199 protein-coding genes, 1 pseudogene, 1 CRISPR repeat array and 3 riboswitches (2 of these 204 only partly in view) are annotated in these 230686 nt (G+C 28.9%); of the genes and pseudogenes, 29 read left to right on the plus strand and 171 right to left on the minus strand.

The features are described from left to right. From IC214_RS04035 to IC214_RS04090, 12 genes are all read right to left on the minus strand, one after another. Window positions 1-430, minus strand: partial view of a cell wall-binding protein Cwp8 gene (locus tag IC214_RS04035; protein ID WP_227866258.1) — the 5' end (the start) only. Its footprint begins 1460 nt before the window's first position; 430 of the gene's 1890 nt are visible here — the first part of the coding sequence; it begins with the start codon at window positions 428-430; the stop codon falls past the left edge of the window. Between the two features lie 312 nt (window positions 431-742). Further along, window positions 743-886 (minus strand): six-cysteine ranthipeptide SCIFF, encoded by a 144-nt coding sequence (scfA, locus tag IC214_RS04040; RefSeq protein ID WP_009891067.1) that lies wholly within the window; start codon window positions 884-886, stop codon window positions 743-745. Between the two features lie 65 nt (window positions 887-951). Further along, window positions 952-1314 carry a TIGR04086 family membrane protein gene (locus IC214_RS04045; protein ID WP_227866259.1) on the minus strand — a complete coding sequence of 121 codons (363 nt, stop codon included), beginning with the start codon at window positions 1312-1314 and terminating at the stop codon, window positions 952-954. 57 nt (window positions 1315-1371) lie between these two features. Next, entirely contained in the window at window positions 1372-1665 is a 294-nt protein-coding gene (gene yajC / locus IC214_RS04050; protein ID WP_227434433.1) for a preprotein translocase subunit YajC, read from the minus strand. A 133-nt stretch (window positions 1666-1798) separates the two neighbouring features. Further along, on the minus strand, window positions 1799-2920 hold the full coding sequence (tgt, locus tag IC214_RS04055) for a tRNA guanosine(34) transglycosylase Tgt (RefSeq protein WP_227434432.1): 1122 nt from the start codon (window positions 2918-2920) through the stop codon (window positions 1799-1801). Window positions 2921-2997: 77 nt separating this feature from the next. After that, on the minus strand, window positions 2998-3483 hold the full coding sequence (locus IC214_RS04060; protein ID WP_227482100.1) for a phosphate-starvation-inducible PsiE family protein: 486 nt from the start codon (window positions 3481-3483) through the stop codon (window positions 2998-3000). A gap of 11 nt (window positions 3484-3494) precedes the next feature. Continuing rightward, window positions 3495-4520, minus strand: a complete 1026-nt coding sequence (queA, locus tag IC214_RS04065) for a tRNA preQ1(34) S-adenosylmethionine ribosyltransferase-isomerase QueA (protein ID WP_227434430.1) — start codon at window positions 4518-4520, stop codon at window positions 3495-3497. 316 nt (window positions 4521-4836) lie between these two features. After that, a complete protein-coding gene (gene ruvB, locus IC214_RS04070; RefSeq protein WP_227434429.1) occupies window positions 4837-5856 on the minus strand; it encodes a Holliday junction branch migration DNA helicase RuvB in 1020 nt (339 codons plus the stop codon). A gap of 72 nt (window positions 5857-5928) precedes the next feature. After that, complete coding sequence (gene ruvA, locus IC214_RS04075) at window positions 5929-6531, minus strand: Holliday junction branch migration protein RuvA (RefSeq protein ID WP_227434428.1); 603 nt, start codon at window positions 6529-6531, stop codon at window positions 5929-5931. Beyond that, window positions 6524-7033, minus strand: coding sequence for a crossover junction endodeoxyribonuclease RuvC (gene ruvC, locus IC214_RS04080; protein WP_227827582.1), 510 nt, complete (start codon window positions 7031-7033; stop codon window positions 6524-6526). Before ruvC ends, ruvA begins: the two co-directional genes overlap by 8 nt. Window positions 7034-7162: 129 nt before the next feature. Beyond that, window positions 7163-8413 (minus strand): transposase, encoded by a 1251-nt coding sequence (locus IC214_RS04085; RefSeq protein WP_227434426.1) that lies wholly within the window; start codon window positions 8411-8413, stop codon window positions 7163-7165. A 412-nt stretch (window positions 8414-8825) separates the two neighbouring features. Further along, window positions 8826-9455 carry a BofC C-terminal domain-containing protein gene (locus IC214_RS04090; RefSeq protein ID WP_227434425.1) on the minus strand — a complete coding sequence of 210 codons (630 nt, stop codon included), beginning with the start codon at window positions 9453-9455 and terminating at the stop codon, window positions 8826-8828. Between the two features lie 202 nt (window positions 9456-9657). On the opposite strand from IC214_RS04090, the gene IC214_RS04095 reads away from it, so the two are divergent. Together IC214_RS04095 and IC214_RS04100 are read left to right on the plus strand one after the other, a co-directional pair. Further along, complete coding sequence (locus IC214_RS04095) at window positions 9658-9981, plus strand: DUF1540 domain-containing protein (RefSeq protein WP_227866260.1); 324 nt, start codon at window positions 9658-9660, stop codon at window positions 9979-9981. A 284-nt stretch (window positions 9982-10265) separates the two neighbouring features. Then, window positions 10266-11120, plus strand: a complete 855-nt coding sequence (locus IC214_RS04100) for a putative ABC transporter permease (protein ID WP_227851164.1) — start codon at window positions 10266-10268, stop codon at window positions 11118-11120. Window positions 11121-11259: 139 nt separating this feature from the next. Here the strand turns inward: IC214_RS04100 and IC214_RS04105 are convergent, their stop codons facing one another. The 3 genes and pseudogenes from IC214_RS04105 to garR all read right to left on the minus strand — a co-directional run. Beyond that, on the minus strand, window positions 11260-12696 hold the full coding sequence (locus tag IC214_RS04105) for a four-carbon acid sugar kinase family protein (protein WP_227434422.1): 1437 nt from the start codon (window positions 12694-12696) through the stop codon (window positions 11260-11262). A gap of 58 nt (window positions 12697-12754) precedes the next feature. After that, entirely contained in the window at window positions 12755-14137 is a 1383-nt protein-coding gene (locus IC214_RS04110) for a GntP family permease (RefSeq protein WP_227824312.1), read from the minus strand. 147 nt (window positions 14138-14284) lie between these two features. Next, window positions 14285-15193, minus strand: a pseudogene (gene garR, locus IC214_RS04115) (2-hydroxy-3-oxopropionate reductase); the annotation flags it as partial. Between the two features lie 399 nt (window positions 15194-15592). Between garR and IC214_RS04120 the strand changes: the two are divergent. From IC214_RS04120 to IC214_RS04130, 3 genes are all read left to right on the plus strand, one after another. Continuing rightward, window positions 15593-16264: a GntR family transcriptional regulator gene (locus IC214_RS04120; protein ID WP_227866262.1), complete on the plus strand. Its 672-nt coding sequence runs from the start codon at window positions 15593-15595 to the stop codon at window positions 16262-16264. Window positions 16265-16364: 100 nt separating this feature from the next. Then, entirely contained in the window at window positions 16365-16913 is a 549-nt protein-coding gene (locus IC214_RS04125) for an L-2-amino-thiazoline-4-carboxylic acid hydrolase (RefSeq protein WP_227434418.1), read from the plus strand. Window positions 16914-17176: 263 nt separating this feature from the next. Next, a complete protein-coding gene (locus tag IC214_RS04130) occupies window positions 17177-17485 on the plus strand; it encodes a hypothetical protein (RefSeq protein ID WP_227434417.1) in 309 nt (102 codons plus the stop codon). A 144-nt stretch (window positions 17486-17629) separates the two neighbouring features. On the opposite strand, the gene IC214_RS04135 is transcribed toward IC214_RS04130, so the two are convergent. The 3 genes from IC214_RS04135 to IC214_RS04145 all read right to left on the minus strand — a co-directional run bounded on the left by IC214_RS04135 (window position 17630) and on the right by IC214_RS04145 (window position 21931). Beyond that, a complete protein-coding gene (locus IC214_RS04135; RefSeq protein ID WP_227434416.1) occupies window positions 17630-19420 on the minus strand; it encodes an ABC transporter ATP-binding protein in 1791 nt (596 codons plus the stop codon). Continuing rightward, entirely contained in the window at window positions 19420-21147 is a 1728-nt protein-coding gene (locus tag IC214_RS04140; protein ID WP_227434415.1) for an ABC transporter ATP-binding protein, read from the minus strand. Before IC214_RS04140 ends, IC214_RS04135 begins: the two co-directional genes overlap by 1 nt. Before the next feature lie 247 nt (window positions 21148-21394). Then, window positions 21395-21931: a dihydrofolate reductase family protein gene (locus IC214_RS04145; protein ID WP_227434414.1), complete on the minus strand. Its 537-nt coding sequence runs from the start codon at window positions 21929-21931 to the stop codon at window positions 21395-21397. 340 nt (window positions 21932-22271) lie between these two features. Between IC214_RS04145 and IC214_RS04150 the strand changes: the two genes are divergently transcribed. Further along, window positions 22272-23384 (plus strand): alanine racemase, encoded by a 1113-nt coding sequence (locus tag IC214_RS04150; protein WP_227434413.1) that lies wholly within the window; start codon window positions 22272-22274, stop codon window positions 23382-23384. 228 nt (window positions 23385-23612) lie between these two features. Here IC214_RS04150 and IC214_RS04155 read toward each other — a convergent pair whose 3' ends face one another. From IC214_RS04155 to IC214_RS04165, 3 genes are read right to left on the minus strand one after another with little or no spacing between them, the layout of a single operon-like run. After that, window positions 23613-24122 (minus strand): YjiG family protein, encoded by a 510-nt coding sequence (locus IC214_RS04155; RefSeq protein WP_227866263.1) that lies wholly within the window; start codon window positions 24120-24122, stop codon window positions 23613-23615. A gap of 1 nt (window position 24123) precedes the next feature. Beyond that, window positions 24124-24771 carry a nucleoside recognition domain-containing protein gene (locus tag IC214_RS04160; RefSeq protein ID WP_227866265.1) on the minus strand — a complete coding sequence of 216 codons (648 nt, stop codon included), beginning with the start codon at window positions 24769-24771 and terminating at the stop codon, window positions 24124-24126. A gap of 14 nt (window positions 24772-24785) precedes the next feature. Then, entirely contained in the window at window positions 24786-25958 is a 1173-nt protein-coding gene (locus IC214_RS04165) for a M20 family metallopeptidase (RefSeq protein WP_227866267.1), read from the minus strand. A gap of 263 nt (window positions 25959-26221) precedes the next feature. On the opposite strand from IC214_RS04165, the gene IC214_RS04170 reads away from it, so the two are divergent. Further along, window positions 26222-27583 carry a hypothetical protein gene (locus tag IC214_RS04170; RefSeq protein ID WP_227434409.1) on the plus strand — a complete coding sequence of 454 codons (1362 nt, stop codon included), beginning with the start codon at window positions 26222-26224 and terminating at the stop codon, window positions 27581-27583. A 277-nt stretch (window positions 27584-27860) separates the two neighbouring features. Here IC214_RS04170 and IC214_RS04175 read toward each other — a convergent pair whose 3' ends face one another. From IC214_RS04175 to bilQ, 6 genes are all read right to left on the minus strand, one after another. After that, on the minus strand, window positions 27861-28718 hold the full coding sequence (locus IC214_RS04175; RefSeq protein WP_227851165.1) for a MerR family transcriptional regulator: 858 nt from the start codon (window positions 28716-28718) through the stop codon (window positions 27861-27863). Between the two features lie 371 nt (window positions 28719-29089). Further along, window positions 29090-30649, minus strand: a complete 1560-nt coding sequence (locus tag IC214_RS04180; protein ID WP_227866268.1) for an ABC-F family ATP-binding cassette domain-containing protein — start codon at window positions 30647-30649, stop codon at window positions 29090-29092. A gap of 183 nt (window positions 30650-30832) precedes the next feature. Then, window positions 30833-31105, minus strand: a complete 273-nt coding sequence (locus IC214_RS04185) for a CD3324 family protein (RefSeq protein ID WP_227866269.1) — start codon at window positions 31103-31105, stop codon at window positions 30833-30835. Between the two features lie 209 nt (window positions 31106-31314). Continuing rightward, window positions 31315-31845 carry a flavodoxin family protein BilS gene (gene bilS / locus IC214_RS04190; RefSeq protein ID WP_227482087.1) on the minus strand — a complete coding sequence of 177 codons (531 nt, stop codon included), beginning with the start codon at window positions 31843-31845 and terminating at the stop codon, window positions 31315-31317. A 77-nt stretch (window positions 31846-31922) separates the two neighbouring features. Then, window positions 31923-33017 carry a bilirubin reductase gene (gene bilR, locus IC214_RS04195; RefSeq protein WP_227482086.1) on the minus strand — a complete coding sequence of 365 codons (1095 nt, stop codon included), beginning with the start codon at window positions 33015-33017 and terminating at the stop codon, window positions 31923-31925. A 1-nt stretch (window position 33018) separates the two neighbouring features. Next, a complete protein-coding gene (gene bilQ, locus IC214_RS04200; protein WP_227434403.1) occupies window positions 33019-33465 on the minus strand; it encodes a bilirubin utilization transcriptional regulator BilQ in 447 nt (148 codons plus the stop codon). Between the two features lie 310 nt (window positions 33466-33775). On the opposite strand from bilQ, the gene IC214_RS04205 reads away from it, so the two are divergent. Both IC214_RS04205 and IC214_RS04210 read left to right on the plus strand, forming a co-directional pair. Next, a complete protein-coding gene (locus IC214_RS04205) occupies window positions 33776-34966 on the plus strand; it encodes a pyridoxal phosphate-dependent aminotransferase (protein WP_227482085.1) in 1191 nt (396 codons plus the stop codon). Window positions 34967-35132: 166 nt separating this feature from the next. Beyond that, window positions 35133-36098: a DMT family transporter gene (locus tag IC214_RS04210; protein WP_227482084.1), complete on the plus strand. Its 966-nt coding sequence runs from the start codon at window positions 35133-35135 to the stop codon at window positions 36096-36098. A 95-nt stretch (window positions 36099-36193) separates the two neighbouring features. Here IC214_RS04210 and IC214_RS04215 read toward each other — a convergent pair whose 3' ends face one another. From IC214_RS04215 to IC214_RS04230, 4 genes are all read right to left on the minus strand, one after another. Beyond that, window positions 36194-36856 (minus strand): anthrax toxin lethal factor-related metalloendopeptidase, encoded by a 663-nt coding sequence (locus IC214_RS04215; RefSeq protein WP_227434400.1) that lies wholly within the window; start codon window positions 36854-36856, stop codon window positions 36194-36196. A 99-nt stretch (window positions 36857-36955) separates the two neighbouring features. After that, window positions 36956-37042, minus strand: a riboswitch (cyclic di-GMP riboswitch). A gap of 184 nt (window positions 37043-37226) precedes the next feature. Continuing rightward, window positions 37227-40127 carry an SrtB-anchored collagen-binding adhesin gene (locus IC214_RS04220; RefSeq protein ID WP_227866271.1) on the minus strand — a complete coding sequence of 967 codons (2901 nt, stop codon included), beginning with the start codon at window positions 40125-40127 and terminating at the stop codon, window positions 37227-37229. Window positions 40128-40243: 116 nt separating this feature from the next. Next, a riboswitch (cyclic di-GMP riboswitch) is annotated at window positions 40244-40329 on the minus strand. Between the two features lie 120 nt (window positions 40330-40449). Continuing rightward, the gene (locus tag IC214_RS04225; protein ID WP_227824321.1) at window positions 40450-41628 is read right to left on the minus strand and encodes a cation diffusion facilitator family transporter; all 1179 of its coding nucleotides are present in this window, start codon (window positions 41626-41628) and stop codon (window positions 40450-40452) included. Window positions 41629-41861: 233 nt separating this feature from the next. Next, window positions 41862-43481, minus strand: coding sequence for a hypothetical protein (locus IC214_RS04230; protein WP_227835689.1), 1620 nt, complete (start codon window positions 43479-43481; stop codon window positions 41862-41864). A 482-nt stretch (window positions 43482-43963) separates the two neighbouring features. On the opposite strand from IC214_RS04230, the gene IC214_RS04235 reads away from it, so the two are divergent. Beyond that, on the plus strand, window positions 43964-44725 hold the full coding sequence (locus IC214_RS04235; protein ID WP_227866272.1) for an EFR1 family ferrodoxin: 762 nt from the start codon (window positions 43964-43966) through the stop codon (window positions 44723-44725). A gap of 183 nt (window positions 44726-44908) precedes the next feature. Here the strand turns inward: IC214_RS04235 and IC214_RS04240 are convergent, their stop codons facing one another. From IC214_RS04240 to serS, 15 genes are all read right to left on the minus strand, one after another. Further along, entirely contained in the window at window positions 44909-45661 is a 753-nt protein-coding gene (locus IC214_RS04240) for an EFR1 family ferrodoxin (RefSeq protein ID WP_227835225.1), read from the minus strand. A gap of 497 nt (window positions 45662-46158) precedes the next feature. Beyond that, entirely contained in the window at window positions 46159-48933 is a 2775-nt protein-coding gene (locus IC214_RS04245) for a calcium-translocating P-type ATPase, PMCA-type (RefSeq protein ID WP_227866277.1), read from the minus strand. Between the two features lie 268 nt (window positions 48934-49201). Next, window positions 49202-50182: an ABC transporter ATP-binding protein gene (locus IC214_RS04250; protein ID WP_227866278.1), complete on the minus strand. Its 981-nt coding sequence runs from the start codon at window positions 50180-50182 to the stop codon at window positions 49202-49204. Continuing rightward, window positions 50166-51170, minus strand: a complete 1005-nt coding sequence (locus IC214_RS04255) for an ABC transporter ATP-binding protein (RefSeq protein WP_227866280.1) — start codon at window positions 51168-51170, stop codon at window positions 50166-50168. Before IC214_RS04255 ends, IC214_RS04250 begins: the two co-directional genes overlap by 17 nt. Continuing rightward, complete coding sequence (locus IC214_RS04260; protein ID WP_227866281.1) at window positions 51148-52143, minus strand: ABC transporter permease; 996 nt, start codon at window positions 52141-52143, stop codon at window positions 51148-51150. The genes IC214_RS04255 and IC214_RS04260 overlap by 23 nt, the downstream gene beginning before the upstream one ends. Continuing rightward, window positions 52127-53083, minus strand: coding sequence for an ABC transporter permease (locus IC214_RS04265; protein WP_227835223.1), 957 nt, complete (start codon window positions 53081-53083; stop codon window positions 52127-52129). The genes IC214_RS04260 and IC214_RS04265 overlap by 17 nt, the downstream gene beginning before the upstream one ends. Window positions 53084-53110: 27 nt before the next feature. After that, window positions 53111-54757 (minus strand): peptide ABC transporter substrate-binding protein, encoded by a 1647-nt coding sequence (locus IC214_RS04270; protein WP_227866282.1) that lies wholly within the window; start codon window positions 54755-54757, stop codon window positions 53111-53113. A gap of 36 nt (window positions 54758-54793) precedes the next feature. Further along, window positions 54794-56083, minus strand: coding sequence for a GGDEF domain-containing phosphodiesterase (locus IC214_RS04275; RefSeq protein ID WP_227866283.1), 1290 nt, complete (start codon window positions 56081-56083; stop codon window positions 54794-54796). Further along, complete coding sequence (locus tag IC214_RS04280; protein WP_227824330.1) at window positions 56083-57672, minus strand: GGDEF domain-containing protein; 1590 nt, start codon at window positions 57670-57672, stop codon at window positions 56083-56085. Before IC214_RS04280 ends, IC214_RS04275 begins: the two co-directional genes overlap by 1 nt. Further along, on the minus strand, window positions 57665-59266 hold the full coding sequence (locus tag IC214_RS04285) for a GGDEF domain-containing protein (protein ID WP_227434386.1): 1602 nt from the start codon (window positions 59264-59266) through the stop codon (window positions 57665-57667). The genes IC214_RS04280 and IC214_RS04285 overlap by 8 nt, the downstream gene beginning before the upstream one ends. 356 nt (window positions 59267-59622) lie before the next feature. Beyond that, window positions 59623-60879 carry a serine hydroxymethyltransferase gene (gene glyA / locus IC214_RS04290; protein ID WP_227866284.1) on the minus strand — a complete coding sequence of 419 codons (1257 nt, stop codon included), beginning with the start codon at window positions 60877-60879 and terminating at the stop codon, window positions 59623-59625. 180 nt (window positions 60880-61059) lie between these two features. After that, window positions 61060-62148: a hypothetical protein gene (locus IC214_RS04295; protein WP_227434384.1), complete on the minus strand. Its 1089-nt coding sequence runs from the start codon at window positions 62146-62148 to the stop codon at window positions 61060-61062. A 285-nt stretch (window positions 62149-62433) separates the two neighbouring features. After that, complete coding sequence (locus IC214_RS04300; RefSeq protein ID WP_227434383.1) at window positions 62434-63132, minus strand: response regulator transcription factor; 699 nt, start codon at window positions 63130-63132, stop codon at window positions 62434-62436. A 128-nt stretch (window positions 63133-63260) separates the two neighbouring features. After that, complete coding sequence (locus IC214_RS04305) at window positions 63261-64754, minus strand: histidine kinase (RefSeq protein WP_227434382.1); 1494 nt, start codon at window positions 64752-64754, stop codon at window positions 63261-63263. Window positions 64755-64952: 198 nt separating this feature from the next. Continuing rightward, window positions 64953-66224 carry a serine--tRNA ligase gene (serS, locus tag IC214_RS04310; protein ID WP_227866285.1) on the minus strand — a complete coding sequence of 424 codons (1272 nt, stop codon included), beginning with the start codon at window positions 66222-66224 and terminating at the stop codon, window positions 64953-64955. A gap of 370 nt (window positions 66225-66594) precedes the next feature. Between serS and IC214_RS04315 the strand changes: the two genes are divergently transcribed. After that, entirely contained in the window at window positions 66595-67137 is a 543-nt protein-coding gene (locus IC214_RS04315; protein WP_227434380.1) for a helix-turn-helix domain-containing protein, read from the plus strand. Between the two features lie 180 nt (window positions 67138-67317). Here the strand turns inward: IC214_RS04315 and IC214_RS04320 are convergent, their stop codons facing one another. After that, window positions 67318-68916: an amidohydrolase gene (locus IC214_RS04320; protein ID WP_227866286.1), complete on the minus strand. Its 1599-nt coding sequence runs from the start codon at window positions 68914-68916 to the stop codon at window positions 67318-67320. A 397-nt stretch (window positions 68917-69313) separates the two neighbouring features. Between IC214_RS04320 and IC214_RS04325 the strand changes: the two genes are divergently transcribed. Next, window positions 69314-70240, plus strand: coding sequence for a carbon-nitrogen hydrolase family protein (locus IC214_RS04325; protein WP_227482071.1), 927 nt, complete (start codon window positions 69314-69316; stop codon window positions 70238-70240). Between the two features lie 199 nt (window positions 70241-70439). Here the strand turns inward: IC214_RS04325 and IC214_RS04330 are convergent, their stop codons facing one another. Next, window positions 70440-71435, minus strand: coding sequence for a YhdH/YhfP family quinone oxidoreductase (locus IC214_RS04330; RefSeq protein ID WP_227482070.1), 996 nt, complete (start codon window positions 71433-71435; stop codon window positions 70440-70442). A gap of 120 nt (window positions 71436-71555) precedes the next feature. Between IC214_RS04330 and IC214_RS04335 the strand changes: the two genes are divergently transcribed. Then, window positions 71556-71993, plus strand: coding sequence for a MarR family winged helix-turn-helix transcriptional regulator (locus IC214_RS04335; protein WP_227434376.1), 438 nt, complete (start codon window positions 71556-71558; stop codon window positions 71991-71993). 86 nt (window positions 71994-72079) lie between these two features. Further along, complete coding sequence (rbr, locus tag IC214_RS04340) at window positions 72080-72667, plus strand: rubrerythrin (protein ID WP_227434375.1); 588 nt, start codon at window positions 72080-72082, stop codon at window positions 72665-72667. Between the two features lie 395 nt (window positions 72668-73062). Here the strand turns inward: rbr and IC214_RS04345 are convergent, their stop codons facing one another. From IC214_RS04345 to IC214_RS04540, 40 genes are all read right to left on the minus strand, one after another. Next, on the minus strand, window positions 73063-74394 hold the full coding sequence (locus tag IC214_RS04345) for an MATE family efflux transporter (protein WP_227434374.1): 1332 nt from the start codon (window positions 74392-74394) through the stop codon (window positions 73063-73065). Next, the gene (locus IC214_RS04350) at window positions 74387-74821 is read right to left on the minus strand and encodes a MarR family winged helix-turn-helix transcriptional regulator (protein WP_227434373.1); all 435 of its coding nucleotides are present in this window, start codon (window positions 74819-74821) and stop codon (window positions 74387-74389) included. Before IC214_RS04350 ends, IC214_RS04345 begins: the two co-directional genes overlap by 8 nt. Before the next feature lie 214 nt (window positions 74822-75035). After that, on the minus strand, window positions 75036-75656 hold the full coding sequence (locus IC214_RS04355; RefSeq protein WP_227434372.1) for a YhbD family protein: 621 nt from the start codon (window positions 75654-75656) through the stop codon (window positions 75036-75038). Between the two features lie 7 nt (window positions 75657-75663). Beyond that, window positions 75664-76434, minus strand: coding sequence for a polymer-forming cytoskeletal protein (locus tag IC214_RS04360; RefSeq protein WP_227830871.1), 771 nt, complete (start codon window positions 76432-76434; stop codon window positions 75664-75666). Between the two features lie 39 nt (window positions 76435-76473). Then, window positions 76474-77316 (minus strand): hypothetical protein, encoded by an 843-nt coding sequence (locus IC214_RS04365; protein WP_227434370.1) that lies wholly within the window; start codon window positions 77314-77316, stop codon window positions 76474-76476. Between the two features lie 255 nt (window positions 77317-77571). Continuing rightward, entirely contained in the window at window positions 77572-79482 is a 1911-nt protein-coding gene (gene phnW, locus IC214_RS21065) for a 2-aminoethylphosphonate--pyruvate transaminase (RefSeq protein ID WP_227866287.1), read from the minus strand. Window positions 79483-79739: 257 nt separating this feature from the next. Then, complete coding sequence (locus IC214_RS04375; RefSeq protein ID WP_227866288.1) at window positions 79740-80525, minus strand: DeoR/GlpR family DNA-binding transcription regulator; 786 nt, start codon at window positions 80523-80525, stop codon at window positions 79740-79742. A gap of 308 nt (window positions 80526-80833) precedes the next feature. After that, window positions 80834-81064 (minus strand): D-alanine--poly(phosphoribitol) ligase subunit DltC, encoded by a 231-nt coding sequence (gene dltC / locus IC214_RS04380; protein WP_227434367.1) that lies wholly within the window; start codon window positions 81062-81064, stop codon window positions 80834-80836. An 18-nt stretch (window positions 81065-81082) separates the two neighbouring features. After that, complete coding sequence (gene dltB / locus IC214_RS04385) at window positions 81083-82231, minus strand: D-alanyl-lipoteichoic acid biosynthesis protein DltB (protein ID WP_227434366.1); 1149 nt, start codon at window positions 82229-82231, stop codon at window positions 81083-81085. Then, window positions 82231-83745, minus strand: coding sequence for a D-alanine--poly(phosphoribitol) ligase (locus IC214_RS04390; protein WP_227866289.1), 1515 nt, complete (start codon window positions 83743-83745; stop codon window positions 82231-82233). Before IC214_RS04390 ends, dltB begins: the two co-directional genes overlap by 1 nt. 14 nt (window positions 83746-83759) lie before the next feature. Continuing rightward, on the minus strand, window positions 83760-83900 hold the full coding sequence (locus tag IC214_RS04395) for a hypothetical protein (protein WP_227434522.1): 141 nt from the start codon (window positions 83898-83900) through the stop codon (window positions 83760-83762). Continuing rightward, window positions 83866-85056 (minus strand): D-alanyl-lipoteichoic acid biosynthesis protein DltD, encoded by a 1191-nt coding sequence (gene dltD, locus IC214_RS04400; protein ID WP_227866290.1) that lies wholly within the window; start codon window positions 85054-85056, stop codon window positions 83866-83868. The genes IC214_RS04395 and dltD overlap by 35 nt, the downstream gene beginning before the upstream one ends. Before the next feature lie 242 nt (window positions 85057-85298). Next, window positions 85299-86270 (minus strand): Gfo/Idh/MocA family protein, encoded by a 972-nt coding sequence (locus IC214_RS04405; RefSeq protein ID WP_227824333.1) that lies wholly within the window; start codon window positions 86268-86270, stop codon window positions 85299-85301. 36 nt (window positions 86271-86306) lie between these two features. Then, window positions 86307-87326 carry a Gfo/Idh/MocA family protein gene (locus IC214_RS04410; protein ID WP_227830876.1) on the minus strand — a complete coding sequence of 340 codons (1020 nt, stop codon included), beginning with the start codon at window positions 87324-87326 and terminating at the stop codon, window positions 86307-86309. A gap of 195 nt (window positions 87327-87521) precedes the next feature. After that, window positions 87522-88055 carry a putative ABC transporter permease gene (locus tag IC214_RS04415; RefSeq protein WP_227434361.1) on the minus strand — a complete coding sequence of 178 codons (534 nt, stop codon included), beginning with the start codon at window positions 88053-88055 and terminating at the stop codon, window positions 87522-87524. A 101-nt stretch (window positions 88056-88156) separates the two neighbouring features. Beyond that, window positions 88157-88837 (minus strand): HAD family hydrolase, encoded by a 681-nt coding sequence (locus IC214_RS04420; protein ID WP_227434360.1) that lies wholly within the window; start codon window positions 88835-88837, stop codon window positions 88157-88159. A gap of 28 nt (window positions 88838-88865) precedes the next feature. Further along, window positions 88866-90155, minus strand: coding sequence for a hemolysin family protein (locus IC214_RS04425; RefSeq protein ID WP_227434359.1), 1290 nt, complete (start codon window positions 90153-90155; stop codon window positions 88866-88868). Window positions 90156-90385: 230 nt separating this feature from the next. Beyond that, window positions 90386-91060, minus strand: coding sequence for a flavodoxin family protein (locus tag IC214_RS04430; RefSeq protein WP_227866291.1), 675 nt, complete (start codon window positions 91058-91060; stop codon window positions 90386-90388). Window positions 91061-91085: 25 nt separating this feature from the next. Beyond that, window positions 91086-92429 (minus strand): solute carrier family 23 protein, encoded by a 1344-nt coding sequence (locus tag IC214_RS04435; RefSeq protein ID WP_227862960.1) that lies wholly within the window; start codon window positions 92427-92429, stop codon window positions 91086-91088. A gap of 163 nt (window positions 92430-92592) precedes the next feature. Continuing rightward, window positions 92593-92940 carry a TIGR03792 family protein gene (locus tag IC214_RS04440; RefSeq protein ID WP_227824339.1) on the minus strand — a complete coding sequence of 116 codons (348 nt, stop codon included), beginning with the start codon at window positions 92938-92940 and terminating at the stop codon, window positions 92593-92595. Between the two features lie 119 nt (window positions 92941-93059). Then, window positions 93060-94460 carry a dihydrolipoyl dehydrogenase gene (gene lpdA, locus IC214_RS04445; RefSeq protein ID WP_227866292.1) on the minus strand — a complete coding sequence of 467 codons (1401 nt, stop codon included), beginning with the start codon at window positions 94458-94460 and terminating at the stop codon, window positions 93060-93062. Window positions 94461-94518: 58 nt separating this feature from the next. Next, the gene (locus IC214_RS04450; RefSeq protein ID WP_227866293.1) at window positions 94519-95526 is read right to left on the minus strand and encodes a dihydrofolate reductase family protein; all 1008 of its coding nucleotides are present in this window, start codon (window positions 95524-95526) and stop codon (window positions 94519-94521) included. A 103-nt stretch (window positions 95527-95629) separates the two neighbouring features. Beyond that, a complete protein-coding gene (locus IC214_RS04455; protein WP_227866294.1) occupies window positions 95630-96952 on the minus strand; it encodes an amidohydrolase in 1323 nt (440 codons plus the stop codon). 138 nt (window positions 96953-97090) lie between these two features. Beyond that, complete coding sequence (locus tag IC214_RS04460; RefSeq protein WP_227482059.1) at window positions 97091-98356, minus strand: dihydrolipoamide acetyltransferase family protein; 1266 nt, start codon at window positions 98354-98356, stop codon at window positions 97091-97093. Window positions 98357-98373: 17 nt separating this feature from the next. Beyond that, the gene (locus tag IC214_RS04465; RefSeq protein ID WP_227434351.1) at window positions 98374-99351 is read right to left on the minus strand and encodes an alpha-ketoacid dehydrogenase subunit beta; all 978 of its coding nucleotides are present in this window, start codon (window positions 99349-99351) and stop codon (window positions 98374-98376) included. Beyond that, a complete protein-coding gene (locus IC214_RS04470) occupies window positions 99351-100331 on the minus strand; it encodes a thiamine pyrophosphate-dependent dehydrogenase E1 component subunit alpha (RefSeq protein WP_227434350.1) in 981 nt (326 codons plus the stop codon). The genes IC214_RS04465 and IC214_RS04470 overlap by 1 nt, the downstream gene beginning before the upstream one ends. Before the next feature lie 36 nt (window positions 100332-100367). Continuing rightward, window positions 100368-101327, minus strand: coding sequence for a methenyltetrahydromethanopterin cyclohydrolase (mch, locus tag IC214_RS04475; protein ID WP_227434349.1), 960 nt, complete (start codon window positions 101325-101327; stop codon window positions 100368-100370). 27 nt (window positions 101328-101354) lie between these two features. Next, entirely contained in the window at window positions 101355-102089 is a 735-nt protein-coding gene (locus tag IC214_RS04480) for an SDR family NAD(P)-dependent oxidoreductase (protein WP_227835207.1), read from the minus strand. Window positions 102090-102222: 133 nt separating this feature from the next. Beyond that, complete coding sequence (locus IC214_RS04485) at window positions 102223-104475, minus strand: molybdopterin cofactor-binding domain-containing protein (RefSeq protein WP_227866295.1); 2253 nt, start codon at window positions 104473-104475, stop codon at window positions 102223-102225. Further along, entirely contained in the window at window positions 104468-104959 is a 492-nt protein-coding gene (locus IC214_RS04490) for a (2Fe-2S)-binding protein (protein ID WP_413926634.1), read from the minus strand. The genes IC214_RS04485 and IC214_RS04490 overlap by 8 nt, the downstream gene beginning before the upstream one ends. Before the next feature lie 374 nt (window positions 104960-105333). Continuing rightward, a complete protein-coding gene (locus tag IC214_RS04495; RefSeq protein ID WP_227434346.1) occupies window positions 105334-106659 on the minus strand; it encodes a uracil-xanthine permease family protein in 1326 nt (441 codons plus the stop codon). 1008 nt (window positions 106660-107667) lie between these two features. Next, on the minus strand, window positions 107668-109269 hold the full coding sequence (locus IC214_RS04500; RefSeq protein WP_227866296.1) for an amidohydrolase family protein: 1602 nt from the start codon (window positions 109267-109269) through the stop codon (window positions 107668-107670). Window positions 109270-109355: 86 nt separating this feature from the next. Further along, on the minus strand, window positions 109356-110033 hold the full coding sequence (locus tag IC214_RS04505) for a hypothetical protein (RefSeq protein WP_227482053.1): 678 nt from the start codon (window positions 110031-110033) through the stop codon (window positions 109356-109358). A gap of 12 nt (window positions 110034-110045) precedes the next feature. Beyond that, on the minus strand, window positions 110046-110741 hold the full coding sequence (locus IC214_RS04510) for a DUF5058 family protein (RefSeq protein ID WP_227434343.1): 696 nt from the start codon (window positions 110739-110741) through the stop codon (window positions 110046-110048). Window positions 110742-110791: 50 nt separating this feature from the next. Next, window positions 110792-111991 carry a dipeptidase gene (locus tag IC214_RS04515; protein ID WP_227482052.1) on the minus strand — a complete coding sequence of 400 codons (1200 nt, stop codon included), beginning with the start codon at window positions 111989-111991 and terminating at the stop codon, window positions 110792-110794. A 257-nt stretch (window positions 111992-112248) separates the two neighbouring features. After that, complete coding sequence (locus tag IC214_RS04520; RefSeq protein ID WP_227866297.1) at window positions 112249-114294, minus strand: sigma 54-interacting transcriptional regulator; 2046 nt, start codon at window positions 114292-114294, stop codon at window positions 112249-112251. Window positions 114295-114491: 197 nt separating this feature from the next. Beyond that, window positions 114492-115301, minus strand: a complete 810-nt coding sequence (locus IC214_RS04525) for an alpha/beta fold hydrolase (protein WP_227434340.1) — start codon at window positions 115299-115301, stop codon at window positions 114492-114494. An 83-nt stretch (window positions 115302-115384) separates the two neighbouring features. After that, window positions 115385-115918, minus strand: coding sequence for a ferritin-like domain-containing protein (locus IC214_RS04530; RefSeq protein ID WP_227434339.1), 534 nt, complete (start codon window positions 115916-115918; stop codon window positions 115385-115387). A gap of 179 nt (window positions 115919-116097) precedes the next feature. Then, window positions 116098-117447, minus strand: coding sequence for a TldD/PmbA family protein (locus IC214_RS04535; RefSeq protein WP_227434338.1), 1350 nt, complete (start codon window positions 117445-117447; stop codon window positions 116098-116100). An 11-nt stretch (window positions 117448-117458) separates the two neighbouring features. After that, window positions 117459-118841, minus strand: a complete 1383-nt coding sequence (locus IC214_RS04540) for a TldD/PmbA family protein (RefSeq protein ID WP_227482048.1) — start codon at window positions 118839-118841, stop codon at window positions 117459-117461. 232 nt (window positions 118842-119073) lie between these two features. Here IC214_RS04540 and IC214_RS04545 point away from each other — a divergent pair, with 232 nt between their 5' ends. From IC214_RS04545 to IC214_RS04575, 7 genes are all read left to right on the plus strand, one after another. Further along, window positions 119074-120288, plus strand: a complete 1215-nt coding sequence (locus IC214_RS04545; RefSeq protein ID WP_227866298.1) for an FAD-dependent oxidoreductase — start codon at window positions 119074-119076, stop codon at window positions 120286-120288. A 199-nt stretch (window positions 120289-120487) separates the two neighbouring features. After that, window positions 120488-122380: a sigma 54-interacting transcriptional regulator gene (locus IC214_RS04550; RefSeq protein WP_227866299.1), complete on the plus strand. Its 1893-nt coding sequence runs from the start codon at window positions 120488-120490 to the stop codon at window positions 122378-122380. 267 nt (window positions 122381-122647) lie between these two features. Continuing rightward, window positions 122648-123622, plus strand: a complete 975-nt coding sequence (locus IC214_RS04555; RefSeq protein WP_227866300.1) for a 2-keto-3-deoxygluconate permease — start codon at window positions 122648-122650, stop codon at window positions 123620-123622. A gap of 20 nt (window positions 123623-123642) precedes the next feature. After that, window positions 123643-123918, plus strand: a complete 276-nt coding sequence (locus IC214_RS04560; protein WP_009891186.1) for a UxaA family hydrolase — start codon at window positions 123643-123645, stop codon at window positions 123916-123918. Between the two features lie 12 nt (window positions 123919-123930). Next, on the plus strand, window positions 123931-125094 hold the full coding sequence (locus IC214_RS04565; protein WP_227824348.1) for a UxaA family hydrolase: 1164 nt from the start codon (window positions 123931-123933) through the stop codon (window positions 125092-125094). Between the two features lie 448 nt (window positions 125095-125542). Continuing rightward, window positions 125543-126271 (plus strand): cache domain-containing protein, encoded by a 729-nt coding sequence (locus IC214_RS04570; protein WP_227866301.1) that lies wholly within the window; start codon window positions 125543-125545, stop codon window positions 126269-126271. Further along, on the plus strand, window positions 126178-127731 hold the full coding sequence (locus IC214_RS04575) for a bifunctional diguanylate cyclase/phosphodiesterase (RefSeq protein WP_227866302.1): 1554 nt from the start codon (window positions 126178-126180) through the stop codon (window positions 127729-127731). Before IC214_RS04570 ends, IC214_RS04575 begins: the two co-directional genes overlap by 94 nt. A gap of 62 nt (window positions 127732-127793) precedes the next feature. Here IC214_RS04575 and IC214_RS04580 read toward each other — a convergent pair whose 3' ends face one another. The 5 genes from IC214_RS04580 to IC214_RS04600 all read right to left on the minus strand — a co-directional run bounded on the left by IC214_RS04580 (window position 127794) and on the right by IC214_RS04600 (window position 133052). After that, complete coding sequence (locus IC214_RS04580; RefSeq protein ID WP_227482043.1) at window positions 127794-129134, minus strand: MATE family efflux transporter; 1341 nt, start codon at window positions 129132-129134, stop codon at window positions 127794-127796. Window positions 129135-129145: 11 nt separating this feature from the next. Beyond that, window positions 129146-129928, minus strand: coding sequence for an ABC transporter ATP-binding protein (locus tag IC214_RS04585; protein WP_227433986.1), 783 nt, complete (start codon window positions 129926-129928; stop codon window positions 129146-129148). Window positions 129929-129942: 14 nt separating this feature from the next. Continuing rightward, window positions 129943-130965 (minus strand): FecCD family ABC transporter permease, encoded by a 1023-nt coding sequence (locus tag IC214_RS04590; protein ID WP_227835203.1) that lies wholly within the window; start codon window positions 130963-130965, stop codon window positions 129943-129945. A gap of 5 nt (window positions 130966-130970) precedes the next feature. Then, complete coding sequence (locus IC214_RS04595; RefSeq protein WP_227433984.1) at window positions 130971-131984, minus strand: FecCD family ABC transporter permease; 1014 nt, start codon at window positions 131982-131984, stop codon at window positions 130971-130973. A gap of 129 nt (window positions 131985-132113) precedes the next feature. Continuing rightward, a complete protein-coding gene (locus IC214_RS04600) occupies window positions 132114-133052 on the minus strand; it encodes an ABC transporter substrate-binding protein (protein WP_227433983.1) in 939 nt (312 codons plus the stop codon). Window positions 133053-133332: 280 nt separating this feature from the next. Between IC214_RS04600 and IC214_RS04605 the strand changes: the two genes are divergently transcribed. Further along, window positions 133333-133797 (plus strand): hypothetical protein, encoded by a 465-nt coding sequence (locus IC214_RS04605; RefSeq protein ID WP_227433982.1) that lies wholly within the window; start codon window positions 133333-133335, stop codon window positions 133795-133797. 122 nt (window positions 133798-133919) lie between these two features. Here IC214_RS04605 and IC214_RS04610 read toward each other — a convergent pair whose 3' ends face one another. The 7 genes from IC214_RS04610 to IC214_RS04640 all read right to left on the minus strand — a co-directional run bounded on the left by IC214_RS04610 (window position 133920) and on the right by IC214_RS04640 (window position 140401). Further along, a complete protein-coding gene (locus IC214_RS04610) occupies window positions 133920-134237 on the minus strand; it encodes a PTS lactose/cellobiose transporter subunit IIA (RefSeq protein ID WP_227433981.1) in 318 nt (105 codons plus the stop codon). Between the two features lie 11 nt (window positions 134238-134248). Further along, a complete protein-coding gene (gene chbG, locus IC214_RS04615) occupies window positions 134249-134980 on the minus strand; it encodes a chitin disaccharide deacetylase (protein WP_227866304.1) in 732 nt (243 codons plus the stop codon). A 22-nt stretch (window positions 134981-135002) separates the two neighbouring features. After that, window positions 135003-136313, minus strand: coding sequence for a 6-phospho-beta-glucosidase (locus IC214_RS04620; RefSeq protein WP_227835202.1), 1311 nt, complete (start codon window positions 136311-136313; stop codon window positions 135003-135005). 74 nt (window positions 136314-136387) lie between these two features. Further along, complete coding sequence (locus IC214_RS04625; RefSeq protein ID WP_227866305.1) at window positions 136388-137704, minus strand: PTS sugar transporter subunit IIC; 1317 nt, start codon at window positions 137702-137704, stop codon at window positions 136388-136390. 21 nt (window positions 137705-137725) lie between these two features. Further along, the gene (locus tag IC214_RS04630) at window positions 137726-138037 is read right to left on the minus strand and encodes a PTS sugar transporter subunit IIB (protein WP_227433977.1); all 312 of its coding nucleotides are present in this window, start codon (window positions 138035-138037) and stop codon (window positions 137726-137728) included. A gap of 203 nt (window positions 138038-138240) precedes the next feature. Then, window positions 138241-138945 carry a GntR family transcriptional regulator gene (locus tag IC214_RS04635; RefSeq protein WP_227433976.1) on the minus strand — a complete coding sequence of 235 codons (705 nt, stop codon included), beginning with the start codon at window positions 138943-138945 and terminating at the stop codon, window positions 138241-138243. 94 nt (window positions 138946-139039) lie between these two features. After that, window positions 139040-140401, minus strand: coding sequence for an MATE family efflux transporter (locus IC214_RS04640; RefSeq protein WP_227851185.1), 1362 nt, complete (start codon window positions 140399-140401; stop codon window positions 139040-139042). A 596-nt stretch (window positions 140402-140997) separates the two neighbouring features. On the opposite strand from IC214_RS04640, the gene IC214_RS04645 reads away from it, so the two are divergent. Together IC214_RS04645 and IC214_RS04650 are read left to right on the plus strand one after the other, a co-directional pair. Beyond that, a complete protein-coding gene (locus tag IC214_RS04645) occupies window positions 140998-142761 on the plus strand; it encodes a bifunctional homocysteine S-methyltransferase/methylenetetrahydrofolate reductase (RefSeq protein ID WP_227433974.1) in 1764 nt (587 codons plus the stop codon). Window positions 142762-143013: 252 nt separating this feature from the next. After that, window positions 143014-144132: a GGDEF domain-containing protein gene (locus IC214_RS04650; RefSeq protein WP_227866306.1), complete on the plus strand. Its 1119-nt coding sequence runs from the start codon at window positions 143014-143016 to the stop codon at window positions 144130-144132. Between the two features lie 97 nt (window positions 144133-144229). On the opposite strand, the gene IC214_RS04655 is transcribed toward IC214_RS04650, so the two are convergent. From IC214_RS04655 to IC214_RS04760, 22 genes are all read right to left on the minus strand, one after another. Beyond that, window positions 144230-145948 carry a putative 2-aminoethylphosphonate ABC transporter permease subunit gene (locus tag IC214_RS04655; protein ID WP_227433972.1) on the minus strand — a complete coding sequence of 573 codons (1719 nt, stop codon included), beginning with the start codon at window positions 145946-145948 and terminating at the stop codon, window positions 144230-144232. Between the two features lie 4 nt (window positions 145949-145952). Further along, window positions 145953-146942, minus strand: a complete 990-nt coding sequence (locus IC214_RS04660) for an ABC transporter ATP-binding protein (RefSeq protein WP_227433971.1) — start codon at window positions 146940-146942, stop codon at window positions 145953-145955. A gap of 104 nt (window positions 146943-147046) precedes the next feature. Beyond that, on the minus strand, window positions 147047-148096 hold the full coding sequence (locus tag IC214_RS04665; RefSeq protein ID WP_227866307.1) for a putative 2-aminoethylphosphonate ABC transporter substrate-binding protein: 1050 nt from the start codon (window positions 148094-148096) through the stop codon (window positions 147047-147049). Between the two features lie 420 nt (window positions 148097-148516). Then, window positions 148517-149185, minus strand: coding sequence for a V-type ATP synthase subunit D (locus IC214_RS04670; protein ID WP_227482033.1), 669 nt, complete (start codon window positions 149183-149185; stop codon window positions 148517-148519). Between the two features lie 5 nt (window positions 149186-149190). Continuing rightward, window positions 149191-150564: a V-type ATP synthase subunit B gene (locus IC214_RS04675; protein WP_227433968.1), complete on the minus strand. Its 1374-nt coding sequence runs from the start codon at window positions 150562-150564 to the stop codon at window positions 149191-149193. Then, the gene (locus IC214_RS04680) at window positions 150561-152339 is read right to left on the minus strand and encodes a V-type ATP synthase subunit A (RefSeq protein ID WP_227866308.1); all 1779 of its coding nucleotides are present in this window, start codon (window positions 152337-152339) and stop codon (window positions 150561-150563) included. Before IC214_RS04680 ends, IC214_RS04675 begins: the two co-directional genes overlap by 4 nt. Window positions 152340-152454: 115 nt before the next feature. Continuing rightward, on the minus strand, window positions 152455-152772 hold the full coding sequence (locus tag IC214_RS04685; RefSeq protein ID WP_009893746.1) for a V-type ATP synthase subunit F: 318 nt from the start codon (window positions 152770-152772) through the stop codon (window positions 152455-152457). Then, entirely contained in the window at window positions 152765-153742 is a 978-nt protein-coding gene (locus IC214_RS04690; protein WP_227433965.1) for a V-type ATP synthase subunit C, read from the minus strand. Before IC214_RS04690 ends, IC214_RS04685 begins: the two co-directional genes overlap by 8 nt. Before the next feature lie 16 nt (window positions 153743-153758). Beyond that, window positions 153759-154322: a V-type ATP synthase subunit E gene (locus IC214_RS04695; protein WP_227433964.1), complete on the minus strand. Its 564-nt coding sequence runs from the start codon at window positions 154320-154322 to the stop codon at window positions 153759-153761. 51 nt (window positions 154323-154373) lie between these two features. Beyond that, entirely contained in the window at window positions 154374-154865 is a 492-nt protein-coding gene (locus tag IC214_RS04700) for a V-type ATP synthase subunit K (protein WP_021385913.1), read from the minus strand. A gap of 2 nt (window positions 154866-154867) precedes the next feature. Next, on the minus strand, window positions 154868-156793 hold the full coding sequence (locus IC214_RS04705; protein ID WP_227830890.1) for a V-type ATP synthase subunit I: 1926 nt from the start codon (window positions 156791-156793) through the stop codon (window positions 154868-154870). 1 nt (window position 156794) lies between these two features. Further along, a complete protein-coding gene (locus IC214_RS04710; protein WP_227433997.1) occupies window positions 156795-157106 on the minus strand; it encodes a hypothetical protein in 312 nt (103 codons plus the stop codon). A gap of 639 nt (window positions 157107-157745) precedes the next feature. Then, window positions 157746-158021, minus strand: coding sequence for a Nif11-like leader peptide family natural product precursor (locus tag IC214_RS04715; RefSeq protein ID WP_227866309.1), 276 nt, complete (start codon window positions 158019-158021; stop codon window positions 157746-157748). 84 nt (window positions 158022-158105) lie between these two features. Continuing rightward, window positions 158106-159515: a L,D-transpeptidase family protein gene (locus IC214_RS04720; RefSeq protein ID WP_227830891.1), complete on the minus strand. Its 1410-nt coding sequence runs from the start codon at window positions 159513-159515 to the stop codon at window positions 158106-158108. A 377-nt stretch (window positions 159516-159892) separates the two neighbouring features. Further along, on the minus strand, window positions 159893-160555 hold the full coding sequence (locus IC214_RS04725; RefSeq protein ID WP_227866310.1) for a phenylalanine--tRNA ligase beta subunit-related protein: 663 nt from the start codon (window positions 160553-160555) through the stop codon (window positions 159893-159895). 243 nt (window positions 160556-160798) lie between these two features. Continuing rightward, window positions 160799-163018: an EAL domain-containing protein gene (locus IC214_RS04730; RefSeq protein WP_227482029.1), complete on the minus strand. Its 2220-nt coding sequence runs from the start codon at window positions 163016-163018 to the stop codon at window positions 160799-160801. Window positions 163019-163289: 271 nt separating this feature from the next. Then, window positions 163290-165893 carry a bifunctional acetaldehyde-CoA/alcohol dehydrogenase gene (gene adhE, locus IC214_RS04735; protein WP_227482147.1) on the minus strand — a complete coding sequence of 868 codons (2604 nt, stop codon included), beginning with the start codon at window positions 165891-165893 and terminating at the stop codon, window positions 163290-163292. 595 nt (window positions 165894-166488) lie between these two features. Continuing rightward, window positions 166489-167079: a dipicolinate synthase subunit B gene (locus IC214_RS04740; RefSeq protein WP_227433958.1), complete on the minus strand. Its 591-nt coding sequence runs from the start codon at window positions 167077-167079 to the stop codon at window positions 166489-166491. Between the two features lie 2 nt (window positions 167080-167081). Next, window positions 167082-167957 carry a dipicolinate synthase subunit DpsA gene (dpsA, locus tag IC214_RS04745; protein ID WP_227482028.1) on the minus strand — a complete coding sequence of 292 codons (876 nt, stop codon included), beginning with the start codon at window positions 167955-167957 and terminating at the stop codon, window positions 167082-167084. A gap of 69 nt (window positions 167958-168026) precedes the next feature. After that, window positions 168027-169418 (minus strand): AMP-binding protein, encoded by a 1392-nt coding sequence (locus IC214_RS04750; RefSeq protein ID WP_227482027.1) that lies wholly within the window; start codon window positions 169416-169418, stop codon window positions 168027-168029. 3 nt (window positions 169419-169421) lie between these two features. Then, the gene (locus tag IC214_RS04755; RefSeq protein WP_227866311.1) at window positions 169422-170558 is read right to left on the minus strand and encodes an acetyl-CoA C-acyltransferase; all 1137 of its coding nucleotides are present in this window, start codon (window positions 170556-170558) and stop codon (window positions 169422-169424) included. A 19-nt stretch (window positions 170559-170577) separates the two neighbouring features. Beyond that, window positions 170578-171123, minus strand: a complete 546-nt coding sequence (locus tag IC214_RS04760) for a biotin transporter BioY (RefSeq protein ID WP_227433954.1) — start codon at window positions 171121-171123, stop codon at window positions 170578-170580. A gap of 294 nt (window positions 171124-171417) precedes the next feature. Between IC214_RS04760 and IC214_RS04765 the strand changes: the two genes are divergently transcribed. After that, complete coding sequence (locus IC214_RS04765) at window positions 171418-172197, plus strand: hypothetical protein (protein WP_227824358.1); 780 nt, start codon at window positions 171418-171420, stop codon at window positions 172195-172197. A gap of 217 nt (window positions 172198-172414) precedes the next feature. Here the strand turns inward: IC214_RS04765 and IC214_RS04770 are convergent, their stop codons facing one another. The 25 genes from IC214_RS04770 to nrdE all read right to left on the minus strand — a co-directional run bounded on the left by IC214_RS04770 (window position 172415) and on the right by nrdE (window position 198920). Then, a complete protein-coding gene (locus tag IC214_RS04770; RefSeq protein ID WP_227830896.1) occupies window positions 172415-172798 on the minus strand; it encodes a hypothetical protein in 384 nt (127 codons plus the stop codon). Further along, complete coding sequence (locus IC214_RS04775; RefSeq protein WP_227866312.1) at window positions 172755-172976, minus strand: hypothetical protein; 222 nt, start codon at window positions 172974-172976, stop codon at window positions 172755-172757. The genes IC214_RS04770 and IC214_RS04775 overlap by 44 nt, the downstream gene beginning before the upstream one ends. 275 nt (window positions 172977-173251) lie before the next feature. Continuing rightward, window positions 173252-173686 (minus strand): N-acetyltransferase, encoded by a 435-nt coding sequence (locus tag IC214_RS04780; RefSeq protein ID WP_227433951.1) that lies wholly within the window; start codon window positions 173684-173686, stop codon window positions 173252-173254. Between the two features lie 64 nt (window positions 173687-173750). Next, window positions 173751-174636: a CRISPR direct-repeat array (repeat unit 29 nt; unit sequence CTTTACATACCACTTAGTTAATATAAAAC). Window positions 174637-174819: 183 nt separating this feature from the next. After that, a complete protein-coding gene (gene cas2, locus IC214_RS04785; protein WP_227433950.1) occupies window positions 174820-175086 on the minus strand; it encodes a CRISPR-associated endonuclease Cas2 in 267 nt (88 codons plus the stop codon). Window positions 175087-175089: 3 nt separating this feature from the next. Beyond that, window positions 175090-176070, minus strand: a complete 981-nt coding sequence (gene cas1b / locus IC214_RS04790) for a type I-B CRISPR-associated endonuclease Cas1b (RefSeq protein ID WP_227433949.1) — start codon at window positions 176068-176070, stop codon at window positions 175090-175092. A gap of 2 nt (window positions 176071-176072) precedes the next feature. After that, window positions 176073-176624, minus strand: coding sequence for a CRISPR-associated protein Cas4 (gene cas4, locus IC214_RS04795; RefSeq protein WP_227433995.1), 552 nt, complete (start codon window positions 176622-176624; stop codon window positions 176073-176075). Window positions 176625-176638: 14 nt separating this feature from the next. Next, on the minus strand, window positions 176639-178960 hold the full coding sequence (gene cas3 / locus IC214_RS04800; RefSeq protein WP_227866313.1) for a CRISPR-associated helicase Cas3': 2322 nt from the start codon (window positions 178958-178960) through the stop codon (window positions 176639-176641). Beyond that, window positions 178947-179672 (minus strand): type I-B CRISPR-associated protein Cas5b, encoded by a 726-nt coding sequence (gene cas5b, locus IC214_RS04805; RefSeq protein ID WP_227433947.1) that lies wholly within the window; start codon window positions 179670-179672, stop codon window positions 178947-178949. Before cas5b ends, cas3 begins: the two co-directional genes overlap by 14 nt. A gap of 1 nt (window position 179673) precedes the next feature. Continuing rightward, window positions 179674-180588 (minus strand): type I-B CRISPR-associated protein Cas7/Cst2/DevR, encoded by a 915-nt coding sequence (gene cas7i / locus IC214_RS04810; RefSeq protein ID WP_227433946.1) that lies wholly within the window; start codon window positions 180586-180588, stop codon window positions 179674-179676. 1 nt (window position 180589) lies between these two features. Continuing rightward, window positions 180590-182446, minus strand: a complete 1857-nt coding sequence (gene cas8a1, locus IC214_RS04815; RefSeq protein WP_227482022.1) for a type I-B CRISPR-associated protein Cas8b1/Cst1 — start codon at window positions 182444-182446, stop codon at window positions 180590-180592. 5 nt (window positions 182447-182451) lie between these two features. Then, a complete protein-coding gene (gene cas6, locus IC214_RS04820) occupies window positions 182452-183189 on the minus strand; it encodes a CRISPR-associated endoribonuclease Cas6 (protein WP_227433944.1) in 738 nt (245 codons plus the stop codon). A 78-nt stretch (window positions 183190-183267) separates the two neighbouring features. Continuing rightward, window positions 183268-184185: a helix-turn-helix transcriptional regulator gene (locus IC214_RS04825; protein ID WP_227855195.1), complete on the minus strand. Its 918-nt coding sequence runs from the start codon at window positions 184183-184185 to the stop codon at window positions 183268-183270. A 271-nt stretch (window positions 184186-184456) separates the two neighbouring features. Continuing rightward, on the minus strand, window positions 184457-186373 hold the full coding sequence (locus IC214_RS04830; RefSeq protein ID WP_227866314.1) for an ABC transporter permease: 1917 nt from the start codon (window positions 186371-186373) through the stop codon (window positions 184457-184459). After that, window positions 186373-187119 carry an ABC transporter ATP-binding protein gene (locus IC214_RS04835; protein ID WP_227866315.1) on the minus strand — a complete coding sequence of 249 codons (747 nt, stop codon included), beginning with the start codon at window positions 187117-187119 and terminating at the stop codon, window positions 186373-186375. The genes IC214_RS04830 and IC214_RS04835 overlap by 1 nt, the downstream gene beginning before the upstream one ends. 103 nt (window positions 187120-187222) lie before the next feature. Beyond that, window positions 187223-188074, minus strand: a complete 852-nt coding sequence (locus tag IC214_RS04840; protein WP_227433940.1) for an undecaprenyl-diphosphate phosphatase — start codon at window positions 188072-188074, stop codon at window positions 187223-187225. Window positions 188075-188340: 266 nt separating this feature from the next. Beyond that, a complete protein-coding gene (locus IC214_RS04845) occupies window positions 188341-189333 on the minus strand; it encodes a sensor histidine kinase (protein ID WP_227835658.1) in 993 nt (330 codons plus the stop codon). Between the two features lie 9 nt (window positions 189334-189342). Continuing rightward, a complete protein-coding gene (locus IC214_RS04850; RefSeq protein ID WP_227433938.1) occupies window positions 189343-190035 on the minus strand; it encodes a response regulator transcription factor in 693 nt (230 codons plus the stop codon). 519 nt (window positions 190036-190554) lie between these two features. Next, window positions 190555-191514: an NrtA/SsuA/CpmA family ABC transporter substrate-binding protein gene (locus IC214_RS04855; protein WP_227835657.1), complete on the minus strand. Its 960-nt coding sequence runs from the start codon at window positions 191512-191514 to the stop codon at window positions 190555-190557. Window positions 191515-191545: 31 nt separating this feature from the next. Continuing rightward, window positions 191546-192415 carry an ABC transporter ATP-binding protein gene (locus IC214_RS04860; RefSeq protein ID WP_227835656.1) on the minus strand — a complete coding sequence of 290 codons (870 nt, stop codon included), beginning with the start codon at window positions 192413-192415 and terminating at the stop codon, window positions 191546-191548. After that, window positions 192408-193190 (minus strand): ABC transporter permease, encoded by a 783-nt coding sequence (locus IC214_RS04865; protein ID WP_227824363.1) that lies wholly within the window; start codon window positions 193188-193190, stop codon window positions 192408-192410. Before IC214_RS04865 ends, IC214_RS04860 begins: the two co-directional genes overlap by 8 nt. Further along, on the minus strand, window positions 193191-193820 hold the full coding sequence (locus tag IC214_RS04870) for a hypothetical protein (protein ID WP_227482012.1): 630 nt from the start codon (window positions 193818-193820) through the stop codon (window positions 193191-193193). Window positions 193821-194161: 341 nt separating this feature from the next. Further along, a complete protein-coding gene (locus IC214_RS04875; protein ID WP_227866316.1) occupies window positions 194162-195061 on the minus strand; it encodes a helix-turn-helix transcriptional regulator in 900 nt (299 codons plus the stop codon). Between the two features lie 63 nt (window positions 195062-195124). Beyond that, window positions 195125-195745, minus strand: a complete 621-nt coding sequence (locus IC214_RS04880) for a GyrI-like domain-containing protein (protein ID WP_413926635.1) — start codon at window positions 195743-195745, stop codon at window positions 195125-195127. A gap of 91 nt (window positions 195746-195836) precedes the next feature. Further along, entirely contained in the window at window positions 195837-196808 is a 972-nt protein-coding gene (nrdF, locus tag IC214_RS04885; RefSeq protein WP_227433931.1) for a class 1b ribonucleoside-diphosphate reductase subunit beta, read from the minus strand. A 12-nt stretch (window positions 196809-196820) separates the two neighbouring features. Then, window positions 196821-198920, minus strand: a complete 2100-nt coding sequence (gene nrdE, locus IC214_RS04890; protein WP_227482009.1) for a class 1b ribonucleoside-diphosphate reductase subunit alpha — start codon at window positions 198918-198920, stop codon at window positions 196821-196823. A gap of 425 nt (window positions 198921-199345) precedes the next feature. Between nrdE and IC214_RS04895 the strand changes: the two genes are divergently transcribed. After that, entirely contained in the window at window positions 199346-200071 is a 726-nt protein-coding gene (locus tag IC214_RS04895) for a pentapeptide repeat-containing protein (protein WP_227824368.1), read from the plus strand. Between the two features lie 174 nt (window positions 200072-200245). Here the strand turns inward: IC214_RS04895 and IC214_RS04900 are convergent, their stop codons facing one another. The 8 genes from IC214_RS04900 to IC214_RS04935 all read right to left on the minus strand — a co-directional run bounded on the left by IC214_RS04900 (window position 200246) and on the right by IC214_RS04935 (window position 208805). Further along, the gene (locus IC214_RS04900) at window positions 200246-201442 is read right to left on the minus strand and encodes an ABC transporter ATP-binding protein (protein WP_227866317.1); all 1197 of its coding nucleotides are present in this window, start codon (window positions 201440-201442) and stop codon (window positions 200246-200248) included. 2 nt (window positions 201443-201444) lie between these two features. Beyond that, window positions 201445-202470, minus strand: coding sequence for an iron ABC transporter permease (locus IC214_RS04905; RefSeq protein WP_227866318.1), 1026 nt, complete (start codon window positions 202468-202470; stop codon window positions 201445-201447). Window positions 202471-202542: 72 nt separating this feature from the next. Beyond that, window positions 202543-203673, minus strand: a complete 1131-nt coding sequence (locus IC214_RS04910; RefSeq protein ID WP_227866319.1) for an ABC transporter substrate-binding protein — start codon at window positions 203671-203673, stop codon at window positions 202543-202545. A gap of 203 nt (window positions 203674-203876) precedes the next feature. Then, window positions 203877-204057: riboswitch (cobalamin riboswitch) on the minus strand. Between the two features lie 122 nt (window positions 204058-204179). After that, window positions 204180-205073, minus strand: coding sequence for a dihydrodipicolinate synthase family protein (locus IC214_RS04915; RefSeq protein WP_227866320.1), 894 nt, complete (start codon window positions 205071-205073; stop codon window positions 204180-204182). A gap of 83 nt (window positions 205074-205156) precedes the next feature. Then, complete coding sequence (locus tag IC214_RS04920) at window positions 205157-206059, minus strand: fumarylacetoacetate hydrolase family protein (protein WP_227866321.1); 903 nt, start codon at window positions 206057-206059, stop codon at window positions 205157-205159. Between the two features lie 52 nt (window positions 206060-206111). After that, window positions 206112-207272 carry a UxaA family hydrolase gene (locus IC214_RS04925; protein ID WP_227433923.1) on the minus strand — a complete coding sequence of 387 codons (1161 nt, stop codon included), beginning with the start codon at window positions 207270-207272 and terminating at the stop codon, window positions 206112-206114. 175 nt (window positions 207273-207447) lie between these two features. Beyond that, window positions 207448-207753: a UxaA family hydrolase gene (locus IC214_RS04930; RefSeq protein ID WP_227866322.1), complete on the minus strand. Its 306-nt coding sequence runs from the start codon at window positions 207751-207753 to the stop codon at window positions 207448-207450. Window positions 207754-207830: 77 nt separating this feature from the next. Further along, window positions 207831-208805: a 2-keto-3-deoxygluconate permease gene (locus IC214_RS04935; protein ID WP_227482003.1), complete on the minus strand. Its 975-nt coding sequence runs from the start codon at window positions 208803-208805 to the stop codon at window positions 207831-207833. 568 nt (window positions 208806-209373) lie between these two features. On the opposite strand from IC214_RS04935, the gene IC214_RS04940 reads away from it, so the two are divergent. Beyond that, window positions 209374-210150: an IclR family transcriptional regulator gene (locus tag IC214_RS04940; protein WP_227433920.1), complete on the plus strand. Its 777-nt coding sequence runs from the start codon at window positions 209374-209376 to the stop codon at window positions 210148-210150. Window positions 210151-210413: 263 nt separating this feature from the next. Next, on the plus strand, window positions 210414-211559 hold the full coding sequence (locus tag IC214_RS04945; protein ID WP_227866323.1) for an iron-containing alcohol dehydrogenase: 1146 nt from the start codon (window positions 210414-210416) through the stop codon (window positions 211557-211559). A 143-nt stretch (window positions 211560-211702) separates the two neighbouring features. Here the strand turns inward: IC214_RS04945 and IC214_RS04950 are convergent, their stop codons facing one another. The 10 genes from IC214_RS04950 to IC214_RS04995 form a co-directional block, all read right to left on the minus strand. Beyond that, a complete protein-coding gene (locus IC214_RS04950; RefSeq protein WP_227835651.1) occupies window positions 211703-212572 on the minus strand; it encodes a L,D-transpeptidase family protein in 870 nt (289 codons plus the stop codon). Window positions 212573-212653: 81 nt separating this feature from the next. Then, the gene (locus IC214_RS04955) at window positions 212654-213367 is read right to left on the minus strand and encodes a DUF434 domain-containing protein (protein WP_227866324.1); all 714 of its coding nucleotides are present in this window, start codon (window positions 213365-213367) and stop codon (window positions 212654-212656) included. Window positions 213368-213602: 235 nt separating this feature from the next. Further along, the gene (locus tag IC214_RS04960; protein ID WP_227835181.1) at window positions 213603-214985 is read right to left on the minus strand and encodes a dihydrolipoyl dehydrogenase family protein; all 1383 of its coding nucleotides are present in this window, start codon (window positions 214983-214985) and stop codon (window positions 213603-213605) included. Window positions 214986-215078: 93 nt separating this feature from the next. After that, window positions 215079-216377 (minus strand): cytochrome c biogenesis protein/redoxin, encoded by a 1299-nt coding sequence (locus IC214_RS04965; RefSeq protein ID WP_227433915.1) that lies wholly within the window; start codon window positions 216375-216377, stop codon window positions 215079-215081. Between the two features lie 124 nt (window positions 216378-216501). Further along, window positions 216502-216834 (minus strand): winged helix-turn-helix transcriptional regulator, encoded by a 333-nt coding sequence (locus tag IC214_RS04970; protein WP_227433914.1) that lies wholly within the window; start codon window positions 216832-216834, stop codon window positions 216502-216504. A 422-nt stretch (window positions 216835-217256) separates the two neighbouring features. Then, on the minus strand, window positions 217257-219857 hold the full coding sequence (locus IC214_RS04975) for a glycoside hydrolase family 38 C-terminal domain-containing protein (RefSeq protein WP_227866325.1): 2601 nt from the start codon (window positions 219855-219857) through the stop codon (window positions 217257-217259). A 131-nt stretch (window positions 219858-219988) separates the two neighbouring features. Then, window positions 219989-221089, minus strand: coding sequence for a PTS fructose transporter subunit IIC (locus IC214_RS04980; protein WP_227433912.1), 1101 nt, complete (start codon window positions 221087-221089; stop codon window positions 219989-219991). A 15-nt stretch (window positions 221090-221104) separates the two neighbouring features. Further along, window positions 221105-221425 carry a PTS fructose transporter subunit IIB gene (locus IC214_RS04985; RefSeq protein WP_227433911.1) on the minus strand — a complete coding sequence of 107 codons (321 nt, stop codon included), beginning with the start codon at window positions 221423-221425 and terminating at the stop codon, window positions 221105-221107. A gap of 2 nt (window positions 221426-221427) precedes the next feature. Next, window positions 221428-221886, minus strand: coding sequence for a PTS sugar transporter subunit IIA (locus IC214_RS04990; protein WP_227433910.1), 459 nt, complete (start codon window positions 221884-221886; stop codon window positions 221428-221430). Beyond that, window positions 221886-223850: a BglG family transcription antiterminator gene (locus IC214_RS04995; RefSeq protein ID WP_227866326.1), complete on the minus strand. Its 1965-nt coding sequence runs from the start codon at window positions 223848-223850 to the stop codon at window positions 221886-221888. The genes IC214_RS04990 and IC214_RS04995 overlap by 1 nt, the downstream gene beginning before the upstream one ends. 147 nt (window positions 223851-223997) lie before the next feature. Here IC214_RS04995 and IC214_RS05000 point away from each other — a divergent pair, with 147 nt between their 5' ends. After that, window positions 223998-224870 carry a GRP family sugar transporter gene (locus tag IC214_RS05000; RefSeq protein ID WP_227846001.1) on the plus strand — a complete coding sequence of 291 codons (873 nt, stop codon included), beginning with the start codon at window positions 223998-224000 and terminating at the stop codon, window positions 224868-224870. A gap of 378 nt (window positions 224871-225248) precedes the next feature. Here the strand turns inward: IC214_RS05000 and IC214_RS05005 are convergent, their stop codons facing one another. The 6 genes from IC214_RS05005 to IC214_RS05030 all read right to left on the minus strand — a co-directional run. After that, entirely contained in the window at window positions 225249-226199 is a 951-nt protein-coding gene (locus IC214_RS05005) for a DUF1848 domain-containing protein (protein ID WP_227866327.1), read from the minus strand. Window positions 226200-226324: 125 nt separating this feature from the next. Beyond that, window positions 226325-227899 carry a ClC family H(+)/Cl(-) exchange transporter gene (locus tag IC214_RS05010; protein WP_227851208.1) on the minus strand — a complete coding sequence of 525 codons (1575 nt, stop codon included), beginning with the start codon at window positions 227897-227899 and terminating at the stop codon, window positions 226325-226327. A gap of 527 nt (window positions 227900-228426) precedes the next feature. Beyond that, on the minus strand, window positions 228427-228993 hold the full coding sequence (locus IC214_RS05015) for an epoxyqueuosine reductase (RefSeq protein ID WP_227866328.1): 567 nt from the start codon (window positions 228991-228993) through the stop codon (window positions 228427-228429). A gap of 67 nt (window positions 228994-229060) precedes the next feature. Further along, window positions 229061-229807 (minus strand): DUF2087 domain-containing protein, encoded by a 747-nt coding sequence (locus IC214_RS05020; protein WP_227824377.1) that lies wholly within the window; start codon window positions 229805-229807, stop codon window positions 229061-229063. 367 nt (window positions 229808-230174) lie between these two features. Further along, entirely contained in the window at window positions 230175-230645 is a 471-nt protein-coding gene (locus IC214_RS05025) for a PTS glucose transporter subunit IIA (RefSeq protein WP_227433904.1), read from the minus strand. Window positions 230646-230668: 23 nt separating this feature from the next. Beyond that, on the minus strand, window positions 230669-230686 hold the 3' portion of the coding sequence (locus IC214_RS05030) for a KpsF/GutQ family sugar-phosphate isomerase (RefSeq protein WP_227481991.1). It continues 582 nt past the right edge of the window; the window shows 18 of its 600 coding nt (coding positions 583-600); its start codon lies beyond the right edge, outside the window — the gene reads right to left on this strand; the stop codon is at window positions 230669-230671.

Raw genomic sequence — 230686 nt, forward strand, 5'->3', positions numbered from 1 at the left:
AAGTTGCATTGAAAGCATTAACTGCATCTACTATTTCTTGAGCTGTTTTGTAGTTTTCAATTTTATAGTCAACTACTTTTCCACCTATAGTTTGATGACCTTTATCTTGTATAGTAACTTTTAAACTTTGTCCTTCTACTAATGAGTTTATCTTGTTTTGTAATTGAGTTGCATTAGTTAAGTTTACATTATCTACTTTTATATCATAAACTCTATCATTTACATTTGCTCCTGCTTTTGTCTCTTCAAACTTAATCTCTAATGCTTTTCTAACCTCTTCGATTAGTTTAGTAGAATCTTTTGCACTTACTGTGTAATTTTTATCAACATTTTCTGACACAGTGTTGTCTGCGAATATTGGTGCTGCTGCACTCATAACTGTAGCTCCTGCCATTACTATTGCCATACTTCTCTTTTTGTTACTTAACATATTTATGTCCTCCGAATATTGTATTTAATTTTTTATATTCGTATTTCCCACATATAGATAATATTATATATAATATTATTTATCAATACATTTTATAAGTTTACATAATTTACTAATGGATATATTAGAAATATAAGAATAAAAAGTTAGATTTTGAATATATAAAAAATTAAACACTAACAAGTCAAACCTTATTTTTTATAAACATATTAAACATTTTATATGGAGACAAAAAATAAAAAAGGATACCTCATTAATGATAAAAGAACCATTTTGAGATATCCTCTTACAAACAACTAAATCAATAATTTTCTATCTTTCACACTCTTGATTTGCAACTGTACAAGAAGTTTTACAAGCTGATTGACAAGAAGTTTGACACTCTCCACATCCACCTTTTGCAGCACTTTGCTTTAAAGTAGCTTGAGATAAAGTTTTTACATGTTTATTTTCCATTTTCAACGCCTCCATTTCTAATTGTTTCCTATTGATTATATCACAAAACCACTTTAATATAAACTCTATTTAAAATTGACACCTAATACGCCTCCAATACCTCCTGCTGCTGATATAAGCAATAACTTATAAATCATTCCTACTTCAAATATGAAGCTCTCTTGTGCTAAAAACACAGTCAAAAAAATACACACTATGTACAAAAGTCCAACTAAAAGCCCATACATAAGTCCCTTTTCTTGCATGTGTTTTGAAGTGTAAAAACCTCCTATAGCTGAAGAAATAGTAGTTATAAATGATGCAACCATAGTTATATTATCTCCACCGATATCTGTAAATGTCAAAAATAAGTTATACACTAATAAAACAGCCAAAGTTATTATATATGCATATCCCAAACCTTTAAAAATATAATTAGATTTTCCCATAAAAAAACCTCCTCTCAAATTAATATATATTCGAGACAAGGCTTTTAAATTACTATTTTACTGTTCTTCTATTTCTTCTTTTCTAGATTGAACTGTCCCTATAGCCCATTTTTCAAATGGAACTTTAGTTCTGTTTGGTCCTAATTCTAATATTACAACATCATCTTCAACTTTAGCTACATTAGCTACTATTCCACCTATTGTAATGACTTTGTCTCCTACACCTAGGCTACTTCTCATTTCTTTCAATTGTTTGTCTTTTTTCTTTTGAGGTCTAATCATTAGGAAATAAAAGATTGCAATTACTACTACCCATAGACCTATACTCATCATTATTTGTTGCTGTGGCATTAATTTTTCACTCCTTTGTAAATTATACTCTTTTGCAAATCGTAATAAATGTTTATACAACAATTTACTTTCTTTAGCTTTGAGTACTATTGAATATTATATATTAAAATGATTATAATTAATAGTGCAAAACCTATATTTCATATCCATATTTTGCAAAAAATTCATTTCTAAAATCAAGTAATCTATCTTCCATTATTGCTTGTCTTATTTGTTTCATTAAATTTAGTAAAAAGTGAAGATTATGAGTAGTTATCAATCTTGCACCCAGTATTTCATTTGCTTTTACAAGATGTCTTATATAGGCTCTTGAATAATTTTTACAAGCATAACAATCACATTCAGGGTCAAGTGGAGTAAAGTCTTCAGCATAAGTTGCATTTCTAACTACTACTTTACCTTGACTAGTCATTGCAGTTCCATTTCTAGCTATACGAGTAGGTAAAACACAGTCAAACATATCTACTCCTCTTATAACACCTTCCACTAAATCATCTGGACTACCAACTCCCATTAAGTATCTTGGTTTGTCCTTTGGCATAAATGGAGTTGTGTGTTCTAGTACATCGTACATAAGTGGCTTTGGTTCTCCAACACTAAGTCCACCAATCGCATATCCAGGTAAATCAATGCTTGTTATTTCTTTCGCTGATTGCTCTCTTAAATCTTTATACATTCCACCTTGTATTATACCAAATAAAGCTTGCTTGTCTGTATTATTATGGGCATCTTTACATCTTTTTAACCATCTTGTTGTTCTTTCTAATGAATTCTTTACATACTCTCTATCTGCTGGGTATGGCGCACACTCATCAAATGCCATCATTATGTCTGAACCTAACGCATTTTGTATTTCCATAGCTTTTTCTGGAGTTAAAAAATGTTTTGAACCGTCTAGGTGTGACCTAAATTCTACACCTTCTTCTTTTATCTTTCTCAAAGGCCCTAAGCTAAATACTTGAAATCCTCCACTATCTGTAAGTATTGGCTTATCCCAGTTCATAAACTCATGAAGTCCACCAGCTTTTTTTATAAGTTCATGTCCTGGTCTCATATATAGATGATAAGTGTTACTAAGTATTATTTGTGAGCCAATCTCTTTTAATTCTTCTGGTGTCATAGACTTTACTGTTGCTTGAGTCCCAACAGGCATAAATATTGGTGTTTCTATAATCCCATGTGGCGTGTGTAATCTTCCAAGCCTTGCACCACTTTGTTTACAAGTTTTTATCAGTTCGTATCTTACTGCGTACATAAATATCTCCTTAATAATTTTTATTTCTAGTTATTCATAACATATATTTTCACTAATCTAAATATCTAATATATTTTCTAAATAGATTTATCTTTATCTTCTTTACTTTGTTGTTCTTTGATTGCTTCTTCATCATGAATACTCGTTATATTAAGAGCACTCTTGTCTTTTGTTACTAAAAACTTTTTTATAGCAAATAGTCCTGCAATAGCTATAACTCCAATTAAAACATCTATCATTCCTTCATTTTTAGGAAGCAATAACATTTTTCTAGCTATAGCATATAGTAGTGCCTCAATAAATGCTCCTGGTATATGAAGTGATAGCATTACTACAAGCTCAACACCTATCACCAAAAGTAATATTTGTGCTAAGAAATCATTAAGCTGACTGTATTGTACTGGGTTTTGAAAATCAACTATATATGCTCCCCACATAAGTCTTAATACATCTATTGTACCTAAAAATACTGCTATTAAAACTACTACTGCTAATACACGTTCAAAGATAAAAGCAATCTTTAATATAGGGTTATTCTTTTTTTGTTTTTGTAAGCTATGCATCTATTCCCTCCCTACTTTATAATCATAGCATCTCCAAAACTGAAGAATCTATATCTTTCTTTTACTGCCTCATTATATGCATTTAAAACATTTTCTTTTCCACAGATAGCACTTACTAACATGATTAAGGTAGACTCTGGTAAATGAAAATTAGTTATAAGTCTATCCAAAACCTTAAATTTATAACTTGGATATATAAATATATCTGTCCATCCACTAGTTTCTTTCATCTTGCCATTTTCATCACAAGCTGATTCTATAGTCCTACAACTAGTAGTTCCAACACATACTACATTGTTCCCATCTTTTTTTGCTCTATTTATTTTGTCAGCTGCCTCTTGACTAACCATATAATATTCTGAATGCATCTTATGATTTAAAACATCATCTACTTTTACTGGCCTAAAAGTACCTAAACCAACGTGTAAAGTTATAAATGCTATATCTACACCTTTTTCTTTTATTTCATTTAATAATTCTTCTGTAAAGTGTAGACCTGCTGTAGGTGCCGCTGCTGAGCCATTATGTTTTGAGTAAACAGTTTGGTATCTTTCTTTTTCCTCTAATCTAGCAGTTATATATGGAGGAAGTGGCATATTTCCAAGCTCATCTAAAATCTCTTCGAAAATTCCATCATAATGAAACTTTATAATTCTTGAACCTTCATCTGATAAATCTACAACTTCTCCAATTAATTTCCCATTTCCAAAAGAAAACTTAGTTCCCACTTTTGCTCTTTTACCTGGCTTTACTAAAGCTTGCCAAGTATCTTCCTCTGTTCTTTTTAATAATAAAAATTCAATTTTTCCACCAGTCTCAAGTTTTTCCCCTATTAATCTAGCAGGTATAACTCTAGTATTATTTAAAACTAAACAATCTCCTGGATTTAAATATTCTATTATATCTCTAAATACTTTATGCTCAATTTCTCCTGTTTCTTTATCTAATACCATCAATCTTGAACTAGCTCTATCTTCTATAGGAACTTGAGCTATAAGTTCCTGTGGTAAATCAAATTTAAAATCACTTGTTTTCAATGTCAAACTTCCTCTCTTAAAATTTCTCTAGCTACAATAATATCAAAAAAACAACTTATTTTCTACAATATTACCATAATCTATCAATAAATCCCTATTTTTAACATACAGCATATCCACAATATATAGATATTTTTCCACGTTATACACGTCTTATCCACAATATATAGATACAGTACACACATTTTTCCTTGTATTTATCCACAGTATCTACAGATATAATTACCATTTTGTGGATATGTTTGAATTTTTGCCCATTTTAGAAATATTTTAATTTAATGATTATTTTTTTAATTGATACCTCTTTCTTCTATTCTTATCTATCGCTAGGATAAGGTATTTTTAGATGTTCATAGGCTAATGGCATGGCTACTCTACCTCTAGGCCCTCTATTTATAAACCCTAGTTGAAGTAAATACGGCTCATACACATCTTCTATTGTATTTCTATCTTCACCAATTGAAGCTGCTAACGTATCAAGACCTACAGGACCACCCCTAAATTTTTCTATTATAGTTATAAGAAGCTTTTCATCCACAAAATCAAGACCTAAATTATCAACTCCTAAAAGTTCAAGAGCATCCTTCGCAACTTCATCAGTTATCCTTCCATCAGCCCTAACCTGTGCAAAATCTCTAACTCTTTTTAGCAATCTATTTGCTATTCTTGGAGTTCCTCTTGAGCGTTTTGCAAGCTCTAAAGCTCCTTGAGATTGTATTTCTGCATCTAAAATATTTGATGACCTAAGCACTATTTTTGAAAGTTCATCAACTGTATAATAATCTAATTTACAAATAACACCAAATCTATCTCTAAGTGGATTTGTAAGCATACCAGCTCTTGTAGTAGCTCCAATAAGTGTAAACTTAGGAAGGTCAAGCCTTATACTTCTCGCAGATGGTCCTTTTCCTATTATTATATCTAAACAAAAATCTTCCATTGCTGGATACAATACTTCTTCAACACTCCTATTGATTCTATGTATCTCATCTATAAATAAAACATCATTTTCATTCAAATTTGTAAGTATAGCTGCTAAGTCTCCAGCTCTCTCTATTGCAGGTCCTGATGTAATCCTCAAATTTACTCCCATCTCATTAGCTATTATACTTGCTAGTGTAGTTTTTCCAAGCCCTGGTGGTCCATATAAAAGTACATGGTCTAACTGCTCATTTCTTGATTTTGCTGCCTCTATAAATATACTAAGTTGCTCTTTGGATTTTTCTTGACCCAAATAATCTTCTAGTGTTTTTGGTCTTAAACTATTTTCTATATCTATATCTTCCACCTTCATAGTAGAAGTTATTATCCTATTTTCATCTTCAAAATCTTGCATTTATACCCCTCCTTCCGTAATTTTGCAAATCTACTTTATTTTAAATATTATTTTACATTCACAAATTAAATGCTACTTCATAGATTTACTCATTATATATGTAAGTGCTTTTTTTATAATGTCTTCTGTATTCATACCATCTTTTTTACATTTTTGAACTGCCTCTTTTGATTCTGCTAAGGTATACCCCAAAGCTACAAGTGCATCTATAGATTCATCTTGAGATATGAAAGTAGGTTTTTGTGATAATAATGTTGGTTCAAATTCTATATTATTTTTATCTACTTTATCTTTAAGTTCTAAAACGATTCTCTCTGCTGTCTTTTTACCAACGCCTGGAGCTTTAGATAGTTTCCCAACATCTTCGCTTAAAATATAAGCTCCTAGTTGCGCTGGTGATGCAAATGATAGTATTGAAAGCCCCACCTTAGGTCCTATTTTTGATACAGATGTAAGCAATTCAAACATCTTTAATTCTTCCCTGCTTGCAAAACCGCAAAGACTCATATCATCTTCTCTTACTATTAGTTTAGTATATATTTTTGCAGTATTCCCTATTTGCAAATTCATTATTGTATTGGATGACACATTTATCTTATATCCTATATCATTGTTTTCAACAACTATACTGTCTATATAAATTTCTTCTACTGTACCTTTTATATAACTATACATACTTCCCACCTATATTCTTTAAAGTTTTTTCAAGTTTATTTGAATGAGCATGGCAAATAGCCACAGCTAGAGCATCTGCAACATCATCTGGCTTTGGAACTTTTTTTAAACTTAAAAATGAGGTTACCATCTGTTGAACTTGTGCTTTGTCTGCTCTACCATATCCAACTACACCTTGTTTTACTTGAAGCGGAGTGTATTCATATATTGGTTTACCATTATGTGCACAAGCAAGCATAGTAACCCCTCTAGCCTGTGCTACTGTTATAGCAGTCTTTACATTCTTGTTAAAGAATAGTTCCTCCATTCCAACTTCATCTATATTGTAATTCTTTACTATTGTATCAATTCCTTTATATACAAGTTCTAACCTCTTAGAGATATCCATATGCGCAGGTGTTGTCACTGCCCCATAATCTATTACTTTAAATTTACTATTTTTATATTCAATTATACCATATCCAACTATGGCTATACCTGGGTCAATCCCCAATATCATCATTTTAAAAAATTCCTCCTAAAAATAAAAGAAATACCAAAATGTATTTCTCATAAAAACTTATGTTCTAAATTATTATACCCTGAACCTCCCACGACTAAAATCGCAGAGTTCGATTACGTTCAAAATAACCTAAGCTACTTTGATACGTACAGGCGTGTCCAGTTCGCCCCTACTGTATAGTCCATCTAAGGACACAACATTACTTTTTCTCAAAATATTTAATGCACCATTAACATCAGCATTTAAAATCATTCCTTTTTTAGTTTGATACAATCCTCTTTTAATTCTTTTTCCAGAGAAATCATACTCCTTTGGATTATCGTCATTATAAGCTGGTATAATATCTTTATCAAAAAAGCTAGCTTTGGAAGTATAACTTTCTTCTTGTTTTAAAAAAGTAATTCCATATAGTTTACATAGATATTCTAATTTATCACGTAATTTACCAAAAGGAATATGTACAAATGTTTGATTATTAACTTTCCCGATATTACTTCTGTATTGAAAAGTTTCATTATACCCACAAACTAAAATACCAATATCATTTTTTAAACAATAATTAATAATAATACGAGCTGTTTTAGCCATATAATCATTTACTTTATTGTTTCGATTGCGAGTATTCGATTTTTGTCGATTGGTATTTCGTTTTACATACCCCTGTAAATCTTTAATACTTTGAAGTCGTGCATTTTGTTTATTATACCATTGATTTATTGATTTTAAACGCTTTCCATCAACAATAAAACTTTCACCAGTAGAAGTAATACAAGTTGCTAAATTATTAATTCCAAAATCAATTGCTAGTACTTTGTTTTTATTTAATTTTCTTTGTTCTTCTTTCACTTCGTAAGTGTATTGAATTTCAAAGAACCTAGCTTTTGCTTTTGGTATAATACGAATTTCCTTAATTTTCTTATCTTTAAGAATTGGCGGAATCGTTATTATAACTTTTTTATGTTCTTTTCCAAATTGACGTGAATATGGAATTATTAATTGATTATTATTTAATCGAACAAAACCAATGACAAGTGTAGTAAATCCATCTTTTGGAAGATAATGTGGTAATTTTATATCTTTGAAAGAATATTTACCTTTTTTCACTAATTTAAGCAGTCCAAAAAAAGACTTAAATGAACCATCTACTTCCTTCAAAATTTGTTGAGCCATATTGGAATTTAAATTTTTGTAATTAGGACTATCTTTCAGAAGAACATAATTCTTTTCATAATTTAGATATTCGCCTTCTTGGAAGTAATATTGCCTAATATTATAGATTGCTTCATTAGCTAAATTTTTAGCTATACGAGAAAGCTCTTTAATATTCTTATAATCTTCCTTTGAAAGATGTTTTACCTGCTGTTTTACAGTTAAATACATGATATATATCACTTCGCTTTCTAAGATGATTATAACATATCTTTACTGTAAAGCCAATGTTTTGGTAAAAAACAATGACAGTAGAGAAAATTTAACCTGTAGCTAAATTCTACATTAATCGTATTAGAGGTTGTCGTTCACATAAGCTTTAGGGGTTTCCAGCAATTCAAGTGGTATATTGGATAGATTGTTTACTATCTCTACATACAAACTTCTCTATACGCTTACTATTTCCCTAATTCATCTCATGACTAAAGTCACGAGTATTCTTAGAGATTTAATAAAATCAAATAAAAAAGTTATATCAAAGCGAACTTCTCACTCCAATATAACTTTTATATTTAGTACAAATAAATTATTGTATTTTAATAGGCATTAAATATGTTTTGAATCTTAATATCAATTTGAAATATTAACTTGCAAAATCTTCTAATCTTGAATAGGCCTCTTCCTCTGTATCCATAACTACACCTTTTTTAAGTTCATCTTGAACAGTCTTAGGAAGTGAATCTACTCTTATTTTAGTTTTTTCTACTAATGTTTTATTTCCACTATCATCATATTTATACAATGCTATATTTCCATTATCATTTTCAATTGTATATTTACCTTTTATAGTAGTGTTCATTGCTTGTACATCTTTATTATCACTGTTTTTAGATTCTACTAATATGATTTCATTTTTATCCATACTCTTTATTGTTTTAGTTGGATATTCTTGCTTAAAATATGATACTATTTCTGATTTTGTCTTATCTAATAATGACTCTGGAACTACTCCAGCCATCGTAAGTACTCTCTTATAGTTAGTTTCATTCTCACCTTCGCTTTGAAGCCAAACTTCACAGTTTTTATTTAATCCAAAAGCTTCTTTTGATTCTTCATTCATATTCGCACTAGCACTTACAACTTTACCAGTTTGAACTCCATTATTTTTTAACTTTGTTCCTATATAAACTCCACTACTTAATACAAATACTCCTACTAGTACTAATGCAGATATTTTCCAAGGAAATAATTCTTTTTTCTTCTTTTCAAACATTGATTACGCCTCCTTTTTCTATTATTTTCTCCAAGCTGTAAGTTTTTATACAATTTAGGTAAATTTTAGAAGAAAATATATCTGTATTTCAAATTAATCTAAAAATAGATATCTTCTAAAAGGAAGTTTTCTCTTAAATGTTATATTCTTGCAATTATATGGACATAATTTATAATAAATAATAGTTTAGGAGGTAATAACTTTGGAAAGAATCAATTGTAATGTAACTAACTGCTCACATAATAACAGCCATATATGTTATGCAGATAAAATTTTTATAAATGGTGAACAAGCTCATAATGATAGACATACTTGCTGTAGTTCGTTTTTAGATGAATCTATTTATAGTAATCTATCTAATAATGTTAACAATAGAAATTGTGAAGAATTAGTTTGTAGTGTCAAGACTTGTAAGTATAATAAAGATGGTAGCTTATGTAATCTTGATAGTATAGTAGTAGCTCCTGAAACTGATAGAGTAAATCTTTACACTGAAACATGTTGTTCTAGTTTTAAATGTAAATAAACAAAATATAAATAATATAGGGTGTCAAAGGTAATCAAAACAATATACTGTAGAGTATCTACAGATATTGATTTGATTATACTTGACACCCTTATTTATTTTAAATAAAATCTCATTATTATAGTTTTGCATATAATATTATAATTGCAATTAAATTTGATAAATTTCTATAAATTGGTATAATCAATATGTAAATTAAATTTAAAGTAATATAGTTAATTGTGAAAGAAAATACCAGATATATAGTATTATATAATGTTATATTAACTAGAAATGAGGTGCTTATGAGTACATTTTATATCCAATTTCTTTATTTTGTAATTTATAGTTTTATAGGGTGGTGTTGTGAGACTACATATTGTTCTGTTTTACAAAAACAATTTGTAAATAGAGGTTTTTTAAATGGGCCATTTTGTCCTATATATGGATTTGGAGCACTAGCAATAGTAGCTACATTAACTCCTTTTGTTCATAATATTCCCTTATTATTTGTGTTTAGTATAATTATCACCAGTATAATGGAGTATTTTACAAGTTTTGTATTAGAAAAAATATTTAATATGAAGTGGTGGGATTATTCCAATCACAAGTTCAATATTCACGGAAGAGTGTGCCTAGAAAATTCACTTATGTTTGGTGTGTTGTCATTAATTGTAATGCTGATAATACATCCTATTGTAGTTGATTTCATAGATTATATTCCTAAAAATATACTATTTATTCTTGGTATATCCATAGAAATTTATTTTGTTTTAGATTTAATAATTACAATACACACAATTTTACAATTAAATGGTAAATTAAAACAAATCAATCTTATAATTAAGGAATTAAAAGATAAAAAGGAATACTACAAAATTATTACACAAGAAACTATTGAGAATAAACTTGAGACTTTGGTTGAAAATAGACTTGAGACTTTAGAGGATAGATTTGAAATATTAAAAGAAAGAGAAAATTATCGTTATGCTAAAAATAGAATTGAAGAACTTAAAAACAAGCTTAATACTCTACTATCTAGCCACAAATTACTTCATAGACGTATTATTAAGGCGTTCCCTAATATAAGCTCTAATAAGCATAAAGATATTTTAAATAAAATCAAAGAAGATATTAAATCAATCAAAAAAAATAAATAATCTAAATTATATGCCATATTATAATATAAATATTTATAAATACAAATAAGGTTTAGAATATTATTGATAATATTCTAAACCTTATTTAATATATTCTAAAACTTACTATTGACTTATCCTTATTTTTAAATCAAATCTTCTAGCCCATTAATACTTCAACAGCTTCTCTAAGTGTACTAACTTCTCCAACATTGCCAGGGAAAATTATATATGGCATATTAGGAAATTTACTTTCTTCTCCTGTCATCCATACTGGTATACCAGGTTTTATTTGACCCATTACAGTAGCCTTTTTTACTTTTAGCGCCTTAGTTCCAACATCACTAGATGTAATTCCACCTTTTGCTATAATAAAATTTGGTCTTACATTAAGCATACCAACTATACTAGTTACAGCATCTGAAATTTCTACAGAAACCATAAGTTGTTTATCTTTATCATTCGTATCTAAATCAAAACGCTCACGTCTAGTATACACAGCAACAGTCTTTCCATTAGTTATTTTCTCTTCTACAACTTGTATAACTCTTTTTACTTCATTTTTTAATCCATCTTCTCTCAAAACTAAATGTTGATTAAACTCTATAAATTCTATAGGATGTTTACAATTTTTAAGTTCTTCTAGTTGTTGAGTAGTTTTATTTACATGTGAACCAACAAGTATAATACCTCCATTAGTATTATCTTTTGATACTAATTCCTCTTTAGTAAGTAATTCCTTATCACTTACACCTCCAAGTATCTTTGTTATAGCAGCAGCGCTTCTAAATATAAATTCTTTGCCACTGTTTACTGCACGTATAAACGCAATTGTAAATACCTTTACATCTACATAATCTATTGCATTTACAATGATTTTGTTGAAATTCTTTGCCATTTTAAGCTTTTCTGTTATCCTATCAATATTTAAACTTCTAAGTTCCTCTAATGAAATGTATATCATATCACTAGATTTATATTCTCCATTTGTTTTTTCTTCACACCATTCTCCTATATCAGAAGATTTATATCCAAAAGATTTATCTTTTGCAAATTCAGTCATTCCCGCTGGTACAAGCATTTCTCCTTCTTTTACATAATGTACATTGTCTATCGTAAATCTTCCACCTTCTTTGAAAAATGGCATTATTATTTCACCATCAAATATTTTCCCTGATAATTTTTCCACCTCATTTTTCAATAGATTAGTTTCAAGAGGATAATGCCCCCTCATTGTTGAATCACTTCGGCTTATAATAATAAAATCCTTATTAACTTTTTGAGAAATATCCACAATATTTTTTGAAATTTTCTTATGCACTTCTGTTGTTTGAGAAACTGTAAATCCCCTTGAGTTAGTAAGTATAAAAAACATACTATTTTCTTCATCAAAACCTTGTTCTATGCTATTCTTATCCCAATCAGTATATACAGAAACATCATGAACTGTTTGTACTCCAGTTGGGTCATCATCTAATACAATAATTTTTCTATTTAAATTTTTAAGTTCATTTACAAGTAATTTATTTAATTTATCTTCATCTACGTTCTTAAAAGTATCGAGTATATCTATGTTAATTGAATTGACTTCTCTCACTAAAAATCCCCCTTTATGCAATTTATTACAGTATGCATATGTTTAATATTTATATTTTTTATAAGCCTGGAAGTGGTATAATACCATTTATAACACTAAGTAATAAAACCATTGCAAATGCTGTAATACCAGCTATTGTACCTCCTATTGTCCATGAATTTAAAGTATCTTTAACTGACAATCCACTAAATCTTGAAAGTACCCAGAATCCAGAATCGTTTGGAAGAGAAAAACCAACACCACCAGCACATATAGCAAGCCCTACTAAAACTGGTGACATCCCAGTTGCTAAAATTGTCGGTCCTAAAATTGATGATGTAGTCACTAGTGCTACAGTAGCAGAACCCTGAGAAATTCTAAGTAATGCACTTAATAAGAATCCAAGTACTACAACTGATATACTAAGACCAGACATAGTGTCAACTAAGAAGTTTCCTATTCCACTAGCATTTATAACACTACCAAATGCTCCCCCTGAACCTGTTATTAATAGTATCAATCCTGCTGAATCGGCAGCTTCAATAACAACATCTCCCATAGGTTTACTTATGTACTTCTTTAAAAATACTATTGCTACCAATATTCCAAGTAATATTGCTATATTCTTATCTCCTATAAAAGCAAGTATTCCACTCATTTTAGAACCTTTTTCTAAAAACATACTAAATACATTTGATACAAGTATAAGAAGTATTGGGAATAATAAAGAAAACATAGAAACTCCAAAACCAGGGACTTTATTAGAGTTATCATCTTCAAGTTCAATACTCTCTTTTTCTTGTTCTAAATTTTTTTCTCTATTATTTTCGTCAATTGCATAAGCTGGATATTTTTCAAAACGTTTTCCATAAATCCATCCTCCTGCAAGAGCTGCTGGAAATGCAACAATTATAGAATAAAGTATAAAACTACCTACATTTGCATTTACATTTGCTGCAACAGCTAAAGGCCCTGGTGTTGGTATTACAAGTGCATGACCTACTATTGTACCAACGCCTAATGCACATACAAAAACCATAAGAGACTTCTTAGTTACTCTCGAAACATATTTAACTATAGGCATCATTATAACAAATGCAGCATCCATAAACACTGGAATTGAAATTAAAAATCCTGCTGTAGTTATAGCTAACGCACTATTTTTTTCTCCAGTTCTAGCCAACAATCCCTTTGCAATAGATTCTGTTGCTCTTGATTCTGAAAGTATATTTCCAAATATTATTCCAAGTCCAATTACAATACCAATACTACCTAATGTATTTCCAAATCCAGTTGATATTGTAGTTGAAATTTCATTTATAGGCATTTTAACCATAAATCCTGTAATTATTGATGTTATAAGTAATGCCAAAAATGGGTTTACTTTAAACTTGATAATTGACACAAGCAAAATTCCTATAGATATAATAAATGCTATCAAAAGTCCATATCCTGTAATCATAATCTTTTCCCCTTTATAATTTACTTTATTATCTCTTGACCTTATTTTTTCTTTTATTATGATATTGTAACTCTATCATCTCTGTATAATATAATCTAAATCTAATTTTTATAATACATATCTACTATATCATCAATATCTTTGCCATTAGTTATTGTGTTTTTTTATTTCAACACCTGCTAATTTTTCAAAATATTGAGCTATTCCACCATGGTCATCTTCTAAGTGTCCATGTACTTTTAATGTTTGCATAATTTCTAATAGCTGACTTGTCATAGGTAGTGGCACATCCAAATTATGTGCTGTCTGCATTACATTTTTTATATCTTTTAGATTGATAGATATTTTCCCACCTGGTTTAAAATCACGATTCATAATCATTGGTATTTTTGCATCCAATATTGTACTGCCAGCTAAACCTCCCCTTATCGCTTTGTACACTTTATCTGGGTCTGCTCCTGCTTTGGCTGCAAGTACAAATGCTTCAGATACTGCTGCTATTGTAAGATTAACTATTACTTGATTTGTAAGTTTTGTAACACTTCCACTACCATTATCTCCAATTAAGATAGCTGAGCTTCCCATTATATTAAAGAATGGCTCTACTTTTTTATATACTTCTTCTTTACCACCAGCCATAAAAGCAAGTGTTCCATCAATTGCTTTTGGTTCACCCCCACTTACTGGCGAATCTATAAATTCTAAGTTCATTTGCTTTAATTTTTCTGCACATAACATAGATTCTGTAGGTGTAACTGAACTCATATCTACAATTATACTTCCCTCTTTTAAAGTATTTGTTAAACCATTAGCTCCAAATAATATATCTTGAACAATAGCTCCATTTGGAAGTATTGTAAATACAATCTCACACTCTTCACCTATTTCTGAAAGACTTGCATATTTTGCACCATACGATACAAGCTCATCTACAGCACATTTATTAATGTCATATACTAAAAGATTACATCCATCTTTTAGTAAGTTTTTGGCCATTGGTTTTCCCATTATTCCTAATCCGATAAATCCTAATTTCATTATATACCCCTCCATATTTTCATATTTTTGAAAACGTTTTTTATGATTTAAAGTATACTACACACCAGTATACCGGTCAATATAAAATATAAAAGTATTTATTTTAACAATAAAACACGATTTTTAGATTTATATAATAGATTTTATCTATAATCATTATATTTAACGCATACTATTTATATTAAATAAACCACACTATTTTTATATTATATTTAATCATACTTTATATTAATTATTTTTCTTTATATCAACTATTTTTATCAATAATTAAGTATCATTCAACTAAACCTTTATTTATATCGCCATATCATCCAATATATAATTTAAATTTCAAAGGATTGACCTTAATTTTACTATGTTGTATTCTTAACATTATATAAGTTTTTGTATTTTTACATTGTTTAGGAGGGGTAAAATATGGCTACATTTAAAAGATTACAAGAACAAGCATATGACTATTTAAAAGAATTAATACTATCTGGTGAAATAATAGAAAATGAAATATATTCTGAAACAAAGCTTGCAAGTGAAATAGGAATCTCAAGAACTCCTATAAGAGATGCTCTTCAAAGACTCAGTCAAGATGGTTTTATAGATATCATTCCAAGTAAGGGTTTTAAAATTCATCAAATCACAGCCAATGAAATTGTAGAGATATTTCAAATACGTTCTGCAATAGAAGGATTTTGTACTTTTTTGATTACGAGCCAATACAAAGAGCCTAGAGCAATTCAAACTATAGATAAATTAAAGTATCTTTTAGATAAACAAAAAGAGATTGTATCAAGTGATAAGAATTTAAACACATTTGCAGAATATGATACTTTATTTCACACAACAATCGTCTCATATGCTCAAAATACTGAATTTAATAAGATGTTCAACAGCTATATGTACAGAATAAAAAAATTAGCTCTTGATTCATTATCACATGAGGGAAGACTAGAAACAACATTAAAAGAGCATACAGATATTTTTAATAATATATCTAATGGATGTACTGAAGATATTTACAAAACAACACTTATTCATATGGAGACTCCTAAATACATCAATTTAGAAGATTTTTGTAATAATAAATTATTTTAATAATCTATTTACATTTACTAAAATGTTATTTATCTCAAATCAATTTCTTATTTATAAAAAATACTCTATAATTATAATGTAACTACTATTATTTTAAGGAGTGATTTTTTTGAACAAAGATACTGTAACTAATGAAACTATTGACAAAGATTATGCTATTGAAGAAGTTCGTATGGCTTGTAAACATTTTGGTGATTTATATTTTTATTTTACCAAAGTATTAGTTGAGGAATTTGGAAATGAAAAAACTGCTGAAATATTAAAAAAAGTTTTGTTTGAAAGATCAGAAGAAAGAGCTATTTCTATGAGAGAAAGAGCCAATGAAAATGGAGATGAATTGATTGCTGACAATATTGCTAGTATAACTGATGTTCCATTTTTAGGTTGGGTTCCTGAATTTGAAGAGTTACACTGTCCTTATGGAGCTTCCTGGCTTTCACGCTTTGAAGAAAATCCTTGGTTTAAGCAGTTTGCATCCCTTTATTGTGATGTTACTGATACCACTGTTGCTGAGGTATTTACAGGAGATACATCACATAAAATAACAAAAAATATTCTATGGGGTGATAAAGTTTGTGAGAGAATATATTTTCATGATGATAATATATCTCAAGGTAAATATACTTACGGAACTAGAAACTGCAAGTAAATAATTTAATTTTTCTATATTTTTATACTATATTTTGTACTTTTTCATATAAATATTATAACTAGTCTTTTATTTTACTTTTGTTTAACTTAAAGATAATTTACTTTTAACTTCTATGAATTAACATATAAGTAATAAAAAATTTATCTTTATAAAATTATAGCCTTTAGGTCTATAATTTACATAATATTTATACTCTTTATAAAATTTTTTAGAAGCTTCTATTGTTATACTATAAAACTATCTTGAGAAAGGCTGATTAAATGTTTAATAAAATATATGAAAAAAAAGAATTTATAGTTTTTCAAGTTAAAAAAGGTTATGTAGTTTATAATACTAGAAAGAATTTTGAAGAAGGTCATACACACTTAAAACATTTTGAGGCAGCAAAGACAGCTATTGACTTAGCTATAAACAAAAAAATTCCTCGAAGTAAAGACGGATATTATCTAACTAGTTTAATTCGCATAAGTGACGATTGTTATTACATCGATAAGTTAAGTGAGTTATTATATGTCAGAGAACAAAAAGGTAAAAAAGAAAAATACTGCAATTCTAGCTATCAGATATAACAAGATTAATTGTCAAATATAAATATTTTTAAGCTTAAATATAAAGAGTATCAGTAAGTTTATTAAAAAATAACTTTGCTGATACTCTTTTCAATTCTAACGTTATCAATTTAAATTTTAGCTATTATTCATGCAGATATTTTACTATTCAGATTCTGTATCTGCAAATTGGCTATTATAAAGCTTCTCATAAAATCCGCCTTTTTCCATTAGTTCATCATGATTACCTTGCTCTATAATACTTCCATTATTCATAACCAAAATCAAATCAGCATTACGAATTGTAGAAAGTCTATGTGCTATAACAAAACTAGTTCTACCATTCATAAGATTTCTCATTGCCTTTTGAAGCATCAATTCTAATCTAGTATCAACAGAACTAGTAGCCTCATCTAATATCAATATTGAAGGATCTGATATAAAAGCTCTAGCTATAGTTAAAAGTTGTTTTTCTCCCAACGATATATTAGATGCTTCTTCATTTAAAAACATATTGTAGCCATCTGGAAGTGTAGTTATAAAGTGATGTACATTTGCTACTTTTGCTGCTTGTATAATTTCTTCCTTAGTAGCTCCAAATCTACCATATTCTATATTTTCAAAAATAGTACCATTAAATAACCATGTATCTTGAAGTACCATTCCAAACATTGAACGTAAATCTTCACGTCTCATGTTTCTGATATCTACTCCATCTACTTTAATAGCTCCTCCCTTTACATCATAAAACCTCATCAATAAGTTTATTAATGTTGTTTTACCTGCTCCAGTAGGACCAACAATAGCTACCATTTGACCACTTTTTATTTCTACATTTAAATCTTCTATTAAAGTCTCACTTTCTCCATATCCAAAATTCACATGTTCAAATGTAACATTTCCTTGTACATTTTCTATCTTAACTGGATTTTCAACATCAGGAGTTTCCTCTTCTTCATCCAAAATTTCAAATACACGCTCTATTGCTGCAAAAGAAGATTGTATTACAGTTGATAATTGTGTCATCTGTGAAAGAGGCTGATTTATTTGCCATATGTAACGTACAAATGCTTGTAAATTTCCAACTGTTATCCCTCCACTCACTGCATATATAGAACCAACTACTGCTACTGCTGCAATTCCAAAATAAGTTACTAATGAAACCATTGGATTCATCATACTTGATATAAATTGTGCCTTAAATCCATTTTCACAAAGTTCTTGATTTACTTTTTTAAATTCTTCTATAGAGTCTTCTTCTTTACCATATAATTTTATTTCATTAAATCCAGTATACATCTCTTGTACTTTTCCATTTAATTTTCCAAGAGCATTTTGTTGTAATGAAAATCGCTTTTGTGATTTTTTTACTATAAACTTAGATACAAAATAACTAATTGGAATTATAAAAAGAGCTATAAATGCCATATATACATTAATTGTAAACATCATAGAAATTGCCAAAATTATTACTAAAATTGAGTTAATAATTTGCATAAAACTCTGTTGTAAGGCATTTGATATTGTATCTACATCATTTGATATACGGCTTAGTACATCTCCAAAACTATTGCTGTCAAAGTAACTAATAGGCAGTTTTCTTATCTTATTTTCTACTTCATTTCTTAAGTCTCTCATAGTATTTTGAATAGCATTTGTAAGTAAAAAACTTGAAGCATACGTAAAAATTGCATTAGCAACATATATACATGCTAAGAGTGCCAAAATTTTTACTACATAGTTAAAATTCACAGATGCTCCTGGTATTCCTTTTGCTATACGAATTACATCTTTAGTTAATTGTGTTATTATTAATCCCTCTGTTTTAGGAGCAATTGCATTCATAGTAGCTGCTAAAATTATACATATAATAGCTATAATAAATGAAAATTTATATTGCTTTACAAATGGAAGAAGTCTACCAATTGTTTTTTTAAAACCTTTAGACTTTTTCATTATTCCAATTCCTCCTTTTTCAACTGAGATGTTGCAATTTCATAGTATATTTCACAATTTTTCAATAATTCCTTATGAGTTCCCATTCCAACAACTTGTCCTTCATTTAGTACTACAATTTTATCAGCATCAATAATTGAGCTGATTCTCTGTGCAACAATCAATACAATTGCATCTTTTGTTTCTTTTTTTAGCTTAGAACGAAGTATTGCATCAGTCTTAAAATCTAATGCAGAGAAGCTATCATCAAATATATATATTTCAGGTTTTCTTATAATAGCTCTGGCAATAGAAAGTCTTTGCTTTTGACCTCCAGATACATTAGCTCCACCTTCACTAATTAATTCATCAAATTTTCTAGGTTTTTTTGATATAAACTCATATGCCTGTGCAACTTTGGCTGAATGTTCTAATTCTGATGTTCCTGCTTTATTTTTACCAAATCTAATATTATTTGCTATACTACCAGTAAAAAGCAATGCCTTCTGAGGTATAAACCCTATCTTTTTTCTTAAAGCCTTTAAGTCATATTCCCTTATATCTACTCCATTTATCTTAATACTACCTTCTGTTACATCATAAAATCTAGGTATCAAGTTAATTAAGGTACTTTTTCCACTACCAGTACTACCTATAAAGGCAACTGTTTCACCAGTCTTTGCAGTAAACGAAATATCTTTAAGCACAGAAGCTTCTCCATCTGGATAAGTAAATGTTACATTGTCAAATTCTATAAGTCCTTTATTTTCAGTATCTTTTACTCCATTTTTAGGATTTTTTATAAGTGGTTCTTCTTCTAAAATTTCCTTTATTCTATTTGCTGAAACTTCTGCTCTTGGATACATGATAAATACCATTGAAAAAAGCATAATTGAAAACATAGCATGGAAAAGATATTCCAAAAATGCAACCAATTGTCCAACTTGAATTTCTCCAATATTTATTTTTTCACTTGAAATCCAAAACACAGCCAAAACAGCTATATTTAATAATAAAAAGAATGCGGGTTGAGTAATTGACATAAGCTTAAACAATTTTTTAGAAACATTAGCATAATATGTATTTGTTTCTTCAAATCTTTTTGTCTCATAGTCATCATTCCCAAATGCTCTGATTACTCTTATTCCCGTTAAATTTTCTCTTGATATAAGGTTTAGTTTATCCAGTCCTTTTTGTTGTTTAGACGATATTGATTGAGAAATTTTTGCTATTACTGCTACTCCAATAATTATAAAAGGAACTGATATAGCTAATACCAAAGAAAGCTCTACACTTGTTCTAATTGTCATGATTATACTTATAATAAACATGACTGGAGTTAATAAAGCTGTTCTAAGAAGTATATTTACAAATTGTTGAATTTGAAATGCATCATTTGTAGTTCTTGTAATCATTGAAGAAATCCCAAATTTATTGTATTCAGTGTGTGAAAATTCTTGAGATTTTTTAAATATATCATTTCTTATATCTCTAGTTACTCCTGTTGATATTTTTGCAGAACAATAACCCAATAATACACTACCTACAACTCCTATAATAGAAATAACAACTATTACTATTCCCATTTGTTTTATGTAAGTTGTGTTTTGATTTGCAATACCATTATCAATTATTTTAGCTATTATTGTTGGTATACCTAATTCAACTAATGCAAAACTAAATATAGCCAGTATATTTAATGCTATTAATAACTTATAATTTTTTAAATAATTTAAAATTAATTTCATATTCTACTCCTTTCTTAATTTTTGAGACAGTGTAATTATTATGTAGTAATGCCAAGCTTATGAATACTTGCTTTTATAAAAAAAGGAGAAAAGAGTTAGTGCACTCTCTTCTCCAGCATATTCTTTTTAATACACCCTCCGATAAGTCGCTTCTATGTTACCATATTTGACAAGTAATGTCAATTTATATATAATTTAAGCTTTTAAATACTTTATTTTATAAAATGATAACAAGCCAGCACATACTTTATACTTGTTTTTTACTATATTCTAATTTTACAAGTTGTTCTATATTACTAACCTTTTTAAGATTTAAGTTTGTTCTCTGTATTCCAGCTTTAAATAATGGAATTCCTCTACCTAATATTATTGGCAATACATATACAAAATAATCATCAATTAGATTATCTTTTGTAAATAATTCTACTATTTCACTTCCTCCAATTATCCAGATATCTTTCCCATTTTTCTCTGCTCTAATTTGCTCAATTAGTTTTTTAGGTTCCAAATTGGTATACTTTACATTTTCATTAACTCCACTAGTAGTCTTTGAATACACATAACATTCTTTCCCTTTATAAAACCATTCATTTGGGCTTAGTTCATTTATTATTTGTGTATATGTTGAATTTCCCATAATAACTGTATCAATTGTATCGTAAAAAGTATTATAATCTTCCTGTTGAGAATCTGAAGCTACTTCATCTAAAAAAGCTACACTACCATCTTCTTCTGCTATATAACCATCTAAACTCATTGCAATATAAAGTACCACTTTTCTCATATTTGCTACCTCCAAAATTTATAATATAAGTTTTTTATGCTGAAATAAAATTTTTACTTATTTAAAATACCCTATTAAATAAAACTCAAACAGTTTTAAGTAAAACCACAAAAATAAAACATTATTATATATACAGTTTAATAGTTACATAATTTGATAACCAATAAATATATTGAAAATTCTAATTAATCTAAATAAATATTGCTCTAACCTCATACTGGTTCTATAATATAATTAGAAGATATTTATATTATAAAATTAATCTTATCATAATATTTATTAATATCGTAAAATTAAGACCTGTGATTGATTTTATTTTTATTGAAAGGTGGTAAACAATATGAAAATTTCAGAAATTGCTACACCAAGCTTTTTACTAGATTTAGACCAGTTAGAAGAAAATATAAATACAATACAAGAAATTTGTACAAAGAATAACAAACAGCTTTGGCCTATGCTTAAAACTCATAAAAGTACATATATTGCAAAACTTCAAAAAGATACAGGTGCTACTGGATTTCTTGTTGGAACTCTTGATGAAGCTGAAGCTTTGATAAATGCTGGCTTTAAAGATATTATGTTGGCTTACCCTTACATGGGAGATGCAAATATAAATAGGGTAGTAACCATGGCTTCAAAAATAAATTTAATATGTGCTACAGATAATATAGAATGTGCAAGAGCTTACAGCAAGGCTTTTTCTCTAGCTAAAATTGAATGTAAACTACTTCTTATTGTAGATTGCGGATTACACCGTTTTGGTGTTAAACCAGAAAAAGTAGTAGAACTTGCTATTGAAATTTCAAAACTAGAAAGTATAAAGATTGTTGGAATAAGCTCACATCCAGGTCAAGTATACGGTTGCAGTTCTCCAGAAGGTGTACCAGATGTTTGTGTTCAAGAAAATTCTGCTATGGAAAAAGCATCTAAATTATTAACTGATAATGGATTTAATATAGATATTGTAGCTTCTGGAAGCACTCCAACAGTTGAAACTGAAGCTACTTCTAAAACTATCACTGCTGTAAGACCTGGAAACTATGTATATTATGATGCTATACAAATAGCTTTAGGATGTGCTACTGAAAAGATGTGTGCTCTTACTGTTGTATGTACTGTAATATCAAAAAATAGTGATGGATATTATTTAGTTGATTGTGGAAGTAAATGCCTTGGACTAGATAAGGGTGCTCATGGAAATAGTAGTATTGTTGGCTATGGTATAGTTTGTGGACATCCAGAACTTATTATTGATTCACTTTCAGAAGAAGTTGGCAAAATTAAAGTAAATGGAAAAACTAATATAAAAATAGGTGATAGGATAAGAATCATACCTAACCACTCTTGTTCTACTGCAAACTTAACAAGTAATTTACTAGGCTTTAGAGGAGATACAATAGAAAAAGTCATTGAAGTAGATATACGTGAAAATTCAAAACATATTGTACTTTAAAAATAAAATCATAATAAATTTATATTGATATTAACTAAAAATGAATTTAATTTATTGTTGATTTAAAGATATTAAAACAAAACATAGAAAGTTTTAAAAAAAAGCTCTAAAAACATAGAAAATCTAAAAGAAGTTTACTACTATACTAGTAAACTTCTTTTTTAATTAACATATCATTTTTTAATTAGTACATCATCATGACATTATTATGTTAGTTTTATTTAATTTTTACATTAATCCCATAAAAGTAAGTAAAACTCTAACTATCAACATACCTACCACTGCATCAAATATAGGAACTGCTAATAGTAACATTCTATACTTAGTGCTAGTATTAGCTACAAGAACTATTCTAGCGTAATGACCAACTAGAGTACCCATTAACATACATGGCATAATCAAAATAGTTGCTTGTGATGCTGTAATTATACCTTGCGCAAATAAATTTGCGGCTGTAGCTGCTCCTGCTGCCTTAGCAAAGAAAGCCGCTATCAAAACTACGACTGATTCTCCAGGTAGTCCAAAAATCCCCATTACTGGACCAAAAACATTTCCTAAAATATCAACTATACCAGTCAATTGTAGAAATTGTACTATTACATACCCCATTATCATGGCTGGCAATATTTGTTCAACACCTATGTAAAAACCTTTTTTTGCGCCTCCCATAAATGTTTCAACAACAGTTTTTTTTGGTTTACTATTTACAATTGTACTTCCAGTATTTTGTTGACTCATATTACGCAGCCTCCTTATTTTTATTCTTTTTATTTTTTATATTTATAATTAGTCTAACTAGATTGGCACCAAGTATTTTACAGAATATCTCTATAAGTATTATTGGACCTAATGCCAATAATGCTATTGGCAAAAGTGGCGCTTGAGTACTTATTGTATTTAATATAACTGCTGAACCAGCATATTGATAAGCTACAAATATAGTTCTTTCATCATCCGTTATTTCTCCGCTTTCACATAATTCTTTTGTCATTATTGAGGCTACATCTGAACTAGTAAATGAAGATACAAATGCTATACCCGCTATTCCAGGTATCCCAAGTAAAGGTTTAAGTAATGGATTAAATATTTTTGATGCAGCTTTCATCCCTCCCATAGATTCAACTACATCAATAAGTCCTACAGCAAAACACACAGTTGGTATTAAAGTAAGTGCAAATAAAAAACCATCCTTTGCACCAGTTCCACTCTTTCCCATAAAGTCTACGCCATCTGAAATAGTACCAAATGAGCCAGTTAAGTTAGCAAAGTCTAAAGCTTTTAGAAATCCTTGACTCTCCTTAAAAATACCAGAAAATAGTATTATCAATACAAATAAAGACATATATCCTTTCCATGTTACCTTATTATCTCCAGCTGTTGTATCCATATAAAATCCCCCTTTTATATATCAAATTTATCTAAATTTAAAACAATTGTAGAAATCAATTTTACCCTTTCAAACATAGAATCTACTAATGCATATTCTCTTGAGGTATGATTCCATTCTCCTTTTACTCCAAAAGAACATATCGCAGGAACGTTTGCAATAGTTAAATAGCTAGCATCTGAACTTCCTCCAAGTCTCTTAGAATTTATTTCACCAAACCCATTTTCTTTTGATACTGTATTTACAAATTTATGAAACTTCATAACATCCTCTGTAGTTTCAAATGGCATCATTTCACTTACAAAATCAACATGTGTAGAGGTTCCTTCTATGTAAGTATCTTCACATATTTCTTGAATTCTTTTTTTAACATTCTCCATTTCTTCTACTTTTTCAAATCTAAGGTCTACTTCTATACTACAATCTTCAGGAATAGAATTTGATACTCTTCCTCCTTTAATTATACTTACACTTGCTGTAGTCCCAACTTCAAGATTAGTCAATTTTTGTATTTGTAATATCTTATTAGCCATTTCTTCTATTGCATTTCTTCCACCTTCAAAATCATTTCCTGCATGTGTTTCTACACCTTTTACATTTATATTACACCCGATTCTTCCTTTTCTACCTACACATAAGCTATTATCTACCAACCCAGTTTCCATATTAAATGCACATAGACCACCTTTTGCTTCTTTTAATATAATGTCTCCTCCGTTTGAATCCTTATGTCCTATCTCTTCATCACCTGAAAAGACTATTTTTATTGGTCTATCTTTGTATCCTATCTTATTTAAAGCCTTGATAACGTATAAAGAAATTACTATTCCACCTTTCATATCTAACACACCTGGCCCATATGCTTTTCCTTCCATTATTTTAAATGAATTTTCTCCAAATGTACCTATTTCAAAGACAGTATCCATATGCCCTGAAAAAATTATTGGTTTCTTATTTCTGTTAGAACCAAGTGTACCTATTAATGTACTGCCATTATTTCCAGCATCTATTAAATCACAATCTAATCCTTCTTTTTCAAACTCACATTTTAATCTATCAGCCAATTTATTTACACTCTCTTTACAGTTTGTATAGCTTTCAATATTAACAATCTCTTTCCACAGTGAAATGATTTCTTCTCTATTCTCGTCAACAAATTTAGAAATCTCCTTTAAATATGTAATCATAATAATCTCCTTTATTTTTGAATAAAATTTTTTTCCTAAAAGCTGAGTTTATACTTTAAGAAATTTTAAAAGACTAGTCCTTAATTACAAAATAACACAATTATTTTCATCAGTCAACATTTTTTCAGTATATTTTTTATTTTCTGATTTTTCTTTTAATTTTTACTTTGTAAAATAAATTGACGCTTTTTATCTACTATTATAAAATGAGGTTATAAATTGATAATTAGTTACAATACTTTCGAAATTTTAAAGGAGGTTTTATGAAATATAAGATTGGCTTTTTAACAACATCTTATTTTATGGCAGATAACTTTAAACAAGCTCTCGAAGAATTAAAAGATATTTGCGAAATTACATACATTGAACTAAAAGGTGAAAATCCTTTTAGTAATTTGCCAAATATATATAATGAACAAGTAGATAATTTTGATGGATTTGTTTGTAGTGGTCTAATTCCATATAGTGAGCTTATAATAAATATAGAGGATATAAAGGTCCCATTAAGTTTCTTAAAGCTTGATGAAAGAGATTTTTATAAATACTTATTTAAACTATTAAATAGTAAAAGAGAGATTGATTTTACAAAATCATTTATTGATTTTTTAAGAGAAGATAATAACTATTATGACATCTATTCATTGATAGATTCTAAAAACTGTCCATATACAATTAGAGATTTCAATATTCCTCAACCTGTATATGACTTTAAAAAATTAAATGATAAATTATTGGAGATACACTTAGATTTATTAAAAAATAATAAGATTAACCTTTCTATTACTAGAAATTATATAATTAATTGTGAATTAAATAGACTTGGATATGATTGTATTTATATGGTGCCATCTACTGAATCAATCTTAAACACATTTAAATCTGTAATAAACGAAATAACATTAAAAAATTTAGATAAAAATAAATCTGCAACTTGTATAGTCACAATAAATAGCTCAGAGTATATAAATGATGACCTAATATTTAAAAATGATGAGATACAAAATCAAATATACAATACTATCTTAAATTCTTTATCAAGAAATGGGTTCTATGGAGTTCAAGTCAAAAAAAATGACATGAAAATAGAAATACATACTACTAAAGAAATGCTAAATAATATGACTAAGGATTATACAGAATTTTTTATTTCAGAAGACTTAAAAGAAATCAAGTATAGCTTAAATATTGGTTGGGGAATTGGCAACACAAATATTCATGCAGAACAGAACGCTCGTCAGGCAAATAGTAAATCAGCTTCTCTAGGTGGAAATTGTACGTTTATAGTAAATGACACTAATAATATAATAGGACCTTTATATTCAAATAAAAATTCTAATGACCTGGAAGAAAGTTCAATAGCTAATAAAGTTGCTTCTTTCATTCCTTTATCTAATGTAAATGTATCTAAAATTATGAGTATGATTAATGATAGAAATTCAAATAATGTATCAGCAGAAATATTATCAGACTATATGAATATAACTCTTAGAAGTGCAAATAGAATCCTAAGTATCTTATATAAGGCTGGTATTGCAACTATTGTAAACACAAAACTGGATAATCAAAGAGGTAGACCACGAAAAATATACAAAGTTGATTTCTTAGCTTTTTTAGATAATATGTAGAGAGATAACATGTAGAGATTGAAGTCTGAATTATTAGCTTTTCCAATAAAAATAATAATTTTCCACTGATTTTCAATAAGCAAAGTTTTTAAATATGAATATACAAAATGCCAGAATCCTCATAAACACTATATTTTTATCAACTCTGGCATTCTTTTTTATTTCGCTATCAAAATTTAAACAAATGATGCTAAAGTAAGCTTTTACTTTTATCTTACTTCATCAACATGGAAAATGTACCTTAGCACGTACCCTAAATTCTTTATGGAAAGTAAGTTCACTCCTTACTCATTTTTTGAGAGTTGCTTGTTTTTTGGTATATTTTATTCCATCCTACTAGTAATAAAATCATAAATACACAGGTATCTACAAAAAGAATAACTGTAACGTTCTTGACAATATTGTAGACAAAAAATATTGAGAATACTTCTACGGATAAAGCTACAAAACATAAAAAGTTCGTCAAATAATCTGCAATAGTATCACTATAGAAAACTCGTATTTGTAACCATCTACATGTAAATGGACGTAAAATAAATCTGAATACAACACAAATAATTGGATAAGCATAAATAAATTTTTTATCTACACTATTGGCTACACCATTATTCCATTGCACAGGAATTTGAGTTGGCAGTTTTGGAAATGCTATGATTGCAATCAGTAAACAAGCAATGGTTATAATTCCCCATGTAATATTTCCTCCCCACATATATAAGAAACTTACAGAGTCCAGTTTTAAAGTATGTTTATTTTCATTCCAATATTCTGGTATCTCAGTTATATATTCTTCTACTTTTAAATTTAGATAACTTAGTTCATTAAATTTAAGCATTTTTTCACACATAGTTTTTGCATTTTCCAAATCATATATTTGAGTTTTGAGAACTTGTTCCTGTTTTTCAACAATCTCATATAAAGATATTTGCTGAAGTATAATATTACGAATATCATCAATAGAAATCCCTAATGTACGTAAATATGCAATTTTTTTGATGTCCTCTATATTTTCATCTGAATACTCTCTATAACCATTACTCTCATTACGAATGGGCTGAATTAGCATTTCTTTCTCATAAAATCGAATATTAGAACGTGTTAGTCCAGTTTTTTCTTCAACTTCTTTAATTGTCATTTTTAAACACCACCTTTCGATTTATTGAATTACCTAATATCTTTCTTTTTTATTACTCTAAGTCTTCTTTAATGTTTTATTTCATTATTTGATTCGCCAATATTCCATTCTCAATAATACCACACTTTGTAATAATCTCCTCCTTGTGTGTATCTAAAACTGCTTGATTATTATATAAGATACAGTATAAACATGGTTTACAGTCAAGTATTTTTATCATTTTTTTGATTCTATTAAAAAAGGCATCGCAAATAAATGCCATGCCTTTCTATTAATTTAGTCTTTTCATATCTTTCTCAGTCCAAAAGTCAAATTAGCCTGTCTTATATTAAAATTGATAAAAGATATAACAAGTCGTATAAGATTTTCTATCATATTAAATAATTAATTGCCCACTTCTCACAATCCCAAATTTTATTAACTATATCATTATAAAACTCTGGCTCATGGCAGACTAAAATTATACTGCCTTCATATGATATTAAAGCTTTTTTTAGTTCTTCCTTTGCTTCAGAATCTAAGTGGTTTGTTGGCTCATCTAGTATTAATATATTACTAGGATTATTTATAAGTTTACATAACCTTACTTTAGCTTGTTCTCCACCACTTAATATAGAAAGCTTGCTTTCTATATGTTGATTAGTTAAACCACATCTTGATAGCATTTTTCTTATTTCATATCTTGTGTATGTTGAAAATTCATACCACACCTCATCAATAAGTTTTTTATCACTTGTTTCTTTAACTTCCTGTTCAAAATATCCAACATTTTGTTCTTCTCCTACTTCAATACTTCCACTTATTGGTTTATTTATTCCAATCAAGCTTTTTAATAAGGTTGATTTTCCTATACCATTTACACCTATTAAAGCTATCTTTTCTCCTCTTTCCATAATTAAATTTATAGGTTTACTTAATGCTGTTTCATATCCTATAACTAAGTTCTTAGCTTCAAATATCATTTTCCCAGATTTTTTGGATATTTTAAAGTCAAAGTGAGGTCTTACTTTTTCCTTTGATATACTTATTCTTTCTATTTTATCTAATTTTTTCTGTCTTGATTTTGCCATCTTACTGGTTGATGCTCTAACTTTATTTTTTGCAATATATTCTTCTATCTTTGATATTTCTCTAATTTGTTTTTCTTGAGCTATTCTTAAATTTCTCTTGTTTTCTTTATACATCTTTTGAAAATTTTCATAATTACCAATATATCTTGTCAATGTCATATTTTCAAGATGACACACCACATTCACAACACTATTTAAAAACTCCAAATCATGTGATATCAATATGAATGCATTTTCATAATTTTGAAGATATTTTCTTAACCATTCTATATGTTCTTCATCCAAATAGTTTGTAGGTTCATCTAAAAGCAATATATCTGGTTCATCTAATAATAATTTGCCTAATAATACCTTTGTTCTTTGACCTCCACTCAATTCTGAAACATCTCTATCAAGTCCAATATGTCTAAACCCAAGACCTAGGGCAATTGAATCTATCTTTGAATCAATATTGTAAAATTCATTGTTATTTAAAAATTCTTGTATATTTGCAACTTTTTCAAGAGACTTATTTATCTCATGTTCATTCATTTCTCCCATTTTACTGTATATGCTATTCATTTCACTTTCCATATAAAAAAGTTCCTTAAAAGATTCTCTTAAAATATCTTTTATTGTATTACCTTTTTCTAGTTTAGTGTGTTGATCCATATATCCAACTCTTACTTTACTACTCCATTGTATATCACCACTATCTGGAATTAGCTGACCTGTTATTATATTCATAAATGTAGATTTTCCCTCGCCATTTTTTCCAACAAGACCTACATGCTCTCCTCTTAACAATCTAAAAGATATGTCTTTAAATAATGTTCTATCTCCAAACCCATAACTTATATTATTTACATTTAAAATACTCATTGTTCTATTCCTCTTCTTAAAATTTAGAAATTCCTCAATAAAATCATATCATTTAAATAGATTATCCCTCAAGTTCATAAACAAATCTGTACTAATTTTGTACGAAAAAAGAGACTTTGTTAAAAAGTCTCTTCTTAATTTTTTGTTATATAAATCTATCTTTAGAACATTAATATTCTATTTTCAATCACTTTTTTCTTCTCTGATTATTCGTCTTATACTATGCTCCGTTAAATAATAGTCTTTTGTAAGTTCTTTAACAGAAATACCTTTATTGTACTTATCAAGTATTTCCCTATTTCTTTCTTTCAAGATATTTCTTGAACCACTATTTTCGCCCCAAGCTTTTTTATTTTCAGACTTTCGTGGTATATATAAATAAATACTATCTGTATATTCTTGAATTAATTCAAGTATCTCTTCTGGCAATATATTTTGTGCTTTTTCATACTTCATAATACTCTGCTCCCATCTACATTTTTAATTGTAAATAAAAGCAAAGACTGCACAAAAACAATTTAGCCTAAATATTATCTTTATCTATTAGGCTCTAAACAAAGTTTTATTGCAATTGTATTTTGCAGTCTTTGCTTAGAGCCAACTGAAATTATAATATCGTTACTCTCTTTCATATTGCAAACTCCCTTTCTATCTAATTTAAACTATTACATATCACTAACTTTAGCCATTATATCTTTTGTAAATCTAACAGCTTCAGATACATCTTGCTCATCTGGATGACTTTGAGACTCTTCATGACCTTTTAATTGCTCACGAATATGTTCATTTTCAGGATGAAGTTTTAGCATTTCTTCATATTTTACCTTTAAACCTTCTGCAATCTTTCCTTGGCATATAAATGACCCAACTATTTCATTGTCTTTCGAAAAGACATCTTTCACTTTGTCCATAATGTTAATTCCATAGTTACCCTTTGTACTTGCTCCCATTGTTCCAAATAAAGCTAGCTTTTTGTTGTGAATATTTTCAAAGACTAGTTTTGAATTTTTATCACAAATACCCTTATCTACCCAATATCCCAAGAATATTATATCATATTTTTCATAGTCAACATTATTATCAGTTACTTCACTGATATTTTTAATTTCTTTTTCGCCTTGCATTGCATCATATATAGATTGAGCAATTTTTTTAGTATTTCCAGTTAAACTTGAATATAAAATTAAACTTTTCATGATATATCCTCCTATATGTTAAGTATTTATCTAAAATTTCTTAATACCATTAAATTTTCAATTACTATAAGATTTTATTAATCTAATATACAACCAAATTGAGAATGTGTCTGTAATGCATCTGCACATTTTTTATTGCAGTAGCAACACTTCTTGATATCATCTACTCTTTCCTCTCTTACTTTCTGCAACCAATCACTGTCTGCCAATAGTTGTCTCGACATAGCAACCATATCTACTCTGTTATTTGATATAACACTTTCTATGAAGTCTGGACTAGATAGCTTGCCAACACCACAAACTGGAAGGTTTGTGTGTTTTTTAACTTCATCAGCTAAATACAAAAAGCATCCTTCATCTTTAAAATAAGGATGATTATTAACTGGTATGGTGTCTTCTAATTTGGAATGATTTGCTAATGTTACATGAAAACTATTTACTCCAAGTGATTCAAATTTTTTTACAAAATGCTCTACTTCAGAAAATAAAACTCCTGCATTGCCATAATGAGGATTTTCTTGTCTAATTGCAAGTTTATAGTCTATTGGAACATCCTTTATATTATTACGAATACTACTAATTATTTCACTTGCAAATCTACTTCTATTATCATAACTTCCACCATATTCATCAGTTCTACTGTTGTATATACTGGATGAAAAGCTTCCTATAAGTCTATCTCCATGAATTTGAATCATATCAAATCCTGCTTTTTTTGCATTCAATGCTGTTACTCTAAACAACTCTATAATATTTTTTATTTCTTCTTTTGTCATATTTGTTACATAATCCTTTACTCCATCATCCATAATTTTTTTTATTTCGTCATGTGAAGTAATTCCCGATTTCATAGTATTTCTGATTAAATTTATGTCATAATCTGAACAAAATATTTGTGCTGAAACTTTCGCCCCTGAATCATGTATTGCATCTACAATTTTTTTATACTCTCTAATTCCATCTTCATTGGATAAGCTTAAAGCCATTTTATGAAAACTAGGTCTAACTGATACATCTCCTATAGTAATTAAAGCTACTCCTGATTTAGCAATTTTACAAAGCTTGTTAATTCGTTCTTCCAGATTAAGACCCATACTTGTAGGTGCAAAAGATACTCTATTTTTTAATTCTAAGTTTCCAATTTTAATTGACTTTAATAAGTTGCTATACATCCTATTCTTCCTCCACTGTTGCCTTTATATCTTTTACTGTATGTAATTTCTTTACTAATTCTTTGTATTCTTCATCCAAAAACTCTTTTTTTATATTACTATCCCACTTTGAAAATATGTTTTTTATATCTCCCAGTACTTCTTCACCCTTATCTGTTACTCTCAATTGAAAAGCTCTACTATCATTAGGGTTTTGAATCTTTTCTATGTAACCATCTTGTTCTAATCTAGAGATAGTTCTTGTAGTATGAGCTTTATCCACCTCGAATTCTGTCGAAATATCATTCAAAGAACAATTCCTATTCTTATTGATATAAATTAAATAAAAATATAGACCATTCGTAAGCTTATATGGCTTTAGACATTTTTCACAATAAAGTTTAAAGTTCCTTTGTAAATAACAAATAATATACGATAAACTCTCATTCTGTAAATTTTTAAAATCCATTTTTAATTTCCCCTCTATAATTCTAATATAATATATTTGACTATATCAACTATATTATATTAAATACTTGATACAGTCAAGAATATTTTGCCTTATAACTGTATAATTTTATACTACCTTATAAAATTATCATAAAATATAATTCTTCTTTGGTTAGAATTTGTAATTTTTTATATACATCATACATAAATATATTTTATATAAAAGTTTATATTTTCAAGCAAATAATTTTTCGAAAATTGTCTAAATTCAGTAAAAATATGGTAATATATACATAAGCAATATAAATCTATAAAAGGGAGTGTTACATATGATATCTAATAAAATGCAAACTTTAGTTGCAAACAGCTCTGTTATAAGAGCCATGTTTGAAGAGGGAAAAAAACTTTCCGATATATACGGAGAAGAAAATGTTTTTGATTTTAGTATAGGAAATCCAAGTGTTGAGCCTCCAGAAACTATTAAAGCAGTTATAAGCGATATTTTAAATGAAGAATCTCCAAATCTAGTTCATGGATATATGAACAACTCAGGATATGAAGATGTAAGAGATGCTATTGCCAGCCACATAAATAAAAAAAATGGATTAAACCTTACAAGAGATAACTTAGTTATGACTTGTGGAGCTGCTGGTGGGCTAAATATCATTTTAAAAACTCTTTTAAATCCTGATGACGAAGTTATTGCTTTTGCACCATATTTTGGTGAATATAAAAATTATACAGAAAACTATGATGGAAAACTAATCGAAGTCCCTACAAATATAGAAACTTTTGAACCAGATTTAGATGCTCTAAAAAATGCTATTACTGCAAAGACAAGAGCTCTAATAATAAACACTCCAAACAATCCTACTGGTGTTATTTATTCTGAAGAATTGCTAAAAAACCTTGGAGAATTACTAGATACAAAACAAAAAGAATTTAATACAAATATATATTTAATTTCTGATGAACCATATAGAGAAATAATTTATGATGATGCTAAAGTTCCTTGTATATTAAAATACTATAAAAATTCATTTATAGGATACTCTTATAGTAAATCATTGTCTCTACCTGGTGAACGTATAGGATATATTGTGGCTAATGGAGAAATGGATGATTTTGATGATGTTATGTCTTCATTAAATGTTGCAAATAGAATACTTGGATTTGTAAATGCTCCTTCTCTTTTCCAAAGAGTTATTGCAAGAAGCTTAGATGCAGAAGTTGATGTAAATATTTACAAAAAGAACTTTGACCTTTTATATAATAGCTTAATAGAAATGGGATTTTCTTGTGTTAAACCTAGTGGTACATTCTATTTATTCCCAAAAGCTCCAATTGAAGATGATAAAAAATTCTGTGCTGATGCTAAACAATTTAATTTACTATTGGTTCCAGGTTCTTCTTTTGGTTGCCCAGGACACTTTAGAGTATCATACTGTGTATCTTACGATAAAGTTAAGAGTTCTCTACCAGCATTTGAAAAATTAGCTAAATTGTACAATTTAAAATAATTAAATAAATCTAATTACAAATAATTAGCTACCTTAGTGTAGAATTTTATATTCTATATTAAGGTAGCTTATAATTTTATAGCTTATATTTATATACCATTTTATACCAATGTACTTGAATATTGTAGCTTATAGTACTAGTATAAATTACAAGGAGGTGTTTGATTTGAAAAAAGGTTATGTTTATATAATACTAACTACCCTATTTTTTAGTTCAATGGAAATTAGTCTAAAGACAGTTACTAATGACTTTAATCCCATACAAATAACCTTATCAAGATTTTTTGTTGGTGGCTTAGTCTTATTACCTTTTGCTATAAAAAGATTAAAATCCCTTAGTCTTTCTATTACAAAATCAGATTTAAAATACTTTGCTTTTTTAGGTTTTATGTGTGTTGTAGTAAGTATGTCATTGTACCAGTTAGCTGTACTAAACACAAAAGCATCTGTAGTTGCTGTCTTATTTAGTTGTAATCCAGTATTTGTTATGCTTCTAGCTTATTTGATTCTAAAGGAAAAAATCTATAGGCACAATATAATTTCACTTATATTAGAAGTCCTTGGAATTATAGTTATTATAAATCCACTGCACACAAAATTAACTTTTAGTGGTATATTCTTAACACTATCTTCTGCCATTATTTTTTCAATGTACACTGTTTTTGGTAAAAGAAAAACGTTAAAATTTGGTGGAATAGTTGTGACTTGTTTCAGCTTTATATTTGGTAGTTTAGAAATGCTTGTATTGGTTCTACTTACTAGGATTAATTTTATATCAAATATATTAAATAAAAAAGGACTACATGTATTTGCAAATATACCTATTTTTAGTGGTTATACCTTACACAACATACCTACTATGATTTACGTATTTGTATTTGTTACAGGTGTTGGTTATGCACTTTATTTTATGGCAATGGAAGCTACATCTACTAGCCTTACATCTTTAGTATTTTTCTTTAAGCCAGTAATATCTCCAATATTGGCATTACTAATTCTTAAAGAATTTATTCCTATTAATATGATTATAGGAATTCTATTGATAGTGATTGGTTCAATAGTTTCTATTATACCTACAATAATAACTCAATCTCACAATAAACATATTGAGTCATTATATAAAAGTCAGTAATAAATATATACATAAGATTAAATTAATTAGTTTTTCACGCAATATAAAAGAGATGCTAGCATACTAGCATCTCTTAATTTTTTTATATAAATTTTCTATTTTGCTAAGTTTTGTAAAAAGCTATAAGTTTGTGGACAAGCTGCTTTTAATTTACTATTTGTGTCTTGATTTAAGTAGTAATATGCAAATGCCTCAGCAAAAAATTCTTCTGGATATACACCTAAATAATTTACATTTCCTAAAGAACGTCCTTCTTTAGCAAATATTTGTTTAAATTGTGCTGATTTAGAAATATCATTTAATGCAAGATGGTCTACTGCGTGTGCTGTTTCATGTAATTCTAAGTTTATTGCATCATGACCTTTACCTTTGTTACTAAATCCTATTCTAAGAGCTACTGTACTTCCACCTAAACCAGGAACATCATCCCAAGTTTTACCAGTATTTTCCCATCCCTTAGGAACTACACCTTTTAAATAAGCATATTCTTTTTCATCTGTTAATTTTCCACTTAATAATTTTATTTTTAAGTTATCTTGTTTTAATACATTTAAATATTTTCCATCTATATTAGCAAGTCTATTTATCATAGCATTAGCTTCTTTTTTATCGTAATTTCCATTTGGAAGAACCACTATTTCACTAAGTGTTTCTTTATTGTTTTTTAAAGTTGCACTATCTGCATGTGCACTTACTGGAACTGAACTTATTAAAAATATTGATATTATAGCGATTAATAATTTTTTACTTGGTTTCATATTATTCCCTCCTTTGAGTTAGGCCGGGAGTAATAAATTTCAAAATAAAAAAGATACCCAAGAGTATCTTTGTATATACAAAAAGAAATTTTTACTCTTTTCGGCAACTGGCTGGCGTAGTTTATTTAAACTTTAGCCCCTATAGCTTTGCGTGACTAGGTTTCCCTAGTTTTGCCTCGTTTAATTTTATATTTATATTATATCTTATATCTGTCTCTTTGTCTATAGTTTTTTGGATTTTTCTTCTAAAAAACGATTGTTTTTTTACATAATACTCCAAAAAAAAATATCTTCTAACAATATTCTCACTTGAAAATATTGTTTTAGAAGATATTTTTTAATATTACTTATATTTTTATAATGTTAGGGTCTAATTGATGTTTTTCTTTCTTCTCAATATAATAAGTCCTACAATAGCTCCTAATCCTAAAAGTATTTCTACAGTAATTGTAGTACTATCACCTGTCTTTGGTGGCACTGGTGGATTTACTACAGTATTATCTTTTACTGTATTATTCTTTTCCTGTGGCACTGGTGGGTTTACTACTTCTGGTATTGGAACAATTTGTTTAACAGGCTTTTCTATTACATCTTCTGATGGTGGTATTGGTGGATTTACTACCTCTGGTATAGGAGGATTTACCACGTTTTCTGATTGTGGTATTGGTGGATTTATTGTTGCTTCCTCTGTATCAGATGGTCTTGATGGTTTACTTGGCTTATCTGTACTTGGTGGCACTGGTGGATTCACTGTTGGTTCATCTGTACCTGGTGGTACTGATGGATTTACTGGAATATTTTCTTGTTTTACATTTTCTATATTCCCAATATCCACAATTTTACCAATATTTTTTCTATCAATTTCCACCTTTATTTTACCCTTTAATTTTTCATATCCACTTGGAGCCATTGTCTCCACTAAATAATATGTTCCTGGATTTTTGACACTAGATTCAATTATACCATCTTCATTACTAACTAAATCCTTAACTACTACTATTCCAAATGTATTTTCCAAATTAAATTTTGCACCTTCAAGAGCACTTTTATCTGAACTATCTACCTTTTTAGCTTCAAAAGCATATCCTTGTTTAGTAGTTTCTACACCAGGAGGACTTGAACCATTAATCTGAGCTACATTTTGTATGGTCTCCCCTACTTTTACATCTATAAAATCTGCATCAAATGTAACCCAACCTTGTACAGGTTCACCTTCTTTTATTTGCTTAAATTCATATTTATTTACTAATCTTATAGTATTTTTTCCATCTTCAGCTTCTTTTTTAAGTTCAAGATTATCAGAGTATTTTATATTAGATATTTTTAATGTTGGATTTACTTCATCTAAAATATTTACTTGCCCTGCATCATAAACACCATAAGTTGACATGTTTATTTTATACTTAACTATTTGGTTATCATTTCCATCTAATACCTTTTTATCAACCTCTTTTTTGGCACTTATTAATCCAGAGTTCTTCTTAAAACTTATCTCATCTCTTTTATCTACTTGACTATTATTCGCATCAAGAACAGCTCTATTTGTATAACTATCTTCAATACTAATAACTTTTAATGTATATGCTATAAAGAACTTTGATTCTACTTCTTCTTCACTAAGATTAATTGTAAATCCAGTTATAACTTTTTCTACTTGCCCACTTTCATTTCTTTTTTCTTCTGTTTTATATGAAATATTATTTGCAATTTTTTCTTTACTCCAAGGAGTCCAGCCACCATTCATTGGAACTTCTACAACTCTAAAATCATGCCCAGCTTCTCCAGCAGTAGTTAATCTCATACCTTCTGGTATATTATCTGTTATAACCACATTACTTATTGGTGATTTATCATCATTTATTGAAATCTGATAGTTGATTACTTGACCTACTTGAGTAATATTTGTTGCTCCTGAATGCCCCTTAGTCAAAAGACAATCATTTCCTCTATCAAATATACTTACAGTAGCATCATCTTCTTGAACTTTATTACCTGCAGATTCTAATCTAGCTATATTCTTATATTTGTTACCATGTTTTGCATTTTCATCACTAATTCTAGCCTTATACTTAACAGTATACGCTTTATCTATATCTCCAAAAGTAACTGAAATAGAATTTTCACCTTGTTCAATATTAAAATCACTTACTTCTTTTCCATTGCTTGCTACTATACTTACAGAATCTTTTATTAATGTCATTCCTTCAGGGAGTTCGTCATATAAAGTAATATCTTTTAATTCTTCTTCTTTTTCATTTACTTGTATAGTATAATTTACATCTTTATTTTTAACTGGCATAAATACAGTAGTTGACTCTCTTCCTTCAACAAACTTCTTAAGTGTTCCTTTAGCTTCTTCAATGTCTTCTTTATCGCCAGGTTTTATTTCTATATCCACATCTCCATTTCCACTTTCTATCTTTCCAGTAGTTTCAATATGAATTTTGGCACTTGTTTCTTCATTAACTTTATTCACATATGCTTCTAATCCAATTTTTCCTTGCATTACACTTTGACCATTAGGTAATTCTCTAAATGTAAGCGTATACTCTCCATTACTCTCTGTTTTATCAAAACATTCACTTGTATAATCTAAATTAACTTTATTAAATACATCTGGAACCTTAAAAGTTATTGAGTCACCTGCTTTTATCCCTTTTGATGTTGGAGTATAAGTTAAATTAAATGTAATTTTTTTCATTGACTCTGTTTCTATTGCATCATTATTAATTTTTACGATAAATCCGTGGTCTTCATTATCTTCATTAAGTTCTTCTTCTAAAGTCTTAAGTAAATTTTCATCCTCTATCGAAGTTTGTTCTGGTTTCTTGTTTTCTTCTGGTTTCTCTCCTTCTGGAGTTTGCTCTGGCTTCTTATTTTCTTCTTGCTTATCTCCTTCTGGAGTCTGTTCTGGCTTCTTATTTTCCTCTTGTTTATCCCCTTCTGGAGTTTGCTCTGGCTTCTTATTTTCTTCTTGCTTATCTCCTTCTGGAGTTTGCTCTGGCTTCTTATTTTCTTCTTGTTTATCCCCTTCTGGAGTCTGTTCTGGTTTCTTATTTTCTTCTTGCTTATCTCCCTCTGGAGTCTGTTCTGGTTTCTTATTTTCTTCTTGTTTTCCATCTCCAGTTGGTAAATTATTTGAATTGCTTTGTATAGACCCACTGCCTTCTAATTCTGATGCATAAGATACAGATGGATATATTGTAGTAACTATCATACTTAAAATCATAATTAAACTGATTAATAATGCCTTTTTATTTCCTTTCTTCATATAGATTGCTCCCCTCTAATCTATTTACACTCTTGTAAAATTCCATAAATACCCAATATAATTTAACTTTTTTTATCAAAAAACTATACAAAAAAAGCTATGAAATAAATAAAATTTATATTCATAGCCGGTTGCACCATTGACTCTGTATACCCATAAGGTGCCCAGTAATAGGATATACTTCAACGTCTCTATAATTTTTTTATAAAAATAATTAAAAATTATTATATTCAAATTAAATACAGTTATATATCCATTATATTATGTCTATGTTTTATTGTCTATATTTTTTACATTTTTTTCCTTTATTTTTTTATCATCATTAAATAAAATCCTTGTCTACAACAATTACACAATTATAATCAGGATTCATCTCCTTAACTAGTTTTGTTATATCTGCTTTTAGATCTTCTTCTGACATACCTTTAGAAAATTCAGAAGGATTAACTACTATATCAAAGACTAAATTCTTCTTACTTCCTTTTCCAACTATCCTAAAATCATGCATAGATTTTATAAGGCTGTTTTTCTTAAGTATTTCTTCAAGTTCTCTTTTTGATGATATAACCTCTTCATCATCAAGGCATATAGGGTCCATATGAATTACCAAATATATATCCAACTTTTCAGATATTTCTCTCTCAGCAGTATCTATAATTTCATGAATTTCCATTATATCTATATTCGCTGGAATTTCTGCATGTATAGATGCAATGCATCTTCCAACTCCATAATTATGGATTATTAAATCATGTGTACCTATTATATGTTCATAAGATAATAATAATTCTAAAATAGATTTGACCATTTCTTCATCTGGAGCTTCCCCAAGAAGAGGATTTATAGTATCTTTTACAAGAGAAAATCCTGCATAAAGTATTACTAATGATACTACAATACCTACATATCCATCTATAGGTAAATCAGTAAATCTAGCCAAAATAAAAGATATAACTACACAACTTGATGTAAATACATCTCCCAAAGCATCCAATGACACTGCTTTTAATGCTGATGAATTAATTTTATTTCCCATAAATTTATTAAAGCGACTCAACCATATTTTAACCATTATAGATGCAATTAAAAGTATCAGTGGTACTAATTCAAACTTTATAGGAACTGGATTTGTTATTCTTTCTATAGACGATTTCACAAATTGAAGTCCAACCAACATAACCATAAAAGCTACTATTAATGCTGATAGATATTCTATTCTACCATGCCCAAAAGGATGTTCTTTGTCAGCTGGTTTACTTGCTAGTTTAAACCCTATCATAGTTATTGCTGAAGATGCCATATCAGAAAGATTATTAAACGCATCAGCCATTATAGCTATACTTGATGTAAGTACACCTATAGAAACCTTTACTATAAATAAAACTAGATTAGATATTATGCCTACTATTCCTGCTACATAACCATACTTATTTCTAACAACTTTATCTTGAACATTCTCACTATCTTTGATAAATGTTTTGACTAGGATTTTTGAGAACATGAAACTTACCTCCCTGTCTTTTATTTTATTAATAAACTCGAAACTTGATATCTTTACTCATGATAACACAATTTAGATATAAAATTCTTTAAACTTGTTCTATGTCAGTAAAATATTCTTAATTTTCTTTTCTTATAGTTAATATGAAGTAGTTTTATATCTCTGACTAAAATTAATAATGTCTAATAAAATTGGTTCTAGATACTTTATACTTTTATCTAGAACCACTTTTATTATTTTATACCAACTATTTTATTTAACATAATTGAACCAGTTTCTGGACTTTCAAATTCAATTGTAACATTCTTTATATTAGATAAATTTATATTTCTAAATTTTTCAAGTGGTATTACTGTATCACTTATTGGAGTATATCTTGACCAGAATTCCATAAACTTCCCTTCTACATATTCATCTTTTATAACTTCTCCTTCAAAATACTTCATAGCAGATACTTTATCATTTTCTACAATGATACTGCTTTCTTTTCCCTTAGAATCAACTAAGCTAAGTTTGAAAGAAACTACATTATCTTTATTATTTAATTTACTAGGAGAGTTTAATGCCCATCTAAACTTTAGTGCAGAATAAGCTCCTAAGTTATTATTATTTAAAGGTAGTTCTATTTTTCCACTTTCAGATTTCCAATCAACTTGTAACAAGTCTAAATCTTCATTCACTCCAGTATTGATAAATATTTTTGCAGTATCTTTATTCAATCTCTCTGATTCAACCAATTCTTTTATATCAACATTACTTGAACTTATATTTTTAAATGTCTTTTTATTGAATAATTCTACAGATTCACTATATTTAACTTTATTTAAAGTCTGATATCCATACATTTTATAAGGCAATCCTTTTTTATTGAAGATAGGTGATTCACTACTATCAAACTCAAAAATAGATTTCATATAGTCAACTGCATAATTAGAGAAAAAATCTCTATGTTCTTCTTGTCCTAATTTCTCAGGATAAGTTCCATTAGTAGTCTGTGGCTTAGAAAACTCTTTTTCTCCTAAAACTGAGTTGTATGCATTATGATTTCCTCCCACTAGATAAGTTAGACCCAGTGGGCTTTTTCTATTTTTATCTAAAGATATATCATAAAAAATATCATCTCCACTATGAACAACATCTCCATCATACTCTGAAACTATTATTGCTGTTGGTATATCAGGAAACTTTTCTATCGGACTATTATACGCTGGTGTAAGTGATATAATTCCTTTTATCCCTTTGAATCCTTTTTGTATTTGGTCTTCTGCTATTTTAATTACCCCTGAACCTGCTACAGAATGTCCTATAAGACCAATTCTATTTAAATCAACTTTATCTTTGAGGTATAACCCAAATCCATTTTTCTTACCTTCGTTTATGTCTTTAAAAGTTTGTATATATGTTTGAGCTAAATAAGTTATTCTTTCATTTTCCACTGGTTCTCCATACTTAAAAGTATAATTTACTGAGGTATCAATAGATACTCCTATTATACCATTTTTTGCCAAAGCCTCAGTAAGATATTTAAATCCATCTTCAAAATCATTTTCTCCATCTCCATGTTGTCCATGAAAGATTAATACTACAGGTGCTTTTTCTTTTATATTTTCAGGTACTGATATTATTCCTTCCATATTAAATGGTATAGATTTACCTCTTATAACCATTTCTGATGTTCCTAAATTAAATTTATTAGTTTCAACCTTATTATTGCTATTTTTTGTTGAATTTATTTCATATGATATTTTTTCATTTGATACTGTATCCGAATTAGATTTATTTGTGCAACCCACAAGAAGAGCACTTATAACTATTATAGATAAAATTATACTGACCCACCTTTTAAACTTCATAAATATTTTCCTTTCTATATATCCCTTTAGATAAAATTTTTAAATTTTTATTAATTGCATTTATTCCTTAACATTCACTTATTAAGCTTTCTACTATTATAACCTATAGTCACTTCCTACTCATATAAATATAAAATAATATCACAAACAAATTCTCTATTATATTTTTCATAATACTAGTTATTTATATGCATCTTAATTGACAACTTTTATTTATTAAGTAGCATAGAAATATCTTATTTATAATCAAACCAACATATTTATAACAGATTTTTTATATTAATTTATATCTAAGTAAAATAAAAAATTCTTTATTAACAACATTTTTAAATCAATAAAAAATGCTCTATTTTCTACATATCAAAATTAATTCACATAACTTTTGCTCAAATATCTATTCAAAACATAAAAAAATGACTTTTAAATATACTCATGGTAGAATAAAACAAATAAGTCAATAAATTAAGATTTGGAGAAAAATTATGCTAGGAATATATTTCAGTGGAACAGGCAATTCAAAATATTGTATAGAAAAGTTTTTGCAGGAATATGATATGACATCAAAAGCATTTTCTATTGAAGATAAGCAATTGTTACATCAAATTAGTCAGCATAAAGATATTGTATTTAGCTATCCTACACAATACAGCAACATACCTAAAATATTAAAGGACTTTATAATCAATCATCAAAATTTATGGAAAGACAAGCGAGTTTTTATTATTACAACAATGGGGTTATTCAGTGGAGATGGAGCAGGTATCTTAGCTCGTTTGCTTAAAAAATATGGTGCAGTCACTATTGGAGGTTTACATTTAAAAATGCCTGATAGCATTGCTGATGAAAAGGCATTAAAAAAGACTTTAGAAAGCAACAAGAAACTCATAACAAATGCAGAGCAAAAAATAAAGCATGCTGTAAGAAAAATACAAGATGGAACTCCACCACAAGATGGAATCGGAATTTTTCATCATATAGCAGGTTTATTTGGACAAAGGTTATATTTTATTAATAAAACAAAATACTATTCAGACAAATTAAAAATAAGTGCTGATAAATGTATTGGCTGTGGAAAATGTGCAAGCCTATGTTGCTTGAAAAATATTGTTGTGAAAAATGGTGTTGCTATACCAGGAAATCAATGTACTATGTGTTATCGCTGTGTTAATAATTGCCCAAAACAGGCAATTACCTTATTAGGTAAACGTGTAATTGAACAAAGTAAAATTGAAAAACATCTATAATACAAGTTTCATTATAATTTAATTATGATGACTAATTAATTTAATTGATTAAAAAAAGACAGCTGACTATTTATCAACTGTCTTTTAAATTAATACTCCATTAAATAAAATCTATGTTATATAATGATTGCTTTTAAAGCACCCTCATCAAAATACATCAGGATTAATTTAAGTCATTTATTTTTAGATTTCCTTTGGGCAAATATAACGTGCCATCCCCTTGCTATGTTCGCCATATTCAATAGCTTCTTTTGGACATCGACATATACAAGCCATGCAATGAGTGCAATGATTTCCCCAGTTTGGCTTTCCATCATTAAGGTGTATATTTCCAAGTGGACATACATTTTCACATTTCTTACAAGAAACACAAGCATCTGTCACATAAAATTTTTTAGAATGAACAAATACTGGATAAAATATATTATTGACCAATCCACTACTGAATTTAGCCTTAAATGTTGCTTTCGATTCTGGGAATGCTATATCAGTTCTAATACATTGTATTGTAGATGATATTTTCTGCTCAGCTTGTTCAATCGTTACTAGAGCTTCTTCTTTACTTGGTGTACTAAAAAGCGCAATATAGTTTTCTGGCATGACTACAGAAGCACATCCTCTGTAATTCATCCCTTTTGCTTTACACAATTTCTTCAAGTATGTGCCTGAATTGCCAATATCAGCCCCACAGGTCATTACAAAATAAATATTCTTATTTCCACTAAGTTCTGTTTTCATCAACCATTCATGCACAATACGTGGAATACGCCATGCATAAGTTGGTACAACGATAACCCATGGTCTTTCAGATGCTAAATGAGAATAATCCCTAGTTCGAATTTTTTCAAATATATTCAATACTTCATTCTGAAGCTCTTTACCCATTCTTTTTGCTACATATTCACTATTACCAGTCCCAGAAAAATATACAATCATAATTTTAGCAACTCCTTTATAAAATTCCTATTTTTAAACCCATACATATTTTTAACTTACTTAAATACTCAGATATACTTTTTATTTGTATTTTTACTCTTTTAGTTCTCCTCAATATGTTTCGTTAATGTTCTTTAACCATTATATCAGACAAAATAAATATTGCGACATTGGTAAAGAAACTCTTTACCATTAAAAGATTATATATCATTATTTCATATCAAATACTTTTAAAATTATGTTGTTTATCAGTTTATATCTTCAAGACTCTTTACATCATATCAGGACTCATTTAATGGCAGTAAATTAGTAGCAATAATAATCTTTAAATCTCACGAATATTTTGCTAAATACCATATTTTAATGGTCAATCATCTTTTTAAGTATAATAATGTACCATACAAAAAAGTGATAAATAGTATTTTGAAATCACTTACACAAAAACAAATAAAACCGCAAAAGCGTAGTATTAATACGATTTTGCGAAATTTTATAATCTAATTTTTATTATTAAGATTTACTTTCTTACTATTTGTTATTGTTCTAAGAAGTAATTTTACAAATTCATTTGACAATAGAATAGTCGATGCGAATAATATTATCTTTATCCACATATCAAACCCTAGTGACACTGAATTGAAGAAACTTTGGAATACTTGGGTAAATATTATTTGAATCACCCCTGTCACAACTATTACTTGTAATGCTAATTTATTTTTAAATAGATTTGGTATTGTACTGTTTAATCCAAATTCTCTACAATTTAATGCATTAAAAAGAGCACTGAATGCAAATAATGAAAATATAACCGTACCTTGTTCTTCTGGAGTTGCTCCCAATATATTAAAAGCTGATTGTGTAAATACAATTGTAATCATAAGTATAGCATTTATAATAATATTCACAGACATAGACCTAGCTATTATTCCAGAATGTCTATTTATTGGCTTTCTTTTCAATACATAATCTCTAACAGGTTCTAATCCTAATGCAAGAGCTGGAGGACCATCCATTATTATATTTACCCATAATAATTGTATCGTAGTAAATGGCATATCTTTACCAGTAAGTTGAGATATTATAGCAATTATAAATGCTACTATATTTACAGTAAGCTGGAACTGTATAAATCTTTGGAAGTTTTCATAAATACCTCTTCCCCATTTTATTCCCTCTACTATTGTACTAAAACTATCATCAGTCAATATTATATCTGCTGCATTTTTAGATACTTCTGTACCTGAGATTCCCATAGCGATACCAACATCTGCTTGACTAAGAGCTGGAGCATCATTTATACCATCACCTGTTACGGCTACAACCTCACCACTTTTTTGAAGTGCAGAAACTATTCTCATCTTTGTATCTGGTTTACTTCTTGCGACAATAGATATTCCTTTTATTTCTTCTCTTAACTCTTCATCTGTCAGTACATCTATATAGGTTGCTTCAACTGCCTTTTTACCATCATTTAATAATCCTAATTCATCTCCAATAGCAGTTGCTGTATTGATATTATCCCCTGTAAGCATTTTTACATCTACACCTGCATTAAATGCCTTATCAATAGACTCTTTAACACCTGCTCTCAATGGGTCTACTATTCCTACAAAGCCACTAAATACTAAATTTTCTTCCTTCTCATACCCTCTTGGATTTCCGATTAAATTCAATTCTCCTTCTGAAGTTATTGCAACTTCTGTTCTAGATTTAGTCATCTTTTTATAAGCAAACCCCAATGTTCTCATAGATTTAATTTGTAGTTTTTTAATTTCATCGAGAATACCTTTTTCTATTTTAGGAGTTATTGGGACAATACTTTTTCCTTGTTGTACATAAGAACATTTCTTTAATAATACTTCTGGAGCTCCTTTTGAAAGTAGTATATCTGAATCCTCTTGACGAATTAATGTTGACATTTTCTTTTCTTCTGAACTAAAGGGGATTTGTGATATTAAATAAGTTTGTTTTCTCATTTCATTATAATTTTTATCGTTATGATATAAAAGTAATGCACACTCTGTTGCACTTCCAATATATTTAAATGAATTGTCTTCCTTTTCTATATCAGCTGTTGAATTCACTATACAGTTTTGTTCAAAATAACTATTACTTTGATATTCTCCACTACTTATATACTTACCATCAACATATGCTACTTCTACCATCATCTTATTTTGTGTCAAAGTACCTGTCTTATCAGAACATATTACAGAGACAGAACCTATAGTTTCACAGGCTTCTTTCTTTGTTACTAATGCATTTATCTTTGCCATCTTTTGCATTGTTATGGCTAAAGTAATATTTATCATAGTTGGTAAACCTTCTGGTACTGTTGCAACTATTAAAGCAATACAAACCATATATGCATTTTTAGCAGGCTCTAATGATTGTAAAAAAGATAAAATACTGCTTGTATCCAAAATTAGCATACCTCTTCTTTGCATTTGTATAATCATAAACATACATAATAATGTAGCTATTACACCTGATATACCTGCTATTTTAGCACCTAACTTACCTAATTTAATTTGAAGTGGAGTTTGCTGGTCATCATTTGATAAGTTCTGTGCTATCTTACCCATCTCTGTCTTATCACCAATATGAGTAACAACCATTATCCCTCTACCATATGCTACAAGAGTTCCCCCAAATACCATATTGATTTGTTTTGCGGGTATTGTATCTTGTTCAATTATTTCTGTTTTAGAATAAACTACCTCCATATCTAATATAGCATAAGCATTTTTAGCTACATCATCAGATTCGCCTGTTAACATATCTTCTCTAAGCTTTAGATTTATAGATTGTATAAGCCTTCCATCTGCTGGTATCATATCTCCTGTTTCTATATATACAATATCTCCTGGTACTAAATCATTTTTTGATATTTTAACTATCTTTCCATTTCTAAGTACCTTTACCTCTATATTCTCTGTTAATTTTGATAGAGCATGAGCAGCTTTTTTAGATTTCCCTTCAGTTATTATACCTATGGAAATACCAATAAAGATAGCTCCTAAAATACCTAATGCATCATGCAATTCTCCCACAAATGAGCTTATTACTGCTGCTCCTATAAGAATTAATATCATAGGTTCTGTCAGACTTTCCCCCAACTCGTCCCAAAATGTTCGTCCTTCTTTTATCGTAAATTCATTTAATCCATATCTAAGCTTCCTCTCTTCTACCTCATTATCAGCAAGTCCAACTTCTGGATTTGTCTTTAAGTATTTTAAGACTTCTTTGGTAGGTTTATTATAATACCTCATAACTTTATCCCCCTTGTTAATTATCTATAGAGAATTATATGCTTATGATAGCTTGTATATTACTTTTCAAAAAAAATAAGGAGTTGTCTCAAAATTGATTTTTTTCTAATCAAATTTTAAGTTCAACTCCTCTGTTGAATTTTTATAAGTTATTTTTTACTACTTCTTTTTTAATTAATATTCTAGATTTTAATATTTAAGAAATTTGAGTACAAGAGGTAAAGCATATGTATTTTAAATAAAATTAATTTATCATTACACTAAAAAATTACTTTTTATAATAGCTAAATCCTTCACTTGCCATATAGCAAGCAACTAGATGATTCTGTTTATGTTCAAATAATTCAGGCATTTCTTTTCTACAATATTCTGCTGATACTGGACAACGCTCCACAAAAGGACATCCTTTTTCAGAATTCGAAAAAATTTTGACTTCGTCTTGTACATCTACTTCTTCATGTAGTATATTTCTGCTATTCGGATTTGGAGTCAAAACTGCACGCAAAAGCATCTGTGTATATGGATGTAAAGGTGTATTGTAAACCGCCTCAGCATTTCCAATTTCCACGATTCTACCAGCATACATCACAGCAATCCTATCAGAAATATAACGTACCATGCTTAAGTCATGTGAAATAAATAGATAAGTAAGACCAAACTCCATCTTTAACTTATATAAAAGATTTATAATCTGACTCTGAATAGAATTATCCAGTGCTGACACTGGTTCATCACATATAATAAAATCTGGCTGAACCACGAGTGCACGTGCAATACTAATTCTTTGTCTTTGCCCTCCTGAAAACTCATGTGGGAAACGTCCTGCGTGTTCTCTCAAAAGCCCAGTCATTTCTAACAATTCATATACTTTTTGTGTTCTTGTATTTTTATCCAACATCCCATGAACCTTCAAATTTTCTGCAATAATAGATTCTACTGTCATATGTGGGTCTAAAGACATATATGGGTCCTGAAATATCATTTGTGTATGTTGTGCAAATGCCTTTCTTCTACTTTGTCTATGTAGTTCTAACTTTTTGCCTTGAAATAATATTTCACCTTCGCTTGATGGATATACACCCATAATAACTCTTGCAAGAGTTGATTTTCCACAACCAGATTCTCCAACAAGCCCTAGAGTTTCACCTTTATAAATAGTTAGGTTCACATGATTGACAGCAATATTTTTGCGCTTTCTTCCTAGAGGGAAGCTCTTGGATACATTATTTAATTCAAGTAATTTTTCCATCATCCAATTCCTCCTTTGGAAAACTTTCATGCAGACGCCAACAAGAAGCACTGTGACTATTTGAAACCTCAAATAAAGGTGGCTCTTCTCTCAAACAAATCTTCATACAATATGGACACCTCTTTGAAAAAGAACAACCGACTGGCAAATCAGATAAGTTTGGTGGACTTCCCAATATAGATATGCGTTCCCCTATACCACCTGATGTAGGAAGTGTTCTTAACAGTGCCTGTGTATATGGGTGTGTTGCTCTATTAAAAAGTTCTTTCACACCACTTTCTTCCACAATTTTTCCAGCATACATCACTGCTACACGGTCTGCCAAGTTTGCTACAACACCAAAATCATGAGTAATCAAAAGTACAGCTGTTCCCATCTCTTTTCTAATTTTAGCAATCAATTTCAAGATTTGCAGTTGTGTAGTAACATCAAGAGCTGTTGTTGGTTCGTCTGCAATAAGTAGTTTAGGGTTGCATGACAAAGCCATAGCAATCATTACACGTTGTTGCATACCTCCTGAAAATTGATGAGGGTACTGTTCTGCTTGTAGTTCAGCATTTGGTATCTGTACCATTTCAAGTAATCTAACTGCCTCTTTCTTACAATCAGATGATGACATTTTCTCTTTTCTATATAGTGACTCTGTAATCTGCTTACCTATTTTCATTGTAGGATTCAAACAGGTCAAAGGGTCTTGAAAAATCATACTTGCTAAAGTACCTCTTATTCGTTCCATCTCTTTTTCTGATGCATTCAAAATATCAAAATTTAGAAGTTTCAATTCCTCAGCCATAATTTTAGCTGGTGGTGAAGGATTTAGTTGCAAAATTGACTGTGCCATTACACTTTTACCACAACCACTTTCACCCACTAAAGCAAGAATCTCGCCACTGTTCATGGAAAGCGATACACCTCGAACTGCATTTACTGTTCCTTCGTACATATCAAAAGATACATTTAATTCCTTAATTCTTAGAATGTCGTCCATAATAAGCAGACCTCCTTAATCTAGGATTTAGAGCATCTTGAAGTTGGTCTCCCAAGAGATTGAAAGAAAGCATTATCAGACAAATAAATAATCCTGGCACTACAAGCCTTGCTGGATAAGTCTGAAAAACAGCAACACCTTCATTTGCCATAATTCCCAATGATGGATATGGTGGTGGAACTCCCATTCCCAACATTGATAAGAATGCTTCTGTAAATATAATTCCTGGAATGCTCAATGTCATGTGTACAATTATAATACCTAACATATTAGGAATTAAGTGTAAGAAAATAATCCGTCCCATACTTGCTCCCATAATTTTTGCAGCAATTATAAATTCTCTCCCCATAAGAGAAACCACCTGTCCTCTTACCAATCGTGCCATACTAGTCCATCCTACAAGGGTATAGGCAATAATCAAAGTTCCAATTCCCTGTGGAAGCACTGCCATAAGTAAAAGAACAACAACAAGGTATGGAATTCCACTAATGATTTCCAATGTACGCATCATTACATTGTCAACCATACCACCTATATATCCAGAAATACTACCATATACTACTCCTACTATGCAGTCTATGATAGCTACCACCCCTGCTACTAGAAGTGATACTCGTGTCCCATACCAGATACGTACAAAAATATCACGCCCAAGATTATCTGTACCAAAGATATGAGTAAAACCACTACTTATATCTTTACTAAAAAAGGGGTTATTTGCATATGCCACATTCTGAGATGAAAAATCAAAATTACAAAATATTGGAAAAAATACTGAACCTATCATAAGAATAAGTATCATTATAAATGATACTACTGCAATTTTATTGTGGCGTAGTATGGATATGGTCTCCCTTGCAAAACTCATAGAGGGATACACCTGTTCGTTATTAGTCATATCTGAATTACAGCCATCAATAGATGAAAAATCTTCATGAACAAGTACTCTTTTACTACTATCTATTTTCCTCACCTCCTAATCTCACGCGAGGGTCTATACAGCTGTTCAAAATATCCACGATTAGATTACACAACACAAGAAACATACCAAAAAATAATGTTGTTCCTATAATCACTGGATAGTCATTGGCCTGTACTGAGTCCACAAAGTATTTTCCAAGACCTGGAATAGAAAATACATATTCTACAGCAAATGTCCCAGTCAACAGAACTGCTGTCATAGGACCAAGAACTGTTATCACTGGCATTAATGCATTGCGTAGACAATGATGAAGGATAATATCTTTTTTCTTGATTCCTTTCACTTTTGCTGTACGAATATAATCCTGCCCAAGTACATCAAGCATACTAGAGCGCATTAATCTTCCAATACTTGCCATAGAGCCAAAAGCTAGCGCAAATGCAGGTAAAATCTTGCTATTTTCACTCCCCCATCCTATAATTGCAAAAAAATGGATACCAGTAAATTGAAACAACACAATTCCAAAAAAATACTGCAACAAAGCACCAATAATAAATGATGGAACAGACACCCCAAGAAGCACCAAAATCATCATCAATGTGTCCCACTTTGTCCTATGCTTCAAAGCAGCTATAATACCTGACAAAAATCCCAAAATGATTGCAAAAATCAAAGCCCGTATTCCCAGTTCTAAAGAAACTGGGAATGCCTGGGCTATAATATCTGTGACTTGACGACCAGAAACAATTGAAGAACCAAAATCTCCATGTATCAAATTATTCACATATATTCTGTACTGCTCTAATACAGGTTTATCTAGACCATATTTTGTGGCTAAAGAAGCTTTTATCTCAGAATTAATTACCTTAAGTCCAGAAAAAGGGTCTCCTGGAAGCATCTGCATCAGTAAAAATGTAATGGAAATCAAAACCCATACAGTAAGTACCGCATAAATAAGTCGCTTAGCGATATACCTCATTTGTAAAGACATCTTGTCTGCTCCTGTCATGTTTTTTATTTACTTAATATGTGCATTTAAAACGTTAAAGAATTGAAATGGTGTACGTACTAGACCAACTAGTTTGTCAGAAACTGCATAAGTAGTACATGTAAAATACATCGGTCCTATAACCATATCATCCATTAGAATTTTTTCTGCCTGTATCAGTATCTCTTGACGCTTTTTAGAATCACTCTCATGAGTTGAATCCTCAATCAACTTATCATACTTTGGATTGGAATACTTTCCATAATTGTTCATATTTTCTGTTGTATAGTTCTCCAAAAATGTAATTGCATCATTCTCAGAAGGACCCCAAGCATCCACTGCAAAACTATAATCACCATTTCTTTTTGCTTCAGACAAAGCTTTGACTGCTGTAGATTTCAGTTCTACATCCAGTCCAAGATTTTCTTTCCATTGTTGTTGCAAGTAGGCAGCCTGATTCTGATTATATGTTGTATCTGATGTCCAAAATACAAGTTTAATATCTTTCTTTTCTATCCCAAGTTCTTGAAGTGCCTTATCAAGGAATTCCCTTGCCTTATCTTTGTCATACTTAAATAAGCTACCACGTTTTTCTGCATAACTTTTACCATCAACACCTTTTATAACACCTGGTACAAGACCATTGGCTGCTATAGAACCATCATTAATTACATTATTAAGTAGACTTTGTACATCAATAGAATAGGCAAGTGCTTTTCTTAGGTTTATGTTAGAAAGATACTCATTTTGTGTATTAAAGCTTAAATACCAAGATCCTCCATCTATATAGGATTGAATAGTATCTTTACTTTTGTCTCTCACGAGTTTAATTTGTTCGTTATATAGGTTACAAAGGTCAATTTCTCCAGCAGTAAATGCATTCAAACTTGTATCTGCATCTCCTATCATAACCAACTTAACTTTAGGAATATTAATTTCTGATGCATTATAATATTCTTCAGCCTTCTCCATTGTAATATGGTCATCATGAACCCATTCTGTTATTTTATATGCACCATTTGTTACCATTTTATCTGCCTCTTTAGCGTACTGTTTATCACCAATTGCCTTATAAGCCTTTTTATTTATTGGCAAAAAATATGGCTGTGACAAATAAAACAAGCCATTAGTCATTGGATGAGACCATTGAATTTCTAATGTATAATCATCTAATACTTTTAACCCAAGTTGTGATTCGTCAATCTCACCCTTATAAAATGCTTCTCCATTTTTAATATTCTTGTATATATACGAAGCAAATATACTTCCAGTAGAAGGCGTCATCTGTGTCACCCAGGAATAGTAAAAATCATTCGCGGTTACTGGGTCTCCATTTGACCATTTTGCATCCTTTCTTAGATGCATTGTATAAATAGTGTTCGCATCATTTATATCCCAACGTTCTGCTAAATCAGCTACTGGCTCATCCTTCTCATTCAACTTTGTGAATCCAGCCATGCAATGATAGAGAATACTTTGTGCAATAGTATCACTCATTCTCATTGGATTCAATTCTGTTGGCTCAGATGTAACATTTAACGTTACCATTTCTTTTCCTTGAGTCCCCTGAAAAACTGAGCCTTTTGTTGCATCTCCTTGAGTAGGTGTGGAACATGCCACCAAATTTAGTGCAAGTATAGCTACTACTAATAATGTTATAATTTTTTTGTATCTCATATTTTTCTCCCTCTAAATAATTAATTCATATAATTCCTAACAATCATCCTGCACATCCAATATCATATTAAATGAATCAATTGACATAGGTTTATAATAATAATAACCTTGAACCATATCACATCTATACTCTTTTAAAGACTCTATATGTTCTTTAGATTCTACGCCTTCAGCAATTACTTTCATATTTAAAGAATGAATTAAATCTATAATAGTCTTTATTACTAAACTACTATTGCCATTTAAGTTATTTAAAAAAAACTGACGGTCCATCTTGATAATATCAAAATGAGCATTAAGTAATACATTAAAAGAAGAATAACCATCTCCAAAATCATCTAGTGAACATGTAAACCCATATTCTTTGAAATCAGATACTACTTTTTTTAAACGTTCAGTATCATTTAAAGAAATTGATTCCATAAATTCAATTTCAATATAGTGCTTCGGAATATCATATTTTTCAAACACATCAATGTAATTTTGAACAATCCCTGGGTCATAAAAATGTGACTTTGAAATATTAAAACTAATTGGCACAACTTTCTGATTGTTTTTTATTCTTGTATCCAAGTACTGACACATTTGTTCAAAAGTATCAATATCAATTAATTTAATGTAGCCATTTTGGTTTAAAATAGGCAGAAATTTATATAATGGGATGCTGTTTCCATCTTTATCAAACCAACGAAGTAATGCCTCTGCACCTATAACCTTTCCATTTATTAGACTGATTTTGGGCTGTAAGTACGTGACAAATTCATAACCTTTATATGCATCTGCTGTCTCTATTTCCAGTTTCATACGGTCCATATAACTATTATAAAAAGAATCACCATAAAGTTCTATACAAGAACTTCTATTAAGTAAAGCTTCACTTTCTTTCCTACACAAATTCGCATAATTTAGTGCATCATAAAATGAGACTTCTGGGTTAATAATCACATAAATACCCATAGACATAAAAAGATTTCTATAAATCCGCTCATCATCTATACGATATAATATGTCAATTAGTGGTATCAATCGTTCATATATAAGATAGTTAGAATCATCACACCTTACTAAAAAAGCAAAGTTATCCGCATATAAATATGCAGCGTACTCATTTTCTTCTAAAAATGTGGTTATTTTTTGAAAAACCAATGTCAGGATTTCATCACCTGCTTTACTTCCATACTTTGTATTAAAATAGCGAAAATTTTTAATGTTCAAGTGTATTAAAGCATATCTTTCATCACTACCTTTTATCTTACAATATTTTTCCAAAATATATGAAGTATCATACATATCACGCTTTAAGGTGCTATTATTTTCCGTTTCCATTACGATTGGCTCCTTTGTTTATAAATTGTATATACATTTCTTCCCTTATTTTTGGATTGGTATAAGGCTAAATCAGCATTTTTAATAAGAGTTAATTCATCACAACCATGCATATGTATCTCATTATATATCCCAAAAGATAAAGTGAGCTGTTTGGAATTTTTACTTTTTAAATGTACAATATTTTTGTCTCTCAGCTCTTTTTGAACTGATTCAACAAATGTAATAATTTCATCATCACTTCTATCAACAAATATACAGGTGAATTCATCTCCTCCATATCGTGCAGCAAAAGCATTGTTTGGTAAGTTCTTCTTTAATAAAGTAGTAACTTCTTTTATTGCCTCATCACCTTTTAAATGACCATAGTAATCATTATATTCTTTGAAAAAATCGATATCAACCATAACATATCCAATGGATAAAACCTCATCATCTTGGATTAATTTACTTATAAGTTTACTACAGTATCTTCGATTATAAATTTTTGTAAGTTCATCTATATCTGCTACTGTTTGTAGACTAACTTGCTTTTCCAACATAAGATTCTGTTCTTTTTCTCTTTCATAGAGAGAAAGAAGACTTTTGAAGCTTTCGCCCATTGATATCTTACTGTCCATTTCTCCTTTTAATATGGTTTCATAAAAAGTTTCATAAAGTTCATCAGTTTCATGCCCAAATAGAATTGAATATTGAACATGTAATTTTTGAATTTGTATCATTATATTTTGATTCGTATTTTTATACAATGTGTCTAATTGGTTTAAGCACCATGCTGCATCTTCTTCTCTTTTCAACAAAAGCAAAAATTCCATTAAATATAAATAAATGGATTTCAGTAAAAACGCTTCTTCCTTATTTTTAATCAACTTATTTATCAAACTATCTATTTTATGTAACGCTTCTGTTTCCTTATTTTCTAATAATAAAAGACGTATTTCTCCTTCCATAAATAATAAAGGTAAAATGCCAACTTCACATTTTACGCTTAAACATTTTTCATGATACTTCAGGGCTTTATCTAATTCTCCTTGAACACAAGAAAGGTGTAATAGATTCACAAGTATAGACTTGTAATAAAAAAGCACACTTTTTATAGGAATATCTTTTATAACATCTAATGCTTTTGTATAGAATTGCTCTGCAATTTTATATACACCACTTGTGTAAAATATATCAGCAATATTGTTATAGAAAATAGCACATGATTTTTTATCTTTAATTTTATAAGCAATTTGGATTCCTTCTAAATATATAGTAAGAGCTGCTATTTCGTCACAAATAGTAACATTTCGCAAGCCCTCTATTTTAAAATATTCAATTAAAACATCAAAATAATTTTTATTCTCAGCAATTTCTCTTGCCTTCTCTGAATGAAAATTATAAGCATCTACATCCCATTTCATTTGAAAATATTGTGCCAAATACACATGAGCCAATGCTTGTCCATAGAAGTAGTTTAACTGTTCTGATATCATTAGTAACCTATCACAATCGTGTTTATTAAACCTAGAATTATGCTCAAAACGACACTGAATTCGATCAATCAGCAATTGAATTTGTTCAAGTGCTACATTATAGTTATTCATTATGCACCTCTTCCATAGCAATTATTGATTTAGCATTATTTCTACCATTATTCTTTACATCATATAGTGCTTTATCTACTTCATCAAATAAATTAAGTACATCAACTTTAGTTGAAACTGTCTTATTACCATATCCAATTGACAATGTTATTATTTTTTCACATCGTGAATGTATATGTTCAAGACTTTTTTCTTTTATTGCTTCTTTTACTTGATTAACATATTCAGCCATTTGTTCAAAATTCAAATCCCAGCTAAGACAAACAAATTCATCACCACCATAGCGAAAGACTGCCATTTGTTCATTTGCCTTTTCTTTCAAGCTACTTGCTACTTGTTTTAATATTTCATCACCTTCCAAATGACCATAATAATCATTGTATTCTTTAAAGTAATCAATATCAAATATTGCAAGACCAATATTAGTATATCTATTACTATTGAGAATTTCATCTTGCTTAATATTAAAATAATAACGATTGTATACATTAGTCAATTCATCATAATTTACAAGGTCATATAATTCTTCTAATACTTTTTTTGATTGAGTATACTTAGTATAAGTGTCATTCAATTCAATTTTTGCACGTAAACCTTCTACTTTTAATAGATTTACTTGATTCTGTGCTTTTAAATATAAATCATAATACTCGTGGTAATGGTAATATAATTCTTTTTTTGTCTCAAATTTCTGTGAATACTTAATATTCAATTTACATAATTTCAATAAAGGCTCTGGTTCATCTTCTTTTATTAGCTCTTGTAAGGATTGTAATAATTCACTTGATTTTACTTTGTTTTTGATAGATATCATTGCTTCTAATGCATTCATCAAAAATTCTATGAGATAAACACGATTTGGAAAAGTCATAAGTCCATCATTCTGCATTTCCTGTAGATAATATAAACTCTTTTCTTGATTCTGTATCTCTGCATAATAAAGCAAATATGCATAATCAACATATATTTTTAAATCTTTCTCTTCGAAGGGAAGTAAACTCAATTCTTCAATAGTTGATTTCATCAATTCAAGCTTACCTAATTTTAAATATATATTAATGAAATTAATTAACAGCATTCGCAGAAAACGTGGCTTCGTATCTGGCAAAGAACGCAATACTTCCATTGATTTATCTAAATAGAACAGTGCTTCATCATATAATTCATAGTCCAAATAATAAGCACTAATATTCCCATAATTTATACCAATGCGATGTCTGATGTCTAATCTTTCAGAAACATCCAATGCTTTTAAAGTGTATCTAAATGCAGACTGTTTATCATATGAATTTAAAGAAAGTAAACTACACAATGCATAAAATTTTTCTAATAATTCACTTGGATTCTTTTCATTAATATACTCTTGTGCATACTCCAACTCTTTTGATACGCATTTCATATTTGATTCCACATAGAAATAATAATCGGCACGCCATACATGTCCAAAAGCCACACTTTGCCAATCTTTACTTTCTTTTGAAATCGAAATCAGTTTATCACAAATCCCACAAATAACATCATCGTTCACATTAATGTTTTCATGTATTTTTCTCTTTAATTCCTCAATTTCACACAAAACGTAGTTTTCAATCATGGCATTACTCCAAATTTATTTTTTACAACATTATAACACACAAGTGCGGCTTTCCACAATGAGATCTACATTTGTGTATCATAAGTATTAAATAGACTATACTGCTGTCCATTGTTGGCAATAACATACCTATTTTCCTCTTATATCAATGGTTCACAGTTTTTTAAGATTTTAAATAAACTTTCATTTAAATTATTACATAGATTAGGAGTTCTTAGAAATTCCATTTTCTATTTTTCTACAAAAAAAGGAGATGATTCAAAGTTTTATTTTGAGGCATCTCCTTATAATAATTATATATTATTGGGTTTTATGTTATAGGCTTTATAGGTTGTGAGCTATATAAATCAATATACTTAATCTTCAAAATATCCTTCTGGATATAATGGGAATTTAGCTATAAGTTCCTGAGCTTCTACCCTACATTCATCTAATACTTCTTTATTATCAATATTTTCTGCTACCTTATTCATTATTCCTGCTATTTGCACAACTTCTTTTTCTTTAAGACCTCTTTGAGATATTGATGTAAGACCGATACGAACGCCACTAGTTACAAATGGTGATTGTGGGTCATCAGGTATAACATTTTTATTAACCGTTATTCCTACATATTCAAGAGCCTTTTCAAACTGCTTTCCTGTCAAATTTTTACTTCTTAAATCAACCATTACTATATGATTATCAGTTCCACCACTTACTATACTAAATCCGTGAGAAATAAGTTCAGCTGCCAAAGTTTTAGCATTTACTACTACTTGCTCCATTATTTTACGAAACTCATCTGTCCCTAAATACAATAGCGAAAACGTTTTCGCTGCAACTGTGTTAAGATGTATAGAACCTAATGTTCCTGGGAAAACACCTTTATCAAGTTTCTTTGCATGTTCAGCTTTACAAAGCACAATACCACTTCTTGGTCCACAGAAAGTTTTTGTTGTAGATGAAGAAACAAAATCTGCATAAGGTACAGGACTAGGTATTACTTTTGCTGCCACCAAACCTGCAACATGAGCCATATCTACCATAAAATAAGCTCCTACTTCTTTTGCAACATTTGATATTCTTTCATAATCTATCAATCTTGGATATGAACTCGCTCCTGCAATTATAAGTTTTGGTTTACACTCTTTTGCCTTCGCTTCAAGAGCATCATAATCTATACGATCAGTATTTGAATCTACACCATAAAATTCATATTTATAAATATCATGTAAGAAGTTTACTGTACTACCATGTGTTAAGTGTCCCCCTTGGTCAAGACGCATACTTAAAACAGTATCATTTGGCTTTAATATTGCTGAATATACACAATAGTTAGCTGTAGAACCTGAGTAAGGCTGTACATTTACATGTTCTGCTCCAAATATTTCTTTTGCACGTTTTATTGCTAGATTTTCAAGTTTATCTGCTTCTTCAGAACCTGCTTGGAAACGTGCTCCTGGATAACCCTCTTCTGTTTTATTTGTAAATACACATCCACTTAATTCAAGTACTTCTGTTGGTGCTGTACTTTCAGAAGCTATCATCTCGATATTATGCTCTTGTCTAACCAATTCACCAGCTACAATTTCGTATAACTCTGGGTCTGAAATTCTTGTTGTTTTTAACATAATAACACCTCTTCTTAATTTAATTATTTTTATAAATTTAATTAATTTTTATTTATATTCTACTATAATATTTTAATTAATTATATTATCAAAATTTGCAATTTATTTAACTATTTTGACTTTTTTATAATTTGTATTACAATAAGAAATTTTCTCAACTATCAATTATCCTAACTATATTTATTCCTGACTTTGAGTTGATTTTTCTCTACATGTAATTGCCCTATATACCATGCAAACTAAAATTAAAAGTCCCATATAACCTGTGTATGGATATAAAATATTTACTAGCTTACCAAATGGTAAAAAGCCACCAATACAAGCCAAAATAGCTACTACTGTTGTAACTAATTTAAATTTAGGGTGTTTGTCTTCAACAATTCTATTAGTCACAGACCATAAAAGTGGAACAGCAGTTGTATAGATACCTAATATAAGTGCAACTGAGAAACATACACCTACAATAGGAGATATATTATCTGCTAGATAAAGGGATGGTATCTCTTTCATATACAGGTTACCTATATCTGAAATCATAGCTAGATACATAACTATACCAGCAGTCATAAAAACTACACCACCTAATAATCCTCCCCAGAAAGCATCTTTTTTATTTTCAACAGAAGCTCCCATACCTGTTAAAAATACAATCATTACAATTATATTTAATGTATTGTAAATTACACCTGAAACTATTGGGCTTCCTGATGCTTTTGTAACTTCAATATTTTTCATTGCCTCTCCAACAACAGGTAATCCATCTAAGTGCTTAAATAAACTTATTAATCCAACTGCAATAGTAAATACTGCTATTACTGGTCCAATGCGCCCAAGTATATTTACTAATTTTTCAAGACCCATGGATACTGTGATTAGTGTAGCAATAGACATTAATACCCTTCCTAAATAAGGATTTATTCCATAATATTCAGTTAAAGTTGAACCAGCACCTGAAATCATTACTATCAGAATTCCAAATAAAAATATTGGACTAAACCATTCATAAAATTTTCCTAGAATCTTTCCACAATAAAAAGTGTAAATTCTTGTTGGCTCTTTAAGTTTTAACTCTCTCCCCCTTGTTATGACTTCAACACCAAGAAATGAGAATAGTACCATCGATATTAATGCTCCAATCAATCCCATATATCCTTGGGATGCAAAAAATTGGAGTATTTCTTGACCAGTCGCAAATCCTGAACCTATTGCTGTTGCTAAATAAGCACCTGCAATACAGATAACATTTTTAATATTTACTTTGTCTGACATATCAACTTACCTCCATTATAAAGTTACCTTCTTTAACAAATATAAATTTACAGCGAATTTAAATGAATATTCTGTCTTTTTATAATAATATTTAATTCACTTTTTTTATTTTGTATATTTTTTAATTTTTATTTATATATATTTTTTTATATATATAGGTACATCTTTTATAAGGTTCAATGTTATTAAATATGTTTAAAGCGCTTTAATTTTTGTTATTAATTAAAGTATACTTATCCAGACATTTTCAAACAATTATCTATATTGACTTTTTATTTATCAATTTCAATTTTTAATATTCAATTTATAAACTTTGGGTGTCATCCCTTTTTCTATCTTAAAATTCTTATAAAAGTTATTTAGACTGTTATATCCAACTATTTCCGCAATCTCATTTATACTTTTTTTTGTATTTTCAAGCAATTCTATAGATTTTTCTATTCGTATATGATTTAAATATGATATAAAGGTAGTATTCAAATTACTTTTAAAAATCCTAGATATATTGGATGGATTAGTTAAAAATAATTTAGCACAATCATTTAATTTTAAATCCTCACTATAATTTAAATTTATATACTCTAGTATTTCATTTAACAAATCATTGCTAGTATACTGATAACCAATAATCTTTTCTACAGACCTAGTAAACTCCTTCAAGTCTAGTGGTTTAAGAAGTATATCTTTTACATTTAATCTTAAAGCTTTTTGGGCATATTCAAAATAATCAAAGGCAGTTATTACCACAAATTTTATTTTTTTAGATATGTGAGATGTTCTTTCTATTACTTCCAACCCATTATATATCGGCATCTGAATGTCTATAAATACTATATCTGGCTCTAAACTAATTATCTTTTCTACTGCTTCGTCACCAGAAGTTGCTCTCCCAACAATTTCTATTGGCATATCTTTCATCTCTATAAAATGTGTTATTATTTTTAAAACAGCTTCTTCATCATCTATTATTAGTGCTCTTCTCATGAGAATTCCTCCCTTTTAGCTTAATGATGTAAAAAAAAGTAAGATGTAAAAAATAATATAGAAACATCTAATATATTTCTTTATACTGATAAAACTTATTAATTTTATCTAAGTTTTATACATATTCTTTATTCATTTTCAAGAGGGATTTTAATAATTATATAAGTACCTTCTTTACTATTTGATTTAATATTCATCTCAAAATCACTTCCATAAGCAGATGTGAACTTTGTATATATTAAAGATAGACCATGACCATTATTACTATGAATACCTGTTTTCACTTTTTCAATAGTACCTTCATCCAAAATAGTTCCATTATTACAGATTTTTATAACAGCATACTGACAATCTACACTTGCAACTATTTTAATTTGCTTTTCTTTATCAATATCTCTAAAACCATGTGTAAAAGCATTCTCTACAATAGGTTGAATAAAATTGAAAGGTACAGAAATCTTATATAACTCTTTTGGAATAACATATTCAACTTTTAATGCATTACCATAACGTAACTTTTGCAAATTTAAATAATTTTTAATATATAATATTTCAGCTTCTAATTCTACAAACCTTAAATCCGACCTCATTGTATATCTAAACATTTTAGACAAATCTATTATTGCACTATATAAATCATAGCAACCATCATCAAGTGCTATACTTGCCATTGAATTTAAAGTATTAAATAAAAAATGATGATTTATTCTCAAATTAGTAACCGTATCCTGTGCTACCTTTAGATTCATTTCAAGTTGTTCTCCATAGTGATATGTTCTTGCAATAGTTTGTTCTTTCTCTTGTAAATCTTTTCTTATATCATTAAATGAACAAAAATTTATTATGTTTTTAGATATTTGCTTTAATAATCTTTTTATGCTTCTAGCAGCACCTTCTGGAATATCATATAAATTACTATGAGTAGTATCTAGATTTAAATCAGATAACAATACATATCCTCCTCGAATAACTCCAATACTATTGTTCTTGTATAATATTGGAATATTATATATAGTTATCCCATACTTACATATGAATTGATTGCTACTTTTTTGATTCATACAATCGCAATTTTTAGGAAACTTCATAGGGTTACACTTTTCAAAACAAAATAATGGAAAATATGGATTTTTTAAAACTATGTTCCAAGAATCATCATATATAATCAGTGGAATTTTAAATGGATCAATAAACTGACCACGAATTGATTCTACTGCTGCATATAAATTTAAAGTACTTTCACTATAATTTATTAAGGTCTTTTTTAAATCACTATTAGGATTGATTTCTATAACTTCACTTTCTCCTATATTTCCTACATTATTTGAAACAATAAGTTCTTTTATTGGTCCATCTCCTGTATTTATAGACTCATGTGTGCTACCAGATTCTATGTAAAAAATCATACCTTGCGAAAATGGCTTCCAAACTCCATTTATAATATATAACCCTTCTCCTTCTAAAATATATATCATCTGTTCTTGACCATAATGAACATGATTAAAATGTTTTTTACCTGGCATAGTAACTGCAATATATATATTCATAGCTTGTTTTGGGTTATTCTCATCATAAGTATGTTTCCATTCAATATATCCCCACTCAGTATTTTGAATCTTCATAAAAAAACCCTTTCTGTTTATAGATTATTTATATTCATTTACCCTTAAATAAATTATCAAATAAAAATGTGCACATACTCTTTCATATGATAGCTATACTATATCAATATTCATTAGTTTGTACACATTATTATATTAATTATTATTTTTTAATTATTTATAGCTTACTTTATTATTTAAAAATATATATCTTAATTGTTATTTAATAACAGAAACACCCATATATGGTCTTAAAACTTCTGGAACTATTACAGAGCCATCTGCTTGTTGGTAATTTTCCAATATAGCTGCTACACTTCTTCCAATAGCCAGTCCAGAACCATTTAATGTATGTGCATATTCAGCTTTAGAATTTTTGTTTCTTTTAAATCTTATTCCAGCTCTTCTGGCTTGAAAATCTTCACAGTTTGAACAAGATGAAATTTCAACATATCTGTTATAACTTGGCATCCAAACTTCTACATCATATTTAAAAGAAGCTGTAAATCCTAAGTCACCTGTACATATTCTTACTACTCTATATGGTAAATTTAATAATTGTAGCATAGTCTCAGCATTATTAGTTAAGTTTTCTAATTCATTGTAAGATTCTTCTGGAGCTACTATTTTTACCATTTCTACTTTATTAAATTGATGTTGTCTTACCAAACCTCTTGTATCTCTTCCAGCAGAACCAGCTTCTGACCTAAAACAAGGAGTATATGCTGTATAATTTATTGGTAGTTGCTCAAATTTAAGTATTTCATTAGCATGTATATTAGTTAAAGGAACTTCTGATGTTGGAATTAAAAAGTAATCTAATCCTTCTATTTTGAACATATCCTCTTCAAACTTAGGTAGTTGTCCTGTACCCAAAAAACTATTTCTATTTGCCATAAATGGTGGAATAATTTCTGTGTATCCATTTACTGTTGTATTTGTATCTAGATAAAAATTTAATAATGCCCTTTCTAACCTAGCTCCTAATCCCTTATAAAGAGTGAATCTTGAACCAGTTATTTTACCAGCTGTTTCAAAATCAAGTATACCTAACTCAGTCCCTATTTCCCAATGAGCTTTAGATTCAAAATCAAAATTAGTCGTCTTACCCCAAGTTCTCACCTCAACATTATCTTCATCGGTTTCCCCTTGTGGTACTTCTGCATGTGGTACATTTGGAATTCTCATTAACAAGTATTCCATTTTTTCCTCTACATCTTTAAGGTTTTGGTCTATAACTTTAATCTTGTCAGATAACTCTTTTAGCTTAATTTTTTCATTTTCTACATCTTTACCTTCTTTTATAAGATTTGGTATATTTTTAGATGCAGTATTTAATTCGTTTTTCATAACCTCAACTTCTTGAAGAATTTTTCTTCTTTCATCATCTAACTTAACTACTTCATCAAGATTAAAGGCTTTTTCACCTCTTCTTTCCATTGCTTTTTTTATACAATCTAAGTTTTCTCTTATTCTTTTTATATCAAGCATTTTTTCCTCCTCAATACTTTAAGATTGGATGTTATCTCTTAATCTCAGTTAACTTTGATAATAGTATATTTGCTTAAGGTTAAGAAATCTTTTTCTGTCTTATCCGAACCTATTATTTTTATTTAGTTATATTTTACTCACTTTTTTACACATTGTCAAATTATATTTAATTAAATTAATATAATTTAATTTTTCATCATTAATCTTACTTTTACTTTCATTATAATTATGCTAATTTTAGCAATCAATTATCTATTTTGACTTTTTTTTTATCAATCTTATATAATTATCAATTTTCATATAAATTTTTTTACCTTATGATATAATTCTTTATATATTCTTTGTCAGATGTTAGAATAGGAGGATTTTAATGAGTAATTCAAGTATAGGTAAAAAATTGACTTTATGTAGAAAAAAACAGAACATTAGTATAAAAGATTTATCTAAATTAATTAAAGTTACACCTTCTTTAATTAGTCAAATAGAAAAAGGAAGCGTAAATCCATCCATAAATTTTTTAAAATCAATTTCAAATGCTTTAAATGTACCATTAATTACTTTTTTCGTTCCTTCTATTGATGATTCAGAATTAATTGTAAGAAACAATCTTAGAAAAATAGTAATTTTTCCAGAATCAGAAAATATTTTATATGAAATGTTATCCAATAATCCATTTAATAAATTCGAATTTGCTATTATGAATTTGTCTCCTAAGTCTTACTGTAAAGAAAAAAATGGGCATGCTGGAGACGAAGTTGCTTATATACTTAAAGGAAGTGTTGAACTTAGTTTGGAAGATGATATATTTGAATTAAATGAAGGTGATAGTGTAAAAATACCTTTTGGTATGAGACATAAATGGGGAAATCCAAGTGAAGTTGAAAGTAAGGTAATCTACATAGTTGTGTCCTAAAAACACAAATTTTCAAGGCAGAATTAATAAAATTATGGCAATGAACCTTTAGACCTAATAAGCTAGCCCTTCAGTCACATATAATATTATTTAACTCTACCTATTTTATTAGATTTTATTTTTACATAATATTTTTTATACAATACTTTTACATAATATTTAAAAGAATATAATTCATATCTATTTTAATGAATATAATACTTCCCCTTCTACTATTGTTTGTAAAACTTTAATATCTTTTATTTTAAGAGAGTCAACAGTAAGTGGATTTTCATCTAGTATTATTAAATTAGCTAGCTTACCTTCTTTGATTGAACCCTTTTTATCTTCTTCAAAATATTGATATGCTGAATTTATAGTAACACCTTTTAAAGCTTCTAATGGGCTTATTTTTTCATTTTCACCTATCAATACTCCTTTTTTTGTAATTCTATTAACCGCACACCATATTGTTTCAAGCATATTAGGTGCTATTACAGGTGTATCTTGATGTAAAGTATAAATTAAACCTTTTTCTATAGTTGTTTTAATTGGACTAATCTTAAATGCTCTATCTTCCCCAAGGTTTTTAATATGAATATCTCCCCAATAGTATGTGTGAGCTACAAAGTATGAGGGTATCATGTTTATTTTTTCCATTTCATCAATTTGTTCTTCTCTTACAGTTTGAGCATGTATCATCACAGGTCTCATATTATCTTTAATATTTTTTCCTGTTATAACTTTTTCAAATAAGTTTATCAACTGGTCTGCCGCTGCATCCCCATTACAATGAGTTAAAAGTTGCATTTTTTCTTCTACTGAAATGTTTATAAATTTCTCTACTTCCTCATCTTTATATATAGAATACCCACGATAACCACCTTCTGAATTTTCATATGGTTTCGTTAACCATGCTGTCTTTCCTTGAGGAGAACCATCTAAAAATATCTTATATCCTCCTATTTTAAATCTATTTACATATTTCTTTACAAAATTTTTATTATCATCTTTTACAGATTTACTATTTTTTAAATCTACATATCCTACAATATCTATTTTTAGTCTATTTTGATTTGACATTAGTTTTAAGAGATTAAATTGATTATCTGCCATTAATCCCTCTTGTGCTGTCGTAATACCATAACTTAAATAAATATCTTGTACTTTTTCAATTAGATTACAAACTTCATCTAATGATGGTTGTTTTATTTTAGATGATACTTTAAAAAAGGCATTTTCCTCCAAGTATCCATTTGGCTCTTTACTCCCTTTGACTCTGCCTATATGCCCTCCTTCTGGGTCTTGTGTTTCATGAGTAACACCTAATTTTTTTAATCCTAAAGTATTTGCAACTCCCATGTGACCAGAAGCATGTGAAATTAGTATTGGATTTTCTAAAGATGCACTATCTAATAAATCTTTATCTGGATGAATATTTTCTTCTAAAAAATTGTTATCATACGAAAAACCAATTATCCATTCACCCTTTTTTATATCATTTGAATCTTTAAAATCTTGTATTTTCTTTACTATATCTTTAAAGCTAGTTGCATCTTCTAAAGGAACTAATCTTAGGGTAGTAGCAAAAGCTGTCAAATGACTGTGTGAATCTATAAAGGAAGGCATCAATGTTTTACCCTGCAAATCTATGACTTCTGTTTCATTATTTTTTAAAGCTAGAATTTCTTCTTTTGTTCCTATTTTTTTTATTATTTTATCTTTTATAAGAATAGCATCTCCACATATTGAATCTTCCATTGTAAGGATATTTCCATTATAATAAATTTTTTCTTTCATAAAGTTCTCCTTAAATTGTCTATTTTGATAAATTTATTTTAGTATTTTATAATTAATTATTCGTATTTCATTAAGCTTATTTTTTTTAATATTAACTAATATTAATATATGAAAATCTCATTTTTAATTATTGTTCGCCAAGAAATAAATACTATTCATTATAAATATTATAATTTAATAGTCATAATATTGATGTGAAAAATTAATATTATATGTTAATAAAAAAAGTACTTAACATGAATTATTTTTTTGTATAATTGTAATTTGCTAAATCATGATGTATCATTTTAAATATACAGTTACATCATTATTTACAAGATAAGATACTTTTTTCTCAAATAAAACCTGATGTAATCTGTTCAAATCAACAAATTCAAATATTTTTTAGGAGGTTTTTATGAACAAAGAAAATAAAAATGTAAGAATTGCTGTTGTTCAGGCATCACCAATTATAATGGACTTAGATAAAACTGTTGAAAAAGCATTAGAATTAATTAAAGAAGCTGGTAGAAAAGGGGCAAATATAGTAGTTTTCCCAGAAGCATTTATACCTGCATATCCAAGAGGACTTTCATTTGGATTTGTTGTTGGAAGTAGAACAATGAAAGGTAGAGAAGATTGGAAAAGATACTATGATAATTCTGTACCAGTACCTAGTGCTACAACAGATTTATTAGGAAAAGCAGCCCAAGAAGCAGGAGTATATCTATCAATGGGAATAACAGAAAGAGATGGAAACGATATAAATTGCACTCTTTATTGTACAAACTTATTTTTCTCACCAGAAGGTAAACTTATTGGTAAACATAGAAAACTTAAACCTACAGGAACAGAAAGATGCATTTGGGGTGAAGGTGATGGAAGTACTCTTACAGTTGTTGATACTCCATATGGGAAAATGGGTTCATTAATTTGCTGGGAAAACTACATGCCACTAGCTAGAACAGCTCTTTATGCTAAAGGTGTAAAACTTTATATAGCCCCTACTGCTGATTCAAGAGAAGAGTGGCAATCAACTATGAAGCATATCGCTTTAGAAGGAAGATGCTTTGTTATTGGATGCAATCAATATGTTGAAAAAAATATGTACCCAACTGACCTTAACTATTATAAAGAACTTGATGCAGAACCAGAGATTATGTGTCCAGGTGGAAGTTGCATAGTTGACCCTTTTGGAAAATATGTAGCAGGCCCTATTTTCAATAAAGAAGAAATATTAATAGCTGATTTAGATTTAGAACAAATAGTTCTTAGTAGACTAGATTTTGATTCAGAGGGTCACTATTCAAGACCTGATGTATTTGAATTAATTGTTCACGAATAGTCTTTTTATCCAAAATCTTTACATAAACTTTTTACATAAAAATCAAAATGAGATACTCTTAAATAAAATAATTTTAAGGTATCTCATTTTTTATTTTATGATTTGACGTTATAGTTTTACATTAAAACTTACTTAACTATATATTAAGAACCAATTATATATTCAGAATCAGTTAACTTAACTATAAACCTAACCTTCACTACAATCCTAAATCAACTACTGTTCTTCCTACATGCTTTCCTTCTATTATTGAATCTATGCTTTTACTCAATTCATTTAATGATACTACAGTTACCATGTCATCTAAATCTTCTAGCTTCCATTCATTTGACAATAAGTCCCATATTTTTAATCTCAAATTCATTGGACAATCTACAGAATCTATACCATATAAAGTAACACCTTTTAATATAAATGGATATACTGAACTTGTAAAATCAATTCCACCTGCATTACCACATGTTGTAACTGCTCCACAATAATTAGTTGTCTTTATTGCTGTTGATAAAGTATTTCCTCCTACTGTATCTATTACTCCAGCCCATCTTGGTCTAAGTAGAGGTCTCCCTGAATTATCATCTACTTCTGATCTATGTATAACATCTTTAACACCTAGTTTTAATAATGTGTCTTTTTGTTCTTCCAATTTTCCTGTTGAAACTGCAACTGAATATCCCAATTTAACTAATATTTTAGTTGCAATCACAGCAACTCCTCCAGTACCACCAGTAACTAGTACATCTCCCATATCTTTGTCTACAGTATTTACAAATTTATATACAGATAAAGCTGCTGTAAATCCTGCTGTACCATAATCCATTGCTTCTTTTAGAGAAAGATTAGTTGGAAGTTTGACAACCCAATTAGAAGGAACTCTTATATATTCTGAAAATCCTCCAGAGGTGTTCATTCCTAAATCATAACCTGTTACCAAAACTTCATCTCCAACTTTAAAATCATCACAACTACTAAATTCTACTACACCAGATGCATCTATTCCTGGAGTATGAGGATATTTTCTAGTTACACCCTTATTTCCATTTGCTGAAAGTGCATCCTTATAATTTAGTGAAGAATATTTTACTTTTATCAGAACATCTCCTTCTGGTAGTTCATCTATATCTCTTTCGATTATATTTCTCTTAAAACGTCCCTCTTCTTCTGTAATATATAGTGATTTAAAATTTTTACTCATAAATTTCCTCCCAATACATTTAGTTTTATGTTAAACTAATTATAGTTGAAAAATAGTTTTATGTCAAACTACTTTTTATTTCAAAGTACCTCAAATAATTTAAAGATTGGAGATTAATTTATGGAAGATAAATATATCATACATTTTATAAGTAAGACAAAAGCTAATATGCTTAAATTCATTGAAAATAAACTCAATAAAAACGGTTTAAATGAATTGTTGCCTACACATGGAAATATACTCACTGCACTTTATGAAAATAATGGAATACTTACAATGAAAGAAATTGCAACTAAAATAGGAAAAGACAAATCTACTGTTACAGTATTAGTTAATAAACTTATAAGTCTAGGATATATAGAAAGACAAAAGAGTGACAATGACAAACGTATTACATATATAAAACTTACAAAGAAAGCAATGTTAATAGAGGATACATTCAATAGTATTTCATCACAAGTTAAAGAAACAGCCTACTGTAATATCACAGAAAAGGAAAAGCAAGAATTTCTTAGAATTTTAAAAAAAATCAATAATAATTTCAAAAATGCTGACTAAATTGAGCATAATTATATCTAGTTTTGGAATAATAAATAAAAAGAATCAAATATTGTAAAAATTTATTGTTAATAGAGAGGTATAATATGAATTTAAAAGACAGTAAAACTAAAGAAAATTTATTGAGAGCTTTTGCAGGTGAAAGCCAGGCTAGAAATAGATATAATATTTCTGCATCTGTGGCAAAAAAAGAAGGATTATATATAATAGAATCTTTATTTAATTATACTGCTGACCAAGAAAAGTCACATGCAAAACAATTTTTTACTAAATTAAAAGAATTTGCTGGAGAAAATATAAGTATATCAGGAGCATATCCTGTAGATTTATATGATAAAACAGCTCAACATCTTAAAGCTGCACAACATAATGAGCTTCAAGAGTGGGATGATGTATATAAAAACTTTGGAAAAACAGCACGTGAAGAAGGTTTTGAAGCTATAGCTAAATTATTTGAAAATATAGCTGAAATAGAAAAAGTTCATGGTGATAGATTTGGTAGATATGCTACTGATTTAGAAGAAGGTACTTTATTTAGAAGAAATGAAGATATCCAATGGATATGTACAAACTGTGGACATATTCATATTGGTAAAGAAGCTCCAAAAGCTTGCCCTGTTTGTCTTCATCCACAAGGATATTTCTTGGACTTTAAAAATTCATTATTTGAATAAGTAAAAATAATCTACTGTATTTAAGCAATTTATTATATTGATACTATCTAGTTTTATAAATATTAGATTATTCTAATATGAAATTATATTATAAAAATGATATTATCCATTAAATACAGTATTCTAAAAGTATAAAAAAACTTGAGAACTAATTTTACCACTTATTTAATATTTATCAAAAACTTTTATACAATAAAAATAAAGAGAAGTGCAATTATTAAAAATGGCACTTCTCCTTTTGTTGTTTCAATTTGTCATTGAATTTATATCCTACACCACATATTGTAACAATATATTTCGTATTGTTGGGGTATACTTCTATCTTATTTCACAACTTGCTTTTTACATTCTTATCTGTTGTAGTATGAGTAATAGGATTGACCTTAATTAAGGTTTTATTTACAATAGCCATAATGTTTTTTTCTAATCAAAAATAAAAGAGAAATAAATAACCCTAAAAATTCTGCAACAGGGACAGCTATCCAAACCCCTATTTCTCCAAATATATTTGGAAGAATAAGAATAGCACCTAAAATAAAAATAAACGTTCTAGAAAAGGATATAATAGCTGATGTTTTCCCATCAGAAAATGCTGTAAACATTGCAGAAGAAAAAATACCAAATCCCATAATCACAAAAGCTAGAGAATAGAAGGAAAAACCATAAAGTGTAATATTGTAAACATCACTGTTAATTGAAGTAAAAATAGTCAATGACTTTGTTATAGTCAAATGAATTAAAATATTCGATACTATTGAACTAATAATCAAAAATAATATACTGTTCTTAAATATATCTTGTAGTTGCTTTTTATCGCCATGTCCATATTTAAAACTGATAATTGGAGCTATTCCATTGGAATAGCCAAAATAAATAGCTGTAAAGATGTATTGGAAATACAGGATAATTGTTATAGAAGCAACACCATTTTCACCATAATATTGTAAAAAAGTATAGTTAAACATAAATGTTGTTACAGCATTTGCTAAGTTTGTTACCATTTCCGATGACCCATTTGTACAAGAACGAAAAAGCACATTCCAATTTAGTTCTGGTTTCACAAAGTGCAGAGGATTATTTCTTGCAAAAAAGAAATAGGCTAAACCTACAATTGCAGGAATACAATAACCTAATCCAGTTGCAATCGCTGCACCAGCAATACCCATATTCAATGGAACCATAAAGATATAATCCAGCACAATATTCACAACTCCGGCTAACAACGTAACAATCAGACCAAGTGTTGGTTTACCAGAAGTAACCAGAAAAGTCTGAAATGCTGTTTGAAGAAAAAATGCAGGTGCAAAGCTAAAAAGTATTTTAGCATAAGTAATACACAAAGGAGCTTGTATTGAACTTGCACCTAAAAACAAAATAATTTCATCAATAAACAAGTTTCCAATAATAGCAATAAAAATACCAATCAATATTTCTACAATGATTAAGAAACTCAAATTTTTTCTTGCTTCCTCTTGTTTTCCTTCCCCCATCTTTCTAGCAACTATAGCACTTCCACCCGTTGCAACCATGATTGCTACAGCCATTTCAAAACTGATAGCTGGATATACCATATTCGTAGATGATAATGCTATTGTACCAAGCAAACGAGAAATAAACATACCATCAACAATAATGTACATAGATAAACTAATCATCATAATAACATTAGGAATTGCAAAAGATAGTAAAGAAGTAAATGTAAATTTTTTAGCTAATACATTATCCATTTTTAATTTCCTCCTTTAACAATTCATAGTATGCAGTATTACAAGCAATAAGTTGATTCCATTTTTCATCTCCTAATTTTTCAATAGCCTTTTCTTCCATGCTATGAAGTGGTTCTAATATTGAATCAGTAAATTGTTTTCCACTCTTTGTAAAAGAAACCAGACGCTCTCTTTTATTTTCAGAATTAGACGAAATAGTAATATATCCCTTCTTTTCAAACTCCATCAAAATCCCATGTACCGTCTGTTTAGGTAAAGCCCACCACTCACAAATTTGCTTTTGCGTACATACCTTATACTCATCTAAAGTATATAAGATAACTAATGCATTATAATTTAAATCATGCTTTTTAGCCCATACCCTGTATAAATCTAAAGTTCCACTTAAAACAGCATTTACAAGTTTAATTTGTTCACGAATTTCCATAATATCCCTCCCAATATAAAAGTACTAATCAGTACTATTTTAGTATAGTACTAATTAGGACTATAGTCAATAGGATATTTAAACTCTCAAAAAAATGTAGTATTTAAGAAAATTTATAGAAAAATAAAAACGCACACTTTTGCATTAGTGTGCGTTTTCCACATACTTAAATCCTAACTCTTCTCCTACATAATAAGTAATCTACAACAACTTACTATGATAACTTAATACTTATATCATTTATTTCTTTCATTAAGTCAATTTCAACAATTTTAACTACATCCTTTTCAAATTTTACTTGTTTATAATCCAAGCATCCTATTACAAATGGAACACCAAACTTCCTAAACAAATAAATTCTTCCATTTTCATTGTATATTGATTTAAAATTTTCTTCTATTATATTTACTATTAATTTTAATTCTTCAAATGTTATTGTGGATTTAACTAAAAATTTCTCTATTATACTCAATATAAGCAATTCCTTTTTGCCTATACTCTGTTCTTTTTTATATAAATTTTGAAATATTTCTTTTGTGTAATTACATATAGCTTCCTTCTCTAAAATAAAGTCAATGTCAAACTCTTTATTGGTATCTTTTTTTGTAAACATGTTTGCAATATCATCAAGAGATGTATCTTCTTTCATAGATAGTATTAACTCTATTCTTTCTAGTATTTTATCTCTTGGAAAAAACGTCTCTTGACCTGTAAAAGCTGATTTTTTTATAAACCATTCTTCTGGTATTATATTTTTTCTTTTCCATCTATATAGCTGCCCATAAGATATATTAGTTTTGCTTAATAAATCTTTCTTAGATATCAATTCTTCCATAATTTTTCTAGCCCACCTTTGTACTGTTTTTTACACTCGAATTATCTGAAACTAACAACTTGTCACTGTATTCAATATTTTCAACATCACAATTGCTTACTAGGGATATGCTTTTTCCTCGTATATCCTTTATTGAAACATCTTCTAATTCAATAGAATCTCCCTCTATCAAATTGCATTTAAATTTGCCTGAAAAAATGTTAATAAATTTAATCCCAAATGTAAAAATATCTTTACTTCTACCTATTTCTATATTAGTTGCTCCTATCTCCTTACAATAAGAACCTCCTCCTGAATAGATATATATGTTTTCTCCATTTAAAAGACCATCACATTTTATTGCTCCATGAACCTTTATATCTTCACATTCTATATTTTCTTTATTTCTCATTTCACCATAAACTTTTATATCCTGTGCATAAATACTTTCACTTACAATTAATTGACCTTTTACTGTAACATTATTACACTTTAAATTTCCATTAATTTTCTGTTGAGCAGTTATAATCAAGTCATCGATTTCTGCATCTCCATCTATACTAAGTTGCCCATTAACCCTTACACGTTCAGCTTTAAGACTCCCTTTTATAGTAGCTTTTCCATTTACTACAAAGTTTTTTATACTAATATCTCCATCAAACTTTACATTTCCAAATACATTTACTTCATTACATTTTACATTTCCTTTTGACCTAGCACTTCCCATAATTTTTATACTTTCATATTCTCCACTATTGATAAATCCTTCTCCAAGTATTTTTATAGTTCCATTTTCCATATCATTACCTCATTTTAAATTTTATTTTAAGCCTAAATATTACTTATCTTTATTTAGATTTACTTTTTCATTATTTAGACTTACTTTTCCATTTACATTCTTTATTTCAACAACTATTGAACTTTCATCAATATCTATGTTTTCACTGTACTCCAAACTCTCTATATAACAACCTTTGCCTATGTTAATATTTTTACCTCTTACAATTTTAACTTCACTATTTTCTAAACTGATTTCATCTGCTTCTATAACATTTGCTAATAATCTACTTTCTGTATATTTTTTAACTGACAGTAGACCTAGATTTCTAAGATTAGAAGATGCCTTTTCAAAATCTCCACTCTTTTTTTCGGCTCTATAAAAGCTTTTACAATAATCGCCATGTCCCTTTTTTATATTTACACTACATGCACCAACTTCGTTTAGATTAGAAGTTCCATGCAAACTTATCTTAAGTTCTTCACAATTTAAAAATCCATTACAATCCAAAATTCCACTTAAGTCAACACTTTCGCATTCTATGCTCTTATTGATTTTTAGACATCCTTCTCCGCTAATAATATCTGACTTTAAGTTTCCTCCAACATTGATAATTCCTCCAGATTTAACTTTACTTGAATTTATGTCTCCAGTACACTTAAGAAGTCCAAATATTGTCACTTGTGATGCAAATATATTTCCTTCAATTTTACTCAATCCTGCTGTAAAAAACTCATTACATTCTGTTGTTCCAATCACTTTTGCTGAACCTGAAGAATCAAATTTATTACATTTTATATTTCCATCTATTTTTCCTGTACCTGCTATATTAACTTCATCAAAAATTCCACCTTTACATTTTCCCATTCCATTAAAATTTAGCGAACGTAATTCTCCATCCATAATGATTTCCTTTCAATAACTTATTTTGTTCTTGAATATAATATAACAAAACATTGTTACGTTGTCAAGTATAATAATCTCGATGAATAAAACAATGCTCCTTTAAAGATAGACAAAAAAATAATAGAGGAAATATTTTATATGAACTATGAATCTTTCTTAGATTTCCAATTCAAATAAAATACTACTCTATTATTTAACTATTTACATATACTTGTCTCTAAACTTTATAACCTATCAATGAACTTCTATAATCTACATGTTGATAAATTTCTCGATTACCTCAGCTAATCTATCCATATCTTTTGGATAAACTTCTCCTATACTTCCTATTCTGAATGTATCTACATCAGTCAATTTACCTGGATAAATAACAAATCCATTTTCTTTTAGATAAGTGTAGAATTCCATAAATTCAAATTTTGCATTCTTAGGATATAGGAAAGTTGTTATTACAGGTGATTGAGCATCATCATTCACCAATGTATCAAACCCTAGAGATTTTAATCTCGAAGATATTGTAAATTGATTTTCTTTATATCTAGCATATCTTTTTTCAACAGAACCTTCTTCCTCTAGCTCTAGTAATGCTTGATAAAAAGCTCTTACAACATGTGTAGGAGAAGTAAATCTCCATTTACCATTATTATTCTCCATAGTTTCCCATTGAGCGTATACATCAAGAGATAAAGATTTAGCAATTCCTTTGCATTTAGCTAACTCTTCTCTGTTAGCTATTATAAAACCAAATCCTGGTACTCCTTGTATACATTTATTAGAGCTACTCACTAAAAAATCTATATTAAAGTCTTCAACATCAATTTTAATTCCACCAAAACTACTCATTGCATCAACTATATAAACTTTATTATATTTTTTTGCAATCTTACCTATATCTTGTATAGGATTTAATCTACCTGTAGTAGTTTCACAATGAACCATTGATATATGTGTAATATCTTTATTTTCTTTCAATAAATTTTCCACTCTGTTTAAGTCAACTGCTTCTACATCACTAAATGTACAGTCAACATATTCTATATTTAAATAACTGCATATGTCCTTCATTCTCTTCCCATATGCTCCATTTGCAATTACAAGAAGTTTACCATTCTTTGGGATAGTGCTTCCTATTGTAGCTTCCACTGAGAAAGTACCACTACCTTGCATTAATACACTTGTGTATTTTTCTGTATTTTTTGTAGCTAAAGATACTAGTCTTCTTCTAACATCTTGTACCAAATCATTATATTCAACATCCCATGTACACCAATCTTTTAACATAGATGCTCTTACTGATTTAGTAGTAGATAATGGTCCTGGTGTAAGTAATATGTAATCATTTTCTGGTACAAAATCTGACTTAATTGTTTCATTTTCTATTTTTACTAAAACATCTTCTAATTCAGCCATAGTTTCTATAACAAAATGTGCTCCTGCTTCTTTAAATTTCTTTGAAACTGCTTCCATCTTAACTTTTAATTCTTCTTTATCCATATTTTCTACTTCTGCTTGTGTAAGTCCTAATTCACTTGAACCTTTTATTACAGCAACACTCCACATTCCAGCATTTACACCTTCTTTTACATCACTTAATGTATCTCCAACTTTTACCATAGCACTCATTGGAGATACTCCCAAAGCTTCAGCGTTTTTATAACACATCCAAGGATATGGTCTTCCTTGAGATACTTCTGATGGAGTTACAAGAAAATCTGGTGAATATCCCTTTTTAGCTGCATTTGGTTCAACTATATTCATCATTTCTCTTGTATAACCTGTTGTAGAACCTATTTTTAATCCATTTTGTCTTAATCTCTCAATAGTTTCAACAACATGAGGAATTGGAGTTGTATACTCTTCTAGAGTTTCAAATAACATAGGTTCAAATTCAGCATAAAGTTTGTTTACATCTTCCTCTGTTGGAAATCCTCCAAAATTCTCTGCCCAAATACTTTTTATTCTATCCATTTCGCACATTTCTCTTATATGATCTATTTTTAATTTTCCCATAGGTTTTCTTGCTTCTTCCATTGTTACATCTATACCTCTTCTTTTAAATATCTCTATAAATACATTAAGAGGTGCAAAACATCCATAATCTACTGTTGTTCCAGCCCAGTCAAATACTACTGCCTTTATTTTTTCTCCATATAACTTTTTCATATTTATAACCTCCATAGATTCTCATTTAGAATTTTTGTGTTTTTAATTGTTTTTACTTTTAAAGTATAACTTTTTCATGTTAATTATACATCATATTTAGGTTAAATGTATATTAAATTTATGTTTTTAGTTGTTTTTACTTGTTTTTAGTTTTCAATATAAAAATCACATTAAAACTCTATACAAAAAATTAAAATTTGTAATCTTCTTTCTAGGTTAAATCTATGAATTGGTTAAATTTTATAAATTTATCATTTCTATTTTGCTTCTATCCATGTTATATTTGATTCATTTAATTTATCTCTCCATTCATTTGGAGGTTCTGCATCACAAATAACAAAATCTAATTCATTCAAATCAGCTATCTTGTACATACTTACAATTCCTATCTTAGAACTATCACATAATACAAAACTTTCCTTTGAATTTCTTATATACTCTTTTGACAATAAAGCTTTACTTTGGTCTATGCTACTAATTCCAAAGCTGTCAATTATACCTTCACTAGATATAAATGCTTTATCTGCATATAAGTTTTTCATAGCATCTATTGACATTTGACATGCTGTTCTTTGATGTTTTAAATTTACTTTACCACCAATGAATATAACTTCTCCATCAAATACTCCTTGATTTTCATATGAAATCAATTTTGATAGCACAGGATAAGAACTGGTGATGACCTTTAGATTTTTTATAGAAACTATGTAATCCACAATTTGTAAATTAGTAGTCCCTTCATCTATTACAATTGATTCATTATCATTCACAAATTTAGCTGCATACTTAGCAATACTTTGTTTCTTTTCTAAATTAGTGCTATTTCTTTTTATATGTTCTGGCTCAATTACTCCATAATTTATTTTTACAGCACCACCATAAACCTTTTTTAACTTATTTTCACTTTCTAATTCTTCCAAATACCTTCTTATTGTTTCCGATGATACTTCTAGTTTTTTTACTAATTCTTTAGTATTCACCTTTCCTTTTGCATCTAACAGTTCTAATATTTCTTTTTTTCTATCTATTGAATTTAAAGACATTAAGTTCTCCTCCTAAATATGTATTCTACTTTTATAAGATTATAATTAACATCTAAGCTCATAAAGTAATTCTAATATATGACAAAAGATATTTCACTCAATTTAATATAGTATATCTTACAATAGATATTACTATTAATTTATATAGCATGCAATCTTTCATTCATACCTTAAACTTTTCACTATTTTATTATTTATACAACTAAGTTATATATCTTTACAATAAAAAAATCCATCAAATATCAATATTAGATGGACTTTATAATCTTTTATTATGTAAATTAATAATTAAACGTTTAGTTATTAATTTATTTTCTTGTTTCTAAGAATTTTACTAAATTATTTACAGTAGACATGTCTTTTCTTTCTAAATCAGTTGGTTGAAGTTCTATTCCAAGTCTATTTTCAATCTCAAGTAAAACTTCAATTATAGCTAATGAGTCTAAAAGCTCTGTTTCAAATAAGTTAAGGTCTAAATCATCTCTTATCTCATCAGTTCCTAATACATCTTCAAATATTTCTATAACTGTTTCCTGCATAAATTTGCCTCCTTAAAATTAAGCTAAATATCCTGAGAATATCAATAATCCAAAACATACAATATGGAATGTAATGAAAATTTGAACTCTCTCAAACCATTTTTCTTTTTTATGTTTCTTATAAAATTTAGATTTTCTCTGATATATATCAGTTAAGACAAGTGCTAAGCCTTGATACACACCATAAGCAATGTAAAACCAAGTTAGTCCATGCCAAAATCCCATTGTTATCATTGTTATCATCTGAGCTACATGAGCAGCAGTAGTTCTTTTCTTAAATCTTTTCTTTCTCATTGAAGACATAACAAATCTTGAAAAAATATAATCTCCAAACCATCTTGAAAGACTTATATGCCATCTTGTCCAAAACTCTTTCATATCCTTACTTATAAATGGTTTATCAAAGTTTATAGGTACTTTTATTCCAAATATATATCCTGTACCTATAGCAAATAAACTGTATCCTGCAAAATCAAAGAACAGGTATAAACTATATGCATACATATAACTTAAAATGTTTATAAACCTCATATCTTTAGGTATTATTGACACCCAATATGTATTTATCAAAAATGCTATAACAAACTTATAACCTACTCCCATAACAATGTTTTTTATTCCAGGCAATAAGTATTCTTCTAGATACTCTTTTCTAGATATTTTCTTCTCTAAATCCTGTTCAAATCGTCTTGACCTGTCAATAGGACCAGAACTCAGTGTTGGAAAAAACAACATAAAATAAAGCATATCTGAAATCTTAACTTCTTTTATAGCACCATCATAAATTTCAATAACCATTTGTATAGCCCTGAAATTTAAGTATGATATTCCAATAAATCCAATCAATCCAAAAGATGTAACTGGAGATATTTTATTAATTATTATCGGAAGCATTGATGCAGACAAAAATCCCCAATATATATATTTGTTTTTAGTTTTTCTTCTTACATATTCGTATCCTTTGACTATTATTACTTCTAAAATGATAAATATCAACAAGTATTTAAACTGAACATCTATTCCTACAATCAAAAATATCATAAATAAACTTGCCAACATACCATAATACTTTATATTTTTACCCATTAAACCTAAAATCACTGCTGGTATTGATGTTAATAATAATATGTAAAGATAAAAATAATCTCCATACTGTGAAAAAATCATTAAATTTCCTCCATAAGTTTCTTTCTGTCTATTTTACCATTGATATTTGTTGGAAACTCAGAAATTATTGCAATATTTCTTGGAATCATATACGAAGGTATATACTTTCCTAGTTCCTTTTTTATCATCATCCCATTTTTGATATTACCTAAATCATTCTTCTCATTTAACTCAACAATACCTTTTAAATAAGCAATTTTTTCATCCTTATATATTGGTAAAACTACTGCGTTTTTTACATTATGAACTTTTCTCAAATTATTTTCTATATCTTCTATTTCAATCCTAAATCCATTTAACTTAATTTGAAAATCTTTTCTTCCACAATAGTATATATTTCCATCTAAGAGATATCCCATATCACCAGTTTTATAAGCTCGCCACTTTACACTATCTATTTCATCATAGAAAAATACTTCTTCAGTCTTCTCTTTATTATTAAAGTAACCTTTTGAAACTGATGGTCCAACTATTATAATCTCACCTTTTTCGTTTTCTTTCAGTTCATTTCCATTTTCATCAAGTATTTTTATTTTACAATTTTGCATAGGATATCCAACTGGAAGGCTCTTTTCATCATCTATAGCTTCTTGAGTCATATCATTTACACTTACGCCAACAGTAGCTTCAGTTGGTCCATATCCATTGATAACTCTTGCATTTGGAAATCTACTCATAAGTTCTTTAGTAAGATTTTTTGAAAGTGCTTCTCCTATAAATATCATGGATTCAAGTTTAGGAAGCATCTTACTATTAAACTCTTTTTCTGTTACACATACACCTGCAAAAGAAGGTGTTGATACCCATACTGCAATATTAGATTCGCCAAATTGTTTGAATAGCTCTTTATAATCTGCTAGTACATCTTTTGATATTGAAAATAATGTAGCTCCATGAACAAGACCAGGATATATTGTTGTCACTGAAAGGTCAAAAGAATATGCTGCTTGATTCATTATTACTTTTTCACTTCCATCTATATTTAAATAAGGACTTATCCAATCTACAAAACTATCTAAGTTATTTGAACTTATTTGAACCCCTTTTGGCTTTCCAGTACTACCTGATGTAAATAGTATATATGCATTCTCGTCACCTTTTACCCAGTTTTCTTTATGTAATGACTTTCCTTTATACTCACTTATTATATCATTTAATTTATTCTTATCAATTACATTGATATCTCCAAAGTCTTTTTCATCACTAAAGTTAAATAATACTTTTGGCTTTACTTCCTTAGTAACTTCAAAAACTCTATCTAGTGGAAAACTAATATCAAGAGGAACATATGCTCTACCTGATTTTAAAGCTCCTATCATACATGCCATTATCATATTTTCTTTATTACCATAGATTACTATAGGAGTATCTTCTTCTTTGTATACATTTTTTAGAAAAACTGATATAGCATCTGAATACTCATTTAAATCTTTATAAGAAAGTTTATCTCCATTACATGTCAATGCTATTCTATTTGTATTTGAATATTTTTTTATTCCTTCAATAATTTTCATATAAAAATTCTCCTTTAAAATCCATTATAAATAAATGGCAACTCTTTAAATGGTGTAAATGTTAAAACACCTATTGCCAATATTATAATCATAGTTAAACAAATACTAGTTACTAATTCTTTATTGCTCTTTAAATATTTTAAATAATCTCTCACAGACATCTACCCATCCTTTCGTTCCAAGATGCATTACATCTCTTAAATAATATTTCTCTTTACCTTTATCTTTAAGATTCATAACTTCAAAGCCTTTACTTTCTGCTATATTCTGTGCCTTATCATAAAACTGATTTCTTTCTTTCTCAGAGATACCAGTTAAATCATAGAATTTGCCCATACTTGGAATTAGTACAACAACTGGTTTAATATCTAAGTCCTTGCATACATTTAATAAAAGCTTATAACTTTCAAATTCCTTAGATGTTACTAAGTCTATACCCTTATCTCTTCCTCTATATTGCTCTAGACCATCTTTAAAATGCTCATTGTAATAATACTTGTCAATGTTTAGAGGATTGTTACCTACTCTCTTCTTAGCATCTGCAATAGCTTTCTTTTTCTCATGTGACCAATTTATAGGTTTTTTTCTTCCTTCTTTTTTGTGTTTATCTAGCCTAATTAATTTCTTATAAAGTATCCCTTTTTCTTTAAGCTCTATACAGTATTTTCTCCCTTGAAAATAAGGCTCTAATAACACCTTCTCAGCTTTCTCATACACTGTCTTAGGTTCATATAGCTTGGCATACAATGCTTCTGCCTTATATTCGTCACTACCCCATAAAAGCTTACTTGATTTTTTTATATATTCAATCTTATTTTGTTTAGATATCTTTGGATTATCTAAAAAACGATAAAATTGTATTGGTGAAAACCTAGACTGGTAATGGTGACTTGTGACTCCATCTTTTTCCATAAACCATTGCATAGAAATTAACAAGACAACCTTCTTATTATCAATATTAGGATTCATACTTCCTAACACTGCAGCATCTTGTAATGTCTGAGTATAAGCTCTACCAATTGCAAATACTTTGTTTTTGCTCCTATCTGTATTAAAATAGTACTTTGGATGTTGTTTTGTTGAATTACTAAGTTCTGATGACCCCAAAATCATAATATCTTTTTCTCTCAAAAAATGATTATTTGCTGTAACACCTTTATCCTTTATATCACTTAAAGTATCATCCATAATTGGAAGTAGATTTTTCTCCCTCAAAAGTTCATCAGTTTTAGAATCAAGAAATTTGTCTAACCCAAATAAAAATACTACGCCTATTATAAATGGTGTAATAAAGTATATCAATTTTCTCATATTTTCTCTCCTCTAAAAATATTCAAATTTATGTTATTATTAATCATATTAGTTTTAATGTATATATTCAACTACAAAATTGTAATAAAATCTCCAAAACTTTTTTTTATTCTGTTACAAATTTGTAAAAAAAAAGAAGAAATTCACTGAAAAAGGAATATTTTTAGTGATTTTCTTCTTTTTATAATTTGACATTTTAATACTTAATTGTGTATACAATTTAACTTATTTTAAAATTAAATTTACTCAAAAGTATATCTTAATCCCCATTGCTTTCTTATTTCATCCATTAAATTCATGACATCTATAGATGATTCTAGAGTATTGGCTTTTGTTTTATTTAATATACAATTATTGACATATTCAATTTCATACTTTAAAGCTTTTTCTGTATCACCATATTCTAGAGTTTCAATTCTTCCACCATCTGTATAAGTTATTGTAGCTTTTGATGCTCTTGGGAAATTTTCTACAGTTATAAATCCTAATTCACATGCAAGAATACCTCTTTTTGGCATCTTAGCTCTCATAGTTAATGATATTACAGCCATCTCATTCTCAGAATTCTTTAAAATTATTCCAGATTGTTCATCCACACCTGTTTCAAATTTCTTAACAGTTGTTAAAATTTCATTCGGTTGAGATGACATAAAGTACCTAGCAAATGAAAGTGCATATGTACCAATATCAAGCAATGCCCCACCAGCTAAATCTTGACTAAAAAATCTATTATTAACATCATAATCCTTGCAACTTCCAAAGGATACTTGTATCATTTTAATTTTTCCCAAACTTCCAGACTCTACTATCTCCTTTAATTTTTTATATAAAGGCATATAATAAATAGTCATCGCCTCTGCTACTATTAAGTTCTTTTCAATAGCTAAAGTTATAATATCAGTTAGTTGACTTCCATTTACTGTTATAGCTTTTTCACACAACACATGTTTACCATTTTTTAGACTTTTCATTATATATTCATAGTGATTGCAATGTGGAGTAGATATATACACTACATCTATATTCTTATTCTCTAGCATTTTATCATAATCATCATACACATTTTCTATATCAAACTTATTTGCAAAGTTTTTTGCTCTTTCAAGACTTCTTGAAGCAACAGCATACACTTTACAATTCACCTCACTCATAGCTTGTGCAAATTCTGATGCAATAGTTCCAGGACCCAATATAGCCCAATTTATATTCTCCATATTTACCACCTCATATCCTATATATTTTTAAATAAATTACAGACTGTCAGCTGGATAGACAATCTTTCCTTGTCTTCTTATCTCATCCATAATTCCCATTACTATCTTTGAATTTTCATGTGAGTTTATACCAGACTCTATTTTATTATTATTTATAAGAGTTATAAACTCAATAAGTTCATGATATATTCCTTCTATTTCTCTAGGTTTCTCTTCTTCTTTTTCCTTTAAAATAGATATATCTTCTTCAGTTCCATCTTTATATCTAATAACCACCCTTTCAAACAAATTAAGTTTTTCAATTATTATACTTCCCTTTTCTCCTTGTATCTCAGATGGTATATAAGAATCAGCTATTTTAGAATACTGAACTACTGCATCCATACCATCATATTGGAATATAGCCAAACCTTCTCCATCTACTCCAGTTTGAAGCATATGAGAAAATGATTTCACACATTTTGGAGCACCAAATAGATTTATCATAGGGTGTATGCAGTACACTCCAATATCCATCAATGAACCATTTGACAGTTCTTTTTTAAATGCATTTTCTATAATTCCATTTTTATATTTATCATATCTTGAAGAATACTGACAATAGCTTCCAAAAAATCTTCTTATTTTACCTATCTTATGTAAATTTTCTTTAACTGCTTTAAAATTTGGAACACATGTAATTCTCATAGCTTCCATAAGCAATACATTATTGTCCCTTGCAACCTTTATCATTAATTTTACTTCCTCTAAGTTAGATGCTAATGATTTTTCACACAACACATGTTTTTTGTGTTTTAAACAGGTAACAGCTTGTTTTGAATGCATTGCGTTTGGAGAAGCTATGTATATAGCATCTATAACATCTGATTTAGCCATGGTTTCTAAATCGTCAAAAAACAGACTTGCCCCATGCATCTTTCCAAATTCCTTAGCTTTTTCTAAATCTCTTGAATATACAGCAACTAGTTCAAACTCTTCAATCCTAGATGCAGCTCTTAAAAATAGTTTTGATATATTACTTGTACCAATAATACAAAATCTTATTTTACTCACCATTCAAACACTCCTCATTTTTTATAATTTATTTTAAATAAGTAATACCATATAATAAATAATACTCTATATAAACTTTTGAAACTTATTAGAATGTTAACTTCATCAAATAAAAAAGAAAGCTAACTTTAAATGATTTCACCATTTTAGCATAGCTTTCTTTTAACTACAATCTAAACTTACCTTATACTTCTAAAGTTATATTATATCTCTATTTCCTCTCAGGAATTTTATAGTAAAAATTTCATCCACAAACAATGCTATCAATAATACAGTTGCTATAATTGGCCAATAAGGTATTATTAAACTATATAAATTATCAACTACATACACTTGAAGATACCTTACTCCAATAAAAGTCAATATAGTCCAGTACATAGAAAATTTTAAACATATTATTCCTCTATTATTGTACTTATAGTCTGAATAATCCCAATATACCTTATTAAAATATACCTTCATAATTATGCCTGTGATGTACTCTACTGTTGTTGGCACTACTAAACATAGTAAAAGCAATGCAAATATATTATTTGGGTCAATAAACCTTGAGACCTCTATTATAATAGACATTGCAATTGCATACATTGGTTTAAACGGACCATTCAAAAATCCATCTTCTTGAAAATGACCTTGAGTAAAATAACTATATAAATTTTCAATTATCCAACCTATAAAACCATACAAGAAAAAATTAAATAAAAAATATAATAGAGAACCTACACTATCCATGAATATTCCTCCTAATTGTTTATAATTATTTTTTCTCATATTCATGGATTTATTCTAAATCAAAGAAATTAAATTTAAATTCTTTGATTTAATATTTCATATTATAGGCTACAACATTCTTTAGATTCTAAACTTTTTAGGTATTCTCTAACTTCCAATAAATTTTCAAGTATCTTATGTGATTGTTCTTTAATTTGTTCATCTGGTTCTTTTAAGTCAGGTACATTTATACATTTTATACCCCCATTATAAGCAGCCTCTACTCCCATAGGGGAATCCTCTATAACAATGCAATTTTCGGGATTAACATTTATCTTTTTGGCTGCCTTTAAGAATATTTCTGGATTTGGCTTAGAGTTTACAACATCATCTCCACAAACTATAGCATCAAAGTATTCTTTTAAATTTGCTTTGGCTAATCTTTTAACTGCTCTTTCTCGTTTTGTAGAAGTTGCAACTGCCATTTTATACCCATTTTTCTTTAAAAAAGATATTAATTCATTAACTCCTAATTTGATAGGAGCTCCTTCTCTATCCATAAATTCAATCATATTTTTAGTTTTCTCATCATACAAATCTAATATCGGCACAGAGCTATCATATATCTTAGTAAGACCTTCTATTATCCCTTTACGATTCCTTCCCATAACAGATGTATATATTTCTTTAGTCATAGTGTATCCATACTTTTCAAATGTCTCTATCCAAAATTCAAGAGAGATTCTCTCTGAATCAAACAAAACTCCATCCATATCAAAAATAATTCCTTCTACTTTTTGCATACAATTCCTCCAATATTTTTTGATATAATTATATTACACTTTTTATGATTAATTTTACAACCCTCAATTTATCCAATTCTAATATAGTAAAATTGTAATTTTCAAAAGTTACACTTTGATTTACTTTAATGTTTGAACCAAGCATATAGGATATCCAACCACCTATACTATCAAATCCATCATGTTCTATATCAAGCCCAAAGTATTTATTGATATCATTGATTGATTCAGTTCCATCAACTAAGTAAGAACTTGTTCCTATTTTTTTAATATGAGTTTCTTCTTTATCAAATTCATCTTGAATTTCTCCTACTATCTCTTCCAGTATATCTTCAATTGTTACTACACCAGATGTACCACCATATTCATCTACCACTATAGCAAGTTGGAGTTTTTCTTTTCTTAATTTCTCAAGAGCCTTATCTATAGTACAATTTTCTGATATATATATAATATCTCTAAGTATTTCTCCTAGTTCAATTTTATTTCTGTTTATTTTTTGATTATACAAATCTCTTATATGTACAAATCCTAATATATCATCTTTATTTTTCTTACATACTGGATACCTAGTAACACCTTCATCTCTCAAAATAGATAATATCTTTTCCTCCGAGTCACTTTCATATATACAAATCATATCAGTTCTAGGTACCATTATCTCTCTAATTTTCTTTTCTTCAAATTCAAAAATATTGTCAACTAATCTTTGCTCTGATTCATCTATAAGCCCACTTTTATAGCTTTCTTCAACTAATAATCTTATTTCATCACCTGTATGTGGCTCATCAACTTCATCTGCTTGTGAATATCCAAATGGCTTAAGAAATAAATCAGTGCTTAGATTAAAAAAGTATATTATTGGGTATGTCAATTTATAAAATCCAATCAACAAAAAAGATGTACTTAGCATTATTCTCTCTGTATTATAAAGTGCTAAGGCTTTAGGAACAAGCTCCCCTATTACAACTTCTACCATTGTTATAATTAAAAAGGAAATAGAAATTGATATTGTATATATAACACTTTCACTAAGATTAAATATACTTATTATTGGCAATATTAACTCTTTAACTGTAGATTCTCCCATCCATCCTAGTGCAAGTGAACAAAGTGTTATCCCAAGTTGACATGCAGAAAGATATGAATTTAGATTATCTTTTATTATTTTACACCTTTTAGCATTATTATTACCTTCAGCTATCATAGTATCTATCCTAGAACTACGAAGCTTTACCATAGCAAATTCACAAGCTACAAAAAATGCATTTATTAAAACAAGTACTATTATAAGTGTTACATTTAATAACTCCCGCATAAAATATTGGCCCTTATAATCTTATAACATAAGAAATTTATAAGAACTCAAAGTTCCCCCCTTATATTTATAAAATTTAATTTATAATATATATTCTATCATATTTATTAATATATCTTATTTTATTACAAATAATTTTAAATACAAAATTACCCCTCTTAATATTTATGATGGGTTGTATCATATATTAAGAGGGGCTAATTAAATTTTACGTATGGGCAATATAAATTTTAGTGGTCTTTTACAGGACTTTTTTCAGTTTCACTTGTTATTCCTAATTCTTCTTTTTCAACATTCCATTTTTCAAGACCATATTTAGATATTTTAACAGCTTCTGCTAGACCTCTCCCAAGTCTTTTTATCGTATTCATGCCTACTTCATCATCTTTTGCGCCTTGTTCTTTTGCATCTTTACTCCAAATACTAGCACCAGTGTATCCTCCAATAAGTCCTCCTGTTACCAATACCTCATGCATTAAAAAGAAATTTATTATTGGTAATCTGGCCATTTCTTGTCCACCATATCTAGTTCCACCAGTAGTTATAGCAGCTCCTACTTTATTTTGCAAATTACATCCATGTACTAAATACATATGTCTTAATCTATTTAACACAGCAGTCAATTGAGCAGTTATTCCCATATCATAAACAGGAGAACCTATTATAAATCCATCTGCTTCTAACAATTTTTTCTCTAGTTCGCCCATATCATCTTGTATAGTACATTTTTCTGCTTTTCTCATACAAGCATCACAATGTATACATGGACCTATATTTTTTCCTCTTACAGTCCAAAAGTCAGTTTCTATTCCTGGTATTTCTTTAGCTTCCTCTAAAGCTTGTAGTATTGCATATTCAGTTGCTCCTTTTCTTGGACTTCCACATATTCCTAGTATCTTAGCCATAACTATACCTCCCACAAATTTTAATTTAAGCCTCTATGTTTATATCATTAGACTTATTCGATTTTATTGATAATATATATTTAATTATCATTGCTACAATAAATACTGATACTATACAAGAATTTCCAACTAAGGTTCTAATAATCTCTGGAAACTTTTCTAAAGTCTGAGGAACTGAAGTTATCCCTATACTTAAGGTAATTGAAACTCCTGCTATAAGATTGTTATCTGACGTAAATCCACATTGACTTATCATATCATAACCAGCCATAGCAATTGATGAAAATACGATTAAAGCGACCCCTCCTATTATGCATGAAGGTATAGTAGTTATTATTGCACCCAATAATGGCGAAAATCCAACTAAAATTAATACTACTCCTGTAATTGACAATACAAATCTACTAGTAACTTTATTTATAGCTACAATTGCAGCATTTTGACCAAATATTCCTGTTGGTATTGAACTAAATACAGATGCAATTATAGATGTTAATGCATTTCCCATTGTAGCAGACTCTAATTCTTTATCTGTAACCTCTCTATTCATAGCTCCCATTGTAGCAATTGTTGCTGCTCCCATCATATCAGCTATAGCTACCATGAATAAGATGGCAAACATTAATATCAAATCAAGTCTAAATTCTAGACCAAATGCCAATGGCTTTGGAAAAGAAAGTATTGATGTCCCTTGAATTGCAGAAAAATCAACCAATCCAAATGCAAGTGATACTAAATAACCAAATATTATACCTATTAAAATTGCAGCATCTTGAACCAAACCCTTGCCAAATTTCATAAGCAAAATTATGACTACAACAACTATAAGTCCTATTGCGAAATTTATAGGTTCTCCAAATGTGGCTGAGCCTTCTCCCCCAGCTAAATTTTTTACAGCGGTTGGAAATAGACTAATACCCATACAGGCAATCATTGTACCTGCTATAATTGGAGTAAATAAATGTCTTATCTTCTTAATTCCAAAGGCTATAAAAAACACTACTATTGCCCCTCCAATTTGAGCTCCAAAAAGAGCTTTAAGCCCATATTTGCCAGCTACTGAAAGACATGCACCTAAAAACACATAATTTGTTCCCATTATTACAGGAAGCTTTGAACCAAGCCTATGCCCTTTAAATAGTGGTATTGAGTACAATTGTAGTAAAGTTGCTATTCCAGCTACCAACATAGCACCTTGCATAAGCATAGTTGACATCTGTTTATCAAGCCCTACTATATTCGATATAAGCATAGCTGGAACCATATTACCAGCTATCATTGAAACAAAATGCTGTAATCCTAAAGGTAAAGCTTCCTTAAAAGGCGGTTTTCCCTCTAGATGAAATTTTGATGTATCGTGCTCTTTCATAAAATAAATCCTCCCATAAATTTTATTTTTCTTTACGACCATGAATTTATTAACAATTAATTTTGAGCTATACACATCTTAATCTAGTTAATTCTTAACTTAAATGATATTTATTTTAACTAAAATATTATTTATGTATAGTTGTTTAGTGCACTTAATCTTATTATTTATATTCTCTAAGTTTATACTTTTTATTGACATCATGCTCTGCTCTTACAAACTCTAAATTTCCTTCTCCCATTAATTCAGACATTCTTTTCTTTCTATCACTTAGCCAATCTTTATCAATATTTTTATAGTACTTGTAATCTGTCCAATATATTATTGATGTTATTTCTCCTGGATTACTTTCACTAATCCATATCTCAGAACCAGCAAATCCTTCTAATAATTCTAGACCTTTAATCCAAATCTCATAATCTAATTGTAAGTACTTTTCTATTAATTTAGTATCTATCCTAAAAGTTAGCTCTTCAATAAATAAAGGTCTTTCAAATGATTTTAATTTCATATTATATACTTCCCTCTTTAATATTTGACTACTTTTTTATTTAAATGCTTTTTACATTTAAGTACTTTCAACATAATATTCTTGCATATAACCACTCTTCATTTTTACTTCTTGCAAGACTACCTTCTAGCAGGAGGTACATGTATTGCTTTACCTACTATTCCCATAGTAGCTTCTGCAAAAGCTTCTGATAAGGTTGGATGTCCATGCATAGTACTTGCAACTTCTTCAACTGTCAACATTGCTTTCATTGCAATTACAGCTTCATGAATTAAATCACTAGCATTAGGACCTATGATATGAACCCCATATATTGTAGTCTTATCTTTTGAAGCAATTACCTTAACCATACCATCTGAATCATTCATTGTAAGAGCTTTTCCATTACCAGAAAACTGAAATTTACCAACGACATAGTCTAAGTTTTTATTTTTGGCTTCTTCTTCAGACAATCCAACTGTAGATACCTCAGGAAAAGTAAAAATGGAATTTGGTACTAAGTCATAATCTACACTTGTTTTTTCCCCTACAATTCGTTCAACAACTACTTTGCCTTCTTCAGATGCAACATGTGCAAGCATTATTCCTCCAATTACATCTCCAATTGCATAAATACCTGGTACAGATGTACAGTAATTTTCATCGACTTTTATTCCCTTTTTATCATATTTGATGCCTAAATTATCTAGATTTAGTCCATCTACATCTAACTCTCTTCCTGTAGATACAAGTACATTATTACAAGCAATCTTTGTTTTTTCTCCATTCTGATTTATATCTACTACTAGTTCTTTATCACTCTTAGATATTTCTTCTACTTTTGATGAAAGTAGTATTTTAATCCCCCTTTTATTAAGTAGTTTAGTTAACCTACTAGATACCTCATTATCAACCATAGGAATTATATTATTCAAGAACTCAACTATAGTTACATCTGAACCAAATTCATTTAAAATTCCTGCAAACTCAATTCCTATAACTCCTCCTCCAATTATTACTACTTTCTGAGGCAACTTAGTCATTTCTAAAGCTTCTTTACTTGTTATTACTCCCTCCAAATCAATCCCTTTAATAGGAGGCTTAGAAGATTTTGAACCAGATGCAATTAAAATATTTTTTCCTTTAATTATCTTCTTTGAGCCATCTTCTAATTTTATCTCTACAGAATCCTTACTTATTAACTTTGCTTCTCCCTTTTCTACAGTCACTTTATTTGCTTTTAATAATCCTTTTACACCACTAGTTAAGGTCTTAACTATATGTTTCTTTCTTTTCTGAACTTTTTCCAAGTCTAATTTATATTCATCAACTTTTATCCCATATTCTTCAGCATAATTAAAATAATTTAAAACCTGTGCATCTTTAAATAGTGTCTTTGTAGGAATACAACCTGTATTTAGACAAGTACCTCCAAATTCATTCTTTTCTACAATTATAACTTTTAACCCCAGTTGAGCTCCTCGAATCGCTGCAACATACCCACCTGGACCACCACCAATTACGATTAAATCAGCGTTCATATTTATTTTTCCTCCTTTTAAGTTATAGATATTAATATCTATAATTAAAATTTTAGTATCAATATTTATAGCTTGTTAAATCTACTTTATTTTTAATACCATAGCAAAGTTTCTGACGTGTAAAAATAAAATTATTTCTATGCATTCCTACTATCAATAGTTCCGAATGTGGATGTTCTAAATGGCTATAAGCTGTTGTACAGCCTGGAGTCATTTTTCCACCAACAAATACCATGGAATAATTCATAAAATATTCGTCTAATAATTCATTTTCAATTAGGTGAGTACAGTATGAAGGAGATTCGATACACATTTTTTCTATCCCTAGACTTTTAAGTACATAAAGTAATATCTTAGAGTCTGGAGTACTATCTTTACCAGTAACAATTACAGGACAAACATCAAAATCTTTGTATAATTCTTCAAATTTATAATCATCAACATCCTTAATTGAATTAAAACTCCCTATACATATGTGTTTTAAAGGAGAATTTTCTTTTATATAATCCCAACCATTTGGAGATGTGGCTATAACCATTTTATATTCCTGACTCTTATCAACTCTAAATGTATAATGGTCAAATGGAATATCTCTAGCATCAAAAGAAACTACTACTCCACATGGCTGATATTTTTTATTTAAATAGTCTTTTCTTTGCTGTGTCAAACTTTCATCAAATACATGGCATGTTATCCCAGGTTCATTTTGCAACGTTCTAGCCCCTATAATTACAGCATCTGAATATGCTCTTAGAACATTTAAAACCCAAAAATCTGCCAAGGCTCCATCTGGATCAACAAAATTATTTTTTCCAATTAAAGGGCCTGCTTTATTGTCTTCATATGCCATTTTTCCATCAGATGAAAGCACCATAGATGAAAATATATATGGTCTTTTATCTTTTGATTTTGGAAAAAACAACTCTGTATAATACTCTAAAGCATCTGGTATACAGATATTTTCATTAGATTCTTCTTTTATATTGTCTAATATCTTTTCATTTCTATTTAATACATTTATTTTTAAGTTATGTTTTGGTATATTGAAAAACTCAAGCTTATTCATACTTTGACCACCTTCTCTCAATTATTTTTTATAATCCATAAATTCTTTTTCCCCATTGCATATTTCCTAGACCAACATCCTCTATTAACTTACTTGATATTTTTTAAGTTTTATAGATTACTTTTTCTTCATCTATATTAACTATTTGATTCTTATCCATAACTACTTTTCCATCTATAATAGAAGTTTCTATATTATTTGGAGTAGATGAATATATTAATGAACTAATTGGGTCGTGAACTGGTATAGAAATTGCACTTTTATATGGATTATAAATTATAATATCAGCATTTTTTCCTATCTCTATTGACCCTAAGCAGTCTAATTTATTTATGGATTTTGCTCCTCCAAGTGTTGCCATTTCCAGTACACTTGACGAAGGTAAAAGCTTTGCATCTCTATGAGTAACTTTTTGTAATAATGTAGTCATTTTCATTACTTCTAACATATTTTGAGTATCATTACTCGCTGAGCCATCACAAGCTAAACTTATAGTCAATCCATTTTCAATAAGCTTTGGAATTGGTGCTACTCCTGCTGCTAGAACCATATTAGATACTGGATTATGAGATATTTTAACATCATATTTTTTAAATAACTCTATATCTTCATCTGACATTTGTATGCAGTGGACTGCAATAAAGTCAGGCCCTAAAATTCCTACTTTTTCAAGATATGGCACAGTCTTCATACCTCTATCTTCTAAACAGTATTTATCATCGTCCTTAGTCTCAAGTAAATGCATAGTTATTGGAATATGAAGCTCATTGGCTATATTTCTCATTTCTTTGTATCCTTCTTCTGTGTTATCCCATATAATACCAGGAGCTAATGCTAAACTTATTCTCGAGTGGTCTCTATATTTTTTCTCTAATCTTCTGACATCATCAAAAAACTTTTGTTCTGTATCATGATAGGTACAACCAAATTCTTTTGGGAATTTACTTGTATCTGTAAATCCTCTACCAAGTATTCCTCTTATTCCTAAGTCTTCAAATGCTTGAATTATACTATCATCAAGACCTTCTTTTCCATGACAGTACATATAGTCAAGTATAGTAGTTGTACCTGTTCTAATTGCTTCTATACATCCTGTTAAAGCTGCATAATAGCAACATTCTTCATCTATTTTATGTATAGCTCTTCTAACAGAGCTATCAAGCCAGTCTAACAATAATTTATCTCTTCCTAATCCCTTTAGCAAAGTCTGAAATAGATGAGAATGAGTACTTATAAATCCAGGTAAAACAAATTTACCTCTAGCATCTATAATTTTTTCAGAGATGTATTTTTCTAGTAAATTCTTCTTTCCTATATCAATTATCTTGTTCTTTTCAATTATTATACAAGCATCATTTAGTATTTCCCTCTCATTATTCATTGAAATTAGATAAGCGTTTTTAATTATCAAATCTACTTTTCTCATGTAGTAACCTCCATATAATTTTTTGCTATATCTTAATTTTGACAGATAGTTTGGAGAGAAAAAATCTTTCGAGAAACGCATAACAAACTATCTGTCAGATTACTGGTATACTATAAAATCACTTTAAATCTGGCTGAATTACATCCATCTAAAATCTAAAAGATTTTGTGTGACTTCTTGAAGAAAACGTGCTCCTGGAGCTCCGTCTACTACTCTATGGTCATGAGTTAAACTCATATTCATTGTTGAACCAGCGTAAAATGCACCATCTTTTACAAGAACTTTTTCTATTATACTTCCAATACCTAAAATTGCACTTTCTGGTGTATTTAATACTGGGGTAAAGTATGTTATTCCAAACATCCCTAAGTTAGTTATAGTAATAGTTCCATTACTCATTTCATCAGAATTTAACTTGTTATTTTTAGCTCTATCACTTAAATCACTTAGTTCAATACATATTGTTTTTAAGTCTTTTAAATTTGCATTTTTTATTATAGGTACCACCAAGCCATTTGGAATATCTACAGCTACACCTATATTAATTTCGCTACTTACTTTAAAATGATTTTCATCAACTATTTGTGTTCTAAGTTTAGGATGATTTTCAAGTGCTTCAGCTACAGCCTTTATTATAAGAGCTGTATAACTTAATTTAACTCCTACTTTTTTATACTTTTCTTTCAATCCTTTATATACTTTTGATAAGTTAGTAATTTCTAATTCAGTGGCAATTGTAGTTTGAGCTGTTGTCAATAAACTCTCATGCATTTTTTTTGCTATTACATTTTGCATTGGTGTCATCTTAGTTACCAAATCATTTTCTCCTATGTTTACCTTAATGTTATTAACTTGAGAAATATTGGTAACTTCTTGCCGTACTTCTTTTTCTACTACTTTATTTTGATTGACTTCCATAACTTCTTCTACTGGATTATTGTTCATGAAATTTTTCAAATCATCAATTGTTATTGAACCATGTATTCCTGTACCCTCTATATTTGAATAGTTAATTCCTTTTTCCTCAGCTATTTTTTTAGCTCTCGGAGTTATTTTTTTCTCTATATTTAAATCTTTTTTCTTAGTTGCATTTTCTAAACTTAAAATATCTACCTCTTTTTCATTATCAGTTTTATCTATCAAGTTAAATCCACTAATATCTTCATTGGCTTCTGCAATTATACAAATTAGTTCTCCACAATTAGCAATATCGCCCTCTTCAAAAAATTTTTTTCTCAATACCCCACTTTCTGGTGCTTCAACAGTATTAGTAATCTTGTCAGTTTCAACTTCTAAAATTTCATCACCCTTATTTACTACACTTCCTTCTTCAATCAACCATGTGCCAATTGTTCCTTCCTCCATAGAAAGACCAAACTTCGGCATCTTAACCTCTGTAATCATTGTTTATCCTCCCCTGACTAATATTGCATAACTTCCTTACAAGCCTTAATTAGATTTTCTAATTTTGGTAGAACAAAATCCTCTAAAACTGGTGCATATGCTACTGGAGCATCAATTGATGTAACTCTTTTTATTGGTGCACTTAGATACTCAAATACATCTTCATTTATCATTGCAGATATTTCAGCAGCCCATCCTCCAACTCTTGGACCTTCTTGAGCAATAACCAATCGACTAGTTTTCGCAACTGACTCTACTATAGTTTTTTTATCATAAGGAAATACAGTTCTAAGGTCGATTATCTCTACACTAATCCCTTCTTTTTCAAGTTGACTTGCTGCTTTATGTGCTAACCCTAACATCATTTGAGTAGCTACTATAGTAATATCACTTCCAGTTTTTTCAATCTCAGCTTCATATAGAGGAATTTCATATGGCTCAACTGGCACTTCTCCTTTAACATTGTATAGCATTTTATGTTCTAAAAATAATACAGGATTATCGTTTTTTATAGCTGAAAGCAACATCCCTTTAGCTTCATAAGGTGTTGTTGGTGAAACTACTACAAGCCCAGGTGTATTCATAAACCATGACTCTGCACAAACTGAATGATGATATGCACAGCGTATACCACCTCCCTGTACAGCACGAACAGTAATTGGGCAATGTGCTTTTCCTTGGAACATAAAATTTAATTTTGCTGCATTATTTACAAGTTGGTCAAAACAAACTCCCAAAAAATCTGCAAACATTATCTCTGGAACTGGTCTTAGTCCACAAAGTGCTGCACCATTTGATAATCCCAATATAGCTGATTCTGATAAAGCTGTATCTTTTATTCTATTTGGCCACTTAGCCATTATTCCTTTAGTAATCCCAAAATCTCCACCCATTTTAGCTACATCTTCACCTAGTATAAAAACTCTATCATCATTTTCCATAGCTTGATGAAGTGCTTCATTTATTGCCATTCCATATGAAAGTTTTCTTCCCATTATCTTATCTCCACCTCTCTATCAACATATGTGTGTGTAACTGCATCTTTAATATCTGGTGATGGACTCTCCAATGAGAATCTCAGCATTTCTTGAACATCAGCCTCTATTTCTTCTTCTATTTGCTTAAGTGATTCATCTGACATACCTTCTCTTTCAATAAGTATCTTTCTAGTTAACTTGATTGGGTCTCTATCTTTCCAATACTTAACTTCTTCTTCAGGTCTATATGCTGCTGGGTCTCCTGCAAAATGACCTTGCCAGCGATAAGTGAGAAATTCTATTAAAGTTGGTCCTTCACCTTTTCTTGCCCTATCTGCTGCTATTTCCACTATCTCAATTACTGCTTCTACATCATTTCCATCTACCCTATAACTTGGAATCTCATACCCCTCGCCCCAAGTTTTTAATTCTTTTTGAGGATGTGAATCTGTATAGTGTGTAGATATAGCATATTGATTATTAAGTAGGCAATATATTATAGGAAGTTTCCATGTTGCTGCCATATTAAGACTTTCGTGGCAAGTTCCTTCTCCTAAAGTTCCATCTCCTAGAAATACTGCTGTAACATCATCTGTTTCTTTATACACAGATGCAAAAGCTGTACCAAGACAAGTTACCATAGTTGAACCCTGTATTCCATTAAACCCCATATTTCTACATTCAATATCATTTATATGCATTGAACCGCCTCTACCACCATTTATTCCTGTAGCCTTAGCAAAAATTTCTGCCATTACAAGTTTTGGGTCAGTACCACAAAGTGCTATAGTTCCATGACCTCTATGGTCTGGAAATTTATAATCTGTTTTTCTAAGTGCATCAACTATGCCTGCTTGACAAGCTTCTTGCCCTATACTTAAATGAACAAATCCTGGTATTGTTCCATTGGCAGCATATACTTCTATTACTTCTTCAAATCTGCGAATCATAACCATGTCACGGTATAATTTTTCTAATCTTAACTTACCTAATGCCATCTTATCTCCCCCTGAATCAATAAATTTTTAAGTTGTTTATTTTAAGAAACTTTTTTCAAGTACTGAGTAATTTATTTCTCCTGCCGAAAATGATTTCCCAGTATTTATATTATGTATCTGTATTTTGCCTATTGAGTGTACATCATGGTCTACATAGAAAAAGTCTCTTCCTGCCTTCTCAAATACATCTTCAAACAACTCTCCATAATTTGGAGACGAAGTTTTCCCTGCCAACTGGTGTATAGTTTTTGCAATAGCAGTATCAGTCGAATCCACCCAAAACTCAGTTTCACTACCATAAATCAATGCATCATTTATTCTTCCCATAGTCTTAAGTTCATCTTTTAATACAGGTGCGATTGGTGCTTTTCCTCTAGCAAGTACAATTTGACCTGCATCAAAGTTTTTTTCAAACATCTTATGGCATACTTGCTCAATAATTCTTGCTGACACTTGCATTGATGCTACAATACATGTACTTGGTGAAATTAATATATATGTGTCTTCTGGTTTTACTTTACAAGCATTTGCAACCTCTAAGACCGTTTCATCATTAGGATATTTTATATCTTGGATACATAGGACTGCCTCATGATAAGTGTCTTTATATGGAGTCATTTCAAAATACCAGTCTGATTTAACTCTTGCTAAAGCTCTTGCTGGTCCTGACCCAATAGTTGCAAATTCACCTTCTCCAAGTTTCCATCCAGCAATCTGTGAACCCATACATGCAATCAATGGTTTATCTATAAATACTTCAACTGCTGAGAAAGAATATTCATCATTTAATTTAAAATCTCCTAATGATACTGTTCCTAGGTCGCCTATAGAAGCCCTAGTAAATAAAACACCTGCTTTCCAGCTTCCACTACAATTTAATCCCATATCAATTATAGTTGCTCCACAATCCATCTTAACAACTTCACACCCTAATGCTTCTGCATCTTCCAGTATCTCTCTTACTACCACCATAGCTTTCTTGTTTAAACTTATCATCTTTATACCTCTCAATATATATTTTATTTATGCCTTCTTCCCACATACATCAATTGCAGCTCCCATTATTGGACTTGCTTCATCAGATGCTAAGAAAGTTACAACTTTTGATACTTCTTCCACTTGCAACATTTCTTCAAGTGGTATCGTAACTGCATCATCATAGTCAAATCTTTTTCTTGTATATTCAGTATTAGTCATACCTAAATATATTGCATTTACATTGATTCCATACTCTTTTACTTCTTCTGATAAAGTTTGAGTAAAACTTACCATCCCACCTTTAGAAGCAGCATATGCCCCAAAACCTGGAAAAAAATGTTTTGCTGCTGTAGAACTAATATTTATTATTTTTCCATACTTTTTATCAATCATTGTTCTAAGAACAGCCTTAGTACAATAAAAAGTTCCACTTAAATTAGTCTTTATCTGAGCATCCCAATCTTCAATTGTAGTATCAACTACTGGAGCTGATTTATGGAGAGCTACATTATTAATCAATACATCTACACACTCAAATTTATCTATTACTTCACTAAAACAAACTTCTACTTCTTCTGGTTTGCTTACATCACAAACTGAAACAAAGGCTTTACCACCAGATTTAATGATTCTTTCTGCAACATTATCCAATTTACTTTTAGTTCTACCAATTAAGACTACTGTTGCTCCTTCAATAGCAAAATCTAAAGCAAATCCTGCCCCTAATCCTTGCCCTCCTCCTGTTATCACAACAACCTTATCTTTAAATCTTAAATTCACAATCCATCACATCCTCTACATTCTTATAATTCAAACTTATATTTAGAAAAATGTCTTACATTTCAATATCTAAAGTATTTTAAATAAATATCTTTTTACTTTGTATAACTAATTTCTTTTGTATAAAACAACATTAAATATTTATATTATCCATTAAAATATTTTTCTTTAATGGCAAACTATAAAAATCACAGTTTAACGCATTTGCTACTGCATTTGCTACTGCTGGTGCTGATGGTACAACAGAACATTCACCTATACTCTTAGCTCCAAATGGACCTCCAGGTTCTCCACATTCTATCATTCCAACTTTTATTTGTGGCATTTCACTAGCCTTTATCATATGATACGAGCGAAATGAATTAGCTTTTATTTTTCCTCTATTATCAAACTCAAGCGCTTCAGTTAACGCATATCCTATTCCCATTTGAATTGCTCCTTCAATCTGACCTTCTACAGACATTGGGTTCAAAGCTTTACCCACATCATGTACTGCAACATATTCTAAAACTCTTACACTTGCCAGTTTAGTATCAACCTCAACTTTAGCAAAATGTACACCATATGAACTTGCTCCAGTTTGAGATGCAAAAGTTTCAGCTCCTATAATCTCTCTTAAACTTACCCTTTGAGCATGTATCATGACATCGCATAAAGTGGCTTGTTTGTTGTTATTTTTGATAGAATAAACTCTATCGTCCTTAAATTCTATATATTCTTCATCCTCTTTTAAGAGTTGGGATGCTTCTTTTAAAAGCTCTTTTTTTACTGAGTTTGCTACTTTTAAAGCTGCATTTCCGGATACAAAAACTCCTCTACTTGCGTAATCTCCTAAATTCCATGGTGATGCTTCTGTATCTGCCTGTATACATTCTATTTTTTCCTGGCTTATTCCAAGTACTTCAGATATAATTTGCACCTGGACACTTACAGATGCATTTCCCATATCATGAGTACCTGTATATAATACAGCTGAACCATCTTCATTCATTTTCAACATTAAGGCTGTTATATCTCTATGTGCCCCAAAGCATCCATTTCCATGTGAACCAACTGCCATACCTACACCAATTAAAAACCTACCATTTGATTCATTTTGCTGTCTTATTTGTTTTTTCCAGTCAAATATTTCAGCACCTTTTTTTATACAGTCTATTGGTCTTGGATTACCATGAGGACTTTTAAATCGTTGGTCTATTCCATCTGGTTCAACTAAGTTCTTAAGCTGTAAATTTAAAATATCCATATTTAGTTTTTTTGCAATTTTATTTAGTTGGGATTGTTGTGCAAAAAAAGCTTGTGGAGAACCATATCCTCTCATTGCTCCTGCAATTGGTGTGTTTGTATACACTGGTATTCCTGTATATCTCATATTTTCAATCTTATATGCTTTAAATACTTTATGACTCATTGCTCCAATTACATTTAAAGCACTTGATGCATATGCTCCTGTATTTGTTAGAACTTTCATATCTTGTGCTACAATTTGACCATCTTTCATAACACCTGTTTTTAGATATACAACTGCACCATGTCTAGTTCTTGTTGAAGCAATAGTTTCTCTCCTGTTAAGTTCTAGTTTGACTGGCCTACCTGATAGTTTTGCTAATAATGCTACAATTGGCTCAATTGTAATCTCTAATTTACCTCCAAAAGCTCCTCCAATAGCTGGACTTACTAGTCTAACTTTATTCATTGGTACTTCAAATAACTTAGATAAGATTATCCTAAAGCCAAAAGTATTTTGATTAGGACTATAAACAGTAAGTTTTCCACTGTAATCATAATCTGCAATAGCCACATGAGTTTCTATTGCACCATGATGTATAGCTGGAAGTGTATACTTATCTTCAAAAATATAATCAGCTTTTTTCATAGCTTCTTCAATATTTCCACACTGTTGTACACTTACTGCAAGTTTGTTTCCACCTTTATGGATTGGATATGCACCCTCTTGTATTGCTTCTTCTGGATTAAATACTGATGGTAATTCTTCGTATTCAACCTCAATAAGCTTCAATGCTTTTTCAGCAGTTTGTAAATCTTCAGCTGCAACAGCTGCAACTTTATCACCAACAAAACGAACAGTATCATCAAAGATATATTCAACCTCTGGCAACTCATGTTCATAAAATCTCATTGCACTATTAAAGGCTTTTTGAGGTGAGTTTTTATAAGTGGCTATGGCTTTTACACCTTCTAATTTTTCAGCTTTTGATGTGTCTATTTTTTTAATTTTTGCATGCGCTATAGGGCTGAATAAAACCTTAGCATAAAGCATATTTGGAATTTTCATATCCGCAGTATATTTAAGTTGGCCAGTAGCTTTAAGTACAGCATCTCTTATTGGGACTCTCTCACCAATAATTTTAAATTTATTACTCACAGGTTATACCCCCCCCCATCCTTTTTGCTGATAAAAGTATAGCCTCAACAATTTTTACATATCCTGTACATCTGCAAAGATTGTTATCTATAGACTTTCTAACATCTTCCTCAGAAGGATTTGGATTTTTGTCTAGTAAGGCTTTTGCCGACATTATCATCCCTGGAGTACAATATCCACATTGAACAGCTCCACAATCAATAAATGCTTGTTGAATTGGATGTATATTGATTCCATCTGACAACCCTTCAATTGTCAATATCTTTTTCCCAACTGCGTTTCTTGCTAGAATCAGACATGAATTAACTGCTTCTCCATCTAAAATTATTTTACAAGCTCCACAATCACCAGTACTACATCCACACTTACTTCCAGTTAAATTAAACACTTCTCTTAAAACATAAAGTAAAGTCCAGCTTTTTTTTATACTCACCTTTCTCAATCTGCCATTTATATCAAGTTCAATAACATCTATAATCTCCACCTTCTCCCCACATAATTTAAATTTTAATATTTTCTATGAAATTTAATCTTTGATTAATTTATCCAAGTTATTTACTCTCCTTTGACAAGTAAAATCCATAATTACTGTTAAAAAAGGAGGGGCAAGGCGCTCCTCCTGGATATCCTTTCAGATTATACTTTTATTAAAATGAGTATCATATCTTTTGATTATTTAGTTTTTTAAGGTTTTTGGGTAAAAAAAATAGAAGCAAGGCGCTCCTTCTTGGATATCCTTTCAGATTATATTCTGCTCAAATGCAAGCTATTAGGTTTCCTTCAAAGTTCAATTCTATTTTTGGTAAAAAAAATAGAAGCAAGGCGCTCCTTCTTGGATATCCTTTAGAATTACATTCTCTAAGCTTTACAACTTACTTTACTTTCCACTACATCTTCTTTTTCCTTAGGCAATACAATATTTAGTATTAAAGATAATAAAGCTGTTCCAGATATACCAGTCATTAAAGTGACTACAATGCTTGGTAAAAATGCTAATGCAGCTTGATTAAAATAACCACCCATACCAATGCCCAATGAGACTGCTAAAATTGTTATATTACGATTTGTCATCTTTCCCATTCCAATAACCTTAATACCTGATGATGCAATTGTTCCAAACATCATAACTAATGTTCCTCCAATAACTGGGTCTGGTGTTAAAGCTAATATCTGGGCAAACTTTGGGAAAAATGCTAATACGCCTAACATTACTCCTCCAAGTGCTACTATGTACCTACTTGCAACTCCTGTCATACAAATTATTCCTATGTTTGGACTACCTGATATAACTGGAAGCCCATTAAACAAGGCTGCAAAACAACTTCCAACTCCATCTGCTCTCACAGCTCTCATCAATTCTTTTTGTGTAGGTAGACGGTTTTCAACAGAACTGACAACACCTGTCGTATCTCCTATTATTTCCATAACTGTAACAATATGAATTGTACATATGGTTATAATAGCGCCCAAGTTGAACTCCAATCCCCAGTATATAGGTTTTGGCATTGCAAACCAATTTGCTTGTGCCATACTAGAAAAGTCAACCATACCAAATATTATTGCTACTACATACCCTATTACTATTGAAATTATTATGGATGCTACTTTTAGAAAACCTTTTCCAAATTGATTTAAAATGAGTGTTAATAATAATGTGAATATAGCTAAAGAAAAATTAGCAACTACATTAGGTCCATGAGCATCAAAAGATACTGCGTAGTCAAATGAAGAACTCATAAGTGATAACCCTACTGCCAAAACAACACTTCCTGTAACAGTAGGTGTAAAATATTTATGTAAATATTTTACTGCAAGAGGTCCTACTAAAGTTAAAACTAGACTTCCTACAAGTACTGCTCCAAAAGCTCCAGCAATACCAACATCATTATTTGTACTTAAGGCAATTAATGGTGCTACAAAGGTGAAACTTCCACCAGTAACAATTGGCAACCGTGACCCTATTGGTCCAATTCCCATAGATTGCAGTATGGTGCTCACTCCTGCAATCAACATCGAACATTGAATCAAAAATGCAGTCTCACTTAGTGAGAGACCCATGCCCACAGCTACTAAAATAGCACCTGACATAGTACCTGCAAAAGCAGAAAAAACATGTTGCATACTAAGCGGTATTGCTGTTAGAAGCTTTGGCTTGTCATTAAATCCATACTTGTAATTTTCCATATCTTACCCCTTATCGCTCCCGCCATTGCCGCCAAATGTATGGAGCTATGTAATAAATTATTAGTAACCTTAAAAGTTAGAGCCTAATAAATATTGCACAGTTACATTATGAAGTTTTAGTAATACATTTTGAAATTAGAAAAGCTCTAATTTAAGGAGTGGCGGAGGATTAGTTACTAAAAAAATAAAACGTTTGCTTTTAGCATCATTTTTATTTTTTGTAAGCTAGGTAATTAATCCGATTTTTAATTGTATTATACAGTCACGATTTTATACTGTCAAGATTATTCTGACAATTTAATTTTAGTTTTATTTAGAATTATTAAAGTAAAAATAATAATCAATTTGTAGAATAAAATCAGTATTAAAATACTTTAATTTTCAAATTTTTGTTATTTTATTATCGAAATTCAGTTTAATATTTATTTCTATAAAATATATACAACTTCTTATTTTAGCCATATAACACTATTTCAGTAAATATAATAAATAAAGATATATATAATAATCATAAAAATTTTAATTATTGGATAAATATAAATATTTTATTGTTTATTTAATTAAATCAGACATAGTACATATATTTTATAATACAATATTATTTTAATATATATAAAAAAAATAATTATTTTTTATTATTTTCTCATTCTCTGATATTTAAATTCTCTTTTATTAGATATTTTTTTAACATTTTTTTGTAAAAAGTTTATCTTTACATACTTACAAAAAATTTATTTTTCAAAATTATAACCATTTATTTTCCCAATTTTTCTACATATTTCAATAAATAAAAATCTTAATTTTTTATTATAAAAGTAAATTATTTTTTGTACATTTCTTATTACTCATGCTTTTTATTATTGCTATAAATTAATATCTATTACTATTACGAGAAAAAACGAAGAGTGATTTTTATTTAAATAATATTCAAACTTCGTTTTTTCTTACTAGCTATTTATTTAATTTCTAAATTTCTATTATTTTTTAATACTTTATCTTTTTAATAATCTATCTTTTTAATACTTCACCACATGGATTTTTAGTAACTTTACCTTCTTCTAATGCAATTTTTCCATTTACAATTACATATTCAACACCTTTGGCTAATAACTGTGGATTTGAGAAGTCAATCTCTTCAGACCTAGGATAGCCGTAGTTTTCCATATCAATAACCGCTATATCAGCTATTTTACCCTCTTTAAGTATACCTCTATCCTTTATTTTAAACTGGTTAGCTGGTAATGAAGTTACCCTTCTTACTACTTCTTCCAATCTTACACCTGATTTTTTATACATATCAAAGAAAATTGGAAATGCCCCTCTTCTTTGAAGCTCAAACCATGACATATCTCCACCTACACTAAACAAACAATCTGAACCAACCATAACAAATGGATTATTTATTATCTTTTTATCATGTAATTTATCAGGAAAATCTCCCCTGTACATTCCTCCTAGGCAAAATATAAGTTCTTCATCTCCATATAAAAGTAAATCTAGTAATAACTTATTCTCATCTATACCTTTTTGCATAGCTATTTCACGTATTGATTTCTTTTCCATATCAATATCATTGGTATTTAGAAGTATTATACTTCCTCTATCTCCAAGTATAAATGCCTCTTTTAATATCAAAGCTCTTCCTTCTTCATTACTAAGAGCATCCATAACTCCATCCATACCTAATTCAAACAAACTAGATGATATTGCCATAATAAATTGAAGTACTCTTTTTTTCTTCATACAATGACCAGAACTTCTTGGTACTGTATCAACCATTATATCAACACCATTGTATCTAGCTTTTAATATCTCATCAAAGGCTTCTATTTCAACTGGACTTAAATGTGATACTTGGACTCTAGCACCACTTTTTTGACCTACCTCTATAGTCTCTTTTACTGCATTATATCTTCCTATGTAATCTCTAATATGAGATGTATATATACCATCATGTTCCTTAATTAACTTTGCAATATCAACAAGTTCATCAATATCAGCATACTTACTTGGTATATATGCCAATCCAGTAGATATTCCAAAAGCACCACTTTTCATGCCATCATTTATTATATCTGTAATTTCATTTTTTTCTTTTTTTGTAGGAGGTCTATCTTTAGACCCTCCCATAACACTCCATCTTATAGTCCCATGACCCAATAAAAATCCCATATTAATAGCTATTCCACTCTTAGATATAAGAGCACAATATTCTATAAAACTATCCCAATGCTTATTTTTATCTATAAGATACTTTTTTTCTTCTTCAAGTAATAGACCATTCTTATACATATATTCATATATATTCTCAGAAGAATATGGTGTTATAGAATGACCACAATTACCATTTATAGTTGTTGTAACACCTTGTTTTAGGAATTTTTCAAATTTACCATCTAGTATTGCTACTATTTCTTCATGAACATGAGGGTCAATAAATCCAGGTGTTACAACTTTTTTATGACAATCTATCATTTTATTTGTATCATCATTTATCTCAGAATCTATTCTTACTATTAAATTATTTTTTATAGCTATATCTCCATAAAAACCACTTTCTCCAGTCCCATCTATTATAAATCCATTTTTTAAAACTAAATCATATGCCACATTATTCACCCCTTAAAATATAATTTTATTGCAGTAGCCTTTACTATAATTCTTTATATTTTAAACTTTTTACTTCTTTAATTTTACTAGTCTCTAAGTTTATCTTTATGCATAACTCTTGCAATCAATATAGTACCAAATACACATATAAGAACTACTAAAGATTGTGGTATTATACCTTGCTTTGATAATATAATAGTCAATACAGCTATTACAATTGCTACTAATCCTAGTTTTTTATCTTGTAAAAAAACTTGTCCAAACACTGACCCAAATAGAGCTGGTAAGATTAAATTCAATTTTTCTACTACTTCAGGTGGTATTTTAGACAACACACTTCCTCCTAAAATTACTCCAAAAGTCAAAATACTTATATTTACTAGAATAGATACAGCTATTCCTATAGTAGATATTATTGAACCTTCTTCTGTTCCAGATTCAACTTCTGCTGCTTTTTGAGCTGCTATTGAACATGGCAGTCTCATATTAGATATATTTCCAGAAAGAAAACTCATATAAGTTCCTGGTATCCCTAAAATTGGTGAATAAGAAACTGGCTCTATTATGTAGTTTGGTGCGCTCATACTAACTATTGCCATTGTACTTGCTAATAATGCTGATATTGGAGGCATAAGACCAAATCCAAAACTTAAAATTATTCCAGGAACTAATGCTGCTATAATACCTAAAGATAATGTCAATCTACCATACCTTATCATAAAAGGTAAGTACTCTTCATTGTATATAGATTTTACTTTACTCATAAAACTCCCCCCTTATATTATTGAACCTATTATCATCCCACTAAACATTGATATTGTAAGACCCCACTCTCTCAGCCATTTTATATTTTTCTTTTTTTCAATCATACAAAGTATTACCATTATTATCATTCCACTTATACATGCAATTGTTCCATTGTCAAAACGCAACACTCTATCAGCATTTAGGTATGCAAATGAACCTAACATTGCTCCTACAGATATTATTGGTATAAATGATTTCTTACCACTAGAAATAACATTCGTTATTTTATCTAACTTATGCCCAAACAATAATGTAAATATTATCCACCCTAAAGAACCTAATATCATAGTCCAAACTGCATTTGTAAATGCTACTTTTGTCATCTCAGGAGAACCTAAAGTTATCCCTAAAGCATCTGTTCCAAACCCAGCTGACATAGATTCAAAAATTACAGAACCTATAAATGATAATCTCATCCATGCTATAGGTCCACCCATAGTTACTATAAGTGAAACCATCCCAGCAAATATAGTCATTGATGGGCCTATAGCTGAAATAGCACTACTCTTAATAGCTGATTTTATTTGCTTATCAGTTATTCCCATCGTCTTCCCAACTTTACAAGATTTTATAGCAAATACAAGAGATTGTACTACTACTATTGATACAGCTACTGTACTTGCTATCCACAAAAGTGGATGATTGGCTAATTTTAAATAATCCATTGCAAAAAACCTCCCTATAAATCCTCAAATTTTATTAAAACATTTAAGCCTTATTTCCAAACCTTATTCAATACTCTAAGTATGTTTCCACCCAACACCTTTTCTATTTCCTCATCACTATATCCATGTTTTACTAAATATCTGACAATATTTTTTGAAGTTTCAGTTGGATTTTCAAGACCTTTTACATACTCTACTTTAGGATGCTCCTTTGTCCCAGTTATTTTTTTAATATCAAATTTAGCAGCTAACACTGAATGTAATTTAACATGGTCACCATATACTGTATCTGGTCCAAAAGCCACATGGTCTATCCCTACTAGATTTTTAATATACTCAAAATGTTCCATAAATGACTCTATTGAATGTTCTTTGTTTTTTTCAGTTATTGTAGTATGTGGTGCTGCTTCTACACCTATGACCCCACCCTTTTTCGCACATGCTATTAGTACTTCATCTGGCGTTAATCTCTTTGTGTTCCACAGACTTCTTGCCCCAACATGACTCAATATTATTGGGTCCTTACTGTGTTCTATAACATCAAGTGTCGTTTGAACTCCAACATGAGAGCAATCTATTGCCATTCCAATCTTATTCATTCTTTCAACAGCTTTTCTACCAAAATTCGTAAGCCCACCATCTTTTTCTTCTTTCAATCCTGAACCCAATGCATTAGATTCACTGTATGTTATACCCATTAACCTTATGCCAAATCCATACAAAATATCTATTCTATCAAGTTCATTTTCTATTGGTGCAGCTCCTTCTAAAGTAGGTATCAAGGCCACTTTTCCTTCTTTTTTTGCTCTGTATATATCTTCTACTTTTTCACACTTTATAACAAAATCTTGGTGTGCTAAGTCACATAATCTCATACCTAAATCTATTAATATATCATCCCACTTCCATCCTGAGCTTGATGTTATTGTACATACACCATCCATTAAATTATCAAATATAGCATCGTAATATCCTCTTGATAATGCTTCATAAGCACATCTTTGTTTACCCTCTCTATTGTATTCAAATATATCTCTTTCTAAGTGTTCTGGAAATAAAACTGGATGTTCATGTAGTGATATAAATATTTTGTCATCCACTATATTTTTAACCTTAGCTTCTTGAATATCATCTAACTCGATAAGGTATTCTTTTACTCTCTTATCTCCTTTACACATCTCAATAGATGAGATATCTTTTCCCTTTTCTAAATAACTATAAGCTTCATAGCCTTTATAAGCTGACTTCATAACAATATCCTCCAAATTCTACAATTTTTTATATTTTCACTATGTAGCAATTGATATGCCAAAATATAAATTTTAATTGCATACTAAATCTTTCAAAAATAAAAACAGTAGTAAAGTGATGATTTACTACTGTTTATTAGAAATAATATTTTTTATTTTTAATTTAATATTTTTAAAATTATCTCAATATTTAAAATAATTTTACTTATTTAAGATAATTATAGGGAGTTTTTAGGGGATTTTACATTTATATCCCCCTATATTTCCCCCTTAAATTTTATATATGATATAAAATTCTTTCCTTCATCAGTTATAAAACTCCCTTGTTTTTTTACTCCAGATGACAGCAATCCATGATTTTTTAATTTATCTATTCTTTTTCTAATTTGGTCTACACTTAATGTCATACTTTTTTCTTTTAAGATTTCTTGTAATTTATTTCTTCCTAATGATATATTTTTATTATTCCAAGTTTCTATACTCATCAATATACAAATACTTTCATTAAAGAAATTTGATTGTTTGAAATCCAATATAATTGAATCAAAATTTTCATTAACTAAAGTATTGTTATTTTCAAATTTAAATTGTTCTGGCAAATGCTCATAGTCTACTCTATCTTCCTCCACTATAGTGTCAATATAATAAATCAAATTCTTAAGCTCCCTTACATTACCTGGCCACTCATACAATTTTAATACTTGCATTGATTTTTCTGTAAAACATTTATTACTATTTATTTCATCCAAAAAATACTTACTTATAAGAGGTATATCTTCCTTACGCTCTCTAAGCCTTGGTATTTCTATATGTAATACATTAATCCTATAATACAAATCTTCCCTAAAAGAACCTTCTTTAATTTTTTTCTTTAAATCCTTATTTGTAGCAGCTATAATCCTAACATCTACTGGTATAATTTTACTTCCACCCATTCTCATAACTTCTTTTTCTTGTAAGACTCTCAACAATCTTTGCTGTACCTCTAGAGATATATCACCTATCTCATCTAAAAAAATTGTTCCTGTATGCGCTCTTTCAAATATCCCCATTTTTCCGCCTTTTATCGCACCTGTGAAACTTCCTTCTTCATAGCCAAAAAGCTCACTTTCAATAAGTGTATCTGACAAAGAAGATAGATTAACTGCAACAAACGGCTTGTCTTTTCTTAGAGATTCATTATGTATTGCCTGAGCAAATATTTCCTTTCCTGTTCCATTTTCTCCAAGTATCAACACAGAAAAATCTGTAGATGCTATCTTTCTTGCGATATTAATTTTTTCTTTTATTATTTTAGTCTCACCTACAACATTCTCAAATGTGTACTTTGATACAAATCCCTTTGTATGAAATTTATTTTGAATCTTATCCTCAAGCATCTGAATTGCACTTATATCTTTAATGCTTATAATACTTTTTATTCGTTCATTATTTTCATACACATTTACTTTATTAATTATGAGTTTTTTGTTATTTAGGCTTACTACTTCATCACTGACTTCATCCTCTTGAAAAAATATTTTTTTGATAATTTTATCACTAAATAAATCCATAAAATTATTAGATATAATCTGATTTTGGTCTACTCCAACTAGATTAGAAAATACTTTATTGCAATATATAAACTTCCCTAATTTATCAATAGAAGCAATCCCTTCATCGATAATCTCCAAAAAACTCTTCATAGTTTTATTCATAGTTGTATAGTATCTATATCCACTTACTGTGTCTTCATTATATTTTTCTTTGATAATATGTAATTTATCTATAGATATATTAAGTTTTGTAAAGATTTCTATAACTGTATTTATATCTATTATTTTAGCACCTATATCTATTATTTGCTTTAAGTTCTGTGGTACTCTATTTCTACTTCCTGTAATAATTCCAATCTCACATTTAGACTTATCACATCCTGGATAATATGGTATTAAATTAATATGAATTAATCCTAATTTTCTAATTATCTTGGCTGTTTCATCTGCTGACTCTTTATAATCATCTATAACCATAACTTCAGAATCATTTTCTATACTTATTATCTGGTTTATATTTTCAATATTTATTGTACGATGTACTATTACAATAGGTATATTTTTATCGATATTATTGTGTATATGCTCTTTTATCTCATTATCTGAACACACTATAAGTTCATACTTTAATAGTTCAATATTTATGCTATCCACATAGACTAAATTATCTATATTACAAAATTCTCCAAATATATTTTCTAATTGTTTTGAGATATCTATATTTATTTTGTCATCAGTTGATACAAATAAAATATTATGTTTTTTCATACCATCACCTCCTGTTTAGTTAATATAGAAACTAATAATTTGGTCTATTGTAGCACTTTTTAAAAAAATTTTAAATCTTAAAAATCATATTTTATACTATTTGGTAATATTTTCTACTCAAAAATAAAATGGTATAGAATTTAATCTATACCATTTTATATAATATCACCATATTTTTAATTATTAATAAGATATTTCTATTCCTCTAAAAACTGCAAGAATTCTTGATTAAATAGTTTAAGTTCATCATAGAATATTGCATGACCGCTATACTCAAAAGTATATAAAGTTGAATCCTCTATTTTTTCATTCATAAAAACTGCAAATTCATATGGGCATACTTGGTCTAATTTCCCATGAAATATACCAGTAGGCACTCTTACACATTTTAAATCATTAAACAATTTTTCATCTCTTAAAGATACAGCTGTTCCAATAGTTCCAATACCTGATGCACTAAAACCAATGTCGTTAAACCACCTTCTAAAGCTTTCTGATGGATTCGATGCAAACACTTTTTCTCCAAAATTACTTACCATTTCTGGTCTATCAGTACATGCCTGAGCTATCAGTTTATTAACATCCTCACGTGTCATACCATATGGAAACTCTGGAGGTCTTTGTACAAACGATGGTGCAGCAGCAGCAAGTAATGCTAATTTTGATACTCCATAGCCATGAAACAGACTCATATATCTAAGTACAATTGCTCCTCCCATTGAAAAACCAACAAGGGTAAAATCTCTTAATCCAATGGCATGTACCACCTTATAAATATCATCTGCTAATTGGCTATAATTATACCCTCCTGATGTTGCAGCAGACTTACCAAACCCTCTTAAATCAATTGAAACGGTTCTATATCCGAGTTTTGGTAATATATTTGTTTGATATTCAAATATCTTATGTCCTAATGGCCAGCCATGTATAAAAAGTACTGTTTTTTTAGCACTCGGATTTAAATCATAAACTGCTATATTTATATCATTTACATATACATAATACATATCAATAGCAACTCCCTTCAAGAAAATGTATGATAGTCATTTTATATATATGAATAAAATGATGAATAAATAAACTTTCGAGTTTATCTGCAATACTTTTCTATTGCTTTTTTAAACAAACCTACATGGACCTTTTCATCTAAAATTATTCTATTTAATATAGCTTTTATATAAGGGTCTTCAATAATACTTATATCCTTGTAATAATTCTCAATAGCCACATACTCTAAATGTAAATCCGATTTTAATCTACTACAAATAGAATCTCCATAAAATACAAAACCACCATTCCAATATGCACCACAAGAACTTGTCGAACCTCTATATATAGGATTTCCACCCAATAATCTTATAGTCTTTGCTAATATCTCCATATGTAACATTTCTGTTATAGATATATTTATCCACATTTCACTCAGTTCTCTATAATTTTCATCTAAATCAAAGTCATGGTATAAGTACTGGGTTACACTTGTAAATTCACTCGCTACACCAGAATAATCATCCATTAATAGCTCTGCATAATACTTATTCGGCCCTAAAACTTTTATTTCTGGATACGGCTCATCACTTGAGTAGCCCTTTCTCTTGTGCATATCGTAATGTGCATCACTCATAATACATCCTCCTTTAAAATTAGCATATGATATTAATTGTATTCATCAAAGCTTTGACATATAACTTTATTAGGATAGTTAGGGTTTAATAAATAACTTAAATTAATAAAAAATCCATGCTAATAAAAATTAACATGGATTTATATTTACCTTTATATTTGTGCAATTATTTTCTGTATCTATTCATCTTTTCCTGCTACTGATAACTCTTTAATAACAACTGAAGGTGAACCTATACTACTCATTGGAAATTCTAAATCGTCTCCTATAACTTCAATATCTTTTAATAAATCGAAGTAATTACCAGCTACTGTAATTTGCTCTACTGGAAATGCTTTTTTACCATCTTTAATATAAAAACCTTTAGCTGCTAAAGAAAAATCTCCTGTTACTGAATTTGCCCCTGAATGAAGACCTGCAAAACTAGTAACCATCAATCCTTCACCTATATCCTTCATAATTTCATCTAGAGATTTATCTCCTTTCTCTATATAAAAATTAGTGGGATATATGCTTATAGGTGATGAATATGAAGATTTTATTCCATTTCCTGTAGTCTTTATATTTGCCTTATTGGCTGTCTTTAAGTTATGAAGTAAAGTTATAAGCTTTCCATTTGAAACAACTTCTTTTTTAAATGTAGCTACTCCCTCATCATCGAAAGGAGTAGATGCCATACCATTTTCTAAAAGTGGGTCATCAACTATTGTAACTATAGGAGATGCTATCATATCTCCCTCTCTATCTTTCAACAAAGATAATCCTTTTTGGGCTGAATCAGCATTAAATATTCCAGAAAATGTACTAAGTAAAGATACCATTGCTTCATTAAACAATATAGTTTTATATTTGCCTGATGGTATACTCTTTCCACCTATTTTAGATAAAGCATTTTCAACTCCAAGCTTTGCTATCTCACAAGGCTTTATTTCTTCAATAGAATTTGCTATATTATATCCCACTCCATCATACTTTTGTCCATTGTCTTCTATGATAGGAACTACAAACCCTATAAGCATATTAGTTTTATTACTTAAATCAAGACCTTTAGTATTATATATACCATTACTTGATACAGAATAAGATATAGTGCATCTAGATAAATTTACTACCTTATCTGAATAAGCTTTAGTCTCTCTTTCCATTTCTAGAGCTAAATCAATCAACTTATCTGCTTCTAAATTTTCTAACTCTTTAGAATAAGTCTTTACATCATTATAGTGCTTATCGCCTTCATATATAAATTGTACATCTTCATTTTCGATAGCTCTTACCCCATCTTTTACATTTTTTATCAACATATCAACAGCTTTATCATCTAAAATTTCTGTATAAGAATAACCTACCTTTCCATTTACCTTACCTCTAAAAGATAAACCAAAAGACTTATCAAGATTGTATTTCTCAACTTCTCCTTCATATATATTTATACTTAAATTTTCCCCTGTGGAATAATACACTTCACATTCTTCAAATCCTTCACTTAGAGCTTTTTTAAATAATATATCCTTAAAACTTTTAAGTTCCACAATTATCCCTCCTATCTTCCACCTACAGTAATTTCTTTTACCCTTATCATAGGTTGACCTACATTAGTTGGTATACTTCCTGATGATGAACCACACATACCCTGAGCTTGTTTTAAGTTATCACCAACCATATCTATATTCATAAGTACATCACTACCTTTTCCAATTAAACTAGCACCTCTAACTGGCTCTTGTATTTCTCCATTTTTTATCAAGTAACCTTCTGAAACTGCAAAATTAAACTCTCCTGTTACAGGGTTTACAGACCCACCACCCATTTTTTTAGCATAAAGTCCATCTGGTATTGACTTTATAATGTCTTCTGGTTTATCTTCTCCAGCAGCAATATAAGTATTAGTCATTCTCGAAGTAGGAGCAAATTTATAATTCTGTCTACGAGAACTTCCTGTAGGATTCATTCCCATTCGTCTACCATTAAGTTTGTCTATCATATAAGACTTCAAAATCCCATTTTCAATCAGTATATTTTTTTGAGCTGGATTTCCCTCATCATCTATATTCATAGAGCCCCAGTAATTTGGTATTGTACCATCATCTATAGCTGTAATCTTCGTAGATGCAATTTGCTGACCTAATTTATCTGCAAATACGGAGTTTCCCTTTGCAACTGATGTAGCTTCTAAAGAATGTCCACAAGCTTCATGAAATATTACTCCACCAAAACCATTATCTATTGCTACCATCATATTACCTGCTGGACAATTTTTAGCATGCAACATAGTATGTGCTACTCTAGCTGATTCTTTTGCATAGTATTCTGGGTCTATATCTTCAAATATTTCAAATCCTTTACAACCTCCAGGTCCTTCAAATCCAGTTTGATTTTCATTACCTTTAGATGCAATTGAACTTATTCCCAGTCTGGTTCTTATTCTTCTATCTTCAACATATATACCTTCAGTGTTTGCAATTAATATTTTTTGGTCTTTATCTGAATAGCTAACACTTACTTGAGATATATCACTACTAAATTCTTTTGCACTCTTATATGCAACCTTCATAACATTTACTTTATCTCTATTACCTATTGAATTTGGATAAATTTTTATATTATGTATGTTATTTATTTTAATACTGTCATTTAATATTACACTTTTTCCATCTTCCAATTTACCTAATGCAACAGCAGCTTTATACGCTACATCCAACAAACTATTTAATGAATTGTCACTTGTATAAGCATATATACTCTTTAACCCTTTAAATATTCTTATTCCTATACCATAGGTTCTTCCACCTATTGCATTTTCTACTTTATTATCTATTAAGCCAATAGAATTATTTATAGTGTCTTCTTCAAAAATCTCAGCAAAATCTCCTCCAGTAACTAGACACTTTTCTAATACCTTTGAAGCAATATCTTTTGAAAGCATAAATTTACCTCCTATTTTAAATTTTTATTTAACTTTTATTCAATCTTTTTTACTTGTTAATCATCATTATATACCAAATTGCTTATGAATAATATTATACATATGTTTTACACTAAAATGTTATCACATTTTTATTTATACATACCCATTTATATAAGAAATTAAAATGTATAATATTATTTACTATAGAAAATAATACACTCATACATAATAAATTTTAGGAGTGAAATATATGAATCAAGAATATGTAAAAGGTAAACCTATTTTTACCAGTATAAATAAAATTCCAAGACAATTTCCATACCTTACTAATGATATTGATACAGATGTTATAATCGTTGGAGGCGGCGTAACAGGATGTATTTGTGCATACTATTTAGCTAAAAATAATATAAAATCAGTTATCCTTGAAAAAGGAAGGATTGCGCATGGAAGTACTAGTGTAACCACATCACTTTTACAGTATGAATTGGATGACAATTTGATAGATTTGACAGAAGTAATGACTCTAACTGATGCCTTAAAAGCTTATAATCTTTGTGTATCAGCACTTGAAGAGTTAGATAAATTTATAGAATTGCATGGAAATAAGTGTGATTATGTAAAAAGAGATACTTTACTTTACACTGCCAATAAACTTGAAATAAAAGCTATAAAAGAAGAATATGATTTAAGAAAAGAAAATGGATTTGATGTTGAGTATATTGATGAATCTACAAATCCTTTTGGTTTTGATTTAAAGTCAGGATTGATAGCAAAAAATGGTGGACGAGAACTAGACCCATATAAATATAGTCAGCATCTCATTGATGTAAGTCTAAAAAAAGGTCTTGAAGTATATGAAAATACAGAAGTAAAAAAAATAGACTTTTCAAATGATAAAGTAACAGCTGAAGTGTCTTATGGTTACAAAGTTTATGGCAAAAAACTAATTGTGGCTACAGGATATAATACAAGTTTATTTACAAATAGAAATTTTGCAACTAAATCTAATACCTTTAATATAGCTACAAAACCACTTAAAGATATTGATTCTTGGAAAGACAATATTTTGATTAGAGACAATTGTGACCCATATAATTATCTAAGAACCACTAAAGATAATAGATTGATTATAGGTGGCGAAGATGTAGACTTTAGTGATATAGAAGATGAGGCTTTAGCAAATAAAAAATATGATATTTTAGAACAAAGGCTAAAGGGCATGTTTAAGGATATAAAAGATATACAAATTGAGTACAAGTATTGTGGTTGCTTTGCTTCTACTTTAGATAACTTAGGTTTTATTGGACCTGATAACAAAAACCATAACTTATGGTACTGTTTAGGCTATGGAGCTAATGGAATACTTTTTGCAATATTAGGAGGTATAATGCTTAGTAAGCTATACCTTGGAGAAGAAGATAAAAATATGAGATTATTTAAGGTAAATAGATTTGACAAATAGATGTTATTATATATTAAAAGACTGTACTAAAAAAACTTTAGAATTCTAAAATCTTATTTTTAGGCAGTCTTTTATAATAATTTATTTAAAAATACTTTATTTAGAATTAAATATAAAGTAAAATATTAAAATATCACTGATAAAATTTAGTTATGATAATAATCTTTAAGTTTATTTGATGAAATATGGAGGAATTATTATGAAAGAAATACTTGTTATTGCTCCTACTAAAGGAACCTATGAAAAATCGATTCACATAGTAAAAAAATATAAGTATACAAACATTGATGTTGTATTTGGTAATTTAAAAGAAGGAATACCACTCGCCGAAAAAAGTATTAACCATGGTACTAGAATTATCATAAGTAGAGGTGGAACTTACAACATGTTAAAAGAAACATATAACATACCTATAGTTGAGATTAAAGTAGATGCTTATGATATTATAGAAAGCTATAAGGAAGTTAAAAATTCAAATGAACCATTTGGGATAATTGGATTTAATAATGTTATATATGGCTTTGATATTATAGAAGAAATATTGAATAAGAAAATAACGATGATTGAAATTGAAAAGGAAGAAGAAATTTATGATGCTATAGAAAAATATAGAAAAAAAGGCATCAATACATATATAGGTGATACTACTGTTGCACATATTGTTGAAAGACTTAATTGTAAGGGAATATTAATTGAATCTAGAGAAGAAAACATACTTAGAGCCATTCAACAAGCTGAACAAATACTCGACGCAACTAAAGATGAGCAAAAAAGAAGATTACAGATAGAAGCTATGACAGATTTTGTACATGATGGAATAATAACAGTTGATAAAAATTTTAAAATCACATTATTTAATAAGAGTGCTGAAAAAATATTTGGTATAAAAAAAGAAAATGCACTTTATCATAATGTTATAGATGTTATTCCAAACACAGTTTTACCTCAAGTAGTTGAAACCATGGAACCACAAATTGGTGAAATACAGAATATAGGAAGTACAAAAATCATTACAAATAGAGTTCCAATTATCGTTGATGGTCAAATTCAAGGAGCAGTTTCTACATTTCAAGACAGTAAGGAAATAAGTTCATTTGAACATACAATAAGAAGAAGTCTATTAAACAAAGGTCTATCTGCTAAATACACATTTGATGATATAATCTATGCAAGTGAAAAAACAAAAGACTGTATAGAAGTTGCAAAAAAATATGCTTGCTATGATACTCCAATGATTATTACAGGGGAATCTGGTGTTGGTAAAGAGTTATTTTGTCAAAGTATTCATAATTATAGCAAACGTAAAAATGCTCCTTTTGTTGCTGTAAATTGTGCTGCAATACCTCCATCTTTAATAGAAAGTGAGTTCTTTGGATATGAGGAGGGCTCATTCACAGGAGCAAGAAAAAAAGGAAAAACAGGTGTATTTGAATTGGCACATGAAGGAACAATCTTTCTCGATGAAATAAGTGAAATTCCAATTGAACTTCAAGGAAGATTATTAAGAGTCTTGCAAGAAAAGCAAGTTATGAGAATTGGTGGTGATAAAGTTATTCCCATAGATGTAAAAATAATTTGTGCTTCAAATAAAGACTTAAAAGATATGATGCGTGACGGTTTATTTAGACGAGACCTTTACTTTAGAATAAATATATTAACATTGTATCTTCCTTCACTCAAGGAGAGAAAAGAAGACATCATAAAATTATCAGAATTTTTCATAAAAAAATATTCAGCTAAATACAATAAGATACCTTTAATTATCACTCCAAATATCAGACAAGCTCTTCTTGAAAAAGAATATGAAGGAAATATAAGAGAATTAGAAGGAATAATCGAGAGAGCTGTTATTATAGAATCATTTGATTCAATTTTATCAGAAAAATACAATAGTGAATATGCAAATACTATAAATGATACAGATAAGGCTAATTTTAAATATAATAACTTAGACTTAAAAACACTAGAAAAGAAATATATCTATAAAGTCTATAATGAAAATAATAGAAACACTACAAAAACTTGTGAAATACTAAAAATCACTCGCTCTACCCTATGGAGAAAATTAAAAGAAATTGAAAGTGATGTTTAAAAATAATACATATATAATATATCGAAACGTTTTATGTTTAATTTTAATACATAAAACGTTTCTTTATTTCTATTTAAAATTCTACTACATAATAAATAGATTATTTTTTTCGCTACATTTTTCTATATAATTTTTTTAATCTAAGCAATCTACAGTATTTTATACGAATATTAAAAATACTTATAAAAATAAAAACTATATAACACCTCTATTGGCATAGTAATTGCTTTTAAGTACTTATATAAAAATTAAAAGGAGTGATACTAGATGCATATCTTAAAATCGGTGAAAAAGATACCAGGAGGACTTATGGTCTGTCCCCTGCTATTGGGAGCACTATTTAATACAGTATGTCCACAGGCTCTTGAAATTGGAGGATTTACAACTTCCTTATTTAAAACTGGTGCAATGAGTATACTTGCTCTATTTTGTCTATGTAATGGCGCTCAAATCAACATAAGACAAGCAGGCAAACCTTTGACTAAGGGCATAGTACTCACGGCAACAAAATTTGTAATTGGTGCAGTACTAGGTATTATTGTTAGTAAATTCATTGGGCCTAAAGGCATAATTGGTATTACACCTCTTGCTATAGTTGCTACTATGACTAATTCAAATGGAGGTCTCTTTGCTGCTCTTGCTGGTGAATATGGAGATTCTACAGATGTTGGTGCGATATCTATCTTATCTCTAAATGATGGTCCATTTTTTACGATGCTTGCCTTTGGAGTAACTGGACTTGCAAATGTGCCTATAGTAGCTTTATTTGCAGCACTCATACCAATATTACTTGGATTTATACTTGGTAATCTCGATGAAGATATACGAGAATTTCTTGCACCTGGTACAACATTGTTAATACCTTTCTTTGCTTTTCCTTTAGGAGCTGCATTAAACTTTAACCAAATTATAACTGCTGGATTCCCTGGAGTTATACTAGGTCTTGCTGTAACTCTAATAACAGGTATGGGTGGATATTTTGTAATGAAACTTATACGTGCAGAACATCCAGCAGTAGGTGCAGCTACTGGTACGACAGCAGGTAATGCGGCTGGTACTCCTGAAGCTTTAGCCGCTATTGACCCTACACTTGCTACAATTGCGGCTGTTTCAACAGTACAAGTTGCTGCAGCTATCATTGTTACAGCAATATGCTGTCCAATGCTCGTCTCCTATTTGGATAAAAGAGAAAAAAGAAAAAAAGCTATTTTTAAAACAAATAAAAACATAGAAATAAACTAATATTTTTAGGAGGTAAAAATATGAATGCAATTATTCATGCAAATGAAAAAGACAATCTAGTTACATGTGTTAGACCTTTAGTTAAAGGTGAAAAAGTTTCAATTGATGGAAAATCTTATATAGTAAATGATAATATTCCTGTTTTTCATAAAATGGCTACAGAAGATGTGAAAAAGGGTGATGTTGTTTATAAATATGGAGAGATTATAGGAATTGCAACAGTTGACATAAAAACTGGTGACTATGTTCATGTACATAATATTGAAAGTACGCGTGGTCGCGGAGATAAAAAATAGGAGGTAATAAAAATGAAATTAATGGGTTATTTAAGAGAAAATGGACAATATGGTATTCGTAATCATATTTTAGTTATTCCAACATCTGTCTGTTCAAGTGAGACAGCTACAAGAGTTGCAGCACTTGTTCCTGGAGCAATAGCTATCCCACACCAACATGGATGTTGTCAAATTGGCTCTGATATAGAGCTTACAGAAAAAACATTGATAGGATTTGGTAAAAACCCTAATGTAGCTGCTGTTTTAGTAGTTGGACTTGGATGTGATGGTATTCAAGCAAAAGATTTAGCATCTGAAATATCTACAACAGGAAAAAAAGTCGACTATGTTGTTATACAAGAATGTGGTGGAACACTAAAAGCAATAGCTAAAGGTGCTGAAATAGCAAGTCAGATGGCTCGTGAAATATCAAAAGAAGTAAGAGTTGAATTTGATATGAGCGAAATTACATTGGCACTTGAATGTGGTGGCTCTGACCCAACAAGTGGAATTGCATCAAACCCTTCAATAGGAATTGCATCAAATCTTCTTATAGATGAGGGTGGCAGTAGTATATTAAGTGAGACTACAGAAGTAATTGGTGCAGAACATTTATTGGCTACTCGCTTTGAAGATGAAAACATGAAAGAAAAATTTCTTAAATTTGTAAATGATGTAGAAAAAAGAGCAATTACTATGGGAGAAGATTTACGTAGTGGTCAACCTACTCCAGGTAATAAAGCTGGTGGATTATCAACAATTGAAGAAAAATCACTTGGCTGTATGTATAAAGCAGGGAACAAACCATTCAAGGGTGCTCTTGAATATGCTGAGATTTTACCTTCAGATAAAAAAGGTTTATATTTTATGGATACTCCAGGTCAAGATATAGATTCTATCACTGGTATGGTGGCAGGTGGTGCACAGATTGTAATCTTCTCAACTGGTAGAGGTACTCCAACAGGAAGCCCAATTTCGCCAGTTATTAAAATTACTGGAAACAGTGATACATACAATAAAATGATAGATAATATCGATATAAATGCAGGTAGAATTATAACAGAGGGCGCTAAAATTAAAGATATAGGTAAGGAAATATTCGATGAAATAGTGGAAGTATGTAATGGTAAACACACTAAAGCTGAAAGCCTTGGCCATAGAGAATTTGGTATTTACAGAATTGCATCTACTTTCTAGTTTGTAATAAATATAAGGTATTGTTTTATGAATTCAATATTTATACATATACTATAAATTAAAAATCTTTTATAAATGTTTTTTCAACCTCAAAAAGGACTGTATCAAAATAGTTAAAATAATTTTGAAAACAGTTCTTTTTTTATTTATAAAATATTCTAATTCATAACAATATTATTTAATTAAATTCCAGTATAAATTATAAGAATAGCTTCTCTACTTTTTAAAATAATTTACATAAGAATAGACGTAAAGATAAAATTTAGTACCTTCACAGATAGAAATATTTGGTATAATATGTCTGAGAGGAGTCTTCTTTGTAAGCCAATAAAGGATGGAGGATGGAACATAAAAAATGTATACTAAAAGCGTACAAAATAAAAAAATAATAATTACCTTATTACTAACACTCCTTATAATTGTGTCCTTAGTTTGTGTTTCTTTTGTTATGACACTGCGTAAAGTAACTCATCGTGAAACAGAGCGGTATCTTACAGAAATCTCAGAGAGTGTCTCCACTACAATTAATGAAAAATGTAAAAGTATATTTAAAATATTATACTCTATAGGAGATACTTACTTTCAGTTTAGTGATAACAATAAAAATGTCACTGAATATTTATCTAAAAAATCAAAATTACTGAAGTTTGATTGGTTAGGTGTTGCTGATTCTAGTGGGAATTTTATAGGCACTGATGAAAGTACAGGTAATGTTAGAGGGCAGTATTTTTATAGAAAAGCTCTTCAAGGTGAAGAGACAATTACTCCAATCAAATCTCAATCTGGTATATATGGAATTTTATATTCTGTACCACTTTATAAAGATGATAAAATAACTGGAGCTATTACTGCTTGGAATACTCTTGATACTATGAGAACGTTACTAAGCGTGGAGAGTTTTGGTGGTGAAGGATTTTCTCAAATCATTGACAAAAATGGAAATTTCATTGTAAGTTCGGACAACAAAAACGCACCAAAAAATGTTGTGAACTTTTTTGACACAATTAAAAAACATGGAAGCTATACTGGTAAAGATACTCTTAGAGAAATGAAGACAAATTTAAAAGAGAACAAAAAGGTTCTATGTACTTTACATTGGATGATGGTATTTATAAAGCTATGCACTATGTTCCTCTGGAAGAGGAAAACCTATATCTACTTTCAATTGTTCCAGTAAAGGTAGCAAATGCACAGTTTGATTTACTTCTAAAAAAAGCAGTCTTTATCAACATTTTAATTATTATATTATTTTTATTACTTATCATATTAATTATATTTATAAATCGCAAAAATAGAGAGCAACTTATAAAAATCGCCTATGTAGACCCTGTAACTAAAGGCTATAGTAAGGCACGTTTTGATATGGAAGCTAAAGCAATCATAGAATCAACTTCAGCAGGAACCTATTCATTAGTATCTATAAATATTAATAAATTCAAACTTATTAATGATTCTTTTGGTAGTGATGCTGGAGATAAAACATTAAAATATATACATGATGTAATTGCTAATTATTTGGAACGAGAAGAATTACTTTGTAGAGTTTCTAATGACCAGTTTAATATTCTTATTAAAACTATTTCACAAAAAGAAATTCTTAAGTACATAGAAAATATTACAAATGATATTAACAGTTTTAACAAAGATAAAGAATGTAAATATTTTATAGCTCTTTCTATAGGTGTCTATAAAATTGATGACCCAAATATACCACTAGTATCAATTCAAGACCGTGCAAATGTAGCACGAAAAAACATTAAAGGAAATACTGTAACTCATCCACTTTACACATGTGTATTTTATAGTGATTTAGAACGTTTGAGAATGCTTAAAGAAAAAGAAATGGAAAATAGAATGGAAGAAGCATTAGATAATAATGAATTTGTAGTCTATCTCCAACCTAAAGTAGATCTTAAAAACAATAATATTGTAGGTGCAGAAGCATTAGTGCGATGGCAAGACCCAGATAGAGGTCTTATTCCACCAAATGATTTTATTCCTTTTTTTGAAAAAAATGGCTTCATCATCAAACTTGACCATTATGTGTTTGAAAAATCGTGTGCCATGATACGAAAATGGATAGATAATGGGGAAACTCCAATACCTATTTCAGTTAATTTTTCACGTGCTCATTTAAATAATAAAGATTTTTTAGAAAAATACAAAACAATTCGTGATAAATACGATGTCCCTGCTAAACTTTTGGAAATCGAATTAACTGAGACACTCATCTTTGATAACTTACAAATGTTACTCAATGTAATAGACCAAATCCATGAGGAAGGTTTTCAATGTTCACTAGATGATTTTGGAAGTGGATATTCTTCACTTAACATGCTAAAAGAAATAAAAGTTGATACTCTAAAACTTGACCGAGCATTTTTTAGTTCTCCCAACGCAGATAATGTATCTGAAAATTATGTAATAGAATCTGTAGTTGAGCTAGCAAAAAAATTAAATATGAATAGTGTATCAGAGGGTGTTGAAACAATCTTACAGATGGAATATCTAAAGAAAATTAATTGTGATATGATACAAGGATATGTTTTTTCTAAACCTATTCCTCAAGAAATATTTGAAAAAATGACTTTTGGAAAAACACTAGATGAAGTCAATACAAACGATGCTGTAAAATAATATCCTGTCTCTATAAAATGATTTTAATCATTTTGAGACAGGACTTTTTATTTTTCAACATCTTATGCTTGATTCATCTTAAATTCTCGTCTTAAGAACAATAATACAATTATCATAGCAATAAAATCTGCAATTGGCTGTGCTAACCAAACTCCATCTAAATTAAATCGAATTGGAAGTACAATAATTAATGGTATAAATAAGATAAACTGTCTCAAAAGAGTCAAAAACATAGAATGTTTAACTTTACTCACACATTGAAAATACACAGGCCCAACAATAGAAATCCCCATTATAGGTAAGGTGATTAAATTTATATTTATACCTCTTACAGCTATTTCCATTAGATTTGAATCTTTATTGAATATGCCAACAAATACTTCAGGGTATACCTGCACTACTAAAAATCCAAAAGATAATATAACTATAGATACTATGATAGACAATATTAAGGTTTTCTTTGCACGTTCAAATTGCTTTGCTCCATAATTATATGATATTATAGTTTGCATACCTTGATTTAGACCAAATACTGGCATCATAAACATCAATAAAATAGATGTAAGAGCTGTCATAGCTCCAATAGCTAAATCTCCACCATAAGCCTTTAGAGAGTTATTAGTAAATACATGAGTTATACTTATAGCTACTTCCATTGCAAATGGTGTCATACCTATTGCAAATATTTTTTTTATTATATTTGTATCTAATTTTAAATTGTATTTTTTTAATTTTAAATTAGATTTTCCTCTTATAAAATAATGTGCTACCCAAGTAAACACCACTACTTGACAGAGTACAGTTGCTATAGCTGCTCCTTTTATACCTAAGTTAAACACAAATATGAATATTGGGTCTAATATCAAATTTAGTATACAACCTACTATCATTGTTCTAGCTGCTAACTTAGGATTTCCCTCTGCTCTAATTGCATTATTTAAAGAAAATGCAATTAGATTAAATGGAGTTCCAACCAATATAACACTCATATAGTCTTTTGCATAAGATATTGAATCTTTGCTTGCTCCCAAAAGAAAAAGTATGTCTTCTAAAAAAACTAATCCTAATACAGTTATAATTATAGAAATAATTATAGATAGTGTAAGGGCATTACCCAATATTTTTTCCGCTTCTTTTTTATTTCTTTCTCCTAGCTTTATAGACAAGCTTGTACTAGCACCTACTGATACTAACATTCCAAAAGCTATTATCAGTGTAAACACTGGCATAGTTACACCAAGTCCTGCAATAGCTATAGACCCAACTCCTTCCATAGAACCAATAAAGGCTCTATCTACTACATTGTAAAGCGATGTTACCATCATAGCTATTATTGCAGGTATTGAGTATCTAAATAATAAAATCCATATTTTTTCATGTCTTAATGCTTCTTGATTTTCCATGTTGTCACCATTTATACCATGTCATAAGTTATACAAATTGGTTTATTTGTCCTTGGGTCTGTAGCTATTTCTGCATCGATATTAAACAACTCCTTCAGATTGTCTTTTGTCATAACATCGTATGCATTACCTTGACAAACTATCTTACCTTTCTTAATACCTATCATGTGGTCAGCAAATCTTGCTGCGTTATTAAGTTCATGTATTACCATGACAATAGTTCTTCCTTGTTTTTTGTTTAATTCCTCTAATAATTTTAGTATTTCTAATTGATGAGCTAAATCTAAATATGTTGTAGGCTCATCTAACAAAAGTATATCAGTCTCTTGTGCCAAAGCCATAGCTATCCATGCTCTTTGTCTTTGTCCGCCTGACAAATCTTCCATATTTCTATCCTTAAATTCTGAAATTCCAGTAACTTCTAAGCTCCAATTTACAATATCTCTGTCTTCTCTACTAGAATTTCCAAATCCACTTTTATGAGGGAATCTTCCATATGAAATTAGCTCTGAAACAGTAAGCCCGCTAGGAGCTTGAGGGCTTTGTGGAAGTACAGCCATACTCTTTGCTATCTCCTTAGATTTTTTCTTATATATATCTTCTCCATTTATATATATACTTCCATTTTTAGGGCTAATAATTCTCCCTATTGTTTTAAGTATTGTAGACTTTCCACAACCATTAGCCCCTATTATAGTAGTTATTTTTCCTTTTGGTATATTTAAATTTAAATCTTTTATAATATCGGTATTTCCATATGATACATTTAGATTTTTAGTATTTATACAATTCATAATAACACCCTTTCCTAATCATTTGACAACATTAAATAAATAAAGTATGGTACTCCTATTATGGATACAACTATACCTACTGGTATTTCTATAGGAGCAAGAAGATTTCTAGATATAGTGTCTGCCACTAAAAGTAATAATGTACCTATCAGCGCTGATACTGGTATTAGTCTTTTATGTCTCGGACCTATTATCTTTCTTCCTATGTGTGGTGCTATTAAACCTAAAAACGAAATACTACCTGCTACTGATGTTGATACACCAGATAAAATTACTGCATATATTATGAGTCTTCTTCTTTGCTTCTCCACATCTACACCAAGACTTGTAGACACTTCATCACCTAAGTTCAAGACATCAATATACTTAGCCTTATACATAGTTATTCCCATAAAAATCACTATAAATGGAAGTACAGCTATTACATATTTCCAACTAGTTCCCCAAATGCTACCTGATGTCCATACCATAACTCTATTAAATTCTTGTGTTGTAAATTTCAATTGAAATATCGTCAAAATTGAAGTAAAAGCTATATTTACACCTATACCAATCAGTAGTAACCTTGATGAATTTATTCCACCTTTCCATGCAAGAGAATATATCAAAAATGCTCCAAACAAAGCTCCTACAAGTGCAACAACTGGCATTGTAAATACAGTGAGATTACTCATACCTTCATAAACATTACCATTCATAAGATATATATAAACTACTACAAATAATGCTGCTCCTGAATTTATACCCAAAATTCCAGAGTCAGCCAAATCATTCTTTGTAACTCCTTGAAGTATTACACCTGCTGTTGATAATGCTGAACCAACCAATAAAGCTATTATTATCCTTGGCAATCTCAGTTTAAATATTGCAATTTCATGATTACGTTGACCTTGTCCTATAAAAGTCTTTATGACATCCATTGGTTCTATAGAAAATGAACCTAAATTTAAACTAACTAGAAAAGCAACAAAAATAAGTACCATTAAAATTGAAATAACAAGTAAAGTTTTAGAATTTGTTTTTATAATATTTTTCATAGCACCTATTTATTCCCCTTTCTAACAAGATATATAAATATTGGAACTCCTATAAGAGCTGTTATAGAGCCCACTGGAGTCTCATATGGAGGATTTATCATTCTACTTAATATATCCGTATATACAAGTAGCACAGCTCCTAGAACCAAAGAACTTGGTATTATATACTTATAATCTGAGCCTACTATTCCTTTAGCTATCTGAGGAACTATAAGACCTATAAAAATAATATTACCTGATACTGAAACAGATGCTCCAGTCATTAATATTACTAATACTATACATATAAATCTAACAATGTCAGTTTTTTGCCCTAACCCTATTGCCACTTCTTCTCCAAGACTTAGGATAGTTATTCTTGGGGCCATAATCATAGATAGGATAAATCCAATACCTCCAACTATAAATAATAGTTTTATCCCTTCCCACGTTACGCCTACAAGTCCTCCTGATATCCAAAAACTTAATTGCTGAGATAGATTAAAGTACATAGATATTGCAGAGGCCAAAGAAATTAACAATGTACCAAGAGCTACCCCTGCAAGAGCTAATTTTACATTATTAACTCTTCCTCTTGATTTTGAACTTACAAAATATATAAATAAACCACTTATACTTGCTCCAATAAATGCAAATATCATTACACTAAAGTTCCCATGTATAAGTTTAGGAAATTTTTGTTGAAGTACTAATGATATTGCAATAGCAAATGTAGCTCCCTGTGTAATTCCTATAACAGAAGGTTCAGCTATAGGATTTCTTGTTATTCCTTGCATTATAGCACCTGAAACTGCTAAAAATCCTCCAACAAGTGCTGCTGCTATTGCCCTTGGAAGTCTAACATCCTTCACTATTCTCATATTTATTCCATCTTCCATATTTATTAAACTACTTATAACAGTCGATAGATTCATATCTTTAGCCCCAATAGTTATGGATAATACAATTCCAAATACAAGTGCAACTATACTTATTAATATCAACGAATAAGTCAGATTTTTTTTACTAAGTGTAGTCAATTATCCTACCTCCTTTTCCCTTTTAATTCTAGTGCAGTAATATATTTATTAAGTATTTTATGATTTTAAACTTATTAAAAATAGGTGTGAAAAATGAACATCATTATCTCACACCTAATAAGTTAAGAATTACTTTGTTAATTCATTTTTAACTGATTCTAATAACAACTCTTTTCCAATTGGATTATATGATTGGCTGAAAAATGGAGCTGCATCAAGTATTGTTACGTTTCCATCTTTTACTGCTCTCATTTGAGCCCATATAGCACTATTTTCTAAATCTTTTTTATCTGATTCTGTAGCTATCACAATTATATGGTCTGCATCTATATCTGTAAGACCCTCCATACTTACCATTGGCAATGTTATTCCATCTTGCTTTGGCATATTTTTAGGTCTAGCTAATTTCATATCATCATTAATTAAAGTTCCAATTCCTCCATCACTAAACACCATAAATTGTCCCGAACTTGCTAATACTGGTAAATAAGTTTTTTCTCCATTTTTTTCTACAACTTCTTTACCTAGTTTTGTAGCTTTTTCATCATACTTTTGTAACCAATCCTTAGCTTCGTCTTCTTTATCAAATATTTTTGAAACATCAGTTAACTTACTTCTCCAGTCATTTGCATAATCTTTCATCATGACTACAGGAGCTATTTCTTTTAATTGGTCATAGATTTTTTCTTGTCTTTGACTCATTATTATTAAATCTGGATTTGCTTCTAATATAGCTTCCATATCCATAGTATCCATCATAGAGTGACCTACTATCTTTACATCTTTAAGTTCTTCTCTTATGTAACTTGGCAATTTATCAGTTTCATATGAGTCTACATTTGCCGTTGCAATAGGTTTATGACCAGCTATTAACAATTCCTCACTACTTCCTGATATATCAACTATTTTTTTAGGATTTGATGGTATCTTCACCTCTCCCTTAACAGATTGTACAACTCTTGTATCTGATTTTTCTTTATTATCTGTGTTACTATCTGAACATGCCGTAACAAGTACTAACGTAGTTATAATAGATATAAATATTGCTAATGATTTTATTTTTTTCATGATTATTTCTCCTACTTGTTTATTATACTTATATGATATTGATTATCATAAGCACATATTTATTATAGCATTTTTCTAGTTTTAGTCAATATTATTTTGCAAAAGGATAAAAATTCCTAATTAATCTTAATTAAATATACTATAGATAAGGTTTTCTTTCATTGAACAATAAATTTTATATCTGTTCTTTATGTAAATATAATAAATAGAATGACTTTTCAGTTAAACAATGATAAAATGCAAGATACAGAATAGTAATTTAGTAAGGAGGATTTAAAGCGTGGTACATTTAGTATATTGTGATAATGCAGGTAAAAAAGGAGAAAAGGTATTAGATAAAATTTTAGCTGGAACGAAGACAATGGTAATTAGAGGTGCTGCTGGTAGAAAAATACCACATAGCAGAGTATTTCAAGGAGAGTTACTTTATTTTATGGAAAAAGGAACTTCAAGAATTTCTGCAAAAGCTACTGTTAAAAAAGTAGACAACTATATTAAATTAACAGAAGACGAAATTTGCAAAGTTCTAGATGAAAATCAACCAAAACTAAATTTATCTGATAAGCAAAAAGTTCGTTGGCATAAAAAATGCTTATGCTTAGCTGAATTTGAAAATGTTCAAGAAATAACACCTCTTGATTTCGACCATCAAGGAAATATGGATGATTGGCTTATTATTGAAAAAATTGAAGATGTAGTTGTAGGTACTAGTATACCTTACAATTACGAGAAATCTAAATTTTAGAACATTAATAAAAGAATAATAAATTGCTAAGTTATAACTTTTTAACATATTTTAATAAAAAAGAGTGTTTTTAATAATTATAGAAATTATTAAAAACACTCTTTCATAATAGTTAAATTAGACTACTTGCTCTCCAATCTTTCATACAAATCTACAAATTCTTCTGCTAGTTGTTGAAAGTTCATAGATGTCATTAAATGGTCTTGTGCATGAACTAATATAACACTCATTTCAGTTTTATTACCACTAGCTTCATTTTGTATTAATTCTGTTTGGAATTTATGTGCTTTATGAATTGACTCTTTTGACTTTTCAATACACTCTCTAGCTTCATCTATATTTCCGTTCTTTGCTTCTTTTATAGCTTCAAAAGCTAGACCTTTTGCATCGCCTGCAAATCCAATTATTCCAAAAGATATTTCTATCATCTTCTCATCCATCTGTATACCTCCTAAATATCTCTATAGCTTGATATGACTAATCTATTTTCTCTCAAAAACTCTTTGACTTTTTTAGATGTAAGTATTTTATGCTCTTTTGTTCTATCAATTGCATAAGATGTAGAATTTAAAATATAATCATCTAAAAAAGCTGGGTGAGACATAATATCCACTACATCATACTTCATTATTTCTTCTATATTTTTTATAAAATACTCTTCACTCACATTTTCTTTATAAAAGCTATCTATTAATGGAACTATTTTTGAATACTCTAAATCGTATTCAAACCCTCCTCTTATTGGAAGATTATACTTATTTACAATTTTCTCTATTACTGGTTTTAAATTTACTAAGGTATGAATATGATGATGACTATCTAAATGAGATATGTCTATTCCAAGTTCTTTTACTCTCTCTATTTGAGCACAAAGTTCTTCATAAATCTCATCATAATCCATTTTTTTAATAATTTCGTCTGTAATTCTTCTAATAAAAAAACCTTCTTTATCAACAATAGTTTTTAAGTTAGACAATAATGGTCTACCACAACTTAAAGTCATATGAACTCCACAATTTAAATCTCTATTTTCTTTAAGTAGCTTTACTCCATGTTCTACACCAGGCATATTTGCCATCATAGATGTGGACTTAACTATTCCATTATTATGAGCTGATATTATACCATAATTCACAGCTTCGCAATATCCAAAGTCATCTGCATTTATTATAATTTTAGTCATACCATAACCTACTTTCTATAAACTATCTATTAAATCTAGGAAGATAATCTTTATGAGCTTCTAACATTTCATCTAATATAGTTTTTGCCAAATCATCCGATGGAATCAATGGATTTATACAAAGTGCCAATAAAGCAGATTCATAATCTCCATATACAGCTGCTTTGGCTGCTAAAACTTCAAATGACTTAATTTGACTTACTAACCCATGTACAGAATCTGGTAAATAGCCTATACTTAATGGTCTTGGTCCATTTTTTGTTATTACACTACTTACTTCTACCGCCTGCTCATCTTTAAAGTCTCTTATAGCCCCATTATTTAATGTATTAACTACTTGGATGTCTTTTTTATCATTGTAGATAGAACTTATTAGATTACAAGCAGCATCACTATAATAAGCTCCTCCTCTTTTTTCAAGTTGAGGTGGTTTTATATCTAGCTTTTCATCTTTATATAGTTCAAATAATTGTTCTTCTAATTCTTTAACCACTTGACCTCTAGCTTTTCCCTCTTTAAATTCTATTAACTCATCTTCAAGCATTTCTTTAGTTTTATAATAATATCTATGATATGGGCAAGGTATAGCACCTAAAGATTTTATAAAATCAGCATTAAAATCAATTGCCTTTATATTTTGCATGCTTATATCTGCTTTAACAAATTTATCTATTGCTTCTTTTGTAACATCTTCTCCGTCTAAAGCTACATTAAGACCATAAACCATATGATTAAGACCTGCAAAATCCATACTTATTCTATCACTTTCTACATTGAATAGTTTAGCTACATCATTTTTTAAATGAATTGGTACATTGCATAGACCTATATATTTTTTAAAGTTAGTGTATTTGAATACAGCTTCTGTTATTATTCCTGTTGGATTTGTAAAGTTCACCATCCATGCATTTGGACATAATTCTTCCACATCTTTTATTATATCAAATATAACTGGTATTGTACGAAGAGCTTTAAACAACCCACCTGCACCATTAGTTTCCTGTCCCATAACTCCATGAGATAAAGGAATAGTTTCATCTTTAATTCTTGCATCTAAAAGACCTACTCTAAGTTGTGTTGTTACAAAATCTGCGTCTTTTAAAGCTTCTCTTCTATCTAAAGTAAGATTTATTTTCATATCTACTCCAGCTTTTTTTACCATTCTTTTAGCTAGATTTCCTACTATCTCTAGTTTTTCTTTTCCATCTTCTATATCTACAAGCCATAACTCCTTTACAGGTAGCTCCTTATATCTATTTATAAAACCTTCTACAAGTTCAGGAGTATAACTTGAACCTCCTCCAATTGTAACTATTTTTAGCCCATTTTTCATCTCATTATACCATCCTTACTTATAATTTAGTATATATTACAAAACTTTATCTATTTATTTCCGAATAAAATTACCTAGTTGTCAATTTTTGTTAATTTTTTAGCTTCCATTTTTTCAGATGCTATAACAAACGGAATATATATTAATATTGACAATATTAAATTAAATAGTGCTAAAGCTCCTCCAGTCCAATCACCTGTAGCCATTGCCCCACCTAATATAGGAGGTGTTACCCAAGGTATTTTAGGTAAAATTACTGGTGCTACTAATCCAAAATCTATTGCTAAATATGATACAGCACTACATACTACTGGTGCAAGTACAAATGGAATCATAAAAATAGGATTTAAAACTATTGGAAGCCCAAATATTAATGGTTCTCCTATGTTAAATATTGCTGGAGGTCCCCCTAACAATATCATCTCTTTACGTCTTCTCCCTGCTATTAATAAAGCTACAATTAATCCTAATACCATTCCTGAACCACCTAAATACACAAATGCATCAAAGAATGAACCTGCAAGTACATGATAGCCTTCAGTTGCACCTGCTTGAGCTAAGGCAGCGTTTTCTCCACCTAATTTCATAAGTATTGTTTCTGTAAAAGGAAGTGCTATATTTGCACCATGAAGACCAACAGTCCAAAGTATATGAATTATAAATGCAATAAGCATTGTAGAACCTAAACTATCAGCTACATTTGATAGTGGTGCTCCTAAGTAAGTATTCAAAATATCTGTTAAGAAATTTCCATCTGAAAGCATTTTTATAAATATTCCTATTACAGTAAATATCATTATAGTCAACATTCCTGGTATTAACTTTGCAAATGATCTTGAAACTGCTGGTGGAACTCCATCTGGCATTTTTATAGTTAATTTCTTTACTTTAGATAATCTTACAAATATCTCAGCAGACAACAACCCTATTAATATAGAAGAAAATAGTGCTGCTGTTCCTAAGTAAGTCTGTTGTATCATTCCCCATCCTTCAACTGCGCTAATACCACCTTCTGGAACTATCTTACCAATTTGTGGAGCCATTATAAAAAAGATAGATAGTGCTATAAGACCAGCTTGTAATCCATCACTTTCATAAGACTTTGCTAGGAAATAGGCAACACCTATTACTAAAAATACTGCCATCGTACCTATAGCTCCCCACCAAAGGTCTCCTCCAAACATAGTCCAATTTTCTCCAAATATACTTGCCATCAGATTTTTATATGCTTCTAATGGCAAGTTGTTTATCAATGTTCCCAATGCACCTACCATAGTTATAGGTATCATTGCTATAAATGCATCCCTTACTGCTACTAAGTGCCTTTGAGCTCCTACCTTTGCAGCTACAGGCACTATATATTTATCCATAAATGACATGAATTTTTCCATTTTACATCCTCCAGTACAACTTTATTTTGAATTATTTAATTCCACTGCTCTATCTAAGACAGCTTTCCCATTACATCTTCCATAATCCATCATATTTATAACTTCTACTGGAATATTATATGGTTTTGCCATTTCAGTTGCTTTTCCTAATACATATCTAACTTGAGGTCCTAAAAGTAAGACATCACAATTTTCTATTTCATTTTTTAAGTTCACTTCTGATATAGCCCATATTTTTGCTTCTATACCGTTTTCCTTCGCGGCATTCTCCATTTTTGTAACCAATAAACTAGTTGACATCCCTGCTGAACAAGCTAACATTATTTTTATCATTTTCTTACCTCCAAATTAGAATTTATTAAGTATCTTTTTAAGTCATAATATCTTTAAACTATACATTTAAAGTGTCCTTATTTATTAATTTTTATTTTAATGTATATATTTTATTTTTAAATGTATATACATTTATTTCTTGATATTATTATATATCAAATGTATATACATTTCAAGAAAACTTTTTCATTTTTTCTTAATTTTTATTCGACAACAGCACTTAAAGTTAAAGTATATCCATGATGATATGTGTGTGAGTATTCAAAAACCTCACTATTTTGTAACTTACAAACTTGATTTATATATAAAAGTGCTTCTGGTTCTTCAATTTCTAAATTAGTCATACATTCCTCATTTGATATTACAGCTTGTACTTCTCTCTCTGACATAGCTATTTTATATCCACATACTTCTTCCACAAAATTATAAAGTGAATTTTCACAATGAATTTTATTTAAATTTGGAAATAACTTAACTGGCATATATGTAATCATATATGAAACCCTCGTTTCATCTGCCAATCTTACTCTTTTTATCTCCCATACATTTTCTCCTAAGCTAATATTCAATTTACTTGATAATTCTTCGTCTGCTTGAACTATTTCAAGAGATACCAATATATTAGATACTTTATAGCCTTTACTTTCCATCTCCTTAGTAAATCCACTTACAGAAGATATATTATCATATATTTTATTTGCGAGTACTATACTTCCTACACCTCTTTGCCTAGTTATATAACCTTCCTTAACTAGATTATTTAATGCTGACCTTACAGTCATTCTAGTCACATTAAATTCTTCACTTAATTGCTTTTCAGATGGGATTAAATCCCCTTCTTTCAAACTATCTGAATTTATTAATTCTCTTACATGATTTTCTATAACTTTATAAATTGGTTCTTTCATTTAATTCACTCCTAATCAATTCGAACTTTTATATGATAAGTTAATTTTATATACAAATAAACAAAATGTCTATACATTTAATATAAATTAAATTTTATTTAGATACCTTATATAATTTCCCAAGTTTAAGCAGATATATAAATAAACTTATCATTAATATTCCCTTTAATATACTTGATATTGTTATACTCCACCAAACACCATTTAATCCTAATATTTCTGGTCTAGATATAAAGTAAGCTAATGGTACTCTTGCACCAGTCAATACAGTAACTATTATAGAAGGTATATAGGTTCTACCTAATCCTTTAAAAGCTCCTGTTGTTATTATTTCTAGACACATAAAAAATTGAGAGTATCCTAATATTTTAAGATACATAGCTCCTTTTTCTATTGCTTCACTTTCATCTATAAAAACAGAAAAAATACTTCCACCTGCAAATATCAATACTAAGGTTGTCATTATTCCAAGTATAGAAGATACAATTATAGCTATTTTACATCCTTTATTTATTCTAGAATACTTTTTGGCTCCATAATTTTGTCCAACAAAGCTTCCTAATGCAACAGCTAATCCTTCAGCAGTCATCCATGATATTGCTTCTATTTGTGACCCTACTTTTTGCACTGCAACTGCAACAGGCCCCCATGAAGCCACTATTACACCAAGCAACATTGAAAATATTGTAAACATTCCACTTTGTATAGCTACAGGAAAACCTAACTTATATAACACTTTATAGTATTTAAGTTCTATTTTTCTGAAGATTTTTATCTTAAAATACTCCTCTTTACTCTTAAGTATTATATATAGAAAACATGTAGTAACTACTATTTGTGCAAATACAGTAGCAATAGCAGCTCCTGCAACTCCAAGTTTTGGAGCAGGTCCCCATCCAAAAATTAGAACAGGGTCAAGTATAATATTAGTTATTAGCCCTATTGTATTGATGCAAAAAGGTGTTCTACTATTCCCAAGTCCATTGAAAATTGCAGTAAATACTGGATTGATAAAATAAAATACCATACCTAAAGCTACTATTATTAAATATTGTCTGGACATAGATATAACTTCTAAATCTCCCAATCTGAAAAAACCTATTAGTTGTTTATTGAGTACTATCAAAACCATAGTATATATTATTGCCAACATAAGGTTTATTTCTACTGCTGATTTTATATATGATTTAGTAGTGCTTATATTATTTTCTCCTATACTTTGTGCTACCTTTACTTCACCACCTACTTTTGAAATCATAATAAATGCCATTGCAAGCCATGGAAAAAATCCCGCTGTCCCAACTGCAGCTACTGCTTTACTTCCAGCTTTACCAACCCATATCATGTCTATCATGTTATATCCCATTTGTATAAATGAAGTCCCCATTATTGGGAGTGATAGTTTAAGTAACTTTTCAGTAATACTTCCTTCTGTTAAATCAAGTCTATTTTTCATTTTCCACCTCTTTTATATTATAATTATAAAATTAAAAAGCCCTTTAATTGTACACTTAAATCAACTACTATGTTTATTTAAGTAAATTTACCATCATAAATAAATTTATTATATTTAAACTCAATAAGTTGAAATAAAGTTACTAATTTAAAATGATTTTTAGCTTCTACTTTTCTAATCTACCATATATTATTTCTCTATAACAGTACATTTAACACCTTGAATATCTATATTATTCTTCCCAGTCATTAATACAAATTCTACTCTGTACAATATACCCCATTTACAAGAATTTACTTATAATATAGCATTTTTAGATTATTTAATATATATTACCTGTCTATGTAGTTTCAAATTGTGTTAACTATAATAAAATATGGTAATGTCTATCATTGATTTTCAGCAATAGATATAATTATATCACTATCTCACCACTATGGTTCTTATTTTAATACCATTAAGTAAATATATCAAAATCACCAACAAACTTGTTATATAGGCCAATATATTCCACTATATTTTCCAAAGATTGACAAGTTTTTTTGGGGTTGATATACTAATACTTAAAATATTTTAAATTCGTATGAGGTGAAGCAATGAACATAAATGAATATATCAAAGACTCTGTTTTAGTTTTTGATGGTGCAATGGGTACATACTATTCCAAACTAAAAAATAGTCCTTTCAATTGTGAAATAGCCAATATAAATGATGCATCTACAATATTGTCTATCCACGAGGAATATATAAAAGCTGGATGTATGGCTATTAAGACAAATACTTTTGCAGCAAATGAAACACTTCTAGAGTGTGATTTTAAAACTGTCAAAGATATTATAAAAAGTGGGTATGAAATTGCATTAGAGGCAACAAGAAATACAGATGTATTTATATTTGCTGATATTGGTCCAATACCTGCTCTAAATGATAGAAATTTGTTACCTGACTATAAGAAAATAGTAGATGTATTTTTAGAAATTGGAGCAACTAATTTTCTATTTGAAACATTTAGTAGTGATGAATATTTACCAGAAATCTCAAGTTATATAAAAGAAAAACAACCAAATGCATTTATCTTAACAGAATTTGCAGTTAATCCAGAGGGCTTTACTAGACTTGGAAAAAGTGGAACTAACATCTTTAAATCTATTTCCAAGGACAAAAATATTGATGCATTAGGATTTAATTGTATCTCTGGCCCACACCATTTATTACATTTTATAAAGACACTTGATATTAATGACAATATAGTTTCTATTATGCCTAATGCAGGCTATCCAACTATTATCAATAATCGTACATTTTTTGAAGATAACTCAGACTATTTTTCAGAACAGATGCTAGAAATATTAAATCAAGGGGTTCATATACTAGGTGGATGCTGTGGTACAACACCTGAATTTATCAAAAAAACTGTTGAAATAATAAATTCTTTATACAAAGGCAATGTTGCCATAAAAAATGATATTTCTCCAAAAGAAAAAATTAAATCTGTGGCAAAAAACGAACTCTTAGAAAAGCTTGATGGAGGTAAAAAAATTATAGCAGTTGAATTAGACCCTCCTATTGATACAGATATTGAATTTTTTATGAATAGTGCTGAAAAACTAAAAAACTACGGAGTTGATGCAATAACAATTGCTGACTGCCCTATAGCAAGAGCAAGAGTTGATAGTAGTTTATTAGCTTGTAAAATAAAGAGAGAGTTAGACATCACTCCTATTCCACATATGACATGTAGAGATAGAAATATTAATGCTACAAAAGCTCTTCTTTTAGGATTAAATATTGAAAACATAAACAACGTGTTAGTAGTAACTGGAGACCCTATACCTTCTGCTGAAAGAGATGAAATAAAGGCCATGTTCAGTTTTAACTCTTCTATACTAGCAAATTACATAAAAACTTTAAATAAAGATACCTTTAATACTCCATTTAATATATTTGGAGCTTTAAATATAAATGCAACAAACTTTGATTCTCAACTTAAGCACGCTAAGATTAAAATAGAAAATGGGGTTACTATGTTTTTAACTCAACCAGTTTTAACAGAGCAAGCTTTATTAAACTTAAAAAAAGCTAAGGAAATACTTCCTGCAAAGATACTAGGTGGAATTATACCTGTAGTAAGTTACAAAAATGCTTGTTTTATGAATAATGAAATTTCAGGAATTACTGTTTCACAAGACATTATAGACATGTACAAAGATGCTTCAAAAGAACAATCTACTAAACTTGCTATCAATATATCAACTCAAATAGCAAAAGAAATTGAACCTTATGTAGATGGTTATTATATTATTACACCATTTAAAAGAATTGACATAGTATGTGATATATTAGCAGGTATTAATAAATAAAATAATTATAATATAAATACTATTAAGATATTATAATGTTTATTTATTAAAGTATAGTGTAATTTTAAAAAGCCTTGTATTTGAATCTTTTAAGCTAAATTATAGATTGTAATTTTTAGATGATTTTGATAATATAGATGTATATTATGGTAATATTTATAGATATACATTAATTATGGGGAGATTTTGTGAAATATTTTTTTACAAAAAATTTGGGATATGGAAATAAATAAAAAATTCAATAGAGTTGATATGCAAGTTTCAATACTTACTGCAATTATTGTAATAATTTCTTCTTCATGTGTTTATTTTTTTAATTATGTACTCACTTATAATGATATGATTTATACTTTAAGTGAGAGGTCAAGACATATATATAAGTATGTAGAAAAAAATCTTGATAAAGATACCTTTATTGAAATTAATTCTGAAAAAGACCACTCAAAAGAGTCTTATAAAAGTGCTAAAGTGCTATTGGAATCTGTAAAGAATACTACTGGAGTTATGTACTTATACACTGCAAAAAAAACAAAAGATGGCTCATTAGTATATGTTGTTGATGGTTTAGATTCATCTAGAAGCGATTTTAGAAATGCTGGTGATTTGATAGAAAAAGAGATTTGGGGTGACCTTAACAAAGCACTAGATAATAATATATTGCTACCTAAAAAAATAAAAAAAACATCTTGGGGACATATATTTATATCGTACTTTCCCATCCATAATGATGTTGGTAAAGTCGTTGGAGTAATGGGAATTGAATTTGAAGCAAAACATCAATACAATACCTTTAGATTTATAAGTATAGTTACTCCTTTTATAGCTTTATTAACCTGTTTAATATCAGCATTAGTAGCAGTAATCCTGTTTAAACGTATATCTAATCCTACATATACTGATTTTGCCAATACTGATTATTTAACAGGATTAAAAAATAGAAACGCTTTTGAAATAGATATGAATAACTTAAACAATTCAAATCTTAAACAACCAATTTCTATAATGTCAATAGATTTAGATGGCCTTAAAAAAATCAATGATAAATTTGGCCATCAAACAGGAGATTTATACATTAAAAATGCAAGTAAAATTATACAAGATGTAATAAATAAAAAACATATAGTTTATCGCGTTGGTGGAGATGAGTATATAATTATTTTAAAAGATTCTTATCATGAAGAAATAGATAGTATTGTCAATAAGATTAATTTAAAAATAATTGAAGAAAACGCTACTAATGAATTAAATTTATCCATGTCTATTGGATATGCAGTTTTCGATGAAAACTTAGACAACTCTTTATTTGATACATACCATCGTGCAGATTCTGAAATGTATTGTAACAAAAGAAAAATTAATAAAAACGATTAATATTTATTTTAAATTTATATTAAAGAAGTCTATTCTATAAACAATAAATTATAAGAATAGACTTCTTTAATATGTGTATTTTTATACAATAACTTCTTTAGTTAAAATTTGCTCTTTTTTCCAAACGATTTTTTATAAATTCATGTATTACCTTAACTAGTACATTTGTAATTAATATCAATACAGCTAGTGCTGCTGCTTGTGCTGTACTTCCCTTATCATCTAACTGTACAATTGATATAGCTGCTACCTTTGAACTTGCTGTATATATAAATACTAGTGCTGATATTGTTACCATAGAATTTAAGAAAAAATACATAAAGTTTTCTAAAACTGCTGGCAAACAAAGTGGTATTGTTACATTCTTAAGAATTGATGCACTATTTATTCCCATTGATTTTGCCACCATGTCTAATTCTTTGTCCACTTTCTTAATAGCTGTAGTTGCAGTTATAAAAGCTACTGAGAAAAAATGTACCACATTGCATATAACCATAATAAATAATGTTCCGTACAATCCATTAAACAAGTTCTTAATGTATATTGTATCCATTAGATTAAACTCTAATTTATTAAAGAATAGTACATAAGCTATACCTAACACTAACCCTGGTAATGCCATAGGCAATGTACTTAAAAAATATCCAAATGATTTTAAATATGGAGCTTTTTCTGTTTTTTCGTTTAGATATGCAAATAAGAAAACAAAACTTGTCCCAAGAATAGCTGTCAGTAATGACATTTCTATTGAATTTATAAATGGCTTAATTCCATCAATACTACTTTTCATAGAAAAGTGTTCAAGTGTGAGTCTTAAATCATATGGCCAAACAGATATTAGTGAAGATAAGATTACAGTCAACATTACAGCTATTATTCCAAATGCAATAATTCCTACAATGACTCCAAATATACTGTCTCTTAACTTATTAAATTTAACCTTATATGGGATTGATTTTGAATTTATATATGAATTTTGATTTTTTTCGATTTTTTTAGTTACTATAAAAGATATTATTGCAGGTATCAAAAGTAATATTGATACAGTTGCTCCCATAGGCATATTTTGCTGCCCTATAATTTGCTTGTATACATCTATTGATAATACATTGAAATCTCCTCCAATAACTTTTGGAGCTCCAAAGTCTGTAAAGCACAATGTGAATGATACAAATGCTGAACTTATTAAAGAGTACTTAATGCTAGGTATCGTTATACTTAAAAACTCTCTTATCTTGCTTATTCCCATAGCATTGCTAGCTTCATATAATCTATAATCAGTTGAATTTAGTGATATATAAAGTATCTGAAATGATTGAGGAAATACATATATAATTTGTGCTAATACTATTCCAATTGAACCATATATCGGAATATTTATTCCAAGTAAATTAGTCACTACCCCTTGATTTCCAAATAAATATACCAAACCTATAGCATGCATCATTGTAGGGGCAAACATAGGAAACATCGCTATAGATTTAAGAAGTCCTTTAAACTTAATCTTTGTTCTTGTTAGTGCATATGCATACACTAGTGCGAGAGTTAAAGATATTACAGTTGATATAACAGATACAAATATTGTATTTTTCAGAGAATTTAACAGTGCTTCAGAAGCTAAATACTCTTTAAAATTTTGTAATCCAACAAAAACTCCATCTTTATCTAAAAATGCTTGTACAAACAGATAGATTATGGGTGCCAATAAAAATATTACCAAAGACATAACTAATACTGTAAGCATACATTTTTTTATATCTAAATTTATTTTAGATTTAATATTTAAACTTTTAGAACTTATAGCATTATTATTCATATATTTATGCTCCTTTAACTTTTGGATACTTTAAATAGTATTTTTCATCTATACTTACACTTACAAAGTCACCCTCTACTAAATTTAAATTAACCCATTCTTTTATAGAAACATCACTTATTATAAAATTTTCATTTAATTTATCTTTTATTTCCACTCTCAATAGATTCCCTCTAAATTCTATATTAGATATTGTTCCATGACAATTTTCTTTTGTTGACTTTTCTATTTGAACATATTCTGGTCTTACAGTTAATATAGAATCTCCTCTATCAAAACAGTTTGTATCTCCTATAAATTGAGCTGTAAATAGGTTTTGAGGATTTTGATATATTTCTTCTGGAGTCCCTATTTGCATTATGTCACCACCATTTAAGATTGCAATTTTGTCTGCCATAGTTATAGCTTCTTCCTGGTCATGTGTTACCATTATTGTTGTTATATTTAATTCTTTCTGTAGTTTTTTAATATCCATTCTAAGTTTGTGTCTAACTTTTGCATCAAGTGCAGACATTGGCTCATCTAAAAGTAAAAACTTTGGCTCAAGTGCTAATGCTCTTGCTATTGCAATTCTCTGTTGTTGACCTCCTGACAATGCTTTAGGATACTTATGAGCTTCATTACTCAATCCAACTGTTTCAAGCACTTCTCTAACCTTCTTATCTATCTTTTCTTTTGGTACCTTTCTTTCTTTAAGCGGAAAAGCTATATTATTATATGCTGTCATATTTGGAAATAATGCATATGATTGAAATACTATCCCAAAACCTCTCTTTGATGGCTCTAACTCTGTTATATCTTTATCTTGAAGAATTATAGCTCCACTATTTACATCTTCAAGCCCTGCTATTATTCTAAGTAATGTAGTTTTTCCACATCCACTAGGTCCAAGTAAACATAGAAACTCACCTTCTTCAATATCTAAACTAATATTGTTTAACACTCTTTTTTGGTCATAACTCTTGAACACATTATTTATTTTTAAGTAACTCATATCTAATCTCCCCTTATACAATTATATTTGTTTTTTTAATTTTATATTTTAATTTTTCTTATAAATTTCTTTTCTCTATTTCTATTAAAAAATCCATTTAACTTTTACTTACTTTCAGATTTTGAACCATACTTTGATTCCCAAGTTTTTAACACTGCACTTCTATTTTTTGATGCAGAGTTTAAATCAACTTCTTTAATCAGCTGTTCTAATGGACGTTTAGAGTAACCTTTTGGTACAGGATTCTCTGTCTTTATAGAAGTTACTGCTACTTCATGTGCATATCTGTCCATAGCTGAATCACTTATTGCCCAATCTAAAAACAATTTTGCTTCTTTTTTTATATTATCTTTCTTAACCAAAGCATTTGCTTCTAAATCCCAACCTGAACCTTCTTTTGGAAATACTACTTCTATAGGTTCTCCACTAGACAATTGCTGTGTAGCTCTATATCCAAGTGTAATGCCTATTGGGTATTCTCCTGAACCAGCTAGTTTTGCAGGTTTCGAACCTGAATGTGTATATGTAGCTATATTCTTATGTAGTTTATCCATGTAATTATAAGCTTCTTTTTCACCCATCATTTGAATAAGTCCTGATACTGTAAGATAACCTGTACCAGATGATGCTGGATTTGGCATTGTTATAAGACCTTTGTACTCTGGTTTTATTAAATCATTATATCCTTTTGGAACATCTAGACCTAATTTTTCAAGTTCTTTGTAATTAACTACTATTGCTGTCTCTGGTACACTCATACCTACCCATGATACATCTTTTCCAGTATCCTTAAATCTCTTATCTACCTTGTCATAATTTTTAGGCTTATATGCTTCAAGTGCCCCATCTTCTTTTAGTTCTATCATATTCATTGCTGATAATCCCCATATAACATCTGCTTGTGGATTATCCTTTTCTGCTAATAATTTTGAAGCTATTACACCATGAGAATCCATAACTATTTCTACATCAATATTAGGATACTCTTCTCTAAATCCTTCCATATAGTAAGTTATTTGCTCTTCTTCTAATGCTGCATATATTGTAAGTTTATTATTTCCTTTTCCTTGAGTAGTTTGTGGTGTTGTTGATATGCAACTTGTCATAAATGCAATTACTACAATACACAGACAAGTAAATATAAATTCTTTCATATCTTCCCCCTTTTTGTGTTTTTGTCTTTTTTTAATTGTTTTTTATTGTTTTTGCTTATGTTTATATAATACACCTAATTTGTTAATACGAAGTTAAGTGTAAATTAACAGTTCGTTAATTTTTAGAAATTTTTGTTAAATTTATTATTTTTTTACAAAGTTCTAGGCATATAGACCATTATATCTTCATAAAAATTCTTATAAAAAACACCCTTTTACCCATATGAGTATGATTTTATTTGAGCTTTTTTATATACAAGGTAGAATATACATAACTTTTACATCTGGAGTATTGAAATGAATATTGAGAGATTAATAGGTAATTAATTGATACCGCCAATTCCGAATATGTGCTTACTTGCACTAAAAAGCCTAACTCCTATAAACTAGGATGTTAGGCTTATTTTTATAAGTATTTAATTATCCAACCAAATCATTTTTCTTTTTTTCTTCAAGTGCTTTTTTAAGCACCATATCCTTAACCTTCATAAGTCTAGTAGTACTTGCTCTCTCATTTTCTTCAAGCTTCATAGCAATATACTTAATAGTTTCAATGTAATTTGGTATCATTACATTTTCAAGAGCATTAACACGTCTACGTGTCTTTTCTATCTCTTGTGCAAGAAGCTGTGCACTTTTTTCACTTTCTGCAAGTCTTAAAAGTGGTTCCATTGCATCTGAAAATGCTTCCATAGCAGAATCTAATTCACCTGATGTAAAAGCAAGACCATAAGGATAAATATCACTTTGATTGTTTTCAGTTTTAAAGTCAAACACAGGAACATCAACACTCATTATGTTTCTTGTAGAAACACCTACAGAAACAGATTGTTTTGGCATCATAAGTGCTGAACCTAGATACTCCTGACTCATAACTGCCCTTGCAATTATAAAATTTTTATAAGCAGCATCGAGAGCATTTTCTGCTTCTTCACGTAATCGCTTATTTTCTCTTACAATTTCAAGAAATTGTTTCATAAGTTCATCAAGCTTATCTTTAAGAAGCTTATGACCTCTTGTCGCAGTTTTAAGGAGTTTCTTAAGTCTAGTCATTTCCATACGTGTTGGATTTATATTTAATCTAGCCACAGATATCACTCCTTAGGCATATATTTTTCAAAATATTCATCACGAATACGTTTAAGTTCACTTTTTGGTAACATACTAAGAAGCTTCCATCCAATTTCTAATGTTTGCTCAATAGTTCTGTCAGTTCTAAATCCTTGTGAAACGTATTCTTTCTCAAATTCATCTGCAAATTTTGCATACATTAAATCAATTTCAGAAAGTGCAGATTCACCCAATATTGCCATAAGTTCTTTTGCATCTTTACCTCTTGAATATGCTGCAAAAAGCTGGTTCATTGTATCTGCGTGGTCCTCACGAGTCTTACCTTTACCAATCCCCTTATCTTTAAGACGAGAAAGTGATGGTAAAACATCTATAGGAGGTTGTATATCTTTTTTATAAAGTTCACGGTTAAGTATAATTTGTCCTTCTGTAATGTATCCTGTAAGGTCAGGAATTGGATGTGTTTTATCATCCTCAGGCATTGTAAGTATTGGAATCATTGTTATAGACCCTTCATGTCCTTTCATTTTTCCTGCTCTTTCATACATTGTAGCAAGGTCAGTATAAAGATAACCTGGATATCCACGACGTCCTGGAACTTCTTTTTTGGCTGCGGAAACTTCACGTAATGCTTCTGCATAGTTTGTAATATCTGTTATTATAACAAGTACATGCATATCTTGCTCAAAAGCAAGGTATTCTGCTGCTGTAAGTGCCATTCTAGGTGTAGATACACGCTCTACTGCTGGGTCATTTGCAAGGTTTACAAATACCACAGAACGGTCAATTGCTCCTGTTGCTTTAAAATCACTTATGAAGAAATCTGCATCTTCAAAAGTTATACCAACAGCTGCAAATACAACGGCAAACTTAGAGTCAGTTCCACGAACTTTTGCCTGTCTTGCAATTTGAACTGCAAGATTAGCATGTGGCAAACCAGAACCTGAGAATATAGGAAGTTTTTGCCCTCTAACCAAGGTATTAAGTCCGTCTATAGCAGAAACACCAGTCTGTATAAACTCAGCTGGATAATCACGTGCTGCTGGATTTATAGGTGCACCATTTATATCAAGTCTTTTATCTGGTATAATTTCTGGTCCACCATCAATAGGTTTACCCATCCCACTAAAAACACGACCTAATATGTCTGGTGAAACTCCAAAATCAAGACTCTTTCCTAAAAAACGTACTTTACTTTCAGCAAGGTTTATACCTGTTGAACTTTCAAAAAGTTGAACAAGTGCAGTATCTTCATTTACTTCTAGAACTTTACAACGACGAATTTCTCCACTTGAAAGCTCAATTTCTCCAAGTTCATCAAATTTTACACCTTCTACGCCGTTTATTAACATAAGAGGACCAGCTACCTCTTGTATTGACTTATATTCCTTTATCATAGTTCTTCAGCCCCCCTCTTCTTAATAAGGTCAGCAAGCTCGTTGTCTATTTCATCTTCAATTGCATCGTAAGCAGCATCTAGTTTATCTTCTTCTACATACTTAGCACGACCAATCTTTTCAAGAACTGAAAGCTTGATAATATCATTTATAGTAACATTTTGCTTAATAGCATCTTGTGCTGACTTATAGAATTTTAGAATAAGCCCCATCATTCTATACTGTTTGTGAAGTGATGTATAAGTATCAACTTCATGGAAAGAGTTTTGATGAAGGAAGTCCTCTCTTATAGAACGAGTGACTTCTAGTATCAATCTATCTCCATCTGAAAGTGAGTCAACACCAACCAATTGAACTATCTCTTGAAGCTCAGATTCAACTTGCAAAAGTTTCATAGCTTGAGCTCTTTGAGCTGAGAAATTATCATTTATATTTTTATCTGCCCATACATCAACTTTCTCCTGATAAAGTGAATAACTTGTTAACCAGTTAATTGCTGGGAAGTGACGTTTATATGCTAATGAAGCATCAAGTCCCCAGAATACTTTTACTATACGAAGTGTTGCTTGGCTAACAGGTTCTGATGTATCACCACCAGGAGGAGAAACAGCACCAATTGCTGTAAGAGTTCCTTCTCTATCATCCATACCTAGACAGTTTACTTTTCCTGCTCTCTCATAGAATTGAGCAAGACGCGAACCTAAATACGCTGGGTAACCTTCTTCACCTGGCATCTCTTCCAAACGACCACTCATCTCTCTAAGAGCCTCTGCCCATCTTGATGTAGAATCTGCCATAAGTGCAACACTGTATCCCATATCTCTAAAATATTCAGCTATTGTAATACCAGTGTATATAGAGGCCTCACGCGCAGCAACTGGCATATCTGATGTATTAGCTATAAGTACTGTTCTTTGCATAAGTGACTCACCTGTTCTCGGGTCTTTTAGTTCAGGGAATTCAAGAAGAACATCTGTCATTTCATTTCCACGTTCTCCACATCCTATATATACAACTATATCTGCATCTGCCCATTTAGCAAGCTGATGCTGTGTAACAGTTTTTCCACTTCCAAAAGGTCCTGGAATAGCTGCTACCCCACCTTTTGTAATTGGGAAAAATGTATCTATAACTCTTTGACCTGTAACAAGAAGTGAATCTGGTGTTTTCTTTTCCCTATATGGTCTTTCTTTTCTAACTGGCCATTTTTGCATCATAGTTACAGCTATATCATTACCTTTTTCGTCTGTGATAACACAAACTGTATCCTCAACAGTAAATTCTCCAGAATATATTTCTTTTATAGTACCTTTTACGCCATAAGGAACCATAATCTTACATTCCACTACAGCAGTTTCTTGAACTACCCCAATTATATCTCCTGCTACGACTTTATCACCAGCAGATTTTTTAGGTTTGAATTCCCATTTAATTGTTCTATCAAGTGAAGATACTTCAACACCTTTAGTTATATTAGTACCTGAAATTTCATACATTTTTTCAAGTGGACGTTGAATACCATCATAAATAGTTGAAATAAGACCTGGCCCAAGTTCAACACTCATAGGCATTCCAAGAGAAACCACTTCTTCTCCTGGTCCTAGACCAGAAGTTTCCTCATAAACCTGTATAGAAGCCTTATCTCCATGCATTTCAATAATCTCGCCTATAAGATGTTTATCAGAAACTCTTACGACGTCAAACATATTCGCATCTCTCATGCCCTCCGCTACAACAAGCGGTCCTGACACCTTTACAATTGTGCCTGTTTTCATATTCTCTCACCTGCAATCATATACTTTATCAAAATTTAAATATTCCCTCCTATATTTTATCAATACATTTTTTAGCATTAACAAAATTTGAGATTGTCTCTTATTCAATTTGCATCTATTCTTTAAATAATATATCTGCACCTATAGCACGTTTACTAGATTCTCTTACTTCATTCATACCTAATCCCATACTTCCTCCAATACCTGGAATAACTATAATAGCAGGAAGTTGATAGTCTTTGTATTTTGCTATTGATTCTTTTGCAAGCAATGACGCCTGTTCTGTAATATAAATTATCGCATATTCATCTTCAACCAACTTATGTATACTTTTTTTAATTTCGTCACTATCATAGGCTGGGAAGATATCTATTCCAAGAGCTAAAAATCCCATGATGCTATCTTTATCTCCAACTACTCCTACCTTATACATAAGCATCCCTTAGCCTTTCTTTTATAGTATCTGCGTCTATATTATTAAGCTTACTAGTCATAATAATCCTAATTGTTTTTATTTCTGATTCTTTAGCATATAAATATGCAATTAGCGGTTCTAGTGTAAGAGGTTTAAATTTTGCATCTCTAACATATTCCATAAGATAATCATCACAAAGTTTTTCAAAGACAGTAAATCCACTATCCATGCCATTTTTACAGACATCAGAGTAAGAAGTAGATTTAAAACATGATGCTGGAGTGTCTGAAGAAAAAGCTTCTAAGAATTTTTCTTTATCAAGTGAGCCACCTGAAACAAACACATTCATAAACATATCAAAATCTTTCTTCATGTTTTTAACTCTTATAAAACTCTTTAGATTTGTTAAATCACAAACTTTCATAACATAATCTATTACAAATTTATTTTGACTTTCTGTAGCTGTCTCTTTCATACTTGAAAAAGTTGCTTTATCTAAAACAATATCAACCATCTGACCATTTTGTGTTTTACTATAAATATCAAATGCATCTATTATTGCTCCTGCCATTATCTTAGGTAAATCACTAAAACTACGATTTGCTAAAGATTCTTTAAGCTTCGCAAGTGAAATTGTACCTCCATCAATTAAGTACTTTTCACCATCTACACCAGAAATTTCTTCTTTAATCAAAACTTTTAAGTTATGATAATCATTTTTATAAAGGAATACATCAACAAATTTTTCTTCAGGGGCTAGACCTTTAAGAATTTCATATGTTTTAGATAATTCTTGAGTCAAAACATTCTCAAAATTGTGAACATTATTATTTGACGAATCCGTATAACCCGCTTCTGCTATAATTCTTAAAGAGTCTTCAGGGCTTTTAGCTTCTGCCATTTGAATAAACATTTGTCTGTTAAGAAGCTGTTTTTCAAGCACTCTTATTCGTGCCACGGCATAGGGATAAGTTTTTTCTTCTGCCATCTTTTAACCCCCCTCCTTAATTAAACAAAATTTCTGCTGCAATTTGCTCAATATCTTCATGCTCTACTGCAATTATAGCTTCAAACGAATAATTATACTCAATGTCACCTTTTTTAACTATGAAACCTCCAGTAATATCTCTAGTTTCATCAGATACTTTAATGCCTTTTTTAGATAATACATCTTTTAATGTTTTTCTATCTTTTTTAGATAATACTATCTCAGATCCATCTGTACAATTCGCTTTTTCAATCATATTTAATATAATTTGTTCATATTCACTATCTTTAAGATTTAGAAGTTTATTTTTAGCTTCTAAAATTACTGCTTCTAAAATCTGTTGTTTCTTTGATAATATTTGTTTCTTAGCCTCCATATAAGCTCCTGATATTTCCTTAGAAGCTGCTTTCTCTGCTTCTGCCTCTGCAAGCTTTGTATAGGAAGCCATTTCCTTTTCAGCTTTTTCATTAGCTGAACTTATCTTTAAATCTGCTTCACTTTTAGCTTTATCCAATATTTCTTGTGCCTCTTGTTTGGCATCAGCTATAATTCTGTCAATCATTTTTTGTTCATTACCCATAGGAGTGCTTCCTCCTTTTCATTTTTTTTACTTATGAATTATATTCTATAATTAACCAACTGCAATTCCATTGTAAGCTAAGAAAGAAACAAGTAGTCCTAAAAGAGCATATGTTTCAACTATCGCTGCAAATGTTATAGCTTTACCAAGTTCTTCAGGTCTTTTAGCAACTATTCCAACCCCTGCTGCTGCTGCCTTACCTTGTGCAATACCTGATACTAAGCCAACTAGACCAATTGGAAGTCCTGCCATAAGAAGTTGTAAACCTTGAGCTGATGTTGGTATCGCATCTCCACCAATAATTCCTGCTTTTGATAAAATAAGGAAAGCTATGATAAATCCATATAGACCTTGTGTACCAGGAAGAAGTTGCAAAACTAGAAGTTGACCGAATTTACTAGGGTCTTCTGTTACAACACCTGCTGCGGCTTGACCTGCTATTGAAGTACCTTTAGCAGAACCCATACCTGCAAATAACGCTGCTATAGCAGCTCCTGATATTGCCAAAAATTGACCATTTCCTAACGCGTTTAAAAATTCCATATTTACATCTCCTTTTTATTAATGCTTGTATATTTTGTTTTATACTTAAACGGAACAAAAGGAACTCCTCCGCCTTCATAAAACTTATTGAAAAATTCTACATACTGTAACCTACTTGTATGAACATATGCACCTAGTGCATTTATAAGAAGGTTTATTGTGTGTCCTACAACACCAATTACAACTGCAAATATTGGACCAGCTATAGCCCCTAAAAGATTGATAACCTGCCCTATAACTCCTGTTGTTAGACAAAGAGCCATAATTCTTGTATAAGATAATATATCAGCAAAATAACTTGTTATACCATAAAGACTTGAAAATCCTTTAAAAAGCTTAACAGGAACACCTTTAAAGCTTCTTCCTTGAGTAAGGATAAGACCTATAGCACCTATAATTGCTAAATATTTTCCTACTTCAGAAAATACGCCAATATCTCCTGCAACAAAAGGTATTATAAGTAGACATACCCCTGTTATACATAAATACCAAAACCCTATATCAAAAATTGCATCTATTACCTTTCCATCTCTTATTAATGTATATGCTTTAATTCCCAAACCTACATATATATGGATAATACCGAACAGTAATGACATCCCCATAAGTACCATAACATCCTCTAAAGGATTAATTAAAGCTTTTATAGGAACTAAATCCCCCAAAATACCCCCGAATATAAGACCCCATATAGTAGTTGAAACTCCACAAATACCAATAAGTTTAATTAAATTTCCTTCACCCTTTTTCATTTTTGATTTGTATACAATAAATCCACAAGCTAGGGCAATTATTATCCCATATGCAGCATCACTTAGCATCATTCCAAAGAATACAACATAGAAAAAAGTCATAATCGTATTTGGGTCAATATCTTTTGTGCTTGGACAACTGTACATGTTTGTTACACTTTCAAAAGGTGTTACAAGTTTATTGTTTTCAAGTAGAATCGGGAAACCTTCTTCTTTGTTTCCTTCCTCTGTTTGAACACAACAATCAAACTTTTCTGTGATTTCACTAATTAGGTCGCTTGCACTTTTACTTGGTAACCAACCATTAAGACAGAATGTTGTTTTTGTTTTTACAAGTCTCTCTATAATCTTTTTCTGGTCTCTTTCTATAGTGTAAAAGTCATATAGATTTTCAAGCATGTGTATATTATTTCCATGATTTTTGATTTCTTCTGTCTTATCTTTAGAAACGTTTTCCTGTCTAATTATCATTTCATTGTATTTCTTGATAGCTTGTGATGGTGTACCTTCCTCACTTGGTAATGTAACTATTGTAAAATTAAATTCTTTAAGAACTTCTGTAGCATTATCAAAAGTTTCTTTTAAAGTAATTAAATAAACATAGTTCATTAACTTGTCAGAATCAATAATTCCAAGAACACTTTCTGGCACTTCATCCTCTAGTCTAACTCTTAAAGCATCAATATTTGCATTTGTGGGTATAGTTCCTAGAATAGTTTTTGTATACTTAGTTTCCATCTTTTCAAAAGGAACATCAAAGTTTACCCATGGCTCTAACATACTTTTATTATTATTTAATAAATTTATGTTACTCCTTATTGTACCTATCTCTTTATTTAGATTATTTAACTCCAAAACTTCAGCATAAATTTCATCTTCTTTTTCACTGTCAATTTTGTTAAATTCTCTTTTTGGTGCAAACATAGCTTTCTTTTGTTTCACTAGTGAAGAAACAATGTCAATCGCTTGATTCACATGTGCCATCTTCTGTTCTAGCATTATAACCTCTGACTCCTCACCATCTTTTGTAAGATGATTTTTTAACTCATCCATTTCAGTAAGAAAGGCACTATCATCAATCTGAACAAATCCACGGTTCATAAGTAGCTTTAAAATTTGGCTTTTTTGAGCTTCTAAGCCAACAATAGATATCTTGTTCATATTAACTATTGCCATATTATCTCACTACCTTTCCAATAACCGCTTCGATTGCCTTACTTCGTCTTTCTGTCGCAGTTTTTTCAATTTTCAGACATTCACTTTTAGCATCTGCCAAGATTTTATCAACCTCTGCTTTACTGTCGGTGACTGCCTTCTCAACAAGAGTTTCTTCCATAAGCTTTGCTTGCTTTTTTACATCAGTCAAGATGCTTTCACATTCGTTTACAGCATCAGCTCTGATAGACTCTGCATCAGTAACAGCTTTTACTTTAATACTGTCTGCTGTCTGCTCTGCCTCAACAATGCTTTTTATTATTTCAAAAGCCATCCAAATCACCTCTCTTACCTTTTTACTATGTATATAACTAATTAGAGTTTTTTATTCTAATTAGATTACTACCTCATTGTTAAAGTATAAACAGCATTTTTATATAATAATTAATTTTTTTCAACATTTATTTTTTAATAAAACATATTTTAGAGTAGTACTTGCTTAGACTTACATTCTTTTTTGACTTACTTTTAGACTATGACATGAGTATGATTTTTAAATATCATTATTTTCAATAATTATAATTTAAAGCAATATGGTTTGTCAATAGCGTTATTTTGTTTTGAAATTAACGGTTTATCGACATTTTCAATTTTTATTTCAATTTTTTTTTACATATAATTTTATTTATTCCATATAAATTATTTTTATCTTTTTTTTCAACACATAGAATGATAAAACTTATTGTTTTTTTTGAATTTTTAGAAATATCTTATATTTTTTCATCTAACTTTTATAAATCATCAGCTCATATCGATTTTTGTCAGCTTATTTTAGTTTAATTTTTTCTAAATTTATTAGATATAAGTTAATCCTTTTTTAAGATTGATAAAATTTACACTTATTTTTAAATACTTTAGTCCCTCAATCATTATCTTAACTTTAAATAAGTAATACCACTAATTAGTTTATATATTATATATTCACCAACATGATGAAAAAATCCTCGAACCAATCACTCCAATCTTCAATAGGATATGCAGCTCCTCCATTTACGCTTTTTAAAAGATTGGATGTATATTCTTCTCCTATAGAAAAAAGTTCACCTATCGTTATATCATATCCTCTAGATGTAACTACTTTACAAAATGAATCCATAACATCACGTTGTTTTCTTGTTTCCATAATCTCTTTCTTAAACTCTGAATCGTTCTTTGCTTCATCTAAAATTTTAATTAATTTTTCATTCATTATATACATTCCTTTCTATATAAAAAAGAAGCCATCTAAAAAAACTAAGATGACTTCACTTAATCGTTATAAACAATATTTTTACTAGTATAAAATAATTGGTGTACCTGGTTCTATATTTTCATAGATTTTCTTTGCCTTAGAAAAAGGTGTGTTTACACATCCATGTGAACCTGAAGATCTATATATACCTCCACCAAAAGAACCTCTCCAAGTAGCATCATGAATTCCTATATTTCCATTAAATGGAAGCCAATAACTTACAGGTGAACTATAGCCTTGACCAGTTAAAGAAACATTTCTAGCTTTATAGTTAAGAGGATATATCCCTGATGGGGTAGCAAATCCTCTACCTAAATCGCCTGTTACAACATCTGTTGATACAAGCATTTCTCCATTCTTAAAGAACCACATGTGTTGGTCAGAAAGACTAATCTCAACATATGTATTACCAATATCATCTTTATTACGAGATACAGCTTTTTGTATGTAGATAGGTTCTCTTGTAACATTTTTTCCAGCTTTTACAACATCAACTAAAGCTTCTGCTTCTTTCTTTTTATCTATCAACCATCCATAAATTCCACCTGAAATAGTAATCTCTTTGCCAGTTGCAGTTTTAAATGGTCTTGAATCTCCAAAAGTACTATATTTTTTGCTTAATCCTCTTGTATACTCTACCATCACATCATTATCGAAAGTTATGTCATAATTTTTTTCTGAGTCTACCTTTAACCACTTATTAATCTCAGAGCCATCTAAAGTTTCCTTACGGTCACTAAAATCATATGTAACAACTACACTGACATATTTATCTAATGTCTTAATAGCCTCTTTTAACTTTTCTGAATCCTTTGTATTGTTTGGAACTTCATATAATTTACTCTCCTCTAAAGAAACAGAAGTAACACCAGAATTAATTGATTTTTTTACTAATTTATAAAAATCATCTTTTTTTACTTTGTTTCCAAGTACTTCTGGTACTATAACATAAGCATTTTTACTGCTATCATACTTAGGGTATGCACTCTTAGGCTCTACAACATTTTTACTATCAAAACAAGATAAAGCATTAAACCCTTTTTCTAGTAAATCTTTATCATATGAAAGAGTTACCATATTATTATACTCTTTAGATTTAAATATTCCACCAATCCATCCAAACGCACTTTGGCTATCTTTTATTTTTTGAACCTTATCATCTGGTGTAAACTTTAAATCTATATCTTTTGCTTTTATTTGTTCTTTTTTATTGTTTCTTTCCTCTAGACTTAAAGTATAAGAATTAGTACTTGATGCTAATAAATCATTTACTTGTTCAACTGTCTTTCCTGAAGCTTTCACACCATTAATAGTTGTACCAAAGTAAAAATGATTTCTAAAAAAGATTGCCATCCCTATATAAGCTACAATCAAAACACCTACTACTATAGCTATCTTAACTTTTAGATTTTTTTGCCCACTTTCTTGTTTTGCCTCTTTTCCTTCAATCATAACTAAATCCTTTCTTCATTATAATTACCTATGTACTTTACTAGTTTTAAAAAACCTTATTTCTTCTATATACCCAAACTATTATATTATTAATTTATATTTTTAAAGATAGAGTTATTTACATGATATCAATTTATATTTCAGATAAAATGATTATTGTCAATTCCCCCTTTCAAAATCCCTTAAATATAACCTCTGCTATAATAATATATTACCATACTTTTAAGCATCAGTGTGGCTATCTGTCTATTTTTGTTACATTAAACTACTATTTCCAAAAAAAGAAACTAATATCTTGTTAGTTTCCTTTTTTGATTCATTCTTATATATTGGTATCCAACTTAACATAACGTTGTTATATACATTTTATATAATTATTATTTAATTATTTTAGTTTCTATATCCTTTCCATCTGCATACTCTTTAAGTAAATCCTTAGCGTATCCAAAGTACTCTTCAATATCTGATTCCGAACTAAATGAAAATATACAAATTAGTATTTCAATTGCATCTGTTGTTATCATAGCTCTCTCGGAATCACTAGTTGGGCTTCCAAATTTACCTAATGAATCAGATAATATAGGTAGATTTTCTATATTTATCAACTCTTTTCCAATACCTTTATACTGCTCGCCTTCATCACCTACAGTAAAACATATTGGTGGATGTAGTTTACTTACATTATATGTACCAACTGGATATAATGATTTTATAGATATTAGATTATTTATTTCAACTATATTATTTATTGTATATAGACCCTTACCTTGAACAATTCTTCTAACTAATGCTTCTGAAGACGTTCTATATCTACTTGGATTTTTACCAAGTTCTTTATATGCATCTCTTGCATCTTTAATCTTATCCAATTTCGTAATATCTTCAATTTCTAGCTTTTGATTCAAAATATCACAAAACTCATTTATCCCATTTATTAACTTTTCTGAGCTTTTATTTACTACTACTTTTGCTTGGATACATCCTAATTTTGCATCAGGCCATTTGTCCTTAAGTTTTTTATCAATGCTTATATCCATCATACTCAAACAACTCCTATCATTAAATTTTTATTTAAGTTTTTTATCATCTATACATTATAGTACTATTTTTTTGTTAATAACATATTTATATCCAAAATAATTTATTTTTAACAGATTTTTATAAAAGATAATTACTTTCCTCATATCTGAATCTTACAAAATAAAAACACTAATTATCTAGCAAGCATTTATTAAATCCAAGCATATATAATAGTGTTTTATATGAAAAAATAAATTTTATTTTTAAAGTAATTTCATAAAATTTTGAACTGGCATTGGTCTTGCAAAATAAAACCCTTGAACTAAATCACATCCAAATTGCTTCATTAACTCAGCCTGTTTCTTACTCTCAACGCCTTCTATAATTACAATTAAATCTAATGATTTTGCTAGAGATACTATAGACTTTGCTATATTACGACTTTTCTCATCATTTTCAATACCATTAAGAAAAGACTTATCTAATTTTAATACATCAATTGGCATGTCCCTTAGACAACTAATAGAAGAATAACCTGTTCCAAAATCATCCATAGAAATTGAAAATCCATGCTTCCTTAATTCATTTAAAACACTTTTTAGTATATTTAATTCATTAATAACTACAGTTTCTGTTATCTCTAATTCAATTAAATTTGAATGTATGTTATATGTTTGGATAGTACTATTGATAAATTTTACAATATCTGGTTGATATAACTCAACTCTAGATAGGTTTACTGAAACTGGTACTAATTTTTTCCCTTGTTTTTCCCATTTAGATAAATCGCTACAAACTCTTTCAAATACAAATCTACCTATTTTTAAAATCAATTGACTTTTTTCTGCTATTGGAATAAATATAGCTGGACTTATAAACCCATGTTCAGGATGATTCCATCTTATCAGTGCTTCACTTCCTATCATCTCACCATTTACAAGTGAAAACTTAGGTTGATAATAAACTTCAAATTGATTCTTTACTAATGCTGTCTTTATATCATCTAAAATTATAGCTTCCTCACTAAGCTTATTTCTAACATCTTCATTATAAATAGCATAGTTTATATTTTTACCTTTGGCAACAGACCTTGCCATATTAGCTTTATTTACAGCCTTTTGAGCATCTACTTCTCCTTCTTCTACGAAGTAAATACCCACACAAAGAGAAATTTCAAATACTGTATTTAGATTATTTTCAATATTACTTCGTATACTATCAATTTTTTTTATAATTTTATTTCTTCCATTTTTATATTCACAAAAAATAGCAAAATAGTCACTTGAAAGCCGTGCATATATTTCACCTTCTGTTAGTTCCTCTTTTAAAGCACTTGCTATAGTAATTAATAGATTATCACCAAATTCATATCCAAAAGTATCATTAATCATTTTAAAATTATCAATATCAAAATATACTATAATATAATTTAAAGATGGTTTATTTAAAAGATACTTACTACATTCTCTATAAAATTTATTTTGATTTCCTATATGTGTAACTCTATCTTCATATGCTAAACTTAATATTTCTTTTTCATTAGATTTTTTTATGTACATTATATAGAAAATAATTGCAATAAACACAAATATAATCAATAATACTGCATATACAGCTCTCTTAATAATTTGCTCAGAATTACGGAATATAACATTTTCTGGAATTGAAAAAATCAAGTTCCAATCCTTTATATAATTATCTTTTTTCTTTCCATTATCCATAGTAGCATATCCTAGGTATCGTCTTTCTCCTGACATATTTAAGATTGCAGCACCTGTTTTATTTTCTTCTAATTGTTTTTTTAATTGATTTACATCTTTAATATCATTATCCTGCTTTAACAATTCATAAATATTTCTTGATAATCTATCTTGTTGAGGATGAAGTATAACTGTCCCATTATTTTTTACAACATAAGATATACTATTATTTTCATAAAAAGATACATTTATAAGTTTCATTAGAGTATTGACATCATAAGTACAATACAAAACTCCAACTACTTTATCATTATTTAATATTGGTACTGAGATAGTAATCTTTTTTACAGACTTATTTACTTCATCAATATATGGGCTTGAAACATACTTTTTACCATTAATTGAATTTTTGAAGAATTCTCTATCCTTAACAGAAAACTTATTACCCTTAGTATTTTCTGCATTCCCATTTATATCAACAATTGCCATAGTATAAAATTTTTGGTTTTCCATTTCATCTAAAAGCTTTTTTATTTTTTCTTCATTAGACATGTTAGGATTTGAAGTATAATAACTTGAAAAAATATTTAAAATATCTAAATCTTTTTCAATTTGTCTTTGTGCTAACTGAGAACCTTGTATCGCAACTTCTTTTATATGTACTTCTGCCTCTGATATAAGAAGTTTTCTTGTATCTTCTATATATAGATATCCTAATATCAGAAATAATGATGCCATTAAAAGAATTATAATTAATGTAACACTTTTATTTCTTTTAGTCATCTTACCCCTCCCTTAATTAGTCAACACTTTATATCCCTATTTATATCTTTATTAATACAAATTTATTACTTATCTTACATACAAATATACCCAAATATTACATATAGATTCATTCTAATTATTATAATAACATTATTTAATTGAATTTTGAATTAAAGTTTCAAAACTATTTATGTTTTTTTAAATGAAAAATCCCATATACAATGATATTATATATCTAATGTATACAGGATTTTAGTTTATTTATTTTATAGTAAGTTTTATAGTAAATTTATTTTCCATAATATGAATTTAAATACATTTCTTTTATTTCATTCATAAGAGGATATCTTGGATTCGCACCTGTACATTGGTCATCAAAGGCTTGAATCACCATTTCATCTAGTGAATCTATAAATTTAGATTCCTCAACACCAAATTCTTTTATAGTTTTAGGAATACCAACTTTACTCTTTAAATCTTCAATAGCTATCAATAAACTTTGGAATTTTTCTTCATCAGAATTTCCTTTTAATCCCAAGAATGAAGCTATTTCAGCGTATCTCTTTAATGCCTCTGGATACTTATATTGAGAGAAAGCTCCCATTTTCTTTGGTGCATTAGAAGAATTAAATTTCATAACATCTGTTATTAAAAGAGCATTTGCAACACCATGTGGTACATGATGGAAAGCACCTAACTTGTGAGCCATAGAGTGACAAACACCTAAAAATGCATTTGCAAAAGCCATTCCTGCCATTGTAGAAGCATTTGCCATTTTTTCTCTTGCTTCTGAGTCTTTTGCTCCATTATCGTATGCACGTGGAAGATATTCAAATATGCTCTTAATAGCTTGTAAAGCTAGACCATTTGTATAGTCAGTTGCAAGCATAGATACATATGCTTCTAATGCATGAGTCAAAGCATCAATACCAGAAGCAGAAGTTAATCCTTTTGGCATATTCATCATCATATCCGCATCAACTATAGCCATATTTGGCATCAACTCATAATCAGCTAATGGATATTTAACACCTGTATCTTGGTCAGTTATAACTGCAAATGGAGTTACTTCTGAACCAGTCCCTGCTGATGTTGGTATAGCTACAAAACTAGCTTTTTCACCCATTTTAGGGAACGTATACACTCTTTTTCTTATATCCATAAATCTCATTGCTAGGTCTTGGAAATCTACTTCTGGATGCTCATATAATGTCCACATTATCTTACCTGCATCCATTGCACTTCCTCCACCTATAGATATTATTACATCTGGATTAAACTCTCTCATAGCTTTAGCACCTATCTTAGCACATTCTAAAGTTGGGTCTGGTTCAACTTCAAAGAAAGTAGTGTGCTTGATGTTCATTTCATCTAATAGGTCAGTAACTGTCTTAGTATATCCATTATTGTAAAGGAATGTATCTGTTACAATAAAAGCTCTCTTTTTATTCATTACATCTTTAAGTTCTTTTAACGCCACTCCTAAACAACCTTTTTTAAAATAAACTTTTTCTGGTGCTCTAAACCAAAGCATATTTTCTCTCCTCTCAGCTACTGTCTTAATATTAAGTAAGTGCTTAACTCCTACATTTTCAGATACTGAATTTCCTCCCCAAGAACCACATCCTAAAGTAAGAGAAGGAGCTAGTTTAAAATTATATAAATCACCTATACCACCTTGAGAAGAAGGAGTATTAATTAAAATTCTACAAGTTTTCATAGCTTTAGTAAATTTATCAAGCTTTTCTCTCTGATTTACATCATCAATATATAATGAAGATGTATGACCAAACCCTCCATCTTCTACCAATTTTTCTGCTTTACTAACTGCATTATCAAAGTTGTTTGCTTTATACATTGCAAGTACTGGTGAAAGTTTTTCATGAGCAAAAGCTTCTTCTATTTCAACTGAATCAACCTCACCTATTAAAACTTTAGCATCAACTGGAACTTCAAAACCTGCTAATGTTGCTATTGTGCAAGCTGTTTGACCAACGATTTTAGAGTTTAATCCCCCATTTACTAAAATTACATTTCTTAATTTTTCTGTTTCTTCTTTATTTAATAAGTAAGCACCACGATCTTTAAATTCTTTTTTAACTTCATTATATATATTTTCCAATACTATAACTGATTGTTCAGAAGCACATATCATACCATTATCGAATGTCTTAGATACAAGAATTGAATTTACAGCAGTTTTTATATCTGCGCTATCATCAATTATTGCTGGTGTATTACCTGCACCGACTCCAATAGCTGGTTTTCCAGATGAATATGCCGATTTAACCATTCCAGGGCCTCCTGTAGCAAGAGTTAAGTCAACTTCCTTCATAACAGTCGTAGTTAATTCCAAAGATGGCTCATCAATCCATCCGATTATGCCTTCAGGAGCTCCAGCCAGAACAGCAGCTTCAAGAACTACCTTTGCTGCCTCTATAGTAGAATTTTTTGCTCTTGGATGTGGAGAAAATATTATTCCATTTCTAGTTTTTAGAGCTAAAAGTGATTTAAATATAGCAGTAGAAGTTGGATTAGTTGTAGGTATAACTGCTGCAACAACTCCTATTGGCTCAGCTATTTTAGTCATACCAAAGGCTTCATCTCTCTCTATAACGCCACAAGTTTTAGTTTCTTTATATGCATTGTATATATATTCTGATGCATAGTGATTCTTTATAACTTTATCCTCAGCAATTCCCATACCAGTTTCTTTTTGTGCCATTATAGCTAGAGGAACTCTTTGCTTATTAGCTGCTAAAGATGCTGCTAAAAAAATCTTATCTACTTGCTCTTGAGTGTATGTAGCAAAGATTCTTTGAGCTTCTCTAATTTTTGCTAATTTTTTAACTAAATTTTCAACATTATTTACAACGCATGCATTATCTGCCATAGCTTCTTCTCCCCTTTTATTTTCTATTATAGTCTGTTCTTTATTAGCCATTTCAATGCCCTCCTAGAATAGTATAATCTTCTTTTTCTGTTAATTTATTAACAGTATAGCATGTTATCTTTGCATTTTCAAGTTATTTTTTTAACATTTTATTTTTTGTTTAGTATTATATTATTTATATTAATAATAATATACTTTACAAATATCTAGATTAATTATATATTACTTTATTTTTTATATAAATCGTGAATAAATTCATCTCAACGCTTAAGGATAACGTTATTATTTTAACACTTATATTTTCATTTTTTTAATGAAAAAATCAAAAGATTTTTTTCAAGTATAGTATTGTATAAAAGTTATAAAGAAAAAAATACATTAAGAAGAAAATAAAGACTTAAAGAGTAAATTAAATACTCTGAGGTATGCAAACAGTTATAATATGTATTATAATTAGAGATATACACACTGATAATTTTTATATACTGTGAAATAAAATATATTTAATATGTTACAAGTTAAAGTCCAGCAAATAAGATTGCTGGACTTTGTTAATATTACTAAATATACATGTATATCAGATTACATCATTAATCTATTGATGTGGACTTTTTATAACAGGTTGTAACTGTTTATTATCAAGAGCAAGCTCTATTGTTGGAATTATTAACTCTGTATGTGCAATCATAGAATTAGGCTTTGCATTACAATTATCTTGACCAAAAGGTACAAAATATATGTTTTTAGAGTTAAGAAGAGTTCCAATGTTTTTGAAATTAAAACTTAGAGCATCATTAGTTGATATTGATACTACAAGTGGTTTATCATTGCGAAGATGACCTTTTGCTGCCATCAATACTGGAGAGTCTGTAATGCCATTTGCTAGCTTAGCAGCAGTATTTCCAGTACAAGGGGCTATTATTATAATATCAGCAATTCCTTTAGGTCCAAATGGTTCTGCTTCTTCAATTGTAACAATAGGTTTATTTCCTGTCAGTTCATATGCTTTTTTCATAAATTCCTCAGAATTTCCAAATCTACAATCTATATTTTGTGATACATCTGAAAATATAGTGTGTACATTTGCTCCTGCTTTTACCAAATTCTCTAACTCTATAAATATTTTATCATAAGTACAAAACGAACCAGTAAATCCTACTCCAATTGTAAGTCCTTCAAGTCTCATCTCTAATCCCTTCTTTCATTTATAATATTTTCTATAGCGTTAACAAGAATTTCACCAGATGTCTTTGGTGAGTATTTACCAGGAAGCCCAAGACAAAGATTTGCATTAATACCTAAATTTTGTGTAACAGAATAATCTAATCCACCAGGAGAAGAAGCTATATCTATAATAGTTACTTCTCTTGATACTTTTTCTAATTTTTCTTTTGTTAAAATACATTCTGGTATGGTATTAAAAATATAATCAAACTTTAAAAGATTTTCATCAAGTTGATTTAAAGAAATACTAGAATACCCAAATGCATTAGCCGTACTCCTTGCATCATTATTTCTTGCTCCAACACATACATTTGCATCTAAAGCATATAATTTTTTAGCAAGTATTTGTGCACACCTTCCAAAGCCTAGTACTAGACAGTTACTTTGGTGCATATTGATTAGACTTCTTTTAATCGCTTCTGCTATAGCTCCTTCAGCTGTAGCAACTGCATTTAAAATAGCAACATCATTCATCTTCATAAAATCATAAACCTGAATAGAGTGTTGCTCACAAAATTTGTAAACTTTAGTTGGTATGTTTCCTCCAAATAGTATTTGATTAGGAGATAAGTTAATTAACAAGTTATCAATAGTAGCATCGAGACAACCATCAGTATTTTCAATACTAAATTGATTTTTTGTAAATGGAATTGGACATAAAATAATGGAACTTTTGGATAGTGCTTCAGCTAGTGAAGTTGCTTTTCCAGCGATTCCATTTATAATTTCATTTGCTATTCCATATATAACTACAGAATATCCTTTATTAATTAGTTTTTTTACCATGTACACTTGTCGCAGGTCTCCGCCTATAACAGTTATATCGTATTGATTTGACATATTGTAAGCCTCCTTTACTATATACAATATGTTTTTATCAATATATTGGTTCACTAAAATTATTAAATATTATACTTCTAACATTTCTAATAGTGCCAATCTATCTATCTTTTCAGAAGATGTATATGGTAATGAATCTAAAAAAATAATTTTTCTTGGAATTTCATTTCTAATTAAATAATTTCTAATCATAATCAATAAATCCTTTTTTGTAATCTTACCTATGGTTGTTACAAATAATGCAATTTGACTTCCCCTTATAGTATCTAAATAAGGTAATGCAACTGCATCTTCAACTTGAGGAATTCTTTTTACTATATTTTCAAGTTTGATAGAACTGACTTTAAATCCACCAATGTTTACAACATCATCACTTCTTCCTTCAAATATCAAATATCCATCATCATCAAAATATCCAATGTCATTGACAGAATAAGGCTCTGATGCATTATATACTGCATATTTGGTATTTACAAAAATTATTCCATCCTTAATATATACATCTATTTTTGGAAATGGTTTACCTACACTTAGTGGTTTCTCAATCAATTCATCATAACACAAATATGTAATGTAGTTTAATTCACTTGCTCCATAATATAAAATGATTTCAGAATCTGGCATATATTTTTTTATTTTTATTGCTGTATCCTCAAACAACAATTGAGAACCTGTAAAAACACTTCTAACCTTAACTATTATCTCACTTAAATATTTAACCAGTAACTGAAGCTTTGTAGGTATAAGATATATATTAGTTATATTATATTGTTTTATTACATTTATCCATGTTTTACAATTTAAACCTGAATTTATTACAACACTACCACCTTCATATAGTACTGACATTATAGAATTTAGATTTCCTGTAAAACTAAGTGTTCCATTGATAAATAAAATAGAGTCCTCAGAAATATGGAAAATTTCATTTTGTATAGGAAAAAATCCAGCCCAGCTTTCATATGTTCTATATAATACTTTTGGTACATTTGTAGAGCCTGAAGATAAAGCTCCCATACAAATCTCTTTATCTAAATAGTTTAAAATATTATTATATTGATATACATTTATACTATAATGTTCTGTAGAAGAATTAGCTACCTTTAATATTCTATTGCAACTACCATTAGATAAATCATTTATATCTATATTCTCATCGGATATAACAATTGAAATATTATTCTTTATTAAAATATCACTTAATACTATTTTAGAAAGATTATAATGACAAATGATAGGAACATTATTTGAATAGTTAACACCTAAAAAACTTACTAATTGGAACTTTATATTTTTAGAATAAATTAAAACAGGAATATTTTCACCTATAGAAATCTGTCTCCCAATCTCCTCACTATCTCTTAATATATTGTCATAAGTATACTTTTCTCCATCTATAATCAAAAAATCTTTATCTTTATAGTTGTTTCTTTTTACTTTTAAAAGTTCATAGTAATTCATAATCTACACCCTTTCAATCAATAAAGCAGAACCCAATCCTCCAGCAGCTGCTATAGAGCAAATTCCATACTTTCCATTAGTCTTTTCAAGTGCTTTTAAAAGATGTAACGCAATAATTGCACCAGAAGCACCATATGGATGACCATATGCTAAAGCCCCTCCAAATATATTATATCTATCAATTAATTCTGGATATTTTCTTTGAAATAAAACATCTATAACTGCAAATGCTTCATTAAATTCAATAGCAGATATGTCCATATAGTTAAGCTTTTCTATATCCAAAAGCCTCTCCATAGCTTTTATAGCAGATGTTGGACTTAATTGTGGCTCTGTTCCTATTGTACAAGAATTGATAACTTTAGCCTTTGGATTCTTTTTTGTATTCTCTAAATATTTTTTAGAACACAGAATAAGAAATGAAGCCCCATCATTAATAAGACATGCATTTGCTGCATTTGTAATACTTCCCTTTCCTAAAATTGAAGGTATCCTATCTAATAATCTTTGGCTCATTTTATCACGTATACCTTCATCATATGTATTGCTATCTATAGGAAATATAATATCTTCAAGAAATTTTTCTTCTCTTGTGTTTTTTGCTCTTCTATGACTTTCTTTCACCCAATAATCTAATTCTGCTTTCTCAATTTTATATAACTTTGCCACTCTTTCTGCACCTTCAAGCATACTATTCTCACTATTATTATCTGGAGAAAATTGAGCAACTGCATAGCTTGGATTATTAATATTATATCTCCTATCGTTTTTATGATATGTACGCATTGGTTGTAGAGAACTACTCTCAAAACCTCCTGCAATAATTAAATCGCATTGCCCAGATTTAATCTTTGAAAATGCTATATCTAAGCTCATCATAGCAGAAGCACATTGCATATCTACAGTAAAAGCAGGAACTTCACTTTCTATTCCCGCTGTTAAAATCATTAATCTTGTGATATTTCCTCCTGTACCAACTGCATTTCCACATATAATCTCATCAATCTTATCAATCTCATACTTTTCAATTAGGTGTTTTAAAACCTTTGCTCCTAGTAATTCTGGTTGAACACATTGAAAAATTCCATTTTTTAGACCAATATGACTTCTTAATCCTCCTAATATAAAAACATCTTCCATACATTATATCCTCTCTTCATCATAGATTTCTTTTTAGTACGTTATTTAATTTAACACCTAAAAAAGATGCAATAATTGCTTTTATTGTATCTCCAATTAAAAATGGTACAACAGCTGCAAAAAGTGCTGCTTCTACTGTCATTTGATTAAAGTAACACATAAATACTGTTCCCATAAAATATATAATAGGCATACCAACAAAAATTGTTATTGGTATATATCTCTTAATATCATTATTTTTACCTTTTAATAAGCTAATAATTAGTGCTGCAAATAAGAATCCAAAATAAAAACCACCTGTTGGACTTAGTAATTTACCAATTCCAGATGCTCCTCCTCCAAATACAGGTATTCCAATTAAACCTATCATTATGTATACACCAACTGTACTAAATGCTTGTCTTGGTGTTAATATTAAAGCTATTAGATTTATCATTATTGTTTGTGCTGTTACTCCTGCTGGTGTAAATGGTAATGGTATATATATGTATGATGATATACATAATAATGCTACACATATTGACATTTTAGTTAAATCTTGAATATTTACTCTATTATTTTTCATTTTCATAATTCCCTTCATATGTCTTATTCAATTTAGTTTATATGTACATATACAAATCTTCTATTAAAGCTTTGTTTTAGTATAAAAGAAAGCTGTTTTTTTGTCAACCTAAAACATTATATAGGTTTACATTCAATTTATAAGTAAACTTGCTTCTAATCCTTTATGTTTTAATGGTTATTTATAAAATTTTACTTATAAACAAATCTATTTGCCCTATACTTGTAAATTATAATATGATATATTTTATATGAGATTTTATTTCATATAATAAATTAACAAGGAAGTGACAATATGAAAACTAATGAAAATCAATTAAACAACATAGATAAAGAACTAGATGAACTTAGTAAAAAAGTTTATCTAGAATCCCCAGATTTTTGGATAAGTATTTCTGATAAGATAGTAGATAAAGTTTTTGATGAAATGTTATTATTTTTTGCAGTAAAATATGATTATTACAATATACTATCTTTTGCAATTGAAAACAATTATATAGATTTAAATATGCCATCAAAAAATAAAGACTATCCAGATATAATGAGTCATTTTTTATACACAGCAAAACAAAATAAAGATAAAAAGATTTACAATTACCTTTTAAACTTAAATAAAAAATATACCATAGGTGAAAACTCCTCTTTAGATGATTCAAATCGCAATACTGAAAAGGACACTTTTGAAAAAAAAGATGTATATATTCCAAAATATATGTGTCCAAATTGTAATACAAATATTTTTGATACAGGCTATAGAGTGTCAAATGATATAACATATAAATTTTCTTTTCAAGATGCTGAACCGATTGAAGTATCTAATGAGATTTCTTCTATTAAATGTTGTAATTGTGATAAATTAATAGAGAATGTAACTACTGACAAATTGTATAGTATATGTAAAATTCAAAACTGTGATAATTGTGGTTCTAGCTTAACTAAAGTAGGAATTATTGCAAAGAAAAAAATGGAGTTTAATGAGAATACTGAAGAATTTGGGTATGTTTCAACGTCTTATTGTTGTAGCAATTGTGGTTCTGAAATAGATTCTTCTCAACGAGAATATTTTAAGCTTTAATATTTTATATTTTAAAAATAATTTCAAATAAGAATACTATGTTATTAAATATTATTATAGAAATTTTTGTGGACATATTTGGAGATATAATTTAAATGCTTTTTGCATAGACACTTTAATGGTAATTAAAATTGCTATGAAATTAGATATTATTAGACTAATTTCATAGCAATTTTTAGTAATATAATTTTTATTAATTTTGGACAAATCTTATTTTCTATCTCTTTAATGTACCGACCATAACTCTTAAATCAATTGTTATATTAGATATCCCTGACTTTATCAACCTTAAAATCTCTTCTTCATCTAATGTTGATGTTAAAGGAGTCATTTTGACTAAATTCATTAAATTTAACACACTTATATCAGTTTTATAATTGATTCTATTTTCATAAACCACATTTAGATGTTTTTTAAATACAGCTACAATGTTTTTATTGTCATAATCATTATTCTTTATATTTCCATGTATACTTGTCCTTATTTCTTTTAAATAATTTGATTTTGGAACAATCTTTGCTATTATCCCATCATCAGTTAAAACCCTTGTAAATTCCTTATAATTTGCAGGAGAAATTATATTTAATATTTTTATCTTCATATAATTTATTTAAGAAATATCCTTCTCCACATCTAGCATCTAAAATGTGGTTATGCATTACATACTTTATTTCTTCTATTAAATTATCATATACTTTAGAATTATATATTTCATGTCTTGATTCAAATAATTCTTTATCATAAATAGTTCTAGTATTACTATTTAATTTAAATAGCACGAAATTAAGGCTACTTATATAAGGTATATTTTTCTATCTTATATAAAATCATGTTATAGGTTTTTGTAAAATAGCCACAACTTGTGCGCTATCCTCTTATTCTAAAATAATACATAAATGCTCTTTTATTCATTATTTTATCCTCCCATAGTTATATATTTTGTAATATTGATTAAATTACAAGCATATATAATTCATGATTTTAAAGTTTACTATTATAAAAATACATCTATTCGAGTAATAAATTCTTTTATTACTATTCTAATGTGAATATACTAAAGTTGTTTACTATATTCCATTATATATTCTTTAAATCCTGAATCTTCATTTATTTGTTCTTTTACTATATTAAAACCTTTTTTGCTATAAAATACAACTGCCTTTTTATTATCTTTATATACTGCTAAACTTAGATTTTTATATTCTTTAAGTGCATAGTCTAAAAGTTTACTTCCTATTCCTAAGTTTTGATAATTTGTACTTATAAACAATGCTCCTATAAATTCATTGTCTATAATACTTATAAATCCTTTTATTTCTTCTTCGTCATCATATACAAAAGTTTCAGATATAGGCATATATTCGTTTTTGACAGTATTGTAGTTATTTTTCCAATAATCTTTATTTATAAAATCATGTGCTTTGATTGTACTTTCTTCCCATATTTCCATTATTTTTTCTATATCTTTGTTATTTGATTTTCTTATCATAAATTTTATTTCACCTCATTTTTTTATTGCTTTCTTATTATTATTTATAGAATATGTATGTTTTATTTAGATATTATTTAGTTAATATAAAACCTAATAGCTTTGAAACTTCTTCTACTTTCCAATCCACTTTACATACCACTTAGTTAATATAAAACATGAAATGAGGAAATTAATAAAAAAAGGGGTAACTGTCTTTACATACCACTTAGTTAATATAAAACCAGCCTACACTATTAAGTGCGATAAAAAGAGGGGCTCTTTACATACCACTTAGTTAATATAAAACAACCTTATTTTCGAAGATAAAAAGGATGGTGAGATAACTTTACATACCACTTAGTTAATATAAAACGAGGAAGCCTACAACGAAAATGTTCTCGAAAAACATCTTTACATACCACTTAGTTAATATAAAACGTAGAACCTTATCCAATATAGACCTAGATGTTTACAACTTTACATACCACTTAGTTAATATAAAACAATGCCTGTATTATTAGATAAAAGACAACCTGATAAAGCTTTACATACCACTTAGTTAATATAAAACTTGGTATGTTAATAACTATTTACTTGTTTTTAAGTAACTTTACATACCACTTAGTTAATATAAAACGATTGCCAAAATAGCTTCATTATCTTCAATTCAGAAGGCTTTACATACCACTTAGTTAATATAAAACCTAAACTGGTGTAACAATCGTTTTGGTGAGTTTCGCTACTTTACATACCACTTAGTTAATATAAAACGTGATAAGGTGCAGACAGTATGGAATTTTAATTATACCTTTACATACCACTTAGTTAATATAAAACACAGTAAGTAAACAAAATAAAATACAAGGCGGGCTACTTTACATACCACTTAGTTAATATAAAACGGGGTTCTGTACAAAATATAATAAAAGGAGCAACAGGCTTTACATACCACTTAGTTAATATAAAACCCCAAAATAGGTCTAATTGAGTACATTGAAAATACTATACTCAAGCAATTACAATTAAATAAAAATATCAAATTTTGCAGTGAGCGAACAGTAGTGCAATTGATAATAATTATCACACACTCTCAATGCCTTATATTCCAACTGTTAAACCCTATTTTAGCATAAATTTCGCTCACTGCAAACCTATATAAACATTTCATCAGAATACTTATCAATACCATAACATTTCTTTTTAATTGAATTAGGATTTTTTATCTCATAAACATAAATAGAATCTTCACTATTATCAATAACCTTTTCTATTTCAGAAATACATTTATGTAACTTTCCATCAGTAATATCTCCTTCAAAAACAGAATTCTGTGTCCAAGTCAAATATTTTCTGAGTATTTTTCTAATCCTGTTTAGTGATTTAGGTTCAACAACATCATAAGTAACAATAACAAACATTCTCTACCACCATGCCTTTAAAACTTTATACTTTTCATCATTGATAAAATGTTTAATCAATTTATAACATTCTAACCTTATAAACATTCTATATGAAACTTTTCTATTAAGATTTCTATGTTTTATAGTTGTTTGCATCTTATTTTCAAATTCTTGTAAAAATTTCTTCTTTCCTTTTTCACTTAAATAACAAATTTTGTCCTGATATTCAAAATCACTCTTATTAATTCTTTTGTTATTAATCAAGCTAAAAATTATTGTATCAATTATAATAGGCTTGAAAATTTCTGCAATGTCTAAGCTTAAAGAAAATCTCTTTGTTGATGGTTCGTGTAAAAAGCTTATTGTAGGGTCAAGTTGTGTCTTATATATCTCACTTAAAACATTCGTATACATTATGCTATTTCCAAAAGACATAAGAGCATTTACTGGGTCTTTGGGAGGTCTTTTTTCTCTTTTATAAAACTCAAAATCATCTTTCAATATTTGATTAAATGATTTATAGTATGTTTTTCTTATTCTACCTTCTTTACCCATAAGTTCTGATATTTCTTTGACATCATTCAAACTATTTAGTTCATCTTTTATAGTATCAATTAAGCTTTCATCAACTTTGTAATACCTCATATTTCTTAAAATATGGTATGACGCACTTTCCACAAAGGATTTTGCTAAATATAGTCTTTCATTTTTATCTAAATAACAGGCTGATTGACATACTAAACTGAATCCTGATACATTTTTCTTCCTTGGGTAATATGTACCTGAATAATATCCATAGTAATTATAGAAATGAAGCATAACCCCATATTGACTTATATAATTTATCAGTTTTGTGTTTAAATCAACTTCGCCATATATATGAATATCATCAACTTGTTCTACTGGTAATATTTTTTTCTCACCTTCCAAATTATAATAGTAAATTGTATTTTCTTTTCTTTTTATATTACCATTACTTATAATATAATAATCTCTATACATTGTTACTCCTCCTTTACAAAACAAAATTCATAATAAGCACATTTTGTACAATAAGATTTCTTTTCAATTTTTGGAGGAGATAACTTCATATTTATTTCATTTATATTTATAAGTGTGTTTTCAATAATTCTTTCTTTTTCCTCTGTCAATATCAATTCTTCTTGCTTCTTTTCCTTAACGTAATTTATAGTTCCTTTTTTCTCTATACCCATACTATTCTTTAAATAGTATAAGTAATAGTATAACTGCATTTCATCTGCTTCTTTCATCTTTGAACTTATTTTCACTTCTTTTAGATACTCATCCTTTAATATATCTAGTTTTAAAATATCATCAATCAGCACTTCTTTATTTTTCATTCTTTTATATGAATCTTCATGTACTATCTTTCCAGATAATACCCTATTACTATTTTGTTCCATAGTTATTCCTTTAGAGAATAACCATAGTTTTCTTTTACATACATAATAATAATTTATCTTTACACCTTGAACTTTTAATACTTCTAAATCTATTGGCACAAACTCACCTTCTTTAGTAAATTTTAGCCACATTGTTAATATAAAAATCAAATAATTTGGTCTATTTCCTTATCTATAAGCACACCTTTACCAAATATCTGTTTTGTATGTTCATTTTCATGTATATCATATTTATATAAAAGTATCTTTAAATCTTCCAGACCTTTTACATCTATGTCCACTATATTTTGCTTAGCTTTATATTTTGGTATATTTACACTTTTTTTAACTATTTCTCTTCTAACTTTTTTTCTCTTATATTTTATTTCATGTATTAATTGTCTGTCTTCATTACTATATGCCTCTGTAAGTTCTTGCCCCAAATCTTTATAATCTTTTATTAAAGTTTCTTCAATTTTATTATATATATCCTCTGGGATTACTGTATATGCTTCAATATTTCTAAGTATACTTTGTGCCTCATCAGACCCTAAGCTATAGGGTGTTATAGTATCTAATATATTTAAAGCACGATTAAATTTTTCTTGAAAATCAGTTTTTTCTAAACTTTCTTTAGAATATAGTTTATCAACCATTTCTACTTTATCATCTTCTGTTATCTTAAAAAACTCTTTGTTCTTTATAGAAGCTTTCAATAACTCAAGTCCTTTTTCTACAATATCCTTATCATAAATACTGCCTATTCCTGTAGCTTTTTCTGTATATATAAATATATTTGGGCTATTTTCTTTATACTCACGGCTTCTATAACATCTCCCAAATCGTTGAAATAGACTATCAAGTGTTGAATTCTCTGTATGAAGCTCATCAAAATCAATGTCAAGGGATGCTTCTACTAATTGTGTTGTAATCCAAATTCCTTTACTATTACTACTTGTAAATTCTTTTATATATTTTTCTAACTTTGCTCTATCTTCTTGTATATACATAGAATGTAGAAGATTCACATTAATATCTATTCCTTTTGACTTAACTATCTCTTCTATTGATTCATATTTTTCTACAGCGCTTTTAACCGTATTTACTATTACTAAAACTTTTTTATTCATTCCACTTTGTATTATTTTTTCTAAATTTTCATCTATTGAATTTTTTACAATAGCTATACAATGTCTTATTTTTTTTGTATTGTATGTTGATTTAGCTATATTACTATTCATTACACCTCTTTTTCTTAGTTCGTCTATATATATAGTTGGCATGGTAGCTGTCATTATCATAAATTTTCCACCTATCTTATGTATCATCTCTATACCTTTTACCAATACAGCTGCTATTTCTGGTGAATATGCTTGTATCTCATCTATTACTACTTTTGAATATGCTAATGTTGAGTATACTTTTTCATACCCTCTATATAAAAAAGGAAATTTAAATATTTGGTCTATTGTAGAAAATGTCAACTTGCAAGATAATAGCTTTGCTAAATCTACAATCTCATTTGAATCTTCCTGATTACTTTCTTCCAGATAATCTATTGCTGTTGAATGTAACAATCCTAAGAATGTATCATTTGACTTTTCTAATCCAGCTATATTTTTAGTCCTATCAAATAAAGCATTTATACTTACCCTTAGTGGTAGTGTAAAAAATGCCTTATCTTTATCTATCCAAATTAAAGCGGTTTCTGTTTTCCCTATACCTGTAGAGGCTATCAATATTATATTTTTATCTCTATTAGATTTAGTAAATGATTGAGCTTCTCTTAAACTACCAAATTCTTTCATTAAATAATTCTCTGTGTGTTCTCCTATATTTATAACACTATTGCATTCCACAACTTCATGAGCAGAAGCACTATGGTCTAGCCTGTGAAGAATACCTTTTAACATAATATATAAATGATAGTATTTGTGATTTTTATCTATTCTTTTTATTACACTCTGTAGATACGCTTTACTTAATTGTTCTGTTCTTATTGGATATCTAACTTTAAATTCATGTTGTAACTCATAAACTTTATTTATTAAATCTTCATCTAATATTTTTTGTATTAAATTTCTAAAATCTTTATCTATAAATGTATCTCTTTCATGATGATATACAATAACTTGATTTAATACTGCTCTCAATTCTCTATCTTTTGACCTGTCTATACAACTATAATCAATAAATGCAGGAGAAAGATAATTATGACCTATATTATTTTCTAAATGAGTTACTATTTTAGATTCATTTGTTTCAATATACATTCTACTTCTTATTAGTTTTTGAAATGGAGAAAATGCTTTTCCAATATCATGAAATTCTATAACAAAATCAAGTAATTGCCAAAACTTATCTTTCTTTAGAAAATTTATACTATTTATATTTGTTCCATAGTATTCTCTTAACATGTTCATTTGTTTTAAAAGCTCATCAGTGTGTTCTCTCAGCGTTTCCACTGGATTAGATTTAGCATATAACATACTCTTCCTCCCAATTTATATTATTAAAATATAACAAATCTCCTTCATTATCTAATAATATATCTCCAACTGATATAGGAATTCCATCATCAACATAATAACTATCTACCTTATTCCAAACTCTTTTTTTATCTTCCTTAGCATTATTATCATAGTAATTATTAAGCCTGTAACTTATGCCCTCTATATATTCATCTTGTAAACTTGACTTTGGTATATATATAGGCATTCTTATATTATATTTTGATAACCTATAATTTTCATAATCATCTAACTGTATGTCCTCATCTACTTCAAATTTATTAACTTCTACAAATCTAATATCATTAATTCTTACTAAATCCTCTTTTCTACCTAATGATAAATGCTCACCACAATTTAATAAACTATCATATAAATTTTTTAATAATTCAAAATCTCCACCTATATGAATTATCAAATTTACATTCAATAACATATGACTGTTCATTGGCATAGACGTAACACTATCCTTTTTATAAAAATATGTTGTCTGATAATTATTAAATATACTTTCATATGTTCCTTGTACACTTATATTAAATGGTATATACTCTGTAGCATTTAATATTTTGTGAATTAATCCATTTACTGTAGAATATGGTGGCAGTGGATAAGTCTCTGTAATCTTCATAGCAAATGGTTTTTTATAGCATGCAGTTTCTTGAAATAAATCTAATTTCAAAACCTTCATATTAATTCACCTCATAATAGTCCTTTACTTCTTTAACTAGTTGCCCAAAAAATTTATCTACACTTAAAAAATTATCTTCAAATAACTCTTTAAACTCTTCTTTATTTGTAAATGCTCCATCTACCATACCCACATAGGTAAACTCTTTTAGACCCTTTCCTAAAAAAGTACCTCGAACTACTTCTTCTATAGATTGCTTATTTACTTTAAATCCATTTTTATCTCCTTTTAATTTAATTCTACCTAAGAAAAATGGATTTGCTATTTCATATACTCCTCCTACTACAAATAGAGGAGATAAATTTTCTTGTCTACCTCTAATATTTCTATTCAATATTTTTATTATTTCTAAAAATTCTACTACTCTCTTACATTTCTCTTTATTATCAAGTTCTATATCTCCATCCTTACCTATTTTAGATAAATCTATAGTCACTGTATATGTATAATAACTCAAATGTTGTTCTATGTTGGCAAGATTAGGGTGTTCTCCTATTCTATCTGCCAACCCTTTATTATTTAAAAAGTCCATATCGCTTCTATATGGCTCAAGAGAAATTGCATTACTCAATCTTATAGTAGCTTCTCTAGTCACTGAACCTCCTTTTTTATCTTTTTCATCTTTTTTATTTGTTTTCATATATCCAAATAGGTCCATTTCTTCTGATTCTTTTATACTTATATTATCTTTAAACTGAACTGTACCTTTTCCTTTATCTACAACCTGTAAATTCCAATTAAATAACTCTGCTGCTAATCTGACTATATCATATCTTAGACATTGACGAGATGCAAATGTATAGATATTTCCATCTCCTCTACTTAGTTTTTTTAATTCAGATATATTGGTTATTCCTTCACCATAGTTTAAGCTTTGAGCTTGCGTTATTACAGTAAAAGTTAATCCTCTTTTCATATTATTTTTCCTCCTTATTATCTACTTTTATATTTTTTCTATCACATTTTTCTGACATTAATCCCATTATAAATGCGTATCCTATAGCTTCAAAATCTAAATCATCTTCACTAAGCATCTGTAAAAATTCTTCTGGTGGAGTTTTTTCACTTGGTGAAAAAATTCTTAAAACTGTTTGAAAAAAATCATTCTTATTACCAACCTTAATCAAATTTAAAAGCTTGTATGTTATTCCTTCTATTTTATTTTTAGCATTCTTATCAATATAGTAATCATGTATTTCACAACCTGATTCATAAACTTTTTTTAACTTTTTATAATCCATTTTATACACTCCCCTCTTATAGTTATTTACTATTGTTCTTAATTCAACTAGTCTAAAGCAATCTGTTCCTGATATATTTGATTTATTACTACCTTCCATATCATTTTTAACTTTTTCTCTTAAAATATTATTAATTAAATGCTTCAAGTCCCTATTTTTTAAAAGTAAATCTAATACATTTGATTTAAGCTTATAATCATATATGCCTTGTATTTTTTTACTTGCCTTCCCATTTGTAAATATTTTTACTAAATATGTAGGAATATTAAAGTAATTTATTTTACACTTTTTAGCATCTATACTTGCTTTAAATTCTACAAAAAGAATATTCCTAAGTTGCCATTCACTTTTTAATTTATTTTCTTCTACTATACTTTTTATAAATTTATTAAAAAAGTTTTCATCTTTGGAATCCGATATCTCACTTTTCTGTAATTTTAACTCATTATTTCTCTCAAAAAGCTCATTTATTGAAGTATCCATGTTAACAAATAAATAAAACTCATTATCTTCATTGGATAAATAATTTTTTCTTGTATAAGTAGACCCTGCTGGAGTACAAAACAATATAAGTTTACAAACATCACATATTGATGATGTATACTCCTGATTCCAAAACATATTTCTAGAATTATTGGTACTTACTCCAAGTGGAGCAAAATTACTTTCTGAATACTCATCTAATATGCCTTTGTAGGAACCACACATTTCACATACTTCTAAACTATCCATATACTGTTTTATATCTTCTATACTTTTATTTTTCTTTATAAAGTTTTTATTTATTTCCTTCATAATTTTTTCTATAGTATTTATACTAGACTTACTAACTTTTTTTTCACTTACATCTTTAGCTATACTATCTAATCTATCATTCAAATAGTTTTTTAACTTATCATAGTTATTCTCTTCTAATAAATCCTCTAACTCCCCAAAATATATAATTTGTCTTAAATAATCATTAAACATTACCTTTTTTAATCCATATAAATCTAACTTAGCCTTAGCAACATTAAAAAAACTAACTTGTCCAAAATAATTATCTTGAACTACATATTTATAAAGATTAGCTGTAAGTCTATCATTTATTGATTTCATTTTAAATATATCCATAATCTCATCAATTAAAGTTTTTAATAAATCAAATTCATCATAACTTTTTATCTTAGACATAATATCTAGCTTTTCTTTTATCAAGTTAGAGTTATCTTCATCAAATTTTTTAACCTTATCATTTTGTTGCTTTATATTATCTTTAATTTTCTTAATTCCATCTTTGATTTTATCAGGCTTAGATTTAATAAAATTTATACTGTAATCGACACTCTTCCTAATCCTTTTTGATACATCATATTCATCCATGAAGTAATTAAAATAATACTCATGAAAGTTTTCAAGAAACGAACTATCAAATTCGATATAATCTTCCTTAATAAATATTTGTTTTTCAGTACCTGATTTTTTTAGTATATTTAGAAATCCAACTATTCCCATATTAAAGAACCAGTCACCCCTATAAACTCTTAGCTTCATTTATATCACCTCCATTCTAAAATATCTACATCCCCAAATCCTTGAGCTCGCCTAAATCCCACTCCTAAACTGTAGATAAGATTTAAATCGTCAATATCACCTTTCAATATAAACTTACCTTTGTAGCCATTAACATATTGATATTCCTTACCTGTTATTTTTTTAAACTCTCTTAAACTCTCTTTAACTACTACCTTTTTAAGAGCTATATTTTCAAACTCTAACTTTCTTTTTAATCCTTCTCCCCTATAGTTTTTGACAACTTCATTAGTTATATAGTTTAACTCTTCTATATATCTATCATCACTTATATCCAAAAATTTTCCTTCTTTAGATTTTATGCAGATTGGAGATAGAGCATTGAATAATACCATATCTTCTGTTATCTTCTTTTCTCTTGATAAATCTATTCTAATCCTTGTAAGTTCATAGTCTTTATATAAACATTTTTTAGAAGTTATTAATCCATTATATATATGGAAACCTAGTTCTAAATCTGGAGTACTTACATTCAATATTACTTTATCTTTGATAATAAAATGCTCACCTTCAATACTATATTTTTTTATATAAACTGAAAATGTGAAATTCTTAGTTTTTTTATTATGCTTTTCGTTATAATAGTACATGTCTTTATAATAATATTCACTAGACTTCCTTATTGCCTCTTTTATAATACTCATGAAGAGTGAATTATAAGATATTGGTATACAATCTGTACTAAATTCAATTTTCATTTTCATAATATCACCTCTCTCAACTACTATATTAACACTAGACCGTGAACTATACCTGTCTTAATATAAAACTAATTAAAAAAATTAGTAAAGTTTTCTCAATTTTTCAATTTCAGATAAGATATCATTCTTCAGTCTCTCAGGTTCTATGACTTCAACATAAGCTCCCATACTTAAAATCCAGCTTTTTATTTCCTCATAACCTCTCATTTTAGCTTTAAACAATATAGATTCTTCATCAACATCACTAATTTGTTGATTATTAACCCATACCTTTTCCCTTATAATTGTTGCAAATGGTTGCTTAATTTTTATAGCTATATTAATTTCTTCTCCTTTGTAAATACCTATACTATTCTTACTATATTCGTTCCAATTGAAATTTCTATCTACAATATATTTTTCGTCTAAAACAATATAATCTTTAATTCTACATAATTTAAAATCTATAAACTTAAGTCTTTTTTCACAAAAAGCTACCATATAAGTATCTGATTTATAGTTAAACAAACCATATGGATGTACAACTCTTTCACTATTTCCAGAATTCAAAGAATAATATTTTATCTTAATTTTACGTTTTGTTGTATATGCTCTAGTTATTTCATTGCATTTCTTTTTTTCAAATCCATAATCACAATTACATTTTGCTTGTATTGTGAAATAATCCATATATGTATCGCTTTTTTCCCCTGTATTTAATACTGCTTTTATTTTGTCTACAATATTATTAAATTCATTTTTATAAATATCATTATTATACTTTAGTTGTGAATTTATCATATCTAGAATTGAAACTTCATTATCTAATAATCTAATGTATGAAAGGCTATTACATTTATCTATTTCATAACCACCATAAATTCCAGGTGTTGAGTTTACAAATATGCCTGCTTGTTCCAAATATTCTTTGTAACTTTTTATTTGCCTTTCACTTACTTCCAACTCTTCTGCTAACTCTTTGCATTTCATTTTACCTCTACTTTGAATTAATATCATCATTCTCAATGCATTAGCTAATTTACTAATAAATAACACCCCCTAATAACATTAATTAATATTTTATATTATTTATTTCTACAGATATGTGCATATAACCTCTTTATACTTTATATAAGTAGAATATTTTTATAATTTTGACATTTATTATGTCATATTCGTATAGAATCTTAATAATTAATACAATAAAAAATATTACTGAAAAAATAAACATTTATAATTTCAGTAATATTAATTAATTTTAAACCTTTTTGTTATTAGTTAATTATATCCATTAAAAATTGACTAAATTTAATCTTATCTCTTTTAAATAACTATTTCTTACAAGTAAGAAATACACTATTTGAACTATAAACAAGCTTCCCATTACTAAAATCGCAGATGACGCAACCTCTATATCAAATGAATTTTTCAGTGCAGTAAGTGCAAATATCGAATGTATAACAGCTACTACATAAGGTAACAAAAACACAATCCCAATCTCAATGGTTGAAGCTCTCTTAATCTCCTTATATGTCATTCCCAATTTATTTAACTGTTCATACTTTTTCTTGTCAACTTGACAATCCATATAAAACTTATTATATAAGAAACTGCTTGTAGTAACAAAGAAAATTAAACCTATAAATATTGCTAAAAACATAAATGTAGAATATGTTAGTTTACCAGTTTCTATCATTAATTCTTTGGAGAAAAACAAATATGGTTGCATTCCAGACTCATTATCAAATTTATCTTCGAATTGTTTACATACATCTATAGTTTCACTTGAACCTTTTACCTCAAATGCTGAGAATCTATCTACTATAAATTTTGATTTTATACTATCATAAAAATTATCCTTTACCACATACATATTTTTATAATATGCTGGCATAACACATTCTTCTACCTGTTTTGCCACTCTTAAGCTTATATTCCCTATAATGACATTTTCTTTTACCTTTTTATTACTAGGTAGTCCTGATGAAAATAATGATATACATTCATTATCTTCAAAATTTATAGGCTTAACCCCTATACTCTTCGTAATTTCTAAGTACTTGGATTCTTTAATTATTCTTACATTAAAATCACTTTTCTTAGGAAATACAGTTTTAAATTCACCATTAACTCTTTCATAATATATACCTTCTTTTTTTAACTTACTTTCTATAAAACTCATTCTTTCCTTATCTTTCTCTTTACTATCAGGTTTATTAGTGTCATTATGCAGAGTCATTGTTGAATAATATATTGTGTTAGGGTATATTAAATTAATTTGACGTTTTACATCTTTCCAAAATGAGTAAACTGTACCTATAGCAGTGAATGCCACTGCAGAAGTTATAGTTATTAAAAAGAATATCCTAGCATTATCTTTTACCTTATAAATTAAATTTGAAATCCAAAGCATATTTGTATTTCTTCTATAAAAACTTTTCTTCATCTTCAATTTTTTTATAAAGTACACACTAAATTGAGAAAAGAATAAATAAGTTGCTACTATAGTAAGAGATGTAACTGGAACTAATCGTAAATAAGTTGTATACTGGTCAGTTGATGTAACAGCACTATAATATGCTATTACAAACAGGCAAATACTTAATATAGCAAGTATTAGTGATGTTTTAGGCTCTGGTTTTGGAGTTTTTGTACCTTTAAGTAACCTCAATACTTGATTTTCTTTAATTATAAAAGAAGTAAATATAGATGTTAATATAGCTAAAACCATAAAATAAATTAAAGTGGAAAACATTGCATTTAATGGTATATAAAAGTTTAGAGGTGATAATTCTAAAAAAGTAGACATAACTACTAAAAATACCTTTGAAAAAATTAAACCTACTATTATTCCAATTACAGAAGATACTATATTTATTACTATATTTTCTATAAGAACCAATTTCATTACTTGTCGTTTTGATATACCTGTAATATAGAGTATTCCAAACTCTTTATATCTACTTTTAAGAAAAACACTCACTGAATAAAATACAAAGAAGAATAAAAACAAATATGCAATTATTTTACTCATCTTAAGCCCTTCTTTTAAATAGTCAGGAAATTGAGATATATCTAAATCTGGATGACCTGTAAACATAATAAAAGAAAAAAGTAGTGACGAGGATATAACAATACTTGCTAAATATCCTAGATATGCTTTAATATTTCTTGAAATGTTATTAATGGCAAATTGTTTTATGTTCATTAATTATCTCCTCCCAATAATGTAAGCACATCCATTACTTCTTGATAAAATTGTTCTCTACTATTTTCCTTATATATTTCATTGTATATAGTTCCATCCTTTATAAATAAAATACGATTACAATAGCTTGCTGCTAATGGGTCATGAGTTACCATCATAGTAGTGACTTTATTGTCTTTATTTATCTTTTGAAATAGTTCCATTACAGTCTTGGATGACTTTGAATCTAAATTACCTGTTGGCTCATCTGCCAAGAGTATTGATGGTTTATTGATTAAGGCCCTAGCAATAGCAGTTCTTTGAGCTTGACCGCCAGACACTTCAAAAGTTCTTTTATTTAATAAATCTTCTATACCTAAAATTTTAGATACTTCATTTAGCTTTTCATCTTGCGCTTTTACACTTACCTTATCCAATGTCAATGGCAATACTATATTTTCGCCAATAGTTAAAGTATCTAATAGATTAAAATCTTGAAATACAAACCCCAATTCTCTTCGTCTAAATAATGCAAGTTCTTCACCTTTTAGTGATAATGGATTTTTACCTTTTAATTCTATTTTTCCTGTAGTTGGCTTATCTATAGTAGAAATCATATTTAAAAGAGTGGTCTTTCCACTTCCAGATGGTCCCATAATTCCTACAAATTCTCCATCATCTATACTAAAACTTATATTGTTTAATGCATTAAAAATCATTTTTTTACCATATACCTTGCTCAAATTACTCACAATTAAAGTTTTCATTATTTATAGCTCCTTTATAAGTTATAAAATGACATGCAGTATATATTAAATACTACTCATATTAATTAAAGAAATTTTATATAAATACTGAATTTATTTTAGTTTATATACTAATTATGTTAGTAAAAGCTAATACAGCAAGTACTATACCTGCCACTATTCTATATACAGCAAATACTCTCATTGGTTTTTTCTTTAAAAAATTTACGAACTTTTCCATAACTACTATAGACACAAGAAAAGCTACTATAAACCCAACAATTAAAGCAATCCATAAAGTTGGTGTCATTATTGAATAATCAAATTCAAATAAATCTAGTCCTGAAGAAGCTACCATTGCTGGTATAGCTAAGAAAAAAGAAAATTCCGCTGCTGTAGGAGAATTAAGCCCTGCTATCCATCCACCCATAATAGTGGATGCACTTCTTGACATTCCTGGCCACGCAGATAAAACTTGTAATACACCAATCTTCAAAGCTTGTACTGGAGTAATTTTATCTATATTATCTGTTGAGTGCTTCTTTTTTCTGAATAGAGTTTCTACAACTAATAATAAAATTCCTCCAACTATAAACCCTACAATTACAGATTGTAAATTAAACAATGCTTTTATGTTATCATAAAATATAACTCCCACAATTCCAAATGGTATGCAACCTACAATAACATTTATTCCAAACTTAAATCCAATTTTTCCTTCCTTTCCTCCAGTAAATATAAATTTAAAAAACTCTATAACACTATTCTTTATTTTTTTCCAATAAAGTACTACTACTGCTAGGATAGCTCCAAGTTGTATTACAACTTCAAACATTTCAGCAAATTGACCTTTAAAATCTATCAAACTTCCCACCAAAATCATATGACCTGTAGATGATACTGGAATAAATTCTGTAAGTCCCTCCACTATAGCTATTATGATTGACTTTAATATAAAAATGATATCCAAACTCATTGATAAACACCCTTTCCTTACTATATAATCTTCTTAAAATTTCTTTTCTTATGTCATTTCTTATACTAATTTTAATTGACATTAGAAAATTTCACTATATACAAACATTACACAAACATTACATCTATGTAATGTTTGCAAAAAATAAACTATTTTAAAATTAGATTGTATAATTATAAATCTCATTAAAATATATGGACATATTAATTTTAACAAGATATTTAAATTATAAATACAATATTAATCCATCTTAAAATAGCCTCTTATTAGTTTATATTATCTTTACTGAATATTATTGAAACTTCAGTTCCTTTCCCAACTTCTGATTTTATATTGACCATATGACCTAAGTTGTCACATACTTTTTTTACTAAATAGAGTCCCATACCTGTGGATTCTCCAAATTTACGTCCATTTTCTCCTGTAAAAAATGGGTCAAATACTCTTTTTATATCTTTAGATACAATTCCAACACCTTTGTCTATTATACTTAAAATTATAGACTTATTATTTTCTTCAGATTTTATAATTAAATCTTTACTGTAATCTTTGGAATATTTAACTCCATTTGTAATTAACTGATTTATTATAAATTTCATCCATTTTATATCTGTATAAATATAAATAGATTTATCTATATGTATTTTAGGAATTATACCATTCTTTATGAATAATCTCTTTTCCTCATTTATAGTATCTACTATGATATCATTCAAATTAGCTTTTTCAACCACAAAATCTTTCTGAAATTCATCCACTCTTGCGAAATACATGGCCATGTTTAAGCCTTTATTAAGTCTATCTATCTCTTTTTTTATATTTTCAGTAACTTCTTCACCTTCATATTCCTGAAGTTGAAGACTTATAACTGATATTGGAGTTTTCATTTGATGAATCCATTGGTTGATAAAAGTTAAGTGTTCACTATGTATTTTTTTATGTTCTTGAATCATTGATTGATATAATCTATGTTGTTGTTTTAAAATAACTGATATGTTTTCTCCGAAAAAAGAGTTCCCTAAATATAAAAAGGATTCATCTAAGGAGTTTATACCTTTTGTAAATATAGTATATACTTCTCTGTTTTTATAATATTTATATACCAAAAAACATAATAATATAAAAGTACTAAACAATAAGATATACAAAGCTTCTTCTACACTAATAAATTTCATAAGACTACAATAAATAATTGTCATAGATATTCCTAAATAATATATAAAAATATAGCCTTTACAATCTTTAAATAATAATTTCATATTTTCTCCTTACCAATTTTTATTTAATTTATATCCTACTCCTCGTACAGTTTGAACAGCATCATTTATACCTAACTCCTCAAATCTTTTTCTTATTCTGCTAACATTTACATTTAGAGTATTTTCCTCTACAAACTCAATATCATCCCATATCTTTTCTAATAGATAATCTCTACTTACTACTTTAGGGTATTTTTTTATAAGACACTCAAGTAATATTCCTTCTTTTTTGGTGATAACCAAAGTCTTATCCTCTAACTCTATCTCTAATCTTTCTGGATAAAATTTTAGTCCATCTAGTTCTAATATTCTCTCATCTATTTTAGGCGAATATTCACCATATACCCTTCTTATCTGACTTTTTATCTTTGCCATTACTACATCATAATAAAAAGGCTTTGTTATATAGTCATCTGCTCCACTTTCTAAAGCTCTAATCTGGTCTAAATTACTATCTCTAGCTGATACAAAAATTATAGGAATGTTTGACTGTTGTCTAATACATCTACACCAATAGAATCCATCAAATTTTGGTAAATTTACATCTAAAAGCACTAAGTCTGGCTTGAAATTTGCAAATGTAGTAATTATATTATCAAAGTTTTCTTCAACCATTACTTCAAATCCATATTTCTCTATATAATCTTTAAGTAATGTACTTATTGATATATCATCTTCTACAATATATATTTTATGACTCATATAATTCCTCCATATTTTAGTTTTCTTATTTGCCATATATTCATATAACTTTCACATATGGCTTTATGTATAGTATAGATACCTACTCAGATATCTATCAATTTATTAAATTTCAAAATACAGTATATTAATATTTATTAACAATTATTGGTAATATTTATACTTATAATTTTCTAATTTTTTGTTTGATATACACTTATTTACATAATATTATATATTATATTTATACCTGTATACTATCTATATTAAGTATGATATCTTTATATCTATATATAATAAAATATTATTGTTAACTTTATTAATATAATTGTATTATAAAATACCTTATATAAAATACTATAAAAATATCTTCTTCTATCTGTAAATAAATATATTATATCTTTAAAAACACTCTAATAATTTAAAATTAAAACATATCTCTTCGCTATATAAACATACCATTAGCATATATTTTTATCAATAGAATAGAAAAAGTTACCTTAAATAAGGTAACTTAAACTTTTAACACTATTATCACTACTACTTAGCATTATATATTAATTCTTTTATGTTTACTTTTTTCTCTTGTAATCCATTTTTTATTAAGAAGTCTTGTGTCTCCTCAAGAGAAGATATATCTTTGTCTGTTATATCTAAACTAAAATCATACCAAGCATATAATTCTTTAGTTTCTTCAACGCTTAAACCAACTTCTTTTGCTACCTTTTCCATAGCTTCATCAAAGTTATTATCTACATATTCTAAAGTTTCTTTTTCAACTTTCATAAATCTTTCAACTACCTCTGGATGTTTTTCAGCAAAATCCGTACTAACAGCAGTTACTATTATGCCATCTACTAAACCTTCACCATTTGCTACAAGTTTACTTCCAGACTTCATGGCTTTAAGAGCTGCTGGTCCAGCAATCAATGCAGCATCAACACTACCATCAGAAAGAGCTGCTGATGCTTCTGGAATACCCATGTTAACAAACTCTACATCATCCATACTTAATCCTTCTTTATCAAGTGCTGCAATTAATACTTGATGTAATATAGTCCCTTTTGGTCCTGCTACTTTCTTACCTTCTAAATCTGCTGCTGATTTTATTGAATCATTATTTGTTAAAATCATAAATCCTTTTGGTGACCTACTATAAGTGTTTAGTATCTTTAATTCCACTCCATTAGATGCAGCTATCAAAGCTGATGTACCACCTAATGCATGTAAAAAGTCTATTTCTCCAGCAGCTAAAGCCTGTGTTTGCTCTGGTCCTGTAGTAATTTCATGAAAATTAACTTTTATATTATCCTTTTTAAATTCTTTCCCAAATAAATCATCCTGTTTTTGAATTATAGAAGGTACATTTAGTGGTGATTTTACATAAGTTAAATTTATTTCTGAAAGATTTTCACTATCATTCTTTTTTGCACATCCAGCTAAAGATGCTGCCGCAAGTGTCAATATTGTTATACCTATCAATAGTTTTTTTAATTTCATATTTTTACTCCTTAAAATATTATTAATTTCTTTAAATGCCTTTATTTGATTTCATTGTCATTAAAATATCTTTTTTTAATTTAATATAGTAATTTGAAGTTAAATCTCTATTATAATCATCCTCTATATTAAATTCTTCTATTTTTCTTTCATTTGTAAAAACAACTATTTTCTTGCCTATCTTTAATGCTTCATCAATATCATGAGTTACAAATATTACACCTTTATTGGTTGACCTATGTATTCTTACAACTTCATTTTGCATATCAATCCTTGTAAAATAATCTAGTGCTGAAAAAGGCTCGTCCATAAACAACATATCTGGATTAAAAGAAAGTGCTCTAGCTATACTTACTCTCTGTGCCATACCTCCTGAAAGCTCATTTGGATAAGAATTTTTAAACTTCTGTAAGTTCATCATTTTAAGATATTTTTCTATATCAATACTGTCTTGCTTATTTGATTCACTTACTTTGTTCTTCTCATTTAAATAAATATTATTATCACGCCTATCTTTATTAATGGTACTTTTTGAGTGATTTAATTTATTGAATATTTTATTTAAAAGATTACTTTTTTGTTGATTGTGAAAAGCTATGTTTTCGCTCACATTTAGCCAAGGCATCAGTCTACTTTCTTGAAATACAAAACCAACATTAGGTTTATACTCTTTATTATCTTTTACAAACCTAATCTCACCACTATTTATATCTTCAAGTGATGCAATTGCCCTAAGTAAAGTAGTCTTCCCACATCCACTTTCACCTAAAATTACAGTTATATGACTTCTGTCTATATCTAAAGAAATATCACTAAGCACTACATGTTCTTCATTATCAACTTTATAACTTTTAGATAGATTTCTGATTATATACCCAGAATTACATACTGTATTACTCATATGCTTCCACCATCTTTCCCTTACTTACCTTTTTTACAATAATTGAAAATATATAGTCTGTAATTATTCCTAGAAGTCCAATTACAATTATTCCTACAATAACAACATCTGTCCTAGACATTTCTTTTCCATCAGATATTAAGTATCCAAGACCAGACGAAGCAGCTACAAGCTCAGCTCCTATAATTGCTCTAAAACTATATCCAAGTGCTAACTTTAGACCAACAGCAATATCGAGAATTGCATTAGGAATAATTATTCTAAATATTATCTGAAGCTTTGACAATTCAAATACTCTACCTACTTCAATTAACTTTGAATCACAATTTCTAATCCCCTTTAATGTACTTGTAAAAATTGGGAAAAAAGATGCCAAAATTATAATTATTATTTTTGATTCTTCACCTATACCAAACCACAATATAAGCATTGGTATTAAAGCAAGTGGCGGCGTATTTCTCAAAAAATTTATTAATGATTTAAAGTACTCATAAACTTTACCATAAATTCCAAAGAATATACCTAAAGGAACACCTATAATTGTACTTATTACAAACCCTATCAAAACTCTTTTCATACTTGCATATACATTAACAAATATTGAACCATCATTTATCATATTTAAAAATGTACTATACACTTTTTCAGGTGGTGGTAATATATATTCACTCCAAATACCAAGATAATTTGTAATTTTCCACAATACAAGAATTATAAAAAATATCAAAACACTTTTTATTAACCTTAAAAGTTTATCATTAATTTTATTGCCCATTTACAAACCATCTCCATTATTACATCCATCTTTACAATAAAACATTTCTACTATATCATACTTATCCTCAGAGCCATTTTTAATTTCTTGTATTTTACTTAATATTTCATCTTCGCTTGACACTTCAAGAACTTTTTCAAAAGAATCCTTAAAATACCCTAATGGAATTGGAGATTCATCTATTTTTCCAAGTGATTTTATACCTTCTTTTTCAGCAAATTCCTTCCATGTATAAAATAGAGCATTATCTTTATCCTTAAATTTTTCACTAGCAAAATCCCTTAATTGTGTACATGGACAGGTTACTATTAACATATCCTCTTTACTCTTAATATATTTTTCGTATAAAACTCTACAAGTCCTTACTAATATTGGTTCTATCATAGGAACTTCAAAACCATCTATCAAATTATTTCTTTTTAAAAGATTTATGCTTTCTGGACATCTACAATCTAATATCGTGTTTTCAGTCTTTTTTGCATATTCTTTGTACTGATTCTTTACATATTCTAATTGCGCCTCACATTCAACCATTATGTACCCTTTTTTTATCAAAGTTTCTTTAATAGTATTAAACTTTTCCTCATACATTTTTTCTGCTACTGGATTTATTAGAAGATATTTATTCATAGCTCCTCCTATTATTTAATATTGAATATTATTCTCAACTATTAGTTTAAATGAGTACTTTATTTTTGTCAATATCTTATTTTTTTCTTTAAAAAATAATGTGTATTTACAATTTTTCACTTTTTTACTTACAATATTAAAATAATACATTCAATTTATTTTAATAATAAGATATACATTTTACTATTAATCTACTTATAATGACAAATATATAATTAGTTTCGATAATTTGATGTCAATGTTACACATGTAAAAATATACATATTATACAAAAATCAAACTGGGTTTTGCCAGTAAACTAAAAAAGTGAAGTCTAATTAATACTTCACTTTTTACAATAATTATAAATATTTTATTTTAATATCATCAACAATCTGTAAAATCTTATCTCTAACATCTATGGGTTCTAATACTTCAATGTGATTTCCAAAAGAGAGCACATATCCATAAATCCAATCATTTTGAGGATACTGTACATTTACAATAAAATTTCCATCGTTATCGTATAATATATTATCAATATCAAATTCATCATAAACTCTATATGCTATATCTTTAGAAATTTTCAATTTTAAAATAATATTTTTATTATTATCTTCTTTTATCTCTCCCACTTCAATTGGTATGCTTCGTATAAATGTCTGCTCACAAATACAGATATTCTTCATCCTTACGACCTTAAAAATTCTATAATCATTTTTTTGACGACAATAAGCTTTAATATACCATGACTTTTCTTTAAACCAAAGCATAAGTGGCTCTACACAACGTTTAGTTATCTTTCCATAAGTACTTATATACTCAAAAGTTATAATATTACAATCTAATATAGCTGATTTTATCTTTATAAATTTATCTTTTTCTACATTATTACTACACCAATGAGAAAAATCAACAGTTATCCAACTTAAATCTGATTTACAAAACAAGGCTCTAAGTTTTGCTAATGTAGAATTCATATCTGGATATTTAAGCATATTTAAACCCTCTAGTGATGCTAGAATTTCTTTCTGCTCTTGCTCAGATAAAATAGATTTATCAAAAGTAAAATTATCTAAAATACCTATACCACCATTTCTACCTTTATCAGTATAAATTGGAATACCAGAAGATGACAATATTTCAATATCTCTACAAATAGTTCGCCTAGATACTTCAAAGTGTTCAGCTAACTCCGTTGCAGTTACTCTTTTCTTATCTAACAGGATATAAATAATTTCAAATAATCTATTACTTTTCATATAATCACCTCATTACTTTATTATAGTATAAAAATAAAGCAATCTAATATCATAATATAATGTTTACATTTCCCTTTCTACTTCAAAACGCAAAACAGTTTTCAATGACTCAGGAGATACTTTTCTAGCATCACTTATATAAATTTCACGATGTATATAAGATTTTCTTAGAAGCTTATTTTTTTTACAAAATTCTCTCATAATGTCAAAGCTTTCTGGTTCATCATCATATGAGCCTATATGAAGCATTTGAACACATAGACCTTCATTAATAGACCCAAATCTAACTTTTTCAAGAAGATTATGTGGTTTCTTATTTTTTAATATATCAATAGCTTTATTTAACAGGTCTTGTGTAACAAAATCTGGCTGACGTATCATTATAGTATAAATCAAATCTTCTTTAATAAGTATATCTGAGCATTTGCTTTTTTCTCCCTTATCCCATATACCTTCTAAAGGAAAAACAGTATAATCAAAATACCCTTCTGGTACAATTCCCTTTTGGGGCATGGTTTTTATTGCATATGCCAAAGAGTAAAGTACTCCTATTGCTTCAGTAAATTCTTTAGTATTTGGGTCTCCACTCCCTTTTAACATGATAAATTTCTGCTCTGGTACTTCAACTATCACAGGATTCTTCTTAGGTAATATATAACTCTTTATCTTTTTTTCTCCATTCATATTTCATAAAAAATACCTCCGTATATACATTTTATACATTGATATTATCATGCTAAAGGTGACATCAGCGTGTCACATTTTATAAAATAAATTATATTATAAAATCTTCATCTTCTAACTCTTCATAGACCCCTTTTTGATATCCATTACCTTTAGTTGAAAAGAAATCATGTGTTTTAGTTTCAGTACTAAGTCCATTTAACACAATTGGATTGATAGCATTTACATTATAAAGTCTTTCAAATCCTAAATTTTCTAAAGCTCTATTTGCATTGTATTTCAAAAAATCTACAACCTCTTCTTCAAGTCCACTATCTTTATATATTACATTTGTATACTCTATCTCATTTTCCATAAGACTAGCAAGTATAGAATACATCTTATCTTCTAATTTTTTCTTATCAGTATTATTAAATGAATTGTATATCTCTTGTGCAAGAAGCCCTATGTATTTACCATGTAAAGATTCATCTCTAAGAATAAGTGATATTATTTCTCCACTAGCCACCATTTTTCCTTGACCAGACAGATACAATGGATAAAAGAATCCTGAATAAAACAAGAAACTCTCCAAAAACACGCTTGTAACCATTGATAAATATAAATTCTTTTGGTTTGTAGTATTTTCATATTGAGCTAGAACTAAATCAGCCTTTCGTTGTAATGTTGGCTCTGTTTCTATCCATTCAAATAAATCATCTATCTCGGAGTTAGAAAGCAAAGTCATAAATATGGAAGAATAACTTTTTGCATGTATTTCTTCCATAGTACCCATAAAAGATAAAACTGCTTTTCTTTGAAGATTATCTGTTAAACCCATCATTGATGGAATTCCATTATTCCCTTGCTTTGTATCCAATAATGTCAGTCCACCTAACACTTTTTTATATAAGTCTTTTTCATTATCATCTAATTCATTCCATACCTTAATATCTTTAGAGACAGATATTTCTTCAGGAAGCCAAAATTGTTTTACATTTTGTTCCCAAAAAGCCTGTGTGAATCCATCTTCTTCTTTATTCCAATTAACTGCATCATGTGTTTTATGTAATTTAAATGTCATATATTTCTCTCCCTATACTGAACATACTAGACACTCATGAGTATCTCTTGTCATCTTTGTTCTTGTGTAATATAAACTTTTAAGACCTTTTTTATATGCATATATGTAATGTCTAGCTATATCTCTAGTTGTCTTTTCATCTGTAACAAACAATGTTGTTGATATTCCTTGGTCAACATGTTGTTGAACTGTTGATACTAAATCTATAACTTTCCTCATATCCATTCTATATGCTGATTGATAATACAACATATTTTCATTAGTTAAAAATGGCATTGGATATATTGTAGTTGAATCTCCATATGTTCTTACTTCTACTGGCTCAGTAATTGGCATTATACTTGATGTTGCATTTTGGACATAACTAATGCTTTGAGTTGGGGCTACTGCCATTAAATATGCATTATATATACCTTTTTCTTTGACCTCATCCAATAATTTTGTCCAATCTTCTTTTGTTGGTATATAAATACCTTCAAATAATGCTTTTACCTTTTCTAGCTTAGGTAGATAAGATTGTTCATAGTATTTTGATAATACCTTGCTTTTTCTTCCCTTAGCATATTCTGATTTTTCAAACCCTTCAAAAGTTTGATTTTTTTCTATAGCTATTTTCATAGATGCTTTAATTGAATAATATCTAATCATTGCAAAAAATACATCAGAAAACTCTACAGCATCCTCTGAAGTATATAAAATATTTTCTCTTACTAAGTATCCATGCAAATTCATAGCTCCCAATCCTATAGAATGAGATTTACTATTACTATTATTTACAGTTGGTACTGGCTTTATGTCTGTTTTATCTGCTACAAATGTCAATGCTCTTATTGATGTCTCAACTGTGCTTTCTATAGTTTTATTGTCCATAACATTTGCTATATTTAAAGAACCAAGATTACAACTTATATCTTGACCCCATTTATTTTCTCCACCATAGCCTTCTATTTCTGAAGATGTTTGATACTGGAAGATTTCACAACACAAGTTAGACATTTTTACCATACCAACCTCTTTCAATGTATGTTCCCTATTGGCTGTATCTATATACACTACATATGGATATCCACTTTCTTGTTGCATTTGTGCTATTTTAGTCAACATTTGTCTAGGATTTATTTCTTTTTTTCTTATATCTTCATCATTAACTAATCTATCATACCACTCACTCATTTCTATCTCATCAAGGTAAACTCCATACTTTTTATACACAGTATGAGGATAAAATGCATAAGCTACTTCATTTTTTTCTGCTAACTCCATAAATTTATCAGGTATAATAGCTCCCAGCGATAATGTAGCAAGTCTTATTTTTTCATCAGCATTTATCTTTTTAGTATCCATCAATAATTCAAAATCAGGATGAAATACTGTGAGATAAACTGCACCAGAACCTTGTCTAGCTCCCATCTGATTAAAATAGCTGAATGATTGTTCCAACATTTTAGCTACTCCAACAACACCTCCAGCTGCACCTTCTATATCTTTAATAGATTCACCTGATGCTCTAAGCTTAGATAAGTTTAACGCAACTCCTCCACCTATTTTTGATAAATGATTTGATGAAGATATCGCATATGAAATACCTTCTGTGCTATCTTCTACAGATAGTAAAAAACATGATACCATTTCTCCTGCTCTCTTTCTTCCAGCATTTAAAAATGTAGGTGTAGCTGGTTGAAATTCTTGTTTTACTATTTTGTCTGCCAAGTTTAAAGCTAGACTCTCATCACCATTTCCTAATGTTAAAGCTACAATTAATACTTTTTCATTATATGTTTCTAATATCTCTTTTCCATCATTACTTTTTAATGCATAATTTTGATAAAATTTATTTGCACTCATATATGATTGAAACTTAAATTTATGTTCCTCAATAAGTTTGTATATCTTTTTAATAAAATCCATGCTATATTTATGTATTACTTCTTCTAAATAATAACCTTCATCCATTAGATACTTCAATCTTTCTTCTAGATTATTAAATTTCTTTAACTTTGGATTTATAAATTCTTCTATGTAACTACTTAGGGCTTCCTTATCCTTTTCCAGTTGATATTTCCCTTGTTCATTTTTAATTATCACTTGATTGTTAAGCTCTATCCAATTCATTATTTACCGTCCTTTTAACATAATCTTGTGCTATAATTTCATTTAATTTACTTATTATTTCTTTTAATATTTATCAGCGTAAATTCCAAAAACAACCTATAATTATAGGGCATAATAAGTATTTTTCAAAAACAAAAGCACTACATATAGTTAGTGCTTTATCTATTATATACTACATATAGTATATACACAAATTTTTTTATATCTAAACTTTTATTATTGTATTACTGATATTATTTTATTCTTTAAATAAAACCATAAAAATGTTTACCCAGTGTTTATATGTTACTAGAGATAATAAATCTTCAATAATATATTTAATATTTTATATATTATTTAGAAGTTTTTTATTCATTGTTATATAATTAAATATATGACTATTTTGCTACTAAATATATAAAAATAAATTTGTGAAGGTGATTTTAATGAAAACTATTTCTAAACAAGAATTAGAAAAAACACTTGAGAAACATTATTTATGGCTTAAAAATAATAACGATGGAGAAAGAGCTGATTTAAAAGAAGTAAGATTAGAAAATATGGATTTAAGAGGATATTATTTAAGTAATATTGACTTTTCCTGGTCTGACCTTATCAATTTAAATTTAGAAAATGCAGATTTAGAAAACTCTAGCTTTAAGAATTCTTATTTTTCAGATTGTTCATTAAAAAATTCTATATTAAAAAATACAGACTTAAGTGGTGCAAATTTTAGATTTTGTAATTTATCTAACTCAGATATTAGAGGTACTAATCTAGAAAATTCTAATTTAGAATATGCTACATTGGATGGAGTAATATCAGATGAAAGTACTCGTTTTTTTAAATTATACTGTCCTGAAACAGGAGCGTTTATAGGCTATAAAAAATGTTTTAATTTTAGAATGGTACAATTATTAATACCAAGTGACGCAAAAAGAGTATCTGCTACATCAAATGCTTGTAGATGTGATAAAGCAAAAGTACTGTCGATTACAAGTATAGATGGCAAAGAATCTTTTAAAACTGCTCGTGCATATGCTGATGAAAATTTTATATATAGAGTAGGAGAAATGGTGGTAGCTGAAAATTTTCATGAAAATAGATGGAAAGAATCAACTACAGGAATTCACTTTTTTTTAACTAGAGAAGAAGCTGTTGGTTATCTGTAAAGTATTATTTTTTTATTGAAGTGTGTAATTGAAAATACACAATAAAAAAATGTATTACTAAATAAATATTTTCTAAAAAAGAGTATCTAGAGATTTAAAAAATGCACTTTAAAAATCTCCTTATGATACTCTTTTATATATTTTATCATTTCTAAATATGCCATAAGTTACAATTTACAGTAAATTATTTATATCAATACTATCCACCATTTTAGAAACTTTATCTACATATTCTATATTATTACTCAGACTCTTATAATACTTATTACTCTCACTTTTATTTCTAAATGAATAAACTTTTTTATTTATTTTTAAAGCCTCTTTTATAATATCTATATTTCTTTTATTAGTTTCTCCTACGCTAAATCCTGTGTCTATTATAATCTTAGAATTATTTAAATTTCTAATAGCCAAATCGAAACTTTCATCACTTATTGACTCAAATGGCTTTTCTGTAAACAACTTTATGCCCATAGTCCTACCAATTTCATAATCAATATCATTTTCATGTATTATGCCAGAATATATACCTATGCCTCTTTTAGTAAAAGCTCTGTAGATTGGTGTTGCTTTACCGCCTCCACCAATTATAAAAACTTCATTTTTTGATTTATTGCTAATTTCTACTGCACCTAATAAACTATTAAAATTTTTATCCTCTAATTCATAGAGTGAATTTATCATATTTTCGTCTACCATATCTTCTGGCTGACCATAAGCTATAACTTTGTTATTTTTTACAAGAGCAACCTTATCACAACTTTTTAGTGCTATATCTATTTCATGTAATGAAAGTATTACTGATATTGATTTTTCCTTACTTAGTTTTTTTAGTATATTCATAAGTTCCAATCTATGCTTTATATCTAAATGGGTTGTAGGTTCATCTAATATGATTATTTCTGGCTCTTGAACTAATGCTCTTGCAACCAAGACTTTTTGTTTTTCACCATCACTAAGTTCATCAAAATATCTTTTTTTTAAATGAAGAGCATTTACAGATTTTAATGAATCATCCACCATCATTAAATCTTTTTTAGAGAGATTTCCAAAAAATCCTGTATAAGGATATCTCCCCATATTAACTACATCTTGTACAGTCATTAAATCTCCTAATAATCTATTTGTAAGTACTAAAGCCATCATTTTAGACAATGTCTTTCTGGATATATGCCTTATATCCATATCGTTTAAATATATTTCACCTTTTATCGGTGTTATAAGTTTAGATAGAGACTTTAATATAGTAGTTTTTCCAGCTCCATTGCTTCCCAAAAGACATAATATTTCTCCTTTTTTCACCTCTATGTTTATATCACTTACAACCACTTTTTTATCATATCCAACACTTAAATTGTTAGTTTTCAACATGTCTAAGCCCTATCCTTCCTTTTCATCAATAACATTATTACAATTGGAGCACCTAATAATGAAGTTATTGCACTTATTGGTAATTCTATTGGTGACAAAATTACTCTGGATACTAAATCACAAAGAGCTGTAACTATACTTCCTAAAAGAATTACTACTGGTATCAATACTCTATTGTCTGATGTTTTAAATATCAATTTTGAGATTTGTGGTACTGCAAGACCAATAAATCCTATAGGACCTGCAAATGCTGATACTATTGCCGCTAGTATACTAGATATAAATACTACCAAAAATCTAAAAAATTTTATATTTACACCAATACTCTTTGCATATTCTTCTCCTAGTAAAAAAGCATTTAGAGGTTTTATTATGAATATAGTCATCAAAAGACCTAATATCCCAACTATCATAAGTATTTCTACTTTTTCCCATGTAAATCCGGAAAAACTACCCATAGACCACATAGTAAATTCCTTCAATTTTTCATTATTTGCAAATGATTGTAATATATTTGTAATTCCACTACATACATAGCCAGTCATAATTCCTATCACCAAAAGTGTTGTTATATTTTTTACTTTGCTGGCAAATAGAATAACTATAGACATTACAATTAAAGCTCCTACAAATGCTGCTATAAATATACTCATTGAATTTATACTTTCAAATCCTAATGTATATCCTCCTAAAATCATAAGTGCTACTGATAAAGTCGCTCCTGAAGACACCCCTAATATATATGTTTCAACTATTGGGTTTTTAAAAAATATCTGTAGTAAAATACCAGATACTGCTAAACATGCACCTCCCACCATAGTTGCAAGGACTCTAGGAATCCTTATATTATAAATTATTTTATAGTGTTCTGTACTATCCATTCCTCTTAATACAACATCTATTATTTCTTTAAATTCGATTTTTACAGAACCAAATGCTACACATATCAAAAAAGTAAGTATTATACTTACAATTAAGGTTATAAATATAGTAGTCTTTTTAATTCTGTTTTTATTGGTAAAGTCCATCTATATACTCCTCTTAATAAAACTAGATTAACTCAAATTTATAAAGTTTTCTTGTTAATTTAATCTTATTTATTATTTATCATAATTTATATAATGCTTAATCTTTTCACCTGTAGTACCTGGGTGAAATATTTCAACTAAATCCACTATTAATTCATCTGTCTTATCCACTGATTGATAATAATCCGGAGCAAACACCCATAAATTTCCACTTTTGACAACATCTAAATCAGATAACACTGGTGCACTAGATTTTATAGACTCTAAATTTGGTGCATAATCTGAACTTGATGAATATACAAATATATCTGCATCTTTTGCCACTTCATGTAATTGCTCAATACTTACTCGCCCTTCATTTGAATCGATTGAAGCACAAGCATTTATTCCACCTGCCATGTTTATCATATTATCTACATATGAATTTTTAGGTGCTATATAAGCATTACCTTCATATACAGATGCCCATACAACTTTAGGCTTACTTTTGTTTTTTATTTTTTTACTAACCTCTTCTATTTTTTGTACTGTTTTATCTAATTCACTAGTAGCTATATCCTCTTTATCATAAAATGCAGCTATCAAGCTTGTCCACTCCATTCTTCCAAATGGATTTTGTTCCTTATATTCATTATCTACAACATAGTTAAGTCCCAATTCTTCTAATTTATCTATAAGTTTTGTATCCGCTTCTGATAAACCACTACTCACTATAGTCAAGTCAGGATTTAAGTCTACTATTTTTTCATAATCTGGTGCTAAATTTGAACCAACATAATGTATCTTACCATCCTTCATTAAATTTTTAATTTCTTTGATAGTCCAATATTGTTCTTCTGTTGTTACTGCTTTTATACTATCTAACTCACCTATTGTCCTTAAAGAACAAGCTTGTGTTGTAGATGCTATCAATACATTATCCACAGGTGTTCTAACTATATTTGCATTCTTGTATTTTTCAGGTATTTTTATCTTTTTAGGAATCAAAATTAGTTCTCTATTATCTCCATCAACAACCTTTTTAATTCCATCTTCTAAATTCTCAACACTAAATCCACTTGCATATTTTAATTCTAGTTTTTCACCACTATTAACTTGTTCATTGTTTTTATCCTTTTTACTGCACCCTACAGTACCTCCTACAAAAAAAACTACCATTACAATTAAAAAAAACTGCTTTAAAACATTTGATTTAAGTTTCATCACTTTCACTCCATTATTTTATTTTTTATGAGTGGCTACACATATTTTCAAAAAAATATTTTACTAAAATTAATTTTATAAATATAGCTTTTTAGCAAAATAAAAAACCTCTCCTAAATTAGCAAGGAGAAGCTTCTATATCAATTTTATAAAAAATGAATTGATATCTCATTTTATTATAAACTACAATCTCCACCCTAAATTGTATTTATGTAATACTGGGCAGGTCTCCTGACTCACGGCGTTCCCTCCATCAACCTTCCCAAAATTATTATGAATCTCAGTGGATTTGATTTCGTATCCGTATACAGTAGCGGGGGCTGTAGTGAATTTACATCACTTTCCCTATTAAACTAAAATAGTACCCTAGTATTATTTACATTTAATTTTTCATTAAGATAATTGTAGTTTATTGTTAATTACTTTGCAAGGTTGATTTAATATATCCACTCAAAAAGAGGGCTTAAAATGACTATAAAAATCAATCTAAAACCCTCTTTATCTTCTTAGTTTATATTTAATTCATCCATCAAAGTTTTAATTTTACATACTTGATTTTCATCTGGTTTTATAAATGGAGCAGTTACGTAGTCACTTATTTCTAATCCTCTAATATTCATAGCTTTCTTCATTGATGGTATAAATGGATTTGTTATTAAATAAAAATCCATTGCTTTATTAATATATTTTTGAATTTCGATAACTTTATCCATATCCTTATTATTATAAGCTTCAGCCCATTTGGAACATACTTCTGGAATTAGATTTGATAATCCTCCTATACATCCTGCTCCTCCAGACATTAAGTTGTGTATAAAATTTTCATCATATCCACTGTATATCTTAAAGTTTGGGAACTCTGTTTTCATAGTATTTATTAAATCTCTAGTATGTCCCATTAAAGTTACTGTATCTTTATATCCAACTATGTTTTCATGCTTTCTTGCAAGCTTTAATGTAAGTTCTGGACTTAAATCATAACCAGTTCTATCTGGATAATTATATAGGTATATTTCAGCATCTGTGTTCTCAGCTATCTTACTATAAAACAGTTCAATACTATCATCATCAAGTGAGAAATAATAAGGACTTATTATCATAACTCCATCTGCTCCACTATTATGTGCATAATTTGAAAGTTCTATAGACTCATCTGCACACATACGACTTGTACCTATAAACACTTTAACCCTCTTATCGACATGATTAACCACTAAATCTATAAGTTCTTTTTGCATATCCATAGACATATTAAAGAACTCTCCAGTACTTCCCATTATAACTAGACCATCTACTCCCCCATCTATAAGGTAATCATATACTTTTTTGTTTCCTTCTCTATCTAAATTTCCGTCTTCATCAAATATTGTAACAACTGGTGTCAAAAATTCTGCTTTCATAATTTAAACTCCTAAAATTTATTTTGATATGTTCATTTAATATGCTTATAGCCTATGTTTTAAGATTATATATAATAAAACATTTACTTAACATAATTTTTCAATATTCCAATACTTTCAATCTCACATTCAATTACATCTCCACTATTCATATATAGAGGAGGAGAAAACCCCATCCCTACTCCAGAGGGTGTTCCAGTTGCTATAATATCCCCTGCCTCTAAAGTCATCCCTTTTGAAAGTTCTGAAATTATATCTGAGATATCTGATATGAATAACTCTGTATTAGAATTTTGTCTTTCTTCATCATTTACTCTACTATATACATTAAGTTTTACTGGAAAAGAAACTGCACTTTTATGTAAGATACATGGCCCTAAAGATGTAAATGTATCTAATCCCTTTCCCCTAAACCATTGAACATGTTCTTTTTGCAACTTTCTAGCAGAAATATCATTTATCACAGTGTAACCAAAGATATAATCTTCTACATCTTCTTTTTCTATATTAACACCTGTTTTACCTATTACTACTCCAAGTTCAACCTCATAATCCAACTGATTATTTATATCAAAGTGAGCATCTATCTCATCTTCTGGACCTATCGCCTTTGTCACACGCTTTGTAAAATAGACTGTTTTCTCCGGTTCTTCAAAGCTACTATCAAAATGAGTTTGAGTTTCTTCAAGATGTTCTTTATAGTTTACTCCTACACATAAAATATCGTGTATTGGCTTTTCTATAGGAACATGTATAGTGCACTCCTCTTTTTTAAAAACATTATAGTCATTAAATGATTCTTCACTTATAATATTTTTTAACTTAATAATATCATCCTGAGATATACATTGAATTAAATCATTTACATCTATAAAAAATTTACTAAGACTTATGGAATTGACATCAATAACAAACAATTCATCCTTTGAGAGAATTCCTACCTTTTTAGATGTATCTTCTATACTACTAAAACTAACAAACTTCATACTATCACCCTTTAGTAAAATTCTAAGTGCATACTTTTTTAAGTCTTATATTTTATACATAATTACACACTCTAGCTATTGCCATTTCAGTATATCCAAGTGATTCTGCTTTTGATTGCTTACCATTTGCTACATCTACAACTAGATTTAATAAATCATCTGTCAATTCTTCCATTGTCTGTGGTCCATATATAACTGGACTAGCATCAAAATCCATATTATCTTCCATATTTGCAAAAGTTATTTTATTTCCAGTTATTTTTATTACTGGAGCTATTGGATTTCCTGATGGAGTCCCTCTCCCTGTACTAAATACTACTACTTGAGCGCCTCCTGCAACCATACCCGCAACAGATGAGGCATCATTTCCTGGTGTATCCATTATTACAAGACCCTTCTTATCAATTTGCTTTGCATAATCATATACTTCACTTATTACTCTGTGCCCACCTTTGTGTATACAGCCTAGTGATTTTTCTTCCAAACTTGTAAGTCCACCAGCTATATTTCCAGGAGATGGATTTCCTTCTCTAACTTCTTCTCCAACTAATTTTAATGAATTTTCATATCTATGTACTATATGTAGTATTTTTTCTTTTACTTCTTCATTTACTGCTCTTCTAGCTAATATATGTTCTGCTCCTATAAATTCAGTAGTTTCACTTAAAATTGAAGTAGACCCTAAATCAACAAGTCTATCACTTAATTCTCCTATTAGCGGATTAGCAGCTAGCCCACTTGTTGGGTCAGACCCACCACATTCAGTCCCTAATATAAGTTCAGATATTGGGAATTCTTCTTTTCTAAGTATAGAAGCTTCTTGTGCCATTTCTCTAGCATAACGAACAGCTTTTTCTATAGTTTTTAAAGTTCCATGTTCTTCTTGTATTACAAGAGTCTTTATTGGTTTATTTGTTCTCTCTTTTATTGCATCAACTACCAAGTCATTTTGACAATTTTCACAACCTAAAGACACAACTATCACACCATATACATTAGGATTTGCTGCATACCCAGCCATAACATCCATAGTTAATTGTTGGTCTGAACTTACTTGAGAACATCCATTTTGATTATTAAAAGTAACAGCTCCTTGAACTTGTGAGGCTATAATTCTCGTTGTATCTGATGCACACACACTTGTAGGTAATATTAATATGTGATTTCTTATGCCAACTCTTCCATCTGGTCTTTTATATCCATAAAATTTCATATTGATTTCCTCCTAAAATAGTCTATTTATCATACTTTATTTGATTTTCTTGTACTATAAATTTTATTCTTATTGCTAATTAGATAACTATAATCCTACTTATTTAATCATTTAATACTAAACACTTTAATCATTTAATACTAAATATAACTTTTATTGAATTATAAATGTTACTTTATATGTTCGATACAATTTGTTTATCTAAATCTTCTCTAACACTTTTAACATTGTGAATATGTACATGTTGACCAATTTTTATTTCTTGATTAGCTTCTCCTATGTGTTCTCCATATTTAGTAACTTTATCTCCCTCAGCCATATCCTTTATAGCCAATTTATGATAAATAGTTATATCATCTAAAGCTGTTATTGTCTTTATCGTTTTATCTTTTAATTTAAAATTAATTTCATTATTCTTAGATATTGCCTCAATAGCCACTGCAACATTATCTTTTTCATCAATTATCACTGCATTTATCATTATCTTTATTCTCCTTTATAAATAATATAATTTTATTAATATACAAAATCATCTTAGCAATTATATATCTGTATTCATCAGGCTACTATTGTCCCATCATCTTTTTGTTTTGGGAATTTAGGACATCCATATTTCTTGGCCCACCAGCTAGTTATAAGAGGAACTAATATTGCAGTAACAACTACTGCAGCTGCTACTTGAGTTGTAGCTGTTGCAACATATGGTTGCCATGTTGGGTCAACTAATGCAACAGCAGCAGGAACAGCAATTGCATTCCCTGCAGTTGTAGCTACAGCCCATCCTGCATACCCTGGACGTTTACCTATAAATCTATCACAGAATACTATAAATATACCTCCTACAAACACAGATATTAATCCAAGTAATACTCCAGATAGTCCTCCTTTTAATATACTTGCAAGATTTATGCTACTTCCAAGTGCAAAACCTACAAAGGGTACTAATAAATTACATCCTGGTTCTAAAAATTCTTTCATCTTTTTGTCAAAATTACCTATTATCATACCAACAAGTATTGGTACGATTGCAGCTAATAATGACATTAATGGAACATTTGCAAGTCCTGAAGTCCCAAGAGCTATCAATGTAAAAAATGGACCATCATTCAAAGTAAGTAAACTCATAGTTGCACAATCTGTTTCATCTCCATATGAAGTCATTAATGAAAGATATATACTACCATTACTATTTGTAACTGCACTTATAACTGCCAAAGTTGTAAGACCTAATACTCCATCCATTCCAAATAATTTTCCTATAAGTATGCCTATTAAAGCACCTATAGCAAATTTAGAACCAAGAAGTATTCCTCCTCTTTTTAATACTTTTGGCATTTCTTTAAATTGAAGCTGAGTTCCAAGACATACTAGTTGAACCCCTATTATAGTTGCAGAGCCAACACTTGAGAATACTGCTGTTGTAAATGAACCTATTTGTACAATATCTGGGCAAAATGTATTAATGAAAGCTGCTATAAACATTGGAACTATCATCATACCTGCAGGAATTTTTTTAATAAAATCCATTATCATAAAGTTACTCCTCCTAAAACATGATATTTAATTACTTGTATTAAATTTTTTAGCTTTAATTTTAACGGCCGTTTCGGTTCGTATTTAAGAACTAAGTTTTTATTTACGAATCTTTGAATTAATGATAGCATTTTCCCAATTATGAGTCAATAAAAAAAATAAATTTTTGTCAAAATTTTTTCAAATTATCTGATAATATAGCAATAGTTAGCAATTATCTTCATTATATGCAAAATATAAAAAGTAATTTTTCTCATTTCACATCTATATATCCCAATTTATATAATCTAAATTCACAATATTTCGATATTTTTATATAAAATACGATTATTATTGTCTTATCTTAAATTATATAGCTAAATACAGTTCACTTTCTCAGGTATATTTTGGAAATTATTTCAAGTTTTTAGTATGAATTTTCATCAAAAAAATCATCTATAAATATTTATAATTAAAGCTTATTTGCACATGCTGTCATATATTTTATTTCTACATTGTAAATTATCACACAGTATGCTAAAATCAACATATTCTAACACTTTAAATTAACAAAGATAGGGGGAAATTTATGACTTCAGATAATCATCGCCCAACAGCTAGGATATTAGATATTTTAGAAGCATTAGCTGAATCTGAGAATGGATATACTCTTACAGAAATAGCAGATGCTATCAATGCTCCAAAAAGTAGTATCTTTCCTATAGTTCATACACTTAATGCTAGAAAATACATTACTATTGATAAAAATACGTCTAAATATTCCATAGGTATACGTTCTTACACATTGGGGTCTTCGTTTTTTGAGAAAAGAACTATTTTTAACTACATAATTGATGAAATGACTAATATAGTTAATTCTTGTTCTGAAACTTGTCAACTTGGTATACTCGACAATAACGAAGTTCTTTATATTGGAAAAGTTGACTCTCCAGAGCCAATTAGACTTATTTCTTATGTTGGTAAAAAGATACCTGCTAATTGTACAGGTCTTGGTAAAGCACTTTTATGTGATTTTGATAAGGAAAAACTAATAAATTTATATCCAGACGGATTAAAAGGATTTACAAAAAAATCAATTACTGACTTTGATATTTTATATGACCAGCTTCTTGAAGTTCGTGAAACTCAAATAGCTTCAGAATGTGAAGAATCAATGGAATACCTAAAATGCCTTGCTGTACCAATAAGAAAAAACGGATGTATAAGGGCCGCTGTTAGCGTAACACTTCCACTTTTTAGGTCTAGTGAAGAAAAAATAGAACTGATAAAAAAATTACTTCTAAATGCACAAAAAAATATTCAATCTATGATGGAAGAACGTAATGAAGACATTATAATAAATTAGATTGATAAAAACAAAGTTGCTGACTTAATTACAGCAACTTTGTTTTTTTATGCTCTTTTTTATTTTTAATATTTTTATTGACATGATAAAAATACTATGTTAAATTCTAATCATAATCGTAATTACGAACTTAGTTCTTATATAAAAACTCACGATATATATTTTAACCTCAAAAACCAATATCTAATATGTGAATTAGTATAAGGCTATTGTAGGTATGTATATTGTACATAAAAATTAATTCAAAAAAGGAGATTTTAACTATGAGTATCTATTATGTACCACCAATAAACTTACTTGGAAAAGGGTGTCTTATTGAATCTAAAGACTCAATTAAATCCTTAGGCACTAAAAAAGCATTTATCGTTAGCGATAAATTTCTAACTTCAAATGGTACTGTAAAAAAAGTAACAGATATGTTGTCTCAAATAGGTGTGAACTTTGCTATTTATGATGAAGTTAAACCAAATCCAACTGTGACTAATGTCAATAATGGACTTGAAATATTAAAATCAGAAAATTGCGACTTCATTATAACTATAGGTGGTGGTTCTCCACAAGATTGTGGTAAAGCTATTTCCATATTGGCTACCAATGGCGGTGACATTAGAGATTATGAAGGTGTAAATAAAACTTCTAAAAAATGTCTTCCTATAGTTGCTATAACTACTACTGCTGGTACATCAGCTGAAGTTACAATAAATTATGTCATAACGGATGAAGATAGGCACGTAAAAATGATAATGGTTGATACAAATGCACTAGCTACAATGACAGTTAATGACCCAGAATTAATGATTAGTAAGCCAGCTAATTTGACAGCAGCTACTGGTATGGATGCACTGACTCATGCTATAGAAGCTGTAGTGGCTAATGGTGCTTATGATGTTACAGATTCAACTGCGCTATATTCTATAAAGCAGATATTTGAATATCTTCCTAGAGCTGTTAAAGATGGTAATGATATAGATGCTAGAGAACAAATGTGTTATGCTTGTTTTCTAAATGGAATTGCTTTTAGCAATGCAGGTCTTGGAAATGTACATGCTATGGCTCATCAATTAGGAGGTTTATATGATTTACCTCATGGAGTATGTAATGCTATGTTGCTACCAATAGTTGAAGAAGAAAATGCTAAATCTGCACCTTCTAAATTCCGTCCAATAGCTGAGATTATTGGAATGAATATACATGACAAATCAGATAAGGAATGTGTTGATTTTGTAATAGATAAAATAAAAGCTCTTTCAGAAGAAGTAGGAATTCCAAAATCTTTAAAAGATGTTGGTGTTGATAATCCTAATTTTGAGTTGCTTGCTGAAAATTCTATGAAAGATGCTTGTGCTGGAGCCAATCCTGTTTTCTTTGATAAGGATAAAATTATAGAATTATTTAAGAAAATCTCTTAATATAATCACACTTATAAATTAATTATGTATATTTATAAGGGAGTGTCTCAAAATATTTTTATTTGATTATAGACACTCTCTTATTATCTAAATCCATATTTTTAATTTAATTTCAAACTCTTTAAAATTAATAAATAGTATTTTTAATGAATTATAACTGTTGTTGTGTCAGGTATATTGTCATATATCCACTTAGCATTTTCTGTACTTAGTCTTATACATCCATGGCTAAGAGCTTCACCAAGCCTAGCATCTATTATATAACTTCCTGTTGAATTATATAACACAGAATGATAATAATACCCACCTTTAATTCTAGTAGCGTACTTAACTGAATACTCATCTGTTCCAAAAGAAGGTTTTCTCCCACTTATATAAAAAATACCTGTTATAGTTGGAGTTTCAGGTTTACCTATAGTGCATTCCCATTTATATAATTGCCCCCAACCACCATTATCTTTCTTAAAAATATAAGTGTATTTATTTTTAAGGTCTGTGGTAATTAGATAGTCACTAGTACTTTTAATATTATTTTCATTAACAAATTTAGTCATATCAGTGTAAAAATACTTATAATCTAATTCATTAGGTTTATTTCCATCACTTGACAAGAAATAATTAAAAACATAACCTGTTTTATCATCATATATAACTTTACTCCAGTCCCCTTCTACCTGTAGAACTTCGACTCTAGACTTTTCAGGAATTACTGTAATTATAGTAGAAGTTGTAGACTTATCTTCTCTTAAATTTAAATTACTCCAAGCATATTCACTTACTGATATTAAATCTCTGTATACATACCCTTCTTGAAAATTGTAGATTACTTTAATCCAATCATCTTCTTCATCTAGAACCTCTAATTTAGAACCTTGAGGTATTACAGTTATAATACTTGAACTTGTAGATTTCGCAGACCTCAAATTTACATTTACTAAAGCATATTTATATATAGGTGCTCTGTATTTTTTAATGTTTATTTTAAATAGCTTCACACATACCCATCCTCTCATATGTCTTTTTACAATACTTTATGAAATTCGATATATATTCGTTCTTCTATTTTTAAACTTACTCTGTATAATTAAAGGTTATTATCCATTTAAATTTACAATATTACAATCTTTAATATATTCTTCAATTATACTTCTAGCTACATTAAAATAACTTATACATTTATCAACTATAACAGCATCACTGCTAACTACTCTATCAAGTTTTTCTAATATAACATCTGCATTTTTTACTAGCTCTACTTCTGTTTCAATTTTCCATACCTTGGCATGTTCTAATATCTTATATCTTAGATTTCCAGAATTAGAAACTGGTGCATCTAAGTAAAATTTAATTTTTGTAGCTTTATATTTATTAAAAAACTTTCCTATTAGATTTAAAGCTTCTTCTGTTTTATCTATAATTTTATATGTTCCTCTAAGACCTGCTAAATCTCTTATATTTCCATCTCTACCTATGACTAGAGTTCCTCCAGATAATGCTACTTCTAGAGCTATTATCAAATTAAAACCATCTATGTATATACTTCCTTCATTTATTTTATCTAAGGAAAGTATCTTTGATTGTCTTATTCTATTTTTTTCATCAGTACATACTGCTCTCTTTAGTGCATCTCTTTGTCTTATTGAAAACTGATATCTATCTCCCACAAAAGTTACAACTGGGTCTATTTTATAATCTCTATTTATTAACCATTCTATTTCTTCTTGAGCCTTTACAAGTCTTACAAGTTCTTTACTTGAAAACCATCGTTTATCACTCTCATCAAAACCCCTTTTAGATATTTTATTCATAGAATATTTCACCGCCTTAATATGAAGTTTGCTAATATTATCTTATCCATTTATATTATTCAATATTTAGATTATACCTTTTAATACTCTCTTAAATACAAAATAATTACTTTTTTACTATATTTATACTTTATAATGTAAAGAAAGGATACTATTAGTAAATTCTCATAGTATCCTTTCTTTAAAATTTATTTATAATGATAATTTTAGGCTTTATTTATATATTACACTTATTCTATACTTCCTTTATCATATTAGGAGATAAAACATCATTAAGAGCCTCTGTCATAGTTGGATGTGCATAAACACGGTCTCTTAAATATGTATATTCTACTTCTAAATCTACGGCTAACTGAATTAAATGTATAATCTCACTAGAATCTTCACATATCATGCTAGCACCAAGTATCTTATTGGAATTTTTATCTATTACGATTTTTATAAATCCATCTGTCTTTCCAATTTGTTTAGCTCTTGGAATTGCCTCAACTGGCATCTTTGCTACTAATACATCATATCCTTTTTCCTTTGCTTGTTTAACATTAAGACCAACTCTTGAAAATGCTGGACTTATGAATATAGCATTTGGTATATTTTTTCTATTACTAGTCGTTCTAGTCTTATTTCCAAATAATTGATTGATTATTATACGATAGTCATCTAGTGATATATAAGTAAATTGAGGACCTCCATTTATATCTCCTATAGCCCATATGTGTTTTTTATTAGTCTTAAGGTTATCTGATACTTTAATAAATCCTCTTTCATTTAACTCTATGCCTGCATTTTCAAGTCCTAAACCTTCAGTGTTTGCTTTTCTACCTGTAGCAACAAGTATTATATCACTTGTTATTTCCTTTAATTCACTATTTATATCATATTCTACTGTAGCTAAATTAGAAACTTCCTTAATCTCTTTTACCTTTGCATTATTTATAATTTTTACATTTCTCTTTTCAAGTAATTTTATTATTTCTTCTGAATCTTCAATATCTTCATTTGGTAAAATCCCATTATTTGAATTTAATATTGTAACTTCTGTTCCAAAGGAACTATAGATGCCTGCAAATTCTAAACCTATAAACCCAGCACCTATAATTGTCATTTTTTTAGGTAAGGTTCTTAAATTCATAAGAGATTCACTATTATATACTATCTTATTGTTTTCAATACCTTTTATATTAGGTATAAATGATTTTGAGCCAGTATTGATAAATATATTCTCTGATACTAATTCATAAACTTCATTTTCAGTTTTTACTTCTACTGTATTTTCATCAATAAAAGTCGCCATTCCTGTAAATATAGTTACATTATCATTTGAATTTAATTTATTATAGTTAGCTTCTCTAAGCTTTGTAACCAAAGTTTCTTTTTTTTCTATAGCTTTTGCATATTCGATTTGTGCATCATTCCAAGAGTTTATATTTTTTACATTGTTTGCTGAATTTTCTAAGCTTTTAGTTGGGATACATGCTACATTTATACATGTTCCTCCATACATTTTATTTGACTTTTCTACTAAAGCTACCTTTAATCCTCTATTAGCTAAATCTCCTGCTAATGTCTTTCCACCTTTTCCAAATCCTATTATTATTGCATCAAATGTTTTTTTCATATAAATTTCAACCCTTTCCTTTGTTATTTATACTCTTACTATAACAAGATTTTCTAGGTGGTACAATTAGGTACTTTTTTGTAACCTTCTATATTAATACTTTTTATTTTTTTGATTTTCAATGAAAGACATCATAGTCTCTTTATTCATTGCTCCTGGAATGTACTGTGTTACATATCCTTCTTTATCAATTATAAATGTAGTTGGAAAAGCATTAATTCCATATTGATATGCTAATTCTCCATCTTCATCAAGTGCAACGGGAAAAGTATAGCCTTCATCTTTTAAAAAGTTAATTACATGTTCTCTTGAACCTTCTCTACCTAAATTAGGTGATGCTACACCTAAAATTACTACATCTTCATTATTTTTCTTATAATCCTTGTACAACTGCTCTATATGAGGCATTTCCTCTTTACATGGAGGACACCATGTAGCCCAGAAATTTAAAAACACAACCTTACCTTCATAATCACTTAATTTATGTGTTTTACCATATTGGTCAGTTAAAGTAAAATCAATAGATTTTATTCTCTCTTCATCATTAGAGCCGTTATCACTATTTTCATTATTAGATTCTTTTTTATTATCTCTGTTACCAGACTCTTCTTGTGTATTGCCATTAGAATTTCCTTGTTTATTATCTTCTTGATTCACACTTTGATTATTTTCAACTTTATTTTTTTGTGGAACATTAAAATGCTTGCTCACACTTTCAAACCCATTTATCATCATTAATATTCCTGATATTATAAGTATAGCTCCACCTATCTTTTTAATAATTTCCATATTAGATTTTATTTTATCTATAGTCTTAAACAACTTACTATAGAACATAGCTGTAATTATAAATGGCAAAATAAATCCAATGGTATATACTACTATTAAAAGATTTGCATTCAAATGATTAGTTGAACTAGAAACCATTACTAATACAGATGCTAATATTGGCCCAATACAAGGTGTCCACCCAAAACTAAATGTAAATCCAAGTAAATATGCTGTTATTGCTCTCATTTCTTTAAACTTTACATTTAATCTTTTTTCTCTATTTAGTATTGAAGACTTAATTATTCCCATATAAAACAATCCCATGATAATAATTATAATCCCACCTATAAACATTATTAAGTCTTTATTCTCATTAAAAAACATACTCAATACTCTTACTGATGAACCTAATATAAAAAAGGTTGTTGAAATTCCTAGAGTAAATAAGATAGTATTTTTAAATAGAGAACTTTTTATAAAATTAGTTTTTCCTTCTTTTAAATTTTCCACACTACTATTTGACAGTATACTTAGATAAATAGGTAGTATTGGTAATATACATGGCGAAAAAAACGATAATATCCCTTCTATAAATACCACAAATAAATTTATATTTTGCAAATTAAAGCTCCTCCTCATTCTATTTACATTATTACAATAAAAAATTGTGTCCTTTTATTGCTTTTACTTTTATTCTCACGATAGCCTAATTAAGTCACTGTAAATTCAAAAGTAATTTAAAAACTTACTTATCGCAATTTAAATTATTATTGCTCCACATAATCATCTTTTCCATAACAGGAAGTAATAGTACCCCTGACTCACTTAAAAAATATGTTGATTCTACAATATTATTAATTGATTTTTTATTGTTGATTATAATTCCTTGCTCAATTAAAAAATCTAATTGTTGAGTCAACATTTTCTTACTACATTCTGGAATGGCTCTTTGTAATTCTCCAAATCTTTTTTTATCTTTTTGTAACTCCCATATTATTATAGCTACCCATTTTTTACCTAATATGCTTGATAATGCCTCTACTGGACAGTCATATATCATATCATCTATATTGTACATTTTATCTCCTCTTTCTTTTTGTTAATTATTAAGACATGCTTTTATTTAATTTATAAATCCTACAAATGTGTTGAGATTTACTAGTTTAAGGTTGTTAATATATATTTTAGTTTTAAAATATTTCTGAGGTTTCATATAATTACTATATCAGTTTTATAAATGCATCACAATTGGGTACTTTTTTGTAACTACATATTTATAACTACATAAAATATTTATAACTACATAAAATTAAAGTTAACTATATTAAATAAATTTAGCTCTTATATAATAATTCTTTATCTAAGTTCTTTATCCTGTTTTAATAATTTCTATATACAACATCAAACCCATACCTTGATATTTACCCAAAATTATACAAATTAAAAAATCTGACAGATATTTATCTGCCAGATTATTAAATGATAAACTTACTTTTACACTTATAAATCTAATAATATTGAAATAACTTCAAAAGGTGCTATTTCATATATTTGTTGTGCCTCTAATTCTTCTATTGCATTTATAATTTTCCCGTTTCTATCTTTAAATATTTGCTCATCTAATATCAACTTCTCACTTGTTGGATTTTCTAACCTTATTACAAACTTCTCTTTATCATAGTAAGAAAGATAACATGCTGATACAAGATAATTTTCTGGTAAAGATATTATCTCTAACTCTCTGTTCACAGATTTTTCAACAATTGACCTTTGAATCTTATTATCTATACGATATAAAAAGAAGTTATAATCCTGTAATTGATAATTTATAGATTCTTGCAAATAGTTATGAGTTAAACTTGCAACTTCTGATTCATCAAAAGATTTAGAACTCATATATATTGCAAATGAAAACTCTACTTCTCTAAGTATTTGTGCCTTTTCAGTTTTAATTCTGATATGTCCCTTTTTAGTGGTATCTCCAGAAGCACGTCCTGGTCTATATAATAAATCAGGTTTTCCTAATTCATCTGTAGTAGCAAGTAAAGTCAACGCTATTTCATCATTGACATGTTGATACTCCTTTATTCCTCTAGTAAAGACAGTACAACTTCTCTTATCATTAGTAAGTGTAATATTACTTTCCAAAGGTTCCAAATCTATAGGCATTTCACTATAAGTATTTTCCCAATTACTTAAAACCCCATTTTCTCTTGTTATATATCCAAATGGTAATGATGCTATATTTTTATTATCATTTATATCCGTTTTTACATGAACACGTAATCTATGATTACATATTGTATTGTTGACATGAAGTTTTACCTCTATCAATGGATTATCTTTTGATAAAATAATGCTAGCTCTTACATTTAATTTTCCATTGAGATTTTTATCTTTTCTATCTTCCAATGTAAGTGGTAGTAAAGTTGTACCTTCAACTACTATCTTTTCATATCCTAATGTTCTTTTTGTCGAAACACTATTAAACAAAAGTTCTATCTCGTCATCGTCTTGTAATGGTGAGAAATCATAAGTATCTCCTGCATTTCCGCTATCTTTTAAAGTTAAAAAGTTTGATATATAAGTTCCATCTTTAAGTTGTAAATCCAAGCTTCCATCTTTATATATTACCTTGTATTTATCGTTAGATATAAAGGTATCATTAGACTCACTAAGTGACAACATCTCTTTATTACTTGTTTCAAAACTAATAACTTTATAACCAAGTGCAGGAAGTTGTATATTTATTCTTACTTTTAGTATATAATAACCTGGTTCTTCAATAAATATATTACCAGCAGGTGTCTCTTCCAATACATTTTCTCTTGGTTGTATGTAAGTTTCTTCAATTATAGTAGCATCTAAATTTTCTTTAAAACAAATATTTTTACTATCACTCACTACTTGTATTTCTTTATATCCATTAAATCTTTTAACTTCTGAATTAAACACTAATATATCATTTTGAGATAACTTAAGCCCTTCTGAAATTTTCTTTACAATAGTATTTTCAATGCTATCACAGATTTCATTAGCTTCTCTTATACGGTGAAGAATATCATCTGTTACAGTATCAGTTACACAACCAGCCAAACTATCATGAGCTTGCCCCTCTAAAAGCTTTTTCCATGTGTTTATTAATAATTGATTGCTTATTTCTATTCCACTCTTTTTAGCAATTACTAGTAATGGCTCTATTCTCTTAATTAATTTATTTTCAAGTTTATCACATGCTAATTTTATATCCATTCTACTAGAACCAATTGATTTATGTATTCTTGCAAGCACTGGTTCTCTAAATTCACCTCTGTAGCTTTCTAATGATTCTATAGATTTTACATATTTCAAAAAGTCTTGATATGAACTTGTTATATAAGAATACTTTCCAATATTATTAATCTCTTCAACTTTATTTTTAAAATCACCTATTATATTTAATTGGTCATTTCCTGAAGGTATTAATACCTCTTCTACATCACTATATGATTTAATAAAATCAATAGCGGGGTCTAATCGTCCATTGACATACTTTGGTGAAGGTTCTAAAAGCATACCAGTTCCATATCCATGTGGCATATTTACAGCATATATATACTTTTCTCCATTTAAACTTTTCCATTTAAAATACGGTGATTGAACTTGCTTTCCTAAGTGGATACCCCTCCAAAAGAAAATATTATCAATCCCTACATGTCTTAATAAAATAGGCATCTGTGCATTAAAACCAAAGGTATCTGGTAAATACCCGATTTTCATGTACTCACCATACTTTTTACTTTCAAATATTCCAATCATTAAATTTCTTAAAATAGATTCCCCTCTAGCGAAGAATGCATCTGTTTGTGTAAACCATGGTCCTATATATAATCTTTTTTCTTCTATTAATTTTTTAATACTTTCTATTTTTTCTTTATGTACTTGTGTATAATCATCCAAAATAGAAAGTTGTCCATCAAGTACAAAACTTACATCTGGATTACGCTCTAACTCATCAATTATATCTGTAAATAATTGCTCACTAAGTACTAATGCATCTCCAGAAGTAAAATACCACTCTCTGTCCCAGTGTGTATGATTAACAATATGTGCTTTTATCATTTATGCTCCTCTATTTCTTCATTTTAATATTTTTAGGCTGTAATCAAGACTCAACAATACTCAAAACTTATACTAACTATAAAATTTATATTAAACCTAAATTATTACTTTTCTTAAATTTTTATTGAATTTTAAGATTCCCATTCTGCTTCATCAAATTCATCATCTTCAAATTCATCATCTTCGATAACTGGATTTCCACGTAATATTATAACTAAACCTGCTACAATTACTGTTCCTACTGCAATTGATAATACATACATTGGCCAGTTTTCTACTGTAAACCATCCATAAAATCCACTAATTGGAGTTGCATTCACTGAACCTAATCCAACTGCCATAGCTGAGGCAATTGCTGTACCAATTACACATGATGGTATTACTTTTAATGGAGATTCTACTGCAAAAGGAATTGCTCCTTCACTAACTCCAATCAACCCCATTATAAGAGATGATTTACCAGCTTCACGCAGCTGCTTATTATATTTTTGTTTTGCTAATATAGTAGCAAGACCTAAGCCTAGTGGTGGTATAACAATTCCTACCATTGCTGCTGTATTAGGTGCGTAAATCCCACTTGTTAATAATGCAAGTGATGTTGTCAAAGCTGCTTTATTAACTGGCCCACCTAGGTCAACTGCCATCATTGCTCCAATAATAGCTGCCATCAATATCTGATTTGTACCTGACAATCCATTTAACCAATTTTCTAAGCCAGTATTTAATGTTGCAAAAGGAATGCCTATGACATAATTAATTAATATAACAGTTATTAACGTTCCAAATACTGGTACTATAAATATTGGTACTATTGAAGCTGCTGACTTTGGTAATTTAACATTATTTTTAATAAATAAACATGTATATCCTGCGATTAAACCAACTGCTAAAGCTCCTAAAAAACCTGCTCCGATATCCTTAGCAATCATACCTCCAACAAGTCCTGGTACTATAGCTAATTTATCAGCTATAGAAAATCCTATAAAGGCTGCAATTACAGGAAACATTAATCCTAAAGCAGTGCCTCCAAAACCATCTAAATCATGTAATAATCTAACAATACTACTAGCACTTTCTGCATATTTAACGTCCCATATATCTGGTATATTATATAAAGAACCCCCTACACGAGATATTGCCATTATCATAGCACCTGCAATTACTAATGGAATCATATATGAGATTCCTGTTAAAACATGCTTTTTTAACTCAGAGACTATCTTTTTTAACATTATATTTCCCTCCATTTATTTAGTGTCAATTAACTTTAGTGCATCATTGATTACCTTTTCTGCATCTTTTATAGGTGCATTAACTGGTACTTCTAATATTTCTTTGCCTTCAAAACGTTCAGCATTTCTAACTTTAGTATCTACAGCAAATATTACTACTTCTGCAATTTGCGCATCTTTTTCAGTTAATTCATTGTCAATTCCAGTTGCTCCTTGTGTTTCAACTTTTATAAGATGACCCATTTTTTTTGAAGCCTTCTTTAATGCTTGTGCTGCCATATATGTATGTGCAACCCCTGTTGCACATGCTGTTACTGCTATAATTTTTCTTTTCATATCTACATTTCTCCCTCATTAAATATTTTAATTACTTCTTGTGCTGAATCAGCTAATTTTAATGCGTCCACATTGTCATCATCCATTAACTTAGTTGCCAATTTAGACAATAAGACAAGGTGGTTACTGTCTTTATCAATGTTACTTATAGCTAACAAGAAAATGCTATCTACTGGTTTTTCATCTAAGGCTTCCCATTCAATTTTATTTTTAGATTTTGCAAATATTATAGAAGATTTCTTAACAGCATCACTTTTCCCATGAGGAATAGCAATACCATTCCCAATACCTGTAGTTGCATGTTCTTCTCTTTCTAAAACAGACTTAACATATTCTTCTTCATTATCCACAATCCCATTTTCAACAAATATACTACTTAATTTTTTTATTGTTTCTTCCTTGGTAGTTGCATCAAGATTAAAAACAATCTGCTCTTCCTTCAATACATCTGATATTTTCACTATATATTCTCCTCCATTAGCAAATCGTACACTTCTTTTGGTGAAGTTGCACTTAATATGTTATTTATATTTTTTTTATTGTCAATGAAGTCATAAAAAACTTCATATATTTCATCAAGTTCCAAATTTTTGTCATTTTCTAATGAAATAAAGAAAACAACTTCTACATTTTCATTTCCCCATATAATAGGATTTTTTAAAGTTGCAACAGATATATTAGATTTTTTAATATAACTAGGATTAGCATGAGGTGTAGCTATATATTGAAAAGATGTGTAAGATAAATTTTCTCTTTCAATTGCACTTTCAGCTATACCTTCTTTCGCATAACCTCTTTTTATTAAGTTATCTGTTATACATCTAATTACATCTTCATAATCTGATGCCTCAATATTTAACAAAATATTTTCCTCAAATATTAACTTTTTAAAAGATTTAGATTTTCCAGAAGTAGTTCTTGGAACATTTTGTATGCTTTTCTCTAAAGTTCTTATATCATTTTCATTTAAAATAGGGCTAACTACTATAGTTGGAATAGTTTCTAATTCTAAATAAATAGTACTGATTACTAAATCTGCATCAATTTTACTAGATACTAATTCTTGGACAGAAAGTATCTTTTCAATCTTTACCATAGGGAAGTATTTTTTTAACCTTGCAGATAATAACCTAGAAGAACCCAACCCTGTACTACATACTAGAATTACCCTAATGCTTTGTGGTAGTTCTTTCATTCTTTCTCTAAAAGCTTCAAAATGTAGTGCTATATAAGCACATTCGTCATCATTTATTCGAATATCATATATAAATTCAATTACTTTTTTCAAGTTTAAAGCTTGTTCAAATGATAGAGAAAAGTTTTGCTTAATTGTATTTACATATGGGTTTTTGATACTAAGACCATATGTCAATCTATTTATCGACGAATGTATATGTGTAGTTAATCCATCAATTAAATCTTTATCATAGGCTGTCTTATACAATGTATTTTTGATAATTTCTCGAAGATTTGAGATATTGTTTGTATTCGCTTCATAAGGTTTACTTGAATTACTTTTTAGTTCAGTAGTGTTTCTATGCTGGTCAGCAGCTACTAAGTGCAGATTTATATATCCAATTTCAGAATTTGGCAATAATATTGAAAATTTTTCTTCTAGTTGCTTTGCTAGATAATTTGTATTTGGCATTTGATTATTTTCTATCTTATTAGTATATAAATTTTCTTCTATATATTCACCTTTTCTAATTCTTTCTACTGCTATAGCTAAATGAATAACCAGTGATTGAAATTCATAATCAGAAAACTCAAATTTTCTTTCCTCACTAAAAGTTCTAAGAATCTCAATAATGATAGATAAATCATCCTCAAAAAAGATACCATTCACATCTGCTTGTATCTTTTCAAAAGCTTGATAAAAACTTTCTTGTTCTTGCTTAATATACCAATTTCTACTCCAAAATTTATGTATAAACTTAGCAGTAAGCTGTCTTTTGTCTCTTTCACTTATATTCAATTTAATTCCTTTACTAGGTTTCTTATATATAGAAACTCCTTCACTTTTTAGTAATTTTTCAACCTCAGCTAAATCTCTTTCAATTGTTCCTCGACTTATATATAATTCTTCAGAAAGTTGTTGTATAGTAATATAATCATTACTTTTTAACAAAATTGAGTATATATATATAACTCTCTCCTCTCTTGTTGTAGGAATTTGACTTCCTTTATTATCTAGGTAAGGAAGTATTTTTCTTAAATCTCCTTCAATATAAACACCTATTTTAGGTTTTCTCACTAAAGAAAGACCTATCTTTTTAAGTACTATTTCTACTTCTTTGAGAGATTTTGAAACTGTTTTTTCTGAAACATCTAAATCTTCTGCTATTGCTTTAACAGTTGTATGACCTTCTTTTAATAAAAACTTTATTATTCTAATTTCACGATTTTGAATCATATCAGTTAACATTTTCAAACTTACTCCTTCCCTTTGTTTTTATTTTAATGGAAAATGTTTTTCTACAAAACTACTAATATTTCCTGATTAAATACGGTAATTTTTATGTATTGAATACTTTAATTTTAGATGATAAATTAAAAACTGTCTAAATTTAATATGAAAGGAAATAATTTAATGCTGACAATAATTATTGCATTACTTCCTGTAATAGGGTGGGGATTAATGCCCATAGCTGCAAACCTCAAAAAAAGTTCTCCCTACGAACAACTTTTAGGTACCTCTATAAGTGCGTTTATATTTTCCACTATAATAACTTTGGTTATGCATCCTGAGATTACATTTTTTTCATTTTGTGTGAGTATGATTTCTGGGATATTTTGGAGTTTAGGTCAGTTAATGCAGTTTAAAGCAATTCAAATTGCTAGTGTATCTAAAGTAATGCCAATTTCAAATGGTTCACAATTAACTTTTACAACTTTACTAGCTGTAATCTTATTTAATGAATGGACTAGTTCTAAAATGTTTTTGATTGGCACCTTATCAATCTTATGTATAATAATAGGTATACTTCTCACAAATTATCAAACAAAAAAATCTACTAATAGCAATATGTTGAAATGTATTGGAGTTACATTATTATCATCCTTGTTTTTAGCATTATATGTTGTAGCCAATCAAATATTTTCAATTGAAGGATATAGAATTATATTGCCTCAATCTGTTGGGATGTTAATAACTGCATCAATTATTGTTAAGTATTTTTCTAGAGAGACTTTACATAAGGAAAATGTTTTATTTAATCTAATTACTGGAGTATTGTGGTCAATAGCAAATTTAGGTATGTTTATTACAACCAATACTTTGGGAGTTACGATAAGTTTTTCTATTTCTCAGAGTTGTGTTATAGTAGCTACTTTAGGAGGAATTATCTTCTTTAAAGAAAAGAAAAATAAAAGAGAGTGGCTTGCTATTTTTCTTGGAATAATATTAATCATGTTTGGTGTTTTTATGTTAAGCACAATAAAATAGATATTTATTTATATAAATTAAAATGAAAAATTGATTATCCTCTAAAATACTGTGTTTATCACTGATTTAGCTATAATTAAGAGTCTATATTGCCACTAATTTATCACTTATGAATGAATCTTAATAAGACCATAAATAGTAATAAATATTAAAAGAGAGAAGCTAAACAGTACAATTACTGAATTGCTTCTCTCTAGAGCATTGTCATAACCCCATACATTTTATAGTAATTATTATCTTATAGAAAACATCTATTTATACTTGTTCTATTATTACAATTTTATATTTTTTTAACACATTAAAATAGTGTTTATTTTACATTTACTTTTTTATATATTTTTTCAACATATTAAAATAGTAACCATTTTATATTTACTTTTAATCAAATATACTAATCTGATTATTATTGTTTTTATCTATTTTAATAGTCTTCATATTTCTAACAGTTATTTTTGCATCTTCTCTTATAGCACCTACAAGTACTCTATTTTCTTCATTATATAGTCTACAATTTTCTTCTACTCGTGTATAATTAAAATTAGCATAACAATATAAACAATAATGTCTACAAGTATTGTACTGCCCTATATCAATACTCTTAACACATCCACAAATATCCCTTTGTGTATCATCCTTTTTGACTTTCACTTCACTACCTATAATCTTTGATATTAACTTATCATCAATACATTTACTTTTTCCAATGCCAAACTTACTTAAATTATATTCATCACAACATATTTCAAGTGTTATATTATACTTATTAGATATTCTAAAAAGTTCCTTCGACAATATTTCTATTTCTTTAATTTGTATAGGTTTTATATGTAATGACTTTGTATTAACTTTTGTTTTCTTGTATAAATCTATAAAACTTATTATACATTTTTCTGTAAATCCATTAAGTTGACTACATAATCTCTCAAATGCTTTTATATGATAATCTAAGTTATACTTTTCATTTAGAAAAATTGGGTCATATCTCAAAATTACTCTTTCTTTTCCTATGCTTCTAGACAATTCTTTAAATGACTCTATTATCTTCTTTTTATCTAAAATTCGTGTTTCTACATCTTTACCATATGGAGTTATAGTATAGTGAAAATAATATTTGTAGTCTTTTAATTTGTTCAAATCACATATCATTGGAGTTGCATCTTTTGTCCAAAATATAAAGCAATCAACAGTATGTGGATTTAACTCTATCTTACTGACTTGTTTTGGATTCATCGGATTAACAACATACACAAAACCCTCTTTAAGTCTGTTAAAAAACCACTTACTATAAAAATCAGGTATATCAGTTCTTCTACTTACACTTACTATCATAATTTAACCTCCATCTAAAAGTATAGCTGATATCACTCTTAGAATTGTCCAGACCACATTCTACACACACATTATTTACTAGTTTTCATTCACACAGAAAACATCTTTTTTATAGCTTATTATCCCTAGACAATATATGATGTATTTTCTTTGCAAAGTTTTTCCATTTTATCATACACAACACTACTGTCTCTCTCATCTGTCATGGTAACAATTATATCACTTGCCTTAAGAATTGTTTTTCCTTTTGGAATAATTTCTTCTCCTCCTCTTTGAATGGCTACCAAAAGACAATTTTCTGGCCATTGAATATCCTGAATTGCTTTGTTAGCAACAGGAGAACCAAACATAATGGAAAACTGATCTAGTATTTTCTCTCCCCTCTCTCTATGAACAGGTTCTCCATTTTTCTCAAGTAATCTCTCCAGAAGACTTTCATAAATCGGCTTAGATTTCAGAAGTGTAGCCACAATATACGCCACAATTGAAATAACGGATAGGGAAAGCATCTGGCTGACAGAACCTGTCATTTCAAAAATCAATATAATTCCAGTCAAAGGCGCACGTACAATGGCAGTAAAATACCCTGCCATAGCCAGAAGTATAAAATTATTGACATAGTCTAAGTTCATTCCAAAAAACTGTACACCTACCATTCCGAACATTCCCCCAATAAAGGCTCCTAAAACAAGTAGCGGGAAGAAGATTCCTCCTGGCGCACCAGACCCAAAACTAACAGCCGAAAATACAAAACGGATGACAAAAATCAAAACTACCATTCCCAACAAATATTCATGGCTTGTTAGTGCTTCCACCAGATTATGCCCACTTCCAAGCACCTCAGGCATCAAAAGACCCAAAATACCAGCCATAAAAAATGGAATCAATATTTTTCCAAATGTACCTATTTGGGGAATCTTTTTATATAAAGACTGAACAAATAAGGTAAACCAATTATAAAATGCCCCCATAACGCCAAGCACAACACCTAAAATCAGTATCAACCAATAATAACTCTGTGGTAACACATTTCCAATATCAAACTGGAACACTGATTCCATTCCTAGAAAATTAGCTGATATATAGTCCGCTGTTAGAGATGCTGTCATCACAGAAATCAAAACAGACACTGAAAAGTTTTTATGTATTTCTTCCAGTGAAAACATGACGCCTGCCAGTGGTGCATGAAAGGCTGCTGATAATCCTGCACTTGCCCCACAAGTAAGCAAGAACTTTTCCTCTGTCTTTCCTCTATCAAGAGCTCTGGAAATACCCTTTCCTGCCATAGCACCAAGCTGTATAGAAGGTCCTTCTCTTCCCAAGGCAAGACCACCCATAAGCGATAAGAATCCTCCAACAAATTTGGCTGGCAACACACGCCACCATACTTGCTTGATTTTCCCTGTCATCTCTCCTTCTAGCTGAGGAATACCACTACCTGAAATCATTGGCTCCCAATTTACTAGCCTTGATACAATCCACGCAAGCAGTGCAAGCACTGCAAACCAAACTGCTGTTTTCACAGTTGAACCTTTTGCAAAATTTAATATTTGGTTAAGCCAGATACCAGCCTGCCCCAAAAGTATCCTATATAAAAGTACAATCAAACCAGCTATAGCGCCTACAAGAAGCCCTTCTCCAATCAAAATGACCTGAAATCGCTCGGCCCGCTTAATTACATGAGATGTATCTTTTTTCATAATCTTTCTCCTCCACTCCATAATTCGGTGTAATATGAATAAATATATTTTTTAGTTCATTTCACACAAAATCATATGTTACTTTTCTTCTATGTTTGATACACATAACCAACTTATAATGTAATGTAAATACTGAATAATTATTGTTATCCAACTTAATTTCATCGTATTTACCACTGAATCAATAATACAATACATTTTTAGAAAAATAAAGAAGGACATATTATTTTATTTTTACTTTATTCTTGACTTTGATAAAAAACATGATAATATTAATCCTAATTCAGACTATCATTAACATCAGTCTAAATTATTATATTTAATAATATTAAAAAGGGTGCAATTATCAAGCACCCTATAAGCTTATTTTTTTAAGAAAGCTAAAATACAATAAAAATATCTATCTTATATCTAGATTATAGTTTTTGATTTGCATATTTCAATGACCATTGGCAATTTACCATACATTTTAAAACACAAAAACATTTAGAAATATCGATTATAGACTCTCTTCCCCCTTGAAAAGTTCAAGCATTTCCATGTATAGCTTTTGCAGGGCATTTTTCTACACAAACACTGCAATCACCACATTTTGAAGCAATCAAAGGATGCTTTTCAACAGAAATTGGTGCATCCGTAAGTACTGTACACATGCTAAAAGCACATCCAAATTCCTCAGTGATAAATAAATTATTTTTCCCCATGAATCCAATACCACTAATATTCGCTATTGTCTTATGTGGTAAAGGGCTAATACCTGATTGCATCTTAGGGTCAATATATCCTCTTTCAATGTATCTGTGTTCTATATTATTTTTTTCTGATTGAGCATAAGCACTATAACCTTTTTTTTGAAGATATTCAGAAATCCAATCAGCTAGTTTTTCCACCTTTTCCTCTTTTTCCAAAAACTCATCTCTGTCTGTAGGTAAATTATTATATATATCTTTAATAAACTTCTTTGATAATCCTATACAAAATAAAATCGCCTTAGAAAAGCCTAGTGTTTGATTTATTGGAAATTCAGATATATCAACAAAACGAATAATGTCTACACCTTCATTGTACAAAATAGATTTCAACTCATCATTCATTTTTAACTCCTTTCACATCTAATCAAGCAAGAAATAGCTTTATATACTGATAGGTTTTGGCTTTTTATTATGTTAACCAATACTTTGTACATTCTTTATTTCTACTCATAAAACCATATTCAATTAAATATCTTCTAATCGTTGCAAAATCATAATATATAGACTCTAAAATTTGATTAACTTCTTTTTCTGAATATTGCTTTCCTTGCTCAAATTGTTCTAAAATTTTAGACAAAATAACAACTTTTTTCTTTTCTTTTGATGAAAAAGCTTTTAATTTTAGAGGATTCATACTTTCAAATGATATTTCTAAAATGTGTTTTCTTTCTTCTTCAGTTACTACGTATCTCTCATCCACCATTTTGGCATGTTCGTGGATTGGTATTATAATACTATCTCTATTAGATTTATCTTCAAATACAGATTCATATAAAGCCAAGTATAGCTTAGCTTGTTTTGCTTTTTCTCTAAACATAAATTTTTGATGACGTATTGTAGAAGTAGATACACCAAGCTCTTTTGCAATTTCTTTATCTGATAAATCACTAATAAATAATTTAAATAATTGTTTTTGATTATCTGTTAATGTATTGTACTTTGAATCATTATTGACCAATTGTTCCAAATAGTTACCATGTTTTAATTCTGTATGCAATTCAATAGCTCTTGATGCTTCAAAAAATCTATCACCAACTCTGTATATTTCTCCTACTTCATACGTTTTTCCACAAATAATGCAACTATAACAATTTAAATCTGCATTGAATACATAACCTTTTTTGATATCTTTAATAGAAAGATTTTCAATCTTCATATTATTCACCTCCAGCATATGGTTTATTATTTCAATAAACATATATTACTAAAGTTTATTATAATTGTCAATATTTCTATTTTAAGTTTATGAAGTTCATATATTATACAACGTTTAAATTATAATGTATCTCAAAACAATATATTTAAATCTCTATTTGAACAATTATTATTTATAATTAGCTATTCTTATATACAAAGAGAAGAGTATAAAACTAATTACATAAAAAAGTGTAAAACTAATTACAAAAAATAAAAGGAACCACTCAATTTAAAAGCAAGTAAGTCCCTTTTTATCTAACATATTTATATTAAATTTACATTGTACAACATAAGTTTATAGACAGTAATCTTTTATTTTATACTTTTTATTTAAACTCAATTACAGTATCTTTTCCACCCTCTACATTATTACCTACATTATATGTATTCATATTGTACTCCGAATGATTAGTTATTGTAACTGGAGTAATAAGTGAGATACCATTTGATTCAATTAATGAACGGTCAATTTTTAACATTGGTGTCCCCTCTTTTACTTGGTCTCCTACACTTACTAATGCTTCAAATCCTTCACCTTTTAAGTTTACAGTATCTAAACCAACATGAATAAGAAGTTCCATTCCATTTTCTAATTCTATAACAAGTGCATGTTTAGTTTCTGCTAAAACTGCCACCTTACCATTAGATGGAGCATAAACAATATCACCTGTAGAATCTATAGCTACACCTTCGCCCATAAGTTTTTGAGAAAATACAGCATCTGGTATTTTAGATAACTCTATTACCTTTCCTGATATTGGTGATTTTATTGATTTTTTCTTAAACATTTTAAACATAAAATATACTCTCCTTTTTACTTTTAACCATTATTAGCTGC

This window comes from Clostridioides sp. ES-S-0190-01 (assembly GCF_020658275.1).
Classification (GTDB): domain Bacteria; phylum Bacillota; class Clostridia; order Peptostreptococcales; family Peptostreptococcaceae; genus Clostridioides.

Coding starts and splice junctions, on each gene's coding strand:
- scfA (WP_009891067.1), bottom strand. CDS start 886: ATGGAAAATAAACATGTAAAAACTTTATCTCAAGCTACTTTAAAGCAA.
- IC214_RS04045 (WP_227866259.1), bottom strand. CDS start 1,314: ATGGGAAAATCTAATTATATTTTTAAAGGTTTGGGATATGCATATATA.
- yajC (WP_227434433.1), bottom strand. CDS start 1,665: ATGCCACAGCAACAAATAATGATGAGTATAGGTCTATGGGTAGTAGTA.
- tgt (WP_227434432.1), bottom strand. CDS start 2,920: ATGTACGCAGTAAGATACGAACTGATAAAAACTTGTAAACAAAGTGGT.
- IC214_RS04060 (WP_227482100.1), bottom strand. CDS start 3,483: ATGCATAGCTTACAAAAACAAAAAAAGAATAACCCTATATTAAAGATT.
- ruvB (WP_227434429.1), bottom strand. CDS start 5,856: ATGCAAGATTTTGAAGATGAAAATAGGATAATAACTTCTACTATGAAG.
- ruvA (WP_227434428.1), bottom strand. CDS start 6,531: ATGTATAGTTATATAAAAGGTACAGTAGAAGAAATTTATATAGACAGT.
- ruvC (WP_227827582.1), bottom strand. CDS start 7,033: ATGATGATATTGGGGATTGACCCAGGTATAGCCATAGTTGGATATGGT.
- IC214_RS04085 (WP_227434426.1), bottom strand. CDS start 8,413: ATGTATTTAACTGTAAAACAGCAGGTAAAACATCTTTCAAAGGAAGAT.
- IC214_RS04090 (WP_227434425.1), bottom strand. CDS start 9,455: ATGTTTGAAAAGAAGAAAAAAGAATTATTTCCTTGGAAAATATCTGCA.
- IC214_RS04100 (WP_227851164.1), top strand. CDS start 10,266: ATGAGTACATTTTATATCCAATTTCTTTATTTTGTAATTTATAGTTTT.
- IC214_RS04110 (WP_227824312.1), bottom strand. CDS start 14,137: ATGATTACAGGATATGGACTTTTGATAGCATTTATTATATCTATAGGA.
- IC214_RS04120 (WP_227866262.1), top strand. CDS start 15,593: ATGGCTACATTTAAAAGATTACAAGAACAAGCATATGACTATTTAAAA.
- IC214_RS04130 (WP_227434417.1), top strand. CDS start 17,177: ATGTTTAATAAAATATATGAAAAAAAAGAATTTATAGTTTTTCAAGTT.
- IC214_RS04135 (WP_227434416.1), bottom strand. CDS start 19,420: ATGAAAAAGTCTAAAGGTTTTAAAAAAACAATTGGTAGACTTCTTCCA.
- IC214_RS04140 (WP_227434415.1), bottom strand. CDS start 21,147: ATGAAATTAATTTTAAATTATTTAAAAAATTATAAGTTATTAATAGCA.
- IC214_RS04145 (WP_227434414.1), bottom strand. CDS start 21,931: ATGAGAAAAGTGGTACTTTATATTGCAATGAGTTTAGATGGTTATATA.
- IC214_RS04150 (WP_227434413.1), top strand. CDS start 22,272: ATGAAAATTTCAGAAATTGCTACACCAAGCTTTTTACTAGATTTAGAC.
- IC214_RS04155 (WP_227866263.1), bottom strand. CDS start 24,122: ATGAGTCAACAAAATACTGGAAGTACAATTGTAAATAGTAAACCAAAA.
- IC214_RS04160 (WP_227866265.1), bottom strand. CDS start 24,771: ATGGATACAACAGCTGGAGATAATAAGGTAACATGGAAAGGATATATG.
- IC214_RS04165 (WP_227866267.1), bottom strand. CDS start 25,958: ATGATTACATATTTAAAGGAGATTTCTAAATTTGTTGACGAGAATAGA.
- IC214_RS04170 (WP_227434409.1), top strand. CDS start 26,222: ATGAAATATAAGATTGGCTTTTTAACAACATCTTATTTTATGGCAGAT.
- IC214_RS04175 (WP_227851165.1), bottom strand. CDS start 28,718: ATGACAATTAAAGAAGTTGAAGAAAAAACTGGACTAACACGTTCTAAT.
- IC214_RS04180 (WP_227866268.1), bottom strand. CDS start 30,649: ATGAGTATTTTAAATGTAAATAATATAAGTTATGGGTTTGGAGATAGA.
- IC214_RS04185 (WP_227866269.1), bottom strand. CDS start 31,105: ATGAAGTATGAAAAAGCACAAAATATATTGCCAGAAGAGATACTTGAA.
- bilS (WP_227482087.1), bottom strand. CDS start 31,845: ATGAAAAGTTTAATTTTATATTCAAGTTTAACTGGAAATACTAAAAAA.
- bilR (WP_227482086.1), bottom strand. CDS start 33,017: ATGTATAGCAACTTATTAAAGTCAATTAAAATTGGAAACTTAGAATTA.
- bilQ (WP_227434403.1), bottom strand. CDS start 33,465: ATGGATTTTAAAAATTTACAGAATGAGAGTTTATCGTATATTATTTGT.
- IC214_RS04205 (WP_227482085.1), top strand. CDS start 33,776: ATGATATCTAATAAAATGCAAACTTTAGTTGCAAACAGCTCTGTTATA.
- IC214_RS04215 (WP_227434400.1), bottom strand. CDS start 36,856: ATGAAACCAAGTAAAAAATTATTAATCGCTATAATATCAATATTTTTA.
- IC214_RS04220 (WP_227866271.1), bottom strand. CDS start 40,127: ATGAAGAAAGGAAATAAAAAGGCATTATTAATCAGTTTAATTATGATT.
- IC214_RS04225 (WP_227824321.1), bottom strand. CDS start 41,628: ATGTTCTCAAAAATCCTAGTCAAAACATTTATCAAAGATAGTGAGAAT.
- IC214_RS04230 (WP_227835689.1), bottom strand. CDS start 43,481: ATGAAGTTTAAAAGGTGGGTCAGTATAATTTTATCTATAATAGTTATA.
- IC214_RS04235 (WP_227866272.1), top strand. CDS start 43,964: ATGCTAGGAATATATTTCAGTGGAACAGGCAATTCAAAATATTGTATA.
- IC214_RS04240 (WP_227835225.1), bottom strand. CDS start 45,661: ATGATTGTATATTTTTCTGGGACTGGTAATAGTGAATATGTAGCAAAA.
- IC214_RS04245 (WP_227866277.1), bottom strand. CDS start 48,933: ATGAGGTATTATAATAAACCTACCAAAGAAGTCTTAAAATACTTAAAG.
- IC214_RS04250 (WP_227866278.1), bottom strand. CDS start 50,182: ATGGAAAAATTACTTGAATTAAATAATGTATCCAAGAGCTTCCCTCTA.
- IC214_RS04255 (WP_227866280.1), bottom strand. CDS start 51,170: ATGGACGACATTCTAAGAATTAAGGAATTAAATGTATCTTTTGATATG.
- IC214_RS04265 (WP_227835223.1), bottom strand. CDS start 53,083: ATGTCTTTACAAATGAGGTATATCGCTAAGCGACTTATTTATGCGGTA.
- IC214_RS04270 (WP_227866282.1), bottom strand. CDS start 54,757: ATGAGATACAAAAAAATTATAACATTATTAGTAGTAGCTATACTTGCA.
- IC214_RS04275 (WP_227866283.1), bottom strand. CDS start 56,083: ATGGAAACGGAAAATAATAGCACCTTAAAGCGTGATATGTATGATACT.
- IC214_RS04280 (WP_227824330.1), bottom strand. CDS start 57,672: ATGAATAACTATAATGTAGCACTTGAACAAATTCAATTGCTGATTGAT.
- IC214_RS04285 (WP_227434386.1), bottom strand. CDS start 59,266: ATGATTGAAAACTACGTTTTGTGTGAAATTGAGGAATTAAAGAGAAAA.
- glyA (WP_227866284.1), bottom strand. CDS start 60,879: ATGTTAAAAACAACAAGAATTTCAGACCCAGAGTTATACGAAATTGTA.
- IC214_RS04295 (WP_227434384.1), bottom strand. CDS start 62,148: ATGTCAGACAAAGTAAATATTAAAAATGTTATCTGTATTGCAGGTGCT.
- IC214_RS04300 (WP_227434383.1), bottom strand. CDS start 63,132: ATGAGAAGAGCACTAATAATAGATGATGAAGAAGCTGTTTTAAAAATA.
- IC214_RS04305 (WP_227434382.1), bottom strand. CDS start 64,754: ATGAAGATTCAAAATACTGAGTGGGGATATATTGAATGGAAACATACT.
- serS (WP_227866285.1), bottom strand. CDS start 66,224: ATGCTTGATATAAAAAGAATAAGAGAAAACTTAGATTGTATAAAAAAA.
- IC214_RS04315 (WP_227434380.1), top strand. CDS start 66,595: ATGAGTAATTCAAGTATAGGTAAAAAATTGACTTTATGTAGAAAAAAA.
- IC214_RS04320 (WP_227866286.1), bottom strand. CDS start 68,916: ATGAAAGAAAAAATTTATTATAATGGAAATATCCTTACAATGGAAGAT.
- IC214_RS04325 (WP_227482071.1), top strand. CDS start 69,314: ATGAACAAAGAAAATAAAAATGTAAGAATTGCTGTTGTTCAGGCATCA.
- IC214_RS04330 (WP_227482070.1), bottom strand. CDS start 71,435: ATGAGTAAAAATTTTAAATCACTATATATTACAGAAGAAGAGGGACGT.
- IC214_RS04335 (WP_227434376.1), top strand. CDS start 71,556: ATGGAAGATAAATATATCATACATTTTATAAGTAAGACAAAAGCTAAT.
- rbr (WP_227434375.1), top strand. CDS start 72,080: ATGAATTTAAAAGACAGTAAAACTAAAGAAAATTTATTGAGAGCTTTT.
- IC214_RS04345 (WP_227434374.1), bottom strand. CDS start 74,394: ATGGATAATGTATTAGCTAAAAAATTTACATTTACTTCTTTACTATCT.
- IC214_RS04350 (WP_227434373.1), bottom strand. CDS start 74,821: ATGGAAATTCGTGAACAAATTAAACTTGTAAATGCTGTTTTAAGTGGA.
- IC214_RS04355 (WP_227434372.1), bottom strand. CDS start 75,656: ATGGAAGAATTGATATCTAAGAAAGATTTATTAAGCAAAACTAATATA.
- IC214_RS04360 (WP_227830871.1), bottom strand. CDS start 76,434: ATGGAAAATGGAACTATAAAAATACTTGGAGAAGGATTTATCAATAGT.
- IC214_RS04365 (WP_227434370.1), bottom strand. CDS start 77,316: ATGGATGGAGAATTACGTTCGCTAAATTTTAATGGAATGGGAAAATGT.
- phnW (WP_227866287.1), bottom strand. CDS start 79,482: ATGAAAAAGTTATATGGAGAAAAAATAAAGGCAGTAGTATTTGACTGG.
- IC214_RS04375 (WP_227866288.1), bottom strand. CDS start 80,525: ATGTCTTTAAATTCAATAGATAGAAAAAAAGAAATATTAGAACTGTTA.
- dltC (WP_227434367.1), bottom strand. CDS start 81,064: ATGCAGGAAACAGTTATAGAAATATTTGAAGATGTATTAGGAACTGAT.
- dltB (WP_227434366.1), bottom strand. CDS start 82,231: ATGATTTTTTCACAGTATGGAGATTATTTTTATCTTTACATATTATTA.
- IC214_RS04390 (WP_227866289.1), bottom strand. CDS start 83,745: ATGAAAATTATTGAAGGAATAAAAAAATATTCAAATACAAATAGAATA.
- dltD (WP_227866290.1), bottom strand. CDS start 85,056: ATGAGAAAATTGATATACTTTATTACACCATTTATAATAGGCGTAGTA.
- IC214_RS04405 (WP_227824333.1), bottom strand. CDS start 86,270: ATGGAGAATATAAATTGGGCTATATTGGGTCCTGGAACTATTGCATCA.
- IC214_RS04410 (WP_227830876.1), bottom strand. CDS start 87,326: ATGGTGAGTAAAATAAGATTTTGTATTATTGGTACAAGTAATATATCA.
- IC214_RS04415 (WP_227434361.1), bottom strand. CDS start 88,055: ATGGATAGTGTAGGTTCTCTATTATATTTTTTATTTAATTTTTTCTTG.
- IC214_RS04420 (WP_227434360.1), bottom strand. CDS start 88,837: ATGCAAAAAGTAGAAGGAATTATTTTTGATATGGATGGAGTTTTGTTT.
- IC214_RS04425 (WP_227434359.1), bottom strand. CDS start 90,155: ATGCGGGAGTTATTAAATGTAACACTTATAATAGTACTTGTTTTAATA.
- IC214_RS04430 (WP_227866291.1), bottom strand. CDS start 91,060: ATGGCTAAGATACTAGGAATATGTGGAAGTCCAAGAAAAGGAGCAACT.
- IC214_RS04435 (WP_227862960.1), bottom strand. CDS start 92,429: ATGAAAGAGCACGATACATCAAAATTTCATCTAGAGGGAAAACCGCCT.
- IC214_RS04440 (WP_227824339.1), bottom strand. CDS start 92,940: ATGAAATTAAAATCATTTGAAAGACCTTTATTTATTGAAGAGCTAACT.
- lpdA (WP_227866292.1), bottom strand. CDS start 94,460: ATGAACGCTGATTTAATCGTAATTGGTGGTGGTCCAGGTGGGTATGTT.
- IC214_RS04450 (WP_227866293.1), bottom strand. CDS start 95,526: ATGAATAAGCTTGAGTTTTTCAATATACCAAAACATAACTTAAAAATA.
- IC214_RS04455 (WP_227866294.1), bottom strand. CDS start 96,952: ATGAGAAAAGTAGATTTGATAATTAAAAACGCTTATCTAATTTCAATG.
- IC214_RS04460 (WP_227482059.1), bottom strand. CDS start 98,356: ATGATTACAGAGGTTAAGATGCCGAAGTTTGGTCTTTCTATGGAGGAA.
- IC214_RS04465 (WP_227434351.1), bottom strand. CDS start 99,351: ATGGGAAGAAAACTTTCATATGGAATGGCAATAAATGAAGCACTTCAT.
- IC214_RS04470 (WP_227434350.1), bottom strand. CDS start 100,331: ATGGCATTAGGTAAGTTAAGATTAGAAAAATTATACCGTGACATGGTT.
- mch (WP_227434349.1), bottom strand. CDS start 101,327: ATGATAAGTTTAAACAAGAAAGCTATGGTGGTAGTAAGAGAGATACTG.
- IC214_RS04495 (WP_227434346.1), bottom strand. CDS start 106,659: ATGGAAAATTACAAGTATGGATTTAATGACAAGCCAAAGCTTCTAACA.
- IC214_RS04505 (WP_227482053.1), bottom strand. CDS start 110,033: ATGAGTAAAGTAAAATCTATATACAATGAAGAGTACTTACCTTTTATG.
- IC214_RS04510 (WP_227434343.1), bottom strand. CDS start 110,741: ATGGATTATTTAAAATTAGCCAATCATCCACTTTTGTGGATAGCAAGT.
- IC214_RS04515 (WP_227482052.1), bottom strand. CDS start 111,991: ATGAAGTCAGCTTATAAAGGCTATGAAGCTTATAGTTATTTAGAAAAG.
- IC214_RS04520 (WP_227866297.1), bottom strand. CDS start 114,294: ATGAAAAAACATAATATTTTATTTGTATCAACTGATGACAAAATAAAT.
- IC214_RS04525 (WP_227434340.1), bottom strand. CDS start 115,301: ATGTATTATGTATATGTAAATGATATAAATATAGCAGTTTATGATTTA.
- IC214_RS04530 (WP_227434339.1), bottom strand. CDS start 115,918: ATGAGTGATGCACATTACGATATGCACAAGAGAAAGGGCTACTCAAGT.
- IC214_RS04540 (WP_227482048.1), bottom strand. CDS start 118,841: ATGCTTTCAAAAGATATTGCTTCAAAGGTATTAGAAAAGTGTCTAGTT.
- IC214_RS04545 (WP_227866298.1), top strand. CDS start 119,074: ATGAATCAAGAATATGTAAAAGGTAAACCTATTTTTACCAGTATAAAT.
- IC214_RS04550 (WP_227866299.1), top strand. CDS start 120,488: ATGAAAGAAATACTTGTTATTGCTCCTACTAAAGGAACCTATGAAAAA.
- IC214_RS04555 (WP_227866300.1), top strand. CDS start 122,648: ATGCATATCTTAAAATCGGTGAAAAAGATACCAGGAGGACTTATGGTC.
- IC214_RS04560 (WP_009891186.1), top strand. CDS start 123,643: ATGAATGCAATTATTCATGCAAATGAAAAAGACAATCTAGTTACATGT.
- IC214_RS04565 (WP_227824348.1), top strand. CDS start 123,931: ATGAAATTAATGGGTTATTTAAGAGAAAATGGACAATATGGTATTCGT.
- IC214_RS04570 (WP_227866301.1), top strand. CDS start 125,543: ATGACACTGCGTAAAGTAACTCATCGTGAAACAGAGCGGTATCTTACA.
- IC214_RS04575 (WP_227866302.1), top strand. CDS start 126,178: ATGTACTTTACATTGGATGATGGTATTTATAAAGCTATGCACTATGTT.
- IC214_RS04580 (WP_227482043.1), bottom strand. CDS start 129,134: ATGGAAAATCAAGAAGCATTAAGACATGAAAAAATATGGATTTTATTA.
- IC214_RS04585 (WP_227433986.1), bottom strand. CDS start 129,928: ATGAATTGTATAAATACTAAAAATCTAAATGTATCATATGGAAATACC.
- IC214_RS04590 (WP_227835203.1), bottom strand. CDS start 130,965: ATGAAAAATATTATAAAAACAAATTCTAAAACTTTACTTGTTATTTCA.
- IC214_RS04600 (WP_227433983.1), bottom strand. CDS start 133,052: ATGAAAAAAATAAAATCATTAGCAATATTTATATCTATTATAACTACG.
- IC214_RS04610 (WP_227433981.1), bottom strand. CDS start 134,237: ATGGATGAGAAGATGATAGAAATATCTTTTGGAATAATTGGATTTGCA.
- chbG (WP_227866304.1), bottom strand. CDS start 134,980: ATGACTAAAATTATAATAAATGCAGATGACTTTGGATATTGCGAAGCT.
- IC214_RS04620 (WP_227835202.1), bottom strand. CDS start 136,313: ATGAAAAATGGGCTAAAAATAGTTACAATTGGAGGAGGTTCAAGTTAT.
- IC214_RS04625 (WP_227866305.1), bottom strand. CDS start 137,704: ATGGAAAAATTCATGTCATTTATGGATAAATATATAGTGCCTGTAGCT.
- IC214_RS04630 (WP_227433977.1), bottom strand. CDS start 138,037: ATGATAAAAATAATGTTAGCTTGTTCAGCAGGGATGTCAACTAGTTTA.
- IC214_RS04635 (WP_227433976.1), bottom strand. CDS start 138,945: ATGAAAGAACCAATTTATAAAGTTATAGAAAATCATGTAAGAGAATTA.
- IC214_RS04640 (WP_227851185.1), bottom strand. CDS start 140,401: ATGAAAAATAGACTTGATTTAACAGAAGGAAGTATTACTGAAAAGTTA.
- IC214_RS04645 (WP_227433974.1), top strand. CDS start 140,998: ATGAACATAAATGAATATATCAAAGACTCTGTTTTAGTTTTTGATGGT.
- IC214_RS04650 (WP_227866306.1), top strand. CDS start 143,014: ATGCAAGTTTCAATACTTACTGCAATTATTGTAATAATTTCTTCTTCA.
- IC214_RS04655 (WP_227433972.1), bottom strand. CDS start 145,948: ATGAATAATAATGCTATAAGTTCTAAAAGTTTAAATATTAAATCTAAA.
- IC214_RS04660 (WP_227433971.1), bottom strand. CDS start 146,942: ATGAGTTACTTAAAAATAAATAATGTGTTCAAGAGTTATGACCAAAAA.
- IC214_RS04665 (WP_227866307.1), bottom strand. CDS start 148,096: ATGAAAGAATTTATATTTACTTGTCTGTGTATTGTAGTAATTGCATTT.
- IC214_RS04675 (WP_227433968.1), bottom strand. CDS start 150,564: ATGATAAAGGAATATAAGTCAATACAAGAGGTAGCTGGTCCTCTTATG.
- IC214_RS04680 (WP_227866308.1), bottom strand. CDS start 152,339: ATGAAAACAGGCACAATTGTAAAGGTGTCAGGACCGCTTGTTGTAGCG.
- IC214_RS04685 (WP_009893746.1), bottom strand. CDS start 152,772: ATGTATAAGGTAGGAGTAGTTGGAGATAAAGATAGCATCATGGGATTT.
- IC214_RS04690 (WP_227433965.1), bottom strand. CDS start 153,742: ATGGCAGAAGAAAAAACTTATCCCTATGCCGTGGCACGAATAAGAGTG.
- IC214_RS04695 (WP_227433964.1), bottom strand. CDS start 154,322: ATGGGTAATGAACAAAAAATGATTGACAGAATTATAGCTGATGCCAAA.
- IC214_RS04700 (WP_021385913.1), bottom strand. CDS start 154,865: ATGGAATTTTTAAACGCGTTAGGAAATGGTCAATTTTTGGCAATATCA.
- IC214_RS04705 (WP_227830890.1), bottom strand. CDS start 156,793: ATGGCAATAGTTAATATGAACAAGATATCTATTGTTGGCTTAGAAGCT.
- IC214_RS04710 (WP_227433997.1), bottom strand. CDS start 157,106: ATGGCTTTTGAAATAATAAAAAGCATTGTTGAGGCAGAGCAGACAGCA.
- IC214_RS04715 (WP_227866309.1), bottom strand. CDS start 158,021: ATGAATGAAAAATTAATTAAAATTTTAGATGAAGCAAAGAACGATTCA.
- IC214_RS04720 (WP_227830891.1), bottom strand. CDS start 159,515: ATGATTGAAGGAAAAGAGGCAAAACAAGAAAGTGGGCAAAAAAATCTA.
- IC214_RS04725 (WP_227866310.1), bottom strand. CDS start 160,555: ATGATGGATATAAGCATTGATAAAAAACTTAAGGACAAATGGCCTGAT.
- IC214_RS04730 (WP_227482029.1), bottom strand. CDS start 163,018: ATGACTAAAAGAAATAAAAGTGTTACATTAATTATAATTCTTTTAATG.
- adhE (WP_227482147.1), bottom strand. CDS start 165,893: ATGGCAGATAATGCATGCGTTGTAAATAATGTTGAAAATTTAGTTAAA.
- IC214_RS04740 (WP_227433958.1), bottom strand. CDS start 167,079: ATGAGACTTGAAGGACTTACAATTGGAGTAGGATTTACTGGTTCGTTT.
- dpsA (WP_227482028.1), bottom strand. CDS start 167,957: ATGTCAAATCAATACGATATAACTGTTATAGGCGGAGACCTGCGACAA.
- IC214_RS04750 (WP_227482027.1), bottom strand. CDS start 169,418: ATGAATTACTATGAACTTTTAAAAGTAAAAAGAAACAACTATAAAGAT.
- IC214_RS04755 (WP_227866311.1), bottom strand. CDS start 170,558: ATGGAAGATGTTTTTATATTAGGAGGATTAAGAAGTCATATTGGTCTA.
- IC214_RS04760 (WP_227433954.1), bottom strand. CDS start 171,123: ATGAAAAATAATAGAGTAAATATTCAAGATTTAACTAAAATGTCAATA.
- IC214_RS04765 (WP_227824358.1), top strand. CDS start 171,418: ATGAAAACTAATGAAAATCAATTAAACAACATAGATAAAGAACTAGAT.
- IC214_RS04770 (WP_227830896.1), bottom strand. CDS start 172,798: ATGAAGATAAAAATATTAAATATAATTTCTCCTGCAAATTATAAGGAA.
- IC214_RS04780 (WP_227433951.1), bottom strand. CDS start 173,686: ATGATAAGAAAATCAAATAACAAAGATATAGAAAAAATAATGGAAATA.
- cas2 (WP_227433950.1), bottom strand. CDS start 175,086: ATGTTTGTTATTGTTACTTATGATGTTGTTGAACCTAAATCACTAAAC.
- cas1b (WP_227433949.1), bottom strand. CDS start 176,070: ATGTATAGAGATTATTATATTATAAGTAATGGTAATATAAAAAGAAAA.
- cas4 (WP_227433995.1), bottom strand. CDS start 176,624: ATGTGGCTAAAATTTACTAAAGAAGGTGAGTTTGTGCCAATAGATTTA.
- cas3 (WP_227866313.1), bottom strand. CDS start 178,960: ATGTTATATGCTAAATCTAATCCAGTGGAAACGCTGAGAGAACACACT.
- cas5b (WP_227433947.1), bottom strand. CDS start 179,672: ATGAAGGTTTTGAAATTAGATTTATTTCAAGAAACTGCATGCTATAAA.
- cas7i (WP_227433946.1), bottom strand. CDS start 180,588: ATGAAAAGAGGATTAACTTTTACTGTAATAACGCAAGCTCAAAGCTTA.
- cas8a1 (WP_227482022.1), bottom strand. CDS start 182,446: ATGAAGCTAAGAGTTTATAGGGGTGACTGGTTCTTTAATATGGGAATA.
- cas6 (WP_227433944.1), bottom strand. CDS start 183,189: ATGAAAATGAAAATTGAATTTAGTACAGATTGTATACCAATATCTTAT.
- IC214_RS04825 (WP_227855195.1), bottom strand. CDS start 184,185: ATGATGATATTAATTCAAAGTAGAGGTAAAATGAAATGCAAAGAGTTA.
- IC214_RS04830 (WP_227866314.1), bottom strand. CDS start 186,373: ATGAACATAAAACAATTTGCCATTAATAACATTTCAAGAAATATTAAA.
- IC214_RS04835 (WP_227866315.1), bottom strand. CDS start 187,119: ATGAAAACTTTAATTGTGAGTAATTTGAGCAAGGTATATGGTAAAAAA.
- IC214_RS04840 (WP_227433940.1), bottom strand. CDS start 188,074: ATGAGTTTGGATATCATTTTTATATTAAAGTCAATCATAATAGCTATA.
- IC214_RS04845 (WP_227835658.1), bottom strand. CDS start 189,333: ATGAAATTATTATTTAAAGATTGTAAAGGCTATATTTTTATATATTAT.
- IC214_RS04850 (WP_227433938.1), bottom strand. CDS start 190,035: ATGAGTCATAAAATATATATTGTAGAAGATGATATATCAATAAGTACA.
- IC214_RS04855 (WP_227835657.1), bottom strand. CDS start 191,514: ATGAAATTAAAAAAACTATTGATAGGTATAACAATATTGACACTTGCG.
- IC214_RS04860 (WP_227835656.1), bottom strand. CDS start 192,415: ATGAGTAATACAGTATGTAATTCTGGGTATATAATCAGAAATCTATCT.
- IC214_RS04865 (WP_227824363.1), bottom strand. CDS start 193,190: ATGGGCAATAAAATTAATGATAAACTTTTAAGGTTAATAAAAAGTGTT.
- IC214_RS04870 (WP_227482012.1), bottom strand. CDS start 193,820: ATGAATAAATATCTTCTAATAAATCCAGTAGCAGAAAAAATGTATGAG.
- IC214_RS04875 (WP_227866316.1), bottom strand. CDS start 195,061: ATGAAAAGTAATAGATTATTTGAAATTATTTATATCCTGTTAGATAAG.
- IC214_RS04880 (WP_413926635.1), bottom strand. CDS start 195,745: ATGAATGGAGAAAAAAAGATAAAGAGTTATATATTACCTAAGAAGAAT.
- nrdF (WP_227433931.1), bottom strand. CDS start 196,808: ATGACATTTAAATTACATAAAACACATGATGCAGTTAATTGGAATAAA.
- nrdE (WP_227482009.1), bottom strand. CDS start 198,920: ATGAATTGGATAGAGCTTAACAATCAAGTGATAATTAAAAATGAACAA.
- IC214_RS04895 (WP_227824368.1), top strand. CDS start 199,346: ATGAAAACTATTTCTAAACAAGAATTAGAAAAAACACTTGAGAAACAT.
- IC214_RS04900 (WP_227866317.1), bottom strand. CDS start 201,442: ATGTTGAAAACTAACAATTTAAGTGTTGGATATGATAAAAAAGTGGTT.
- IC214_RS04905 (WP_227866318.1), bottom strand. CDS start 202,470: ATGGACTTTACCAATAAAAACAGAATTAAAAAGACTACTATATTTATA.
- IC214_RS04910 (WP_227866319.1), bottom strand. CDS start 203,673: ATGAAACTTAAATCAAATGTTTTAAAGCAGTTTTTTTTAATTGTAATG.
- IC214_RS04915 (WP_227866320.1), bottom strand. CDS start 205,073: ATGAAAGCAGAATTTTTGACACCAGTTGTTACAATATTTGATGAAGAC.
- IC214_RS04920 (WP_227866321.1), bottom strand. CDS start 206,059: ATGAAGTTTGTTAGTTTTAGTAGTATAGAAGATACATCTAAAAAGGTA.
- IC214_RS04925 (WP_227433923.1), bottom strand. CDS start 207,272: ATGAAATTTTATGGATATAAAAGACCAGATGGAAGAGTTGGCATAAGA.
- IC214_RS04930 (WP_227866322.1), bottom strand. CDS start 207,753: ATGATAAATGCAGTGATAATTGATGAAAAAGATAATGTTGCAGTGGCT.
- IC214_RS04935 (WP_227482003.1), bottom strand. CDS start 208,805: ATGATAATGGATTTTATTAAAAAAATTCCTGCAGGTATGATGATAGTT.
- IC214_RS04940 (WP_227433920.1), top strand. CDS start 209,374: ATGACTTCAGATAATCATCGCCCAACAGCTAGGATATTAGATATTTTA.
- IC214_RS04945 (WP_227866323.1), top strand. CDS start 210,414: ATGAGTATCTATTATGTACCACCAATAAACTTACTTGGAAAAGGGTGT.
- IC214_RS04950 (WP_227835651.1), bottom strand. CDS start 212,572: ATGAGAGGATGGGTATGTGTGAAGCTATTTAAAATAAACATTAAAAAA.
- IC214_RS04955 (WP_227866324.1), bottom strand. CDS start 213,367: ATGAATAAAATATCTAAAAGGGGTTTTGATGAGAGTGATAAACGATGG.
- IC214_RS04960 (WP_227835181.1), bottom strand. CDS start 214,985: ATGAAAAAAACATTTGATGCAATAATAATAGGATTTGGAAAAGGTGGA.
- IC214_RS04970 (WP_227433914.1), bottom strand. CDS start 216,834: ATGTACAATATAGATGATATGATATATGACTGTCCAGTAGAGGCATTA.
- IC214_RS04975 (WP_227866325.1), bottom strand. CDS start 219,857: ATGATAAAAGCACATATTGTTAATCATACACACTGGGACAGAGAGTGG.
- IC214_RS04980 (WP_227433912.1), bottom strand. CDS start 221,089: ATGTTAAAAAAGATAGTCTCTGAGTTAAAAAAGCATGTTTTAACAGGA.
- IC214_RS04985 (WP_227433911.1), bottom strand. CDS start 221,425: ATGAAAAGAAAAATTATAGCAGTAACAGCATGTGCAACAGGGGTTGCA.
- IC214_RS04995 (WP_227866326.1), bottom strand. CDS start 223,850: ATGTTAACTGATATGATTCAAAATCGTGAAATTAGAATAATAAAGTTT.
- IC214_RS05000 (WP_227846001.1), top strand. CDS start 223,998: ATGAAAGGAAATAATTTAATGCTGACAATAATTATTGCATTACTTCCT.
- IC214_RS05005 (WP_227866327.1), bottom strand. CDS start 226,199: ATGATAGTAAGTGTAAGTAGAAGAACTGATATACCTGATTTTTATAGT.
- IC214_RS05010 (WP_227851208.1), bottom strand. CDS start 227,899: ATGAAAAAAGATACATCTCATGTAATTAAGCGGGCCGAGCGATTTCAG.
- IC214_RS05015 (WP_227866328.1), bottom strand. CDS start 228,993: ATGAATGATGAGTTGAAATCTATTTTGTACAATGAAGGTGTAGACATT.
- IC214_RS05020 (WP_227824377.1), bottom strand. CDS start 229,807: ATGAAGATTGAAAATCTTTCTATTAAAGATATCAAAAAAGGTTATGTA.
- IC214_RS05025 (WP_227433904.1), bottom strand. CDS start 230,645: ATGTTTAAAATGTTTAAGAAAAAATCAATAAAATCACCAATATCAGGA.